Consider the following 230,686-nt stretch of genomic DNA (forward strand, 5'->3'; position numbering starts at 1 on the left):
GTGCACCGCAAAGGACACCATCCGTCCCGGGGCCCGCGCCACGCGCAGCGCCACGAACCCCTTGTCGGTGAACTTGATGGCGTTGGACAGCAGGTTTTTCAGCACCTGCCCCAGGCGCTGCGGATCCGTGCGCAGGGTGTCGGGCACGTCGCGCGCGATATCCAGCTCCAGCGTCAGCCCCTTCTCTTGGGCCAGCGGCTGCAACGGTTCCAAGAGGCGCTGGAGGGCCGGGGCAACCGCCACCTCTTCGACCTCCACCGTCGCCTGGCCAGCTTCGATCTTGGCCAGATCCAGGATGTCGTTGATGAGCGCCAGCAGGTCGCGTCCCGCCGCGTGAATGGTCTGGGCGTACTTCACCTGGTCGGCCGACAGGTTGCCCGTCTTGTTGTCGGACAGCAGCTTGGCCAGGATCAGCGTCGAATTCAGCGGCGTGCGCAGCTCGTGGCTCATGTTGGCCAGGAACTCGCTCTTGTACTGGCTGGCCTGCGTCAGAAGGCGCGCCTTGTCCGTCAGCGCGCTTTGCACGCGCAGAAGCTGTTCGGTCTGGGATTCCAGGTTGAGGTTGGTCTGCTCAAGCTCGGTCTGCTGCAATTCCATGCGCGCCTGCGATTCCTGCAGGATGCGGCTTTGCTGCTCCAGCTCCTCGTTGCTGACGCGCAGCTCTTCCTGCTGAGTCTGCAGCTCTTCGGACTGGCGCTGCGTCTCGGCCAGCAGCGCTTCCAGACGCGAACGGTCCATGCCCGCCCGGATCGCCGACGCCAGCATTTCCGACGCGCCTTCCAGCAGGCTGCGCTCGCTTTCGCTGACCGCATGATTGAAGCCCAGCTCGATCACGGCATACACGCGCTCGTACTGCATGGCGGGCGCCACCACCAGTTCGGACGGGCTTGAGCGGCCCGTGGCCGACGAAACTTCCAGATGGCCGGCAGGGACGTTGCGCACGTGCAGAAGCTTGCGCGACGTGGCCGACTGGCCGGCCAGGCCTTGCGCCAGCGGGATCTTTTGCGGCAGCCGCTCGGGCGGCAGCGCATAGCCGCCAAAAAGCTCCAGGTCGTCACCGTTGACGACATACCCCGCGCCGACACTGGCATGCAGGTACTCGGCCAGGTAATCCAGCGCCCGCCTGCCGATTTCATCCAGGCGCAGGTCGCCCCGCAGCCGCATGCTGAGACCGGACAGGCCCGTCGTCACCCACGCCTGCCGCGCCTTGATGCGGTATTCGCGGATGGTCATGCCGGCCGAGGCCAGGATCAGGGCCAGAAGCACCATCGCGCCGCCCCACGAATAGTAGGTCGATGTCGTCGAGGCCTGGTTCCACGCATTGCGCTCGCGCTGGATCTGCTCCATCTGCAGGGCGTAGAGCTCGCCGACCAGATCGCGCAACCGGTCCATGGCGTCCTTGCCCGAATCGGTCCGCACCACCGCCAGCGCGCCCTCGGCGTCGCCCGCCTTGCGCATTTCGATGGTGTTGTTCAGTTCGCTGAGCTTTTGCTGCGTGATGCCGGCGATGTCATTGGCGATCCGGCGCTGCGCGGTATTGTCATTCGCGGCTTCCTTCACGACCGACAACCGCTGTTCGATCAGCGGCACGGAGCGCACGTAGGGTTCCAGATAAGACGGGTCGCCCGTCAGCAGATACCCTCGCTGCCCGATCTCGGCGTCTTTCAAGGCGGAATTGAACAGGCTGAGCTGGCGCAGCGACTCGGTGGCGCGGTCCATGGCCTGGACGGCGCGCGCCCGGGTGTCCGCAGACCGGACGTTGACGAAGGCGATGACCAGTGTGGCCACCGCCGCCAAGACGAATCCGGCCATCAGAGTGCGAGGAAAGGCAAGGCGGCTGGCGGGCTGCGGCGATTTCAGCATGAGGTCGATTTACCAAATCAGGAAGGCGCGCGAATCGCGCAATGCGAGGATCGGAAGGATTATGCGGATTGAAAAACACCATAGAAATCCTTCGAACTGTGGAACTATACAGGTCCTTGCGGCCCGATGGTTGCGTATGGATACAACTACGACACCCTATCAGCCCGGGCATGCCCTAGGATTTCGCCTGCACGCACTGCGCCCCTACTCGCGGATGCCGCCTAGCCCGGCATGTCCCGGCCCTGCCCGCGTGACCGCGCGGCCAGCCGATGGCGCAGACAACCGAATTCCAGCCGTCCGCGGCACTGACAATCATGAAGAAAATCCTTTTGGTGGACGACCAACCCACGTTGGTCGCCCTGATGAGCGAGTTCCTGAGCAGCGAAGGCTATGACGTAACGACGCATACCGACGGACTCACCGCGCTGCAGCAGATGATTGCGCTACGCCCCGACCTCGTCATCACCGATCTGTCCATGCCCGGCATGGACGGCGGCGCCCTCCTGACCGCCATGCGGGAAAACGCCTACCTGCACGACACGCCCGTGCTGGTTCTGAGCGGCCGCCCCGAACATGAAATGCTGGAAGCCTGCGGCGAACGCGCGGTCCTGATGCGCAAGCCGGCCATCCCGGATGAAGTGCTGAAGGCGGTGCGCCGCCTGACGCAGGCGGCGCAGCCGCCGTCGCCGGCGCGCGGGGGCTCGGGCCGGCTGACGGCCTCTTTCAGCCGCTTGGGTGCTGCCAGCCTGGAGCGGCTCGTTCAGGCGGCATGACGCCGCCTGAACGGCGTCCTCACCCCACGTGCCCGCCCGCCACGTACATCACCTGACCCGTGATGTACGACGCCTCGGGCGCCGCCAGAAAGCAGATCGCCGCGGCAACCTCTTGCATGCTGCCCATGCGATGCATGGGCGTTCCGGCCAGACAATCCGTATACATTTCCCGCTGCCAGATGCGGTCCTGCTCCGAAGGGGCTTCGGTGATGCGCGGGATGGCGCGCACGCCATTGTCCAGGGCGCCCGGCGCCACGCCGTTCACGCGCACCCCGGATTCGGCCAGTTCCAGCGCCATGCAGACGGTGGCGGCGTGCACGCCGCCCTTGGACGCGGAATACGGCACGCGGTAAATGCCACGGGTGGCGTTTGAGCCCACGTTCACAATGGCGCCCCGGCCCTGTTTGCGCATCACCGGGATCACCTCGCGGCACGACCACAGCGTGGGCCAGAGCGACCGGGTTACCTCTCGTTGCATCTCGTCCGGCGTGTATTCCCAGAAGGGCTTCATCCAGATCGTGCCGCCCACGTTGTGCACCGACACGTCGATCCGGCCATGCGAGTCCATCGTGTACTGCACCATCCGCTGCGCGCCTGCATGGGTTTCCAGATCAGCGTCGATGAACGACGCCTGCCCGCCGGCGTCGCGGATCTCGCGGGCCACGGTCTCGCCCAGTTCGGCGGCGCGATCGACCAGGACGACCGTGGCGCCTTCGGCCGCCAGCCGCTTGGCGGTGGCGCGTCCCACCCCCTGCGCGGCGCCCGTGACCAGCGCGATCTGATTTTCAAATCGATTCATGCGGACTCCCCCTCAATGCGCGCGCGACAGCTCGCCCGGCGCGGGCTGTGACGACCGGTTGTCCACGGCCAGCACGGCCAGCAGCGCGCCCGCCAGCGGAATGGCCAGCACCATGAAAAAGCCCGACGGTCCGAACCAGCCCAGGAACGTGCCGCCGATGGCCGAGCCGATGATGGCGCCGGCGCGGCCGATGCCGATGGACCAGCCCGTCGCGGTGGCGCGCAGCGCCGTCGGATACGCGCCGATGACCAGATAATTCAGCGCCAGCTGCTGGCCGCCGATGCCCAGGCCCGCCGCGCCGATCAGGATGAACACCAGCGTCCAGTCCGTGCCCGCGTAGCCCAGCCCCAGCGCCACCGCAATGCCCAGCGCGAACATCGCAATCAGCAGCGACCGCGTCGACACGCGCGGCATCAGGTAGGACAGCGGAAAGGCGCACACGATGAACACGAGGTTCACGGTGAACGTGCCCATCGGGGCCTGGTCGGCCGGCAAGCCCGCCGCCTTGAGCACCGTGGGCAGCCACGACAGCAGCATGAACCACGCCACCCAGTTCAGCAGGTACACCGACCAGATCGCCAGCGTCTTGCGGGCATAGCCGTCAGCAAAGAGCGCCTTGACGCTGGCGCGGATCGTCGCGTCTTCCGGCACCGTGAAGCGCGTGCCGGCCGGCAGCGGCTGGCGCGAGATCTTTGCGAGAATGCGGGCGACATATCCCTGGCCCGCCGCGTCGCCGCGCATGGCCTTGAATTGCAGCGACTCGGGCAGCAGCACGAACAGCGCCCCAAGCAGCAGCAGCGGCGCCACGCCGCCCACGATGAAGATGCCCTCCCAGCCGATCACCGGCAGCATGCGCGCGGCCAGCAGGCCGCCCAGCATGGCGCCCGCGGGCAGGCCCAGCAGCACGCCGGTGATCACCGAGCCACGATGGCGCGCCGGCGCGTATTCGGCCGCCAGCGCCAGCACGATCGGCGTGCAGCCGCCCATGCCCAACCCCGCGATGAACCGAAGCGTAAGGATGTGCCACGTTTGCGTGGCGCCCGCCGTCGCAAGCGTCGCCAGCCCGAACACCGCCACGCCGATCAGCGCCGCAGGACGGCGGCCGATCCGGTCGCCCACCAGGCCCAGCGTCATGGCGCCCACCGTCATGCCGACGATGCCCGCCGTCAGGATCGGCGCCAGTTCGCCGGGCTGCAGCTTGAATGCCGCCAGGATCGCCGGCCCGGTGAACGCCATTGCCTGCGTGTCAAAGCCATCGAACAGCGCGATCAGAAAGCACAGGGCAAGGACGCGCCATTGAAAGGCGCCCATCCGTTCCTGATCGATCAGGCTCGGGATGGAGAGGGTTGAGGCCATGAGAGTCTCCCCGGGCTCCGCGCGGAGCCCGTTATCGGTATGCGGTATGGGGGGGTGGCGGCATCGCGTCACGGCGATGCCTGCCGGGATCAGGCCTGGGCGGACGCGCGCAGGCGATTGACGATCTGGTTGTCCTTGCCTTGCACAAGACCCGTGAGCACGACGTCGAAGACGATTTCCTTGTACGCGTCTGCCTTCAGGCCCAGTTCGGCGCCGCCGGTCTTGTCGGTCACCGGCGGGATCAACGCTTCGCGGGTGGCGTAAGCGAAATCGTCCCAGATGAGGGGATCGCCCTCGATGTTGAATTGCGTCGTCAGCTTGCGGTGCTGATCCGCGCTGACAAAAAGGTGCACGTGCGCCGGGCGGTTGCCGTGGCGGCCCAGCGCGTCCAGCAGCTGCTGCGTGGCGCCCTGGGGCGGACAGCCATAGCCGACCGGCATCAGGGTGCGGAACTCATACTTGCCGTCCGGGCCGGTACGCACCGCGCCGCGCAGGTTGAAGTCGGTCTGCGCGCCCGTCGGGTCGAAGTGCGAGTAAAAGCCGTTGGAATTGGCATGCCAGCACTCGACGACCGCATTGGCCAGCGGCTCGCCGCGGGTATCGCGCACGATGCCGCGGATCACCAGCGGACCGGCGTTGGCATCCGGATCGGCATCGATGCGCGACACGCCATCGCGCACCGGCGCGCCGGCCACGTAGAGCGGGCCTTCGATGGTGCGCGGCGTGCCGCCATCCAGGCCGGCCAGCTTGTCTTCGTGGTCCATGCGCACGTCCAGGTACTTTTCCAGGCCCAGTCCGGCGGCCAGTAGCGCGGCCTCGCCGTCGCGGCCAAGCTGATTCAGATAATTGACGCCCGCCCACGCTTCATCGGGCGTGATGTCCAGATCGTCGATGGCCTTGAAAAGGTCGCTCAACAGGCGGTTCAGAATCTGCTTGAAGCGGGGGTTGCCTTCGCTGCCGTCCAGGTTGGTCGCGGCCTTCAGCAGGTCCTGCACTTCCTTCGTGTTGAATACGTCGAGGCTCATGTCTGTCTCCAGTGGGTTATCTGTTTGTTTGGTGTGTTCAGTGTTTCTTGTCCGTTACCTTGACCAGTCCATCGCGCGTGAAGCGCTTGACGCGGTCGTCGTCCAGCGTGATGCCCAGACCCGGGCCGGCGGGCACGGTCAGCTCGAAGTCGCTGTAGTCCAGCGGCTGCGTCAGGATTTCCTCGGTGATCAGCAAGGGGCCAAAGAGCTCCGTGCCCCATTGCAGCTGGGCAAAGCTTGCAAACAGGTGGGCCGATGCCACCGTGCTGACCGCGCCTTCCAGCATCGTGCCGCCGTAGAGTTCGATGCCCGCCGCGTCGGCAATCGCCGCCACGCGCTGCGCCGCAAAAAGACCGCCGTTCTGCTCGATCTTGATGGCGAAGACATCGGCGCCGTGCTGGCGCGCGATCTCGAACGCGGTGTCCGGGCCTTGCAAGACCTCGTCGGCCATCAGCGCCACCGGGAACCGGCGCACCAGCCGCGCCAGCGCTGCGGCGCTGGCCACCGGCTGCTCCACCAGTTCGCAACCCGCCTGCGCCAAGGCCGGAATCGCCCAGGCCGCCTGCGTTTCGCTCCACGCCATGTTCACGTCGACCCGCACCGAACCGCGGTCGCCCAACGCGCGCTTGATCGCGGCCACATGCTCGATATCCGTCTTCGGATCGCGCGCGCCGATCTTCAGCTTGAAGATGCGGTGACGGCGCTCTTGCAGCATCTGTTCGGCTTCGGCAATGTCGCGCGTGGTGTCGCCGGACGCCAGCGTCCAGGCCACGGGCAGACGGTCCCGGCGGCGGCCGCCCAGCAGTTCGCTGACCGGCACGCCCAGGCGCTTGCCCTGCGCGTCCAGCAGCGCGGTCTCCAGCGCGCTCTTGGCAAAGTGATTGACCTTGACGAGCTTGCCCAGGTGCGCCATCAGCGCCTGGATGCGCGTGGCATCCTGCCCGATCATGGCGGGCGCGAAGTACGCGTCGATCGACAGCTTCATGGCCTCGGGGCTTTCCGGGCCGTACGCCATGCCGGCGATGGTGGTGCCTTCGCCAATGCCCACCACGCCGTCGCTGCAGAACACTTTCACCAGCATCAGCGTCTGGCCATACATCGTGGCCACCGACAGTTTGTGCGGGCGGATGGTGGGAAGGTCGACGAGAGAGGTTTCGATGCGTTCGATGAAGGCTGCGGGCATGGACGGCGGTGTAGAAGAGGTGGTCACACGGCGTTTATAAGAGCCGGCGACTTTGCGCGTCCAATACTTTGAAAATCCGAATTGATACCTTCACGGCATAAATAAAAAGCCCCGGCTTAGGGAAGCTGTGCCGGATACCGATACTTTTCAGGTTATTTCGGGCTGGAAGCGGACGGGAGCGATCAGGCTTGACACGGTGCGGACCACCCGCTCTGAGACTGCCTCCTCCCCCGCCCCCCGGCCAGATCTATTCGCCGCGATCTTGCCCAGCGTGCCGGTCTCTTGCCAGAACAGTTCGGCGGTCAGGTGGTCCGAGGTGCCGTCGCCCGCACGTCGTCGCCCAGGTGCTTGCGCACGGCTTCGACGCGGCGGATATCGAGCTGGCGGTCGGGCTGACCGACCTTCAACTTGATACCGCCAATGCCGCGCTCGCGCGACGCGCTGGCGTTCACAAGCAGTTGCTCAAGCGGCGTGTGCAGAAATCCGCCCAACGTGTTGTAGCAAGCGACCGAGTCGCGATAGGCGCCCGGCCTGCAGGCCATTTTCTGTAGCGCCGACGCGCTTGCCGAGGGCGTGCTGACCGAAGCGCGCGTGCGCGGCCTACGCGTGCCGCAGGACCTGGCGGTCTGCGGGTTCGGCGGCGCTGATTTTGCCGCGCATCTGGCGCCGTCGCTGACCACCGTGCAGGTCGACGGCGCGAACATCGGCGCGCAGGCAGCGCGCATCCTGATGGCGCGCTGCCGCGGCGAGAGCACGCAGGAGCGGATCATCGACGTGGGTTTCCAGATCGTCGAGCGCGAGTCGACGGGCGGCTGACCCCGCGATCACGGCGGGCGCGGGTCGAATGTCGACATTCCCCGGATCGCGCCCTCCCCCCATTCCCGCCACCACACGCTTCGGGCTACAGTGCCCGTTCATCGGAATCCACGAAGGATCGAGCATGGCCGACGACAGCACGCTTCTCAACGACAACGCGGTGTACAGGACCTTGCTGGAATCGACCAAGGCGATTCCCTGGAAGATCGATTGGGCCACCATGAAGTTCGCCTACATCGGCCCCCAGATCGAAGCGTTGCTGGGCTGGCGCGCCGACAGCTGGGTCAGCGTCGAGGACTGGGCCATGCGCATGCACCCCGAGGATCGCGAGTACGTGGTGAACTTCTGCGTCTCGCAGTCCCAGGCCGGCATCGACCACGAGGCCGACTACCGGGCGCTGACTCGCGACAACGGGTACGTCTGGATCCGCGACGTGGTTCACGTCGTGCGCACGGAAACCGGAGAGCCCGAGGCCTTGATCGGCTTCATGTTCGACATCACCGAACGCAAGAAGACCGAGGAAAAGCTGCTCAGCCTGCAGAAAGAGCTGGAAGTGCTGTCCTTCAAGGATGGCTTGACCAACATCGCCAACCGCCGGCGCTTCGACAGCAGTTTCGAACTGGAATGGGAGCGTGCGCGCAGCGAGGGCCACCCCCTGTCGGTATTGCTCTTCGACGTCGATTTCTTCAAGCAGTACAACGACCTGTATGGCCACACGCAGGGCGACAAGTGCCTGATCGAAATCGCCGAGACGCTGAGCCTGGCGCTGGACGGGCCGCGCGACCTGGTTGCGCGCTACGGCGGAGAGGAATTCGTGGTGCTGCTGCCCGAGGCCGACGCCGAGGTCGCCCGCAAGGTCGCCGAACGCTGCCAGCGCCAGCTTCAGAAAAAGGCCATCGTCCACGCGCTGTCGCCGCACGGCAGGCGCGTCACGGTCAGCGCCGGCGCGGGCACGGTGTCGCCGGCCGGCCCCGTGACGGCGGCCGACTTCATCAAGGGCGTGGATCAGGCGCTGTACCTGGCCAAGAACTACGGGCGCAACCGCGTGGAGCATGTGCAGGTGGGCCGATAGCGCCCATCCCTCCAGATGTAGACGTATATGCGCCGGAAATGCGTGGCGCCTTGACGGGCGCCGTCGACGACGACGCGCAGGGGCATGACCGTTTCCGTGTAGATGGCGCCCTGCTTCCGACTGATGCTCCAGAGCTGCTGCATGGCAATGGCGCCGACGGCCACCAGCATCAAGATGAAAAAAAGCACCAGTGCAGTCAGGCTGCTCCAGAGAGAGATTTCTGAGTCTGGACATGATGGCACGCGACGGGGCCCGGAATGCGCCCTCCGCCCGGCCGTGGGCGACGCGCCCTATCCCACCGCCCCTATTGCGCGTTACGAAGTGCGTTATCGTTTCCACTAATTATCGTAATCCCTAATTTTTTCACCGCTTATACGCCATGATAATTCGCGGAAACGTTTCCACAAGGAGCAGAAATGAAGGGCGATGAGTTGCAGGCGGCACGGGTCAAGACTGTGGTGGATCACATGGAGCTGGAATGCACACAGGAGTGGGACAAGGTCATCGACACCTTCGAACACCCGCGCTATGAAATGCACTCCAGCGGCGCCGTTTTCGACGGCGAAAACGAAGTCATGGAGTATTTCCAGTCATCGCGCGCGTCATTCCCGGACTTGAAGAACGAGATCATCGCGGTTGCCGCCGCCGACGGAACGGACACCGTGTTGGTTGAGTTCTGGCTGTCCGGCACGCACGCCGGCCCCTTCACCGTCGATGGCAAGACCTACGAGCCGACCGGCCGCACGTTCCGCGTGCGCATGGCCGCGTCCTTCGAATTTGCGCCGAATTCGGACAAGGTGATCTGCGAGCGCCCCTATACCTGTCAAAACGCCAAGCTGCGTTCGCTCGGGTTGCTGTAGAAGTACAGGCTTTCCCGTTCAGGAGGCGGGAAGGCGCGAAGCATGAAGTTGTTCTGCACATAACAGCCAGGGCGGGCCATCCGGCACTGCACCAGGAATCCAACTCGAGGAGACAACAATGATGAAGCTGTCCGCCGCAGCGGCCGTGCTGCTCGCTGTACTCGGCATGGGAACTGCCCACGCCGACGATTATCCGAATCGCCCGATCCGCATGCTTTTGCCCTTCTCCGCGGGCGGCGGCGGCGACACGCTGGGCAGGATCCTGGCAGAGCGCTTTGCCGTCGAACTGAAGCAACCCGTGATCGTGGAGAACAAGCCTGGCGCGGGCGGCACCATCGGCATTGCTTCGGTCGCGCGCGCGGCGCCTGACGGCTACACGATCACGATCGGCGGCATGACGACACACATCCTGTCTCCTTCCGTCTACAAGGATCTGCAATACGACCCGATAAAGAGCTTCACGTCACTCGGCGCCATTGGCAATTCAGCCATCATGGTCGTGGCTAACAACAACTTCGCCGCCAACAACATCGCCGAACTCAAAAACCTGGCAGCCTCCCGCAAGGATCCAGTGCAGTACGGCAGTTGGGGGATCGGCTCGACGGGCCACTTCTGCGGAGAGGTGCTCGTGCAGAAGGGTGGCCTGAAGCTGCAACATGTTCCCTACAAGGGAACCACCCAGATCATGACCGACATCATGGGCGGTCATGTCGACGTCGGATTCGTCGATATGGCCACAGCGACCCCGATGGTCACGCAGCACAAGGTCAAGGGTTTGGCCGTCTGTACCCAGCGATCGCCCAGTGTGCCGGACATCCAGAGCTACAAGGAACAGGGTATCGACTTCGATCGCGAGTTGAACTGGGCCATGTACGTTCCGGCCGGAACGCCTGCGCCTATCGTTGCAAAGCTGTCCGACACGCTGGAAAAGGTGCTCAAGGAACCGGACGTCAAGGACAAGCTGCTTGGACTGGGCATCACGGCAAATTACGTTCCCGGACCGGCGCACGAAAAGGCCAACATCGCTGATATCGAAGCCTGGCGAGCCGTGGCCCGCGACGCCGGCATCAAGCCCCAGTAACTGCATCTCCACGGCGACGAGCGAGCTCGTCGCCGCTTTCGCGAGACCTCAATGAACCTGCTTCAAGACCGTGTCGCCGTCATATCCGGCGCCGCCCATCCCAAGGGGATCGGCAAGGCAACCGCCAAGCTATTCCTCGAGCATGGCGCCCGCGTGGCCATCCTTGACCTTGACGCGGCTCGCCTACGCGAGGCCGCCGAAGACATCGGCGCGCCGCAATCCCGACTCATCGCTTTAGGCTGCGATGTCGGCGACGCCCAGCAATGCGGCGCGGCAATCGATTCGGTTGCGCAATGGGCCGGCGGCCGAATCGACGTGCTGGTGAACAATGCCGCCGTCACGCAAAAGGCGTCTTTCCAGGAGATTTCTCCAGCGGACTTCGATCGGATCCTGCGGGTGAACCTGACCGGCGTCTTCAATCTGAGTCAGGCGGTCATTGCAGTGATGATCGGGCAGCAGGCAGGAAGCATCATCTCGATTTCCTCGCTTTCCGCCCAGAACGGCGGCGGCATCTTTGGCGGCGCCCATTATTGCGCCGCCAAAGCCGGCGTGCAGGGCATTACGCGCGCCATGGCCAAGGAATTCGGCCAATACAGGATCCGCGTCAACGCCATATCACCCGGGCTCATCACCACCGACTTTTCCCGAACCGGCCGCTCGGACGAAAGCAAGGACGAAGCCGCTCAAGGCTGGCCATTGCGGCGGGCGGGGCGGCCACACGAAATCGCCGGCGGCTGTCTCTTCCTGGCGAGCGACCTCTCAACCTACATCACCGGCACGACGTTGGACATCAACGGCGGCGCACACATGAATTAAGGAAACAGCATGAGCAAGATCCTGGGGGGAGTCCGGCAGGTGGGCTACGTGGTTCGCGACATAGAGAAGGCCATGATGCATTGGTCTGACGTGCTGGGCGTGGGACCGTGGTTCTACAAGGAGGAAGTGGGAACCACCGAGTTCCGCTACCAGGGCAAGCAATCCCGCCCTCCCCGCCTCTCCATCGCGTTGGCCAATACGGGGCCACTACAGATTGAGCTGATACAGCAACGGGATGACGCGCCGTCGCTGTATCTGGACTCCCTGCGCACAGGCGGAGAATGCGCTCAACACGTGGCGTTCTGGACGCTGGACCACTTTGACGACTTTTGCGCCCACCTGAGCGCTCGCGGCTATGTGGAAGGCCATGGAGGCCGGATGGGAACGCGCGGCCGGTTCTCGTACTTTGTTCACCCCGACCTGCCCAGCGGCATGATCGAAATCTCCGAGATGAAAGGCGGAAAAGGCGAGTATTTCGAAGAGATCAGAAAGGCCAGCGAATCGTGGGACGGGTCCGCGCCGATCCGACTGCGAACCTAGCCAGCCGTGCGCCAAAGACGGTGTATGTTAGCCACTTTTGGCACGGACAGAACGCAATCATGAAAGACCGGATCACAATTCGCGATGTTGCCAGGAAGGCCGGGGTGTCCCTGGGAACGGCATCGCGCGCGCTCAACCGTACAGGACGCGTCAGCGAGTCAGCCATCGCTGCGGTCGAACAGGCGGCGCGCAGTCTTGACTACCGTCCGGACGCCGTCGCGAGAAGCCTGCGGACAAAGTCTTCAGGCGTGATCGGACTGCTGGTGTCAGATCTGGCCAATCCGCTCTACGCACGCATCATCACCGCGACGGAATCGGCGCTACAGGCGGAGGGCTACTCGCTGCTGGTGGCCAGCACCCACAACGAGCGGCGGCGTGAAGCGTCATTGATCGAGATATTTCGTGGACGCCGGGTTGACGCGTTGATCCTCGGGCCCTGCGAAAGAGAGTCAGCCGATCTCATCGACGCGCTATCGCAGGAAATTCCGGTCGTGGCGCTGGATCGGGAGTTCGGTACGTCCTCCGTTGGTATCCATGTGGATCACGCGGCTGGGGCATTCCAGGCAACGCAATATCTGCTCAACCTGGGTCACCGGCGGATCGCCCTGCTTACGCCAGGAACCGACTTGCGTACGGGAAAGGAACGCATCGCGGGCTTTCGTCATGCCTACGACGTGCACGGCATCTCGCCGGACCCGGCACTGATCCGTGCCGAACAGTCAGCAATGCAGTTTGCATTCGCCGAGGCCATGTCGCTGCTGTCGCATGCCAACCGCCCCACGGCCTTCGTCTGCCTGGGTACGCGAATACTGTCCGGCGTGCTTCAAGCCCTTCGACACACCGGCGACTCGGTGCCGAACGACATCAGCGTCATCAGCATCGGCGATACCGACCTGTCTCGGCTGTTCAGCCCTTCCATCACCTCGCTCAGTTGGGATCTGGAGGCGATGGGCACTTGCGCGGCGCAGCAGGTTCTCAAGCAACTGGATCGTCAGACTTCTTCAGAGCAAGGCGATCGCATTGTCATCAAAACACAACTGATACTGCGTGAGTCATGCGCTCCCGTGGCGCCCAGTTGACCCTTCACCCAAGGAAAATTCCATGACGCTTCCGTACACAGAAACCCACCAAGACCGTCTGCTGACCGTCAACATCGAAGACGGCGTGCAGCTTCCTGGCGCGGCACCCGGCTCCTCGATCATTCCGCTCTTCCTCGATAGAGAAAACGGCGTTTGGGTTCTGTACGGAAAGTTTGCGCCGGGCACTCGACTTCCCACTCACTTCCACACCGGTGTCGTCCACTTCTTTACGACGAAGGGCCAGTGGAACTATCTCGAATATCCGAACGACCCGCAGACAGCCGGCAGTTACCTGTACGAACCCGGCGGCTCCGTCCACACCTTTTCCGTGCCCGACACCGCCACTGAACCTGCCGAGGGATTCATGGTGGTATTCGGCGCCAACATCAACTTCATTGATGGCCAGTTCGCGAACATTCGCGATGCGGGCGCCATCGAAGACTCGATCATCGATGCGGCCAGGAAGGCCGGCTTGCCGCTGCCCCGATACATTCGTCCGAAGGGCGGCGCCGAGTTCACGCGAGATTGAACCCGGAGACCATCAGCCATGCGGTTGAAATCCAAGATTGCCCTGGTCGCCGGCGCAGGCACATTGCGAAGCGCATTCTCGTCACCCGATCTGGTCGGCAATGGCGCCGCCTGTGCGATCCGGTTTGCCCAGGAAGGGGCAACGGTCATCTGCGCAGACCGGTCCTTGCCGGCCGCCCAGGAGACGGTCGAGAGAATTCTGTCGGAGGGCGGTGCGGCACATGCCATCGAACTTGACGTCACCGATTCGGCCCGGATCGGCCACGCCGCGCAGGACATCGCGCATCGTTTTGGCGGCATCGACATCCTGCACAACAACGTCGGCATCGAGATCCAGGGCGACCTGCTTGCGGTGCAGGATGACGAATGGGATCGCGTCATGACGGTCAATGTACGCGGGTCCATGGCCATGGCGCGCGCCTTTCTGCCGCAAATGAAAGCGCGCGGCGGGGGCTCTATCGTCAATGTCTCGTCGACGGCCAGTCTGAAATGGAGTCCGATGCAATTTCTTTCGTACAGCACCGCCAAGGCGGCGGTCAATCACATGACGCGGGTCATCGCCCGCCAGTATGCAGCCGATCAGGTCCGCTGCAACTGCATCATCCCCGGCATGATCCGGACGCCTCATGCGGACGCGCTCTACTCATCGGCGCACGCTGCCGCGCAAGGCCATGAAGCGCGCGACGCCCGATGCCCGATGGGCCGCCAGGGAAGTCCCTGGGATATCGCGAATGCGGCGCTCTTTCTTGCGTCCGACGAAGCCGCGTATATCACGGGCAGCCTGATGGTGGTCGATGGGGGATCCAGCCTTTGACCGGCGTCCGCGCTGTCAAGGCTGGCCGGGACGCACGCCCAGCGCGCGCATCCACGGCATGTCCGGCAGACCCTGGATGGGCGCCCCGCCCGGCATCGGAAAGCCCACGGGATTGAGCGCGGCGTCTTGCAGCACCCGGGCCCATTCGCGCGGGTCGATCGGTTCGCCCATGCGCGCGCGCACGTCCAGCAAGTCCAGCGCCGCGCGCCGGTGACCCGCCTCGGCCGCGTCGCGGAACAGGCGTTCGGCCACGGCGTAGTTCTTGGGCACGCCGCGGCCCATGCCGGTCAGTTCGCCCAGGTAGGTCTGCGCGGGTGCGAAGCCCTGGTCGGCGGCGCGCTGGTACCAGCGGGCGGCGACGGGGTAGTTCTGTTGCACGTGCTCGCCGTTCTCGGCGATCAGGCCCAAGGTGGTCATGGCGACCACGTCGCCCGCCTTGGCGCGCGCCTGCAGCGACGCGAGGCGAGGTTCATCCACATACTGGGCGCCCCGCTCGATCTCGTATTCCCATGCGCTCATGCGCGCCTTGATCAGGTCGCGGCCCAGGGTGGGCGACGGGCCACGGCCCTGCGCGGTCTGGCCGCCGGATCCGCCCGGCGTCGCGGGCGTCTGCCCGTCCGCCAGCGTCGTGAAGGTCACCGTGCCGACCAGGCTGCTGGCGTAGTGCGGAATCTGCCGGTAGGCGGTGGCTACCTGCACGTCGGCGGTCAACTGCTTGAAGAACGTCTCTACGGGCGCCGTGCCGGGCAGCGCGCGTAGGCCCTGCGCAAAGTAGTACGCATAAGGGCTGTGACGTGGCCCTTGATTGCCGAAGCCGTCCTCGGCGGTCGCCCCGGGTTGCGTCGAAAACGCGATCAGCTCCCCGCCCGCGGGCACGGCATGCACCAGGCCGGCGGCAGGCGTGCCGCGCGTCAGGTTGGTGCGGCAGGCGTCCAGCACCATCAGGCGGGCGCGCACGTTGGCGCGCCGCAGCGCCTGCGACACGCGCCTCAGGCTTAGCGAACTTTGCTGCGCCGTGCGGATGCGCACGTCGCCCAGCGGCAACGGCAGGTCCACGCCAAACAGATAGTTCACGTCGTCCACGGCGACGGCGTGTCCCGCGAAGTACATCAGCGCCAGATCCCCGCCGGCGGCGCGATCGGCGAATTCGTCGACGGCGGCTTCCATCTGCGCGGTGGTCAGATCCGTGAGCAGCGTCACATCGATGCTTCGCTGGCGCAGCGCCTCGGCGATCAGGCGCGCGTCGTTGACCGGGTTGACGAGCGCGTTGGCCGGCACGGCGTAGCGGGCGTTGCCGATCACCAGCGCGTAACGGCGCCGGGCGGCAGCCGGATTGGACGCCGCCTGGCGGTCCGCCTGGGAGGCCGCATCGGATTCGGCGTTGGACGCCGCCGCGCTGGCGGCGGGGTCGTCATCCGGCGCCGGCGCGGGCGTGGCGGGCGGGTGCGACGGCGCGGCGGACGGCGGCGGGTCGTCGTCCACCATGTTCCGATTGTTCAGCCCTCTGGCGTTGCTGCCCGCCGCCCACACGGCGGTCGCCGGTCCGCCGCTCAGGGCGGCGCCAAGCAACGCCGTCAGCAGACGCCGCCGCATGAGGGGGTGTGCGCGCGAAATGGGTGCGCTGGCACGGGCGGGTGGGTCGATGCGCGTCATGAGGGTTCGCAAACGGGGCTTCAAAGGGGGGGCTTCAAGGGGTGGGGCAGGCGCCGGCCGGCGCTGCCGTGGCGGACAGCGCGCCCAGCGCCGCCGCGGCGTCTCGCAGCGACGACTCGCGCGAGGCGGCCAGGACGTAACGGCCATCGGCGTCGGGGCCGTCGACGATGGACACGGCGTACTGGGACAGGGTGTTGCGCAGTTGCCGGGCGGTCAACGCGTCGGGCAGGTCCACCACCAGGCGCGGGCACGAGGCGCCCCCGCGCGTCAGCACCGCATCGGGCGCAGCGCCGCCAACGTCGGGACCGACGGGCGCCTGTTGCGCCACCATGACGGACAGCACGATCGCAAGCGCCCAGCCCAATGGCATCAAGGGGCTGGCGGGCGTGGGCCACAGCCACTGCCACAGCCGGCGCGCGCGGGAGGCTGGCGCGTTCCGCGGACGCTGCGCCAGCGCGCGCAGAAAGGCGGCATCGCGCTCGGCCTGCCCGATCTCGTTGTGCGCCAGCTGGCGGGCTTGTGCCAGGTTGCGCCACGCCTCAAGCTCTGCCCGCAGCGCTGGATCGCGCGCGAGGTCCGCTTCGAAGGACCGGCGGGCATCCGGATCCATGTCGCCCGACAGATAGGTCAGCACTCGGTCTTCGGGAATCATCAGTCCATTCCTTTACGCGTGCAGTCGGTCACCAGCTTGCGCGCGGCGTGCAGGCGGCTCTTGACGGTGGGCACGTGCAGGTCCTGCTGCCGCGCGATCTGTTCCATCGGCATGTCGTCCAGATACAGGAACATGGTGGTGCGCAGCGTGTCGCTGAGTTTGTTGATGCAATCGCGCATGCGCTTGATGATCGACAGATGCTCGTAGGCGCGCGCCGGGTCGTTGAACTCGGACGGATCGGCCACGTGCCGCGTATCGCCGAGCGCCGCGTCCTCCCCTTCCTCATTGCCCTGCGGGCCAGTCCAGCGCACTTCGTGTCGCGTGCGGCGATGGATCTGGATCAATTCATGCAGCGATCCGCGGTACAGGTAGCCGCCCAGCTTGCTGACCGCCAGCTCGTGCGCCGTCCATCCGCCCTCGGGCTGGCCGTGCAACAGGGCTTCGTCCTTGAAGGTGCGCGTCTGCAGGAACTTCATGAGCGCATTATTGAACGCATCCACCACGCCTTCCGGCGGTGCATTGAAGAACTTCCTGCGCAGCTTCAGCGTGATGTGCTGCTCGGCCTTGTTGCGAAACGCCAGCGCGTAGCGCGGGTCGGCGTGCAGGATGCGCAGCAGCGCGTCGACGTTATTGATGACGTAACGCTTGGAATCGAGCGTGTTCATGATTCGGATTCTGGGAGCTGCGGCACCTTAGCCGCGCAGGGGCGGAAAATCAAGCGCGGCGGCGCATCGCGGCGATCCCGCGGACGGTAAAGGCGATGGCGATGGCCGCGCACAGATAGAAGCCGAATCCGAACGACAGGCTGTTCCACAGGTTGGACGCCATGTCGCCCGCCAAGCTGCGGCTGGCGCGCGAACTGCCCATGAAACCCGCGAACTGGCGCGTCGCGTCCATGACTTCCCGCACTTGCGAAACCACGCCCGCCAGCGCAATGGCCCACAACGCCAGCGGCGCGAAATAGCCCAGGCGCGCCGCGCGATGTTGCATGAGCGAAGGCAGCAGCGGCCCTGCAACCGCCAGCAGCCACAACACGGCATACACGCCCGCGCCCGCCCCCTGCCCGGCGATTGCGCCCTGCAGGCTGGCGCCGTTCTGCAGGCGAAGCATGTCGTAGAAGCTCAGGCTGGCGGCCGATCCCATCATGCGCACGGTAATGACGGCAAAGAGCGTCGAGCCCAGCAGGAACAGCAGTGCGCCCGCCGCGTCGCCGCGGTTGACGCGCCGCGCCGCGATCGCCGTCCAACGCGCCGCATGGGTTCTGGCCTGCGCCAATACGTCTTGTGCTTTGTCCTGCATGGTCTTTCCTTGTGAGGGTGAGGCGCGAAGGCCGGTACTTGTCGCTACGCGCGGCCGAACAGAAGGTTCGATTTTTTTTGCGGGTCTTGTTTGGCGATTGCCATTTCGGGTTCCGGTTTATGCTTCGCCCCAACTTTTTTCGAACCTTTTCCGAATCGGCGCGTAGCCATGGTGAAGGGCTCGCCTTTTCAGCCCCGCCTGCTGGAAAGCAAACCGCCACTTCCACCCGCCGATATTTCCCACCATCAAGAACGGAGCCTTCAAACATGTCCACCCCTACCCCGCTGTCCGCCCTGTACCAGACCCTCGTGCAAGAAGAACTGGGCCTGGTCGCCAGCCAGGACGATCAAGGCGACGTGGTCTTCAAGCATCCCGATCTGGGCATCATGTACTTCAGCCTGAGCGACGCAGACCCCGAGTTCCTGCGCCTGGTCTACCCCAGCTTCGTGCAGGCGGACGAACTGGACCTGACGCGCGACCAGTTCCTGGAGGTCATCAACGTCGTGAACAACCGCTGCAAGGCCATCAAGCTGACGCTGGCCGCCGAAAGCGCCGACCGCCCCGCACGCGTGTCGGCATCGGTGGAGAGCTTCGTGGCCGCCCCCGACACGCTGCCCGACCTTGCGCTGCTGCGCGGCATCGCGGCGCGCTGCGTGTCGGCCGTGCGCCATGGCGTGCACGAACTGGTCAAACTGTCGATGGAGTTCAAGCAGTCCGCCAACTGAGGCGGGCCCGCGCCGCGCAATTGAAACAAGTCTGGCCCCGCGTTGTAACTTTGCGATACATTGCAGGGCTTTGATGAAAATGGCGCCCAAGAGGCGCCAATTTTTTCTGCCTCCAACATGATGTCGATGCGCCTGTCCGATTCCCGTTCGTTGCTCCTTCGTCTTGCGGCCAGCGTGCTGCTCCTTGCGGGCTTGTCCGCCTGCGCCGTCAAGACCAATTCGCGGGGCAACCTCGTGTACGGCGTGGACACCGCCGCCCTGTTCGGCACCGAGATCGGCCAGTTTCCCTTGCAGGATGGCGGGCTGGGCACCTTGCGGCGCGAAGGCAAGAACTTCTCGGTCAAGCTGTCGGGTAACCAGCGCGTGGTGCCGATCAACAACGTGGAATCGGCGCGCATCGCGCGCACCGAGAACGTCGGCTCGCGCACGGTGGTCGTGATCGAGACCCAGCGCCGCAACTGCGATTACCGCTACAGCGTGCTGGCCATCGAAGGGTCCGACGTGCTGTCGTGGGACGTGGGCAATTGCCGCGACCGGCCGGTCGTGCTGGTCCAGGATGACCGCAGCGCCATGACTTTCGACTTCCCCAAGGGCTCGTCGATCGAACGCTTCGTCTACACGCAGGACGGGCGCATGCGCCGCGGCAACGTGAAGGCCGTGGCCGGATTGAATCCGCGCGCCAAGCCGTTTGCCGACGAGTCGCTGTATCCGCCCGGGTACATGGATTCGATCCGGCTGCATGGCGTCTATCCGCCGCCCGCCGCGCCGGACGCCCGGCCGGGCAAGGCGGCAAAGCCCGCCAGCGGCAACCGGCCGAACCGGCGCACCGCCCCCGACGCTCCCGCAGCGGTGCAAACCCAGACGGCCAGCGGCGCGGCCAGCGCAGGCCGCGTCGTGCCACCGCCCCCGCAACGCGTGCCGGCGGGCGACAGGCCCGCGCCGGCCCGCTCGGGCACGGCATCGCGCACGCCCGCCAAGCTGGATCTGCCCGACGAGGAAATCACCTCGACCCGCCTGGATCTGAGGGATTGAACGTGCGCCAAGCCCAGATTCGCCAGATCCTCTTCCTGATCGTCCTGACGGTCATCTACCTGAGTTTTGAACTTGGCTTCAACGCCCGGCTGCTCGATGTGGTGGGCAGCCGCGCGACGCCGCACGACATCGAGGAGCTGGAATTCTTCGGCCGAACCCTGTCCGGCATCGCCGCGGCGCTGGTCGTGCTGCAACTGATGCTGGCGCGGCGGCTTGCCACCGGCGGCCGGCCGTCATCCCTGAAGATTGCCGTTGCCTGCGTCGTGACGGCGCTGGTCGTCTTCAGCGCCATCAAGATGATGGTGAACGTGCTGGTCGACTCGCGCGACGGCGAGTTCCGCCGCGTTGCCACCAACGCCGGACTGCTGCAACGATCGCTCGTGCAGGGCGACCTGCATCTGGATGGGCTGGTCGACGATGGCGTCTACGCGCGCCCCGAAGGCAAGGCGCTCCTGGCGGTGTTCCAGGTGCTGCTGTCCAACATCGACAATCTGGACGACAAGGTCGAACCCAAGAAGCGGCAGGTCATCCGCGCCGACCTGCAACGCCAGATGAAGACCTTCACCTTCGATGACCGCGAAGTCCGCATGACGGCGCCGGGCATTCGGGGGTATCACCAGGTCTACACCAGCGTGATGCAGTCCGTCGCCGAGCGCTGGAAGAAATATGCGGGTGTGCCGGTCGCATCGGACATCGGCCTTGCGCGCGAACAGGACCGCGCCTGGGGCGATTACCGCCGCAACCTGTCGCGCCGCGGCTGGACCCCGGAAAGCGTGCCCGCCCGCTATCAAGGCCGCGTGGTGCAGGACGTGCGCAAGCGCATTCCCGTGCCTGCGGGCTGGCAGCCGCACGACCGCGCCACCTTCAACGAAGCCGTCGCGCAGCAATACTGGAAAACGATGCGCAGCCGCACGGTGCACGTCGAAGGCGACGCCATCCCACCGGGCCTGTCGTACGAAGATTTCGTGGCGCGGCCCGGCGTGCAGAAGCTGCTGCGCCAGACCTTGATGGTGCCGGCCACCATGAACGTCGCGCCCAACTACACCGACGCCGCCGGCTTCAAGCGGCTGTACGACGGCATGCTGGACCGCGCGGTGGACGATGCCCTGCCGCGCTTTTCGGCAAGCAGCGCGGATTTTTCGCGCGGCGGCCAGCATTACCAGCTGGGCCAAGACGCCGCGCGCGCGGCGATCGTGCCGCCGGTCGCGCTGCTGTTTTCATTGCTGGGCGCGGTGGGCCACTTTGGCAAGCTGCTGTACCTGATCGTCAAGCTCATCGTCTGGCTGCGCACGCCCGCCGGCCAGCAGCCGGGGCGCACCGCGACGCGGGCCGCGGGCCTGGCCCTGGTCCTGACGCTGGCCTGCGTCTGGACCGCGTTCTCGTTCATGCAGAATGGCGTCACGCAAAGCGACCTCTTCCAGCAGATGTCGCGCGTGGAAGGCGGCCGCGATGACGAATCGATCGGCCAGGCGCTGCGCCGCCGCGTGCTGGCCAACGTGGCGCATGTAATCGTCGTGGGGCAAGCCTACACCTACCCCTTCAACGAGGCCGTGCGCACTTACGTGCTGGGCAGCTTCCGGTTCGGGTATCACGGCAATGCGGGCTGATTGCCTGATGGCCGGATACCGTCAATAGGCGGGCGGCTTCGCCTCGCGCCCGGCGGAGGCTGCCTGCGCCAGCGCGCGGGTGATGATGCTGGTCGACACGTTGGCAAAATAGCGCGCGCCCATTGCCCCGTACTTTTCTTCGTCCTGCGGCGTCAGCGCGATGATCCCCGAGCACTTGCCGGCCCCGGCGATGGCGCGCAACCCGGCCTCGATGGCGCGTTGCACGGGTTCGGCATTCCAGTCGCTGCCGTGGCCCATCGCGTGCGCCAGATCATTGGGCCCGATGAACACCGCATCCACGCCATCCACCGCCGCAATCTCGCCCGCCGCCGCAATGGCCTCGGGCGTTTCGATCATGGCGATGAAGCCGATGCCGTCATTGCTGCGCTGCGTGTGACCCGCGCCGCCGAAAGCCCCGTAACCCGCCGCGCGCGTACTGAAGGCGCTGCCGCGGCGGCCCACCGGCGGATAGTGGATCATGCCGGCCAGACGCCGCGCCTGCTCAGCGGTCTCCACCATCGGCACCTGCACGGCGCTTGCGCCCATGTCCAGGATGCGCGGCAAGTCGTGCTCAAAGCAGCGCACGATCGGCACGATGCCCGTGGCCCGTGCGGCGCGCAGCATGTGTTCGGTCATGCCGAAATCGGCACAGCCGTGCTCGTTGTCCAGGATGATGAAGTCAAAGCCGGCATACGCGCACATCTCGACGATGGCCGGGCTGGGCAGTCCGTTGAACAGGCCACGCAGCGGCTTGCCACTGCGCAGCATGTCCGGCAGGCGGCCGTCCAGCGGGAAGCGGGGGTCGGTCATGCAAGTCTCCTGTGTCGGGGCGGGGTCAGTCAGCCTGAATGCCGGCGTCCTTGATCACCTTGCCCCATTTTTCTATTTCGCTGCGTTGGAACTTCGAGAATTCTGCCGAACCGCGGCCGTCGGGCGCAACGCCCAACGTCAGCAGCTTGGCGCGCACGTCCGGGCTGTTGACGATAGCCGCGATCTCGCGGCCCAGGCGGTCCACGACCGGCGCGGGCGTTCCCGCCGGCGCGAAGATGCCCTGCCACGATTGCATCGCGAAACCGGGCAAGCCCAGGTCAGCCAGCGGCTTGACGCCGGGCAGGTCCGCCAACGGCGCGGCGCTGGTCACGCCCAGCACCTTGACCCGCTTGGCGTCGATCATCGGACGCGCGGCCGCGACCGTTTCGAACACCATGTCGATCTGTCCACCGATCAGATCCACCATCGACTGCGATCCGCCCTTGTAGACGATCTGGCGCAAGCGCGTACCCGAGATGGACTGAAACAGCTGGCCGGACAGATGCTGCGACGTGCCCGCGCCGGCCGTGCCGTAGGTCAGCCCGTCGGGATCGGCGCGCGCGGCATCGATAACCTGCTGCACCGTATTGAACGGGCTGTCGGCCCGCACCACCAGGGCGTTGCTGACCATGCCAACCAGCCCGACCGGCGTGAAGTCCTTGACGGGGTCATAGTCCAGCTTCTTGATGAAGAACGGATTGACGGCGTGCGTGGTGATGGTGCCGCCCATGATGGTGTAGCCATCCGGCTCGGCGCGGGCCACCAGTTGCGTGCCCACGATGCCGGAGACGCCCGGCTTGTTCTCGACGATGACCGACTGTCCCAGGCGGGCGCTCAGTTGCTCGGCCATCAGGCGGGCCACGCCGTCGGATACGCCGCCCGGCGAGAACGGCACGATGTACCGGATGTTCTTGGTGGGCCAGGCGGGCGCGCCGCCTTGGGCGTGCGCCATGCTGGCGGTCAGCCCGATCGCCGCAACGGCGGTCAGGGTACGGACGAAAATGCTGCGCATGCGTTTGTCTCCTGGAGTCGATGAGCGCGGTCTGCGCGCGCTTTTTTGGGTAGTGCCGGAAAAAGGGGAAAAGTGTGTGTCAGGGTCCCGCCCGGACCGTCGCGCGTTCGACCAGGCCGCAGGGCACGACGATGTCGCGCGGCCGCAGCTCGGCCTGCATCTGTTCGCGCAGCAGGTCGACGGTGGCGTCCACCATGGGTTCGACCTGCTGACGCACGGTAGTCAGGCGATACGCGCCCCACGCGGCCTGCGGGACGTCGTCAAACCCCACAACGGCCACGTCCTCGGGCACGCGCAGGCCCAGCTCGTGGCGCAGTACATCCAGCGCCGCGATCGCCATGTGGTCGTTGCCGGCGAAGAGCGCGTCCGGCGCATCCGCGGCAAACATCCGCCGCACCGCCGCCTGGGCCAGATCAAAGTCGTAGTGCCCGACTTCGCGGCAGGCTAAGTCGTGGCCGAGCGCGCGCAAGGCGTCCCGGTATCCCCGTTCGCGTTCAATGCTGGTGGACGAATCCTCCAGCCCCGCCAGAAAGCCGAAGCGTCGATAACCGCGTTCGACCAGCAGGCGCGCCACCAATTGGCCGCCCGCGTAGTTGTCGGATGTGACCGAGCTGCTGGCGTGGCGCGCCAGCCCGCCCAGGATGGAGACGCGATTGAACTGCACCACGGGCACCCCAACCTCGGCGCAACTACGCGCCACGTTGGGCGACAGCATTGCGGAAGCCATCACGATGCCGTCCACCTGGTACTGCAGAATCTCCGCCAATACGCCATCGGCCGCCTCGTCCACCTCGGCGATGAACATCAGCACGTGGTAGCCCTCTTTCTGCAGCTTCTGCGACAGCCGTTCGATGACCAGCGGATAGAACTGGTTTTCCAGGTAGCTCATCACCAGCGCCACGATGCGGCTGCGGCGCGTGATGAGGCTGCGGGCCAACGCGTTGGGCCGGTAACCCAGCTTTTGCGCGGCGGCCAACACCTTGCGGCGCGTGGCTTCGGACACGCTGGCGCCCGGCGTGAAGGTGCGGCTGACGGCCGACTGCGACACCTGCGCCAGATCCGCCACGTCCTGCGCACGGGGCGCGGTCCTCATGCCGCGGTCCATCCTGCATCCAGCATCAGCGCGCTGCCCGTCATCAAGCTGGAGGCATCGCTGGCCAGGAACACGATCGCGCCCATCACCTCGTCCAGGCGGCCGACGCGGCCCAGCGCGTTGCGCGCGCAAACCCAGTCGCGAAACCCGGGCTGCTCCAGCATGCCCGCCGTCATGGGCGTTTCGATGAAAGTCGGGCACACGGTGTTCACGCGAATGTTGGCGGCGCCCAGCTCCCAAGCCAGCGCGCGCGTCATGCCTTCCAGCGCATGCTTGCTGGCGCAATACAGCGTGCGCCGGGGGCTGCCCACGTGCCCCATCTGCGAGGACACATTGATGATCGATCCCGCACGGCCTTCCGTCAGCAGGCGGCGCGACACGGCCCGGCTGGTGTAGAAGGCCGCCTTCACGTTCAAGTCCAGCACGGCGTCGATGTCCTCGTCGGACTGATCGATGAGCGGTTTGGGACGATTCATCCCGGCGTTGTTGACCAGGATGTCAAAGGGCTCGCCGTGCGCGACCGCCTGATCCACGGCCGCGGCGTCCGTCACGTCCAGCACCAGCGGCGCACAGCCGATGCCTTCGGCCCGCAAGGCTTCGCACACTTGCGCCAGTTCCGGCTCGCGCCGGGCCGCCACCGTGACATGCGCGCCCGCCCGGCCAAGCGCGGCGGCCGCCGCCAGTCCGATGCCGCCGCTGCCGCCCGTCACCAGGGCGCGGCGTCCGTCCACCCGGAAGTCCGGTCCTTTGGGTAGCGCCATCATGCCTGCGCCTCCACCGGCTGATACCACGGCAGGTCAGGACGATTGCCATGGCGGCGCACGCGAATGTTGGCCTGTTCGCCGTGGCCGGCAAAGTTCTCCATGTGGCACAGGCGCGAGCAGTATTCGCCCATCGTCACGCTGGCGGCGTCCGTCAGCACGCGCTGGTAGGTGCAGGTCTTGAGAAACTTGCCCACCCACAGCCCGCCCGTGTAGCGCGCATTGCGGTTGGTCGGCAGCGTGTGGTTGGTGCCGATCACCTTGTCGCCGAAGCTGACGTTGGTGCGGGGTCCCAGGAACAGCGCGCCGTAGTTCGTCATCCGGTTCAAGAAGTAATCCGGGTCGCGCGTCATGACCTGCACGTGCTCGAACGCCAGGTCGTCGGCCACCTGGAGCATTTCCTCAAGCGTGTCGCAGACGATGACTTCGCCACAATCGGCCCAGGCCTTGGCGGCAATCTCGGCCGTGGGCAGGATGGTCAGCTGGCGCTCGACCTCGGCCAATGTGTCGCGGGCCAACTGTTCGCTGTTCGTCAGCAGCACGGCCGGCGACGTCGGACCGTGTTCGGCCTGACCCAGCAGGTCGACCGCGCACAATTCGCCATCCACGCTGTCGTCGGCGATGACCAGCGTTTCGGTGGGGCCGGCAAACAGGTCGATGCCGACCCGGCCATACAACTGCCGCTTGGCTTCGGCCACGAACATGTTGCCGGGCCCCACCAGCATGTCCACAGGCGCCACGCTGGGGGTTCCCACCGCCATTGCCACGACGGCCTGCACGCCGCCCAGCACCAGGATCTCGTCCGCGCCCGCCATGTCCATGGCGGTCACGATGGCGGGATGCGGCTTGCCCTGATAGGGCGGCGCCGTGGACACGATGCGCTTGACCCCTGCGACCTTGGCGGTCAGCACGCTCATGTGCGCCGAGGCCAGCAGCGGATACTTGCCGCCCGGAATGTAGCAGCCCACCGCATTCATCGGCACATGCTTGTGGCCCAGGACCACGCCGGGATAGGTCTCCACTTCAACGTCGCGCATCGAATCGCGCTGGATCTGCGCAAAGTTGCGCACCTGGCTCTGCGCAAACGCGATGTCTTCGATCTCGCGCGACGACAACTGCTTGCGCGCCGCCTCGATCTCGGCGCGTGACAGACGAAAGTCAGCCGGATCCCAGTTGTCGAATTTGCGGCTGTAATCCCGCACGGCTTCGTCGCCCCGGGTTTCGATGTCGCGGATGATGTCTTCGACGGTGGCGCGCACCTTGGCGTCGTCTTCGGTCTTGACGGCGGCGGTCCGGCCGCGCTTCAGATAACGGATCATGGTCTCGGGTCCTGCAAGTGTGGAAAGTTCTTCGATGGAGGGCACTTTCAAATCCTTGCATACGTATGCAAATAGGGAGAAACCCGGACCTTTCGATACACTCACGGGATTCCGCATCGATGACCGCCGCGCCGCCCGGCGCACCCACGCTCCCCTCATGTCGCATCCCGAATCGTTCAATCTGAAGCAGATCGCCGTGCCGGCGTTCGGTCCGTCGCTGCTTTACGGCATCAGCAACGGTGCGATCCTTCCCGTCATCGCGCTCACCGCGCGGGAACAAGGCGCGTCCTTCGCGGCCGCCGGCCTCATTGCCGCCCTGATCGGCGTCGGCTCGCTGCTCTCGAACATTCCGTCGGCGCTCATCACCGAGCGATTCGGCGAAAAACGCGCCATGGCCGGCGCCGCGCTGCTCAGCGTGGCCGGATTGCTGCTGGTCATTGGCGTGCCGCATCTCTGGGTGCTGGCGCTGGCCATGCTGATGCAGGGATGCGCGCAATCGGTATTCCAGCTGGCGCGGCAGAGCTACATGATCGAGGTCGTGCCGCTGGCCTACCGCGCGCGCGCCCTGTCCACGCTGGGCGGCACGACGCGGATCGGCACCTTCATCGGCCCCTTCGCGGGCGCGGCGCTGATCCACTTCCTGGGCCTGGATGGCGCGTACTGGATCGCCGTCTGCGCGATGCTCGGCGCGGGATTCATCGCCATCAAGGCGCCGGACATCGAACCCGTTCACGTCAAGGCGGCTGGCAAGCCGCGCGCCCGCATCGGCGAGGTCGCGCGCGATCATCGCAGCGTGTACGCCACGCTGGGCGTGGGCGTGATGCTGATCAGCGCCCTGCGGGCATCGCGTCAGGTAGTGATACCGCTTTGGGCGGACCACCTCGGCCTGGACGCCACCACCACGTCCCTCGTCTACGGGCTGGTTGCCGCGGTGGACATGTCCGTGTTCTATCCCGCGGGCAAGGTGATGGACCAGCGCGGCCGCCTGTGGGTGGCGCTGCCGTGCACCCTGCTGATGGGGCTGAGCCTGATGGCGATCCCGCTGACTAGCGGCGTGACAAGCTTCATCCTGGTGTCGCTGCTGCTGGGCTTTGGCAACGGCATCGGCTCGGGCATCGTGATGACGCTGGGCGCCGATGCCGCCCCGCCGGGCGCGCGCACGCAATTCCTGGGCATCTGGCGCTTCATGGCCGATCTGGGCGCAAGCGGCGGGCCGGTGGCGTTGTCGGCGCTGACGGCGCTGTTGTCGCTGGGCGGCGCGTCGTTTGGGGTGGGAACGTTAGGCTTGGTCGCGGCCGGGGTGTTCTGGCGGTGGTTGCCGCGTCGCGCGTCGCCATAACAAGCCGCGGCAAGCGGCATTGACGCACTGCGTCATCGCAAACCGCTGAATCTACCGCGTCGCGGCAACCGCGCAGCGCCACGCGACGCCCCTCGCGCCGCCCGAAATAAGTTCAAAAAATATCAACCAAATCTGTATTGCTTCAGAGATTCGCAAGTTCCAGAATTCTGTTCATGGGCGCAGCATGCCGCTTGAGGACGGAAAATGGATACGAAGCAATCCGCGAGCCCGAAGCAACTGACGGTTCGCATTTCGCGAGGCACGGAGGACGGCAAGTTCTCCACCTACCTGGTCCCGTGGCGTGACAACCAGACCGTCCTGGACGTGGTGACGGAAGTCCAGCGCACGCAGGAGCCCGGCCTCTCGTACCGCTACGCCTGTCGCGTCGGCGTGTGCGGATCCTGTGCGATGACCGTCAACGGCACGCCGCGCTGGACATGCCGCACGCATGTGAGCCGCGTCGAGGAAGCCGGCGTGATCGTCATCGAACCCCTGCGCAACATGCCGCGGATCAAGGACCTGGTCGTCGACATGCGCGAGTTCTTCCAAAAGTGGGCACGCGCCGGAAATACCTTTGTCGGCACCGCCACGCGCGACGATCCGCCGGCACAGGTGTTGCCGCAAAGCAAGCAACGCAAGCTTGCCGACGCGGCCATCGAATGCATCAACTGCGGCGTCTGCTACGCCGCCTGCGACGTGGTTTCCTGGGACAAGGACTACCTGGGTCCCGCGGCGCTGAACCGCGCGTGGACGCTCTACAACGACGAACGGCACGCCGATCCCAAGGACGTCCTTCACAAGGCCACCTCCGGCAGCGGCTGCAATTCCTGTCACACGCAGGGCAGCTGCATGAAGCACTGTCCGGTCAGCCTGAGCCCGACCGGCAGCATTGCCGGGCTGAAACGCAGCGCCATCGTCAGCCTGCTCAAGGGAGACTGACATGGAGGCCCGTCTGTTCGCGCTCCAGCGCCTTACGGCAATGGTGATGGCGCCCTTCGTCCTGGTGCATGTCGGCCTGGTGATCTATGCGGTCCGCGGCGGCCTGACTGCTGGCGAAATCCTCTCGCGCACCGAGGGGAACTGGCTATGGATCGTCTTCTACGGCCTGTTCGTGGTCAGCGTATCGGTCCACGTCCCCATCGGCTTGCGCAACATCCTGATCGAGTGGCTCAAGCTCGGCCGGCCGGCCGCCTCCGTCGTCGGCCTGGCGTTCGGCGCAATGCTCCTCGTCCTGGGCATGCGCGCGGTCGCCGCGGTGGGAGGGCTGGCGTGATGAAGTCCGCACGCAATCACCGCGCGTACTGGGCCTTCCTGGGACATCGGCTCTCCGGTCTGGCGCTGGCGCTGTTCGTTCCCGTGCACTTCTACGTGCTGGCAATGGCGCTGGACGAGGCCAGGCTGGACGCCTTCCTGAAGCTGGCGGAAATGCCGTGGATGAAAGCCGGCGAATGGGGGCTGGTCCTGCTGCTGACGCTTCACATGTTCTTCGGCCTGCGCCTGCTTGCGCTGGAACTTCTGCCCTGGCGCTCTCCGCGCGACGCGCGCGTTGCCTGGATCGGATGGGGATTTGCGATCTCGATGGCCACCGGACTGGCGTTCATCGCCGGAGTGATCTGACATGCGTATCGACAACCACAAGACGGACATTCTGGTGCTGGGCACCGGCGGGGCCGGCCTCTTTGCCGCGTTGCACGCGAAGAAGGCAAACCCCTCGCTGAAAGTGACGGTGACCGTGAAAGGCCTGCTCGGCAAGTGCGGCTGTACCCGCATGGTCCAGGGCGGCTACAACGTCGCGCTGGCCGCGGGGGACTCGGTCGAGCGCCACTTCATGGACACGATCGAGGGCGGCAAGTGGCTGCCGCGCCAGGATCTGGCGTGGCGGCTGGTGGAAGGCGCGGTCGAACGCGTGCGGGAACTCGAAAACGAAATCGGCTGCTTCTTCGACCGCAATCCCGATGGATCGCTGCATTCCAAAGCGTTTGCCGGCCAGAGCTTCGACCGGACCGTGCACAAGGCGGACCTGACCGGCATCGAGATCATCAACCGGCTGATGGAGCAGGTGCGCGCGCTGGATGTGGAAGAACTTGAAGAGCACCGCGCCATCGAGCTCATTCCGGCCGCCGACGGATCGGGCATCTCGGGCGTGCTCTTCATCGACATGCGGGCGGGCACCTACCGCTTCGTGCAGGCCAAGGCCGTCCTCCTGGCCACCGGCGCCGGCCCGACCATGTATCGCTACCACACGCCGTCCGGTGACAAGACCTGCGACGGCCTGGCCATGGCATTGCGCTATGGCCTGAGGCTCAGGGACATGGAGATGGTGCAGTTTCATCCCACCGGCCTGCTGGGCGGACCGGATACGCGGATGACCGGCACGGTGCTGGAAGAAGGACTGCGCGGCGCCGGCGGCTATCTGCTCAACGGCGAAGGCGAACGCTTCATGACGAACTACGACAAGCGCGGCGAACGGGCCACGCGCGACGTGGTCAGCCGCGGGATCTACGCCGAGATGCGCGCGGGACGCACGGGCCCGATGGGCGGCGTCTACATCCAGATGAGCCATCTGGGTCCGGAGAAAGTCGCCAAGACCTTTCCCGGCATGGTCAACCGATGCAAGGACTGCGGATTCGACCTGGCCGGCGGCAAGGTCGAAGTGGTGCCGACCGCGCATTACCTGATGGGCGGCGTTGAATTCAATGTGGATGGCTCGACCGCCTCGCCGGGCCTGTATGCCGCGGGAGAAGACTGCGGCGGCGTGCACGGCGCGAATCGCCTGGGCGGCAACGGCGTCGCCAATTCCACGGTGTTCGGAGGCATCGCGGGCGATGCGATGGCCGCCTATGTCGCCCGCGAAGGCCACTGGCGCGATCCGGACCAGCAGGTCATCGCGCGCGGTGTCGAACGCGCCGAGTTCCCGTTCTCGCGGCGCGCCGGACGCATCCATGAACTGCGCGATGCGCTGTCGCAGACGATGTGGGACGACGTGGGCGTGCTGCGCAATCGGGATGCCATGGAACATGGCCTTGACGCCATTGCCGCCCACCGCGCCGCCCTGCGCGATATCGGCGTGGCGGACGGCGACCGGCGCTTCAACCTGACCTGGCACGACTGGCTCAACCTTGAAAGCCTGGTCGACATCTCAAAGGTCATCACCGTGTCGGCGCTGGCGCGCGAGAACAGCCGCGGCGCGCACTATCGCGAAGACTTCTCCGAACCCGGCGACCTGCACACCAGCTGCTACACGCGCGTCAGCGCGCGGGACGGCGACGTGAAGCTGGAGATGGTGCCGGTGTCCTTTGACATCGTGAAGCCCGGCGAATCGCTGATCGAAGGCGAAGCAGGCAACCCCCAAAGCTGAAGGCAACCCACCATGAGAATCCCCGTCCAGAAGATTGAACAAGCCGCGCTGGAAATCATGCGCCGCGCTGCAATCGAGATCCCCAAGGACTACAAGGAAGGCATCCAGGCGCTCCAGAAAAAGGAAACCGGCAAGCTGCCGCGATTTGTCATCCACGCCATGATGGACAACTGGGAAGCCGCCGACCAGGACCGGCGCCCGATGTGCGCCGATACCGGACTGCCGCGGTATTACGTCAAGGTCGGCAACGAGGCATCCGTGGACGCCGGGTTCGTGGCCGTGGAGCGCGCGCTGCGCCACGCCACCGCCGAAGGCACCGTCACCATCCCGCTGCGGCCGAATCGCGTCCATCCGCTCTGGCGCACCGACCATAACAACAACGTCGGCATCAACGCGCCAGAAATCGAATGGTCTTTCGAACCGGACGCCGACTGGATCGAGATCACCACCGTGCACAAGGGCGGGCTTTTCGGCACCGACTACCGGATGCTGTTTCCGGGCGACGGCATAGACGGCATCAAGCGCTTCGTGCTGGACACGCTGATCGCGTTCGGCAAGCGCGGGCTGGCGTGCCAGCCCGCCATCGTCGGCATCGGTCTGGGCGGCTCCAAGGACACGTGCATGCAGCTCGGCAAGCAGGCGGCCTGTCTGCGCACGGTAGGCGACCGCAATCCCGATCCCAAGGTGGCCGAGCTGGAGCTTGAGCTGATGAAGCTCGGCAACTCGATCGGCATGGGCGCAATGGGCTTCGTCGGCACCGGCATGGTGGTCGACTGCCACATCGAATGCGGCTACACGCACACCGGCGGCATGCCCATCAGCCTGCATACGTTCTGTCTGTCTTCGCGCCGCGCCACCGCGCGAATTCATGCCAACGGAGAGATCCAGTACCGCACGGATCCCCAATGGTTCACGCCCTACATGCGCCGGGAGACGGTCGAATGGTAAACAACGACGACGACATCAAGGTCTTTCACCTGGACCTGCCCGCCAAGACGGAAGACATCGCCAAGCTTGAACTGGGATCGGCCGTGTACTTGAATGGCTTGGTGTACACGGCCCGCGAGGGCGTCTACAAGAAGGTGCTGGACGAGGGTCTGCCGCTGCCGGTGGATCTGCGGTCCGTCAGCAACGTCAACTTCCACTGTTCGCCCGCCGCCGCGCCCGATGGCCACGGCGGCTACAACGTGGGCGCCGTCACCGCCACCGCGTCGTTCCGGTTCTCCAAATGGATTCCCCGGTGGCTCAGCGAGACGGGGTGCCGCATCCTGATCGGCAAGGGCGGCATGCCGGCCGACGACTACAAACAGGTACTGGCGCCGGGCGGCGCCATCTACCTGACCACGGTCGGCTACGGCACGGGTGCGTTGCTGGGACGGGGCATCAAGCAAGTGCGCGAGGTGCATTGGCTGGATGAGCTTGGCATCGCGCAAGCGATGTGGCTGTTTGAAGTCAAGGACTTCGGGCCTTTCATCGTCGAAAGCGACCTGGACGGGAACTCGCTTTTCGCGCAGCACGCGGAAACGATCAACGCCGGCATCGAAAAGCTCTATGCCGGGTTGAAGCCGCCCGCGCTGCACCGCTACGGCGAGACCGACGACCGCAAGGACGAAGTGATGTAGGCGCCGCCTTGCCGCGCCCCCAATCGGATTCCATTCAAAGAGACTGCGATGATCATCGACTTTCGGCTTCGGCCGCCCGTGGGCGGCTTCCTGAACACGCTGATGTACTCAGCGGGAGAACGGCGCGACGGCTTCACGCGGACGGTGGGATTCGAACCCTCGAAGGCGGCCCAGCAGCAGTCGATGGACCTGCTTCTGCAAGAAATGGAGGCGGCCCGGATCGATCGCGGCGTGGTGGTGGGCAGGCTGGCCGGCGTGCTGGGCAGCGTGTCCAACGACGATGTGCGCGGCATCGTGGCCGCGCACCCCGACCGGTTCATCGGCGCGGCCTCGATCGACCCCACCGACCGGCGCAAGGCCTGCCAGACCATCGATCAGGCCCTCGAAGACGGCTTTCGGCTCATCAACATCGAACCGGGCTCGTATCCGATTCCCATGCACGCGGACGACCGGCGCCTCTATCCCATCTATGGCCATTGCGAAGACGTCGGCGTGCCCGTGATCATGATGGTGGGCGGCACCGCGGGACCCGATTTGAGCTATTCCGATCCCATTCGGACCGATCGCGTCCTGACGGATTTTCCCAACCTCAATGTCGTGGTCGCCCACGGCGGCTGGCCCTGGGTCAACGAAATCCTGCACCTGGGCTTTCGGCGGCCGAACTTGTGGCTGTCGCCCGACATGTACTTTTCGCGCATGCCCGGCTGGGAGGAATACGTGAAGGCAGCCGACAGCTTTCTGTCCGACCGGATGCTGTACGCCAGCTCGTTTCCCTTCTGTCCCGTGCAAGGGTACAAAGAGTGGTTTGAGCGCTTGCCGATCCGTGAGGAAAACCTCAAGAAGGTCATGGGAGGCAACGCCCGGCGGCTGCTCGGGATATAGCGCCCGAACCCCGCGCGTTTCGCAACGCGCCCCCTACCAGGACGAATCTTGCATGGACATCCGGACCCTCTACACGCTGATAGCGATCGCAGACCACGGCAGTTTCGCCGAGGCCGGCAACACCATCGGCCTGTCGTTGTCTGCCGTCAGCATGCAGGTCCGCGCCCTGGAGGATGAACTGGGCATCACGATCTTCGACCGCAGCCGCCGCCCGCCGATCCTGACGGACACGGGCCTTGCGCTGGTCCACCGCGCGCGCGACCTGATCACGCATTGGGAGAGCATGAGCGCCTCGCTAAAAAAGGGAACGTCGGCCGGCCTGCTCAAGCTGGGCAGTGTGCACACCTGTGTGTCGGGTGTGCTGCCGCTGGCCCTGCGGCACCTGCAAAAGCAGGGGCATGGGCTGGAGGTTCACGTCACCACCGGGCTGACGCATGACCTGGAGCGGGCCATCTACCACCGCCAGCTCGATGTCGCCATCGTGACCGAGCCCGATGCGCCGCGCTCCGGCCTGGACTTCCTGCCCTTCGTCGAGGAAGAGCTTGTCGTCATCGCGCACCGCTCGGTGCAGGGCGCCAGCGACCAGGAGATCCTGGAGCAGACCCCGTACGTGCGATTCAACCGCTCTGCCCGCGTCGGCCATCTGGTGCAGGAAGAAATGGTGCGCCGGCGCATCACGGTGCGATCGACCATGGAAATCGACAACCTGGAAGGCGTCATTGCGATGGTGGCCAATGGCCTTGGCGCATCCGTGGTGCCGGCCAGGCGCGGCCGCAACGAGTTCCCGGCGGGAATCCGGGTCACGCCGTTCGGCTCGCCGACCATCAAGCGCCGTCTGGGCATCCTGGCGCCCCAGGAGAATCCCCGATCGCATCTTTCGCAGTTGCTGCTCGACGCGTTGAAGTCCGTCTGCGCCAGCCAGACCCGATGACGACGCGAGGCGCATCCCTATTCCTGATCCGCAGTACGTAGCTCAGCAGTCCAGCAGTGCGTAACCCAGCAGTCCAGTAGTCCGCCAACAATCACCGCGACGCCCCAAAAAAATCGAGCCGACTGGCCCGAGGGACAGTTGCTGCCTGGCAAAACCCGCCCTTCCCGTAGATCGGCGGGCCGCGCCTACCGCGAACGAAGGAGACAACACCGTGAAAGACGAACATCAACTTCTGTATGCACGCCGCCGTCTGATCAAGGCCTTGGGATATGGGCTGGCGCTGTCGCCCTGGCTGGCGGCGCCCGCGCGCGCGAACTGGCCATCGGACAAGGCCATCCGCATGGTCATCCCGTTCTCGGCGGGCGGCGCCACCGATCTGCTGGGGCGCGCGCTCGGCTCCGAAATGGCCAAGGGCCTGAACCAGACCATCGTCGTCGAGAACCGCGCGGGCGCCGGCGGCAGCGTGGGCGCGCAGGCCGTGGCCGGGTCACCCGCGGACGGCTATACGCTGTTGCTCGCTTCGGGAAGCATGTTCACCGTCAATCAGTTCATCTACAGCAAGCTGCCCTACTCGCTCAAAGACTTCAGCCTCATCGCCAAGGTCGCAAGCGGCCCGATGGTCATCACCGTCAATGCCGAACTGCCTGTCAAGAACACGCGCGAACTCATCGCCTACGCCAAGGCGCGGCCGGGCAAGCTCAGCTTTTCGTCCGCAGGGGTCGGCAGCCAGACGCATATGGCCGGCGAAGCCTTCACGGACGCGGCCGGCATTGAACTCATGCATGTCCCCTACAAGGGGGAAGGCCCCGGCTATACGGACCTGATGGCAGGCGTCATCCAGGTGGCCGTCGGCAACATCAATGCGATTGCGCCGCTGCTCAAGGGCGGCCGCCTGCGCGCGCTTTCCGTCACGGGCAAGGAGCGCGCGGCCTTGCTGCCCGGCGTGCCGACCACCGCCGAGGACGGCGTGCCCGGCTTCGAGTTCACCGGCTGGTTTGCGCTGATGGCGCCTGCCGGCACGCCGCAAGCCGCGATAGACCGGCTGCTTGCGGTGGCCAACCAGGCTGTTGAGCAACCGGGCTTGAAGCGGTACCTTCAAGACCAGGGCATGGCGCCCACCATCGTGGCTGGCGCGGCGCTGCAAAAGGAGATTGCCGCGGAGTCCGCCAAATGGCAGGCTCTGGTGCAAAAGAAAGGCATCACCGCCAGCTGACCCACCGCAGGGCTTCGTCGCGCTCCAGCCCTGCTTCGACCATCGAGGTGCTGTTTTCACCCATGCCCACCGAATCGCTTGCGTTTGTCATCCCCGTCATCTTCGTCGCCTACACGGTCTTCGGGATGACGGGATTCGGCGCGGCCATGGTTGCCGTGCCCGTGCTGGTCCAATTCATTCCCCTGCAACTGGCCGTGCCGCTGGTCGTGCTGTTTGACCTGACCTGCACGGCCCTGGTCGGCGGCAGAAACTGGAGACGCGTCAGCCTGGCCGAATTCAAGCGTCTGCTGCCCTGGATGCTGCTGGGCATCGCGCTGGGTGTCACGCTGCTGCGCGACGCCGGGGCGCGCTGGCCCCTGATCCTTCTGGGCGCGTTCGTGCTGGTCGTGTGCATCCAGGGCCTGCGAGGCGCCCGGGGCGGCCCCAAGCCGCCGCTCAAGCCCATCTGGGCGTTTCCGTTCGGGGTGTTCGGCGGCGTCTTCAGCGCGCTGTTTGGCACCGGCGGCCCCATCTATACGATCTACCTCTCGCGACGCCTGGACGCGCTGGAGCAATTCCGGGCAACCATTTCGGTCGTGATCCTGCTGAGCGGGATCGTGCGGGCGGCCGCGTTCGGGGCCGCGGGGATGTACTCCAATCCGGACATCCTGCGCGCCGCCGCGGTGCTCCTGCCCGTGGCGCTCATCGGCCTGTACGCCGGCTCGCGCTTCAGAACGCGCGTCTCGCCCGAACTGCTGAAGCGTTCCATCTTCGTGCTGCTTGCGATCGCGGGCGCCGGCGCAATCTACCGCGGGTGGATGTCGCCCGCATGAGCGGCATCGCGCCGTGCGGGCTGGCGGCCCGCGGCGCGGTCAGGCGGCCGCGTGCCGGCCGCCCGCCGCCACGGTCACTTCGCCGTCGGCATCGCGAATTCGGCTCCCTTGCCGATGCTCTCCGGCCAGCGCTGCATGATCGACTTCTGGCGGGTGTAGAAGCGCACGCCTTCTTCGCCGTAGGCATGCATGTCGCCAAAGAGGCTGCGCTTCCAGCCGCCAAAGCCGTGCCAGGCCATCGGGACCGGGATGGGCACATTGATGCCCACCATGCCGACCTCGATGCGCCGGCCGAATTCGCGCGCCACGTTGCCGTCCCGCGTAAAGCACGCGACACCATTGCCGAACTCATGCGCGTTGATGAGATCCACGGCTTCCTTCAGGTCCTTGACCCGCACGCAGCCCAGGACCGGACCGAAGATTTCTTCCTTGTAGATGCGCATGTCGGGCGTGACGTGGTCGAACAACGTGCCGCCCATCCAGAAGCCGTCGCCGCACCCCTCGCCTGCCTGCGTGCCGTCGAAGCCTCGGCCGTCGACCAGCAGCTTCGCGCCCTCCGCTTCTCCCTGCGCGATGTAGCCGCTGATGCGCTCGTGCGCGGCGCGAGTCACGATCGGTCCCATCTCTGCGGCCGGGTTCTCGCCGTCCAGCACCTTCAAGGCCTTTGTGCGCTCGATCAGCCTGGGCAGCAGGCGATCGGCCACGTCGCTCACCAGCACGGCCACGCTGATCGCCATGCACCGCTCGCCCGCCGATCCGTAGCCGGCGCCGATCAAGGCATCCACGGCCTGGTCGATATCGGCATCGGGCATCACCACCATATGGTTCTTCGCGCCGCCCAGCGCCTGCACGCGCTTGCCCAGCCGGGCGCCCGTCTCATAGATGTAGTTGGCGATCGGCGTGGATCCGACAAAGCTCACCGCCTTCACGCCGGGATGCGTGAGCAGCGCGTCCACGGCGACCTTGTCGCCCTGCACCACGTTGAACACGCCATCGGGCAGACCTGCCTCGCGCAGCAGTTCGGCGATGCGCAGCGACGCACTGGGATCCGTCGGGCTGGGCTTGAGCACGAACGTGTTGCCTGCGGCGATCGCCACCGGAAACATCCACATCGGCACCATCACCGGAAAATTGAAAGGCGTGATGCCGGCCACGACGCCCAGCGGCTGGCGCAACGTCCAGTTGTCGATGCCGGTGGAAACCTGTTCGGTGTGCGCGCCCTTGAGCAGTTGTGGAATGCCGCAGGCGAACTCCACAATGTCGATGCCGCGCGCGACTTCGCCTTGCGCATCGCTGAACACCTTGCCGTGCTCGGCGGTGATCAGGTGAGCGAGCTCGTCGCGGTGGCGGTTCAGCAGTTCAAGAAATCTGAACAACACGCGCGCACGGCGGATCGGCGGCGTGTCGGCCCATGCCGGAAAAGCGGCTTGCGCACTGGCTACCGCGCGCTGCACCTCGTCGGGCGTGGCCAGCGTGACGTGACGGGCGACGACGCCCGTGGCCGGATTGAAGATGGGCTGGCGCGCGCCTGTCCCATCGACGCGGCTTCCGGCGATAAAGTGTCCGGCGATGGATTCGCCGGCGCTGCGCGGGGTTGCATGCATGGTGTTCTCCTGTGCTCAAGCGTGAAGTGCGGGTGCTGGCACTATGTCGTGCCACCCGCCGCGCGTCGAGACCAGAAGGCTGGAATCAGTGTTTGCGGTTCTGAACAATGGAAATTGGCATGACAAAGACAAGACGCCTGGAAGACCTGTGGTCGCACATTCACTGCCTGGGCGTGCTGGCCGACACGGGAAGCTTCACGGCCGCCGCGCGCCGGCTGCAGATCAGCAAGGCGTCGGTCAGCCAGCGCATCGTGGAACTGGAGCAGGCGGCCGGCGTTCCCCTCGTGCGGCGATCCACGCGCAGTGTCAGCCTGACCGAGGCGGGGGCAAGCCTGGTCGACCACACCGCGTCGGCCTACCAGCGCATCGAAGCGGGATTTTCCGCGGTCCGCGACTTGTCCGACGGCCCGCGCGGCGTGTTGTCCGTGACGGCGCCCGTCGCCTTGGGACGCCAGGTCATCGCGCCGCTGATACCCGGATTCCTTGCGCGCTTTCCGGACGTCCGGATTCAGCTTGAGCTGAGCGACCACCTGGCTTCCCTGGCCACCGAGGGATTCGACCTGGCGATCCGGCATGTCGCCGGCGTGCCCGACACCCATGTCGCCTCGTTGATCTGCGAGACGCGCTCGGTGCTCGTCGCCACGCCGCAGTATCTGTCGGCACATGGCACGCCGCGCACGCCCGCGGATCTGGAGGGCCACAATTGCCTGCACTACCTGCGCCGCAGCGGCGGCGCGACCTGGTCGTTCGAATCGCTGGATGGGGACAAGCGCATCGCCGTGCCGGTGCGCGGCAGCTTCACGGCCAACAACAGCGAAGTCCTGCGCGAGGCGGCCGCCGGCTCGGTCGGCATCGCGCTGCTTCCGGATTTCAGCGCGGGCCAGGCGCTGCAGCGCGGCACGCTGGTCGAGGTCCTGCCAGGATGGCGCGTCGTCGGCGACTATGCCGAACGGCTCTATGCAGTCAGGCCCTACACGCCCCGCGTGCCCCTGACCGTGACCTCGTTCGTCCAGTATCTGCGCCAGGCGATTCCGGCCGCCGAAGGCCTGGCGGCCGGAATCGCCCCGCATGCCCACGGCTAATTGACCTGCAACCCCGCCTTGGCCACCAGCTCGGAATAAATGGTGGCGCCCTGATCGACGTACTTCGCCGTATCGGCAGGCGACAACACATGCGGAATGCCGCCGAAGTTGGCGTTGCCCTCGATCCACTTCGGGTCCTTCGAGATCTGCTGAAGCGCGGAGGCCCACTTGTCCACCGCTTCGGCGCTCATGCCCGGCGGCCCGAACAGCCCGCTCCAGCCGATGACGGCCTCGAGCTGCGGCAGATTCGATTCGCGTGCGGTCGGAATGTCCGGAAACTGCGCAAGGCGTTCCGGCGTCGTCGTCAGCAAGGCGCGCAACTTGCCGCCCGCAAGAATTCCGGTCATCGAGCTGAGGTTGTTGCAGGCGAAGTCCACATCGCGGCTCAGCACCGCCATGGCCACCTCGCTGCCGCCCTTGTATGGGACGCTGACGGCCGCGTCGGGCTTTAGCCCCAGACTGCTGAGCAGCAATTGCGGGGCAAGATTCTGCACGGTCGCGGGGCCGGAATGGCTGTAGTTCAGCTTGCCGGGCCTGGCCTTCAACGCCTGGGACAGGTCGCCGATGGTCCGATAGGTGCTATCCGGATGCACCACACAGACGACGGGGTTCAGCTCCAGCAGCCCGATGAACGTGAAATCCTTCGAGGTATAGGGCGTCGTCTTGGGCTGCAACGCGGGCAGGAGGACCTGGGAACCAATGCGGCCCATCAGCAGCGTGTACCCGTCGGGCGCCGCGTTCTTGACCGCGGCCGATCCGATCGCGCCGTTGGCGCCGGCCTTGTTGACCACGACCACCGGCTGCCCCAGGACGCCTTGCGCGGCGGCGGACAGATTGCGCGCCGCCATGTCGGCGTCGCCGCCGACGCTGAAGGGCACGATGAGCTGGATCGGTTTGGCAGGGTAAGCCTGGGCGGCGGCCAGGCCGGGAAGGGAGAGAAGCAGGCAAAACGCGGCGCGAGCGGACCCGCCCGGGACGATGCCGGTGAGGCTGATCATGGGATGTCTCCTGTTCGTTCTACGGGACGAAACCGGACTGCGGCAACGCTCGATGCCTTGAGCTCAATGACCGGTCGTGGACTGCATTGATGCTGCGTGGAAAACCGGTGCGGCCTCGCCCGCGAGGGACACGTTGATGCAAGCGGGCAAGCCGCTGGCGGCGGCCTGGCGCAAGGCGGTGGCCAGGCCTGCGGCGTCGTGCGCCGCAAACCCCGCGCCGCCCAGCGCCGAGGCGACGTCGTGGTAGCGAGCCGCCGGAGAAAGCTCGCAGCCGATGAGCCGCTGCGGGCCGTAGGTGCGCATTTGAATCAGGTGCTCGGCGTTCCAGCGCAGGTCGTTGCCGATCACCGCCATGATCGCCGCGCCTTCGCGCACCGCCGTGTCCAGCTCCATCAGGTGGAATCCGGCGGTGCCGTCGCCCATCATGACGACCACCGTCGCCCCCGGCCGCGCGATCTTTGCGGCGATCGCATAACAGACCCCTGCGCCGATCGCCCCGGACATGCCGTTGATGATGCGAACCGGCGCCTGGCAGAACGCCTGCGCCCATTGGCCGAACTCGCCGCCGTCGCAGATCAGGATCGGATCGGCCGCGGACGCCAGGAACGCCTGCACGGTCTCGCACAGCGCGCGCGGATCCAATGCGCCCTGCGCCGGTGCGGACGGCGTCTTCACCGTCCGGCTTTGCAGCGCTTCATCGACCTGGGCGCGCCACGCAAGACGTTCGGCCGACGGTTGCGCCGCCGCCACCGCCGCCAGCGCCGCCGCCGGGTCGGCTTGCAATGCCAGGACCAGACGCGCGCGAAGCAGCCGGCCCGCGCGTTCCAGCATCGCGGGGTCCGGGTCGATGACCGCGACGCGGGCCTCTTGCCCAAGCGCGCCGGTGCTGCCGAATCCCAGCGTGAAGTCCAGGCACTTTCCCGCCAGCACGATCAGGTCGGCGCTTGGGATGATGCCGGCCAAGGCCCCCAGCGACGGATCTTTCAGCCCGCGGGGGCTTTCCATCGGGATGATGCGCAGCCCCAGCGCGGCTTCGGCTGCCGCGCGCGCGGAACGTCCTTGCGGCCGCGCGCTCGCCGGCCCGGCCAGCACCAGCGGACGCCGGGCCGAATGCAACAGGTCAGCCAGTTGGTTCACGCTGACAGCATCCAGCGCGGCAACCGGCTGAACGGCGGGCGCGCCGGGAAGGTCCGCCATGCCCGATTCGGCGGTCAGCAGGTCAAAGGGCAACGCCAGGTGGACGGGACCGCGACGCGGCGCAAGCGCCTGCGAGATCGCCGCTTCGAGCGCGGGGCAAAGTTCCGCCGCGGACCGCGGGCGAACCGACAACTTGGTCAGCGGACGGGTGATGGAGACCTGGTCCAGTTCCTGGAACGCGCCAGAGCCGTCTTCCGACACCGAGGAGTCGCCCGAGATGAGCAGCACCGGGCTTTCCGCCTGCAAGGCCGAATAAAGCGGGGCGAGTCCGTTGGTCAGGCCCGGCGCGGCGGTGATCAACGCCACGCCGAGTTCGCCGGTGATCTGCGACCACGCATCGGCCATGAAGACCGCGGCCGCTTCGTGCCGGACGTGGATGATGCGGACGCCTGCGTCGATACAGGCATCGTATAGCGGCATGATCTGGTTGCCGGACAGGCTGAAAATGGTATTGACGCCCCGCCGACGCAGCGAGCGAATGATCAACTCAGAACCAAGCACGTTTGTCTCCCCCCGAGGTTGCGCTTGGCTTTGCCTTGCAACCTTTTATTGATCCGACATGTTTCTTTGACCCATTTGCGGCTCAGTGTATCGGGTAACGGCGGCGTTTAGGTTGATGTTTTTTGAACCAAGGATCACGCCCGCCGACGCGTGGCGGTCTGCCCTCACACGCTGATAGCGGATCCCTCTATACAGAGCGGCGCGCCTGGTGTTTCATACCGTCTTGGCGATCCAAGACCTTGCGCGGCCGTCGCGCGGCCCTCTTCGAAGGCGACACCATGGCAAAAAGACACCTTGGCGCGGCAGTTGGCCTCATGACCTGGATGATGACGATGACCCCCAGTTTTGCCGGTTCCATTGGTTACCTGGGGCCCGCGGGCTCGTGGACCCATCAGGCGTGCCTGGACCTGTTCGGGCCCAACGCGCTTGTCCCGCTCACGCGCGACGAACTCTTTTCCGGCTACGCATCGGGCAAGCTGACCCAGGCGTGCGTCCCCGTGACGACGTCGGTCGTCGGCGTCACGCCCTATCTGGACGCGGTGCTGGATCTGCCCAATGCCGTGGTGGTCGGCGAATACCCCAAGATGCTGGGCTACAGCCTGCTGGCGCGTCCCGGCGCGACGCTGCAAGGCATCAAGGAAGTGTTCGCCCACCCGGTGGCATTCGAGGAAGTGAAACCCTGGCTGGACCGGGAAATGCCCACGGTGAAGCGCACCGAGGCCGCAAGTGGCGGCGCCGCGGCCAAGACCGTCGCCGAAAGCGCCACCCTGGACAAGGCCTCATTCGGTCCGAAGGTGGGCGCCGGCGTGTATTCGCTGAGCGCGCTGGTCGATGGGATCGAGGAAGGACCGCACAATGTGACGCGCTGGTGGGTGCTGGGCCGCGACCTGCCGGCGCCCACGGGGCATGACAAGACCTCGCTGGTGCTCTCGACCGCGGACGACAACCTGAATGATGCACTGCGCGCCCTCGTGCAGGCCAACGTTGCCGTGCTGACGATCTATGAGCGTCCCAGCAAAAAGACCCTGGACACGCACCGGTATGTCGTCGAGGTCGCGGGCCATGCCGCGCAGGAACCCCTTGCCGGGCTTTTGAAGGCGCATCCCGAGTTCCGGTTGCTGGGTTCCTACCCGCGCAAGTGAGCGGCGGTTGATTCCCCGTGCGGTGTTGCGCGCGCGCCGCGCCCCCGCCACCCGAAAACTCTAATTAATAGTATTTCTTATTCGCATTCGGTAGACTGCTGGGCATCTTGCAATCTCCCGACTCCCTATCCCTCCCCGCAGTCGAGCAGCTTTATCGCCATCACCATGGGTGGCTGCAAGGCTGGCTCCATCGCAAGCTGGGCGACAGCGGCGACGCGGCCGATCTGGCGCAGGACACGTTCGTACGGCTGATGGCCGCGCGCCGTCCGCCCGTGCTGCGCGAAGAGCCGCGCGCGCTGATCACGCATATTGCCAAGGGGCTGCTGGTTGACCATTGGCGCCGCCGCGCCGTGCAACAGGCCTACCTGGACGCCATCGCGCACCTGCCAGAGCCGCAGGTACCGTCTCCGGAAACGGGACTCATGATCGTGCAGACGCTGGTGGCGATCGACGCCATGCTGCAGCGCCTGCCCGCCGCCACGCGCGACATGTTCCTGCTGGCGCAACTGGACGGTCTGACGCTGCAAGAGATCTCCGAGCAGACCGGCAAGCCCGTGATCACGGTGCGGCGCCATCTGCGCAAGGCCCTGATGGCCTGCATGACGGCCGCCGCATGAGCGCGCCGGGCGATCTATTGCTGGAGGAAGCGGCCGACTGGGTCATCCGGCTGCGCTACGAGACCTCCGACGCGGCCACGCGGCGGGCATTCGAGCGGTGGCTGGCCCAAGGCGCGGCCCACGCGCAGGCATGGGCCCGCGCCGAGCAGGTGCTGGGCGTGTTCGAAGGAGTACCCTCCTCCATCGGCCATCGCGTGCTGCGCGCCACCCGCAAGCGCCAGAGCCGCCGAACCGTGCTGCGCGCGGCGCTGGGGCTGGGCGTGCTCGCCCCGGCCGGCTGGATGGCGTGGCGCGAGGCGCCCGCCTGGCGCGCCGACCTGCGCACTGCGGCGGGCGAGCAACTAACACGTCTGCTCGACGATGGCACGCAACTGGTGTTGAACAGCGGCAGCGCCGTCGACCTGCGCTACGGCGCCGGCGAACGCCGTCTGATCCTGGTGGCCGGGGAAGTGCTGGTGACGACCGGCCAGGAATCGCAGGCCGCGTACCGGCCCTTCGTGGTGCAAACCCCGCAAGGCGAGGTAGAGGCGCTTGGCACGCGATTCTCGGTGCGTCTGACCCACGACCGCACCGAGGTCATGGTGTTCGAGCACGCCGTGCTGGCGCGCCCCGCCAGCGGCACGCCCCTGCGCATCGACGCCGGGCAACGCAGCAGCTTCACGCTTGGCCAGACCGGCGCGCTCGCGCCGGTGGACGACAGCGCGGCGCTCTGGGCGCAAGGGATGCTGGTCGTGCGCGACCAGCGCCTGGCCGACGTGGTGGCCGAACTGGCGCGCCATCGCCCGGGCTTTCTGCGCTGCGCGCCCGAGGTCGCCGACCTGCGGGTCTCCGGCGCGCTATCGCTTCGAGATACCGACGCAGCCCTGCAGGCGCTGGCCGAACGCCTGCCCATCGCCGTGCAACGGGTCACCCGCTACTGGGTATCGGTCGGTCCCGCAGGCGCTTGAGCCGCCGCGCGGAAAAATATTTTGCGTCGAGGTGATCACTTTTTCGATGTCGTGCGGAGTAGGAAGTAAGACCGCATCAAGGGGATGCGGGCGCTTCTTGCTTGACGATGTAAGGATGAAAGAGTGATGGCACGTATACGCGCAGCGCGGGACAGAGGATCCCGCAAGGCAATGATCTGGACGGCGCTCTGGTGCGCGGCCACCGCAAGCGCGGCGGCGGGCGCGCAATCCGCAGCCCCGGCTGGCGCGGCGCCGTCCTCGCAGATGCGCGCCGTCGCGATCGGAGCGGGCCCGCTCGACAACGTGCTGGCGCGTTACGCCGCCGCAGCTGGCGTGCAGATCGTCTACGACCCCACCTGGCTCGCTGGCCGCCAAAGCCCGGGCATTTCGGGCGAGATGACCGTGCAGCAAGGGTTCGACCGTCTGCTCGCGGGCACCGGCTACCGCGCCCAGCCCGGCGCGGCCGGCACTTACTCCCTGCAGGCCGTCCAGCAAGGCGCGGTCACCCAACTGGCGCCCGTCACCGTGACAGGAACGGCAGAACGCGCCACCAGCGAAGGCACGAACTCGTACACCAGCAATGCGGTCACGCTGGGCAAGGGCGTGCAAACGCTCAAGGAGATCCCGCAGTCCGTGTCGGTCGTGACGCGCCAGCGGCTTGACGACCAGAACCTGAACAGCCTGTCTGACGCAATGCGCAACGTGACGGGCATCACGGTCGAAACGCTCTCCAGCGGCGGCAACATGTCCGGCTTCATCTCGCGCGGCTACACGCTCGACTCGATCCAGGTCGATGGCATGCGCGCCCCCGCCGGGGCAGGCAACCTGTCGGCGGGCTTCGACCTCGCCATCTACGACCGCATTGAAGTGCTGCGCGGCCCGTCCGGCCTTTACCAGGGCACGGGCGAGCCGGGCGGCAGCGTGAACCTGGTGCGCAAGCGTCCGCTGCAGGAATTCGCATTCGGCGCGCAAGCCAGTGTGGGGTCGTGGGACTACTACCGGGCCGTGGCCGACCTGAGCACGCCCTTCGATAGCGAAGGCAAGGTCCGCGGGCGCTTAATCGCGGCCTACGAGGATCGCGGCTCCTTCGTGGACCGGGTGAGTTCCGAGCGGCCCACGCTGTACGGAATCATCGAGGCCGATCTAACGCCAAGCACCACGCTGGCGGCCGGCCTCACGCATCAGCGCTCACGCATCAACCCCGCGTTCGGCCTGCCCGCCTACGCCGATGGCTCGCTGCTCGACGTGCGCCGCGGCACCAATCTCAGCGCGGAATGGAACCGCATCGAAGAAGAAACCACCGAGATCTTTGCAGACCTCTCGCATCGCCTGGACGGCGGCGGCGCCGTGAACGCAAGCGTGTTCCATCGCGACACCGACACCCCCACCCGCCTGACCACCTGGCCCAACCGCGCCGTCGATCCGCTTACCGGCGACACCAACCTCATCGCCTGGTCGTACCGCAACCACTGGAAAACCACCGGCGCGGACGCCCACGTGAATCTGCCCTTTGAAGCCTTCGGCCGCGAACACAGCCTGCTCATGGGGGCCGACTACAGCTACACGCGCAAGCAGTTCAATTACGGCGGCGGCACGATCTTCCCGACCAACGTGTACGACCCGGTCATCGACATGCCGCTGCCGGAGATGGAACAGGTCAACGGCAATGACGGGCGCACCCGCGAATTCGGCCTGTACACCCGCGCCAACATCCAGGCAACCGACCACCTGAAGGTCATCGCGGGCGCGCGCCTGTCCTGGTGGAAGAACGACGCGCGCAACGACAACCAGTACTTCGGCGACTTCAGCCAGACAACGACCCGCATCTCCGCACGCACATCGCCCTACGCCGGGCTGGTGTACGAGCTGACGCCGCAGCTGTCCGCCTACGCAAGCTACACCAGCATCTTCCAGCCCCAAACCGAGATCGATGCGCAAGGCAATACGCTGTCGCCACGCGTGGGCCGCCAGATCGAAACCGGCCTGAAGGGCGCGTTCATGGAAGGCGCGCTCAACGCGCATGCCGCGCTGTTCCAGATCGTGGACCGCAACCGCGCGATGAGCGACCTGAACAATCCCATGTACTCCGTCGCTGCGGGCAAGGTCCGCAGCCAGGGCTTCGAAACCGAAGTCAGCGGCTTGCTGCTGCCGAACTGGGACATCGTGGCCGGCTACGCCTACACGCAGACCAAGTACCTGGAAGCGGCCCAAGCCCAGCAGGGACTGTCGTACAGCACCATCACCCCGCGCCACGCCATCAATCTCTGGACCCGTTACCGCTTCACGCAGCCGGCCCTGGAAGGGTTCAGCGTGGGCACTGGCGTGCGCTGGAACAGCGGCAACTATCTGCAAAGCGGCAACGTGCGTTGGGAACAGGGCAGCTACGCGCTCGTCTCGGCACAGATCGGCTACCGCTACAACCGGCACCTGGAAGGTACGCTCACGGTCGATAACCTGTTCGACCGCAAGTACTACGAAAAGCTGGGCGGCGCCTCCCGGCAAAACTACTATGGGCAACCGCGCAGCGTGATGCTGACCCTGCGCTATCAGTATTGAGTCAGCGCGCTTCCTTCAGCAGCGTCCGGACTTCCTCCCGCCGGCCCTCGTCAGCCACTTCGCGGCCGGGGCGGGGCGGGGCTTTCAGCGCCTTTTCCAGGTACGGAATCGCTTCCGACTTGCGGTTCCGGTACACCAGGTAATCCGCGTAGAAGTAGTTCGGATCGATGCCGTCCGGGTTGATGGTCAACGCCTGCTGCAGCAAGGCCTCGGCGCGCTTGTTGTCGCCGAATCCCACTGGCCAGCCGGGCACCTTGTAGTACAGCACGCCCAGGCTGTTCAGTGCGGACCCGTCCAGTGCCTTGCTGTCGATCTGGATGGCGGTTTCGTACTCGGCCTTGGCCTGCTTCGCCAGGCTGAGCGCCCCCATGCCGCCCTTGGCGCCGGCCCACGAGCTCAGGATGATGCCTTCCCAGATATGCGGTTCGGCTTTGTTGACGTAACGCTGCGTCAGGTCGTGGGCCTGCTTGGACAGTGCCTCGAAGCGCTTGGCGCGATCGTTGGGCGGGGTCTTGTATTGAATTTCCGCCCAGCCGTTTTGCAGCTCGCGGATACCCTGGTCCATGTCGGCAGGCGCCGCGAGGGTAATGGTGGAAAACAAGCACGCCACGCCCGCCAGCAAGCCGGCGGCCGCATTGCGCAGGCCGATATTCTGATTCATGACTAGGCTCCAGTAGGAAATTTCAACGACATCAAGGCGCGGCGATGCTTCGCAAACGCGCCGTCCAACCATTCGGGGCAAAGACCATTCAGCCGTGCCGCCACGGATTCGATTCCGCCCGCGAAGCGTTGGCGTGATTCGCTTTGCAGCATGCGCGATACCGCCTCCGCGATCTCTTCCGGGCTATCGCTGGCCGAATCGGTTTCTTTATTGAACGCCAGCACTTCGGGCGAGTTGAACGGCGTGTCGATGGCCCGGGGCGCGTAGTACTGCACCCGGACGGACGAGTCGGCCAGTTCACGGCGCAAGGCTTCGGAGTACATCCGAAGCGCGGCCTTGCTTGCCGCATAGGCCGAGAACCCCGGCACGCCCAGACTGCCCAGCGTCGATCCGATGTTCAGCACCTGTGCGCGCGGCTGCGCCAGCAACAGCGGCAGCATGCCGGCGGTCAGCATCATGGGCGCGACGACATTCGTGTCCATGAGCTGGCGCAGCGCTTCGGTCTGCAGGGACTGCGCGGGTCCGAACGCGGCCAGCGCCGCATTGTTGATGAGCACGTTGGCATTGCGGGCGCCGGCGGCATCGATGACCGCGTTGCGGCCGGCGTCGGTGGTCACGTCCACCACCAGCGCGTCCACACGCGACCGGTCGCGCGCCCCGGCGCTCAGCGACTGCGCCAGCGCCAGCAAGGGCGCTTCGCTGCGGCCGACCAGCAGCAGGCTCGCGCCTTCGTCGAAGAGCCGGCGCGCAATCGCGCTTCCGAGGCCGCCCGCGGCGCCCGTCAACACGACGGAGGCATCGCGCGGGCTCATGCGCCTTGTCCTTGCGAAGACGAGCGCGGCAGGGAACGGAAGATCGCCCCATAAAGCCCATAGAACATGTTGGCGGCATGGACCACGGCGGCGCGGTCGGCGTCGTCGTCCAGGCGGTTGACCAGATCGGCGAAATGCGCGGTGTGCTCCTGGTCCAGCGTGCCGTGGGATCGCAGATAGCTGAAGGCGCTTGGCGGCAGCGCCAGCGCGCGCTGGATCTGGTCGGCGGCGTTCAAGGCCAGCGTGACGCTGGTGCCCTCCAGCACGTGCACCATGCCGAAGAATCCCACTGGATTCTTGCGCGCGATGGTGTCGTAGGCGTACGCCACCATGATTTCGGTGGCCGGCCCAGGTCCGGCGCGGCGAACCTCGTCCGCATCGTGTCCCAGCGCACGCAGGTCATTGAGGATCCAGGCATCGTGGCCGGTCTCCTCCTCGATGTATTCATCGATCGCGGGCAGCATCCATGCCAGGTGTGCCGGCATGCGCGCGCGGCACGCGTGCATCAGCGGCACGGTGTGGCTGACGTGGTGATAGGCCTCGCGCAGAAACGCCGCATAGGCGGGCCGCGCAACCTGGCCCCGCAGGCAATCCTGGATGATGGGCGTGGCCACCAGGGACTCCCGGGCCTCGCGCGTCTGTTCAAGCAACTGTTCGAAAAAGGTCATGATGGGTCTACATCGATAGTTGAGCGGTAACCCGCGGAAAAGAGATCGGCATGCAATTGGGCAACGGCCTGCCGGCGCGGACGCCCATTCACCGTCGCCAGGCCGCTGGTGGCAGAAAACTCGGCCCGCGCGCGCATCCAGGATCCGATCCGGGCATAGTCCGGCAGCCCCTGGTTGACCTGGTTGACGCACGCCTGAATGGCGCTATCGCTGGGATTGCCCAGCGGCCAGATCACGGCGCCCAGCGCTGCCTGGCCTTCGCCCAACACGACGCAGTGGGCGATGACGGGCTGGTTCGCCAGGCGCAACTCGACCCATTCGGGCGACACATTGCGCCCGTATCCGGTAATCAGCACATTCTTCTTTCGACCGCGGATATGCAGGAATCCGGTATCGTCGATGCGGCCCAGGTCGCCTGTCGGCAACCATGTCGAGGGCATCGCGGGCTGCCCCAGATAGCCCAGCGCCAGCGCCCCGGCCACCTCGATTTCACCGTCGGCAGCGACGCGCACGCGCGCATGCGGCAAGGGGCGGCCCGCCGATCCGGGACAGTCCGCGCCGGGCAGGTTCAGGGTCTGCACCGAGCAGGCCTCCGACAGCCCGTAGCCTTCATAGGCGGGTATCCCCAGCGAGCGGGCGTATTCCAGCAGGTCGCTTCCCACCGCCGCCCCGCCCACCGCAACGAAACGCAGCGTGCCGGGGCCGGCGATCCCCGCCGCCCGCAGCCAGCCCGCATAAGCGCGCAACATCTGCGGCAGCACGATGACGCTTTGCGCGCGGCCCGACACGAGCGCCTGGTGAAACACGGCCGGATCGAAGCGCGACGACCCCTGAAGCCCGATGTCCTTCAAGGGGTTGACGCAGATCGCCGCGCCCTCGATCAGGGGCGCGTAGACGCCCGCAATGTTCTCCAGCAGCACGGGCAGGGGCAGCGCCGTGAAATGGCGCGCAATGCCTAGCGCCCGCGTGGCGGCCGCAAGCCCCCCCGCCACCGCGAGCATCTGGTCCGCGCCCAGGCACACGCCCTTCGGGCTGCCGGTCGACCCGGACGTAAAGGTGATCTTCGCCGTGCCGGCGGGCAACGGCACCTTGGCGAAAGCGCGCCGGAAAAGCGCCGACTGGCCCTGCGCTTGCGTGGCGATCTCGAACCCGAAGGCCTGCAGCATGGGCTGCAATGACGCAGGCCCGACGACGGCGTTCACGCCAGCAGCATCCAGGGTCTCGCGCCACTGGCCCGGCGTGAAGAACAGCGGCAGTGGCACGTGCACCACGCCCGCTTGAAGACAGGCCAGATCCAGCACGATCCACTCAAGACCGTTGTCCATCAGCGAGGCCACGACCGTCGCCCCGCGCGCCGCGAGTGCGTCGGCAAGCGTGTCCACGCGGGCGAGCAGCGCGGCGTAGTCCGATCCCTCTGCCTGGGTCTGGACCGCAACGGCACGCGCGCGGGCGGGTTCCCTCAACAGCGAGAAAAAGTGGGACACGTTCATACGTCCAGCTCCGGAAGGCGGCCAAGAATGGCATTGAGCCGCCCCGCGAACACCGTCGGCGCATGCGCGTAGTAATTGCCCCAGTCCTTGCGCTCGGCTTCGTTCAGGTGGTCCGAGGTGGCCGCCGAGATCGGCTGATGCGCCAACCCCATCCGCTGGAACAGATGGTGCAGTTCGATGGTGAGCGTGCTGACCGCCCAATCAAAGCCCTCGGCGTGCAGATGCCTTGCCAGAAGCGGCACCAGCAACCTGCCGCCGCCGGGACGCACGGCGGCGAACTGCCCGGCTTCAACGATGAGGCTGCGTGCGACGGGCGCGCCTTGATCGCGCACGTATTGCTCGATGGGCGCGGACAGGTAGCGCTCCAGAAAAAGCGGATCGCTCGCGCTGCGATAGCCCGCCGCCGCCAGGATCTCGCCGTCGCGCTGCACGCTGACCAGCGTGGGCAGCCACTCGGTCAGCCGGGCGCCGAAGCGCTGTTGATAACGTTGGTGAATGTAGGACTCGATCCGCGCGCGCATCGGATCCTCGAGGGGATGGACGTGCAGCGTGGCGGGCATGGCCCGAGGCCGCGCGGCCATCGCCGTCCAGGCGGACGGGGCGAAACATTTGTTGTGGGGCATGCGGTATTCCATGCTTAGGAACTGATTTTCCCGATACGATGGAGCGCAGCTTAGGCATGGAACCTTAATGAGAAATTAACCACCCGGGCGGTGGTAATCTCAGTCCTGCACGGCGAGAAGACGATAAATGAGAATTCTCATCATTGAAGACGACCCGCTCATTGGCGATGGTCTCAAATCCGGCTTACGGCTTCTGGGCTATGCCGTCGACTGGTTCTCCAGCAGCCGCGAAGGCGATCAGGCAATCAGCGTCGTGCATTACGACGCCGTGGTCCTCGATCTGGGCCTGCCCGGCGAAGACGGCGTATCCCTGCTGGGCCGCTGGCGCCGCGAAGGGCGCACCGTGCCGGTTGTCATCCTGACGGCACGCGAAGCGGTCTCAAGCCGCATCGCGGGTCTGGATGCCGGCGCCGACGATTACCTCATCAAGCCCATCACCCTGGATGAACTGGCGGCACGGTTGCGCGCGGTGACGCGGCGCGTGGCCGGCAAGCCCGAGCCCGTCTGGCGTCATGGCGATCTCGACTACCACCCCGCCCTGCATGAAGTGCACTGGAAGGGCCAGAAGGTGGACCTCACGACGCGCGAAGCGCTGCTGCTGGAACTGTTCCTGACGCATCCGAATCGCGTGCTGACGCGCGACTTCATCCGCGACAAGCTCTACGACTGGGAAGCCGAACTCGAAAGCAATGCGCTGGAGGTGTTCGTGCATCATCTGCGCAAGAAGATCCACCCGAAGATCGTGCGCACCGTGCGGGGGTCGGGCTACGCGCTGGGCCAGGTGGAAGCCGACTCATGACGTTGCAACGACGCCTGATCATTGCCGTGCTGCTGGCGGCGCCTGTAGCGTGGCTCATCACCATCGCCGGCACGTACTGGCGCGCCGCCCACGAGATCAACGAGCTCTACGACACCGACATGGTGCGCTTGGCGCAGCAGACCATCGCCATATCCGCGCTGATCCCTCCTTCCGCCCAGACGCAGCCGGCGCGCGCCCAGTTGCCCGCGTCGGACAGCGCCGGCGATGCCGGCCTGGGCGATCTGTCGGTAGCCATATGGCGCGGGTCGCAAGCCCCCCTGGTGCTCGACCCCGAAGCCCTGCAGTTTCCTCGCAACGAAGACCGCGAAGGGTTTGCGGAAAGCATCGTCAACGGCGAACGCTGGCGCCTCTTTTACCTGGACGATCCCTCGGGCCAGACGCGGGTCGGCGTGGGACAGCGCATCGGAGAACGCGACGACCTCGTGATCGCCTACGTGGCAGGGCAGATCCTGCCGTGGCTGCTGGGCCTGCCGGTGCTGATCGCACTGCTGATCTACGCGGTGCGCCAGGCGATGTCCCCCGTGCGCAGGCTGTCGTCCGAACTGGAACGGCGCAGCCCGGACGACGCCAAGCCCTTGCCGCTGTCCGGCGTGCCGGGCGAGCTCACGCCGCTGGTGACGTCCATGAATGGCCTGCTTGCGCGAGTCGGTACGCTGATCGAACAAGAGCGCCGGCTGACCGCGGATGCGGCGCACGAGCTGCGCACGCCGCTGGCTGCCGTGCGGGCGCAATGGGATGTGATGCGGCGCACGCAAGACCCGCAGGCGCTGCAACAGGCGCAAACCAGCGTAACGCGCGGCATGGAGCGGCTGGACCGGCTGGTCTCGCAGCTGCTGACGATGGCGCGATTGGACAATGCCAATCACACCGACTTCGGCGGGGCTGTCGACTGGGGCAGCGTGGCCGAGCAGGCCGTCAGCGACTGCCTCTGGATCGCCAACCGGCGGGACGTGGACATCGCGGTGGAATGGCCCGAGCCGGGCGTGCTGCCGCTGCCCATGGCCGGCGATGCCGACGCGCTGGTCATCATGCTGAAAAACATCCTGGACAACGCCATCCGGTACGGCCCGCGCCATGGCCGGGTGCGTCTGGCGTTCTCGCCCTCGCAAATATCGGTCGACGACCAGGGGCCCGGCGTTGCGCCCGAGGTGCTTCCGCGGCTGGGCGACCGTTTCCTTCGCGCCGCCGGCAACGAGGAAGCCGGCAGCGGCCTGGGGGTCTCCATCGCCCGCCGCATCGCCCATGCGCACGGCATGCGCATCGCATTCGCCATGCGCGATGCGCAAAGCGACTTCGGCCCGGGCCTGCGGGTGACGATACGCCGCGGCGCGTAGATGGCAAGCCCGCGCGAAGGCACTAGAATCTGCGCTTCACGTTTCCCTTCAGGCCGGCCCGCACGGCGGCCGCTGGTCTGACCATGGCCTCCACGCCCGCACCGCCACCGCCAACGACAGGCACGCAGCTTTCCCTGCGCGAAGCCCTGCAACAGGCCCACGCCCATTGGAACGCCGGACAGGCGGTCCAGGCAGAGGTCCTCTGCCGCCGCATTCTGGCCGCATCGCCGGGACAGGCCGATGCCTCCCACCTGCTGGGCTTGATCGCGCACGCACACGGCCAGCCCGCCCTGGCGCTTGACCTGCTGCGGCACGCTTGCCGGACTGACGCCGCACCCGCGGTCTACTTCGGCAACCTGGCTGAAATCTGCCGGCAGCAAGGCCTGCTCGCTGAAGGCGAGGCCGCCGCGCGCCATGCCACGCAACGAGAACCCGGGCTGGTCATGGCGTGGAACAACCTGGGAATCATCCTGCAGGAATCCGGGCGCCACGCCGACAGCGTCGCGTGTCTTGAACGGGTGGCGCAACTTCAGCCGCACAGCCCGGAAGCCCTCAACAACCTCGGCAACGCGTACACGGGCGTCAATCGCCTGGACGAAGCGCGTCAGCATTACGCACGGGCGCTCGCATTGCGCGGCGACTACGCCGAGGCGCACAGCAACCTCGCCTTCGTGCTGCGCGAACTGGGCGATCACGAGGCCGCGGCAAACGCCGGGCAGCGCGCCATCGAATGCAACCCGCGCCTGGCGAACGCGTACATCAATCTGGCGGAAGTCGAAGCGGCGCGGTCGCGGCCCGCACAAGCGCTGCAATGGATCGAAGCGCTGCTGGCCTTCGCGCCCAGCCACCCGCAGGCGCTTGAACTGCGCACGCGCTTGCGGACGGCATGCGGCTCGCAGGCTGCAACAGCCGAAGCGCAAGACTCGGAAGACTTGGCACGCCGCGTCCGCGATCTGCTGACTGAGCGGCAGAACGCCGAAGCCGAGCGGCTACTGCGCGAGAACATGGACCCGCGCGGCGCTCCCGCCGTACTTTGGCGCCTTCTCGGTCTGGCAGTGAAATTTCAAGGGCGCGTTCAGGAAGCCGCTGACATTCAGGCCATGCTCGCCACCGCCATGCCCGGCAACCTGTCCGCCCGATTCGACCTGGCCGAAACGCGCTTGCTGCAAGGGGACTTCGAGCGCGGCTGGACGGAATACCGTTGGCGCTACAGCCTTTCCCATACCGCGGCGATGGACCGCAAGGTGCAGCGGCCGCGCTGGGACGGCAGCCGCATCGATGGCCAGACGCTGCTCATTCATGACGAGCAGGGGTACGGCGACACGCTGCAATTCATGCGCCTGATCGACGCGGCCCGTGCCCGCAGCGGCGCGCGCGTCGTGCTGGAAGTCCATCCCGACCTGCTGTCCTTCGCCCGGCGCCTCGTCGGCCCGGACGCCTTCCCGCGCGGACAGATCCCCCCGCCGTTCGACCAGCACTGCGAACTGATGTCCCTGCCCATGGCGATCGGCCTGCGCATGGCCGACCTGCCGGGCCGGGTCGGCTACCTGTCGGCCGATGCGGCCCGCGTCGAGAAATGGCGCAAGCGGCTGGCCGGCTTGCCACGGCCATGGGTGGCGCTGGCCTGGGCAGGCAGACCCACGCATTCGAACGACGCCAACCGGTCTCTTGCCTTGGCGGACATGGCGCCCCTGGCCGTGCCCGGCATCACGTACCTGGCCATCCAGAAAGGCCCTGCCGCGGCCCAGGCCGCCACGGCCCCGCCCGGCATGAACATCGTGCCGCTGGATGCCGAGATCGCCGACTTCGAGGACACCGCCGCGATCCTGTCCCTGGCCGACCTGCTCGTCTCGGTCGACTCCTCGCCCGTGCATCTGGCCGGCGCATTGAATCGGCCCGCCTGGGTGCTGCTGCCTTTCCTGCCCGACTGGCGCTGGCTGTTGCAGCGGTCCGACTCCCCCTGGTATCCGTCGCTGCAGTTGTTTCGCCAGCCCGCGCCGGGCGACTGGAAGCGGGTCATGCACGACGTGGGCCAGGCGCTGGCAACCCGGTTTCACCGCGGCCAGGCCTGAACACGCGGGCGCAGCCGGCGCCCAAGCCGGCGCACCCCCAGTGTCAACCGGAAAAAGGCCTGAATTTCGGCATTATTGCGGCCTTTGAGACCGCGGCATCGCCAGTAATGTGCGTGGTGAGATAGTACGCCCCAGCAAAAGGCCGCCTGTCTGCCCTCATACCCTGGCACCGGCCGCGCGGATAGTCCATAGCTCCAACGGTTGCCGCACATTCCAACCGACATCGCCCCAGGCGGGAGCTTGCCTTGAAGCTGAAACACCGAAAAAAACGTACCCCCTCTTTTCCCGTGGCATCCGCGCGAGCCGGCTCGAGGCCGGCGCTTGCCCGGTCGACGCAGATTCTGTCGGGTGTTTCCCTCGTGGCCGCCAGCCTGCTTCCCGGCATGGTCCATGCCGCGGCATGCCTCACAATTGCGAACAACACGACGCTCTTCGGCTCCACCGACTGCATCGAATGGACGGGCGGTAACTTTTTGGTCACCGGGACCGGCACGCTCTCCGGCGCCGACATCGGTCTGCACGCCTCCGGCACCATCTCCGGCCGCACGCTGACGAACCTCGGCACCATCGTGGGCACACTGGCGGGCCTGCAGAACGACGGCGTTCTGGCTCAGGTGCAAAACAATAGCCTGATCTGGTCCAACGGAACGGGCGTCACTGTGGCCGGCATCCTGAATACGGGGTCCGGAAGCATCACCAACGTAGTCAATAACGCGGGCGGCTCCATCGCCGGCGCACGCGCCGGGATCTTCAATGAGGGCAGCATCGCCACGATCAGCAATGCCGGGATGATCAGCAGCAACAGTTCCTTCGGCGGCACGATTGCAGCCATCTGGAACGACGGCGGAACGATCACCAACCTGACCAACACCGGCACCTTGCAAAGCGCCAAGATCGGCAGTTTCCTCGCGGGGTTTGGTGTGGTCACCGAAAATGGCGCCATCGAAACGCTGCGAAACGAGGGGACCATCGTCGGCCAGCTAGGCATCCTGGCTCAGGACAACGCCCGGTTAGGCACGCTCACGAATTCCGGGACCCTCTCTGGCGACATCGCAGGCATCTTCATGGATGCCAGCACGGCCGGCACCATCACCAACACGGGCCTGATCGTGGGTGCGCCCAGCAGCGCCATGGGCGGGTCGTTCGATGCAGGCATCTACCTGTCCCGCGCCAGCAGCATAAGCCTGCTCGCCAATAGCGGCACCATCACCGGCCGGAATGCGGCGATCCAGCTCGATGGCAACAGCTATATCAGCACGATCACCAACAGCGGCCTCATCGCGGGCGACCTGACCTCCGCCAGCGCCGTCCCCCTTGCCATCGCAGGCGGCAGCGGAAACGTCTTCGGCACCCTTACCGGCGCGAGCGGCGGCCTGGGCGTGGCCGACAAAGGCCTCATCAAGGTGACGGGCGCAAACCTGGTGTTTTCGGGCGGAAACCTGCTGCTGAACAACGACATCGCTGCGGTGGGCCGTTCCGTCCTCAACTATGGCGCGACCCTTCAGATCAACAATCCCATCACCGTCACGGGCAACTATTCGCAGACCGGCGGCGGACTGGCCTTCAATGTCGTCGACACCAGCAGCTATGGCTACCTGGACGTGAACGGCTCGGCGGCCATCAGCAGCGCGGCGATCAGCCTGGGCGGCACGGGGTTGGCCAATGGCCAGTCCTACACGGTCGTGCGCGCAACCGGTTCCGGCACCTATGCCAACAACACGGCCTTCGTGTCCACCAACAACGGCCTGCTCGCCCAACTGAGCGACGTGAACGGCGCGCTGACCGTGACCATCGCGCCCGACGCCCAGACCCACTACTGGGACGGCGCCAACACCGTGGCCGACGGCACGATTGCCGGCGGCTCCGGCACCTGGACGGCCAACGGCAAGAACTGGACCTCGACCGACGGCGCCGCCAACGGCAAGCTCGATCAGACCGACGTGCGGCCGGTGTTCGGCGGCGCGGCGGGCACCGTGACGGTCGACGCCAGCCACGGCGCAATCGCCGTGAACGGCATGCAGTTCTCCACCGATGGCTACCGCGTCACCGGCGACACCATCGGGCTGGCGGCAGCCACCTCGGCCATCGAGGTCGATGCCAACGCCACCGCCATCATCGATTCCACGCTGAACGGCAGCGGCGCGCTGGCCAAGACCGGCAGCGGCATGCTGATCCTGAACGGCGTGAACACCTACTCGGGCGGCACCTCGGTGTCCGCGGGCACGCTGGAGATCGGCGATGCCGCGCATCCCACCGCCAGCATCCTGGGCGACGTGGCCGTCGGCAGCGCCGGCACGCTGCGCGGGCACGGCTCCATCGGCGGCAATGTGACCAACGACGGTAGCGTGCGTCCGGGCGGCTCCATCGGCACGCTGACGATCCTGGGCAATTACACGCAGTCCCCGACCGGCACGCTGTTCGTCGACGTCAGCCCCACCGCAGCTTCGCAACTGAAGGTGAGCGGCACCGCCACCCTGGCCGGCACCCTGAACGTGCTGTACGGCCCGGGCACTTACAGCGCGACGTCCTTCCGCATCGTCGACGCGGCCAGCGTCACCGGCCGTTTCGCGTCCGTGACCAGCAACGCGCCGGCCGCACTGGCGCAAAGCGTGCAGAACCTGGCCGACGGCAGCACCCTCACGCTGGCCGCCAGCGGAACGGATAACGGCGGCGGCACGGATACCGGCGGCGGCACCGACACCGGCGGAGGCACGGACACGGGCGGCGGGACCGTCGTCATTGCCCCCACCAACGCCACGATCTTCGGCGCGGTCGCCTCGGCCGCCATCCGCGAAGGCCAGCGCGTCAACGACACGCTGCTCGCGCGCCTGGGCCAGGATTGCGCGGACGCCGCGACGCCCGCCAATTGCGCGCGTCCCGGCCGCCAGGCCTGGGCCCAGATCGTCTCCAACAGCGTCAACGTGCGCGGCAACGACGACGCGCCCAGCTACAAGGATCGCCATTACGGCTTTCTTGCCGGCCTGGATCAGCAGGTCGGCGCCTGGACGCTGGGCGTCGCGGGCGGCTATAGCCACGTCGATGTGACCGAAGACGAGGCAAGCGGCAAGATCGACACCCTGCGCATCGCCGGCTATGGCAGCCGCCGCGTGGGGGCCGTGACCCTCGCCGCGACGGTCGGCGCCGCCTACGACTTTCTCCAGACGCGCCGGTCCTTCCCCGGCCCGGGCAAGGCCCGCGGCGACACCGACGCACAGGAAATCACGGCCGGCCTGCAAGCCAGCCTGCCGCTGGCCGCCGGCCCGCTCACGATCACGCCGCGTCTCGGGCTGCGCTATCTGTACCTGCACACCGAACGCTTCAGCGAAACGGGCTCCACCAGCCAGAACCTGGATGTCGGCTCGCAGGACTTCAACAGCCTGCAACCGTATGCGCAGCTCGTCGTGGGTCTGCCCTTCAGCATGAAGTCGGACAAACCCGCCGTCGTCGAGGCCCGCGTCGGCTACGCCTACGAAACCCTGGACAGCAATCGCGCATTCCACGCCACGGCGACCGACGGCACCGGCTTCACGCTGCCCGGCGTGTCGCCCTCGCGCGGTATGTTCTCTGCCGGCCTGGGTCTCACGATGCCCGTCAGCAAGGCCATGGACCTGACCGCCAGCTACGACCGGCTGTTCGACACGGGCAACGTGTCGGGACAAACGTTCCAGCTGCAGGCGACGTACCGGTTCTAAAGCGCAGTAAATAAAAATAGGCCCACGCCATGGCGTGGGCCTATTTTTTTGGAACAACGTGCGCCAAGTCGCGTTCTGCCCGGAATTTTCCAGCGTCAGAACGCACCCGAAGTTGGCGCAGGCCTCAGAAGGGCACCATGACCTTCAACGTGCCGCTATGGCTGCGCACGTTCTCGGAAAACTGGCCGTCGTACTGCAGCCGGAAGTCGACCCCCGCGGCGCGCATGACGTGCAGCCCCGCCCCCACCTTGCCCACCACATCGTCGATGGGCAGCGACGTATCGAACGATCCCGTGCCGGCGGGCGCCCCGCGCAGGCGTGAGGTGGTCGTCCAATCGTCCTTGGACAGGAACGACACGCCCGCGTACACGAACGGCCGCAGCATCGCGCCATTGGACAGCTTGGCGCGTCCGCCGAACTCGATCATGGGCGACAGGCCCAGGATGAACTGGTCGCTGCCGTCCACCGACAAGGCCAGCGGATTCGCGCCCGATTCCTTGTAGCCCGGCATGCGGGTATAGCTGGCGTCGAGGTCCAGGTACGGCTTCACGTACACGCTCTCGAAGGCGAAGGTGCGGGCAGCGCGCAAGCGTGCATTGAAGCCATAGACGTCGGGGCGGCTGGTCAAGGTGTCCTGATATCCCGCGATGTCGATGTTGCGGTCCATGCGATAACCGCCATAGCCGCCGCCGACCGCGGCAGAGAACACCCACGGCCCTTCCTGGCGCTTGACGACCATGCCGGCGTAGCCGCTGTCGCCATCGCCGCGCACGCTGCCGTCGTCGGCGCGCACCTTGCTGCTTTCGTAGGCCACCGAGCCGCCGACGAACCAGCCCGGACTGACTTCGCGCTGCCCGCCAATCTGGTAGGTCACCGTGTCGTAGTCAAAGCCAGCCGTGCCTTTGCTGCCGTCCTGGCTGGTCGCGCGGCCCGTGACCTGGCCCCAGTAGCAGTTCTGCTCGCCCGAGAAGGCATCGACCCCAGTGAACGTGGGGCAGGACATCATCGCGCCCGTGAAATGCCCCAGGTTTGCGGCCGATTGCGCCGCCGGCGCGCTCGTCACGCCCGGCGACAGGTTGGACACGCGGTCGCGATACGTGCCGGCCCCCACGCGCGAAGCCTGGTCCAGCTGCCCGAAAAGCGGCGCCAGGGCGGAATTGCCGCCTGCATCCCAGATACGCTGAAGCTGATCGGCGACCTGACGCTGGTTGGCCTTCAGTTGCATCGACGGCGCGTTAAAGTCGGCGCCCGCCACGCGGATGCGCGTGGACTGGCCGACCTGGCGGGTGGCGTAATCGAACACCGGACTGTCGACGGCGCCCACGCTGCCTTGCGAATCGCCTTGCACCGTCAGGACCGTCAGCTCGCGGTTGGGCATCAGCGCCGCGGCCAGCACGTCGACATTGCCATTCAGGTCGCCATTGCCTTGCACCACCATCTGCGAGGCGCGCATCTGGTCGAAGTCCACGTCGGCGCGCAGGACGCCGCTGGCGGACTGCCTGAAATTGCCGCTGACGGTCAGGGTCTGGAACTGGCCCGGCGAGCCGATCACGACCAGCCCCGAGTTGATGACGTTGGCCTGATACGCAGTGGCCGCGTTGGCCACGCCGCCCGACTGCACGTAGTAGTTGCAGGCATTGGTGGAATCGCCGTTGCCGCAATAGACGTTGCCGGAGATGGTGCCGTAGTCGTTGATGGTGAGGAAAGACCCCGCCGCCGTGGTCGAATCGCCGTTGAACGTCAACGCCGTGCTGGACAGCGCGCTGAGCGAACCGCCTGCGTTGACGTTGACCACGTTGTCCCGGCCGCTCAGTATCCACACGCCTTTGCCGGAGCTGGAGCCGCCCGACACGCTGCCGTTGATGTTGACCGTGACGCCCTGCTCGCTTTGTCCGCCCTGGCTTTGCGCCATGATGCCCGTCGCATCCGGACCCGTCACACTGAGCGTCCCGCTCTGGTTCACGGTGACGCTGCCGGAATTGCCCGTGGCGCTGCTGACCGACCCGGCAAAGCCGGCGTTCGGTCCGCCAGCCAGCCCGCCGCCCCCGCCGATCGACTGCGCAATGATGCCGTAGGCGTTGGCGCCCGCGGTCGTCAGATTGCCGTCAAAGGAAACCGTCACGTTGCCGGCGGTGCCCGAACTGAACGCGGTCGGCAGGAATCCGGCCGCGCTGGTGGCGATCAGCTTGGTCGTGTCGCCCAGGATGCCCCCGCCATCCGCGATGGACTGCGCCACGATCCCGTGCGCGCCCGCGCCATGCGTGGCCAGCGTGTAGCGCAGATCCACGTTCACGGCGCTGGCATTGGCGTTCCCGCCGCCCAGCACCGTCGTGCCGACCCCGGTCGCCGTGCCGGACGTCACGATGCCGCCGCCCCCGCCGATCGATTGCGCGATGACGCCGATAGCCCGATCGCCATGGGTGTTCAGATTGAGGCCGGTGGACAGATTGACCGTGCCGCCCGCGCCGGCCACACCCGCGCCGCCCGCATGCAGGTTGAATCGCTGGCTGCCGGGATTCGCGGCCGAGGCCGTGCTGCCCGCCATCGCAATGCCGCCGCCCCCGCCGATGGACTGCGCCACCAGGCCGTAGGCGCTATCGCCGGTAGTCTGGATGGCCGCGTAGCTGCCGCTCGTGACCGTGATGCTGCCGCCCGCGCCACCGCTGCCGCCGGTCGCGCCGGCCCGCAGCGAGCCGTTTGCCAGCGGCGATCCCGTCGCGCCCATGCCGCCGCCGCCACCGATGGACTGCAAGACGATGCCCATCGCGCCATAGCCGGCCGTGTTGAAGCTGTTGGTCCCGTTGCCGTTCAGGAAGGCGACGATGCTGTTGCCCGCCCCGCCGCTTCCCCCGGAGCCGCCCACCGAAATCGACACGTTGGACGACGAAATGCTGGACGAGGCGGTCGATGCGCCGCCCGCGCCGCCGCCGCCGCCGATGGATTGCAGGACTGCGGCGTCCGCGTAATCCCCGTACGTGTTCGTGGATGCCCCGACGCTCGCGGCATTGGACGTCGTTCCGATCGCGCCGCCATTGCCGCCCGCGCCGCCATTGCCGCCCACCGAGACGTTGAACTGGTAGGTCGTGCCGGAGTCATCCAGCGCGTCGGATGAATTGTTCTGGCTGGTGCCGCCGACGGCGCCGCCCAGCCCGCCCGAACCGCCGATGCTCTGCACAAGCAGGCCGTCGGCATCGGCGCCATAGGTGGTGACATTGCCATCGCTGTTCAGGGTGATGGCGCCGCCATAGCCGCCGCCGGTGCCGCCGCGGCCAACCGACACGGTGCCCCTGACGTCTGTCGTGCTGTCTTCGCTTTCGCTGTTGACGGCGAGCCCGACCTGGCCGCCTTGCGACGCCCCGCCGCCGCCGCCGATGGACTGCACCAGCACGGCGCGCGCGCCATCGCCGTGCGTGATGATCGTGCTGGCCGGATTGACGGTCAGCGACGCCGTGCCGCCCTGTCCGCCCGATCCGCCGATCCCGCCCACGTTGGCCGTGATCGACACGTTGGCATCCACATTCGGGCTGCGTCCCGTGGCGGAACCCACGCCGCCCGCCCCGCCGCCGCCGCCAATGCTTTGCAGCACCAGCGCATTCGCAGAGTCTCCCCACGTGGTGATGGAACTGCCCGCCAGGCTGAGCGTGGCGTTGCCGCCGTAGCTGCCCGATCCGCCGCTGCCCCCCACCGACGACTGAACCGTGCCGCCGACGGAATCGCCGGTGCCGACCACCGTCGAGAGGGCCGATGCGCTGCCGCCCAGCCCGCCGCCGCCGCCGATCGATTGCACCAGGACGCCTTGCGAATTGGGACCATACGTGGTCAGGATGGAATTGTTGATGGCCGACGACGCGGTGCCGCCCGCGCCGCCCGAAGCCCCGGAGCCTCCCATGGCAAACGTGACCGCGACGCCAAAAGACGCGTCCTCGTCTGGCACCGCAATCGCCAGGGCCTTGGCGACGGACGCGCCGCCCGCCCCGCCGCCGCCGCCAATGGACTGCACGACCACGCCATGCGCATCGCCGTTCGTGGTGCCCGACGAACCGGTCGTCAAGGTTGCGTTGGACACGTTGCCCGCGGCGCTGCCGCCCGCGCCGCCGTTGCCGCCCGTGCCGCCCACCGCAACGGACATGGCAAAGCCGACGCCGGCGTCGTAGGAAGAGGCTGCGCCCCCGGTTCCCCCGCCGCCGCCGATGGACTGGGACACGATGCCGTACGCATGGTCGCCGCCCGTGGTCAAGGTGTAGCCGTTCATGCCGACAGTGGACGAGCCGCCGTTGCCGCCTCCGCCCCCCTGCCCGCCGATCACGGCAACCCCGCTTGCCGCGCCGCCATCTCCGCCGCCGCCGCCGATGGACTGGCCCAGCATGCCGATGGCCGAGGTCCCGCCCGTGGTCAGGGTGCCGGACTGGTTGATCGTGACCGTGCCGCCGGAGACCGCCGTGCCGCCCGCCCCGCCCAATGCAACGATGCCGCTGCTGACGCCCGCCGTGCCGCCGCCGCCGCCGATGGCCTGCGCCGATATGCCGTGCGAGGACTGCCCGGTGGTCGTGATCGAGGACTGGCTGTTGATGGAAACCGAGCCGCTGGCCCCGCCAATCCCCGCATCCGCGCCGGCATTGCCGAACAGTTCGAAGTTGGACGTGGTCGTGCCGCCAATGCCGCCCATCGACTGGCCGAGGATGCCAATGGAATAGTTGTTTGAAGTCTGGATGGAACCGCCGGTGGTCGTCACCGTCACCGCGCCGCCGGCCCCGCCGCTGCCGGCGTTTTCGGGCGTGAAGTCGATGATGCCGCTGCTGGTCTCCACCCCCCCGCCCGCGCCGCCCAGGCTGCTGGCCGAGATGCCGGTGGACTGCACGCCATTGGTGCTGATGGTGGCATTGCCGCTCAGGGTGACGTTCACCGTGCCGCCGTTGCCGCCGGCCGCCCCGTTGCTGTCCTCGCGTCCTGCCCCGCCGTTGCCGCCCTGCGTGATCACGTTGACGCCCGGCAGGTAGTCGCCCGAGGTCGTGACCGACGACCCGCTGTTCAGGGTGACCGTGGTGGTCGTATTGCCGTTGCCGCCGCCGTAGCCGCCGATTTCGCCGCTGGTGTTGGTGATCGTCTGCGGACCCATGCCGCCATTGCCGCCCAGCCCGACTACGACGATCCCGCCGGACACCTTGGACAGGCTCGCGGGCTGCACCGTCGAGGTGCTGGACACGGACACCTGGCCCGAGTTCACCACCGTCATCGCGCCAAACTGGCCGCCGGTGCCGCCGTTGTCGCTGCCGTCCTCGGACGTCGTGCCGTTGCCGCCCTGGCTCAGGACATACAGGCCGCGCACGCTGCTCAGGGCCGTCCCGCTGACGTTCACAGTAACGGAGCCCGTATTGGTGATGATCGTCGGATTGGAGTAATTGACCGCGCCGCCGCTGGAACCGCTGCCGTTGTCCAGCCCGCCGCTGCCGCTGATGGATTCCGCGCCGATGCCCCATGCATAGCGCGACGTGGAACCGGTGACAGACACTGCCCCGGAATTCGAGATATTGACGATATTGCTTCCGCCGCCATTGCCGCCGACCTGGTCGCCCGTCGCCGCGTTGTCCTGGTTGCCGCCCGTCGCGCCGATGCTGGCGCCGTAGAGGCCCACGCCGCCGTAGGGCAGATTCAAGACGCTGACGTTGCCGCTATTGGTGATGGTGACGGCAGAGCCATCGCCCCCCTGGCCCCCGTTGCCCCCGCCAATCACCGTCTCGTTGGCATTGGCGCCAATGCCACCGACCGACACGCCGTAGATCCCGAACTGCGCGCCCGAATCCGCCCAGATGCCAGGACCGCTGCCTTGGGTGCTGGAGGTGGGCGCGTTCTGAACGATGATCGTCCCGCCGTTGTTGTTGATGGTGATGGTGCCGCCGTTGCCACCGTTCGTCGCATTGTTGCTGGTGTCGCTGGACCCCATGCCGCCCGTCAGGCGAACGAAGATGCCGCCCTGCGGGACGCTCGGCTGCAGCACGGCGCCGTTGTTGACCACCGTGTAGTTGCCGCCATAGCCGCCGATGTTGTCGCCGGTGCCGGCGCTGGCGGTGTTGACGACACTGACCTGCGCACCCGACCCGCCCTGGCTGGACGAAATGGTGCAGGTGGTGGAATTGGAAGGGTTGGTGTCGACCGAAGGACAACTCAATGCCGCGACGGCGGGCTGCGCCATGACGAGCCCCACGGCGGTGACGGAGAGCATCTCGCGCCAGTCCGGGGGACGTGGCAGCGAACGGCGTGGTTCCAGTGCGCCAAGAACATTGCCCCTGGCTCGCAAAGGTCGCTTTGCGGTCGGCTTTCCCATCGTCTTCCCCTCGGCGCGAACCGTAACAACGGGCCGCATAAGTTTTCTGATTTATTCTGCTCCGGACGTTTTTTACCAGTGACGCTTGCCTTTGCACAGCGCTGTTGCACTTCAGTCCGCCCGTCTGTTGCCCCGCCGCCATGCGATCGTCGCGCACCGGTCTGCATGGAATTGCCTCAAGAATTCGGCTTAATTCCGCGAATGACGGCCGGCGGCCCGGTGATATAGTCCGACCGCCTCATGCGAATGCCGTAGGCGGCATGTCGACCTGTCGTACCCGAGCTCTCGGGAAGATCGCCGCCCGGCTCCACCACCACCAATGAAGAAGCGCTGCGTCAGTTGTCAGCGAATGCCGGCTCCGGGCCGGCCGGCTAATGGGCGCGCAAAGGGAAAGCAACGATGAACCGCAGCTATCGGCTCGTCTGGAATCAGGCCTTGCAATTGATGCAGGTCGCGCCCGAAATCGCCACATCCAGATCCTCAGTCCCAGGCAGCGCGACGCATTGCGGGACACCACGGCGCTCCCTGCCCCGTGCCGCGCACCAGGCCGGGCAGATCGCCTTGATGCTCGGCCTGACTTGCGCCTTTCCTTCCGCGTGGGCCGCGGGGTGCGCTTCCAGCGACGCCAGCGCCTGCGGCGCGTCCGGCGGCGCGGGTTACCCGGGACGCAGCGGCAACGGCGGCGCGGGCAACGGCCAGGGCGGCGGCTCAAGCGAGCTCGATGCCAATACCGTCACGGTGACGGTTCCCGGCGGCGCGCCCGGCACCAGCGGCAGCGGCGGCAGCGGCGCCGCGGGCGATGCGGGCGGCAACGCTTCCGGCGGTGCCACCGGCCTGCCTCTCGCGTCCACCAACGTCGTCGTAAACGCAAACTTCGGCGGAGCCGCGGGCGACGCGGGCGCCGACGGCACCAACTTTGGCGGCGGCGGCGGCGGTGGGGGCACCGGGCTGTACTACAGCGGGACCGAGGCGACGATCAATGTCAATGCCGCCATGTCGGGCGGCGCCGGAGGTGCCGGAGGCGCCACGTCCAATGGTGTCGTAGGCAACGCGGGCGCCGGTGGCGGTGGCGGCGCCGGGATGATATCGATCACCACTGGCGCGAATCTCACGTCGTACGGGTCGCTCCAGGGCGGCGGCGGCGGCGCGGGCGGGACGGGCGGCTTTGGCGGGGGTGGCGGTGGCGGCGGCGATGGGCTGGTGGTGTTTGGCACTGGCTCCTCCATCCTCAACCTTGGCGAGATAAACGGCGGAGCAGGCGGTGCGGGCGGCACAGGCGCCAATGGCAACGGAACCGGCGGTGACGGCGGCGCCGGCGTCAATTTCGCGGGAGGCTACAGCACCATACTGAACGCGGGCACGATCACCGGCGGCAGCAGCAACGGCGGGGCGGCGGGCGCAGGCGTGATCGCGCACGGCTTTACCAACATCACGAATGCCGGCACCATCGTTGGCGGCGTCGCCAACGGCACGCGCGCGGCTGCCATCCAGTTTGGCGGCACGGGGAACACACTCACGCTGCTCTCGGGCTCCACGATGGTGGGCGATTTGGTCGTCGAGGCCGGCGCCTCTGCCGAGATCAACCCGGCACACCAGGGTCTATCGCTCGGCAATGCCGTGATCCTGACCGACGCCGCATCCGCAGTCTCCTTCAACACCAGCACGGCCCCCCTCACGCTGACAGGCACCATTTCCGGATTAGGCGGCGTAACCGCGATGGGCGGCACGCTGTCCACGTCGGCCGTCCACGACTACACGGGCGCCACGACGATCACAAGCGGCACGCTGGCGCTGACGGGCAACGGCAGCATCGCAGCCTCGTCGGGGCTGGTCAACAATGGCCGGTTCGATATCTCCGCCACCGCCGCGGGCGCTTCGCTGAAGGCGCTGACTGGCACCGGCGTCATCGAGCTGGGCTCTCAATCGCTGACCGTGAACAGCGCCGCTGGCGACTTCGGCGGCGTGATCGGCGGCGCCGGCGGTTTCATGGTGGCGGGCGGCACGCAGACGCTTTCGGGCGTCAACACCTACACCGGCGCGACCGACATCCGCAATGGCGCGACCCTTGCGCTGGCTGGCAATGGCAGCCTCGCGGCCTCCAGCGGCGTCATCAACAACGGCACCTTCGATATTTCCGGCACCACGGCGGGTGCTTCCGTCCAAGCCCTGACTGGCGCAGGCGCCACCACGCTTGGCGCGCGCACGCTGACGCTGACGAACGCGGCGGGCACCTATGCAGGCGCCATCGGCGGGACGGGCGGAATCACGCTGAACGCCGGCACACAGACGCTGACCGGCAACCACACATACAGCGGCGCGACCACGATCAATGGCGGCACGCTGGCGCTGACAGGCAACGGCAGCGTCGCAGCCTCCAATGTCGTCGTCACCAACGGCACGTTCGATATTTCCGGTGCCACGGCGGGCGCATCGGTCACGGGGTTGACGGGCAGCGGCGCGGTAACGCTGGGCAGCCGCACCCTGACGATCAGCAACGCGGCGAGCGCCTTCGGCGGCAGCATTGGCGGCACGGGCGGCCTGACGGTGGGCGGCGGCACGCAAACGCTCACCGGCGCAAACACCTATACCGGCGCGACCACGATCAGCCCGGGCGCCACCCTCGCCATCAACGGCGCGGGCAGCATCGCAGCCTCCAACGGGATCACGAACCAAGGCACGCTGGATATCTCGGGCACGGCGGCGGGCGCGTCGGCAACGAGCCTGAACGGCTCGGGGAACGTGGCGCTCGGCGCGCGCACGCTTACGCTGACCAACGCCGCCGGCAATTTCTCGGGATCCATTGCCGGCACGGGCGGCCTGACGCTTAACGGCGGCACGCAGGTCCTGGCGGGGGCCAACAGCTACACGGGCGCCACCACCATCAACAGCGGCACGCTTGCCGTCACGGGCAGCCTGTCGTCCGCGTCGAACGTCGTGCTGGCCGGTCCGGGCGCCGCGCTCGATATATCGGGCGCCGCCGCGCAGCGGGTGACCGCGCTGGCTGGCGGGGCGGGCACGCGCCTGCAACTCGGCACAAGCACGTTGACGCTGGATTCGCCGGCCGACAGCACGTTTGACGGTTCATTGAACGGCTCTGGCGTCTTCGCCAAACAAGGAGCCGGCATGCTGACCCTGAACGGCGACAGCAGCGGTTTCGCCGGCCTCACGCGGGTGGACGGCGGCACGCTGGCCGTGGGCGATGCCAACCACGACGCCGCGCTGCTCGGCGGCAACGTGGCCGTGGGCGCCCAGGGCACGTTGAAGGGTCACGGCACGATCGCCGGCAGCCTCTTGAACCAGGGCATCGTCATGCCAGGCGGGTCGGTCGGCACGTTGAGCGTCGGCGGCAACTACACCCAGGCCAGCAACGCGACGCTGTCCATCGAGGTCAATCCGCTGGAAAGCTCGCTGCTGCGCGTCGGCGGCGCCGCCACCCTGGACGGCGGGCTATCGATCGTCTACGCGCCCGGCACCTACACGGCGCGCCGCTATACCCTGCTTTCGGCCGCCAACGGCGTCAACGGCACCTTTGCCACGGTAACCAGCACCACGTCCGCCGGCGCGGATCTTTCCACGCTCAATCAGTCGGTCACCTATGGCGCAAACGAGGTCGGCCTGCAATTGTTCACCCCCGACGCCCCTGGCCCCGTGATCGTCGCTCCCACCAACACCAGCATCTACACCGCGCTTGGCACGGCGGCGATCATGCGCGCGCAATCGGTCAACGCGACGCTGCTCGGACGCTTCCTGCCCTTGCCCCAGACGCAGCCGGCCGCGCGCGGCGCCTGGATCGAGGCCACCGGATCGAGCACGCGCCTGCACGCCGACGACGGGCAGCCTGGCTTCAAGGCAAACCAGTTCGGCTTTCTGGCGGGCAGCGACCGGCGCGTCGGCGACTACACCGTGGGCCTGGCCGGCGGCTATGCGCATACGTCGATCAACGAAGACGAGACGGGCAGCTCCGGCGCCACCGACACCGTGCGCCTGGCCCTCTATGGCGGCCGCGACTTCGGGCCGGTCATCGTGTCCGCAACGCTCGGCTATGGACTCGACTTCCTGTCGCAGAAGCGCCCGTTTGGCGCGTCTGGCACCGCGCAAGGCGATCACATCGGGCACGAAATCTCGGCCGCCACCCAGGCCGCCATGCCGATGCGCGTGGGCAGTGTCACGCTGACGCCCGCCGCCGGACTGCGCTACGCGTTCTTCCGGGGCGCAAGCTTTACCGAAAGCGGCGCCGCCGCGCAGAACCTGGACGTCGATTCCGACACCGCGCGCAGTCTTCAGCCGTACGTGATGCTCAAGCTGGACAAGACGTTCGGCGAGGGGGAACGCGCCATCGATGCCCAGTTGCGCGTGGGCTATGCGCGCGAACTGATGGGCACCAGCCGGCAGGTCACCGTCCTGTCGCAGGACGGCACCCGCTTCGCCGCACCCGGCGTCGCGCTGCCGCGCAACTACGTCACGGGCGGCGCGAGCATCGGTTTTCGCCCCTCAAAGACCACGTCGATCTCGTTGGGTTACGACGCGCTGATCAATACCGGTCACGCGTCGGCGCAAGCGGGGTATGCGCGGTTCGAGTATCAGTTTTGAAGCGCGGGATTATTCGATCCCGGAAAAGAACGCGCAATGCCCCGGATACCCGGGCCGGGCGTCGCATGCCTTCAGGCAGCCGGGTTTTCCCCCCGGAAAACTGGCCGCCACCGACATCCTGAAGCCGTACGTCGGCGTCGTTACGTCGAAGCGGCTTTCGCACACCTTCTCCGTGCTGTAGGCGAAGGTCATGCCCTCGCGCCGGCCGTTGACGGCGAACGCCACCTGAAAACTGTTCCTGCTGCGCCAGCCGGACCGGGGCAAGACCACGAAGCGATAGTGCGTAGCGTCCAGGCGTTCGCCGAAGATCTTCAATTGCGCGGATGTCGTGCGGGTGGCGGGCGACGGATACGGCACGGCCAGCAATGTGCGCGGATCGCCGACCACGCCCAGGTCGAAACCCACCCCCTTCTGATAGAAAGGGACGTCGAGGCTGGGGTACCCGGCATATTCCACCCGCCTGTCCGTCGATCCGTACTCAATGGTCCGCGGGGCGTAGTCCGGCGCCCGTGCAAACGCCACGTCCAAGGTCAGCACCACGTCCGACGGGTTGGCCTCTTCGGCGCGGACATGCTTTTCATAGACGTCCGCAGTGCTTGCGCAGCCGGCCAGCGCGGCGGCGCACGACAGCGCCAGCCCGCGCATGCAATGCGTTGCGAAGACAGCCTGCATCTCAGGGCTCCTTGCGGGGTTGCACGTCAAGCGTGACAGGTTTCAGGTTCTGTCCGATGAACTGCCACCTATCGCCCAGCTTTTGCCACCGGAAATTCCGGTTGATCCATTCCGCCTTCAAGTTGTCGTAGCGCCGGCGCTGGTCGATCCGCTTGCCTTCGTTCAGCGCCCGGCGCGCTTGCGCCGCGCTCTCGTCCCAGGCCGCCTTGAAGGCGTCGCGTTGCATTGCCTTGGTGAACGGGATGGTGGCATAGGGACCTTCGTCTGCCACGCTCAGCCGGATCTCGTTGTCGAGCAGCACGGCGCCGTGACGATTGTCCGGCGACACCGACACCAGCAACGGGCTCGCGCGTTGGGCTTCCCCGGCACGCAGGTGCTCGAACCACAGCACCTGCCCGGTCGACGTCACCAATGCCCGCGCCCCGGCGGTAAACAGCAAGAGGTCCTGACGCCCGGGTTGCGCCAGGCCCATATCCGGGTCGCGCACATCGACCACGGGACTCAGCACGCGCGCGAGCGGCGTATCGTTCTGAACGGCGATCAGGACCGTGCCCACGCCCATGAAGTCATTGGAGACCGCCAGCAGCATCGGCTGGCCGCCTTCGGTCGGGCCCAGCGCGCTGACGTGGATGAATTGGTAGGCGTTCAATGGCCGGTAAGGCCTGCCGCGGTAGGTGATCTTGTAGAGGCTTGAGTTCGGCACGCCTTCCCGTGCGAACGCCCCGCCCAGCGGTTCGCTGGATGCCGCGGCCCGTGGCGTTTGCCCGGCCGGCTGCGCCGGTACGGAAGACGTCATCAATAGCGCCAGCGCCAGCGCGGCGCTCGCACGCGTCCAGGCGCCATGACGGCTCGGTCGAACGGTTTTCTTGGCAGACTGCAAAACGTCCTTGGCGGCAGGCGCCGCGTGAATGGGGATTCGGCATTCTACGAAAATCGATAAGGCGCCCAACGCTCCAATATTTGTTTCCATTTTTTCCGAACCGCAAGCATGGCCCGGAAACCGCGCAAATATAATTTCCAGGACTCAAATTCAGCGGAGGTTTGCCATGCGCCATGCAGAAGCCGGTCGTCGTTTTACCCACCCGTTGCGGCGCGTCGCGCCGTGGGTGGCGCTGGGACTATTGGGCTTGACGTTGTATGGCTGTGCCGCGACCACGCCGCCCAAAGGCGTGACGCCCGTGGGCGCGTTCGACGTGCATCGTTATGAAGGCCGCTGGTTCGAAATCGCGCGGCTGGACCACCGTTTCGAGCGCGGCATGACGGACGTCACCGCGCACTACACGCTTCAGGATGACGGCACCGTGCGCGTCGTGAACCGCGGATTCGACCCGGCCAAGGGGTCGAATGGCGATTGGCGTTCGGCAGAGGGGCTGGCCCGCTTCACGGGAGACCCCTCGGTGGCATCGCTGAAGGTGTCGTTCTTCGGCCCCTTCTACGGCGGCTACCATGTGGCCGCATTGGATCCGGATTATCGCTGGGCCCTGGTGGTGGGCCCGGATCGCAGCTATGCCTGGATCCTCGCGCGCGACAAGACACTGAATGCGCAGACGCGCGACGACATCCTGCGCCGCGCCAAGGCGTTGGGCCTGGACACCGACGCGTTCATCTGGGTCAGCCAGGACCGCGAACAGCCGCCGCTGGAACCGGCTTCCTGATGCCGCGTCGCGCGCCATGACATCCAAGGGCGCTGGCGCGCGCACCCTGCGCTTGATTCTCGGCGACCAGCTGAACCCGCTGCACAGCTGGTTCGCCCGGACCGACCCGGACGTGGTGTACGTGCTGATGGAAGTGCGTCAAGAGACGGACTACGTGCTGCACCACGCGCAAAAAATCCTGGCGATATTCGCCGCCATGCGAGATTTCGCGCGCCATCTGCGCCAGGCGGGACATCGCGTCAGGTATGTCGCGATCGACAACCCCAGCAACCGGCAGGACATCACCCAGAATCTGACTGCGCTGATGGCGCACTACGGCGCCCGCGAACTGGGCTACCAGCAACCCGATGAATGGCGGGTCAGCCAAGTCCTTGGCGCCTGGAGTGCGACGCAGGCATTCTCCGTGCAGCAGGCCGACAGCGAGCATTTCCATACGACGCGTGACGAAGTGGCCACGTTCTTCGGCCCCCGCAAGAGCTGGCTCATGGAGACGTTCTACCGCCATATGCGCCGGCGTCACGGCGTATTGATGGATGCATCTGGCGAGCCGGTGGGCGGGCGATGGAACTTTGATCACGACAACCGCAAGCCCTGGCCGGGCACCCCGCCGCTGCCGCCCGACGACCGGCCGGTGCATGACCATCGCGCGTTATGGGAGACGATCTGTCAGACAGGCGTGCAGAGCTTTGGAAATCCGCAGGCCGATCAATTCCGCTGGCCGCTGAATCGCGCGCAGGCGCTTGCATGGCTGGACCATTTCATCCAGCACACGCTGCCCAACTTCGGGGCCTACGAAGACGCCATGAGCGCGGGCAATCCGCGCCTGTTTCACTCGCAGTTGTCGTTCGCCCTGAACACGAAGATGCTGCACCCCGGCGAGCTGGTGCGTCAGGCGCAGGCCGCCTACGAAACGGGACATGCTTCCTTGGCGGCCGTTGAAGGCTTCATCCGGCAGATCCTGGGATGGCGCGAGTATGTCCGTGGGGTGTATTGGGCGCACATGCCCGGGTACGAGACGCGCAACGCGTTGGGGCACACGCGCCCGCTGCCGGCCTGGTTCTGGACCGGGCAGACCCGCATGCGCTGCATGAGCGACGCCATCGGCAATTCGCTAGAGAACGCCTACGCGCACCATATCCAGCGCCTGATGGTCATCGGCAACTTCGCGCTGTTGGCCGGCCTGGACCCTGCCGAGGTGCACCGTTGGTATCTGGGCGTCTACATCGACGCGTTCGAATGGGTCGAGCTGCCCAACACGGTGGGGATGAGCCAGTTTGCCGACGGGGGCTTGCTGGGCACCAAACCCTATGTCAGCAGCGCGTCATACATCGACCGGATGAGCGACTACTGCCACGCGTGTCCGTACGACAAGAAGCAGAAGACGGGCGAACGCGCCTGTCCGTTCAACGCCCTGTACTGGGATTTTTTTGCTCGCCACCAATCGCAGCTTGAGGACAACCGGCGCCTTGCCATGGTGTACCGGCGATGGCAGGACCTTCCCGAGGAGGCGCAGGCCGCGTTGCGTGAGCAGGCGGCGCTGACGTTGACGCGCCTGGAAGGCCTGTAAGACTTGCTTAACGCCATAGCGCGAATCATTCCGGCGGCATTCATCCTGCGTTAAGGTCGGGCCGCTATGCTTGCGGCCCAATACCCTGTCGCAGAAAAAATCATGGCAATCAAGAATACCGATACGCAGTTTGGCGGCCTCGTCATCGCGCTGCACTGGCTCATGCTCGTCGTGCTGGCTTTGGTCTACGCTTGCATGGAACTGCGCGGACTGGCCACGAAAGGCACCGATCTCTACAACAACGTCAAGGCGCTGCATTTCTCGCTGGGGCTGTGCATGATCGGGCTGGTTGCCTTGCGGCTGGCCATCCGTGTGGCCGCAGGCGCCGCGCCTGCCGTCCGGCCGCCGATGCCGACTTGGCAGGAGGTGCTTGCCCGGTTGATGCACTACGCCCTGTATGCCTTCATGATGGCCACGCCGATTCTCGGATGGCTGACGCTAAGCGCAGGCGGAAAGGCCATTCCGTTGTTTGGCCTTGAGGTGCCCGCCTTGGTGGGCGCGGACAAGGCGCTGGCAAGCCAGCTGAAAGAACTGCATGAAACCTTGGCGACGGCTGGCTACTTTCTGGTGGGCATGCACGCCGCCGCGGCGCTGTTTCACCACTACATCCTGCAGGACAATACGCTGGCGCGCATGCTGCCGGGACGTCGCTGACGCCAGGCCCAACGCAACGCGAAACGCCGAACGTGCGCTAGCCCCTAGGGAAATCCCGGGGCTAGCCTGGACTTTGCCCTTCCCCTAGAATTTGCCCTGCCTTCACGCATTGAAGGCCGGCTCGGCAAGTTCCAAAGGCGCAACTGCCCGCAAGGCCGCTCAGTTTTTCTCGTCGACAACGGCGTCGACATCCTGCCGGGTTCTCGGCATACCCACACACCTACACACGTCTACGCGACTTTCGGCGTCGGCCTCTGCTCGTCCCTGCACTTTGCGCCGGGCGCCAGACCGTGCGCGCCGCGAGCGCTCAAGGGGCCATCAACATGAGCATGAACCGCCGCCAGTTCCTCTCGTCCACCGCTGCCACCGCCGCCTCCGCTACCCTGTTGGGGCTGGCGGGCTCGCGCGCCTTTGCGGCCGGCGAGGAAAAAATCAACGTCGCCGCCATCTACGATCTGTCGGGGGGCCTGGACATCTACGGCAAGCCGGTGATGGACGCGCTGCGATTCGCGGCCGAGGAAATCAATGCCAAGGGCGGCCTGCTGGACAGGCAGATCAACTTCATCGCCTATGACGCGCAGTCGAACATGCAGCTGTATGCGCAGTTCGCGCAGCAGGCCGCGCTGCGCGACAAGGCCGCCGTGGTCCACGCCGGCATCACGTCGGCCTCGCGCGAGGTCGTGCGCCCGGTGCTCAACCGCTATCGCACCCTGTACTTCTACAACAACCAGTACGAAGGCGGCGTCTGCGACCGCAACTACTTCGCGGCCGGCGTGACGCCCGCGCAGACCGTGCAAAAGCTCGCCCCCTACGCCGTCAAGCACTGGGGCAAGAAGGTGTACATCGTGGCCGCCGACTACAACTACGGCCAGATCGTGTCCAACTGGGTGCGCAAGTACGCGGCCGACGTGGGCGGCAAGACCGTCGCCACGGAATTCTTCCCGCTGGATGTGACCGATTTTGGCGCCGCCATTTCCAAGATCCAGGCCGCCTCGCCCGACTTCATCTGGTCGGGTCTTGTGGGCGGCGCGCACATGTCGTTCTACCGGCAATGGAAGGCCACCGGCATGACGGGCAAGATCCCGCTGGCCTCGACCACCTTTGCTGGCGGCAATGAACACATCGTGCTGTCGCCCGAGGAATGCAACGGCTTCCTGGTCTGCCAGAACTACCTGCAGGAGCTGCCCGGCGCGGCCAACGCCGACTTCGTCAAGCGCTTCCATGCCCGCTACGGCGCCGACTATCCCTACATCACCGAACTGGCCATGGGCGCCTATCAGGGCTTCATGCTGTGGGCCGAAGGCGTGCGCAAGGCCGGCTCGCTGGACCGCATGAAGGTCATCGAAGCGCTGGAATCCGGCATCGCCATCGATGCGCCGAGCGGCCGCGTGTCGCTGGACCCCGCCACCCACCACTGCACGCTGGACGTGCACATCGCCGAAGTGCGCGACCGCAAGCTCAACCTGGTCGAGAGCTTCCCGCAGCAGCAGCCCGGCGATACCGCGGCCGTCTGCGACCTGATCAAGAACCCGGCGGACAACCGTCAATACGCCATCAAGTTCTGAGCGTTCCATGGATCTCGTTGCCATTTATGCCATCGATATCCTGGGTGCGATCGCCATCCTGGCGCTGTTGAGCGTCGGGTTGGCGGTGGTATTCGGGATGATGAAGATCATCAACCTCGCCCACGGCGAGTTCATGATGCTGGGCGGCTACGTCGCCATCCTTGCCACCAACCAATGGGGCGTGCCGATCTGGATCTCCATGCTGGTGCTCGCGCCCTTGATCGTCGGCGTCTTCGGGGTGCTGGTCGAACACCTGCTGGTGCGCCATCTGTACGGCCGCATGATCGACACCATGCTGGCAACGTGGGGGCTGTCGCTGGCCGTCATCGGCCTGGCCACCATGGTCTTTGGCAACACCACGGTCGGCATTTCGTCGCCCCTGGGCGGCATCACGATCGGCGCGCGCCAGGCAAGCGGCTACACGCTCTTTCTGATTGCGCTGGCCGCCGGCGTCATGGTGGCGCTGTGGTGCCTGTTGCGCTTTACCGATTTCGGCCTGCGCGCCCGCGCCTGCATGCAGAACGCCGCGATGGCCAATGCGCTGGGCATGAACCCCAATGGCGTCTACAAGATGACCTTCGGTCTGGGCGCCGCCCTGTCCGGTCTGGCGGGCGCCGTGCTCGCCCCGCTGACCGGCGTCATCCCCACCATTGGCTCGGCCTATATCGCCAAGGCCTTCATCACCGTCATCAGCGGCGGCAGCGCCGTCATCGCCGGCACGGTGAGCGCATCGGGGTTCTTCGGCGCCATCAGCCAGGGCGTGACCTTTCTTGCCACGCCGGTTTACGGCCAGGTGGCCTTGCTGCTGGCCGCCATCGTGCTGATCCGTCTGCTGCCGCAAGGCATCACCGGCCGATTCTTCAAGCGAGCGATCTGATGCGTGTACCTGTGATTTCTCTGGCGCTGGGCGCCGCGGCCGTCGCCGCCGCGATCCTATTGCCCACCGTCGTCGACATGTTCAGCCTCTTGTCCATGACGGTCTACCTCGTCATGGCCCTGCTGGCCCTGAGCCTGGCGTTCGTCTGGGGGCACGGCGGCATCCTGTGCTTCGGGCAGGCCGCCTTCTTTGGCCTGGGCGCCTATGCCTGGGCGATCGGCGCCTTCAACTTCGGCCCCGGCCTCGCCGCGATGGCCTTGGCCGTCGCCGTGCCGGCGGCCTTTGCCGCCCTGCTGGGCTACTTCATGTTCTACGGCAAGATCAGCGACGTCTATCTGGGCGTCATCACGCTGGCCGTGACCTTGATCCTGTTCAACCTGATGAATTCGACCTCGGGCGACAGCTATCGCATCGGCGAGGCGCTGCTGGGCGGATTCAACGGCATTCCGTCCATCCCGCCGCTGACGCTGCCGGGCGCGGCCGAACCCCTGTCGCCCGAAGGCACGTTCACGCTGGCCGCGCTGATCCTGATCGCGGCGTACTTCGGCCTGCGCGCCGTCATGGCCTCGCGCTTTGGCCGCGTGGTCGCCGCCGTCCGTGAAAACGAGCAGCGCGCGCTGCTGCTGGGCTACAACGCCAGCCTGTACAAGCTGGCCGCGTTCACGCTGGGCGGCGCGCTGGCTGGCCTTGCCGGCATGCTCTACGCCAACTGGGGCGCCTTCGTCAGCCCGGGCGTTTTCGGCCTGTCGCAGTCGGCACAGATCATCATCTGGGTGATCGTCGGCGGCCGGGGCACGCTGATCGGCCCCATCATCGCCTGCGTGGCGCTGCAAGCCATGGTCACGCAACTGGGCGCGCAGCACACCGTCGACACCGGGCTGGTGCTGGGCGTCATCCTGATTCTCTTCGTTCTGTTGATCCCGCGCGGCCTGGCCCCGACGGTGCTCGACACGTGCCGCCGCGTGGTGCGGCCGGCCAAGGAGCAAGCATGAGCACGCTGCTGTTGGAAACCCAGGGCCTGGGCGTGAGCTTCGGCGGCGTGCACGCCGTCAGGGAAGTCGATTTCCGGCTGGAACGCGGTGAAGTGCGCTGCCTGATCGGCCCCAACGGCGCCGGCAAAAGCACGTTCTTCAAGATGCTGTCGGGCCAGTTACAGCCCAGCCGCGGCGAGTTCCGCTTCAAGGGGCGCCCCCTGCGCGGGCTGGCCACGCACGAAGTGGCGCGTTTGGGCATCGGCATCAAGACCCAGGTGCCCAGCGTCTTCGAAGGGCTGGACGTGCGCGAGAACCTGCGCCTGGCCGCGGCGCGGCGCGCGCAGGGCGTGCCGGACGAGATTGCCGCCCAGGTGCTGGGGGAGATCGGCCTGGACGCGGTGGCCGGCACGCCGGTCAACGCGCTGGCCCACGGCCAACGGCAATGGGTCGAGCTTGGCATGATCCTGGCGTCGCGGCCCGAGCTGGTGCTGCTGGACGAACCGGCAGCCGGCATGACGCACCAGGAGGTGCGCAAGACCGCCGACCTGATCGGCGCCATCAACCGCCACAGCACCGTGGTCGTGGTCGAGCACGACATGGCCTTCATCCGGCTGATCGCCGGCCGCATCACGGTCTTCAACCAGGGCGAAGTGCTGGCCGAAGGCAGCTTCGACGACATCATGGCGCATGCCGAAGTGCGTGCCGCCTATCTGGGCAAGCAAGGAGAGACACATGCTCCAGGCGCGTGACCTGAAGGCCGGGTACGGCCGCATCCCGGTGCTGCATGGCGTGAGCTTCAGCATGGCCGCCGGGGAATTCACCGGCATTCTGGGGCGCAACGGCATGGGCAAGACCACGTTGTTGCGCACATTGATGGGCGAGCTGCCCCTGACCGGCGGCGATCTGACGCTGGCCGACCGGAAGATCGGCGCGCTTGCCCCGCATGCGCGCGCCCGCCAGGGCCTGGGCTTCGTGCCGCAAGGCCGGCAGATCTTCCCGGCGCTCAGCGTGGCCGAAAACCTGCGCATGGGCTGCGTGAAGAACCTGCGCGGCGCCGATGCCATGATCGCCTCAGTGTTGAAGGTCTTTCCGCGCCTGCAACGTCTGCTCGATCGTCCCGGCGGCAGCCTGTCGGGCGGCGAACAGCAATTGCTGGCGCTGGCCCGCTGCCTGTGCGGCGAACCCAGGCTGATGCTGCTGGACGAACCCACCGAAGGCATCCAGCCGTCTATCTGCGATGAGATCGTCGAGGCCTTGCAGACGCTGCGCGCCTCGCATGGCATCGCGATCCTGCTGGTCGAACAGGACATCGACTTCCTGTGCGCGTTGTCCGACCGCATTCTGGTGCTGGAAAAAGGCGAGCTGATCGCCGACGTTCCCACCGCCACCACCACTGCCCAAGAGATCGCCCGGCGTTACGGCGGTCTGCAATCCTGATACGGAATCCAAGATGTCCCTTCCCCGTCCCACCCTGGAAGCGCTGGACCAGGCCGCGCGCCGCATCGGCCTGAATCTGGACGATGCCACGCTGCGCGCCTACGGCAGCATTCTGGAGGCCACGTTTGCCGACTACGACCAGGTTGACGCGCTGATCGATCAGCCGCCGGTGGTGCGCTATCCGCGTACGCCCGGCGTGCAGCCCGAAAACAACCCGCTCAATGCCTGGTATGTGCGCACCGAGATCGACGGCCGCCCCGGCGGTCCGCTGGCGGGCAAGCGCGTGGTGCTCAAGGACAACGTCTGCCTGGCCGGCGTGCCCATGATGAACGGCGCGGCCACGCTGCGCGGCTACGTGCCCGATCAGGACGCCACCGTCGCCACGCGCATTCTGGATGCCGGCGGCCGCATTGTCGGCAAGGCCCATTGCGAGTATTTCTGCGTGTCCGGCAGCAGCCATACCAATGCCGCGGGCCCGGTGCGCAACCCCCGCAATCCCGAGCACTCGGCCGGCGGCTCGTCCTCGGGTGCGGCGGCCCTGGTCGGCGCCGGAGAAGCCGACATGGCCATCGGCACGGACCAGGGCGGGTCGGTGCGCATTCCGGCGGCCTACTCCGGCATCTACGGCATGAAGCCCACCCACGGCCTCATTCCCTATACCGGCATCATGCCGATCGAAATGACGCTGGACCACGCCGGCATCATGACCGCCAATGTGGCCGACAACGCCTTGCTGCTGGACGCCATCGCCGGCGCCGACGGACTGGACCCGCGCCAGCAAGGCCTGCCCGCCGAGCGCCCGTCCTACCGGGACGCGTTGGACATGCCGCTCAAGGGGTTGCGCGTTGGCGTCGTGCCCGAGGGCTTTGGCTGGGCAAACAGTGAAAGCGAGGTGGACGAAGCGGTGCGCAAGGCGGCCCGGGAGATGGCCGCGCTGGGCGCCGAAGTCGTCGAGCTGCCGGTGCCCCTGCACCGCAAGGGCCATGCCATCTGGACGCCGATCGCGGTCGAGGGCACCACCCAGCAGATGAAGGGCTTCAATTACGGCACCAACTGGAAGGGCCTGTATGTGACCGGTCTGATGCAGGCGCAACGCCATTGGCGCGACCACGCCGACGAGTTCCCGCACGACGTCAAGACCTGCCTGCTGGCCGGCGAATACTTCTACGCGCGCTACGGCGGCCAGTACTATGGCAAGGCGCAAAACCTCGCGCGCCGTCTGCGCCAGGCCTATGATCAGGCTTTGGACCGCGTCGACCTGCTGTTGATGCCGACCGTGCCCATGCGCGCGCCCCGTCTCATCGATGCCGGCGCGGCCCCGGACCTCTTCGTGACCCGCGCCCTTGAAATGAACGCCAACACCGCGCCCTTCGACGTCACCGGCCATCCGGCCATCTCCGTGCCCTGCGCCCTGCGCGACGGCCTGCCCGTCGGCATGATGCTGGTGGGCCGTCATTTCGACGAAACGACGCTGTATCGCGCCGCCCATGCTTTCGAGCAATCGCTCGACTGGACATCGCTGTGACCGCCACCACCGGCCATCGGGTCGGCCTGCTGTTCTCGCACGAGAGCCTGACAGCGGCCACCGAGATCACCCAGGAAAACGCCACGCTGCTGGCCATCGACGAAGTCAATGCCGCCGGCGGCATCGGCGGCGTGCCGCTCGTTCCTGTCAGCGCACGCGTGGGCGCCCAGCCGGCCGACTATCGCCAAGCAGCCGAATGGCTCTGCGACCGCGAGCGCGTGCCGCTGATCTTCGGCACCCACATGTCCAGCACCCGCAAGGCCGTGCTGCCGGTCGTCGAAAGCCGCCGCGCGCTGCTGTTCTACGCCACGCTCTACGAGGGTTTCGAGTACTCGCCCTATTGCTTCTACGGCGGCTCGGTGCCCAACCAGAACTCGGTGCAGCTGGCCAGTTACGTGATCCGCCACTTCGGCAACCGCGTGCTCTTCATTGGCGGCCAGTACGTCTACCCGCGCGAGTCCAACCGCATCATGCGCGAGCTCTACGAGCAGGCGGGCGGCGAAGTGGTCGACGAGGTCTACCTGCCGCTGAACGCGCCGCAGGAGGACCTGGCCGATGTGCTGAAGCGCGCCGTGGCGTTGCGTCCGGACGCCATCTACTCGACCATGGTCGGCCGGGACATCGTCAAGCTGTACCGCGCCTACCGCGAGCTGGGCCTGGACCCGGCGCGCATGCCCATCGTCAGCCTGGCCACCAACGAGACCGACGTGGCGGCGCTTACCGCTGAAGAGGCCGAAGGCCACATCACGGCCGCGCCCTACTTCGCGTCCCTGAACACCGCGCCCAGCCGCCGGTTCGCCCAGGCCTACCATGCGCGCTTCGGCGAAGACAGCCCGATCACGGCAGGCGCCGAAGCCGCCTATTCCCAGGTCCATCTCGTGGCCGACGCCGCGCGCCGCGCGGGCGGTCTGGCCGTGCCCGACCTGGTGCAGGCCCTGGACGGCGCCCAGTTCGAAGCGCCCCAAGGCCTGGTCACCATCGATGGCGATACGCAGCACACCTCGCTCTGGCCGCGCATCGCGCGCATCGATGCGCAACGCCAGTTCAAGATCATCTACGCCGCGCGGGCCGCGGTGCGGCCGGTGCCGTACCTGGTTGACCACGCGCTGGACCCCGAGGCCCTGGCGCTACCGTGACAGCCCCCTTGACCCGGCCCGGCCGCAGCACCACGGCGCTGCGCGAACTGAACGGCCTGCGCGTGCTGGTCCTGCACCCGCAGGATGCCGAATCGCGTCTGTTGATGTCGCATCTGAAACGCATCGGCTGCGTGCCGACCCAGCAATGGCCGCTGCCCGATACGCTCTGCACCGATACCGACGTGGTCGTTCTGCCCATCGAAGAAGACTATCGCGATGCCATCCAGAAGCTGGCCGATGGCCTGAATGCGCTGAGCCCGCCGCTGGTCGGCATCGTCGAGTACGAGAACCCGGCCACGTTGCAACTGGTGCTGCATAGCGGCTGCACCGGCGTCATCGAGCGGCCGATCCGCCCTTTTGGCCTGCTGACCCAGCTGCTGCTGGCGCGTACCGCCTGGCGCCAGCAGGCCGCCACGATGGCTCACATGCGCAAGCTGGAAGGGCGATACGCCGCGGTCAGCAAGGTCGCCACCGCCAAGACGCTGCTGATCGCGCGCGAAGGCATCACCGAAAACGAGGCGCACCGCCGAATCCAGGGGCGCGCCATGGCCACGCGATCGTCGCTCGAAGACGTGGCGCAAACCATCATCAACGAATTCTCCTGATCCCATGTCCGCCTTTTCATTTCAGACCGTCCCCCACATTCTTGTCGAACCGGGCCTGGCTCGCCGCCTGGGCGCCCTGCTGCGCGAACGCCATGCCGGCGCGCGCGCGGTGCTCGTCACCGACAACTTCCTGAACCGTAGCGGCGCGCTGCAACCGGCGCTGGACAGCCTGGCCGCCAGCGGGTGGCAGACGCTGGTGATCGACGATGTGGTCGCCGACCCGCCCGAAGCCGTGGTGCAGGCGGCCGCGGAACGCGCCCGCGCATTCGACGCCGACGTGGTGATCGGCTTTGGCGGCGGTTCGTCCATGGACGTGGCCAAGCTGGTGGCGTTGTTGTGCAAGAGCGATCAGCCGCTGGCCGCCATGTACGGCGTCAACCAGGTGCAAGGCCAGCGCTTGCCGCTGATTCAGGTGCCGACAACGGCCGGCACAGGCTCGGAAGTCACGCCGATTTCGATCGTGACCACGGGCGCCACCACCAAAAGCGGCGTGGTCGCGCCGCAGCTCTATGCCGATGCGGCCTTTCTGGATGCCGAACTGACGGTCGGCCTGCCGCCCGCCGCCACGGCCGCCACCGGCGTGGACGCAATGGTGCACGCCATCGAGGCCTACACCAGCAAACGCCTGAAGAATCCGCTGTCCGATCATCTGGCCATCCTGGCGTTGAAGCTGCTGTCCGCCAACCTGATCACCGTTTGCCGCGACGGCGCCAATCTGCAGGCGCGGTCGGACATGCTGCTGGGCGCGATGCTGGCCGGCCAGGCATTCGCCAATGCGCCCGTGGGTGGCGTGCACGCGCTGGCCTACCCCATCGGCGGCATATTCCATGTGCCGCATGGCCTGTCGAACGCGCTGGTGCTTCCCGCCGTGCTGCACTTCAATGCGCAGGCCGCGGCGCCTCTCTACGCCGAGCTGGGGCGGGCGGTAGGCTTGCCGCCGGCCGCGGATGACGCCAGCGGCGCGGCCGCCTTCATCGCCTTCCTGGAAGACCTGATCCGCCAGGCCGAGTTGCCGAAGGGGCTGCGCGCCGTGGGCATCTCGGAAGCCGACCTGCCCACGCTGGCAAGCGCCGCCATGGCGCAGCAGCGCCTGCTGATGAACAACCCGCTGCCCATCGATGAGGCGCAGGCGCTGGACATCTACCGCGCCGCCTACTGAGCGGCCTGCCGCGCGGCCCTCGGCCTTATTTCAGCGCCTGGATGATCACGAGCGCAAGCCACATGCCGAGCACGCCGCCGGCCAGCCAGCGCCACCGGCCCATGCGCCGCCACGCGGCCGCCCAGGCCGACGGGTCGCGGGAATGCGGTGCGCCCGCAGGCGCACCGCGCCGCTTGAGCGCGGTGCGCGCCGACTCGGCGATGCGGATGCCGTAGAGATACGCGCCGGTCAGGGATAACGTGGTCAACAACATTCCGAAAAAGCACCACAACGCCCGCACCGGCCAGCCGCCAAACGTGCCGAAATGGAGGGGGTCGGCCGCCTCGCCGATGCGCTGGTGAACACTCATGTCCTGCCCGTCGTTGCGTCCCAGGATGGCGCCCGAGGCGATCTCCACGCCGATGACGTTGGCGCGCTCGCGCAACAGCCATCCGTTTGCCTGCCCTTCCAACAGCAGCGCCTTCCCATTGGGGCTCGGCCGCACGCTGGAGATCTTCAGATCGGGCCAGGCCGCCTGCGCGGCAGAAATCGCCCTGTCCACGTCCTGGGCGGCCAGCGGCGCGTGCGTGGCCGCGCCCTTGAGCTGCACGATCGTTGGCGGAAGCGGCGCCTTCGCCCCCAATGACTCGGCCAGATACCAAAACGCGGTCACGCCGATGAGCAGCACGAACCCGAGACTCCAGACGCCCGCCAGGCGATGCACGTCGCCCCACGTCAGCCGCGGTTTGCCCTTGCGTGGCCAGGCCAGGAATCCGCGCCACCAACGCTTGTAGATGTAGAGGCTGCTGACCAGCATCAACAGGAGCGGGATCGACAGAAGCGCGACCAATGGCACGCCATATTTCGGGGGCAGCATGAGGTTTCGATGCGTGTCCCGCAGCCATCGCTGAGCGCTCCACCACGACGACTGCCCGGTCACTTGCGCGGTATGCGGATTCACCCACACCCGCAGCAATTCACCATTGTCCTGACGCATCAGCGCTTCGGCGGCAAAGCGCTCGCCATGCGGCGCGGCCAGGCTGCGCAGGCGCAAGCCGGGGTGCGCCCGCTCCGCGGCCGCCAGCATTTCTCCCCAACTGGCCTGGCGGTCCTGGGGCGTCACGCGCATGGCGGGTTCGATCAGCCAATCGATCTCGGTCGCCACCACTGCCAGCGTCCCCGTACAGAAAATGAAGCTGAGCAGCAGGCACAGATTCATGCCAATCCAGCTATGCAGATCGAACCAAAGCCGGCGGGCGGACGAACGCGTCTTGGCTGCGGCAAGCGTGCCGGCGGAAGATTCAAGCGAAGACGGCATGAGACATGAATGTGATGTAAAGCGGCACAAGGACGAAATTTTCGGGCGCATGGCCGCGCCCAACGCGCATTGTAGTGCTTATAATTAATCGTTGTTATTCTCATTCGCAAAGCACGTTGATCAGCGATCAAGCGTGCCGCCGCGCATGCATACCCACCGCTTCTCCTGCGCCCGCCGTCCTTCCATGTCCTTGAATTCCTATTCGGCACTGGCCGCCGCCATCGTGTTGGCCGCCCCCTTTGCCGCTGTCGCTCAGGCTGACGATTCCCCCGTGCAACTGCCCGCCGTGCGCGTCACCGGCGACGATGACGCCGGCCAGGACGGACTCTTCAACCCGGTTGCGCCGCCCGCCGTCAACAAGTCGTCCGTTCCCCTGTCCAAGACGCCGCAGTCGATCACCGTGGTGCCGCGAGCGGTTCTGGACGCGCAGCAGGCGCAGACCCTGGCCGACGCGCTGCATAACGTGCCCGGTGTGGTCGCCAATCAGTTTGGCCGCCGCGGCTGGGACGATCTCATCATCCGCGGGCAGGTCGCCTCCGATTCCCTGTTCCTGGACGGGCTGCGCACGGCGGCAAGCAACCGTGTCGCCGAACAGCTGTTCGGTGTGGAACAAGTGGAAGTGCTGAAGGGACCGGCCTCATTGCTTTACGGTCAGGTCCTTCCCGGGGGCCTGGTCAACATGGTCAGCAAGCGCCCGCGCGCCGAAACCTTCGCCGAAGCGGCCACCACGCTGGGCAGCCACGAATTCCGGCAGGCCACGCTGGACATGGGCACCCCGCTGTCGGACAACGGCAAGGCGGCGTTTCGCGTCAATGCCCTGGCCATGAATTCGAATGACGAGACCGACCACGTGTGGTTCAAGAATCGATTCATCGCCCCGTCGCTGTCGCTGGATCTGGGTCCGCGCACGGATTTCACCATCCTAACCAGCTACCAGGAACGCCGCTACATCCGCCAGCAGGGACTGCCGATCGTCGGGACGGTCCAGTCCAACCCCAATGGCGCCATCCCCCGGGACCGCTTCACCGGCGAGCCCGGCCAGGACCCCTATCGCGGCTACCAGAGCCGCGTGGGGTACGCGCTGACGCACCGCTTCGACAATGGCTGGACGGTCAACCAGAACGCGCGTTGGCAGTCGTTCACGCTCAACGGCCAACTGGTCGCCAATGGCCTGCTGCGCGCCGACAATCGGACGTTGCGGCGTACCGCCACGGACCAGCACTGGGACGGCGACACGATCACGCTGGACACCAACGCGCAGCGCAGATTCGAAACGGGATTCGGCGCCCACGACATCACGGTCGGCGTGGATTACCTGCGCACGCGCGAAAACAGCCTGTCGTACAACTGCTCGGTGCGGGACCTGGACGTCTACCAACCGGTTTACGGCAGCCCCATCAACTGCCCGGCCAATCCGCGCACCGACAGCAGCACCACCGTGCGCGCGATCGGCGTGTATGCCCGTGATCAGATCGCGCTGGGCGAGCGGTGGAACGCGGTGTTCGGCCTGCGCCATGACACCGCCAGCACCTATTCGACCGACCATCTCACACAATCCCGCGAGGACAGCAGCGATAACGCCATCACCGGGTCGGGCGCGCTGATGTACGAGATTGCGCCCGGCGTGCGCCCCTATATCAGCTACGCCACGTCGTTCTATCCCAACAGCGGCACCAACGTCGACGGCAACACCTTCAAGCCCGAAAGCGGCAGGCAATGGGAAGCCGGCGTGAAGATCGATCTTGACGACGGCGCCACCAGCATCACGGTGGCCGCGTTCGACCTGGAGCGGCGCAACGTCCTGCAGGCGGACCCGGTGAATGACGGCTACAGCATCGCGGTCGGCAAACAGCGCACACGCGGCGCGGAACTGGGATGGGCGTCGGACCTGGGCAATGGCCTGAGCCTCATGGGCGGCTATGCCTATCTATCGGCCGTGGTCGTGGACGACGGCGGCCAAGTGCCCTCCACCAACAACACCCGCCTCAACAGCGTGCCGCGGCACAGCTTCAACGTGACGGCGCGCTATCGGATGCAGGGCAGCCTGGCCGGCTGGGAGCTGACGGGCGGCCTTCGCGCAGAAGGAAGCCGCTATACCTACGGCTACGACATTCCCGGATATCTGGTGGCCGATGCGGGCGTGGCCTATGACGCGGGGCGTTGGCGGGCGGCCCTGACCATGAACAACCTGTTCGACAAACAGTATTACGCGGGCGGCGTGCGCAACGCCGTCGCGCTGGGGAATGGGCGCACCACGTTGGTCAGCCTGGCCTTGCGCTACTGAAGCGACGCCCCTACCGGCAAGGGAACGACCGCGCCAGCGCCTCGCCCACCAGCGGCCCGGCGTTCCCGTTCACCCGGCTGCCTGGCAGCGCAGTCAGATAGCTGTGCACCCGGTCTTTCAATTCATGCGGCAGGACGCCGGTTCGGGTGCACCAGACCGTACCTTGCGTCTGATCGGCAATTCCGCTCACATAGGCCTGCGCATAAGCCGAAGAAAACTGGCGTGCCAGCGAGGCATCGCGAATCTCCGAGGGCATTTTTCCTTCCATGGCGGCGATCAGATCGGCGCCGGAAAAATGCCAGGTACGGACATCCTGCGCCTGGACGGTCACGCAGGAAAACAGCATGAAGATCGATGCCACGCGTTTCATTGCTCAACGTTCCTCTTTGAACCGGACTTCAGAATCTGACCGGAGAATAGCGTAGTCGCCACCGAACGGCCCAAAGCGGTCTGCCCGACTTGCCGCATGTGGCAGGTATCAACATACCGCGTTCCCCATAGACTCCCCGTTCAAGTCCGGCCTGAGGCCGGGCGCCTCTTGAATGCGGAGCCACTCATGACAGCACCTCGGGCGGGTCTCAGACCCGCCGACTTCCTATCCCCCACCGTCGCAGCCCTGATCTCGGTCCTGGTGAACTACGGCGGCACCTTCGTCCTGGTGTTCCAGGCGGCCGAGCTGGCCCGGTTGTCGCCGGCGCAAACCACCTCCTGGGTATGGGCGGTATCCGTCGGGGTGGGCGTGACCGGCGCGCTGCTGAGCTGGCGCTACAAGGCGCCGATCATCACGGCGTGGTCCACGCCTGGCGTCGCGTTCCTGGCAACCGTCATGCCTTTCACGCCTTATGGCGAAGTCATCGGCGCGTACATGCTCTCGGCGCTGGGCTTCATCGCGCTGGGGCTGTCGGGCGCTTTTGAAAAGCTGGTGCGCAGGATCCCGGGCGGCATTGCCGCCGGCCTGCTGGCGGGCATCCTGCTGCAGTTCGGCGTCAATGCCTTCGGCGGCGCCAGCGCCGACCCCCTGCTGGTGATCGTGCTGGTGATCTCCTACGCGCTGCTCAAGCGCTTTACCTCACGCTTTGCCGTGGTCGGCATCCTGGCCATCGGCCTGGGACTACTCATCGTGCAAGGCCGCATCGACTTCTCGGCCGTCCATCTGCGCCTGGCGGCGCCCGTGTTCGAAATGCCCAGCTTCTCGTTGCAGGCCTTGCTGGGCGTCGCCCTGCCTCTTTTCATCATCACCCTGACCGGCCAGTACATGCCCGGCATGCTGGTGCTGCGCAACGACGGCTACCGGACCAGCGCGAATCCGATCCTGACCGTAACGGGGCTGGGGTCGCTCGTCATGGCGCCCTTTGGCGCGCACGCGTTCAATGTCGCCGCCATCACCGCCGCCATCTGCACCGGCAAGGATGCCCATGAGGATCCCGCCAAGCGATACGTCGCGGGTCTGGCCTGCGGCGTGTTCTACGTCCTGGTGGGCACATTCGGCGTCACGTTGGCGACGCTGTTCATGGTGCTGCCCAAGGCCTTCATCACCACGCTGGCCGGGCTTGCGCTGCTTGGCGCCATCGGCGGCAGCCTGGCCAACGCCATGGCCGACGCACGCACCCGGGAAACGGCGCTCATCACGTTCCTGGCCACCGCCGCGAACGTGACCCTGCTGGGCGTAGGCGGCGCATTCTGGGGGCTGGTGGCCGGCCTGACCGCGCACCTGCTGATGCATGGCGGCCGGGCCTTCGTTCTGCCCCGTGAAGGCCGGTCAGGCGCTTGACAACGCGTTCGACAGACGCAGCACGGCGTCCTCGATCTCGTAGGCCGTCAGCGACGCATAGCCCAACAGCCAGCCCGGCTGCTTGAACTCGCCCGCATACAGGCGGCTCAGCCCGGGCAGGCGCAGACCGGCGCGCTCTGCCAGACGGAGGGTCGTTTCCTCGGTCCAGCCTGGCTGAAGCAGGCATGGAATCTGCAAGCCGCCCGGCGGACGCACGGCCTGCACGACGCCGTCCAGCCGCTTTACCAGCGACGCCAGCAGCACCTCGCGGCGTCCCGCGTACAGTTTGCGCATCGCACGCACGTGCGTGTGGTAATGACCGTCTTCCATGAAGCGGGCCAGCGTCAGCTGCAGTATCTGCGGGGTGTGCCCGTCCATGATGCTGCGCGCCCGTGAAAAGGCCTCGACCAGTTCCAGCGGCAGCGCCATGTATCCCATCCTTAGGCCCGGATACAGCGTCTTGCTGAACGTGCCCAGGTACAAGGTGCGTTGATGCCGGTCCAGGCCCTGCACGCAAGCGGTCGGCAACCCGTCGTAATGGAACTCGCTGTCGTAGTCGTCCTCGATGATCCACTTGCCATGGCTTGCGGCCCAACCGATCAGCGCCAGCCTGCGTTCCAGCGACAACGTCACGCCGGTCGGATATTGGTGCGACGGCGTCACGTACACGCAACTGGCGCCGCTGCGGTCCGCGTGCAAGAGATCCGTGCGTATGCCCTGCGCATCGACGTCGATGGGTACGATCCGCGTCTCGGCGGCTTCGAACGCCTTGCGGGCGCCGAAGTAGCCGGGATTCTCCATCAGGATGGGCGTGTCCGCGTCCGCCAGCAGTTTCGCGCACAGAAAGAGCGCTTGCCGGGTGCTGCTCAGCACCAGCACCTGCTCAGGCGAAACCTTGGCGCCACGCTCCAGGTTCAGATAGGCCGCGATTGCGCGGCGCAGCGGTTCGGCGCCCTGCGGGTCGCCATGCAGCAGCACGTGGGCGCGGCTGTCCTTCATGACCTGGCGCTGCAGGCGCTCCCAGACGCCGGTCGGAAACGTGCGCGTCTCGGGCAGTCCGGTGGCGAACGCCTTGATGACCTGCTGGTCGGAAACGCCGCCGCTCTCCAGGATCGCCCGCCCGCGCCGGCTCAGGCCTGTGCCGGGCTGCGCCGCGCCCGGCTGGCGCGCAAGCGTTGCCCGCTTGCGCGTCGCGCCCCGCAGCTCGATGCCCACCGTCTCGGACACATAGCTGCCCGAGCCCTCGCGGCGCACGATGTAGCCGTCGCGGTGCAGTTGCACATAGGCGTTCTCGACGGTGTCGCGCGACACGCCCAGCGACTTGGCCAGGCCGCGCGTCGCGGGCAGCTTGATCCCCGGGCCCAGCGCGCCGTCCAGGATCAGCGCGCGCAGCGCCCGCTGGATGCGCTGATTGAGGTCCAATCGCTGGAGCGCCGCCTCGCTCATCCGAATCTTGAGCGTGTCCAGCTGGAATGCCGTTGCCATGAGGTCGCGTAACGGTCTGCCGCCGCCCTCAGCCCCGCTTGCCGAACAGCAGGGCCAGGCCGAACACCGCACCAAGCCCCCCCACCACCGCCAGCGAGATCGACGGTTCGCGCAGGTTCAGCGCCATGATGGCCGAGCCCGCGCCCAAGGCCGTGATCACGCCGCCCACCAGACGCCCGCCCGTCGATCCGTAGAAATGCGTGCGGCGCGCGGCGGCAGTGCCCGCCGGCTGCCGCGCCTGCCACGCCGCCAGCGCCGTTTCGAATTCGCGCAGCAGCCTTTCGCGGCTGGGCAAGTCCGCCGGGCTGACCAGTAGCGTGGGCAGGCCGGGACGGACCAGTTTCAGGTAGTCGTCCGTGCCCCAACTGCTCAGGTCGGCAAAGGCGATGGGCGACCGGCGTGAAAACTCCAGGCCATCCGGCGTCACCCTGACGGCGTTGCGCGTGGGAAAGCCCTTGAATGCCACCAGCGGCGGCACCAGCAGGCCCAGCACGGCCAGCGCCGCGCCCAACCCGATCGGCCCCCGGTTCAGCACCACCAGCATGAAGCTGCCCGCCGCCAGCACGAATGCCAATGGCACCGACAACTGATGCCATCGCGTGTACACCGCCGCCTGGATCCCTTCACTGCTTTTCATGCTTGCCGTCCATGCTGGTCTGTCGTCTGCGAAATCATTCGGCAGGTTGCCGGGTCAATTGCTTGCTTTTATCAGATTGGAGCCGTTGCCGCCCATCGGCACCGAGCGGATGTCGGGCATGCGGTCCGGATCGGGCCAGTATTCGACCTTGATGATCGCTTCCTGGAAGATGTCGTCATCGACCAGCACCTCGGTGCGCAGCACCGCGCAACCATTGCTGACGTGGAACTTCACGACCTCTTCCCACGGTTTGCTCGTGAACTCGATGGGTTGGCTCCGGTCCTTGCGTATCCAGCGCCACGCATCGGCCCACCCCGGGCGCGAGGCCATGTTGTCCACGTACTTGTCCATGCGGTCGGCCCACGTTTCCGGCTTGGGCCGGCCTTGCACGAGCTGCGCATTGGAGGGACCGCGCGGCTGCAATTCGGGGTCATTCGAACGCATCGACCCCTTGCTGGACACCACGGCGCTGACGCCCTCGCCCACCAGCTTCAGGCTGTAGGCGTAGTCGCTGTGCTCGGTATAGCCGGGCATCATCACTTCCAGCACCAACCGGTCGCGGCCGAAAATTTCGCCTTGCCACAGGCCCTTCCAGTCCAGCGTCACGCGCACGCCGAACACCGCGCGGTTGAACGCATCGAGTTCCTCTTCGCGGTTCTCGAACGGCGGGCGGTCCTTCACGTCTTCATACGCGGCCGAGCGCATGCAGCAACGGGTGTACCAAATTTCGAGCTCGCTGTCCTTTGCGCCATCGCCCCAGAACTTGAAATACAGGCCCGCCGCAAGCAGGCACAGGCCCAGCACGATCCAGCCCCAGACCGGAATCCCCAGGAGCACCGTGCCGCCGCTAGTCAATCCGACCATCGCGCTGCCAAACCCGCCGGCGCCCGCCACCACGCCGGCCGCGCTGAAAGCGCCGCCCAGGCTGACCAGCGCCGTCGCCACGCCGGTCAGGCCGGACAGCAACAGGAACATCGAGGACGTCGCATACGCGCCGCCGGCCTCGTAGTTCTTGACGTCGTACTGGTCCACGGCGCTGAGCGCGTTGTTGGCGCCATCCACAAACGTGGCCGCAGCGGCAAACACCGCGCCAGCCGTGCGCACCGTGGCCAGGCGCATGTTCAGGGTCAGGTTCATCGAATACGCGGTATTGGTGCCCACGCGCGCGCCGATCGCGCCCGCCGTGGCTTCGATCGCCACGCTGCCCACGCCCAGCACGCCCGACGTGATGCCGAACCAGGCCTTGCGCGCCGCCTTGGCATCGCCGATGGCGTCGGCCTTGTTCAAGTCCGACACAGACGTGTACAGGGCCACCAGCGTCAACACGCCCGTCGCGCTTGCATTCTGGCCGTCCCGCGTCTTGGCCCACTTGACCAGCCCCGCCAGCGGCGACATCGTGGGCGCCGGCAAGGCCAGCACCCTGGGCGGCGACGGCAGGGACAACTGCGGCGTGGCCGCGGGGCGAGCAGGCGGCGGCGCGTTGGCGGCCGCGTTCAGCTGCGCATCGACCTCCTCGGGAATGATGTAGTTGATGGTCAGCGGGGTGGAGCGTTCGGCCTGCGTGCCGATCCAGCCGGCCTGCATGTGCTTGTTCGCGTAGATCCCTCCCCCGCCGCCGACCGTGACCGACGTCAGATTCGGCTCCCAGACGATCTGGTGCATGTCCGCGATCATTCGCGGCAGCGTCGTCGTATGCGTGCGCACCGCCACCACGATGTTCATGCGCGCCGACACGGACAACGTGACGCGCGCCGCCACCCGTTCGGCGATGGGGTCGCCCGACAGGGTCATACGCAAAAGCTGCGTGGCCATGAAGCGGCCAATCGCCGAGCCCGCCGCCCGCATGGGCGGCAGCTTGCCTTCGGCCGCCCGCAACTTGATCCAATCGTTGTAGCTCTTGACCATCTTCCGCAGGTTGGACACCTGCTTGGAGATCACCTTGCCTTTGCCCTCCCGGTTCAGGAAGGCCAGCAAGTCGCCATCGTTGCCCGCCAGCGACCGCCATATCGCCTCGTAGGTGCCGTCGACCATGTCCTCGTCTTTCAGCGAGTCGTCGATGGCCTTGTGCTCGCTGGCCACCGCGCCCGCGCCATCGACGCACATCGCCATGTCGTCTTCCAGGCGCTCGCCGGCGGCGGCGTCCTTGGGCGAATACGCCTTGCACGCCAGCCAGAACGTATCTCGGCCATACCACCAGGCCCAGTCCTTGCCCGCGCCCTCGATCTTGTCGCGCATGCGGGCAATGGCCGCCTTGTTTTCGCTGAGCGTCCTGGTGACCTTGCCGGTGTCGATGCGCTCGCGCAAGCGCTGGCGCTCGTCGCTGGACGAGTCCATCTGCTTTTCCAGCCCGTCGATGATCTGCGCCACCGCCACTTCGCGCAGCCGGGTCGGCTCCAGATGATGCTCGGCCAGCTCGCCCATGCACTTGTTGCGCCAGGTGGAAATGTCGGCCAGCACGCCCACCGGATCGCGCAGCGCCAGCGCCACGCCGCCCTTGGGCGTCATCTGCCGCATCTTGCCGGCCATCGCCGCGGCCTGCCCGCCAAACAGCGTGACGCCGGGGGTCAGCGTGTTGGCAAACAAGGTCGCCGCGCCGGCGGCGTCCCGGAACTCGATCGAATGCTTGGCCAGATTGGCGCCGTCTTCGGCCACGCGAAAGCCCGTTTCGGGCTTGGGATAGCCCCCCGCCCAGACGGCCTTGGCGTCCAGTTCCACCATGACCTTCTTGCGCCAGCGATCATTGCGCGTCAGCTCGCGGCGGATATCCTGCGTCCACCACACGCGCGAATAGCCGACCCACACGCTGCGCGACGCGTTTGCCGGCGCCTCGACGTTGATCAACGCGGATTCCAGGCCGTGGCCTTCGCGCGTGCACGTGAACGTCGGTTGCTCGGACGGACGGTTGTCGTCGTCAACCGGCACTTCCTTCATCTGCCCCGTCGCCGTGGCCGCGAACGCGCGCCAGCCGTAGCTGCGGCGCGGATCCCAAAGGTACACGTAGCCAGCCGTGATGGCGCGCAGCATGTAGGCGCCCTGGCGCATGGTCTCGTAGTACAGCTCGGGATCCGTGTACACGCCGTCGGGCAAATCGTTCTTGCCGCCCGGCACGTACGCAATTCGCATCGGCAGGATGGGCAGCCCCGGCCGGCCGCAGAACTTGCCCTTGCAGGGCAACGCGTCGTAGTCAGTCGTCATGCTTGCAGATCCTCCCGCGCCTGCGCCTCTTGCGCAAACCGCTGCCAATCCTCGTCGTCCATGTCCTGCGCGGCGCCGCGCAGGCGGCCGCCTTCTTCTTGCACCTCGCGCAGCAAGGCCGCAAACGACGGCGCTCGTTCCAGCGGCGCGTCCAGGCGCACCCGCCAGGCGGCGAACAGCGCCGCGTCTTCATCGTCGTCAATCCCGCAATCCGCGGCCGCGTCCAGCGCGCGGCGAACCGCGTCCAGCACGGACGGCCCCACGCACAGGCCTTTCGCGTTCAAGCGCTGCAGCACCGCGTTGATACGCCCCAGCCGCGCAAGGCGCGGCCAGTCAGGCGTCACGGTCTGCATCGGACCCGGCATATCGGGCAGCACCTGCCAGCGCGCAAAGCCGTCCACCGTCATCCACGTGACGCCCGGTATCCACGAGGCGGGCGCCGTGCCCGCGTACAGCTCGCTCTGGTATTGCGTGGTGCGCGGGTCCCAGAAGCGCAGGATGCGCACGCGCGCCTGCGCGTCGCGCAACCGGGCGCGCAGCGCGAGCCGCTGCGCCACTTCGGCCAGCGGCAGGTCCGTGGCCAGCCACGCCGCCATCGATCGAGGCCGCTTGACGGCGGGCGCGGGGCGCAAGGCTTCGTCCACCGCCACGCGGAGGCTGGCGTTGATCAGCCGCTCATGGCGGATCTCGTCCGGCACCTCTGCCAGATACAGCGGCGGCGCGGCCGCGCCCTGCGAGATCAGATCGACCTCGCGCCGCGCCAATCCCGCAGCCGCGATGTCGCCGGCCAGCGGATCGGCCAACGTGGAATCGCACAAGAGCAGCACGCGCCGGCTGGCGCGGCCGTCCAGCACGGCCCGCAAGCCCGCGATGGCGCGTTCGACACAGTCCTCGGCGCGCGGCGGTTCCCAACGTGCTTGAGACGCTTGCGCCAGGCGGGGCGTTGACGATGCCATCATGCCGCCAATGCGCCGCTGCCGGCCGCGTCTTCGAGCGCCGCGGCGCAGCCTTCCATATCGCCCTGCGGCGGTTGCGCCGGGCCGGTTCCGCTTTGCGGTCCCACCCAGTTGTGCACACCCGCCTTCAATTCCACCTTGCCGGGCGCATGCAATTGAATCCCGCCGCCCTCGATCCGCATGTACGCGCCGGCCGCCGTGGCCAGCACCTTTTTCGATGCGTTCACGTCCACGGCGCCTTGGGCCGAGGCCAGCGTCACCGACTTCTCGGCGGCCAGACGCATGCGCGCCTTCTGGCTTTGCATCCGCAACTGCCCGCCTGCCGCGTGCAACCGGATCCCTTTCTCCGGCACGGCCCGGCCGTCGCCGCCCAAGCCTTTGGTAAACAAGACCACGCCCTGCGCCACGCACAGGGACATGTGCGCGCCGGCGGCCCAGTTCACGTCCGGCGCCACCTGGCACAAGGTGGCGCCCGCCACGGCAAACGCATGCTTCGGCGTGTACTGGCCAATGCCCTTCGGGGCGCTGACCTGGATGTGCGGCAGGCTGTAAGCCGGCACCTGCACGCCTTCCTCGGCGCGGGTGCCTTCGATGATCTTGCGCACGGCGTCCAGTTCATCCAGCGGACGCGTCTTGTCGCCGTCGCCGTCCAGCTTTGCTTCCTGGCGCGCCGCGGTGGCCGACAGCTCTTTGGCCTGCTCGATGGCCTTTTCCATCTGCTGGATGGCCGGCTCGCTATCCAGCAAGCCGCCCGTCGCGCCCTCGCGCTTGTCCGCGCTGATCAGCAGGCCCTCGCCCGCGCGCAATGCCACGGCCTCGCTGGTCGCCAGTTCCGCGCCATGTCCCAGGTCCGACAGACGCTCGTTGTCGCGCTGCTGCTTCAGGTGGCCCAGGTTCAGCCGCGCCTCGGCCTGCGTGGTCGATGCCGTCAGGCGCGACTGTCCCGGCGTGTCGTCCTGCACCAACTGGTTGTAGCCGCCCATGCCCTGCCCGCTGTCGGCCAGCGCCTGTGTCTTGAAGCCCGACATCACCACGTTGTGCGCGTGCCCGCCCTCGCTGCCCGCGAACCAGGCCGGCGCGTTGCCGGTGGCCTTGGCGGCGCCGGCCTGCACCTGGTTGTTGGCCGCGTTCTCGCTGCCCGCGCCGTTATACAGCGCGCCCACCACCACCGGCCGGTCGATGTCGCCGTGCATGAACTGCACCAGCACCTCCTGTCCCAGGCGGGGCACGAAGTGACCGCCCCAGTCCGATCCCGCCACCGGTTCGGCCACGCGCACCCACGTGCCCAGCGCGTCGCTGGCCGGCGCGTTGTCTTCGCCCGCGGGATGATCCTGGCGATTGCTGGACGCGCTGCCGCGCTGCCAATGGAATTGGATCTTGATGCGATGGTCGCGGTCCGTATGGACCGGATCGTTCGCCCCGACCACCAGCGCCGTCTGCGCGCCGTGCACGGTGGGACGGGGATGCAGGCGTGCGCCGTGGCCATCCACCGTGCTGGGGCGGTACTCCAGCGTGGCGGCAATCGCCTCGAAGCGGTTGCGATAGAAATCCGCCGCGGCGTCATCGGCGGTGCCCGGGCCCTGGTTTTCCCCTGCCGCGCCCAGGGCGTCGGCCACCGCGCGGCCCAGGCTTTCATCGAAATTGTTGCGGGCCTCGTGCGCGATGCGCAGCACCACGAATTCGGCGCCCGCCCCCTGCGACGGCCCGAAATGCCCCGTCAGCGTAAAGCGCTGCCCCGGCGCCAGCGTGCGCGCGGTGCCCTCGCCTTCATGCAACGACTGGCGCACCCGCTGCGCGACCAACGCGTTGTGCGCAAGCCGCTCGCCCTGGGCGCCGTCTTCGAACAGATACTGGCCGGGGTAGTCCGAATCCGCCAATTCCACGGCGTTGGCCAGCTTGTCCTCGACCTGCGCGCTGACCCGCCGCGCCTGCATCGCGCGGTAATCCCACGAGGCCAGCCGAACGGCGTTGGTGCGCCACGCGCGGCGCTGGCGCCACGCCTGGATGGTGTCTTCGGTTTCGGTCGCGTCCGCGCGCTGGAACTTGATGCTGTCCTGCGGCCCGGCCTTGAAAGCGCCGTTGTGGTCGGCAATGACCACGGTATGGCCGCCCGGCGCGCCGTCACCGGCTTCGTGCTCGACCCAATAGAAGAGCCCCTCTTCGGCCAGCAGCCGCTCGACAAAGGCGAAGTCGGTCTCGCGGTACTGAATCGTCAGGCTGCGCTTGGCGTAAGCGTCCCGGTCCTTCACTTCCCAGCGCCACTGCGCCGCCACCGCGCCCTGCCCGTTGTAGTCGCCGAACACGCTGTCCACGATGTCGATCACCGACAAGTCCTGGAAGGCGAAGCTGTCGCGGCGCTGGCGCAGCAGCGCCAGCCACGGCTCGATGCGCAGCCGGTAGCGCGCGAAGCCGCCATTGGCCCCTTCAAAGCGCGCCTCCGTCACCAGGCCGCACCACACGCGGTGCGCGTCGCGGCCCAAGGCCGTTTGCAGCTTTACCTGCGCCGGCTGGCCGATCAGTGACTTCAGCGGCACATGCGCATCGTCCGACAGCGCGTCGACCATCAACGCAAAGCCGCCATCGCTCAGTTGCTCGGTGCCCTGAAGACGCTCGGCCAGCAGCTTGTCCGGCCCCAGCGGCGTGCACAGGTCGAGCAGGCGGTCGGCCTGCGTGAAGCCCGCGCCCAATGGGCTGGCGGCGGCAAGTGTCTGAGCCATGTTGGCGTAACCTCTCTGTCTTGAATCAGCTCATGCGGAAGCGGAATTCGCCGTTCTTGCCCGCACTGACACGGATCTTGGCAATCGCCTCACCTTGCGCCATGCGGCTGAGGACCTGCCCGGCAATCTCGGGCAGCAGCGTTCCATTGAGGATGTGATCGACATTGCGCGCCCCCGTGTCCACTTCGGTGCAGCGGGCCAGCACCGCCTCGACCAGCGCCTCATCCCACTCGAATACCGCGCGGTGCGTGGCCGCCACGCGGCGTGCGATGCGGCCCAGCTTCAGTTCGATGATGTGCGCCAGCGCGTCATCGTCCACGGGGAAATAAGGAATGGTCTTCATGCGGCCCAGGAAGGCCGGCTTGAAGGCCTTGTACAGCTGCGGCATCAACAGCTCGGACAAGGCATCCGGCGTCGGGCGCTCCGCGGCCGGCTTGTTCAGGCACGCCTGCATGATGGCGCTGGAGCCGACGTTCGACGTCAGGATGATCAGTGTGTTGCGGAAGTCGATCTCGCGCCCCTCCGCGTCGTCCATCACCCCCTTGTCAAAGACCTGGAAGAACAGCTCCAGCACATCGGGGTGAGCCTTTTCGATTTCATCCAGCAGCACCACGCTATAGGGCTGGCGGCGCACCGCCTCGGTCAGCACGCCGCCTTCGCCGTAGCCCACATAACCCGGCGGCGAGCCCTTCAGGCCGGAAATGCTGTGGGCCTCCTGGTACTCGCTCATGTTGATCGTGACGAGCTTGCGCTCGCCGCCGTACAGAATGTCGGCCAGCGCCAGCGCGGTCTCGGTCTTGCCCACGCCCGACGGGCCCACGAACAGGAAAACGCCCTTGGGCTTGTCCGGGTCTTCCAGCCCGGCGCGCGCCGTGCGAACGCGCTGCGCGATGGCCTCCAGCGCGTGGTCCTGCCCGATCACGCGTTCGGCCAGCAGCGGCTGCAATTGCAGCACCGTGCGGATCTCGTCGTTGACCATGCGGCCCAGCGGAATCCCGGTCCATGCCGAGATGATCTCGGCCACGATCTGCGCGTCCACGCAGGCCGGCACCAGGGGCTGTTCGCCTTGCAACGCCCGCAGCTCGTCCATCAAGCCCGCCAGACGCTGCTGCGCGGGCGTCAGCGGCACGGCTTGCGCGGCCTTGCGGCGCGACGAGGACGGCGGCGGCGCCTTCCCCGCGGACGCCTCCGCGGTCGCTTCCTGCGGCGCGGCTTCCAGCTCTGCCCGCAAGGCGTGTATCCGCGCCACCAGGTCCATTTCCGCCGCGTGGCGCGACTCGGCATCGGCCAAGGTTTGCGTCACCGCCGCGATCTCGTCGCGCAATTCGTCCAGGCGCGCGTGCGACGCGCCCGTGGCGGCTTCGCGCTGCAACGCCGCCTGTTCGGCGCCAAGGCGCGTCAGGCGATGCCGCGCATCATCGATCAAGGCCGGCGTGGCACTGCGGCCCAATGCCACGCGCGCGCATGCCGTATCCAGCACACTGACCGCCTTGTCGGGCAGCTGGCGGCCGGTGATGTAGCGATGCGACAGCCTGGCCGCCGCGCTGATCGCTTCGTCCAGGATGCGCACACCGAAATGGCGCTCCATCAGCGGCGCCATGCCGCGCAACATCGATGCGGCCAGCGTCTCGTCCGGTTCCTCCACCTTGATCACCTGGAAGCGGCGCGCCAGCGCGGCGTCCTTCTCGAAGAACTTCTTGTATTCGCTCCAGGTGGTGGCGGCGATGGTGCGCAGTTCGCCGCGCGCCAGGGCCGGCTTGAGCAAGTTGGCCGCGTCGTTCTGCCCCGCCTGCCCGCCCGCGCCGATCATGGTGTGGGCTTCGTCGATGAACAGGATGATGGGCGACGGGCTCTTCTTGACCTCGTCGATGACGTTCTTCAGGCGGTTCTCGAACTCGCCCTTGACGCTGGCGCCCGCCTGCAGCAGACCCATGTCCAGCGTGCGCAGCGTCACCTCGGCCAGCGCGGGCGGCACGTCGCCCGAGGCAATGCGCAGCGCCAATCCCTCGACCACCGCCGTCTTGCCCACGCCCGCCTCGCCGGTCAGGATGGGGTTGTTCTGCCGCCGCCGCGTCAGGATGTCGATCATCTGGCGGATTTCGGCGTCCCGTCCGATCACCGGGTCGATCTTGCCCTCGCGGGCGCGTTCGGTCAGGTTCGTGGTGTATTGGTCCAGGGCCGGGGTGGCCGACAGCGCGGGCGCCGGCTGGCCAGCGTCGCCCTGCGGCCCCGCGCCATCGGCAAAACCCACGGCTTGCCCGGCCTCTTCCGAACCAGCCGTCAAGGCGGCAAAGTCATGCTTTAACGCGTCCAGCCGGAACGACTCGAACAGCGTCGATCCGCGCCGCGCCAGTTGCGCCAGATCGGGCTCGGTCAGCAGCGCCAGCAGCAGGTGGCCGGACCGGATGCGCGTCGTCTGGGTATCAAGCGACGCAATCAGCCACGCGTGTTCAAACAGCTTGGGCAGATGCGGCGAAAACACCGGCGTGCGCGTATTGCCGTTCTTGAAGCGGCCGATCTCCGCATTCAGGTCCGCCTCCAACGCGTCGGTCTTGATGTGGCAACGCTGCGCGATGACGCTCACGTCGCTGGCCGGCTTTTCCAGCAAGGCCAGGAACAGATGCTCCAGATCCACTTCGTAGTGGCCTTGCGCCATGCACAGGCTGGCGGCGCGTTCGGCGGCCTGGCGGCAGGTCTGGTTGAGCTTTCCGATCAAAGTCTTCAGCGGTGTGGCCATAAGTGTCTGAGGGTGATGGGGTCAATGAATGGTGTGCAGTTCGTAACTGGCGTCGTCGCGGTCTTGCCGGGCGGGCTCGGTGCACAGGAACGAATTCCAGCCCAGGCGCACCTCGGCGCCTGCGCCCAACTGGCTGGGGGTGACGCTCTCGCGCGCCAGCACCAGCCGCACCTCGTATTCGAACGTCATCCCGCCGAACATCGTCAGCAGTTTCTCCAGCGCCTGCGCGCGCTCGCCGCCCGGCAGGAAGTCGGTAAACGCCTGGCCCGACAAGGGGCCGATCCAGAGCCGGATGCGCAGGTCGCGCTGCCAGATGCGGTCGCCAGCAAGCGCCGACACGCCCAGCACGGCGCCAGGATGCCCAAGCTGCGTGCGGTTCTGCGGCGGGACGTCATACCAGCGGCCGACAAATTGTTCCACGCGCAGCGGCACGCCAAAGTAATCCTGCAGCACGCGCTGCAGGTACGGCGCCGACACCGGACGCTGACGCGCCGCCGCCGCGTAGTGCGCGATCGATTCGTCATGGACGCGGCCCGCGCCGTTGTGCAGGCGGTCCCGCAGCGCCGGATGGCCGATGCCGCCCAAGGCCAGCAAGAGCGGCAGGTAATGATGGTCCGGTTCGGTTTCGTGCCGCAGCGGCATGCGGTACTTCTTCCACGCCGCGTAGAACAGCGCCGCCGCCCGGTTCGAGAAGATGTCGAAGAACGCGCGGGCGCCCCGGTCGCGCCGCAGGCTTTCGCGGTTGGCCAGCATTTCCGAGTAATGCAGCGGCAATGCGCCCTGCCCGCCCAAGAGGCCAAAGAACGCGGGCGTCACGTCCACGCGGCCCAGCCGGCCTTCGGCCACGGCGGCCTGCCGCGCGGCCTCGTCCGCCAGCACTTCGCCGTTCTTGTCGTACGCCACCGCATCCACGATCTCGCTGGGCGGAAACCCCAGGCCCGGCGCATTGGGAAAGCGCAGGTGCACCGGCACCGGATGACGCGTCGCGCCGCGCTCCTGCCGCGCAAAGCATTGCTCCAGCAGGCGCACTGCCTGGAAAAACTTGAAGCGCTGCGGCTCGGCCAGCAGCGCGTCCATCACGCTAGGATGGCGTCGCCGTTGCAAGGGGGGCATCGTAGAAGTTCCTCCGCGCCGCGGCGCGACAACACAACCAACTGCACGAAACTGTTCGCGTGCACATACAGGCCGAAGAAGCGATTGATGACCGCCACGAACGTGTGCAGGCTGGTGCCCACGAAGTGGTCTTCATTGACGGTCAACCGGATTTCGATGCCGCGCACGAAGGTGGCGAACGGTTCGCCCGGCATCCAGTGCGTGGCGGGCTTGTAGTCCAGACCGACCAGCCCTTCGATCTGGCGCGCGGCCACCGCGGAGCCGGACAGGTCGTACAGGCGCAGCGTTTCCTTGAGCGCCGGCAACCCGCTCTGCACCAGGGACAGATGGTTCAACGCCAGATGCGAGATCAGGCGCCAATGCGCCGCACGGCCCTGCTGGAACCGGTGCGAATGCGTCGGGCGGCGCAGCATGCGGATCGTGCGCGCCACCGAGCCGCCTTCCAGAAACAGATCGCCGCCCGCCTGCCCCACCGCAATCTGCGACGGCAAGTCCCGATTGGTGCAGGTCAGGTCCAGGCTCAGCGTTTCGGTCTGCGGCACCGACGGGTCGAAGTCGATATCGACGATCGAAATCTCCGTCTCGTAGCCCGGGCTGCGCTGCGCCATCGACGCATCGCGCCGCATCGTCCAGTAGTGGCCCGCCTTGTCGGGCGATTCGCCATGGTGCAGCGAATAGAACGGCCTGAACTCCACGACCGCATCGCCCTGCGCGTTTTGACGCACCTGGCGCACGCGGTCGATCGAATAGACCTCGTAGCCGTAGGCCCGCCGCGCGTCCGCCACCACCGGGTACGACGCCGACGCATGCGTGACGCGGATGGGATCCGCACGCTGCGAAAACAGGTTTGACACCGGCGTGCAGCCGAGCCGCAGATTGTCGGCGGACGTCGATTCCAGCAGCCGCGCGGTATTGGAATCCGCGCGCAGGCCGCTGACCGGCAGGTGAAGCGTGAACTGGCGCACCGTGCCCAGATAGGGGCGCAGCGCGGCCAGATCGATGTCCACGAAGTTGAATTTTTCCGAGAACACGAAGTACTCGGCCAGCAGGCGATACGCCGGGTGCGAACTGGCCGGAAAGTCGATCAGCGCGTCTTCTTCCGCCAGGCCCACCTGCCCGACCGGAATGGCGGGCAGACGATCCCAGCGTCCCGGTTGCAGCTCGACGTAGGCCGCGGCGGCGCGCAGGAACAGCGCGTCGCGCAAGGCCGCCACGAATGACGGTTCACCGTGCAGGTACACCCGAAGCCGGTCCACGCCCAGGGCCCCGAAATGCTGGTTCTCGCCCTGGCAACCCAGGGTGACGGAAAAACGCCCTGTCACGCCGGCCGGCAGCTTGGCCGTGGCGGGCGCATTGGCGCTGGACTCAAAGCCGGCGCGCAGCACTTCAACGGGCGCCAGCGTGACGTCATAAGTGGTGCGAAAGCGGCACGACACGCCCCGGACCGGGTGCGACTTCAGTTCCGTGCCGCGCGCAATCCGGACCGGCGCGGTCAGTTGCGCGCCCGCGCCGCCAAGGTCGAACTGCGCGATGCTGCAAGAGGGAAAAGGCCGCAGGTAATGCGGGTACATCACCTCGAACAACGCTTCGGTGAATTCCGGGTAGTCATCGTCCAGCTTCTTGTTGATGCGGGCGCTCAACAAGGCGAACGACTCGATCATGCGTTCAACGTGCGGATCTTCGCAGGTCTCGCCCGACAGGCCCAGCCGCGCGGCGATCTTCGGGTATCGTTCGGCGAAGTCGCGCGACGACGTGCGCAGAAAGCCCAGTTCGCGCTCGTAATAAGGCAGCAATTCTTCCATTGTTGTCTTTCCTTCCAGCGCGCCAATGCACCTGCGTTACGAATGGGGGCCTCAGACCGAGGCCGGGCTCTTGGCCCAGCCCTTGGTCACGGAGTACTGCAGCGTCGAGGGCTGCAACGTGGCGTCGAAGGTGACGGGCTCGTGGGCGGGTCCCACGTCCAGCATCGCCGTGATCGCGAAATACAGCACCGAGGTCGCGCGGCTGTCCACCTGGAGCATCACCCGCACGTGCGTCAGGCGAGGCTCGTGGCGCGCGATCGCCTGCTCCAGCGACCGGCAGATGAATTCGCGGTCGTAGTGGCTGGCGAGACTCAATCCGGAAAAGTCCGACAGGCCGTACGTCAGCACCGACCGCTGGCAGTTGGGGAAGCGCCGCAGGTCTTCCTCGGTGAACACCATGCGGGTGTTCAGCAAGGCCTCGATGTCGCGCGCCACCGTTTCCTTCATCTCTTCGATCGACAGGCGGCGCAGCGCATAGGGCGATTGGCCCTCCGCCTCGAACAGCTTGTCGAACAGACTCGGTTCGAATCCTTTCATCGGGGCCTGATCAATCCGGAGACAGCAAAAAAATGGACAGCGGCCCGGCTCGGGCCGCGGTCTCTTGGCAACCTGGCAGCGATCAGACCGAGTAGGTCTTGTCGTTCTTGGTCAGGCTCCAGGCGCCCTGGGCGTTGCCGCCCTGGTTGCCGCCGACCTTCTGCTGCGTGTACTTCCACTGCACGGCGGCGTACTTCAGCGAGAACGACTCGTGCGGCAGGCCTTCGGCAACCACTTCCGGCGCCACGCGCGCAATGATCACGTACTTGAGCTTGATTTCCAGGTACTTGACCCGATTGCCCTCACCGTCCGCGCGCAGAAAATCGATGGTGACTTCATCGAACGTCGTGCCGCCGGACGCGTGCTGATACAGCAGCGGGCTGACCACGTCCAGATCCTTGGTGAAGACCATTTCGCCGTGTTCGGTGCGCTCGGCGGTATGGCCGCCCGAGGTCGACGCCGTGGCCGAACGCGGCTGGATGATTTCATGGCGCCACGAGCTGACTTCGATCCAATCCGGGTGGTCCTTGTCTTGCGATTCGCCCTTTAGCGCCGGATTGCCGAACTTGACGTAGATGTCCTTCATTGTTGATAACCTCTTTCAATGGATGAGTGGTCAGTGCAATGACGATCAGGATTTCTGAGCCTGAGCCGGCAGTTCGGCAACCAGGCGCAACGAGATCGAGAGTTCGTCAAGCTGGAAATGCGGCCGCAAAAACGCCACGGCGCGGAAGACGCCCGGACGTCCCGGGACCTCGGCCACCTGCACCGAAGCTTCGCGCAGCGGAAACTGCGCTTTTTGTTCCTGCGTCGCGTTGTCGTCCAGCAGCACGTACTGCGACACCCAGCGATTCAGGAAACTCTCAACGGACTGCGCCGACGCGAAGCTGCCGATCTTGTCGCGCATCATCGCCTTCAGGTAGTGCGCCACGCGCGACACCGAGAAGATGTACTGCAGCTGCGCCGACAACACCGCATTGGCGTTGGCGCTGTCCGTGTTGTATTTCTTGGCCTTCTGCACCGACTGTGCGCCGAAGAAGGCCGCGTAGTCCGAATTCTTGCAATGCACCAGCGGGATCAGGCCCTGATCGCTCAGTTCCTTTTCCCGGCGGTCCGTGATGGCGATTTCGGTCGGGCACTTGAGCGCGATTTCGCCGTCGTCCGTCTTGAACGTGTGCGTCGGCAGGTTCTCGACCAGACCGCCGCCTTCCACGCCGCGGATCGCAGCGCACCAGCCAAAGTCGGCAAACGCGGCCGTCAGGCGGGCGCCGAACGCCCACGCCGCGTTGCACCACAGGTACTTCGAGTGGTCGGTGCCGTCCACGTCCTCAACGAAGTTGAAGCCTTCGACCGTGGTGCCTTCCACCGGATCGTAGGGCAGGCGGCCCAGGAAGCGCGGCATGGTCAGGCCCACATAGCGGGAGTCTTCCGAATCGCGGAAGCTGCGCCACTTGGTGTATTCCACGGTGTCGAACACCTTGGCCAGGTCGCGCGGGCGGCCCAGGTCGGCAAAGCTGTCCAGGCCCAGCAGTTCGGGCGAGGCCGAGGCGATGAAGGGCGCGTGCGAAGCCGCGGCCACGTGCGACATCTGCTCGATGAAGTACATGTCCTCGGGCTGGCGCGTGATCTCGAAGTTGCCCAGCAATGCGCCGAACGGCGCGCCGCCGAACGTGCCGAATTCTTCTTCGTAGACCTTCTTGAACATCAGGCTCTGGTCGAAGTCGATGGCGGTCTGGAAGTCGCGAACCAGGTCACGCTTGGTGGTGTTCAACACCTTGATCTTCAGCATCGGGCTGGTGTCGGTCTCCTGGCACAGGTAGTGCAGGCCGCGCCACGTGCTCTCCAGGTTCTGGAATTCCGGCGCGTGCATCACCTCGCTCAGTTGCGCGGAAATCAGGCGGTCCAGCTCGGCCACGCGCGCATCCAGCATCGCGGAAAGATTGTCGGACACCACCACGGTGCCCTTCATGACTTCACGCACCAGCTCGCCGATGATGTCTTTTGCGCGATCGTGCTCGGCGGTCGACTTGGCGACCCGGCTTTGCTCGACGATCTGGTCCAGCAGGCCGCCTTGCGCGTCGGCCGGGGCGGCAGCGGTGTTCTGTGCAGCGGCGGAATTACTCATTGCGGCCTCCCTTGTCGGTCTCGCTGGTCAACTGTTGCAGCTTCTCGGTGCTGGACAACACTTCGCCCAGCAGGTCTTCCAGCTTGTCGTTGCCCGCCAGCTTGTTGCGCAGGTCCGCCAGCTTGGTGCGTATGTCGAGCAATTCGCGCAGCGGATCCACCTGCTGGACCACGGCTTCCGGGCGGAAATCCTCGATCGAACGGAACTTCAGGTCCACGCCGAACGTGCCGCCTTCCTCGGTCAGCGCATTCTTGACGCGGTACGCGGCGCGCGGCTCCAGCCCACGCATCACGTCGTCGAAGTTGTCGACGTCGATGTTGACGAACTTGCGGTCCTTCAGACGCGGGAGCTCGGCTTCGGATTGCGCCGAAAAGTCCCCCACCACGCCCACGACGAAGGGAAGCTCCTTCTGTTCGATGGCGTCGCCCTTCTCCACGTCATACGTGAGCTGAACGCGCGGCGGACGGACTTTCTGCAATCGTTTCTGAACGCTTTCTTTCTTGGCCATGGGTGGCTCCGTGCAAAGGATCGTGGCGGTCGGTCAGGCGCGCCGGGCTACCCGGCGCTGCCTGGGCGAATCACTTGGTAAGCAGGTCGCCGAACGGGTTCGGCGCGCGGTTGGGCTGCTGGGCGGGCTGGGTTGCGGCGGGCGACGCATTGGAGGCGGCTCCCGGCGCGGCGCTGGGAGTGACCTTGGGTGCGGCAGGCGTCGATGCGGCGGGTGCCGCACCGGTAGCGGCGGCGCTGGAAGGCGACGCACTCGCCGGGGCGGGGTCGGCCTTGCGCGGCGGCTGACGCGGACGCGGCGGCGGGCGGCGGCCTTCCGGGAACAGCACATCCTGCCCCAGCGTCTCGCGCATTGCCGCGGCCAGGGCCACGGCGTCTGCGCGCGCATTGCCTGCCAGCAACGCATCGGCGCGCAGGTCCGCCAGCGACTGCATGGCCACACGCAGGCCGCCGACGGCGCGCACGCTCTTGGCCACGAAATCATCCGGGTCGCGGCTCAGCGCCTCGTCGGCCGCGACGATGGCTTGACCATATTTCTGTTCGTCGAAACGAATCTTCGCGATGTAGGACCACGGCAATCCCTTGGACGGATTGCGGACCGCAATCTCCTCGAATTGCGCGACGGCCTGGTCGGCGCTCTTTTGCTCAAGCGCCTTTTCCGCTTCGGCCATGGATTGTTTGTATTCGGATTCCGACTGCGGTTTTACCGACGCGCAGCCGGCCATAACGGCAACGACACCTGCGAGAACGACGAGGCGGGGAAAGCGCATTTTTAAGCACCTAGCGGGGTTGTAACTAGGGGCCGTATTTCAACAACCTTTTGTTAGCCCAGCGCTACAGCAAGTGTCTTCATGTTACTTGCGTCGAAATTGCGCCTAACGTGCTGCGATCTGTATTGCTTCACACACTTCCGGTATAAAGGGCCATGTCCAAACATATCCATTTATCACGCTTCTTCGCAGTCGCGGCTTGCTCGCTTGCAAGCACCGTCATTACTGGATGTGCGGCCGTATCAGCCATCGGCGCGGTGGCCGGTTTGACCGGAAATGCGATGGAGATGGCGGGCCTGAAAAAGCCCGAAAACGCGCCTGTCGAGGTGAATTTGACGATCCATGCCGGAGAAAATTTGAATGCCAGCAGCGGACAGTCGATGGCTGTGGTTACAAAAATATACTACCTGAAGAATCCTGAGCAATTCCAACGTGCGCCGCTCACGCAATTGATAGACACTGCTGCCGAGAAAGCCACGCTCGGGGAATCCGTACTGGGAATACGTGAGCTGACGCTCACACCCGGCCAACGGTTCGAAGCCGTCGAAAAGGTCCCCAAGCAAGCCGATTACATCGCGATCGCCGGGTTGTTCTACGCGCCCGCGCCGATGCGTTGGAAGTATGTATTCAAGGTCGACGACGTGGAAGACAGTGGGATTGTGCTGGGCGCGCACGCGTGTGCGCTCACCGTCGCCACTGGCAAACCCACGTTGCCGGCGGGCCTGCCAGCCTACGACCCGGCACGCCTTTCCGGCGTGCAGTGTCCCGGTTGACGCGCATTGCGCGTAGGCCCGCCTTCTATATGAAGACATGGAAAGACAAGCAAAGGGAGCGCCAACTTGAGTCACTCAGCCAAAGTCCTTTGGGGCGAAGGGTTGTTTCTGCGGCCGCAACATTTTCAGCGGCAGGATGCCTATCACGAAGACCGACTGGCCGAGATGGCCCGCGCCTTGCATCCCTATGCGTGGGGCCTGCGCGCCGCGCGCTTCGATGCATCGGCACTGGCCAACGGCATGTTGCGCGCCACAGAAATGAGCGCGGTGTTTCCGGACGGTGAACTCTATAACGCCCCCCATGGCGATGAACTGCCGCCGCCGGTAGCGCTGACCGCGCTGGATGGCGTCACCGAAGCGGTCTTTTATCTGGCCATCCATCCGCTCAAGGCGATTGGCGGCAATTACCGCGATGGCCAGTCGGCAGCCAGCTTCGACTCACGCTACACGCACAACAATGCGCCGGCCCCCGACCTGTACACGGGCGCCACCACGGCTGAGCTGGCGTTCCTGCGCAAAGACGTGCGCCTGATCTCGGAATTCGAACCGCGCGACGCGCTACTGGCTATTCCGGTAGCGCGCGTGCGCCGCACCGCCAGCGCGGGCTATGAGCTGGACACCACCTTCGTTGCGCCGAGCCTGTCGTTGACGGCCTCTGGCGCCCTGCATGAACAGCTGCGCCGACTGCTGGACGCGCTGCAGGCCAAGGTGAATGCGCTGTACGGCTTTCACCGCGAACCCAGCAAGAACATCATCGAGTTCCGCTCGGGCGACGTCGCCTCGTTCTGGCTGCTGCACACGGCCAACGAGGCCTACGCCACGCTGTCGCATCTGTTTCACCACCCGCAGCTCCACCCGGAACGCCTGTTCCAGGAACTGGCGCGGCTGGCGGGCGCGCTGATGACGTTCTCCAAGCTGCATACGCTTGCCGACCTGCCCGTCTACCGGCATGACGCACCCGGCCCGGCGTTCGCCCGCATGGACGAAATCCTGCGCGACCTGCTGGAAACGGTGATCTCCACACGCTACTTCTCCATCGTGCTGGAAGAGTTGCGGCCGTCGTTCCACATGGGCAGGCTGGACTCGGAAAAGCTCGACGAAACCACGTCGCTGTATCTGGCCGTGCAGGCCGCGATGCCTGCCTCGGAACTCTCCGAGAGCGTGCCCATGCGCTTCAAGGTGGGCGCGCCGGAAGACGTGGACAAGTTGGTGCTGTCGGCCATGCCCGGCGTGCCGCTGGCCTACACGCCGCAGGTGCCGCCGGCGGTGCCCGTCAAGCCCGGGGCGGTGTATTTCGCGCTACAGGCGCGGGGTTCGCTCTATGACCGCATGCTGCAAGCGCGCAGCATCGCCATCTACGCGCCCGCCGGCATCCCTGAGCTCAAGCTGGATTTGATTGCAGTCACCCGCTGACAGGACACGTACTTCCATGACCGCAGACGCTCCCTCCCTGATGCCCGGCGCCACGCTGCCGCCCCGGGCCGCCGAGTTCCACGCCAGCCGTCCGGCCAGGTCCTTGCTGGACTTGTTGTATGACGGTTTCCTGATGCTTTTCCTGCTCAAGAGCGGACAGGAGCCCACCGACGCCGCGGCGTTCTCGGCGCGGGTGCAGCAGTTTCTGGCGGACTACGAACGCGCCGCCAAGAAAATGGATATTCCCGCGGAAGACGTGTATGCCACGAAGTATGCATTCTGCGCCGCGGTGGACGAGACCGTGCTGAATTCGCAGTTCGCCATTCGCGATGCGTGGATGCTGCAGCCCCTGCAGCTCACCTTGTTCGGCGAACAGCTGGCTGGCGAGAATTTCTTTGCCCGGCTGGAAGACCTGCGCGCCCAAGGCGCGCCGCGCCTGCAATCGCTTGAGATCTATTACATGTGCCTGTTGCTCGGCTTTCAGGGCAAGTACCTGATCGAGGGCCAGGAAAAACTCGGCTATCTGACTGCGCGGCTGGGCGACGAGATCGCGCTGCTGCGCGGCAAGCGCACCGGCTTCGCGCCGCACTGGCCGCTGCCCGACAAGGTGGCGCACACGCTGAAACGCGACGTGCCGCTGTGGTCGATCATGGCTGTCTTTGCGCTGCTCGGCCTGCTGGCGTTTCTGGGGATGCGCCACTTCCTGAACACCGAGATGCAGACGGCGATGGCGCCGTACCACGACATCGTCAAGCTGGGTCCGCGCGCCGCGCACCTGACAATTTCGCTGCCATAGCGTCCGGGCCGATGCCCGGCCCCGCTTTCACCCGTCCCCTCCCGGCGCGTGCCCCGCGCCCCGGCTCTGCCGACCGACATTCGCCACGTCCTATGAACGCCTTGCCTTCGAACGCCCCGGCCTACTCGTCATTGAACATCGCCACGCTGTCGCAGCAGGCGCGCCTGCTGCGCCTGGACACCCCGCTGAACGCCGAACTCGTGGTCGAACACCTGAACCTGCGCGAAGGCGTGTCGCGCCTGTTCTCGCTGACGCTGGATTGCCTGGCGGCCAGCGCCGAAGTGGACGTGAGCGCGTTGCTGGGCAAGGAGATCAGCGTCAGCCTGCTGCAGGCCGATGGCGCGATGCGGCGGTGGCACGCGGTGGTGGAAGGGGTGGACGCGCTGGGCGCCGACGGCGGGCTGGCGCGTTTCCGCCTGCATGCCGCGCCGTGGATGGCCGCGCTGGCGTTGCGGCGCGACAGCTTCATCTACCAGGACCTGTCGGTGCAGGACATCGTCAGCGAGGTGTTTTCGGATTATCCCCAGGCCGCGTTCGCCTTTGAATTGAGCCAGGCGCTGGAGCCGCTTGCCGTCTGCACGCAGTATCGAGAGTCGGACCTGGCGTTCGTCGAACGCATCCTGGCCGAGGCGGGGCTGAGCTATCGCTTCGAACACCAACAGGACGACGGCCAGTCCGCCAGCGGCGGCGCGCGCCACCGCGTGGTGATCTTCGACGCCGACGCCGCGCGTCCACAGGACCCGGCCTCGCCCTTGCGCTTTCACCGTAGCGACGCGACCGAAACAAGCGACAGCATCACCCGGTTTGCCGCCCGGCAGGCCGTGCGGCCCAACCGCGTGGCGCGCGCCGCCTGGAACGAGCGCACGCTGAACGCGCATGCCGCGCAGAGCCAGTCGCAGGTGCAGGTGGAATCGCTGCCCGTCCTTGAAGACTACGACTACGCCGGCCATGGCCGCTATAGCGATGACGACGCGGCCGAGCAGAGCGCGGCGCGGGCGCTGCGCGCCCATGAATCCGAAGTGGTGCGCTTTGAGGGCGCGGGCACCGCCCGCTCGCTGGCGGCAGGGCACGTGTTCGCGCTGAGCCAGCACGCTCGCTACGCCGAAGGCGGCGGCGGACTGGCCGCCGATGAACTGGGCGGCAACCGTTACGTGGTGCTGGACGTGACGCACGAAGCCACGAACAACCTGGGCAGCCAGGCCGCGCAGGTGTTGAACACCCCGGACATGGAGCGCGGCACGTATCGCAATGTCTTCGTTGCGCAGCCCGACGCGGCCGCGTTGATGCCTGCGTGGCGCGCGCGCCCCACGGCGCCGGAAAGCCTGGCTGCGGTGGTCGTCAGCGCGGCCGATGCGCCCATCACCGCCGACCGCGACCTGCGCGTCAAGGTGCAGTTTCCGTGGCAGCGCGGCGAAAAGCCGCTGCCGGGCGGCCTGCCGCATCGCACGCATGGCGATGCCAGCGGCAATGCGCCCGGCGATGACCGCTCGGGCACGTGGCTGCGCGTGGCCAGTGCGCAGGCGGGCCCGAACTGGGGCGCGCATCACCTGCCGCGCGCCGGCACCGAGGTCATCGTTGAATTCATCGACGGCGATATCAACCAGCCCGTTGTCGCGGGGCAGCTCTACAACGATGCGGATCTGCCGCCCTGGTCCGCCGGCGAAGACGGCGACGCCAATCACGCCGGCGTGTTGAGCGGGTGGCACAGCCAGGGCCTGGATGGCGCGGGCCGCAATCAATGGCTGTTCGACGACACCAAGGGCAAGCTGCGCACACGGCTGGCCAGCTCCACCGCGGCCACGCAACTTGGGCTGGGCTATCTGGTGGAACAGGATCTGGACGACGCCAGCCGCGGCCAATGGCGCGGCACCGGCTTTGAACTGCGCTCGGATGCGTGGACGGTCGTGCGATCCGGTCAGGGCATGCTGTTGTCGGCCACCGCGCGGGAACAAGGCAAGTCGACGCAAGCCGATGCACAGGAAGCCCTGCTGCTGCTGCGCGGCGCGCAGGACGCGTCGCGCCGGTTGAACGACAGCGCGGGCCAGCACAAGGCGCGCCCGCTGGCGGCGTCCGAAGGCTACGAGGACCTGCTCAAGGCGCTGGACCCCAAGCTGGAAGGCCGCTACGCCGCCCAGGTGAACGGGCAGGCCGCGGGCAAGGCCGCCGACGGGAAACGCACCGGCGAGGCCGCCGTCGAGCGCATCAACGGCCCGCATCTGTTGATCGATTCGCCGAACTCGCTGAACCTGGCCACGCCGGCCAGCGCCGTGTTGCACGCGGGCGAACACCTGCACGCCACGGCGCAGTCCGATGCGCATGTGGCCGCCACGCAAACCTATGCGGCGGTGTCGGCGCGGTCGGCCAGCGTGTTCGCGCAGCAAGGGGCGATACGCGCGGTTTCGGCGCACGCGCCCGTGTCGCTGCACGCCCACACCGACATTCTGGAAGCCCTGGCAGGGCAAGACATCACCGTCACGTCATCGGCCGAAGGCATCGAGATCCTGGGCCAGCAGCGCGTCACCTTGCAGGCAGGCGGCGGCAGCGTCATCCTCGACGGCGCCGATATCGTCTTCAAGGGACCGGGGCTGTTTTCGGTCAAGGGCGCCACGCACAACTTCGTCGGCCCCGGCAGCGATGCCGCCGCGCTGCCGGCGCTGCCCAGCACCACGGTCGACGACCCGCTGATCGTCAGCGCAGAGCTTATCCACAAGGACGGCGCCCTGGCCTCGGCCGCCAAAAAGGCCGGAACCAGCCTGATGGCCGGTTTTCGCGGCGCGGCGGGTGCGGGCGGGGGCCTGGGCGGATTGGGCGACCTGGCGCCCAGCGGCTTGGGCGATCTGGGCAAGACGGCCGCCGGCGCGGCGGCCAAGCTCTCGCAATTTGCCGGCCAGGCCAACACATTGGCCGGGCTGGCGAAAAATCCCATGGGCGCGTTGTCGCAGGCGCCGGGCTTGCTCGGCGGCATGGGTTCGACACCCTCCGCCGTGGGGGGCTTGCTGAACACGGCCAAGAACACGATGGGCATGGTGTCGCAGGCGCAAGCCATGATCGCCAACCCGATGTCCGCGCTGCCCGCCGCCTCCGGCATGCTGGCGTCCGTCGCGCCCGGCGCGGGCGGCATGATCGACGGCGCGACGGCAGCCGTTGGGACGGTCTCCAAGGCGGCTGAATGGGTCAAGGACCCCACCGCCGCCCTGCCCGCCGCGACCGACATGCTGGCCTCGGCCGCGCCCGAAGGCGCGTCCAAGATGATCACGAGCGCCGCGTCGATCGCGGGACTGGGCAAGGGTGCAGAGGTAGGTTCGGGCGCGGGGCTTGGCGCCGACGGCGGACTGGAGGGCGCGGCCGCGACGCCGTCTTTCGCGCCGACGGGGACCGGCGCTGCGCAATCGGCGGGTGCAGGATCGGCAACAGCGTCGGCATCAAGCCCGATGACTGCGGCGAGTGCGTCGCCAGCAGCCGACCCGGCAGGCGCAGGTGCATCGGCTACTGCAGGGACATCGGCAACGGCTGGTGCGTCGGCTACTGCAGGTGCGTCGGCAGGTGCATCGGGAACGGCAGGCGCGTCGGCAACGGCAGGCGCATCGACGCAGGCCACGGCTTCCGCGACCCCGGCAACACCGCCATCCGCGGCCCCCTCCGCCGTTTCAGGAACTCCGGCGTCCGCGTCGGCACAGGCCTCGTCACCGGCCTCGCAAACGGTCTCGCAATCGGCCTCGGAAACGGCGTCGGGATCGAGATCGGCCGCGACTTCGGAATCTGCCACGACGCCCACCGCGCAGGCCACGGCGGCCGCAACGCTTCCGTCTTCGGCGGCCACCGCCGCCGCGGCGCCCGCGGCATCGCCCGCAGGCGCCATGGCTGACAACAGTGCGAATCCGGCCAACGGCACCCTGCAAGCGCCGTCCGCATCCGACGCCGCAACACAAACGCCCACGCTTGCCACGGCAGCGGCCGGCAGCAGCGCCGCGTCTGCAATTCCTTCCCAAGCAAGCACCAGCGCCGGCGTGGGAACTAGCTCTGGCGCGGGCGCGGGCATCGCTTCAGTCGCTGGTGCGGGTGTCGCATCGGGCTCAGCCCTGGCAGGCACAAGCATCGCGTCCAATGCGTCGCTCGCCAGTGCGGACACCGGCGTCGCCTCCGGCATGTTCCTGGCAGATGCGAACCCGGGCATTGCATCCGGTACGTCCTTCACAAGCGCGGACGCAGGTATTGCCTCCGGCACGTCCCTTGCAAACGCGGACGCCGGCATTGCCTCCGCCACTTCCCTCGCAAGCGCGGACGCCGGTATAACCCCCGCCTCGTCCCTTGCAAACACAGACGCCGGTATTACCTCCGCCGCGTTCCCCGCAAACACAGACGCCGGGGCACCCGCCGCCGCGTCCCTCGCAAACACAGACGCCGGTGTTGGGTCCGCCGCGTCCCCAGCAAGCGCGGACGACCTTCTGGCATCTGGCGCTGCGGCCGCTGGCGCGGATGCGAACATCGCCTCGCCGGCATCTGTTGCTGGCGCGGACGCTGGCGTTGCGTCTGCCATCGCCACCCCAAGCTCCGGCACGGCCGTCCCGTCCATCGCGTCGGCTGCTGGCGGCACCGCCGCTTTTGCTGCAGGCGCAACGGGAGTCGGCATCCCGGCCACGGGCGCGCTGGCTGCCTCGTTGGCGGGCCGCAGCAGTTCGGCGTCCGCAGCGATGCCCATCGCGACCCAATCGGGATCGGGGTCGGATTCGGTGTCGGGATCGGGATCGGGATCGGCGTCCGACTCGCAAGCGTCCAAGGCAGGCAAGCCCGCTTTCGGCTCGTCCTCGTCAGACGCGTCCACGTCCGCTACGCAATCCAACGCTGCCGCCCGCTCGCATCTCTCCCCCATCGCGGGCACGGAAGCGCCTGGCCGCATCGAGGCGGACGCCAGGACGGCGCCGGGCTCGACCCACGACGCGGCGCCGTCCGCGTCCATGGCCGCGCAGGGCCACGCCCGTCAGGCTGAGGGATCGGGAGCCGCCATCGGCCTGCTCGCCGCCGTCGCCGGAACCGTCACCGCGACGACGTCGCGTCGTACACACGCCCAGGACGGCGATGACGACACGCAGCACGCGCATGTCGGCGACGACGCCACCCGGCACGCCCATGACGGCGAAGACGCCACGCTGCATGCGCAGGTCGACCCGACACGTATCGGCGCCGCCGCCGCGGGACTGGCGCCCGCGTTCATGCAAGGATCGACAACCCAGCATCTGGGCGCGTCGCCTGACGCGCATCCCTCGACCGGCCCAGCCCCGCATCACGATCACACGGCGGAACGGGACGAGCAGACCACCCAAGCGGAACAGACCGCTCGGGACGCGCGCGACTGGCTTGCGCGCGGCACGTCCGCCCACCGCGAAGGCGGCAGCGACACAGCGTCCGGCGTACACGCAAGCCAGCGTGCCGATGCCCCCGTGGCCGCCGGCGCGCCCGCTGCGCGCGGGCCGATGAACGCCTCCGCTCATGACGCGGCTGACGCCGCGCAGCAGGACGACGCGACCAAGGGGCGCAGTCCGGCTACGAATGCCGCGCTGCTCGCGTCCATTGCGGCGGGCGCAGGTAGTCTGTTGAGCGCCACCTCTGCCGCGGCCAGCAGCGTCACGCAAGCGGCGTCCGGCTCGACCGCCGCGCCGGGCAGTCTGCCCGATGCATTGGCGTTGCCGACTGGCGCGCCCTCCGTTGCGGCGCCGAGCGTGCCGGTCGCGTCTGACGCGGCGATAAGCGGGTTGCCGGTTTCCTCCGGCGCCACGGACCAGGGCGCTGCCCTGGCCGGCGCGCCGTCGCTGCCCGAATCGGCCGGCGTTTTCACCACGCCGTCCTTGTCTGGCGCGGCGCCGCAAACGCCCGGCTTCGTGCCTGCGTCCGGCGAGAGCCTGCCGCAGGGAACCGGGCTGCCCGGTACGACCGGGGACGATACTTTCGGGCTTCCTAACATCGAAGCTTCTCCCAGCCCATCCGTTGCCGTCGGCGCGGCGGGTGCGGGAGCGGCAGTTGACGCGGCCGCGACAAGCGGCGCCGCGAACTCGACCCTTCCCGCAGCCACGGGCGGCATCGCCAGCGCGGGTCCGCTCGCAGGAACAGACGCGGTTGCAGGTTCCGCGGGGGCTTCTCCCCGTTTGGCAACTGCCGACGTCAGCGAAGGCACGGCGGCAGGCGCCGGAATAGAGACAGGTTCAGCGGATGCAGGTGTTGGTGCAGGTGCTGTTGCTGGTGCAGCAGGTACAGGCGCCGATGCAGGTGCAGTTGCTGGTGCAGCAGGTACAGGTGCCGATGCAGGTGCAGTTGCTGGTGCAGCAGGTACAGGTGCCGATGCAGGTGCAGTTGCTGGTGCAGCAGGTACAGGTGCCGATGCAGGTGCAGTTGCTGGTGCAGCAGGTACGGGCGCCGGTGCAGGTTCTGGCACAGGTGCTGGAGCTGGAGCTGGTACAGCAGGTGCGGGCGTAGGCCCGGCAGACGCAGGCGCAGGGGCAACCCCCCGCGCCGACGCGACCGCAAGTTCAACGAACGCCTCGGCGGCCTCCGCTCCCATTGGCGCGAATGGCGCGGCCGCGCCGGTCGGTTCCGCAGCGGCCAATGGCAGTGCACCGGCAACCGTCACAACGCAAACTACCGGCGCGCCCTCCCCGGCGGACGTCTCTTCGACGCAACCCGCCGAGACCACCGCCCCCATCGCTGGCGGCGGCGCCGGCCCAACGCCTCCCTTCGCCGCCGGCAACACCACCAGCGCAACGCCGCCCTTGGCAAGCGCCAGCACCGGCGCCAGTGCCACCGGCGCAGCGGCCGGCGCCACCGGCGCCACGCCGCCCTTTGCGCCGGCCGGAACCACAGCCCCCGCCGCCCCACCGGACACCGTGCTCGGCGCCGAGACCGCCCGCGCGGCGGGCATGGCCGACAGCACACCGGCAACCCGCGCGACGGACCTGTCAGCCGCAGGCGGTGCAGCCGGTGCAGCCGGCGCTGCCGCGGGCGGGGGTGGCGGCGCCGGGGCGTCCGGCATTGCCGCCGTGGCTGGCGGAGGCACCCTGGCGGCCATCGCGCAGCAGGCCAGCACCGCCTCCACCGTGCTATCTAGCGCCAGCACGCTCGCCAGCGGCGGCGTCAGCGCCAACGTCGGCGCGGCCATCGTGCCCGTCATGACGCAAGCGCTGAACGCGGCGGGCGACCGCGCCGCCGCGCTGAGTTCAGCCGTGGACACGCTGTTCTCGCTGCCCGACGTGAAGCAGGCCAACATTCCCGCCGTGGCCGGCGCCATTCTCAGCATGCCGGGCCTGTCGTCCTCGTCGGTGCCGGGCGTCATTGGCGCCATCCTGCAATCGCCCACGCTCGCCACCGAAACGCTGCCCAAGGTGGCCGAGGTGTTGATGAAGATCCCGGGCGTGGCGGACTCGCCGCTGCCGCAGATCGCGCGGGATGTGCTGGACACGATCGGACTGGGCCCGGTCGCCCGCACGCAGGGCACCAATCTGCCTGGCGGCCTACCCGGCCCGTCCGGCTCCGGACGTGTGGTGCCCAGCGTCTCCACGTATCGCGGCCGCCAGGATGGCGCGCGCCTGCAATACGTCAACCTGGAACGCGCGGACGAACGCTGGAACGACGGCAACGCGTTGACCACCACCGAGCGGCAGACCCGCCGCCCGCGGATCCACGTGGAGTTCAACCGTCCGGGCGCGCACCGCTTCACCATCACCGTCAAGGCCGACGCCGGCAACATCGCCTACTCCAGCCGCGAGCGCGGCCGCCGCGCCAGCTATCAGGAGCCGCACGCCAATCCGCGCAGCTACGTCACGGACGCCGACGGCACCCGCATCGTCGATGACATCGACCTGCCCGCCGCCGGCCGCAACGTCTATCTGTTCGAGGTGCGCGACGAACGCGGCCAGCTCATCAAGACGGAGCGCGTCGAGACCGCGCGCCGCCTGTATATCCAGGAAGTGATGTGCATGAGCGCCCGCCCCGCGAACCATCTGGCCGACGTGACGCCGGTCACCGCGGAATTCGCGCTGCACGGCATCGACATGATCCAGCTGCCGCGCCTGCAATTCCGCGGCCGCTCGGCGGTGGATGCGGCGGACAACGTCGACGCGCAGCAGGCCATCATGGACGCCGTGCGCCGCGTGTACGCCACCTCGCCCGGCAAGCAGCGCGAGCCTTACACGCTGGTGGTGTGCCACGTCGACCGGCTGGCCGCGCCCGGCACCAGCGGCGACATGCGCCTGCCCGTGCCGGCCGGCCCGGGCGGACGCGTGATGACGGTGCCCATCGTCAACGACGACCGTACCCTTGCCAGCCTCTGGTACGAGTTCGACGACAGCGACGACTGGCTCGTCCACGCCCGGTATATCTACACCGACGCGTCGGGCGCGGAACGTTCGATTCCCATTCCGCGCCATTTGATGACGCCGCTGCGCGAAAGCTCCGGCGCCGTCTTCTCCGTGAAGGTCGACCTGACCCAGATTTCGTCCACGCCCCTGAACGGCGTGCTCAACATCCAGTTCAACACGGTCGCCGCCAGCTATGCTGGCCTGGCCATCACCGGCACCAACCTGCTGTTCGTGTCCACGCTGGATCCCTACGTTCCTAACTCGCAGGCGTACCTGACGGAAACGCTGGCCCACGAAATGGGCCACCTGCTCGGCATGGTGCCCAGCGGCCCCGATTGGCCCGGCCTGCGCAACGAAGACTCCTCGGCCGACGATTCCAAGCTGGATCCGCCGCAGTACTTCTACTACAACATGGGAGGACACTGCTACTTTGGCCTGCCCAACCGGAACGGCCAGTACAGCGATGAGATCGGGCAGTGCGTGATGTACGGCATCACCTGCGCCAACATCCACTTCTGCCCGAGTTGCAGCAAGGCCGTGCGCAAGGTGGACTGCTCGGAAGGCTGGACCTCATTCTGACGACGCGCCCCGGATCACCCTCGCCCTCTGAAACGACATCGACATGCCCATCATGACTACCGACTGGATCGAGCCCGCCTCCTTTGCCTCGGTGCCCACGCACTCGCAGCAGGAACACGCCTGCATGCCGCCGCTGCAAGGCTACGACGCGCAGATGCGCATCGCCGCGCCTTCGCGCGTAAGGATCCGCGACGGCAGCACCCTGACGATTCCGGTCTGCGCACGCGGCATCCTGCCTGTCATCGACAATCCGCAACTGCCGCGCTTCGTGGCGAAGGATACGCGCACCGGCAAGGTCTACCGCGGCGTCGCGTTCAACTACGTGCGTCCCAAGCTGCCCAATGTCTCGGTGGACCCGCGGGAAGGCGGCCCCCGCCCCCCGAAGATTGCCCTGCCGCCGGGCATGACCGTGGAAACGCGCTTCACCACCGACATGGCCGGCGTGCTGCACCTGCCGGCCACGCCGGCCACGTATGAGGTCTACATCGAGGCCGAGGACGTGAAGTCGAACACGGTGACCATCGAGGTCGAAGAAGGCCAGAAGTAAAACTCGGCCAGGGAAAGCGCCGACCAGCAGAAGATCCGGCTGCCAAACGAACGGGCCGATCAAATGGAGACGGCCCTGCTATGCAGGGCCGTCTTTCCATCAACAACAAGCCGCCGCTCAGGGCCGCGCGGGCGTCATCTGCCGGATGTTCTGCTCGTTGCGCGCGGCCATCGCCTCCACTTTCTCAGCGTTGCGCATATCCTTGGCGCGCTGTTCCATCTCGGCCTTCGCGTCGGTCTTGGCGAACACATCCTTGTCGCGCACGCGGAAATACATGCGGGTGCTGGCCAGCAGATGGTCTGGCCAGCTGCTCAGCATCGCGTCATGCACCAGCCAGTCGAACAGCGTCATCACCTTGGGCGGCAATTGCGTCTTGCCGTCGCGCGCATCGCGCCAGGCGGTCAGCAGACGCCGCTGCATGGCGCGATCGGCCTTCATGTCGGCGAAGGGGTCCGGCAGCTTCTCCACATAATCTGGGTCGCCCGGCTTTCTGCCAAGGCGCATGTTTTCCATGAAGACCGCGTCCTGATCCCACCGTTCAATGGCCCGAAGCTGCTCGGGTTGATTGCGTTCCATGTCCTGCCGCCGCTGCTCCGTCGCCGCATCCTGGCGTTCGGCTTCTTCCAACCCCTTGTACTCCTCCTCCAGACGCTCCCACAGCGGCAGAAAACGCTGCGGCGGCGCTTCGCCACGGCTGGCATTGGCGCGCTCGCGGCGCTCATTGGCCAAGGCTTCCAGCTCGCGCACGCGCGCCGTGGTCTCGGGTTTGGCAAGCTCCTCCCGCGATACCATGCCCAATCGCCTGCGCTCTTCGATGAGCTCCTGCTCCGGGGTGAAGAAGTCCCGGTCCTTGATCCACTGCTCCGCGGGATCCGACATCCCGGCGCGAAATACGGGGTCCTGATAACGCACCGCCAGCCACCGCAGGAAAACTTCCATGTGCGGCACGAAATCGCAGCCAGGTTCGTATTTGACGATCTCGCGGTAGGCATCGACCAGTTCCTGGACGTGATAGGTCTGCCCTTCGTCTTCGATCGCGTCGGCCAGGCTCAGCATCCGGTAAAGCGCCAGATCACGGACCGCCAGGCTTTCCATGCTATGCATTGCGGCGCCGTGTGCGAGCGCCAGGTTCATCATCTCGCGCAATGGAACCCGGGACAGCGACGCGCGAGTGCCCAGCGATCCCATTGGGGCCACGCCGGTCACGTCACCGCTCGAGCCCGGATAGAGATACTGCAGTCCACGCGTCTTTTCCAGGGAATCCAGCCGCTGATTGCGGCGCAACTCATGCGCCGCGGCGAAATGCACGGCCTTCTCCACAGCTGCGGGTATGGTCAGCGTGCGGTCCTTGTGGGTCTGTTTGATCAGGTCCGTGAAGGGAATGAATTCAAGGAACCAGCTTTCTTCCATGATGGAAGCGACACTGTCAAACAATCCCAGGAATCGAATGACAATCTTCGCGTCCGGCGCACCGTCTTTTCCGATGATGGCCAGGTCGGTGTCGTGGCGGCGTTTGTACTTCTTGACGATATCGTTGACGAATTGCTTGGCGATGACCCCGCCGCGATCCGCTCCAAAAACGCAGACCTCGATACGCACGACCTTTTCCGTGCCCGCGTTCTCAGCCTGATAGGCTTGCTCGAACTGACGTCTGGCTGCATCCAGGCGCGTGTCAACGCCCGTTCCCATCAATTCGGCGACGACGGCATTGTCCCGCACTACCGGCACGCCCTCCAGCAACGTTGCCTTGGCGGCGTTCTTTCCCGCAGTCCAGGCAACCTTCAGCGGGTTCTTCTTGAAATCCGACCAGAAGCCCCGCAAGGTGGCCTGTGCGCGATTGCGGATCCGGTCGGGATCCAGGGCATTCCAGATTCTGACCGTCTTCTCCGGAAGCGTCTGAACGTCTTTGACGACGTCCTTGTACGCCTTCACCATGGGGTGGAAGGACCCGTCCTTGATGGATTGCTGGACAGCCTTCTTGGCACGCCCGGTGGCATCCACATCGGGCACTTCATCAAGACGCGTAATGTTCTTCGCAGCATCCTGCGCACTAGAGACTGCCTTGTCTACCATCTTGCCGCCAGCAAGCGTGAGCGCGCTGACGAGGATTTGTTCCTTTGCGCCCTCGTTGAGGTCGACGCCAAGGCCGGAATAGTAAAACCCATACCAGCGTTGTTTGTTCGTGACGGGCTTGTTGCCCGCGTTGTAGTGCGCCATCCACAACCGGCTGACGTTGGACAGGAACGTAGGATTTTCCTTATCCAGATCCTTGTTCCGCCCGAACCCGTCAAAGAAGAATCCCAGGCGCAACGTGACGCCGCATTCCGTGCAGGAGTCCTTTGGATAGGCCGCCTCATTCTCCGCCATCGCCTTCAATACCGATGCGGGCGTTCTATCCTGATCCGGAAGCTGATCACTGGACATGCTTTCCTCCCGCCGGCTCGCCGGTCGCCTTGATCCGTGCGATCTGCTCTTTCGACAAAGCGGCCACGGCGCGGCCAAAGTCACCGGGCTTGCGGTCAGGGTCGTTCAGAACGGATGCCACATCCGGGTCTTTGCCAAAGTTGGAAGACACAATGAAGTGCAGATACATATATCCGCGCAAGTCTTCGGCGTCTTCTAGTCGATAGGACATCCACGCCTGTTTTGTGACCCTGGCAACTTCGTTGGCCAAATAGCCTGCACTCTTGTACCCCGCAAGCTCGTCTCGGTACTTCCCATACAGCCAGCGAGTGGTATCGACGATTGGAATTCTGACTTGCCCTTTCAACTCGCGGCTCAAGGCGAGCTCCATGTGTTCATCCGGATAGATGTGCAACTCCAGAATCAGCGTTCCATCCCCTTCGGGCACTTTCGTGGCCGGGAAGTGCACCGTCGTTTCCTTCTTGAACAGTACCTCGTCGAACTTGCCGTCAAACAGATGTTTGCGGAGCAGGTCGGGGTCACCTCCGCTCCATTTCACCTTGAATTCGGTACCGGAAAACGTATAGCAGCAAGAGACGCTCCCCTCGCCGCCGCCCGATGGGAGCGTGCTGGAACTTGCCACGCGACCCGATGCATCACTGATGCGTACGGGCTCCAGGTTCCATGGTGTGTAGTTGTACGTGACAAAGCTCACCCCCTTATAGATGGGTTCGCCATTGCACCCCGCCAATAGGCCCAGCCACAGCAGTATCCCGATCAAACCCTTACGCATTCATTTCTCCGAAATCGTCTCGCGCCACTTTGCATGCACCGCATCCCACACCGCATCCGGCACGCCTTCCAGCGCTTTCGACAGCCCGCCTTCTGCGTTTTCCCGATACGCACGCAGCCCGTCGGCGATCGCCGGATGCTCATCGAAGCGCGGTGAGATCGCCACGCCCCACGCGACATAGTCGAACGTGTCCTTATCTCCCGCCACGCCGTGAGCACGCGCGCGATCCAATTGCGCCTGCACGCGCGGCACCAGGGTGTCCTGATCGGGGTTGCCGGGCAGCAGGTTCGGATAAAGCCGGCGCAACTGCACCGCCAGCTTGTCCGGGTAGTCCAGATCGAACAGCATCTGGTGCTGTTCGGGCGTGAAGCGTTCAATGCCCTCCGGCCGCGCCGCGGGTAGCCGGCCCGTGCCAGCCAGCTCGCCCTGCGAGCCGTCTCGCAGCGCATAGCGCAGCGTGATCAAGGGCGCCGCGAAACGCGCGCGCTGCTCGGGTGTCCAGACCTGGACCACGCGCGCGAGGATGCGGCTGTCGTACCAATGCAGGAAGAACTCGCTGGCATCCGGCAAGGCGTAGTCGCAGAACGCGCCGAAGTGCGCGATCAGCTTTTCCAGCGGCACCGCCGACGCGAAGCTCATCATCGCGTAGCGGCCTGCGGCGCGCTCGTGCAGCGCTTCCAGCACGCGCACCAGCACGGTGCTGAAATCCCCGTGACGCGGCCCGCGCAGCACGCCTTGCGAGGCGCCGTCCACTTCGATCAGCAGCGGCGCCACGTCGCCGTAAATGTCCAGCCCGGTCTGCGCCCACACCGAGCCGAAACTCAGGTCCTCGGTCGCGGTCAGCCGCGCCAGCAGATCCGGATGGCCGCGGAAGTCGACGATCACATACGCGCGCGCGGCCTCGCCATACGGGCCGCGGTGATGGGGCAATTCGGCGAATGTGGACAGCAGCGCGTCCTGCCAGGAATAGTGCATCGCCGTCATGCCTTGTCGGTGATGGACTGCACGCTCTCCAGGGCGTCCAGGATGCAGGTCTTGCAGACGGTGAACTGGGGCAGCGGATACGGCATCTGCGTCGGGCCGGCAAATTGCTTGTTGCCGGTCTTGACGTCGATACGGCCCGGTGCGGTGACGGTGATGTTGCCGCCTTCGATCACGATGCTGGCGCCCGCCGCGTTGGCGATGCGGATTCGCGTGGGCGACGCGTACTCGATGCCCGCGTTGGCGCTCACCATGCGCAGATCCTGCTGCGCCTGCACCGTCAGCACATCGTGCTGCGACAGCACCTCGACATCGCCCGTGCCCGCAATCAGATCCAGGCCCGATTCCGCGCCGCCCTGCTGCACTCCGGCCACGATGCCCAGCGCCTGCCCGGTATGCACGCGCAACGACCCGATGACGGCCAGGTTGTGGTCCTGTCCGGAAGACCAATGCACCAGTTCGCCCGCCGCCACCTGCAGGTTGCGTCCGGCCGCTTGCGTCAGGCCCGCGCGGCCCGCCATCAGCACCAGCGGGTCCGTCAGGTGGGGCACCTTGCCGTCCACCACGTCCGTATGTTTGGCCGAGGCATCGCCCGCCGCGCCGCCCAGCGCCTCGCCGGCCACGGTGCCGGACACGGCGTGCGTCATGGCGGCCAGCGGCGCGCGTTCGCCATCCAGGCGGCTGGCGCCTTCGGACGTCGTGCCGCGCGCGGACGCCAGCCGCACGCCCTGGTGGGCGCCGACCACGCCATCGAACGACTGCGCCATGATGTCGGCCTGCCCGGCCAGCGTCAAAGGCGCCGCGGCCTCGCCCGCCGGCTCGCTGCCGCCCGCGTTATAGGTCGTGAGCAACACGCCGCCTGCGCCGCGCACCGCGCCGAACGCATCGGTGCGCAGCTCTGCGCCCACGCCGCGCACGTTGCCGCGATAGTTGCCGCTTTGGTGAATCAAGTGGCCCAGGTTCAACTCGGTGGCGGCCTGTGTCGTCTTGATCTGCATGCGCAGCTGGCCATCGCTGTCGTCGAACACAATCTGGTTGTAGCCGTCGCCGCCGAATTCCTTGCTCTTGAAGCCACTCAGCGCGGCCGCGTTGCGATGCTGTTCGTCGCCACCGGCCGCGCCATGCCAGGCAGGCGCATTGCCGCTGGCCAGGTTGGCCTGCGCACTGGGCTTGCCGTCCAGGGCGGCGGCGTAGACGTCGGTGTTCATCGGTTCGCCGGCCCTGCCGCCGGGCGTGGAGGGGATGCCGCCCTCGCCGCGTCCGTTGTACAGCGCGCCCACCACCAGCGGCTGGTCGATGTCTTCATCCAGAAACCGCACCAGCACTTCCTGGCCGACGCGCGGCACGAAGCTCATGCCCATCCCCGCGCCTGCCTGGCGCTGCGCCACGCGCGCCCATCGGCTTTTTGCCAGCCCCGCGGCTTCGGCCTGCCAATGAAAGCGCACGCGGACATCGCCACGGGCATTGCGGTAGATCTCGTCCTCGCCACGGGCCTCGGTGGAACCTTCAGCGTTGGTGACGATGGCCGTGTGCACGCCCACCACCGACGGCGCGCCCGCCAGCCGTGCGCCGCGCCCCGCAGCGAAGGCGGCGCGCCAGGGCCGGTCGCAACGCACGGCGCGAAACCGGTTTGCATAGCCCACGTCGTGCGCGCGCGCCAGCACGGCGGCGTCGGGCTGCGCCTGGCCAAAGAAGGCGTCGTTGCACGCAGGCTCATCCCCGTCGGCGGAGTGCGCGACGGTCTCGTCGTCAAAGCGCAGAAAATCATCCAGCGCGCCCCGCATTCCCGCCATGCCGGCGTCAGCCTGGCCAGGCAGATTGTTCACGCCCACCTGCTCCAGCAGATCCAGCGCGAAGACCGGTTCAAAACCCGCCTCGCCGGACGGACCCAATGGCGACATGTCCTGCAGCGTGAACCGCGTTCCCGACCGGAAGGTGCGCACATTGCCGCGCCCCACGAACGTTTCGGCGCTTGCCTGCACCGCCTGCATCATCAGCGTGGCCTGGAACTGTGCATGCGCCTGATTCAGCAAGGCGCCGTGGCCCAGCGGCTCGAACCATTCCAGCCCGGCGCTCTCGTCATCGGATCCGCTGGCCGGGCCCGCCAGGGCCTGGCCCGAAATGGCATGTTTGCCGCTGCCGTGCCATCCCAGCACGGTGACGCGCTCCACGCCGCGGCGTTGCCGCCGCGCAAACACCTGCACGCCGTCCTGCGATTCGGTGGCGTGCGCGCGCTGAAAGCGCACGCCCACGCCGGCGGACTGCGCGTCCTCGGCCAGCGTTCGGCTGTCGGCAAAGATCAGCACCGCATGGCGCGCAGGCGCGCTGTCGTCTTCGACGGTGGTCCAGCCCAGGCCGGACTCGGCCAACAGCCGTGACAGGAAGTCGTAATCGGTTTCGCGATACTGCGTGGTGTAAGGACGCGCGGGCAGATCGGCCAGATGCGTTTCGACCTCGGCGGACACCTTGTATGTGTAGCCCGGGTAGGTATCCAGCACGTGCCGCACGATGTCCAATACGGGCTGGCTTTCATAGATGCGGCTTTCGCGCCGCTGCGTCGCCAGCCACAACCACGGCGCCAAGGTCAGGCGATACCGCGCCATGCCCGGATTGCCGCCCAACATCTCGGCCTCGCGCACGACGCCGCTGCGCCCGGTTTCGGTGCCGTCCGCACACGTGGTCCACAAGGTGGCCGGGCGCGAGATCATGTCGTTCAGGTCAAGCCCCGCATCGTCGGCCAGGGCCACCACGCGCATCTGACCAATCGTCGACAGCCCCTCACGGGCGGCCCAGCCTTCCACCTGCAAGGACGACATCGCCCCTTCGCCGTCCAGCCGGAAAAGGCGGGTCTCGGCGCTGAAACTGCCGCTGCTTGCGTTGACAGCCATGGAACAAAAACCTCTTGGAAGACGTTGACGACACTCGCCCGCTCCGGGCGATGCGAATTCAGGGTTCGACGTTGGCTTGCGGCGTTGGGCATTCCGGGGCCGTGCCCCACTGCCCCGCGCACACGCGCAGGCGGCATTGCTCGCCTTCGATGAAACTGAGTTTGCGGCAGGCCTTCAGTCGGTCGGCCAGCGGCGAGCCGGGGATCTCTCGGATGAACACGCCATCGGACTTGTAGACGCGCGTGCCCGGCGGAGACGCGGGCGGCAGCCCGTAGCTCATCAATGCCGAGAGCAAGGCGGCGTCAGTATCCGACTGCTTGGCGGCAGTGCGCGGCGTGTTGCTGGCGGGCTTGGCCGCTTGCGGCGCGCCAGACTGGCGCGCGCGTTGCTGTTCGGCCGCCTGACGCGTGGGTCCAGGCGCAGGCGCGGCCGCGGGCGGCGGCGTCATGGCCAGCACGGACAGCGGATTGGTGGGTTCGCCCAGCGGGTCCGGATCACCCCGGCCGATGTTCGCATCGCGCGCGGGCGGCGCTTCGTCAACGATGGCGGCGACCGCTGGCGGCGTATCCAACACGGATGGTATCGGCGCGTCTGCCGCAGAGGCCGCGCCAGACGCTTGCGGCGGCGCAGAGACTGGGCGCTCGGCCGACGCCACGGCGGGCGCCGGCGCTTGCGCCGTCATGGGCGCCGCTCCCTCTTCATGAATGAACCAGGTGACGCCGCCAGCCAGCAAGGCCAGCAACAGCGCCAGCGCCAGCCACCGCCCCGCGCGGCGGCGCGGCGGCGCAAGATGTTTGACCTCGGCTTGCGGTACGCGCCCCTCTAGCGCCGCCAGAATGCGCGCCGATTCGATCTCGCGTGATGAGGACGCCGTGGCGCTGAGCAAACTCGGCGCGGTCTTCGTAGGGCGAGATTCTTGTTTGTCTTCTGCCATGCGGATTCCCGTGTCAGCAGGAGGCGTGTGCAGCCCCCCTGTAACCAAGCCCGCCGAGAATACCCGATCGATCCGTTTCGATCATCGCTCCTTGTTACGATTCCTAAGGGTCGGACGCTACTTGCAACGCCCGAGCACTTGCCTCGTGCGCGAATAGAACAAAAGATTACGCCTTCACATGAGGGACCTATCTTGTTGCTGCTACTGCCCCTGTATTTTTTACTGGCGGTGGGCGTCTCCGCTCTCCTTTTTTTTCCTGCGTTGCGCCACGGCGCAGCCCGGGGTCTGCGCGCCTGCGTACAAGGCGTGGCGCGGGGTGCAACGCGTGGCGTGACCCACGCGGGCGGGGCAGTTGGCGGGACGGCGGGCGTGCTGCGCAGTGGCATGAACGCGTCAAAGGATTGGGTCGGAAGGTACCGCTGGCAAGTCGCAATCGGGCTGACAGTTGTAATGCTTCCGTCACTTTTTGCTTTCTTCATGCGACACAATCACACATTCGTTTACAGCACCCAAACGGCCGGTCCGGACCGCCGGATACAGGCTTTGCTGGAGGGCGAAAGGCTGGCTCCGCCCGCCCCGCTGCCCCCCGACGCGTTCACCACCCGCGAAGTGGAATTGGTGCGTCCGAAGCTGGGCGGCGCAAGCCGGAACTGGGATCTGCTGGATGCGGACTTCCGCCAGCGCCTGCTCCTGGCGTATCGCATCATGCGTGAACAGCATGGGTACGAAATGGCGCTGATCGAGGGCTATCGCAGCCCCGAGCGGCAGGAAGAACTGGCGGGCATGGGCACGCACGTAACGAACGCGGGCGCGTTCCAGAGCTATCACCAATATGGCCTGGCGGCCGACAGCGCATTCTTCCGCGACGGCAAGATCGTCATCTCTGAAAAAGACCCCTGGGCCATGCGAGGCTATGAACTCTTTGGCGAAACCGCCGAACTGGTCGGCCTGACGTGGGGCGGCCGCTGGAAGATGATGGACTTCGGCCACGTCGAGCTGCGCCGTCCCGGGGTCATGCAACGCGCTCGCGAGGGCGCCAAGTGATGGCCCGCGTAGTCAAGAAAGGCCTGTTGGTCCTGATGCTGTTCGCCGTGGTGTGGCTGGCCGTCATCATCTGGTGGCAGGAATCCCGCACGCTGCCGACCGGCGTGGACATCGGGCTGTATCTCTTCGCGCTGCCCCTGGCGATGCTGGCGGCCCTGTGGCTCGGGGCTCGCGCGGTGCGTGCCGCACGCGCCCCCAAGCCTGCCGCGGACGCCGCCACGCCGACGGCGCAAACACCGGCGCACGCGCCCGCGCAACTTGTCCAATTGCGCGTGACCGCCGTGGCGGCGCGTGCCGCCGCCGGCGACGACACCGCCGCCATCGCCGAGGCGCTGGCGGCGCAGAAGCGTCCCGAGCTGGATGCCGAACTGAAAACGCCGCAGGGCTATCCCATCTTCGCCGCGCGCGTGCCCGGCGTGAACGACCTTGCGCTGTACGCCGCCGCCCGCGAGCGCGGCGCGCCGCCCGAGGCGACGGGCACGGCCCCCTTGCGCGTGACGTCCCTGCTGGCCGACGTCGCCCGCACGCTCACCCACGAGGCGCATCGCCACGTCACCGCGCTGGATGTGCCCGCCCGCGATGAGGACTGGCCCCTGCTGCGCGTGGAGCTCGTCCTGCCGGCCGATTGGCCCGACGCGGCGCGTGAACGCGCGTGCCAGGAGATTCAGGCCGCGGCCGGCGTCTGGCCTGATAGCCGCATCAGCGTCGCGCAACACCAGGCGCGCGACACCATGGCAGCCGACGGCCTGCTGCGCGACCTGGCGGCGGCCCCGCACGACGCGCAAACGCCCGAGCCCTGGCGCATCGTGCTGGCTGGCGACGGCTATATCGATCCCGAGCAAGTGGCGATGTGGGATGGCATGTCGACACTGCTGACCCCCGCTAATCCGCAAGGCCGTGTGCCGGGCGAAGCGGCCGCCGGCCTGCTGCTGGGCCCGGCCGGCGCCGACGCCCCACTGCGCGTGGCCCTGTCGCCCGTGCTGCGCCGCCAGAAACCGGCCGACGCGCGCGGCGCGCAGGCCGAAGCCCCGCTGGCGCAGACCGTGCAAGACCTGCTGCAACGCGCGGACGTCGCGCCCGACAGCATCGTCCACGTCATCAGCGATGCCGACCACCGGGGCAGCCGCCCGCTAGAACCGATCAACATCGCGTCACAGCTTTTCAGTCACCTGGACGCCGCCAAGGATTGCCAGTCGGTTGGCGTTGCCTGTGGACATACCGGCGTGGCCGCCTCCCTGCTGACGCTGGCCGTGGCCGGGCAAGCCTGCATGCAGTACGCCCAGCCGGTCCTGACCCTTACCCTGCAAGACCCCGTATTGCGCTCGGCGGCACTGGTTTCCCAGCCCGCCGCCAGCGCTACCGCCTGACCCCATAACAACAGCGAAAACCATGCGTAGCCCATCAGGATTGTTTTCTCGATTTTCCAGCGCCATGAGCGACTTCCGCTACTGGAGCGCTCGCGTGTTCGCCAACCCGCGCACCTTCATGGCGATTGGCCTGATTGCGCTGATCGTGTTCCTGTTCCTGTTCGCCGACACCATGCAGATCGCCATGGTGTGGGCCGGGGCCTTGCTGGGCGTGCTGCTGTTCCTGTGGCTGTGCATATACCTGTGGCGCCGCCGCAAGGCGCGGCGCGCCAACCAGAAGCTGGGCGACATGCTGGAACAACAGGTGCAGACGGGCGCGGCCGCCAGCCCCGCCGCCAACCGCAATGAGATCGAGGCGCTGCGCACGCGGCTGACGCAAGCCGTGCGCACCATCAAGACATCGAAGATCGGCCAGACCTCCGGCAACGAAGCGCTGTACGAGCTGCCCTGGTACATCGTCATCGGCAACCCTGCCGCCGGCAAGAGCAGCGCCGTGATCAATTCCGGCCTGCAGTTCCCCTTTGCAGACAAGAACGGCGCGGCGGTGCGCGGCGTGGGCGGCACGCGCAACTGCGATTGGTTCTTCACCACGGAAGGCATCCTGCTGGACACCGCGGGCCGCTACTCGGTGCACGAAGAAGACCGCAACGAATGGATGAGCTTTCTGGACCTGCTCAAGCGCCATCGCCCCAAGGCGCCCATCAACGGCATCATCGTGGCCGCGAGCATCAGTGAACTGACGGATGCCGGCCCCGAGTTCGCGATCAACCTGGCCAAGAACCTGCGCCAGCGCGTTCAAGAGCTGACCGACCGGCTGGAAGTGTTTGCGCCGGTGTATGTGATCTTCACCAAGGCCGACCTGATCGCCGGCTTCTCGGAGTTCTTTGCCGACGCGGATGCGCGCGAGCGCGATCGAGTCTGGGGCGCCACGTTGCCCTATGGCGCCGATGAAAGCCGCGACGTCCTGACGCTGTTCGACGAGCGCTTCGACGAACTGTACGAAGGGCTCAAGGAAATGGGCACGGCGCAGATGTCGCTGCGTCGCAGCGCCGCCCTGCCCCCGGGCCTGCTGACGTTCCCGCTGGAATTCGCGGGCATCAAGCCGGCGCTGCGCACGTTTCTGTCGACGCTGTTCGAGACCAATCCGTTTCAGTACAAGCCCGTGTTCCGCGGCTTTTACTTCACCAGCGCGCTGCAGGAAGGCGCATCGCGCAGCACGTCCACCGACAAGCTGGCCGAACGCTTCACGCTGCGCCCGGCCAACCGCGAGCCCGCGCGCGGCGTCAATTCGCACAACGGCTTCTTCCTGCGCGACCTGTTCTCCAACGTGATCTTCGCGGACAAGAAGCTGGTGCGCCAGCACGCCAGCCCGAACAAGGTCCGCATGCGTTATCTGACCTTCTTCGGGTTGGTGCTGGCGCTGGGCCTGGTGCTGGGCGGATGGAGCTGGTCTTACCTGGGCAACCGGCAACTGGCCACCAACGTGCAGGCCGACCTGGACAAGGTCGTGCGCCTGCAAGGCGAGCGCACGGACCTGCAAAGCCGCCTGGAAGCGATGGAGATCCTGCAGGACCGCATCGAACAGCTGGACCGCTATGCCGCCAGCCGGCCGCTGTCGCTGGGCCTGGGGCTGTATCAAGGCGATGTGCTCAAGCAGCGCCTGCTTGCCGAGTACTACAACGGCCTGCGTCAATTCATGCTGGCGCCCGTCAAGGCCAGCCTGGAGGACTATCTGGGACGCGTGGACGTATCGCAGGCGGCCGCTTCCGGCGAGCGCCCCGCCACCGCGCCCGCGCAAGCGCAAACCGTGCGCGCGAACGCGGGCGACACGCTGTTCCAGGACGCCTCGCCCACGAACGTCGACGACGCCTACAACGCGCTCAAGACGTACCTGATGATGGCCAACCGCGAACACGTGGATCCGACGCACCTGTCGGATCAGATCACGCGTTTCTGGCGCGGCTGGCTGGAAACCAACCGGGGCGCGATGCCGCGCGACCAACTGATCCGCAGCGCCGAACGGCTGATCTCGTTCTACGTCGCGCGCGCGGCAGACAGCGACTGGCCGCAGATCGAAACCAACCTGGCCATGGTCGAGCGCACGCGCGGCAACCTGCGCAGCGTGATGCAGGGCATGCCGGCGCGCGAACGCGCCTACGCCACGCTCAAGGCGCGCGCCGCCACCCGCTTCCCCGCGATGACGGTGGCGCGCATCATGGGCGAGGCCGACGCCGCCGTGGTGGCGGGCAGCTACGCCGTGCCGGGCACGTTCACGCGGGAAGCCTGGGAGCAATACATTGAACCGGCCATCGGCGAAGCCGCCCGCAAGGAAGTCCAGACCAGCGATTGGGTGCTGGGCGTGAACGCGCGCGACGACCTCACGCTGGAAGGCAGCCCCGAGCAGATCCAGAAAAGCCTGGCCACGATGTACAAGACGGAGTACGCGCAGGAGTGGCAGAAGATGCTGCGCGGCGTCACGATCAAGCCTTTCTCAAGCTTCGATCAGGCGGTGCAAGGCATGAACCGCCTTGGCGATCCGCAGAACTCGCCGCTGGTCAAGCTCATCAACACGACGTACGAGCAGACCTCCTGGGACAACCCGTCGCTGATCAACACCGGCCTTTCGCAGGCGCAGACCGGCGTGGTCGCGTGGTTCAAGCGGGTGATCCTGCGCCAGGGCCAGCCCAAGCCCACGGAAGTCGCGCCAGGCGGCGAACAGATGCCGATGGGACCGGTGGGCCGCGAGTTCTCCGACGTGGCGCGACTGGTCGTCACGCGCGACAACCAGTCGCTGCTGGGCAACTACATGAACGCGCTCTCCAAGATCCGCACGCGCTTTAACCTCATCAACAACCAGGGCGATCCGGGCCCCGGCGCGCTGCTCCTGATGCGCCAGACGCTGGAAGGCAAGGATTCGGAACTGGCCGATGCGTTGAAACTGGTGGATGAGCAGATGCTGGCGGGATTGACGCCCGCGCAGCGCGAGACGCTCCGTCCGCTGCTGGTGCGCCCGCTGATACAGGGTTACGCCGTCGCGATGCAACCGGCCCAGACCGAGTTGAACAAGGTCTGGAACGCGCAGGTGTACCAGCCCTTCACGCAGACGCTGGCCGACAAGTATCCGTTCTCGACCAAGGCCGGCATCGAGGCCAGCGGTGAAGAAATCGGGCAGATCTTCGGCCCGCAGGGCAGCATCGCCAAGTACGTCAACGAGACGTTGGGTCCGCTGACCGTGCGTCGCGGCGACATCCTGACCGCGCGCACCTGGGGCGACATGGGCATCGAGCTGCAACCGTCCTTCACGGCGAACTTTGCCCAGTGGGTGGCGCCGCTGTCCGGCGGCGCAGCCGGATCGGGCGCGGCAAGCCAGCCGCAGACGCTGTTCCAGATCCAGCCCAGGCCCGCCGGCGGCGTGACCGAATACACCATCGAGATCGATGGCCAGCAGCTGCGCTACCGCAACACGCCGGCGCAGTGGGTGAACTTCGTATGGCCCAACGCGCAGGGCGCGCCGGGCGCGCGCATCACGGCCACCGCCTTTGACGGCACCGTGGTGGAAGTGGTCAACGAACCCGGCCGCTTCGGCCTGGAACGCCTGATCTCGGGTGCGCAGCGCAAGCCCAACCCGGACGGCAGCTTCGAGATGAGCTGGAGCAAATCCAACATCACCGTGCCCGTCCGCCTGCGCATCATCAGCAACGCGCAAGCCGCCAGCGCCGGCGGCGCCGAGCCCGGCAGCCAGGGCCTGCGCAACCTGCGCCTGCCCGCCACGGTGGCCGGCACGTCCCCTCAACCCTCCGTCGCCCCGACGCCTGCCGGAGCGCAGCAATGAGCAATCCGCAGTCTCCCATGTTCCGTACGGCTTACTTTGGCAAGATTCCGTCCCGTGGTGATTTCGTCAAGAACACCTCGCACCCGCAGTTGATGGCGACGCTGGATGCGTGGGTGGCCAACACCATGGAGGTGCTGGCGCAGGACCCGCACTGGAAGACGCTGTACGACGAAGCGCAGCCCGTTCCCTTCGCCGTGCTGGGCTCGCGCGGCAAGCTGGCCATCGCCGGGCATCTGCAGCCCAGCCGCGACCAATCGGGCCGGCGCTTTCCGTTCATTACCGCCACGTCGGTGGAAGTGACCCGTCCGCTGGACTTCATCGCGCGCAGCCCGCTCGCCTTCAGCCGCATGTGGAATCGCATGGGCACGGCGGCGGCGCAGCTCATGCACGACGGCGACCCCGCGCCCGCGCTGCAAACGCTGAACGACCTGGAAGGCGAGATCCGCACCGCCGCCGACGACGGCTTCGATGCCTTCATCGACCTTCAGACGATCGAACGCGTCGAGGCCATGCTGCGCGGCAACGGACACGCGGCCAGCATGCACGACATCGTCCTGGCGCTGGGCATCCTGCTCACGCCCGTGATGTCCAGCGGCTCTTCGCAACTGGACACCGGGCTTGCGCTGCCGCTGCCGGACGATCCGCTCTACATCAATCTGGTCGCCAGCTACTGGATGACCTTGATCGCGCCATTCCTGACACGCGCCGACTTCGAGATCGCCATTTTCATCGGGCGCATCGCCGGCAAGCATCGGCTGGTGGTGGGCTTTCGCGGCGCCTCGCCGCGCACGCTGGCAACGCTGCTATCCACCCCGCAGGCACTGTCGCAGCATTACATCGTGCTGGAAGACGCGCCGTGGGTGCGCGATCACGTCAGCGCCAGCCACGGGCTGGCCAAGCTGGCGAGCTATCTGGATCAACCGCGGCTCTCCTTGCGCCAGGCGCTGGAGACGTTCCGCGAAGTTTTCATCGGAGCCTAGGACATGCGCACGCTTACTCTGGTCCTGGCCGCCTCGCTGGCATTCTCGGCCCACGCCCAGGACGCCGCCACGGTCGTGCCCGCCAACGTCATTCCCCAACCCGGCCAGGTGGTGGCCAGCGGCGCGGTGCCCGACGAGGCCACCAAGGCCGATGTGCTGGCGCGGCTGCAAAAGGTCTATGGCGTGGGCAACGTCATCGACCGCATCGACGTCGGCGGCGTGGTGGCCCCCCCGAACTGGTCCCAACACGTGGGCAAGCTGCTGGACAGCCCGCTCAAGCAAATCAACCGCGGCCAGCTGGAAATCGACGGCACGCAGATCCGGCTGCGGGGCGAGGTCGACAACGAAGCCTCGCGCCAACAAATCGCCAGCAACTTTGCCACGTCGCTGAACCCGACGTACAAGATCGTCAACGGCTTGCGCGTGTCGGCCGGCAAGGATGAGCAGGATGTGCTGGACAACCTGTTGACCAACCGCGTGGTGGAGTTTGAGACCGGCAGCACCCGTTTGACGACGCGCGGCCGGGAATTGCTGGATCGCGTGGCCGACACCGTGCCCAAGCTGCGCGCCGACAAGATCCAGATCATCGGCCACACCGACAGCTCCGGCAGCCGCAGCACCAACCTGGCGCTCAGCCAGGCGCGTGCAGACGCGGTTCGGGACTATCTGGTGGACAAGGGGTTGCCGGCGTCGCGCTTCGAAGCGATGGGAGCGGGTCCGGATCAGCCGGTGGCCACCAACGCCACGGCGGAAGGCCGCGCCAAGAACCGGCGTATCGAGTTCCGGGCGGCGCGGTAGTCAGGGGTGGCGGCGGCGGCCGATCAGTTGCCGTCGCCCGCCTTCTTGATGCCCAGCAACTCTTCCAGGCCCGACAGCGTCTCGTCGTTCTTGACCACCGTGCGCAGCCACAGGTGCAGCGACATCTCGCCCCAGCTTGCCGCCTTGTCGGCCAGGTAGGCCACCGGGCTGTGCGGCTCGGTGCGGCGGAAGAACTCGGCCACGTCCCGCAACTGCGCCAGCGCCTGTTCGCGGGTCTGGATGGGCCCGCGGGCGGTGGCAGTCGGTACGGCGTGCAGCGGCGCGGCAGCGCCCGGCACCGCGGCGCCCGGCACAGCGGCGCCATCGAAGTGATCGGCGTCAGTCAATGTGGGCTCCACACGAACAGGGGCGGCGGGCGCGGCCGGCGCCGGTGCGGCGGCAAGGTCCGTACGGACCAGAAGGCCCGCATCGCGCGCAAATCGGTGCACCAGTTCGGTCACGTTGCGCAGCGCCTCGCGCACCCGGGAGAACGCGGGGCTTTCGTCGCCCAGTTGCGCATCCAGGGTGCGTTCCAGTTGATCCAGCGCCTGCGCGCAGCCTTGCAGCTGCGCGTCCAGCTCCGAATAGAAAGACGGCGGCGTGTCGCGCCGCGCGGCATCGAAGCGGTCCAGCGTGAGCTTGCCGCGTGTCAGTTCGTGGGCGTTGTCGGGCGTGCGCTTGACCGCATTGGCCAATTGGCTGGCCGCCTCCCAGAGCACCGCGCCATAGCGGGCGCCGTCGGCTTGCGTCAGCGGGATCTCGCCAATCAGTTGCTGCGACCGCGACAACAGCCACGCCAGATTGCCCACGCGCTGCTGCACATCGCCATCTTCGGGCACCGGGTGCAGCCCGTCCCAATAGTTGCGGCACAGGCCGTCGATCAGCAGGTAGCCGTCGCGCAGCCCCGCGAAGCCGCGGGTCTTGGCCCAGGATTCGGCAAGCCACGATGCGATGCGGATGTCTTTGCTGCGGTCGCGCAGCACGGTGGTGCAGATGCGCGTCACCTCGGGCCAATCGGCTTCTTTCAGGTCGATGACCCAGTCGCCTTGGTCGAGCTGGGGGTCGTCATGCCGGCGGGCCTCGCGTATCGCGTCGAACTCGGGCGAGAACACCAGGTCCACGCCGCAAGGCGCGTCGCCGGGAATGGGTTGCAACAGGGCGTTGATGTCGGTCATAGGCGTCAGGGCTGTTGTAGGCGCAAATCATGCCACATCCGCTTACGTGTAACGTTCAAAGATGACACGTCCTATTACAAGGCGCATCACGATGCTTCGTTATGATTTGCCCTCATCCCCAAGGAGCATTCATGACGTCGAAGACCATTCGTATGTTGCCCGACGGACACTTCATCGCCGGCACGCCGCGCCGCGCGCCCGATGGATCGTACGTGGGCGGCGAAGGCCCCATCACCCGCGCGCCTGACGGCACCTATGTGGCCGGCAAGCCTCAACGCGCGCCCGACGGCAGCTACAAGGGCGGCGGCGGGCCGGTGCGCATGGCGCCGGACGGCACCTTCGTGGCCGGCCCCGCCCGGCTCGCGCCGGATGGCACGTATCTGTAACCCTGACTCTCGCGCACCATGTCCCAACGTTCCGTCATCCGCAAGGGCGATAAAACCTCGCACGGCGGCGTCGTCGTCACCGGCGACGAAACCGTCGTGATCTTTGGCCAACCGATGGCACGGGTCGGCGACCGCGTCACCTGCCCCAAATGCGGCGACAACCACACCATCGTGGAAGGCGTGCAGAACGTCGGCTCCGACCGCCTGACTGCCCTGGAAGGCATGCGCACGTCCTGCGGCGCCACGCTCATCGCCAGCCAGAGTTTCTATCAGCTGGAATACGGTTGACCCCGCGCAGGACACCTTACCGGTCGCAGCGCTGCGGCACCTTGCGCGGCGCTTCCGTATAGCCCAGCGCCGTCACCCTGCGCAGCAGGTCGGCGTACACCGCGTCGTCCAGGCAAGGCACCCTGGCCATGATCCAGACGTAGTCGCGCTTGGACCGGCCAATGATGGTGGTCTGGTATGACTCGTCCAGATAGGCGATCACGTACTCGGCCTTGATGGGCCAGATGAACTGCATGCCCCACACCGCGTTGCCGGTGCCGGGCCGCACCGTCGCCACGGGGTGCATGGTGTCGATGGGCGCATCGAAACTGCCATCGCGATAGCGGAAATCCGTCTGCACCCGGCCGTCCGGCAACAGCCGGTAGCTTTCCACGGCGTCATAGGCGTTGCGCTCGGGCCAGCTGGGAATATGCGCGATCACATACCAGTCGCCCATGAAACGATCCAGATCCACTTGCGCCACCGGCGGCATGGGCGGCGGCGACGCGCAGCCGGCCAAGAGGGCCGTCACGCCGATAAACAGGGTTCGCAACATGATCGTTTCTCCTCAGGGCCGCGTGTAGCGATAGTGCGCGACGCCCCATTGCTGTCCGTCGTCGTAGCCGAACAGTTCGGCGCACGCCATCCAGAACATGCGCCAGCGCTGATGCCACAAGCCGGCCAAGGGTGCGCCGTAAGCCTGCGCCAACGCCGCCCGCGCGGGTTCCGCTCGGGCGTCCTGGTTGGCCAGCCAGTGATTGGCGGTGCGGGCGTAATGCGTGCCGTCGAGAAACCAGCGTTCCTCAAGCGTCAGGTCTTGCTGGAAATGCAGCAGCGTATGCGCCGACGGCATGATGCCGCCCGTGAAAAAGTGCCTTCCCATCCAGTTGCTGGCCCCGTCGGTCTCGAACGGATAGGCCCGCTCGCGGTGCGCGAAGATGTGCACGAAGAGCTTGCCGCCGGGCCGCAGCCACTGCGCGATGCGCGCCAGCAGGTCCTGGTAGTTGCGCATGTGCTCGAACATTTCCACCGAGACGCACCGGTCGAAGGCGGCGCCGGGCAGTGACAGGACATTGACGTCGCAGGTCACCACGCGCACGTGCGTCCAGCCGCGCGCGCGGCATTGCGCCTCGATGTGCTGGCGCTGCGTGGCCGAATTGGACACCGCGGTGATGCGCGCGTTGGGATACTGTTCGGCCATCCACAGCGTCAACGAGCCCCAGCCGCAACCCAGCTCCAGGATGTCCTGTCCATCGGCCAGCCCGGCGCGCTCGCCATACAGGCGCAGCATCGCGTCTTCGGCCTGGTCCAGCGTTTCGGCGCCGGTCGGGTAATAGCAACTCGAATACTTCATGCGCGCGCCTAGGCACAGCTGGAAGAACGCAGTGGGCAACTCGTAGTGCTGCGCGTTGGCGGCGTCGGTATGGATGGCCACGGCGCTGGCGCGCAGGCTGGCGATCAGCTGGCGGTCGCGTTCGGTCCAGGCCTCGATGCCGCCGGCGTATTCCTGCGCCAGGCGCTCGGCGCACAGGCGCCGCATGCCCAGGCGCAGGAGCGCATCGGGCAGCAGGCCGCGCTCGGCCAGGCCAAGCAGGCCTGGCGCCGGACGGTCGGAGGCCAAGGGAGAGTCGTTCAGGATGGCGGTCGTCATGGCATGCCTCGTCAGCGTTTCGGAAACCAGGGAAAGAACGCCGGCGTGCGGCGTTGATAGTCGCGATAGTCGTCGCCGCGCGTGCGCAGCGCCTGTTGCTCGGTGAACGGAATGCCGCTGATCCAGCGCAGGAACACAAACATCAGCACCGGCCCCAGCCACGACAGCCATGCCAGCGGAGAACCCCACGCCAGGGCGACGTAGCCGAACCAATGGCACCACTCGAAGAAGTAGTTCGGATGCCGCGAGTAGCGCCACAGGCCCCGCCTGCAAGTGTTGCCGCGATTCGCGGGGTTATCGCGGAAGCGGTCGAGCTGGCGGTCGGCGATCACCTCGCCCGACAGCGCGGCCAGCCAGATCAGCAGCCCCAGCGCCACGGGCCAGCCCTGCGCGGGACTGGCGCCCACCGCCAGGAACGGCAGGCAGAACATCATCACCAGCCCGGCCTGGAACATGAAGAGGCCAAAGAATTTGCCCTGATGGCCGTCCCAGTGTTCGCGCAAGGCGCGATAGCGGCCGTCTTCGCCTTCGCGCACGCGGCGCCACAGGTGCCACGCCAGCCGCAGCGACCACACGCCCGCCATCACGGCCAGGGCCAGCCTCGCGGCACCGCTGCCCGCGCCGGTGGCCGCGATGAGCCAGGCCGAAGCGCCCATGCCCAGCGCCCACACCACGTCCACGATGCCCGCGTTGGCATGGCGGCGCTGCCAGCCCCAAGCCAGTGCCATGGCGGCGATCATCACGATCGCGATGGTGGACCATTGTTGCCAGATCGTCATGATGCCTCCCGGGTCCATCGCCGCGCCCCTGCCGTCAGCGCGGGCAATGCCAGCGCCCAGCCCGCCGCCAGCGCGGCGGTGGCGCGCCACGCGGGCGGTTCGAACTGCACCGATTGCCAGCCGCGGGCGGCGCCCCAATAGGCCAGCGGCGCGCCCACCGCGCCGAACACGCAGGCCATCCACGGCCGGGAACGCAGGTAGACAAGCGAGTGGTTCAGCGTCAGCGCAAAGGCGGCCCACAACGCCAGGATCCACAACGGCGCGGGCCAGGCGTCGGCCGCGTAACGCGCCCATCCCAACGCGGACAGCGTGCCCTCCAGCACCAGGCCGCACAGCACGGCGGCGGCCGCCAGACGCAGGTCGGCGCGCGCCGTCGCCGAGACCGCCAGTTGCGCCGCGACGAACACCATGGCAGCGGCCACGCCCGGCCAGGCCAACCCGCGGCCCGCGCCGATGACGGCGCTGAACCAGACGAGCTGGTAGGCGATCAGGTTGGCCCAGAAGCGCATCATGCTTCCTCCCGCAACCAGCGCTCGCCATCGGGGCGCGCCTGCGGATGCGTCAGCAGCAGGTGCGCGACGCCGATGGAGCGCTCGCGAAAACCGCCTTCGCAATACGCCAAGTAGAACTCCCACAAGCGGCAAAAGCGCGCATCGAAGCCTTGCGCCCGCACCTCGGGCTGCCGCGCCAGGAAGCGCTCGCGCCAGGCTTGCAGCGTGCGCGCGTACGACAGGCCGAAGTCCTCCAGGTGCACCAGCGCCAGGTCGCAGGCGCGGGTCTTGGCGCGCAGCATCGCCTCGATGGACGGAATGAAGCTGCCCGGAAAGATGTGGCGCTTGATGAAATCCACCGAGGCCAGCGCCTGCTCGTAGCGATGGTCTTCGATGGTGATGGCCTGGATCAGCGCGCGGCCATGCGGACTGAGCAGGCTGGCGACCTTGGCGAAATACGCTTCCAGGAAATTGGCGCCGACAGCCTCGATCATTTCCACCGACACTACCTTGTCGTACTGGCCCTGCAGGTCGCGATAGTCCCGCAGCACGACGCTGACGCGGTCCTGCAGCCCGGCGGCCCGCACCCGCTCGACCGCCAGATCATGCTGCTCGCGCGACAGCGTGGCGGTGGTGACATGGCAGCCGTAATGACGGGCGGCGTGGATGGCCAGGCCGCCCCAGCCGCTGCCAATCTCGACCACGCGGTCCGACGGCTGCAACGCCAGCTTGCGGCAAATTGCGTCCAGCTTGCGATGGGACGCCGCCTCCAGTGTGTCGTCGCCGTCGGCCCACAGTGCCGACGAATACATCAGGTCGCCGGAAAGAAACAGCGAGAAAAACGGATTGCCCAGGTCGTAATGCGCGGCGATGTTGCGGCGGCTGCCCTCGCGGGTGTTGGCATTGCGCGCATGCCAACGCCGCAACGCCCAGCCGGCCAGCCGCGCCAGTCCCGACTCCATGGCGTCCAGCGTGTCGCGGTTGCGCACCAGCAGCCGCACCAGCCCGACCAGGTCGTCGCAGCGCCACAGGCCATCGCCGTAGGCCTCGCCCGCGCCGACGCTGCCTTGCGCGGCCACCAGCCGGTAGAACCCCAGGTCGCTGACGGTCAGGCGCACCAGCGGCTCGCCGCGGCCCAGCGTGGCGCTGCCCAGGCAGTCCTCGATCAGCAGTTGACCGTGGTCCAGCGCCGCCAGGCTGGCGAACAGGCGCTTGCGCAACAGGCGGTCGAGCGCCGTCGCGGGGCGGCTGGCCGCGATCGAGGCATGTTCCGAGGACGTCATGGGTTTCATTGCGGTTCTCCGTTGGGCGTGCGGGGATGGTCGTAGACAGGATTACGCTTGAGCCACAGGCGCAGCGCCTGCCAATGGATCGCGCCGACGACTTGCAGCGTCATCAGCGGGTAGCGCCACAGCACGCGCGCCAGCGCCGCGCCGTCCAACGCGCGGCGCTGCAGGCTCAGGTGCGCGTCGAACTGCGCCACGCCTTCCCGGCTGACCTGCATATGCACACGCAGGTCGTCGGCTGGCAGGTTGAAGCGCCAGTCGTAGGCGCAGTCCATGGGCATGAAGGGCGACACGTGAAAGCGCTTGTCAAAGCGCCAAGCCAGCGCACCGCCCTCGCGCTCGGCGTCGGCAGCGGGCAGCACCACGCAATGGCGCTGCTTCCAAGGGGTATTGGTGATCTCCGCCACGATCGCCGCCAGCGTGCGGCCGTCGGCTTCAAAGCAGTAATAAAAGCTCACGGGGTTGAAGACGTAGCCGGCATAGCGCGGATGCGCGAGCAGGCGGATGGGCCCGGCCGGCACGTCGCCCAACTGCGTGCGCAGGCGCTGCCGCACCGCCTGCGCCAGCGGCAGGCCCTCGGCGGCGTCCAGATAATCGGCCCGGCGCCACTGCGCCAGGTTGGGCCGCTCCACCGACCACAGCCAGCGGTCCTGGAACACCTGGCCGATCTCGTCCAGGTCCAGGTATAGCTGCGCCATGCGGTAGCCGAAGCCGTGCGCATGCGGGTGGTGGCGCCGGTGGGTGACCCGGCCTTCGTAGACGGCGCTTTGCAGGTTCATGCCGCCTCCCGCGCCCAGCCCCCCGGCTGTTCCTGGATGCCGCGCACCACGTCCAGCGCGCTCGCCACCCCGTCTTCGTGAAAGCCCCATCCCCAATAGGCGCCCGCATACCAGCTGCGCCGCTGTCCCGAGATCTCGGCGCGGCGCGCCTGCGCGGCCACCGATTCGTGGGTGTAGACAGGATGGTGATAACGCATGCGCGCCAGCACCGCCGCGGGATCGATCGCATCGCTGCGGTTCAGCGTCACGATGAAGGGCCGCGGCGACGTGATGCCCTGCAGCAGATTCATGTAGTAGCTGACCGAACAAGGCGCCTCGGGGTCGGCCGGCACGTAGGCGTTCCAGGCGGCCCACGCCTTGCGCTGGCGCGGCAGCAGGCGCGCGTCGGTGTGCAGCACCACGTCGTTGTCCTGGTAGGTGATGGCGCCCAGAACCTCGCGTTCCTGCGGCGTCGGGTCGGCCAGCAGCGACAGCGCCTGGTCGCTGTGGCAGGCGAAGATCACTTCGTCGTGATGTTCCAGGCCCTCGCGCGTTGCCACCTGCACGCCGCCCGGCAGACGCCTGACGGCGCGCACGGCGCAGTTCAGCCGCTCGCGCACCGTCCACCGCTGGCGCATCGCGTCGATATAGGATCGCGACCCGCCCTGGACCACGCGCCATTGCGGACGGCCGCTGATGCGCAGCATCTGGTGGTTGGCCATGAACCGCACCAGGTAGCGCGCCGGAAATTCCAGGATGCGCGAGGCCGGCGACGACCACAGCGCCGAGGCCATCGGAATCAGGTGATCGGTGCGAAAGGCGTCGCCGTAGCGGTGCTGCGCCAGGTATTCGCCCAGCGTGGGGCCCGGCTCCGGCGCGCGCAACAGTGCGGGCGACTCCCGGTAAAAGCGCATCAGGTCGCGCACCATGCCCAGGAAGCGTGGAGATACCAGGTTGCGCCGCTGGCAGAACAGCGTGTCCAGTGAGGTGGCGTTGTAGGCCAGGTCATTGGCCTCCTTGTGCACCGAAAAGCTCATGGTGGTGGGCTGCGACGCCACGCCCAGCTCCGTCAGCAACGCCGTGAAATGCGGGTAATTGAGCGGGTTGTGGACGATGAATCCGCTATCGACCGCGTACTGTTGCCCGTCCTGTTCGACCGTGTGCGTATGCGTGTGCCCGCCCAGGTAGTCGTTGGCCTCGTACAGCGTGACCTCGTGATCGCGGCCCAGCTTCCAGGCGCAGACCAGTCCCGAGATGCCCGAACCGATGATGGCGATGCGCATGTTCACTCCTTGGCGGCGGCCAGCGCCCAGGCCGGTACGCCCTTCAAGTCCCAGATGAGGCCGGCGGAGGCCAGCAGGCGCAGGCCGTACCAGGTGATGTCGATCTCGCGGGCGCGAAAGCCCTGGCGGGCCGAGCCCGGGTAAAAGTGATGGTTGTTGTGCCAGCCCTCGCCGAACGTCAGCAGCGCAAGCCAGGCGTTGTTGCGGCTGTCGTCGGCGGTGTCGTAGCGCCGCCTGCCGTAGCGATGCGCCAGCGAGTTGATGGTGACGGTGGCATGAAACAGCGCCACGGTGGAAATGAAAAAGCCCCACACCAGCATCTGCGGCCCGTCGGTGCCCAGGCCCGGCGCCACGCGCGCCAGCAGCGCGCCCAGCCCGTAGCACCCCAATGCCAGCGCCAGCGGCACCGCCGCATCGAAGCGGTCGAGCCAGCGCAGTTCGGGGTAGCCGCGCAGGTCGGGCACCCGCGCCATGTCGGTGGCGAAGGCGCGGCGGGTCAGGAACCAGCCCATGTGGCTCCACCAGAAGCCATGGCGGCGCGGCGAATGCAGGTCCTGCGCATCGTCGGCATGACGATGGTGATGACGATGATGGGCCGCCCACCAAAGCGGTCCGCGCTGCGCGCACGACGCCCCCAGCACGGCGAAGACCAATTGCATGCCGCGCGAGGTGCGGAACGTGCGATGCGAGAAGTAGCGGTGGTAGAAGCCGGTCAGGGCGAACATGCGCACGGCATACAACGCCGCCGCAAGCGCCAGCGCGGCCGGGGACACGCCGGTCCACAGCACGCCCAGGCAGCCGGCGTGCAACAACGCGAAAGGCAAGGCGCGGGTCCAGTCGATGCGATCGGGGTCGCCGCCCGGCGCATCCTGCGCCTGCGTATCGACCCAGCGTCGTATCGAAGCGGTCCAGCCGGTAAGAACGGAGCGCATCATGCTGTCCTGTGTGAAACGTGTCGGGATATACGGGCGCGGCGGAGCGTCGGATGCATAAGTGAAAACCCTTATTCGCAACGCGACACCAGCGGCGTGGCTGCGGCCGCGTCCAGGTCCCGCTTGGACGGCACGGGCCGGATGGCATCGGCCGGAAACTCGATGCGCACGGCCAGGGTGCCGCCGTTGCCATCGCGCAGGTTGCTCGGTCCCTCGAACCGCAGCAGGCGCCGGGTGGCGATGTCGTAGGTCACGCGCAAGGTCGGCGCGGCAAAGCCATACCAGGCGTCCAGCCGCAGCCGGAAACTGCGCTCCGGCTGGCCGGCGGCATCGCGCGCCTGTACCGACAGCGGCATCCAGTCCAGCCGGCTGGGCACCAAAAAGTGTGGCGGCTTGGCCGGCGGCTGCCAATTGGCGCGCAGCCAGGCGTCGAACCCGGCATCCACCACCGCGTCGTCCACCGGCGGCAGCGTGCGGTGCTGCATCGGCGCGCCGGCGCGCGGTTGCACGTAGACGGTGCGCGCGCCCTGGCGGGTATCGACACCTTCGCGATAACCATCGCGCTGGTCATAGAGCGCGAAATCCGGCGCCGGATCGTCGACCCCGCCGCGCACCCATTTGCGCGCAAACGCCTCGCCGTCCGGGCAGCGGTACAGCACCAGTCGCTCCTGCCGTGCGCCGTCGCGCACCACCCAGTGTTCTTCGCGGTAGCGCTCGGCGCCATCGCGGCTGTCATAGGCGTAGCCGAGGTAATGCTGATTGGCGGCCCACGCGCCCGCGGGCGTCAGCAGCACGACAACGAGCAGCAATCGCATGGTCACTCTCCTTCGAGGGATGGGCAGGGGCGACTGACGAACGCGCTGACGTCGTCAAGCACGGGCGCACGCCAGCGCAGCGGCCGCGACAGCGCGCCCACCAGCAGCTTGTGACCCAGGTCGGGGTACTGCACCAGCCGCGCGCACGCCCCCGCCTCTCGCAAGGCATCCGCCAGGCCGACGCTGTTGCGGCGCGGGTCGACGGTGGTGTCGGCGGCGCCCGTCAGCAGCAGGCCAGGTGGCGCGTCGCGGCTGACGTGATGGATGGGCTGTGAATCGGCGGGCGTATCCGGATAGCCGAACACCGGCCGCACGCCGCGCGCCTCGATGGGCAGGAAGTCATAGGGGCCGGCCAGCCCGATCCAGCCGGCCAGCGACGCCGGGCTGGAGCCGGCTGCGGCAAGCCAGCGCTTGTCCAGCGCCAGCATGGCCGCGATGTACCCGCCGGCGCTGTGGCCGGCGACGAAGACGCGTGCCGGGTCGCCGCCATAGGCGCCGATATGGCGCTGGGTCCACGCCACCGCCAGCGCGGCGTCGCGCAAAAAGGCCGGAAAGCCGGCCTCGGGATAAAGACGGTAGTCGGCCACAACCGCCACCATGCCGCGCGCCGCCAGCGCGTCGCCCACGAACCGGTAGTCGGCGCGTTCCCCGCTGCGCCAGCCGCCACCGTAGAAAAAAACGACAACGGGCGCCCCCGTGGCGTCCGTCGGCCGGTAGACGTCCAGGTGCTGACGCGGCAAGGTGCCGTAAGCCAGCCCCGCCGTGACGTGGCTGCCGTCCTCGGGCACCGCACCGTTTAGCAGCGTCAATGGCGAACAGGCGGCCAACAGGCCCAGGGCCAGCGTGGCCACGGATACGATGGCAAGCAGGCCACGCGGGCCTGCGGCGATCCAGGAAAACATGGGGCACTCCGCAACGGAACACCCCTCTATACGCGGGCAGGCCCGGTTTGGATGCAGCTCAGATCTTGAGCACGTCGCCCTTCATGATGACCGGTCCGGTGGGCTTGCCCGAGGGCGAGCCGCCCGGCGGCTCCAGGGTGATGGCCAGGGTCTGCACCCCTTCCAGCCCTTGCGCGCGCGGCAGCGCCGTCTGGCCATCGGGCGCCACCACCCCGACGGATATCGGCGCCTGACCCGGGGGAATCACCCAGAGCTCCAGCGCCTTGCCGTCGGCGCGCGAGGCCAGATCCTGCAAGGCATGCACGTGCAGGCCGCCGCGCTCGTCGGCGCGCACCACCAGCATGGCCTGCGCCTCGGGGCTTTGCAGCACCGCCATCAATTGCGTGCGCGCGGCGCGGTCGACCTGCATCGGGTAGACCACCACGCCGGCCACCAGCATGGCCGCCAGCGCTCCGCTAAGCACGCGCCAGAACGCCAGGCCCTGCCAGCCGCGGCTGCCGCCGGGCTTCAGGCGCGCTTCGATGGCGCGCCACACGCGGCGCGGGGGAACCCGCGGCGGCAGCGACCATAACAGCGGATAGATATCGTTTTCCCAGTCGCGCACCTGGCGGCGCAGGTTGGCGTCGGCGGCCATCAGGCCCTCGAAGCGGCGGCGCGCGCCACCGCGCATGGCGCCGGCCACGTAGTCGGCGGCAAGCCGCTCGCGCAGTTGAGGATTGCTGTAGTTCATGACAGGCACCTCTTGAGCCGGTCCATGCCGCGCCGCACCCAGCTCTTGATCGTGCCCAGCGGCGCCTGGAGGCGCCGGGCGATCTCGCTGTGGCTGAGGTCGTCGAAAAAGGACAGCGCGATGGCGGTGCGTTGCTGCCCCTCGAGCTGTTTCAGGCAGTCGGCCAGGCGCTGGCCGTCCTGATCGCGTTGCAGCCGCTCGAACGGGCCAGGCGCGTCATCGGCCCAGGCCTGCGTCAACGCGCCGTCGGCGTCGGGGCGTTCCAGGTCCGGCCTGCGTAGCAGGTCGATGCAGCGGTTGCGCACGATGCGCGTCATCCAGGTCATGACTTGGCTCTGCTCCGAGGAATAGCGGGCGGCATTGCGCCAGATATTGATGAAGCTGTCCTGGAGGACTTCCTCCGCCCAGTCGCTTCGCCGCAATATACGTACGGCAAGCGCAAATAGATGCGGGGAGGTCTGTCGATAGAGTTCCGCCAGCGCGGACTCCTGGCCGCGGGCGCACTCCTGTATCAAAGCCTGCAGACGTAGCGGGTCGGGCATGGCGGCTATCCGGGTCACTGGCAATCAGGCCGCGCGGCGATATACGGCGCTCGGGGGACGGATGTCTTGCAGCGGATGATACAGGCAAGTCCGGGGCGCGGGCGTGGTGGACACTGGCCCGCCGCAACGGCGTATTTGGCCCGTCAATCGAACACGTCGATCAGGATATCGGCGACCACGGCGGTTGCAACCGCGACCAGGACGAGATCCGATCCGGCCACCCGCCACTCATACCCGGGATAGGCGGGGAGCCGGGCCAACATCGGACCGGGGACCATTTTCTTCGCAATTCCGGGAGGCAGCGGTTTGCCACGGGCGAGGTTCTTGCGGACACCCGGCGGCAGCTGACCGTAGCCAGACAGACCGTACTCCTGCGCGTACGATCGGGCGGTGGAGACGGTGATGCCCGCATAACGCAGCGTGACGCTGGCATCGTTGGACTTGGAAGGCGCATCTCCGTGACCGGCGTTGCCCTTTCCGGAAGCATTTCCGTTGCTGCCCTGCCCGCGCCCCTTGCTCTGCCCTTGCCCTTGGCCAGCGTTATCGGGTTTGCCCTTTCCCTCTGGCGGCGCCGCCAGTGCGCTGGCCGCGATAAACACGCATGAAATGCCTGCAAGCAAGGCTTTTTTGGCACTACCCACCATGGCTGGTTCCCCTCAGTCGAAAGTTGGTGACCGATTCTAAGTCGGTTCAAGTCCAGCAGAGGTAACCGAACCTTGAAGGGCGAAGGCGCACGTTACGGCGCCCGTGACCGCACATAGGCCATCGGGCTGCATTGCATTTCGGATCTGAACGCAAAGATGAACGAGGACGTGGAGCCATAGCCAAGTTCCAATGCGGTCCGCGTCACATCAAGACCATTTTCCAATAGCTCGATGGCTCTGAACAACTTCAGCCGGCGACGCCAATCGCGCAGCGTGAGACCGGTTTCCGCAAAGAACTTCCGGGCCAGCGTCCGGCCCGACATCCCCAGCTCCCGCCCCCAGTCGTCCGGGCTTCTGGGGTCGGCCGGCTGGTTGTACAAGGTCTCGCAAAGGGTCAGTAACGGGGGGCTTGTCGGCCATGCCAGGATCAATGAAATCGGGCTCGCACGACAGAGCTGGTCGAGCACCAGTCTGTAGATTCGGCCGAAATACCCATCCGCGTCCGATTTGCCTTGAAGCGTCGCCGCCTCGACGACAAGCGCCTTCAAAAGGGCGGATACGCCAAACACCGCCACGCCGCCCTCGGAAAGCGTCCCACCGGGGTGATCGGCAAGCCAGAGACTGCGATATTCGGCGCCAAGAAAGGACCCCACGCTATGCACGGTTCCTGACGGAATCCACGCAGCCTGATTCGGAGATATGGCGAAAGAATGCCCGTCTGCCGTCACCATGAGGACACCGGACACCGCGTAGACCACCTGGTTCCATTCATGCGTATGCGCGGCGAAATAATTCCGCGCGCCGATGGACTGCACCCTCATGGTCATTGGCAAAGGCGGCAGGACATCTGGCGGCGCGGTAATGGCTTCCCACGGCACGAGCGCTTTCATATGTCGCCGATTCTATATAACTTGGCAGGCTGTCGATAGATCGCCTTCGTAACTTTGAGTTGTAATGCCACCTCAACGTAACGCCATTGACCATAATGACAAAAAATAGCGCCGCTTCCGCGCATGACCGCCCCGCTGTTCTGCCCGAGGGTGTTCAACAAGGCAACATCTGGCGACTGACCGCCGCCCAAGCCCTCGCGGGCGCGAATTCGGTGGTCGTCTATGCAACGGGCTCCATCGTCGGCAATACGCTTGCCCCGACGCCCATGCTCGCGACGCTGCCGATTTCCATCTTTGTGGTGGGCATGGCCACGTGCACGCTGCCCATGGGCGCCGTCGCCAGGCGCCACGGCAGGCGCGCGGCCTTTCTGCTGGGCACCGGCGCTGGCGTGCTCACCGGCCTGCTGGCGATGCTGGCGGTCATGATCGGAAGCTTCTGGCTGTTCAGCCTGGCCACGTTCTTCGGCGGTGTCTATGCTGCGGTCGTCCTGTCGTTCCGCTTCGCCGCCGCGGACGGCGTGGAGCCCAAGCGACGGGCGCGCGCGCTATCCCTGGTCATGGCGGGCGGCGTCGCGGCCGGGATCGTCGGGCCACAGCTCGTCAACGGCACGATGAACCTGTGGCCGCCGCACATGTTTGCCGCCACCTTTCTGGCGCAAGCGGCGGTTGCAGCAATTTCCGCGTTCATTCTTATCGGTGTCAGGTTGCCCGCCCCCACTGCCGCGGAGGTCGCAGGCGGGCGGCCGCTTTCCGAGATTGCGCTGCAGCCGCGTTTCATCGCCGCAGTGATCGCCGGCGCCGTCTCCTACATGCTCATGAACTTCCTCATGACGGCCGCACCGCTGGCAATGCACATCTGCGGCCACTCGCAGGAGTCCGCCAATCTGGGACTGCAGTGGCATGTCATTGCCATGTACGCGCCAAGCTTTTTCACCGGCAGACTGATATCGCGCTTCGGTGCGGGACGGGTCGCGACCATGGGCCTGATGTTGATCGGGGTCGCGGCCGCGGTGGGCCTGGGCGGTATCGATGTCGCGCACTTCTGGTGGTCACTGGTCCTGCTCGGCGTGGGATGGAACTTCGGGTTTCTGGGCGCGTCCGCGCTGGTGCTGGAATGCCATCGGCCCGAGGAGAGAACGCGTGTCCAGTCCCTGAACGACTTCATCGTCTTCGGCTTGATGGCGATCGGATCGTTCTCGTCCGGGGGCCTGCTGTCGGCGTTCGGCTGGAACACCGTGCTGTGGGTGTCATTCGTTCCGCTGGCGCTGTCCGTCGCCGCCCTTGGCGTTGCCATGCGTAGAAAGCGCGCTGACATGAGCCGAAGCGGGGCTTGAGCCATTCAGAACGGCCTCCCGGATACCAAGGCGTGCCGTTACTATCCCTCTTTTCGCTGGTCTGACCTGCAAGGGCTGCCGGCGTCTTGCGTCCCACCTCTACCCTTCGAACCCCCTTATGCCGCCACGCGTTGCAATCATCGAGACCATGGACGACACGCAGCTTGGGCTGCTGTTGAGCGCTCTGCAAAGCGCCCATGCCGAAATCACCTGGTTTCGCGCGCACCGCGATGGGCTGGCCGACATCTGCCTGGACGACTTCGATGCGTTGATCGTGCCGGGCGGCTGGCCAAGCGCGCGAGACGACGAACTCCATCCCTACCTGCCCAAACTGGTGGCGTTGATGCGCGAGTTTGGCGACGCTGGCAAATCCGTGCTGGGCATCTGCCTCGGGGCGCAGGTGCTGGCCCGCGCTTACGGGGCCGACAACCTGCTCGGGGTGGCCCGGGAGTTTTCCTGGACGCCGCTTACCGTGACGGAAGATGGGCGCAAGGACCCGTTGTTTGCCGAGTTGCAGCCGGGTTTCGTCAGCTTTCAATGGCATGTGGACACCTACACGCTGCCGGATTCCGCCGCGCTGCTTGCCGAGAGCCGCCTGGTCAAGAATCAATGCTTTCGCGTGGGCCGCGCCGCGTACGGCATGCAGTTTCACTTCGAAGCCAGCGGCGATGTGGTGCAGCGCTGGACCACCAGCAACAAGGAACGCGTCGATCGCATCGCGCCCGGCTGGCTTGAATCCCAGGCCGATGCCGACCGCGCCCTGCACGCGGACGACGCCGATGCGGCGGGCGCGAGGATCGCACGCGCCTTCGTCCAGACGATTCAGCGTCCTGACAACCTGCGCTGATCCGGACCCCCACAGCGACCAAGGGCCACCATGCGGCGAGAACTCCAGACTTTCATGGCCGTTGTGCGTTACGGCACGTTCGCCAATGCGGCGGCTCACATCGGTCTGACGCAGTCCGCCGTCAGCGCGCAGATCCAGCAGCTGGAAGAGGAACTGGGCTATCCGCTCTTTGACCGCACGGGACGGTCGGCAAACCTCAATAGCAATGGCCGCGAAGCCTTGGCCATTGCCGAAGAGGTGATGTCCGTCTACGCCAAATTTGGCAAGAACGTAAGCAGCCCCAAGACCGGCCTGATCCGGGTCGGCTCGATCGCGTCGGTGCAAACAACGTTTTTGACCGATGCCCTGACCGAGTTCTGGCGCATCAACCCCGGCTATCGCATCCGGCTCGTCCCGGGCCTGTCGCTGAACCTGCTGGGGCAGGTCGACTCGGGCGAGGTGGACATTGCGGTGATGATCAAGCCCCCCTTCGCCCTGCCCGCCGACTTGCGCTGGCGCGTGCTGTTCAGCGAGCCGTTCGTGCTGCTGGCTCCCCGCAAGCACGGGCAGCGCGAGTGGCTCGATCTGCTGGAAAACGAGCCCTTCATTCGGTACGACCGCGGTTCCTTCGGCGGCAGACTCGTCGATCAGTTCCTGCGGCATTCGCGCATCACGCCCAAGGAAGCGATTGAACTGGATGAACTGCAGGCCATCGCGCAACTCGTGCGCAAGGGCGTGGGCGTTGCGCTGCTTCCGCTAAGCAAAGCGCTATCGCTGCCTCGGGGAGTCGTCGTCAAGACATTGGGCGACGCCACCTTCTTTCGCGAGATCGGACTGGTTGAACGTCCGTCCGATATCCGCCAGCCCGTGGCCGCGCTGCTCGCGCAACGCATCGTGGAAGCGGCCGACCGGTTCAGCCGCTGAAGGCGCAGATGCATCGGCGCTGGTGGCAGCGTTGAATCCAGACGATGGCCAAACCTGCAAACTCTTGTGACAGCTTTGAATGACTTTGTAGCCTGTTGGGAAATCGAAGGGAATATCATCCGTCCCCTTCACAATTACCCCCAACAGGAAACAAAGATGTTTATGCCGCGCCCCTTGCGCATGTCCGCAGTTCTGGTCATCACGCTGGCGCTCGCCGCGTGCGGCGACGATAGCGCCAAACAGGAAGCCAAGGCGCCGGAGGCGACCACCGCTCAGGCAGAGATCATCAAGTACAACCTATACGTGGATACCGCGAACAGCCTCTCCACCACGTTCGCGCAGGCGCTGGACCGCTACGAGACCCATGCCGTCCCGGCCCTCAAGAGCGGCAAGCCGCTGAAGGACTTTGTCATCAGCAACGACACGGCAATCCTGCGCACCAAAGAGAAACTCGACCGCGCGCTGGCAATGCCGACGCCCATCGCCGAGATCGACGCACCGGCCAAGGCATTCTCGGACGCGCTGGGCAAGCTGGCGCCGCTGAGCACCGAACTGCAAAACTATTCGGCCGCCAAGACCTTCCTGTCGGACAACGGCGCGCTGGCCCGCGAGAAAAGCCCGGCCTATGTCGCCGCGCTGACGGAAGCCGCAAAAGCCGAAAACAATTTCTACCGCGGCATCTCGATCAAGGACACCGCCAACACCAAGGAAGCCTTCGAAAAGGCCAAGAAAGACACGGTCGCCTACTACCGCGCCGGCATGGTGTATTACGGCAAGGCCACGATGGACAAGGCCTCGGGCGTGTTCGACGGCCAGGGACTGGGCGCCGACCAGGAAGCGTTCAAGCAGCAGCTGGACAAGATGAGCGAAATGGCGCTGGGCTTTGACAAGAAAACGCGCGAAGCCGACCCCAAGGGCTGCAGCGGCATGATGATGAACGTCAACAGCTTCCTCGCCTCCGGCCGCCAGATTCTTGAGCACACCAACAATGGCCGCTACAAGGAAGACGCCGCCCGCACCGGCGCATTCAAGATGATGCGCCCCACGATCGAAAACGACGCCAACAGCCTGCGCCAGGATTTCAACAACCTGATTGCGGACTTGAATACCGGGCGCTGCTGATCGCCTTTGCCGAGAGCAGATCCAGTCCCATGTGAAGACCCGGCATCGCGCCGGGTTCGCAAAAGCTGAGCGGTGACCCGTCGAAAGTCTCCGTGTCCCGCTCAGTCGACGATACGTCCCGGGTTCAACGTGTCATTGGGGTCCAGCGCATGCTTTAAGCGCCTCAGCAATGCGATTTCGCCGTCGCTGCGCGTATACCCCAGAAACGGCTTTTTCAAGAACCCTATGCCATGCTCGGCACTGATCGTTCCCTGCCGGCCGCGCAACGCGCCATACACGACTTCCTCCACGTCCAGCCATTCGGCTTGGGCGTGCGGCCCCGTCAGGATATGAATGTTGTTGTCGCCCAGGTGCCCCATGAACAAATGCGCCGCATCCGGATATCGCTGCTTCAGCGCGGCCTCGACCTCGGCCACATAACCCGGCATCTCGGCCCAGGGCAAGCCGCAGTCGAAGTTCACCGTTGGTCTGAGCGCCGTCAGCAATTCCGGGATGCACTCCCGCAACCGCCAGAATTTCTGCGCATCGGACAGACTGCTCGCCACCGCGCAATCACTGATCGTGCCAGCTTCGAGCGCCTGTTCCAGTGCGCTTTCCAGCGCTGCTTGCGGATCCATGCCGGCCAGTCCACTGGCCTGTATCAGCACACTCCAAGGCGCATCGCCGGTCAACGGCAGCGCCACGCCCGCCAAACCGCTGGCGTGCCGCAAGAATTCTGCCGACATGAATTCATACGCGGTCAGTTGCGGACCGAGCGTCTTTTTCAATTGACGCAGCAGCAATGCCATGGATGGCGTGTCCGGCACCTGCACCAACGCCGTGGCCGGCGCACCGGGATCGGGCTGTAATCGCAACGTCAGTCGCGTGATCACGCCCAGCGTGCCTTCAGACCCGATGAACAAGAACCGCAAATCCGGGCCGGAACTGTTCTTGACCAGACGCGTCAGCGATGTCACCACAGACCCATCGGGCAGCACCGCTTCCAGTCCCAAGACGGAATCTCGCATCGTGCCATAGCGCACGACCTGCGAGCCGCCCGCGTTCGTAGCCGCGTTACCACCCACCTGGCAACTGCCGCGCGCACCCAGGTCCACCGGGAAAAACCAGCCGGCCTCAGCAGCTGCTTCCTGCACCTGCTGCAAGGTGGCGCCGGCCTGCACCTGCATGACTCCCTCAACCGCGTCGATGGATTCAATGCGGTTCATGCGCTCCATGTTGATGACCACGTCGCCATCGGCAGGCACCGCGCCGCCCGCCAGCCCGGTCAGGCCGCCCTGGATCGTTATCTTCAGGCCTTGCTGATCGGCATGTCGCACCAGGGCGGCCACTTCATCCGTGGTCACGGGCCTGTGCACCACACAAGGCACGCCTCGCGTCAGGCCACTCCAGTCCTTGAGGTAACGGTCCTCGACGTTCATGCTGCCCTCTGCGCCTTGGGTGCGGGCGTTGCCCCGCTAGCGCCCATCGTCGAGGCCACCTCCACGCCCCCCAGTCGTTCAATCATCGCAGCCTGGTCTGCCTTGGCCTGCCGGTCCACGTCTTCCGGATCACAGATCGCGTAGAGCGCGGCCTTCATGTCCGCCAGCACGTCGGAATAAGCCGGGTCGCCTGCCAGATCGTGCAGTTCCCCGGGATCCGAGTCCAGGTTGAACAGTTCAGGCTCGAAGCGCACGTAGTGGTGATACTTCCAAGGCCCCTTTCGCAACATGAATCCCGCAGTGTTGCTGCCTGCCGCGTGATATTCGCTCAGGATGGCGCGGCGCTTGTCCGCCGGTTGCGCCGCTATAGCGAACAGTGAATTCCCTGGCCGTGACCCCATGTGCTGCAACGGGTCCACACCCACCGCCTGCAATAGCGTCGGATACAGGTCGAGCAGATCCACCGGCGTCTCGCAAATCGTGGACGTCACGTCCGGGCCGGCCAATATCATGGGAATTCCCACACTCTCCTGGTACAGCGTGGACTTTCCCCACAAACCACGGGCTCCAACATTGTCGCCATGGTCCGATGTGTAGACCACGTGCGTGGAATCCGCCAACCCCAGCGTGGCCAGTTCATCGACGATGCGGCCCACGTTGCTGTCCAGGAAGCTGCACAACCCGTAATACGCCAGGAAAGCATTCACGCGCTCGTCCTCGTCCTGGAAGGTCTCTTCGCTGCGCTCGAACGCCGCATAGGCCTGCACCCACGGGTGGCGTTTATAGCCATTTTTTGGATGCAACTTGGCCTCAGGAATCTGGCGCGCGTCGTACAAGCTGAAGAACTCCTGCGGCGCGATCAAAGGGAAGTGCGGCGCAACCAGTCCCACGTACAACACGAAGGGCTGGCCGCGTTCAGCCGCCGCGCGTAGCCATTGCAGCGTGCGTTCCGTGACCGAGCGATCGTAGGACGTATAAGGCGATTCGCCCATGCCAATGCGGTCGCCAAGCATGCGCTTGCGCCCCGCAACGGGCAAGTAAGGATCGCGAATGGACGCCCACACCATGCCGTGCCCGCCGACGACATGCATGGGAATATGCTCCGCATCGAACCCGACGGGATCCTCTTCATTGCGGTAGTGCAGCTTTCCAATGCTCTCGACGTTGATGCCGTGCTGCTGCAACACATGGCCCCACCCCTGCGGATCACCCACATATGGCATCGCGTTGTCCCAGTGGCGGGTCTGGTGCACCCGATGGCCGGTCGCAAACGCCGCGCGTGCCGGCACGCAGATTGGACTGGGCGTGTAAGCGTTGGGAAACCGCGCGCCGCGCGCCGCCAGGGCGTCCAGGTTTGGAGTCTTGATGAATGGATGCCCGGAACACCCCATGAATGCGGGATTGTGTTCATCGGACATGATGACGACGACGTTCTTGCCTTTCATTACGTTTCCTTGATAGAGGCCAGCCAGGCCTGCGCCGCGTCAAGCCTCGGGGCGGTAGCCGCTGTCCTTGACAACGCGGTGCCAAAACGCATCTTCACTTTCCAGCTGCTGTTTCATGGCCGCGGGCGCAGTCACTTTTGGTTCGAAGAATTGCTGTTGCATGACCTTTTGGAACGCCGGCGCGCGCACCGCATCGGCCGCGGCTTGCGCCAGGATTTGCGCCTGGCTGCCGGCCATGCCTTTGTTTCCCACCAACATGAAGTATTCGGCAACCGTCAGAGAGGGATATCCCGCGGATGCGAACGTGGGCACGTCCGGCAGCGCGGACGAGGGCGCGGCCCCCGTTGTGGCGAGGATCCGGATCTTGCCCGACTTGTGCATGGGAATCAGGTTTGGCAGCGTCGTGATCAGTGCGGGCAAGGTTCCGCCCACCGTGTCGGCGAGCGCTGGCGCGCCACCCTTATAAGGGATGGGAACCAACGGAATCTTGCTCGCGTTCGCCAGCATGATGCCCAGAAAATGCATGACCGTGCCCGCGCCGGGCGTACCGTAAACAGCCATGCGCGGGTCCTTCTGGGCCAGGCTCAAATATTCCTGAATCGTTCTGGCCGGACTATTGGCGCCCACGGCGAATGCGAAATCGAATCGGCTGGCCGTTCCCAGCGGCGTGAAATCCGCCTGCGTGTAATTCAATTCCTTGAAAAGGTGCGGATACAGGGTCAGGTTGGTGGACGGCGTAAACAGCAGGGAGTTGCCGTCAGCGCCCGAATTCAACAGCGAATCGACCGCAATACGTCCGCCCGCCCCCCCCTTGTTCTCGACGATGGTGGTGTGGCCGGATGCACGCATGCCTTCGGCCAACGCACGCGCCACGAGATCGGCCGCTCCGCCCGGCGCAAAGCCGACCAGCATACGTATGGGGGAATTGGCGAGCGCCCGTCTGATCGGCGCCACGCTACAGCACGCGGCAGCGCTCAAGGCGCCCAGGAATTGTCTGCGTCGGACTTGCATGCTTGTCTCCGTATCGGCGTCTCTGTTGGCGCCATTCTGGAGGTAGCGTACGGCTGCGCCAGACGTGAAGACAAATATTATTTATCTGCGCTGTATATAAGTTTTTTCATATATAAATTTTCCGCGCAGCACGCCGCGTTGCACCAAGGTGCGCAGCACGACTTCCAGTGCCTGCTCCACGGCCAGCACCGCGCTGCCAGCCGCGCTTTGCGCCACGCGCACAATGGATTGCGTCCGCGTTATGGGAGGCCGCACCAGACGCCGTTCTCCCATGGCCTGGGCGGCCACCCCCAATTCCAGGCCTGCGCTGTCGGGCAGAATGGCGAAAGCCACTCCCCCCCGCACGAGCGCAAAATTCAATTCAGGATCATTGATTTCGTACTTCACGTTCAGCGGGCAATCCAGATCGACTGCCGTGCGTTCAATCAGCCGACGCAGATCGTGGTCGCGGTCCGGCGCCACCAACGGTCGCGACCCGATCGCGGAAAATGCGATCGTCTTTCCGGGCCGATCGAACAGCGCTTCCAAGCCGAATAGCGAAAACCCTTCCTCGTAGACCGGTTTGCAATACAAGCCGGGCAGTTCGAACGCATTTGGCATAAGCGCGACATCCAGTTGCCTGGTCTGCAGCGCTGCGCGCACCTGGCTGGAAAGCGCCGACGACAGCAATAGCCGTATGTCGGGATACTCCTGTTCCACATGCCGTATCAAGGGCGCGGCCACCGCCTGCGCCAACGACCGCGCCAGGCATACGCGCACCGGTCCCCGTGGACTCTCGGCCGCGCCCAATACGTCCGTCTTCAACGATTCGAGCTGATCCAGGATGGATGCGGCCCGTTGCTGCAACCGCTTGCCCTCCGCCGTCAGCGTGACGCCCTTGGCATGCCGTTCGAACAACACCACGCCCAATTCCGCTTCCAGCACGGCAACGTGCTGGCTAAGCGCGGGTTGCGCGATACGCAGCGCGCCCGACGCCAGCGACAGACTGCCGCTACGGGCAATTTCCAGGAAATAACGGAGCTGGCGTGGAGTCATGATTCAAGTTTATTGAAAGGTCGGCGTGCTGCCCGAACTTTGAACGGCGTCGAGGGAAAGTGCAAGGCCGCGGCGACAGCCAACTGTGGCACTGCTCGTCGGGAGAAATATGACCGTCAACCGCCAGCCACCCTGCGCGACAGCGCGTTTTTCACAAAGCGCGCGCCCCCGCTCAAGCCTTTCCCCTGAGGCCAAACCAGGTTCAGCGACAGCGTGCTTCCTGCGTGCAAAGGGATGGGCACCAGGCCCAGGCGGCGGGCGTACTCTCCCGTCACGCTCTCCAGCACAGCGGGGCCGCAGCCTGCGTCAGTCAGTGCGCATGCCGCCGAGAACTGCATCACCTCGATCGCGGGACGGTACGGATGACGGGCTTGCTCCAACACCTGCGCCGTCAGCGCGCCGACCGGCAGATGGCGGCTGTGGCCGATGTATCGTTCCGAACTCAGCATGTCCACGGTGATCTCCGGCAGCGCGGCCCATGCGTGGTCAGGACGCACCACGCATACCAGGCCAAGCTCCCCGATCTGTTCAAAGTTGGCATGCTGATGCGCGCCAGAGCCAAGAATGACGCCCAGATCGATGCGCTGTTCGATGGCCATTTCCACCACTTCCGCGGCGGTGCCGACACGCAGCACGACGGACAGCATCGGATCGGCGTCTTGCAGTTCCTTCAATACCGCCGGCAGGACGCTTGCGCCCGTTGCAGAGACCGTCCCGATGATGAGGTGCTCGCCGCGGCGGTTGCCCAGGCTTTGAGCCAACTTGTCGACGGCATCCAGCGCGGCCAGCGCGTGGGTGATTTCGGGCAAGACGGCCTGGCCCGCAGCCGTCAATTCCAGATGCCGATGCCGGCGCGAAAACAACGCCGCCCCGATCCGGACTTCCAACTCCTTGAGCATGGCGCTAGCGCCGGGCTGCGTTAAGCCGCAAGCCTCGGCGGCCTGCGTCACGGAGCCCGCGCGACAGATCGCCGCGACCAATTCCATCTCTCTCGGTCGTATCAGGTTTTTCATATGAAAAGCCACCATATATGTATTTGACCGTATGCTACCCGAGCTTCAAACTGGCTCGACATTCATTCGTTGGCCACTCCTTTGAAAGTCACCCACATCAACGGCTATCACCTGGCGTACACGCCTGCCGTGCCGCTCGGCAATGCCCGCACGTTCATGCGCAAGCGAGAGTTTCTCGCCCTGGAAATCATCACTGACAGCGGCCTGCGCGGGTGGGGCGAAGTCTTTTCGTCGCCGTGGGCGGCCGCGGCACTGATCCGCCAGCAATTCGGCGCGCTCGTCTGCGGGCGGTCCCCCTTTGATCACGGCGCGGTTTACGCAGACCTGGTGCCACGCATCGGCTATGACAAGCGTGGCCCGGCCATGATGGCGATTTCCGCGATCGACATGGCGTTGCATGACCTTGCCGCCCGCGCGCAGGGCGTGAGCATTGCCCAGCTGCTGGGCGGCGCGGTGCGCCATGAAGTGCCCTGCTACGCCAGCGGCCCTTTCATCGCCCAGGGCGATGCGCCGTATCGGCACTATCCGCAAGAGATCGAAGCGCTTTTGCGCCAGGGTTTCAAAGCGGTCAAACCCCGAGCCGGGATCTCACCTCAGGTGGATGCCGCGATGGCTCAACAGGTCCGCGCGTTGATCGGCCCGGATGCCGATTTCATGCTCGACATCAACCAGGGCTACAGCACGGCGGCTGCGCGATTGGCGGCACGGCTTATCGAGCCGGCGCGCCCCTTGTGGATCGAAGAGCCGGTGGGGCCGGAGAACCTGGAGGGCTACGCCGCCACCGCGCAAGCGACCGCCTGCGCCATTGCGGGCGGCGAGGCCATCGGCAGCCTGGCGGGTTTTGACGGCCTGCTGCGCACGGGAGCAGTAGGCGTCCTGCAACCCGACCTGGGGGTATGCGGGGGCTTTACCGGCTATCGAAAAGCCGCGGCCCTGGCGGAAAGCCGCGATGTCGCCGTCATGCCCCACGCTTTTGGCACGGCGATCAATTTTCTTGCGTCGTTGCAGGTCGCCGCGACACAGATGCCCGCGCGAGGCGGCGCATGGTCCAGCTATCCCTTCGTGGAATACGACGTGACGGGCAACCCGCTCATCGCGTTGACGGGCCACCCGATCCAGGGCAACGGTTTAGCAGCCCTACCCGACGGCCCAGGCCTGGGCATGGACTTCACGCCGGAACAGTTCGAACCCTGGACGGTCCAGCACTGGCGCATCGAAACCTAGGACGCCCCCTGCCGCGACACATCAAAACCAAATCAGGAGACAACATGCGCAGCCAGAATACCGATCGACCACGCCCCTCACGGCGCCGCTTTACCACCCTGCTCGTGGCACTGGCCTTGTCAGGCGTGTGTGCCCCGGCAGCCCATGCCGCCGAGCCGTGGCCTGCCAAACCCATCACCTTGATCGTGCCCTTTCCGCCAGGCGGCACCACCGATGTCACCGGACGGATTCTGGCCCGTGCCTTGTCCACGCAGCTCGGTCAGACCGTCATCGTCGAGAATCGCGCGGGCGCCAGCGGCAACATTGGATCGGCATTTGTTGCACGCGCCAAACCTGATGGCTACACGCTGCTGATGTCCGGGGTGGGCACCCACGCCGCCAACGCCGCCTTGTATGACGCCATGCCATACGATCCGATCAAGGATTTCACCCACATCAGCAGCATCACATCCAGCCCTAACGTCATCGCCGTCCACCCGGACTTTCCTGCCACCACATTGGCCGAACTGGTCAGCATGCTGCGCAAATCGCCAGACAAGTTCAACTACGCCAGTCCGGGCGCCGGGTCGTCGGGCAACCTTGCCTTCGAACTGCTCAAGCAACGGGCGAACCTCAAGGTGCAGCACATCCCGTACAAGGGCGCGTCTCAGGCAGTCACCGACGTCATCGGCGGGCAAGTCCCCATCCTGGTCATGGTGGCCGATACGCTGGAACCGCATGTGCGGGCAGGCAAGCTTCGCGTACTGGCTTCGACGGGCGCCCAACGCAGCCTCTTGTTTCCGGACCTGCCCACCGTCGCAGAATCGGGATACCCCGGTTTCGATGCCGTCTCATGGACAGGACTGTCGGCGCCCGCAGGCTTGCCCGATGCGATTCGCGACCGGCTATCAGAAGCCACGCGGGCCGCGTTGACAGACGCGGACGTGATCAAGCCGCTCAAGGCGACAGGCAACGCCGTCACCCTTCGCAGCCCGCAGGATTTCACGGCGTTTATCGCAAGCGAAATTCAAAAGTGGGCGGCTGTTGCTAAAACCGCCGGGTTGAAGATGGATTGATGCCGGTCCGGCGCCGCCACGCGTTGGGGTTGTGCCAAGCCTGATCCAGATGCGAAGACCGGCGCCCAACCCCGCCGAAAAAAATTTCCGCCGCCCTGCATCCAATAGCGTCTCCCGCGTGTAGTACCTGCAACGGCGCACATTCCGTGCGCCGTATCCGCAAATTCCTTTTGCGCAGGAGACCGCTCATGACGACTCGCCCCACCCCCGCCACCGGCCTTTTCACCGCCGCCCTGCTGGCTGCTTGCGGCATGCTGCAAGCCCCGGCCATGGCTGCCTCGCAAGACGCCCTGCCCGCCGCCGTCCAGGTGCCCGCCGGCCATAAAGTGGCCTGGGAAACCGTCGGCACCGGCGAAATCACCTATGAATGCCGCGCCAAGGCTGACGCCAAGGATCAGATGGAATGGGTGTTCGCCGGGCCGAAGGCAGTCCTGAAAGACCGCCAAGGCAAGCAGGTCGGCACCTATTACGGCCCGCCCGCCACCTGGGAGGCCGCGGACGGTTCCAAGCTGACCGGCACGCAGGTGGCCGTGGCGCCGGCCGGCGCGGGCAATCTGCCCTATCAACTGGTCAAGGCCAATCCCGCCATGGGCGCCGGCGCCATGACCGGCGTCGCTTATATCCAGCGCACGGCGCTCAGGGGCGGCGTGGCGCCTCAGAAGCCTTGCACCCAGGCCGGCCAACGCAGCCAGGTGTCGTACCAGGCCGACTACATCTTCTGGAAGGCGAACTGACACCGGGCGGGCTGCGGCGGCGGGAGTCCGGTAACATGGCCCGGATCCGCCGCCGGGCTTGCCTGCCCGGTCCGTGCCCCTCACCCCCTGCCCCCGCGCGCATGCCAAACCGACCTGTTCCGGATTTCGATTACGAAGCAGCCCTCGAGCAGTGCGCCGCAGGGCGCCGCTCGGCGCTGGAAGCCCTGTACCGCCACGAAGGCCCGCGGCTGCTGGGCGTTGCCCAGCGCATCGTCCGTGACCGCGCCCGCGCTGAAGACATCGTGCACGATGCCTTCGTCAATATCTGGAACCGGGCCGGCAGCTTCGACGCCACCCGCGGCTCGGCGCGTGGCTGGCTTTACAGCGTGGCGCGCAACCTGGCGCTGAACGCCGTGCGAGACGGCCGCCATGAAACCGCCGTCGACGACGACACCGCCGCCGCGCTGGATGCGCGCGACGCGATCGACGCCTGGCACGACACACGCGAGGCCTTCGACTGGCGCGACAGCGCCGGCCGCATCGGCCCCTGCCTGGAACAACTGGAACCCGTGCGCCGCAATTGTGTGCTGCACGCCTACGTGGACGGCCTGTCGCACAGCGAAATCGCCCAGCGCCTGGGCGCGCCGCTGGGCACCGTCAAAGCCTGGATCAAACGCAGCCTGAAAGCGCTGAAGGAATGCCTGGCATGAGCGCCCCGACAGTCCCCCCCGAAAACCTGGACGAACTGGCCGGCGAGTACGTGCTTGGCACCTTGTCCGGCGCGCGCCGTCAGGAAGTCAACGCCCGCCTGCCGCACGATGCGGCCCTGCGCGCCGCCGTCGACCGTTGGGAAGCGCGCCTGCTGCCGCTTACCAGCCTGACCGAGCCGATCGAGCCCTCGCCCGGCCTGTGGCCGCGCATTGCCAAAACGCTGGACCGCCAGCACGCGGCCCGGCAAGCCGGCCAGTCCACGCGTCCAGGCTGGTGGGATAGCCTCTTCTTCTGGCGCGGCGCAGCCGCCAGCGGCCTGGCCGCCGCACTGGTCCTGGCCGGCACGCTGGCGCTACGGCCAGCGCAAACGCCAGGTCCCGTGCAGTACATGGTGGTGTTGGTCGCGCCCCAATCGCAGACGCCAGGCTGGGTGGTGCAGGCCAGCGCGGGTCAGCGCGAGGTGCAACTGGTGCCGATTGCGGCCATGCAGGTGCCGGCCGATCGCGCGCTGGAATTCTGGACCAAGGCGGACGGCTGGGCCGGCCCGGTGTCGCTGGGCCTGATCAAACCCGGCGAACCGGTGCGCATCCCCCTGGACAAGCTGCCCCCGCTGGAGGCGAACCAGTTGTTTGAACTGACGCTGGAACCGCCTAATGGCTCGCCCACCGGCAAGCCGACCGGTCCGATACAGTTCATCGGCCGGGCGGTAAAGGTGATGTAGCCAAGGGGTCCTAGTCGATCTTGGCGCCAGAGTGCGCCACGATCGGCGCCCATTTGAGCCGGGCCTCCTGGATCCGGCTGCCGAACTCAGCGGGCGTGGACGTAAGCGGCGTGGCGCCAATGTTCAGGATCTTTTCTATCGTTGCCGGCTCCTGCGAGATCTCGGTGATGGCCTTGGAGAGCGTCGCCAACGTCTGCGCCGGCAGGCCTTTGGGCGCGGCCACGCCGAACCACACTTCCACGTCATAGCCCGGCACGCCCGCCTCGGCCATGGTCGGTACGTCCGGCAGCAGCGGCGAGCGCTTGGCGCTGGTCACGGCCAACGCTCGCAGGCTGCCGGCCTTCACGTGTGGCAACGAGCCGGGCAGATTGTCAAACATCAACTGGATCTGATTGGCCAACAAGTCCGCCATCGCGGGGCCGCTTCCTTTATACGGCACATGCGTGAAGGACGTGCCCGTCATCGACTGGAAGAGTTCACCCGACAGATGGTTGGTCGTACCGTTGCCAGCCGAGCCCATGTTCAGACTGGCCGGCTTGCTCTTGGCGTAGGCCGCAAGCTCTTGCACTGTCTTGGCCTGCACCTTGGGATTGACGACCAGGATGTTGGGCACACTGGCAAATTGCGCGATCGGCGTGAAGTCCTTGTCCGGGTCGAACGGCAGCTTCTTGTAGAGGGAAGGATTGATCCCCAACGTGCCCTCGGTGGCGAACAACAGCGTGTACCCGTCGGCGGGCGCTTTGGCGACCAGGTCCGTGCCAATGTTGCCGCCCGCGCCCGGACGGTTGTCGGCCACCACTTGCTGGCCAAGCTTCTCCGACAGGCGCGCCGCCAGCACGCGGCCCAGGTTGTCCGTGCTGCCGCCCACGGCAAACGGAATGATCAGCCGAATCGGCTTTGTCGGATAGGCATCCGCAATCGCAGCAGAAGAAAATGCCAGCGCCGAGGCGGTAGCAATCGTGATGGCAAGCTTCATGGTGGAACCCCTTGTGTAATAAGAATAGGAAAGCCGTGATCCCGCCTCGGCCTTAGTCCAGCGGCGCCATCGCCAGCACCGCGATCTCTTTCTTCAACGTGGACCTTGCCGCGGCAATCGCCTCGCGCCGGGATGCCGCCAGGGACCGGGAGCCAGCCAGCGCGCGGCGCAGGTCTTCAATGCGCTTCGTCAATTGCGCAGGCGCGGGGCCGCCATAGGCGGAACGGGCCTGTACGCTCGCCTGCGGATCCAGACAACGTTGAACGGTTGCCGCATCAAGATGGATGTCGCGTCCCGTCTGTTCCGACGCCGCGGCGTTCACCATCTCGACGGTGATCTCATCGGCACACAGCTTGGCTTCAATGGCTTGGTACACCACGGCGCCCACCGCATGATGCGCTTCCCGGAACGACAGCCCCGATTCACGCACCAGCGCATCCGCCAGATCGGTCGCCGTGGAAAAGTCGGTCTTCGCTCTGCGCAACATGGTCTGTTCCACGGGCTCTGCGGCATCCAGCACCAGCCGGAAAAGCGCCAGGCAGCGAACGCACTCGTCGGCCGATTCCCAGAAGCTGCGCATGCTCTCCCTGTTGCCATCGCCGCTATGCGTGAAGTGCGTGCCCTTCACCGCGGTCATCGACGCGGTGAACAGGGCGATCAGGTGGCTGGTTTTACCTTTCAGATACTCGACCACCACCGGGTTCTTCTTCTGCGGCATGATGCTGGACGTGCCGGCCACGCGATCGGGAAAATTGATTAGCCCGAACTCAGGGGTAGCCCACACATAGAAGTCCTGCGCGATTCTCCCCCAGGTCAACGAGGCGATGGTCATCGCCGACATCAGTTCCCAGGCAAAGTCCCGCGACGCCACGGCATCCAATGAGTTGTCGACGCAGCGGTCAAAGCCCAGCAGACGCGCGGTCTCTTCGCGCTGGATGGGAAACGTCGTTCCCGCCAGCGCGCCCGCGCCCAGCGGACATGCATCGATATGCGCCAACGCCTGTTCGATGCGGGCCGCATCGCGGGCGAGGGCATCGGCCGCGGCGGCCAAATAGTGGCCGTAGGTGATGGGTTGCGCGGATTGCAGATGGGTGTAGCCGGGCATGACCACGCCGGCGTACTGCTCGGCGCGGGATATCGCCACTTCTCGCACGGCATTGAGCCCGTCAAGCACGTTCAAACCGGCGTCGCGCGCCCGCAACCGGTCATGCGTGGCAAGGATGTCATTGCGGCTGCGCGCCACATGCAGGCGGCCGCCCACTTCCGATCCCGCCAGGCCCATGAGGTGGGCTTCGTAATTGAAGTACGCGTCCTCCCGCTGCGGGTCCAGCGGCACCGCAGCGGCGCCATCACGCTCCATTCGCTGCAGCGCGCGGGCAAGACTGATGGCCGGCTCTCGCGGCATCAGGCCCGCGCGCAACAGCATCAGCAGATGCGCTTGATTGATATCCGACAGGTAGTCAAAGCCACTACCGAACTCGCGATTCAACCGCGGCAGATATATGTGGTCGCAGACTTCCTGCGCGGTGGCTTGCTGCAATCTGCGACTGACCTTCGATTCCATGATCTTCCTCCTCCTGTTGCCCGTGCAAGGCGCCCGATCCGATGTGTGGCTGGAGTATGAAAATCGACCGGCATTACGTCAAATGACAGTATTCGGCTTACGCATGCAGTTTTGATATGCTTCGACTCACATACGGGGGATTCAAGGATGAAGTTCAAACACATCGAGACGTTTCGCGTGGTGATGCTGACGCGTTCCATGACGCTGGCTGCGGGTGAACTCCACACCTCGCAGTCCAATATCAGCCGGGTTATCGGGCAACTGGAAGCCGCGACCGGATTTCGATTGTTTGAACGCCGGCCGGGCGGGCTGATTCCCACGCCGGAAGCCGAAGCGTTCTACCGGGAAGTGCAACGCGCATTTCTCGGCATGGATGCGTTGTCCGATGCCGCTCGCCTGATTCGGCAAGTGGGCCCCGGCACGCTGCGTATCGGCGCCGTGCCTTCCATCGCCATGAGCGTCATGCCGGAAGTGATGCGCAAGTTCCGGCAGCACTACCCCGACGTGCCGGTCTCGATTCACACGGGCGACTCGCCCACCGTCGCCAAGTGGACCGCAACGCGCTATTGCGACGTGGGCCTGGTCTCGTATCTGGCCGATACGCCCGGGGTCGCCGTCGAACTCTGGGCGGAGGATGAAGGGGTGTGCATCGTACCCAATGGGCATCGATTGGCACGCAAGCGACGGGTAAATGCCGGCGACCTTGTTGATGAACCGTTTGTCTCGCTTACCCAGGGCGACGGCACGCGCGCCGCGATCGACGCCGCATTTGTGCCCGATCGCCGCAAGCTCATCCTGGATACGCCCTACGCGGCCACGATCTGCCGCATGGTGGCGATGGGCCTTGGGGTAAGCGTGGTCAATCCGCTTGTGATGCGAACCTTGAAGATTCCCGGCGTCACCAGCTTGCCGTTTTCGCCGACGATCGTGTTCTCGCGCTATATCCTTGCCGCGCAGCAACAGGCCGAGTCAAGTTTGACGGCCGCATTTCTGGGGTGCCTGCGCGAGGAATAATGTGAGGAACGCCAATCACGCCGGCTTCTTGCCGTTGCGCGAAGCCGCCGCATCCTTTGCGGCGATCTGCAGCGGCTCAGGCAAGGCCTTGAGGCTTTCCCTGAAAAAGCGTCGTTGGCCGGGACCCAACCCCTGGACGATGTGCGCCAGCCGCTCCACCGCCGCAAACACCTCACGACTCAGTCCCTTGCTGTGCGTGCGAAACCACACAAATTCAAGCAGCAGGTTGGCCACTTGATGAGCTCCGTAGAAAACCCGGCCCGCATCATTTTCCTCAAGCGTAAACGCCGCAACATTCGACCAGTCCGCGTAGCCCTTGGCGCGCGAGAAGGCGGCTTCAAACGGCTTGACCGCCTCCAGCATTTTTTCTACAGGAAGGGGCGATTGCGATTGAAAGCGCTTCACGTCCCCGCTCCTGTCGTCGCAACCGCCACGCGCGATGCGCAGCACGAATACCGTATTCCAGGCAGAACTGCCGCCAACCCCGAAGCGGTCGCATATCCATTCCGACAGCCCCAGCCAGCGCAGCGAAGTTCCTTGCACCGAATGGACGTCCTGGTCGTTGATGACAGCAAGCAATCGCTGCTGCCAGAACAACCATAACGTCCATCCGATGTTTGCCGCCACATCCTGAGCCGCCTCGACAGAGTCAGCCTCGTAAGCGGCCTGCAGCGCTTCGGACAAGGCGCTAATCGCTTTCTCCGCCTCGTTCATTCTCATGACTCGATCCGCGCTTTTGTCTTCAAGCGCGCTGCCTTTGTGCAGCAGCGCACGCAGATTCAGATACTCAAATCGCACGCGGGGGTTATAGCGAATGACCGGCGCCAGAAACTGGTCTGCCGCCAGACGGTCCAGCCCGGCATGGGATTGCCTGATATCCCCGCGCGCATAGCTATTCCAGGCTGTGGCAACCGACGCCATCGCCGACAAGGTCGGCATGGATGGACCGACGGCTTCCGACTGGAGAATCTTTCCCAGCCTGTTTAACGCGGCCTCGCTACGCCTTACGTTACCGTGACGACGCCATGCCAGACTCTCTTTCAGTATGGCCAACGCGCGTTGAAAGTCGTCCAGCGCCGTTCGGTCGGCTGCTCGATAACTCGCCGCCCAATTCATTCCCGTTGTCGCCATGCCATCTCGAGCCAGCCGCATGGCCTGGGTCAGGTGATTCCAGTAATCCCCCTCCTGGGTCACGTATTGCAGCAGATCTGCGCGCGGGGACACATGCCCGCTCAATCCGAGAAAGTTCGCCACGAGGTCCAGGCTTGCCGGCGCCGCACCATGACGCCACAGCACCCTATCTGCCTGCGCTTGCGTCATCCAGAATGGTCCCTGGCTGCGCCGTGAAGCATTGAGCAGCGCAGGCGGCAGGTCAATGGCGCCTCCCCACCCCACCTCCACGCCCCACGCTGCGAAATCCCGAAACGCGCGGGAAACAAACATGCGCAAGTTGGCGTTCCCCGGGTATCGGGCCTGCAATGACGACCCGGGCACAGCCCCCTCACCGGTCTGCTGCGCGTACCAGACCCTTAGCAGCAGCCAAACCGACTGATTCCGCGCAGGCTTGCCGTCCACAAGCAGTGGACGGTCCAGATCGATTTGGATGTTCTGAGTCATGCCGCCATGTTACAGGCGTTACGACACCTTGATTGGCGCTCATCAACCCCACGCATATTCTGGCGGCCGCATGCATCCCGCATGACAATCACGGAGATAACATGAATTCGAAATTTCGTCGGTTTGCCAAAGCCGCCTTGCCGCTGCTGATGACGTTGCTCGCGTCCGCGGGCGCGCACGCCGAATTACCGCAGGTCGATATCGGCGCGAGATTCCGCGAGGAACAAGTTGAGGGCACGTTCGTCCTGCTTGACGGACAGACCGGAGCATTTCAGCGCTACGACGAGGCCAGGGCCGATCAGCGGTATCTGCCCGCATCCACCTACAAGATTCCCAACACGCTTATCGCGTTGGAAACAGGCGTCGCGAAAGGCAAGGACTTCGAAATCGAGTGGGACAGCAAGCGCAACCCTCGCCAGCCATGGTGGCCGGCTGCCTGGGCGCAAAACCATACGCTTGAATCGGCGCTACAGAACTCCGCCGTCTGGTATTACCAGGAAATCGCCAGACGCATCGGCGCCGAACGTATGCAGGCTTATGTCGACCGGTTCAACTACGGAAATCGCGACATTTCTGGTGGCATCGATCAATTCTGGCTAACCGGTGGGCTCAGAATCTCCGCGAACGAGCAGGTGGAATTCCTGCGCCGGTTCTATGTCAATCAATTCGGCCTGTCCGAGCGGACCGTGCAGATGACCAAGGACATCCTCGTCCTGGAAGAGACGCCTGAATACCGTCTGAGCGGCAAGACGGGTTGGGCCGGACTTGGCGAACCTGGCGCGCAGCAGACGGGATGGCTGGTGGGCTACCTGGAGCGTGAGGGCAAGGTTTTCTATTTCGCGCTTAACGTGGACGTCAAGAAAAAACAGGATGCCGCTGCGCGCATGAAGATCGTGCGCGCGGTGTTTGGGGATCTGGGGTTGATGGACACTGCCGCTCCCAAGTGATTTCCGCAGTCCGCCGAATCTGAGAGGTTTGGCGTCTCCAGACAGCGAGCATCGGACACGGCTCACCAGTTTTCCCTTCAGAGGTGGCATCGAGTCCGTCGGGACGGATGCGGACGTTAATCAACGGCCGCAACCGGCCAGGAGCGGTCCTTGATCGCACCGCTTTACATACCGAGTTCCTAAGGTCTGTCCGTTCACTTAGCGATACATCGCCTGGCGGGAGGTGTTCGACAGCACAATCACCGCGCATGCTGCGCCGGTAAGTCTACCGACGTCCGTGCGAATGACTCGGCATATTTTGCCGTCTGCGGGATTTTCCATGCCTGTGCTCCTGGGCGTCGAAAGCACGGATTCGTACCACCGCCGCTGAATGTCCAGCAAGCCGCCGGCTCGCGAGCCTAGGCTGCACTTCAAACCAAGTGTCTTCAATTTAATGGTTCGAGGTCCGGCAGACGGCATTCAATCGCGAGGAGTGCTGTCCCGTCCGGCAACCGGTAATTATTATCACCGAGCCATGTGACGGGCTCGCCGTCGCGTAAGCAGCAGTAGTAATTAGCCCAGGCCCCGTCGTGGTTCGGAGCAGCCCTGTAGCGACGTTGGATGAGATACGTAATCCCGTTGGCGTCCACCGCTACTATCTCAGTGACGCGTTTGGTATGGTCTAGTGTCATGATGCGGCCTCTATCTGAGGGGTAGTGCTCACCTCGTGCGGTAAGAGCCTCTCCGCCCGTTGTGCTGACGTGGACGATCTCCGGCGCATGCCCGACGCACAGGCGAAGACGTCCAGAGCCGACTGCACTGGGTACACTTCAAGGTACGCACTTAACCGGCGTAGTGATAGTTGTCCGGCGTCCAAGGGTCATCAATCAGGGTGGTTGCTGTCTTGGACACGACGGATCGAGCGTTGTGGTTTGACTGTAGCGCCGGAAGTGCGGCGCCCTTCGGTGAAAGATGTTTCTCGGCTATTTGATGCAGACTTGTGACGAACTGATTGATAAAGGGGAAGGGCATTTAGGTTCCATGGTGTCTGCGGCAGACGAAGCCCGGCAGTATTTATAGCGATTCAATCTTGGGCATGTGCCACAGGTTGTTGTGGCCGACGCCCCCCTTCACAGTACGCTCGCCACCCCTGATAACCTAAGCCTGAATTGAAACAAACCAATCCCCCGTGAATCGCGAGCTTCACTCTTCCTTGAGCGCGCGCATGCGAAAACTTCTCCAGACGGCGACTCCTGGACCTTCCTGAGGACGTTGCATTACGTGCGACTGGCCGCGCTTCGCCATACCTCCAGTGCCGAAATCAAGTTAGTTGCCCCCTCGAAATCAGAAACCTTATCCGGAACGCTTTACCGGGTGCTTTCTACTCATATCGTCTTGTTGGCGATTCCGATAGAGTGTCGTTTCCAGGACCAGTACTTTTCGTGCGGGCGTCGGAAAGCTCGCTCTGACAGGTGAGGCGTTCAATGATCACAAGACGAGAGTTTCTAGGCTCCAGTGCACTTGTAGCGCTCACTGGCACGACGCTTGGTCCGAGCCGGGTTCGGGCACAGACAAGCGCGGATCGCCCCGGGTTCTTCGGTGCGAAGGACATCGCGGAGGCGGGGTTCATTTACGGCCTGCCTATCGTGATGAACTACGCCGTCATGCATGAGTACGCGGTGGATCGCGGCTCGGGGCAATTCAAGGCGCCTTTCAACCACATCAAGAACGAACCCAACGTATTCACCTACAAAGACACGGCGATTGTCACGCCCAATAGCGACACGCCGTATTCCTTCGTGTGGATGGACTTGCGGGCAGAGCCGGTGGTGCTTTCCGTGCCGGCGATCGACCCGAAGCGCTATTACTCGGTCATGCTCTGCGACGGCAACACCTACAATTACGGCTATATCGGCACTCGCACGACCGGAAACGAGGCTGGCGACTACATGGTGGTCGGACCCGAATGGAAAGGTGCCGTCCCGGTGGGCATCAAGCGGGTGTTTCGGTCCAGCACACAGTTTTCGCTCGCCGGCTACCGCACCCAACTTTTTGGTCCAGACGATCTCGACAGCGTGAAGGCGGTCCAGGCTGGTTACCAGGTGCGAATGCTCTCGGCGTACCTGAATCAGGCGTCGCCACCGGCCGCAACAGCCATCAGCTTTCCCATGATCAACAAAGAGTTGGCGAAGACCAACTTCTTCGAGTTTCTGGACTTTGCGCTGCAGTTCGCGCCTCCACAAGCCAACGAGCTTGCAGTCCGCGCGGAACTCGCGCGCATCGGCGTGGGGGCAGGCAAGACTTTCAACTTCAGAGATTTGCCGCTGGACCAAAAACTGGAGATCGGCCTTGGCATGAAAGAAGGCCAGCGCAAAGTGGACGAAGCCGTCGCCAGCACTGGAAAGGCGATCAATGGCTGGCGGCTAAGCGGACTGCCGGGTAACAGCGAACACTACAACGGCGACTGGCTCAAGCGCGCCGTCGCGGCTCAGGCAGGCATATATGGAAATGACCCGGACGAGGCAACTTACCCGTTCACCCGCGTAGACGCAAATGGTCAGACGCTGGACTGCAGCAAACACAATTACACCCTCACGTTTCCGGCCGGCGCGTTGCCGCCGGTTAATTCGTTCTGGTCGCTGACTATGTACGACGGCAAGTCGCAGCTACTGGTCAGGAACCCGATCGACCGCTACCTAATCAACTCGCCCATGCTGCCTGCGATGAAGGTTAACGCGGACGGGTCATTGACACTCTACATCCAGCACAAGACGCCGGGCGGCGACAGGCAAGCCAACTGGCTCCCCGCTCCCGATGGGCCGGTCTACCTGGTAATGCGGCTGTACTGGCCAAAGATCACACCACCCTCGGTCCTGCCAGCCGGGGAAGGGACGTGGCAGCCGCCAGGGGTGGAACGCGTCGTATAGGTTCCGGAGAAGACAGTGCCTCGACGGCGCCACGGCTCAGCCGTGATCTCCCAACGCGGCCTGGAGTGTCTCACAGATCGCATGACTGCTGGACACCGTCGAGTCAGCTTTGAATCAATAGCCCGTCACGGCTCTCAGCGGTCGGTCGGGAACTAGCTTTCGGCAGCTTCGAATAACGCAACACGCATTGTGGATGTCTCTTGTGGGTCGAAAGCTGCCGGATCGCACCGATGGCCGCCTTGCGGATTCGAACGCGCGGCCCCGCCGTGCGTCCAAAGCAATGGCCGCCTAGTGCGGCCTTTTGCTTTGGCGGATGTTGCAGGGTCAGTGAACGTCGGCAGCCCCTCATCGCCCACCACGAAAGACCGCTCCCCAGCAACGAACGGAATCTTACATGACCGATGCCACAAGGGTGCTCTGGCATCAACGCTGTCGTATTGCGGCGGCAATGAGTTTCGCCACTTGTCCATTCGCCTTGCCCGGCTGGTGCCGGGAAGTCAGGGGGCTGGCTACTTCGCTAGCGTCCCCATCGCCTGCCGGACAAACGCCAGCGTCGCGTCGTCCGCCCATGTGCCAGCGGTCAAGTCGGGCTCTGTCATCAGTGCCTGCCGGAACTTGGCGTGGGTGGCCGGGTTCTTGCCCGCATACGAACTGAACAGTTCCAACCACTGCCGCGCCAGCGCCCGGCCGGTTTCCGAGTCGGGCGCCGCGCCCGCATCAATAGCGTTCCGGACCTCTGCGATTAACGGTGGCCACTCCGAGATCCTGTCGCAGTAATGCTCGCGCATGAACCGTGCTTCGTCCGGCGTCAGATATTTTTCGTAGATAAGCAGCTTGCTTTCCGAGAAGGCGCGCAGCACATAATCGCGCATGGCTTTGGAAATGCCGACGTGCGTCTGCATGTCGGGCTCCTGCTCGTGCATTTGGTTCAGCTTCACCAACAAGCGCGGATCGCCGTTGGTATCGCGCAGCAGCAGTTCCATCCAGCGATGGGCAAGTTGGCGCGGTTTAGCCTCCTCGGGCGCCACGCCCTGCTCCATTAGCTGCTCCACTTCGTGGACCAACGCAAGCCAGTCCGGGTCGCCGTCCGGCCCACGGGTGTATAGGGGCAAACGCGCCAGTTCTTCTCGCGAAAAATATTTATCATACATAGTCATCATCTCCAAAGCTTTCAGCCAATCGGCCAGCTCAGGCTCCGTGCCGTCCGCCAGCTGCTCGTGCAGTTGCGCCAAGCGTTCGCGCAGGTGCGCGGCCTGCTGTATCTGGCGGTCCAGCATGGCAAGCTGCCGGGAGATCACGTCCGCCAAGCGCGCGCCGGGCTGGTCCAGGTAAGCGCCAATTTCCGCGAACGCCAATCCGAAACGACTCAATGCCTGGATCTGATGCAGGCGGGCAATCTCGTCGCGACCGTACAGGCGATAGCCGTTTTCGGCGCGCGCTGAAGGCGTCAACAAACCGATCGCGTGGTAGTGGTGAAGCGTGCGGACGGTCAGCCCGGTACGCTTTGCCAGTTCTCCTACGGTCAGTTGCATGTTTCCTCCTTCGAATACGCAGGCCAAACTTTGGGCCATCACGTTACGTGAGGGTCAAGCGGTGCTGCAAGTCCTGTGGGCGGTCAGGGTTTAATTGGATGTCGGCCGCCGCAGCAGGCCGGAGGTGGCACACGTAGGTCGACCGCGCAACGGTACCGGGCTATGTCACGGCCGCCCGACCGTTTCGGGTCGTCATCGGCCGGTCGACAAGGACAGTTCTCGGCCAGGAGGAGACAGGGGTCACCGTTTTTGCTGAAGCTGATCCCTATACTGTGGATGACCTACCCAACATTTCCCTAAAGAGAACAAGCAGTCATGGGAATCTTGACATTAATTTCAATCGTTTCAGGTTTTGCATCAGCCTCGGCTTGGATCTACGCGAGCCAGGTAAAGGTATCTCGCGAGCGTGCTATACGGCAGCGCCGTCTGGCGGCGGAAAAAAAGGGAACGAATCCGGACCTTTCTGGCGTGACATTCGATGGATGGGAAGTGCGGGAGACTTTGGCAGCACAATCAAAGTGGAACTCCATCGGCGCAGTGCTGGCAGCAACAGCGGTGCTTTGCCAAGCAGCAGGTCAGGCGCTCGATTAGCCGTGGCTCGACCAAATGCCAACTCTCCGCGGCTCAGTTTAATTTGAACATCTACGATGCAATCCGAATTCAAGCGTCTGTTGACGAAGTTCGAGCTGAGCCGAAAAGCTCTGTGAGAAGTTCTTGAACCAGGCTTTACGGCCCGTCTAGGGTCGAAAGCAGTCAGAGGAAAGAGCTACCTTGGCCGAAGGACGCCATGTCAAATATCGGCAGTCACCGGCCAGTTCCAACGGCAGTGGCTTGGCTGAATCTAGAGAGCATCCAGAATTACCCTACCTCTTACCGTCCCCGCAATTCCGCCCTCACCGCCACGCACGCCTTCCACTCCCCCTCAACGTATCGGAAAAAACGTCCCCCCCAAGGTCCCATTCACCCCGCAATAAGGCGGACCAGATGAACCCGCACCCGGCGGCAGTTCCTCAACGATCAGCCCGTCACCCTGCCGTTGCAGGTTCAGCACCCACCCCTTGGTGTCGACGCTCTTGACACGCAACCGCTCGCCCTTGGCCTTGCCAGTGGCTTCCACGTTGCACGACCAGCGCCCGTCGTGCGGTTGTGCGGCCGAACCTTCATATAGGATATCGCCGTCGGGCTTCTTCCAGAGCGTGATCTCGCCGGAGAGGTTGCGCCATCTGCCGCTGAAGCCCTTGCGTTCTGCCAAGTCGAGCGACGCGAGGAACGCGTCCCGGTACTTCAGGCGGCTTGCCAGTTCCTCGATGGGTTTGTCTTTGTCGAACGGCTTCTCGAAGGCGTCGTCGCGCACCTGGGTGAAATACCGTTGGTCGCGCAACAAGGCCTCGGACGTGACGGTGTCCAGAGATTTGCGCGCTTCGTTGTAGCGCTTGGCGATGCTTGCATCGAGCGCTGCGAGTTGAGGGTTTGCGCAGATGGCTTTTTCTGCGCCGGTGCGCGCCTTGGCGCAGTCGAATGAAGGCGATGCGTCCGGTGCCGCCATGGCGGAGATGGAAAATGCGTACAGCACGGCGGCGGCGCAGGCGGCTGGGAGAGTATTTTTGGTCGGCATGGTGCCGCTGATGATAGCGAGAATTCGTGCACCGCATGGGCCAAGGACATCAAGCGCACACCAATCAGACGAGCCCCAGCAGCCTTTCCGTTTCTCTGGCCAACGCGACCAGCCGCGGCCCGATGTCGGCCGCGCGTTCGCGGTAAGGCCCATCCTGCGTGGGCACGCCGCAATTGAAGACATACAGCAGCGATTGATACGGCCGCCCCAGCGGCGCCGCAAATCCGTAGGCGTCCGGCCGCCATTCCTGGTTATTGCCGCAGAAACCCTTGCGTTCCAGATCGCGGCGCGCCGCGGCCAGATTGGGGAAGTGCGCTGCGTAATGCCTTGGGTCGGCCACGCGCAGCTGGTTCAGCACGACGGCGCGTTCCTCGTCCGGCACCCGTGCCAGCCATGCCTTGCCGGCGGCGCTGGACAGCAGCGGCAGCGACGCGCCGATGTCGGGCCGCGTCTGCAGCGCCTCATTGGAGCGGGCCGTTTCCACGTACACCATTTGCAAGCGGTCTCGCACAACGAGCGACACCGCGCCGCGCGCGTGGTCGGCAAGCTGCTTCATCAACGGCCGGGCCAGTTGCCGGATCTGCATGCTGGCGAGCAAGGGGTAACTCAACGCCAGCACCGACGCGCCCAGGCGGTAGCGTGCCGGCTCGCCCTCGCGCTGCAGAAATCCCAGTTCCACCAGCGTGTGCGTCAGACGCGCCACCGCGCTGCGCGACAGGCCGGTTTGCTGCGCGAAGTCTTTGTTGGCCAGCACGGGCCTGTCGGCACGGAAGCACGTGAGGATGTCGATCCCGCGCGCCAGGGTGGTGGTCAGTTCGCGGTCCGGATCACGCGTCATTGCGCTGCTCCAGCATTTTCTCCACACGATTGACCAGCGTCACCAGGCGCGGCGCAATGCGGCCGCGCAGGTCGCCGGGCCGCAGCCGCGTCACCGGCACCCCGCAATTGAAGACCAGCGTCTGGCCATCCACGCGCGTGCGCATGGGCACCGCCACGGCATGCACGTCCGAGTGCCAATCCCCCTGTCCCACGCAGTAACCGTGTTCTGCGTAATCGCGTTGCGCCGCTGCCAGATCCGGCGCGTGGCGCCGCCAGATGGCGGGATCGTTCCGCCGTAACGCCGCCAGCACGGGTTCGGCCTCGACGGGCGGCGCCTGCGCCAGCCAGGCCCGCCCCATCGCCGAAGGCAGCAGCGGCAGCAAGGCGCCGATGTCCGGTCGGAACGACACGGCATCGTGCCCGCGGCAAGTTTCGACGTAGACCATGCTCAAGCCGTGGTGCATGCCCAGCGAAGCGGACCCGCCCGCCGCATCGGCCAGCCGCTTCATCAACGGGCGCGCCAATTGACGCACCTTGATGCTGGCCAGAAGCGGATAGCTTAGCGAGAGCACGGCCGTGCCAAGGCGGTAGCGCCGCAGCCCCGCGTCGTAGCGCAACAGGCCACGCTGCATCAGCGTCGTCGTCAGGCGGGAAATCGTGGCCTTGGACAGGCCGGTGCGGTCCGAGAGTTCACGGTTGCTGAGCGCGGGCTCTCCATGCCGGAACGCCTGCAGCACCGACAAGCCGTGCGCCAGCGTGGTGGCGAAGGCGGGGTCGGCATGGTGTTCACCGGGGCGAGCGGTCATGGGCGGGATCCTGGTGCGGCGCGCTCGGGACGCGCACCGCGTATCCGCAGATGATAGAGCAGCCAGCCTGCGGATCCTCCTTCATGCCGTTCAAGATATCGAAACACTTGTCTCAAATCCGGCGGCCTTTTGCTAGCCTGATTCGAACAAGACGCGGCACGCATCAGCGCCCACGATAAAACGGAGACTCGCCATGATCAGGGACCCCGAAGGTTTCCCGCAATTTCTCGATTCACTGCGCCGCTACGTGCGCGACCAGCTCGCGCCCCGCGAGGACGAGATCGCCCGTTTGGATGAGGTGCCGCAGGATCTGGTCGAGAGCATGGCCGAACAGGGGATGTTCGGCTATTCCATTCCGCAGGAGTATGGCGGGGCGGGCATGACGACCGAAGAGCTGATCCTGGCCGCGATGGAGCTGTCCCAGTGTTCCGTGGCGCTGCGCGCCCGCGTCGGCACCAACACCGGCATCGGGTCCGAGGCGCTGGTCGCCGACGGCACCCCGGCGCAGAAGGCGCACTACCTGCCGCTGCTGGCGGCGGGCGAACTGACCGGGTGCTTTGCCCTGACGGAGCCGCAGGCAGGCTCCGACGCCACCGCGCTGCGGACCACCGCCGTGCGCGATGGCGACCATTATGTATTGAACGGCGAGAAGTGCTTCATCACGAACGCGCCGCTAGCTGGCCTCTTCACGGTCATGGCGCGCACCGATCCCGACGCGCCCGGCGCCAAGGGCATCACGGCTTTCATCGTGGAGCGCGGCACGCCAGGCCTGACCACCGGCCAGCCTTACGACAAGATGGGCCAGGCCGGGTCCCCCGTGTCGGCCGTGCATTTCCAGGACTGCCGTGTGCCGGCGGCCAACATCATCGGCGGCCAGGAAGGCCTGGGTTTCAAGACCGCGATGAAGGTGCTGAACAAGCAACGCATCCATCTGGCGGCCCTGTGCATCGGTCCCGCCATCCGCATGCTGGACGACACGCTGCGCTTTGTGGCCGAACGCCAGCAGTTCGGCAAGCCCCTGATGGACTTCCAGCTCATCCAGGCCATGCTGGCGGACTGCCAGACCGAGATCCAGGCCGCCCGCGCGCTGGTGCTGCAAACCGCCCGGGAACGCGACGCGGGCGTGGACGTGACGCTGAACGCCTCGATCTGCAAGTACTTCGCCTCTGAAATGTGCGGCCGCGTGGCCGACCGCTGCGTGCAGATGCACGGCGGCTATGGCTACATCGCCGACTACGGCATCGAGCGCTTCTATCGCGACGTGCGCCTGTTCCGCCTGTACGAGGGCACCAGCCAGATCCATCAATTGACCATCGCCCGCCACACGCTGACCCAGGCGGGCTACACGCCCGGCCGCTAGGGCACCCCGGGACCACGGCCACCAGAAGCCGCCGGCCCGCCAAACCAAAGGAGACTCCCATCATGCTGCACAAGCACCTGCCCAAATGGATCGGCGCGCTGGCCGCCGCCCTCGCCTGCGCGGCGTTGCCGCCACAAGCCGCGGCCGCCTACCCCGACAAGCCCATCCGCCTGATCGTGCCGTTCGCCCCCGGCGGCTCGACCGACATCCTGGGCCGCCTGCTGGCCGAGGCCCTGCACCCCATCCTGGGTCAGCCCGTCATCGTCGAGAACAAGCCGGGCGCGGGCGGCAACATCGGCGGCGACTTCGTGGCGCGCGCGGCCCCCGACGGCTATACGCTGCTGCTGGCCGCCGCCGGGCCCACCGTCGTCAACCCCAGCCTGTACGCCAACATGCCGTTCAATCCGGCCAAGGACCTGGCGCCCATCACCTGCCTGGAGCGCGAGCACAACCTGATGGTGGTGACCAAGTCGATGCCGGTGAAGACGCTGCAGGAGTTCCTGCAATACGCCCGCGCCAACCCGGGCAAGCTGTCGTTCGGCTCGCCGGGCAATGGCTCTCCCGCGCAACTGGCTGGCGAGCTGCTCAAGCAGCAGACCGGCATCCAGGCCGAGCACGTGCCGTACAAAGGCAGCGGTCCCGCCATCACCGACCTGGTGGCCGGACATATCGATTTCATGATCGACAACATGCCCGCCCTCTTGCCCCAGGTGAAGGCGGGCGGCCTGCGCGCGCTGGCCGTGCCCAGCGACCAGCGCGCCACCGCCGCGCCCGACATTCCCACCTTTGACGAGGCCGGCCAGAAGGGCTTTGTGGTGATGGCCTGGAAAGGGTTGATGGCGCCCGCCGGCACCGACCCGGCGGTGATCGAGCGCCTGCATGCAGCCGTGGTCAAGGCGCTGCAGGATCCGCAATTGCGGGCCCGCTTCCAGGAGCTGGGGGCCGAGCCGCTGGCCAGCACACCGGCCGAGTTCGCCAAGCAGATCGCCGACGAAACCGCCTGGTGGGCCAAGCTGGTGAAGTCCACGGGCACCCGCATCCAATAGACCGACGCCAGGAGACCGCCATGCAACCCTGCTTTCGAACGTTGCGCGCGCTATGCGCCGCCGTCCTGCTGAGCGCGGCGGGCGCCGCCCAGGCGGGCGCCTATCCGGATAAACCGGTGCGGCTGATCGTGCCCTACGCCGCCGGCGGCGGCACCGACACCGCCGCGCGAATGATCGCGCGCAAACTGGCGCCCCTGATCGGGCAGCCGGTGGTGGTTGAAAACAAGCCTGGCGGCGCCACGCAGATCGGGACGGCCTACGTGGCCAGCGCGCAGCCGGACGGCTACACCCTGCTGATGGGCACGGCCAATCTTGCGACCAACAGCGTGCTGTACGCCAAGCTGCCTTACGACGTGAACAAGGACCTGACGCCGGTGATCGGGGCCACGGATGTGCCCGTGTACCTGCTGCTGCCGGCGGCCAGCCCGCTTCGGACATTGGAAGACATCAAGCGTGCCGCCACCGCGCAGCAGGGCCTGACCTACGCCACCGCCGGCACGGGCAGCATCCCGCATCTGGCCGGCGAGCAGTTCGCGCACGAGACGGGCATTGCGCTGCGCCACATTCCGTACAAGGGCAGTAGCGAGGCCGCCACCGCGCTGGTCGGCGGGCAGGTCCAGATGAGCTTTGACAACCTGCCCCCGGTATATGCCCAGGTCAAGGCGCAGCGGCTGCGGCCCATTGCCATCGCGGCGCAGACGCGCAACCCCGATCTGCCCGACGTGCCCACGCTGGCCGAGCTGGGCGTGCCGCTATCGGCCTCGTCGTGGTGGGGCGTGATGGCGCCTGCCGGCACGCCGAAGGACGTGATCGGCCTGCTCAACCGGCAGATCAACGCCGTGCTGGCCGACCCCGAAGTGCGCAGCTATTTCACCGGCCTTGGCATGCAGCCCACGGGAGGCACGCCCGAAGCCTTCGGGCAGCACATCGCCGACGAAACCCGCAGATGGCGCGCCGTCGTCAAGCAGGCGGGCGTCAAGATCGAGGAATAAACCATGCAGGATACGCAAGATCGCTACGCGCGCGATGCCCTGCCGGACCTGTGCGCGCGGGTGCGCCGCTTCGTTGACGAGGTGGCGATACCGGCCGAGTCCCCGGCCATCGCCCGCGACGTGGCCGCACTCGACCGTTGTGTCGCCCAACTGCGCGCACGGGCAAAAGAGGCCGGTCTGTACGCGCCCCAGTTGCCCGCGCAATGGGGCGGACTCGGTCTGGGCTGGCGCGCCCTGGCCGAGGTCCTGGAAGAAGCCGGGAGAAGCTTTCTGGGCCCCGCGGCGCTGAACTGCGCCGCGCCCGACCAACCCAACATGCTGACGCTGCTACGTCTGGGCAACGCTGCCCAGCAGGAACGCTTTCTGGCGCCGCTGGTGCGGGGAGAACAGCGGGCCTGCTTCGCCATGACCGAACCGGCGCCGGGCGCTGGCTCCGACCCGTCCATGCTGCGCACACGGGCCGAGCAGCGCGGTTCGCGCTGGGTGTTGAACGGCCACAAGCAGTTCATCAGCGGCGGCGTGGGCGCGGACTTTGCCCTGGTGCTGGCACGCGGCGAGACCGGCGCCACCTTGTTCCTGGTGCCTGCCGACACCCCGGGTTACCGGGTGGTGCGCGACATCGGCATGGTCACGGGCTACCAGATCGGCGGACATGCCGAGATCCTGCTGCAGGACTGCGAGGTGGGCGACGACGCCGTGCTGGGTGAGCCGGGCCAGGGCCTGGCCCATGCGCAACTCAGGCTGGAGCCCGCACGCCTTTCCCACTGCATGCGATACATCGGCCGCGCCCGCCGCGCGCTGGAAACGGCGCAGGCCTATGTTGCGCAGCGCGAGTCCTTCGGCGCGCGTCTTGCGGACCTGCAGCAGGTGCAGGCGATGATCGCGGACTCGCACATCGACCTGCATGCCAGCCGCCTCATGACCCTGGATTGCGCGGCCCGCATGGACGCGGGCCTGCCGGTAAAGCAGCACAGCGCCATGACCAAGGTTTTCGTGTCCGACGCCGTGAACCGCGTGGCCGACCGTGCCGTGCAAATGATGGGCGCCTTGGGTCTGTCCGACGACACCCCCGTGTCGATGATCTGGCAGGAGATGCGCCCTTTCCGCATCTATGACGGCGCCAACGAACTGCACCGCGCCACGCTGGCGCGCCGGCTGATGGCGCAAGCCTGAGCCTCAATGGAGACGACGATGGACAATCCCCGATTCCAGGCCTACCGGCTGCACGCCGGTGCGGCGGGCGAGCCGCCGCAGGGCCGCTTCGAGACGCTGACCGCCGACCAGTTGTCCGCGGGCGACACGCTCATCAAGGTGGCCTATGCCGGCCTGAACTACAAGGATGCGCTGGCGCAGGCCGGACGCGGCGGCATCGTGCGCGACTACCCACGCATCGGCGGCATCGACCTGTCCGGCACGGTGGTGCATTCCGCCGACCCCGCGCTTTCGCCGGGCCAGGAGGTCGTCGTGCACGGCTTCGGCATCGGCGTGGATTGCGACGGCGGCTATGCCGAGTTTGCGCGGGTGCGCCATGACTGGGTGCTGCCGCTGCCCGCGGGCATCGGCCTGCGCGACGCGGCCGTGCTGGGCGCAGCCGGCTACACCGCCGCGCTATCGCTGCACTGGATGGAACACTGCGGACTGACGCCCGCGCACGGCGACGTGCTGGTCACCGGCGCCACGGGCGGCGTGGCCAGCGTCGCGATCGACATCCTGAGCCAGCGCGGCTACCGCGTCTGCGCCATGACGGGCAAGCCGGACGCCGCGGACTATTTGCGCTCGCTCGGCGCCCACGAAGTGATTGCCCCGCCCGATCCGTCGGCCGGCATCAAGCCGCTGATGAGCGCGCGCTGGGCGGGCGTGATCGACTCCGTGGGCGGCGCGCTGCTGGCCCACGCGCTGGCCAGCGTGAAACCGGACGGCGTTGCCGCTGCCTTCGGCAACGCGGGCGGCGCGGAGCTTCCCACGTCGGTCATCCCCTTCATCCTTCGCGGCATCAAGCTGCTGGGCATCAACGCCAACAGCCCCATGCCGTTGCGGCGCGAGGTCTGGAACAAGCTTGCCGGCGAATACCGCCCCGCGCACCTGGACCTGATCGCGCGCGTCATCGAACCCCGCCAGCTGCCGCAAGCGCTTGCCGCCCTGCTCGAACGCGGCAGCACCGGCCGCAGTGTCGTCCGCTACTCCTGAACGCCGATATCCATGAACCCGTCTGCCCTCCCCTCCCTGTCCCGCCTCTTCGATCCGCAAGGGATTGCCATCGTCGGCGCGTCGGCCACGCCCGGCAAGATCGGCGCGATGCCCGTCAGCCTGCTGCTGCAGCACGGCTATGGCGGCCGCATCGTCCCCGTGAATCCGCGCGCGGACACCATCGCTGGCCTGCCTGCCGTGCCCGGCCTGGACGCGCTCGACGCGGACATCGACCTGGCCATTCTGGCGGTGCCCGCCGCCCACGCCGCGCAGGCGCTTGAATGCGCCCGCCCGGGCCAGGTAGGCGCGGCCGTGGTGTTTACCTCCGGCTTTTCCGAAACCGGCGCACAAGGCGCGGCCGAACAAGACCGGCTATGCGCCATCGCGCGCGAGCGCGGCATCCGCCTGCTGGGACCGAATTGCCTGGGCTTCATGAATGTGCGGCGCAACGTCTACGCGACGTTCTCGCCCGCGCCCGCCAACGGCATCGTCGCCGCCGGCGGCATCGGCATGGTGACGCAAAGCGGCGCGTTCGGCGCCTACGCCTACAGCATGGCGCGCGAGCGCGGCCTGGGCCTGTCGCACTGGATCAGCACCGGCAACGAGGCCGACATCGACGTTGCCGACTGCATCGAATGGCTGGCCGGCGATACGCACACCCGCGTCATCATGGCCTACATGGAAGGCTGCCGCGACGGCGCCAAGCTACGCCGCGCGCTGTCCGCGGCGCGCGCTGCCGGCAAGCCCGTGGTCGTGACCAAGATCGGCCGCACTCAGGCCGGCGCGCAGGCCGCGGCCTCGCACACCGCGGCACTTGCCGGCGACGACGCCGTGTACGACGCGCTGTTCCGCCAGTACGGCGCCCTGCGCGCGCGCACCATCGAGGAATTCTTCAACCTGGGCTATGCGCTGGACACCTGGAAGCGCCCGCCGCAAGGCCGCCGCCTGGGCATCTTCACCATTTCCGGCGGCGTGGGCGCGCTGATGGCCGACGACGCCGCCGACAGCGGACTGACGCTGCCCGAACCGGCCGCGGACGCGCAGGCCAGGCTGCTGGAACGCGTGCCGTTTGCCAGCGGCCGCAATCCCGTCGACGTCACTGGCCAAGCCGTCTCCGAACCCGGGCTGCTGCTGGCCACCGCCGACGACATGCTGGCCGATGGCCGCTACGATGCCCTGGCTGTCTTCCTGGCCGCTGCGGGCTCGTCCGAAGCGCTGTGGCCCACCTTCGAAGCCTTCGCGCGGCAGATGCAGGCGCGCCATCCCGACGTGCCGCTTGCAATTAGCGCCCTGTTCCCGCCAGCGCGGCGGCGCGAATTGGAGCGACTGGGATGCCTGGTCTTCCCGGATCCCAGCGCCGCCGTCCGCACGATCGCCGCGGTGGCCGCAATGACATCCCATTCCGGCCGCGGAACGACGCAAGCGGATCCCGCCCCGGACACGGCTAACCGTGCGCCGCTGCGCGAAACCTATACCGAAATCCAGGCCATGGAACTGCTGCGCGACGCCGGCATGCCGGCTTCCCCGAGCACGCTGGCGGTTGACGCCGACGCGGCCGTGCGCGCCGCCGGCGACCTTCGCGCGGCGGGCCAGGACATTCCTGTCGTCCTAAAAGTGGTCTCGCCAGATATCACGCACAAAAGCGACGTGGGCGGCGTCAAGCTCAACATCCGGGGCGAGGACGCGGTGCGACGGGCTTATGCGGACATCATGGCCGCGGTAAGCCAGCATCGCCCCGACGCCCGCGTCGAGGGGGTGCTCGTCGCGCCCATGGCGCCCAAGGGCGTGGAATGCATCGCTGGCGTGCATTGTGACCCGGTGTTCGGGCCCGTGGTCATGTTCGGACTAGGCGGCGTTTTCGTCGAGGTGCTGAAAGACGTCAGCTTCCGGCTGGCGCCCTTTGGCCGCGATGAGGCCCTGGACATGATTCGAGAGATCAAGGGATATGCGCTGCTGCAGGGCGCGCGCGGGGCGCCCCCGTGCGATGTCGATGCCCTGGCCGACGCGCTGGCCACCCTATCCCGGTTCGCGCATGCGCGAGCGGGGGATTTCAGCTCGGTCGAGATCAATCCCTTGCTGGCGCTGCCCGAGGGACAGGGCGCGGTGGCGCTGGACGCGGTGGTGATTCGGAAAGGCCAACCGGCATGAGGCACTGGGCGTTTGGACCAGCTAGCCCGCATCCAGAACGCGCGCCGGGATCTCCGGCCGCGCAGTCTGACCCGGACGCCAAACGCCCATCGACTTCCTACAAATAATCTTTATATCGGCGAATGTACTCGCGCGCGCTTTGGTTCAGCTCGCGCACACAGCGATCCGCCTCGTCCACATCGTTGCGAATCATGGCGTCAAGCAGCGTCCGGTATTGCTTGATTCCCATCTCGGCGCGTCCAGGCAACAACGCCACGCGCCGCATCGTCACTTGCATGCGTTCGTAAATTCGTTCAATCAGATCGCTGAGCACGGGGTTGTTGGCGATTTCGTTCACGCGATTACGGAACCGCACGATGGTGTCGACATGCGACTCGATGTCGCCGTCCCTCAACGTGTCTTCAAACTGCTGACCGAGCATCTGCTGAAGCGCTTCGTAGTCGCTTGCCGAAGCATTCTCCATGGCCAGGCGAACGGACAGGCTGTCTAGCGTCTCGCGGACCTGGTAGAGGCGATAGGTGGTTTCCATGTCAACGGGAACCACCACCGCGCCCTTGTTCGGAACACGTTCGATCAGGCCACGGTCTTCCAGCGTAGCCAGCACTTCGCGGGCCTTGGCGCGCGGAATTCCGTAGTTCTTAACGAGATCTTCTTCCGGCAGGCGCGACCCCGGCAGCAACGCTTGGGACGCGATGCGCTGTCGCACATCCAACACGACTGCCTGGGTGGACGGCATGCTTTTGCGCTCTTTCGCAGGGGCGGATTGCGCTTTTGGTTTCTTCGGAGAAGTGGCCATGTTTTAGGCAGGTCGAGACAAGGTTTTGACGCCGTCGATCATAGCACTCTTATCGCACTCAAGATTGTGCACAATCTTGCGCTCATGCTCGTATTTTCTTATTGACACAATGATTTGTGCCAGCGCAAGATACCCCACATCGCATCACCTGACGCCGATTTCCGAAGGAGAGTGCCTTGTCCTCAGCCGTACTTGCATCCCTGCCGGGCCCGATTTGCCAGCAGTACCAAATAAAGCGGGACGCGCTTGTCGCTCGCGGAGTCGCCAATGGGGCCCCCATCTTTGCGGCCCGCGCAAGCGGGTCCGAAGTGGCCGACCTCGACGGCAATACCTACCTGGATTTCGCAGGGGGCATTGGCACGTTGAACGTGGGCCACGCGCACCCGGAGGTCGTTGCCGCGGTCAAGCGCCAGGCAGACGACTATCTGCATACCTGCTTCAACATCGTCATGTACCCCGGCTACATCGACCTCGCCGAAATGTTGGTCAAGCGGCTGCCCGGCGACTGGCCCAAGAAGGTGATGCTGCAAAGCACCGGCTCAGAGGCCGTCGAGAACGCAATAAAGATCGCCCGACGCGCAACGGGGCGTCAGGCAGTGGTGGCATTTGAGGGCGCGTTCCATGGGCGCACCAACATGGCCCTTGCCCTGACGGCGAAGGCGCCCGCCTATAAAACCGGCTTTGGCCCCCTTGCCAGCGAGGTATACCGGGCGCCCTTTCCCTACGTGTATCGCACTGGCGCCGACGAAGAAACCGCGGCTCGCCAGGCCTTTGAGCGTTTCGAACGCATGGTCGAAACCGAAATCGGCGCACGACAAGTCGCCGCGGTCATCATCGAACCCGTGCAAGGCGAGGGAGGCTTTCATGCTGCGCCGGCCAGCTTCATGCGCCGGCTACGCGAATTCTGCACAAGCCACGGCATCGTCCTGATCGCCGACGAGATCCAGTCCGGTTTTTGCCGCACGGGCCGCTGGTTCGCCATCGAGCACAGCGGAATTACCGCCGATCTCTACACCCTGGCCAAATCCTTGGGCGGCGGCATGCCGATCGCCGCCGTGGTCGGCCGCGCCGAACTCATGGACGCGCCCGATGTCGGCGGCCTGGGCGGAACTTACGCGGGCAATCCCCTGGCCTGCGCAGCGGCGCTGGCCGCAATCGCCGTCATGGAACGAGACGACTATGCCGGCCGCGCCGAGGCGCTGGGCCGTCAGTTGGCCGAGCGATTCGACGCATGGAAACGCGACATTCCCATCGTGGGGGACGCGCGCGGGCTGGGCGCGATGCGCGCCGTGGAAATCGTCACGGACAAAACCACCCACCGTCCGGACGGCCAGGCCACCGCGCGCATCGTGCGGCGCGCATATGAAGCCGGTCTGATCCTCGTGAAGGCGGGTTTTCATGGAAACGTGCTGCGCTTTCTTGGCCCGCTGAACATGAGTGCCGAGCAGTTGCAGCGTGGTTTGGACATCCTTGAAGAATCCATCAATGCCGAGGTGCGCGCATGAATACGCTATTGAAGTTGGACAACGCGCGTAAGGTCGTGCATCTGTTGGGAGACGCGCGCCCCGGCATGAATGTGCTGGTGCTGTACGACTACTACACCGAGCAGAATGTCCAGCCGCTGGCCATCGCCATCAACGAATGCGGCGCCATTCCCCACATGCTGCAGATACCTGGCAGCCGCCAGCATGGGCGCCCGTTTTCGCCCATCGTGGCCGACGCCATGTGCGGCGCGGACCTGGTCATTGCGCTGACGCGCGCCAATGCCGCCCATACCGAAGCGCGGCAAAAAGCGACTCGCGCCGGCGTCGGGGTCATTGTCTTGCCCGAATCGGATTTGCCGGATTTCTTTATGGCCGAAGGCTGGAACGCCGACTTTCAAGCCTTGCGTCCGCAAATCCAGGGGTTGGCTGATGCGCTCACCCACGCCGATACGGCACGGGTCACCAGCGCTGCGGGTACCGACATCACGATGAGCATTGCAGGTCGTCGTGGCCGTGCGCTGCATGGATTTGCGAACACGGAAGACATCTCGGCGGGTTACTGCCTCGAATCCAGTCTGGCCCCCGTTGAAGGCACAGCCGAAGGCGTCATCGTGGTGAACGCCAGTATCCCCGGCGTGTCACTGATCCGAGACGAATCGGTTCGCATCACATTTGAGCGCGGCATGGCCGTGTCCATCGAGGGCGGGGCCGAGGCTGCCAAATTCCGGGATCTGCTTGCCGGGTTCCACGATCCCCTGGTCTACAACCTGGGCGAACTGGGTGTCGGCATGAATCCCTGCTGCCAGCTGGACGGAACGATGCTTTCCGATGAAAGCGTGTACGGATCCATCCAGTTGGCGCTCGGCACCAGCGCCTACATCGGCGGCACGGTCAAGGCGGCCGCCCACTACGACACCATCGTGACCGATGCGCAACTCTGGCTGGACGGCAAGCTGGTGCTCGACGGCACCACGCTGCACCTTGGGGACGCGCGATGAGCATTCGACTGGACCGCGGCCAGAACGGAATCGTCACCGTCTTGATGGACAGGCCTGCCAAGCGCAATGCCTTCACGCTCGACATGTATCGTGAGTTTGGTGATGCATTCGACACGCTCAACGCCGATGACAGCGTCAGGTGCATCGTGGTGCGCGGCGCGGCAGGCGCTTTCTGTGCCGGTAGCGATATCGGCGGGTTCGACGAAACCCGCAGCGGCGCGGAACAGGCGCGAGAGTACGCCGAGTTCACGCTGGCCATGACCGACCGGCTCAAGCTCACGCCGCATCCCACGGTCGCATGCATCGAAGGCGCGTGCGTGGGCGGCGGGCTGGAGATCGCGGCCATGTGCGACATCCGCATTGCAGGCCGGGGCGCCCGCTTTGGCGTGCCGATCAACCGCATTGGATTGACCCTGGACTACCGGGAACTGGCTGATCTGCTGGCCGTCATCGGTGGCACGCGCACGCTGGAAATCCTGCTCGAAGGCGCCGTTTTTGGCGCAGACGAGGCACTGAACAAGGGCCTCGTCACCAGAGTGGTGGACGACGACAAGGTTGGCGATGAAGCCTATGAGGCTGCCGGGCGTATCGCTGCGGGCGCTCCCTTGGTCAACCGCTGGCACAAACAATTCGTGCGTCGCTTGCAAGCCGGCGGCGAACTGGCCGAACACGAACTGGCTCAGGCCTATGCCTGCTTTGACACCGAGGATTACCGCAACGGGCAGCGCGCCTTCCTGAACAAGGAAAAGCCTGTCTTTGCTGGTCGCTGAAAGGAAAGACATGAAGCAGAACACTGCTGCGATGCCGCTGGAAGGCATCAAAATTCTGGACCTGTCCCAGATCATGGCCGGGCCGTACTGCACCATGGTGCTGGCGGATCTGGGCGCTGAAGTCATCAAGATCGAAAAGCCTGGCGCGGGCGACGATTCCCGAGAAATGGGGCCCTATGTAAATGGAGAATCGAGCTGTTTTGCACAGATCAACCGCAACAAGCTGGGCATTTCCCTCAACCTCAAGCGACCGGAACTTCGCGAAACCGTGCTGGAAATGGTGCGGTGGGCCGATGTGCTGATCGAGAACTACCGGGTGGGCGTCGCCTCCGCGCTGGGGCTTGACTACGAAACGCTCAGCGCCATCAATCCCCGCTTGGTTTATTGCTCGATCTCGGGCTATGGGCAGACCGGGCCGTATGCGGGCAAGGGGGGTTTTGACCTGGTGGCGCAGGGCATGACTGGCATCATGAGCATGACCGGCGAGCCAGACGGACGCCCCCTCAAGTCGGGTATCGCCATCTATGACGTCGGCGCGGGGCTGACCGCTACTTACGCCATCCTTGCCGCCTGCATTCACCAGCAGCGCACCGGCGAAGGCCAGCACATCGACATCTCGCTTGCGGAATGTGGACTGCCCTGGTTTATTTGGGAAGCCGCGGCCTACTTCGCGGAAGGCACGGTACCCAAGGCGACCGGAAGCCGTCACCGCGTGTCCGCGCCCTATCAGGCCTTTAGCACAGGCGACGGTTATATCGTCATTGGCGCCGCGAACCAACGCACCTGGGAAAAGCTCTGCACCGACGTCCTGGGTCGCCCGGAACTGATCCACGACCCGCGATTCCTGACCAATAGCGACCGTCTGGACAACATCGCCGAACTGGAGCCACTGCTGGAAGCCGAATTCGCGCGCGCCGACGCGGCGGCCTGGATCGCCCGATGCGAGAAAGCCCAAGTGCCGTGCGGTCCCATCAACGATTTCCACCAGGCGATGCAGGATCCGCATTATGCCGCTCGCGGCATGGTTCAAGAGCTGGACCACCCAAAGCTCGGCCGCATGAAAACGGTCGGTATTCCCACTAAATTTTCGGTTCATTGAGCATTACCGGGGAAGGCCGCGCGGATTTTGAGGAAGAAGTATTCCTGGTCTCGGTAACCGTAGGCGCGCCGCTTAATGACCTTGATGGTGTTGTTGATGCCCTCAACGATGCTGGTATTTAGACGATGTCGGCATCTGGCCAGGATGCCATGCAGATAGCCTTTCAGGCGCTGAGCGAAGGTGTTCAAGGGGGCTATTCCGCTTTGCTCAGCCTGCTCGCACCAGTGGTGCCAGGCTTGTTTTGCCCAGGCAGGTCTTCGGTAGAACCAGAGCCGCTTGAGTTCGTCCCGCAGGACATAGACCGTCAGCAGCGGCTGGTTGGCGTGCAGCAATTCGTCGAGTCGGACGGCCTGCTGCCGGTCTAGCTTGTCGCGGTTGCGCAATAGCAGCCAGCGGCTCGATTTGATGACCCTGCGCGCGGGACGATCCTGGCGCAGTTGGTTGGCCTGGTCCACGCGCACCCGATCAATGACCTCTCGTCCGTACTTGGCCACGACATGGAACAAGTCATAGACGATCTCCGCCTGTGGGCAGTGGGCCTGGATCTCTAACTCGTAGGCCGTAGTCATGTCGATGGCAACGGCCTTGATGCGTTGGGCGACCCCACGCGGCAATTGCTCGAAGAACGCCCGAGCCGTCTCGCGTGAGCGTCCTGGGCCGATCCACAGCACCTGCCTGCTGATCGGATCGACGACTACCGTCGCGTACCGATGCCCTTTATGCAGGGCGAACTCGTCCATCGCTAAATACTCGATCCTGGACCAATCCGGTTCGCGCACTGATGCTCGGAGCCGGGCCTTGTCCAGCGTCTTGACGGTATGCCAACCCAGCTCGAAGAACCTAGCCACCGCCTGCACGTTGCTCGATTGCAGCAATTGGCTGCAGGCCGCCGCAAGCCGATCCGTCACCCGTTGGTAACGCCCCAGCCAAGTAAGCCGCTCCAGGCGCGGGCCACCGCATTGCTCACACAACAAGCGCCGGCGTGGCACGTGAAGAACAACCCGGTACTCAAATAACGGCAGATCTCGAACCCGTCGCACCGTGGTCTCATGGACCTGGCGACATCGTGCGCCGCACTGCTCGCACAGCATCACCTTGGCGGTCGGCTTCAAATAGATCGACAGCGTGCGCCCAGCGCCCTCGGGCCACTCCACGCGTTCGACGACATAGCCTTGCCAGCCCCCCAGCGACTCCAGCAGCTTGCGATCCAGCATCTCCACGCACTCCTGATGGCAAATTCCTGCCATCAAGAGTACGAAAACTTGCCAAATCCCTCCACGCTATTGCGCGATGAACCAAATTTTCTCGTACGCCGGGCCAGATCCGGCGGGCTGCGCCCCTGCACGGCGAGCACACCGATGAAGTCCTGCTTCGCTTTGGCGCGTCGCCAGAAACTATCGCGCAATGGCGCGAACACGGCATCGTCCAGTAAAGAAGCAGATATCTCCACAGCACAAAAAAAAGCAGTCAAGGGGCCGGGCAGTCAGCCGGCATATTCGAAGTGAAGAATCGCGTCTCACGCGAAATCAAGGAACGAATATGAAAACGCAGCAACCCAAGAACACGTCCCGCCGCGACTTTTTATCGGTTGGCCTGGTGCTGGCTGGCGCAAGCCTGGCCCCCTGGAGCCTGCGCGCCGCGCCTGCGGGGCAGCCATTTCGCATCGGCGCGCTCAATTCCATCACCGGCGTGGGCGGTCCGTATGGCGTGCCGATGCTCGAGGCCATTCGACTGGCTGTCGACGAGGTGAACGCCGCAGGCGGCGCCGCCGGGCGCCAGCTGCAGCTGTTCGCCGAAGATGATCAGACCAAGCCCGACGCTGCAGTCCTCGCAGCGAAAAAGCTGATCGAGGTGAATCAGGTCCAGGCGGTGGTCGGAATCTGGCCCTCCTCGGTGGGTCTGGCTGTCATGCCCATCACCAACAACGCCGGTCTCATCATGATGAACACCTGCGGCGCCCCTGAAATGCTGACGGAAAACCGCAAAGGCCTTGCCTGGATGTTCCAGGCATCGAACGCGGTCTTTGGACGCGCCTTTGCTGAGGTGGCACGCCAGCGCGGCTTCAAGCGCCCGGCAGTCATGGCCTTCAACAACTCCACCTTTGTTGGGCTGGCCAACTATTTCAAAGAGACGTGGGAGAAAGACGGCGGCAAGGTCAGCAGCATGGTGATCTACGAACCCAATCAGACCACCTACCGAACCGAATTGAACCGGGTCCTTGCAACGAATCCGGATGTGATCGCAATGGGCTCGTATCGCCCCGACGCAACGATTTTGCTGCGCGAGTGGTACCAGACCGGTCAGGACTGCAAATTCATCATGCCGGGCTGGACCGCCAACGAAGCGCTGGTCAAGGCGCTGGGCAAGGAGGTCACCGAAGGCATCATCTCGATATCCAACGTCGCGGCAAGCGGAAACCCGGCGTACAAGAGCTTTTCCGAGCGGTTCCGCGCCAAGGTCAAGCACGATCCCGATGTGTTTGCCGCCCAGAGCTACGACATGGTCATTGCCCTGGCCCTGGCCATCGAAGCCGCCGGACCGACAGCCGACATCGCCGCCATCAACGGACAGGTAAAGGCGGTCACTCGGCATGGCGGGGAAAAGATCTCTTCGTTTGCGCAGGGCCGTGATCTCATCCGCGCAGGCAAGGCGGTGGACTACGACGGCGCATCGTCAAACCTGGAGTTCGGCGCGCATGGCGAGACCGTGCCAGATTTCGGCGTATCGGAAATCGAAAACGGCAAACTGGTACTGAAAGAGACCGTGCCGGGTACGCGTTGAAGCGGAGCAACGATGGAACTCATCCCGATCTTGAACGCCGTCATCAATGGCATCGTGCTAGGCACCTTGTTGTCACTGCCAATCCTGGCGATCACCATGGTGTTTGGCATATCGCGCTTTCCCAACGCGGCGACGGGCGACTACATGACGCTTGGCGCGTACACAGCCGTCGCCACCCAGGCGTGGATCGGCAGCTCACTCGTGCTCGCCGTGGTAAGCGCCAGCGTTGTCACCGCACTGATCGCCGTATTTTTCTATCTGTGGGTCTTCCGGGCGCTCGCTAAACGCTCCAACGTGGCGCGTCTGATCGCCTCGCTGGGCGTGGCGTTCGTCGTACGCACGACGATCACCTTTTTCGCGGGCCAGGACCAGTACAACCTGGAAATGGGCCGGATCATGCGTGCGTGGAACTGGCATGGCATTCGCATCCTGCCCATGGACGTCTACATCCTGCTTACGGCCATCGGTGCGTTGGGGATCGCATTCGTGATCTTGCATGCCACGCCACTGGGACGGCGCATGCGGGCGGTGGCCGACAATCCCGACCTCGCCGCCGCCAGCGGCATCCGCTCACGGCGCGTCATGCTCTATCTGTGGCTGTTGAGCGGCTTCTTCTGCGGGCTGGGCGGGGTTCTGCTGGCCATCAAGGCAGTGGTCGTCCCCGAACTCGGCTTCGAGCTATTGATGCCGATGTTCGCAGCAGTGATCCTGGGCGGCATTGGCAATCCCATCGGGGCCGTCGTCGGTTCCCTGATATTCGGGATCTCGCAGGAAATCGCCACCCTTTACGTTGGCCCCTCCTACAAGATTGTCATCGCCTTCCTGGTCTTGCTGGTGCTGTTGCTGTTCCGGCCGCAGGGTCTGTTTGGCCGCCCGATCATGGCGAGGTAAAGAGAGATGGAATCCTATTTGATTGCAATCTCCATCGGCATTCTTATCTACATGCTGATGGCTCTGGGTCTGTCGCTGCACTATGGCTTCACGGGCCTGGTCAACTTCGGGCATGTCGGCTTTTTTGCCATCGGTTCCTACACCTCTGCGCTGCTCGCGCTTCAGGGGGTTCCCATCCCCTTGGCGATGGCGGGCGCAACGCTGCTCACCGCACTGGCGGCCTGGCCGCTGGGTATCGTCGCCTTACGGCTGGGAAGCGATTATCTGGCCATCGTGACGCTCGGCTTCTCGGAGTCCGTCCGGATGATGCTCCAGAGCGAGGAATGGCTGACTCGAGGCATGCACGGTCTGCCGGGCATACCCCGTATGTATGAAGGTTGGATCCCCGCCGCCCAGATCGATCTGGCCATCATGTTGACCTTGCTCGCCGTCAACGGGGCGGTGTTCTGGTTGGTCACGCGCGTCGTCAAAAGCCCGTTCGGACGGGTCATTGAAGCGGTTCGCGACAACGAAGTCGCGGTAAGGGCGCTGGGCAAGGACCCGGCTCGCTTCAAGACCCGCTCGCTCATGCTGGGCGCAGGCCTGGCGGGTCTTGCGGGCGCCTTTCAAGCGCACTACCTCACGTTCCTGAGCCCCGAGCAGTTCGTTCCGCTCATTACCTTCTATATCTGGATCGCCATCTTTGTCGGAGGCGCCAACCGCCTGCTCGGTGTCGCCTTGGGCACCGTCATCATGGTCGGCTTTCTTGAGGGGTCTCGCTTCGTCCGGGACTTCGTGGGCGGAATCTCCGAAGTGCAGATGGCCAGCGTGCGAATCTGGGTCATCGGCATGGCATTGATTCTTATCGTGCTGTATCGGCCGCAAGGGATCTTGGGAACCAAGGCGGGGAAGTCGACATGAGCCTTTTGACTGTCAGAAACGTTAGCGCCGGGTTCGGCGGAATGCTCGCCTTGGACAATGTCAGCCTGGACCTGAACCAGGGCGAACTTCTGGGCCTGATCGGCACGAATGGCGCGGGAAAGAGCACGCTGTTCTCGGTAATCACGGGGTATGTACCCAGCCGGGCTGGCGTCGTCCAGTTCGACGGCCGCGACATATCTCACATGGCCGTGCACACCCGCGTGCGCCAAGGCCTGGCGCGCACATTCCAGGTGCCGCGGGAATTCTCGCAGCTCACCGTCATGGCCAACATGATGGCGGCTGCGCCAGACGCGCAGGGCGAGAAGTTGCTGTCGATCTTCTTCAATCCGGGGAAAGTGCAACGGGAAGAGGAACAGGTGGCCGAACGTGCCCGCGACTTGCTGCAATTTCTTAATCTATCGCGGGTCGCGGACACCCAGGCAGGCAAACTTTCCGGCGGACAAAAGAAGCTGCTGGAGCTTGGACGGCTGCTCATGCTGGAGCCTCGCTGCATCATGCTTGACGAGCCTTTCGCTGGCGTCAATCCGGTACTGATCGGCGAGTTGTCAGAACGCATCGTGGCGTTGAACGAACGCGGCATGAGCGTGCTGATCATCGAGCACAACCTCGAAGAACTTTCGCGCATTGTGCCTCGCATGTATGTGATGGACCGCGGCAAGGTCATTGCAGAGGGAAAGCCTCGGGACGTGCTCTCCCAGGATGCGGTTCGCGAAGCTTACATGGGGGGTGTGATATGAACGTAACCAATTCCGCCGCACCGATCCTCACCATAGAAAACATGGCTGCAGGCTATGGAGACGTCGATATCGTCAGTGGCATCGACCTCCATGTGAAGCCGCGCGAGATCGTCACCATCGCTGGCACGAACGGGGCCGGCAAGTCCACGGTCATCAAAGCCGTCATGGGCCTGCTGCCGCGTCTGTCGGGGTCGATCACCTTCGACGGGAACGACCTGCGCCGGTCCGCCGTGGAAGATCGCGTGCGCCTGGGCATCTCTTACGTGCCGCAAGTGCAGAACGTGTTCGGCGAGCTCACCGTGCTGGAGAACCTTCAGGTCGTCGAACACGTCAGCGATGCCCGTCGGCGCACCGAGGAAATGTTTGAACTCTTCCCAGCGTTGGCGCAGCGGCGCCGCACCCACGCCGCCAATCTTTCCGGCGGCGAACGCCAGCAATTGGCGTTTGCTCGCGCGTTGATGCCTTCCCCTCGCATGGTGCTGCTCGACGAGCCGTCCGCGGCATTGTCGCCCGCACTGACTTCCCAAGTGTTCGAGGAAGTGCAACGCCTGCCCCAGTTGGATATCGCGGTGCTGATGGTCGAACAGCGGGCCCGCCAGGCGCTGGCTTTCAGCGACCGCGGCTACATCCTGGATTCTGGCCGCATTGTCCTGACCGATACCGGCCCCAACCTGCTCGCAAATGAAGAAATGGCGGAACTCTATATCGGGCACCGTCACGACTCCCAAGGAGAACCCGTATGACCGCAACCAAGGCGCCCGGACGCCCTGCTCCCTCGGAGCGCGCCCACCTCACCCTGGCAGAGGGGCTGCGCGCCCTGGACAAGGGCACGCTCAGCGCCGAAGCCTGGGCGCAGGCGTGCCTGGAACGAATTGCGCAGCGCAACCAGGATGTCAAGGCGTGGGTGCACGTGGCGGGCGAAGCCGCGTTGGCGCAAGCGCGCGCCATCGACCGGCGCGGCCGCCGCACTCGCTACGAGGGTGCGCCGATCGGCATTAAAGACACCATCGACACCGCGGACATGCCCACCGAACTGGGCGAACCCGAGATCTTCACTGGGCGTCAGCCTACGCAGGACGCGCCGGTGGTGACGCGCGCGCGAGAACAAGGGTTCGTGCTGCTGGGCAAGAACACGGTGTCACGCCACGCGATCATGCTGCCCGGTCCGTGCCGCAATCCACACGACCTGACCCGTAGCCCGGCCGCCTCCTCCGCGGGTTCGGGCGCGGCCGTGGCAGACTTCATGGCCCCCTTGTCCATCGGCACCCAGACCGCCGGCTCCATCTTGCGGCCCGCTTCCTTCAGCGGCGCCGTCGGATTCAAGCCCACCCTTGACGCCATCCCGTATGTCGGCATCAGAAGCTATTCGCGGCCGCTCGATGTGATCGGTCCGCTGTGCAGGTCCGTGGAAGATGCGCAGCTCTTCATGCATGCGTTCGTGGGCGATCCGCGCTTTGCACCGTCGCTGGAAAGCGGTAACGCGCTGCGCCTTGGCGTGTGGCGTCCCCGCGCCTGGCCCGAAGCCGAACCCGCGGCGCAGGCCGTCTTCGAGGAATGCCTGAGCCGCCTGACGGCCGCGGGCGTTTCATTGCAGGTCTTGTCCATGCCTGCGGCCTATGAAGAAATCGGCGACATTCAGGATGTCATCATGGCCTATGACCTGGCGCGCGAATACGCACATATCCGCCGCGATCACGCCGCATTATGCGACCCTGAGCTGCTTGCCTACCTGGCCCTCGGCGACACGTACACCGACGCCGACTATGCATCCGCATTGGACGCAGCCGACAAGTGCCGGCGGGCGTTCTATGACATTGCCCGCGACGTGGACGCCATTATCATGCCTGCCACGTTGGGCGTGGCCACGCCCGCCGAAAGCACGGGCAGTTCGGTGTTCATCCGCGCGTGGTCATTGCTGCACAATCCCTCGATTTCACTGCCGGTCGGACGCAGCCCGGAAGGTTTGCCCCTTGCCGTGCAGCTCGTTGGCTTCCAGAAGGAAGATCCCAAGCTGCTGCAGCATGCGCGCCGCGTGGAATCCATTCTCGGGAACCGGGCCGGGGAAACGTAGCGGGCGGGGCTTTTATCGCCGTGCCGTCTACTGCTCCTTCAGCCCCAACGATTTCATCAACGGCGCGAACAATTTCTTTTCGTCCTGCACGCGCGTGGCGTAGTCGGCCACGCTCAGCGGTATCGCCTCGGCGCCCGCATCCAGGAAGCGCGCCTTGATATCCGGCCGCGCCAGCACCTTGTTGATCTCGGCGTTCATGCGCTCGACCACATCATCGCGGGTGCCTGCGGCCGCATACACGCCGAACAGGCTGTCCGCGAACACGCCGTCAATGCCGGCCTCGGTAAAGGTCCGGATGTCGGGCGCCACGGCCGCGCGCTGCCGGCTTGCCGCCGCCAGCACCTTCAATTTGCCCGCCTGCACCATGGGAAAGACCGTGGCGGGTCCAAACGCGAAGTCGATCTGGCCCGCGGCCAGGTCTTGTATCGCCGGCGCCACGCCGCGATACGGCGCATGGGTGGCCTGCATGCCCGTGGCCTGCTTGAGCAGCTCGCCGGCCAGATGCGGCGTCGTGCCGTTGCCGGCCGAACCGTAATTCAAAGGATCGGGCCGCTTGCGCGCGTATTCCACGAACTCTTCGAGCGTATTGACGCCCAGCGAAGACCGGACAAACAGGAACAACTGGCTGTTGGCCAGCAGGGCAACCGGCCGCAAGTCACGCTGCGGGTCGAACGGCATGTTGGCGAACATCAGCGGGTTGACCGATTCGGTCGTCGACGGATTGAGCAGGAAGGTATGGTTGTCGCGGCCATTGCGGACCACTTCGGCCCCCGCCAGATTGCCGCCCGCACCGCCCCGGTTTTCCACGATGACGGTCTGCTTCAAGGCCTCGGCCAAGTGCGGCTGCACGGTGCGGGCCAGCACGTCGACCAGCCCGCCGGGCGCCAGCCCCACGACCAGACGAACGGGCTTGGTGGGCCACGCCGCAGACGATGTTTGTGCATGGCTGCCCGTCGTCCAACCCGCCAACGCCAGCATCATCACGGCCAGACAACGTCTACGCAGCAGCATGCAATTCTCCTTAAGGGGGCTCTACCCCGCGATCATGCGCCCGGTGCGTCACGCGCCGCACCACCGTGAACCGCCCTGATTGCGCATCGCGGCGGCGGCCCCGCATGTGCCGCTCATTCTTCACAAAAGTTTAAGCATAAAGAATCCCGGATAACCCTAGCTTGCCGGCCGCAGGCCAGGCTTTCCTATTCGCCGGTCTGTGACAGTTCGTGCTCCAGCCCGGCCTCCAGCTGCCGCGCCACGCGCCCCAGCCCCCGGTTCAGGGGCCACACGATGGAAAGGTCTAGACCGCCTTCCACATCCACGGGCACGACGCTCAGCCCATGTCGCCGCGCGTACAGGCCGCTCATGCTATCGAGGATGGCCACGCCCAGGCCGCGTTCCGCGAACGCGCAGGCGGCCGAGTACTGATTCACCTCGATCACGGGCAGAAACGGCAACCGCTCCTGCTCGAACTGCCGCGCCGTAAGCGCCCCCACCTGCAAGTGCCTACTGAGCGAGATATAGGGGATGTCCGCCAGATCGGCCAACGCGAGGCGACGGCGGTCCGCCAGCGCGTGGCCGGCCGGCATCATGGCCTGCAGGGTCAACCGCGCCAGCGTGCGCTGACCCACGTTCGGCAGCGCGGCCGAGCCGATCACGATGCCGATATCGATACGCTGATCGGCCGCCAGCCCCGCCACGCCCAGCGTCATGTCCGTACGCACGCTGACGCGCACACCGGGCTCGCGGGCTTGCAACCACGCCATCGCGCCGGGCAGGATGCTCGCGCCCACGGCCGCCACCGCCCCCACGTCCAGCCTCGCCTGCGCCCCGCCCCGCATGCTGGCCGCCACCCGTTCGGCGTTGTCCATCGCAGCAAGCGCATGAACGACCTCCGGCAGCAACATGCGGGCCTCGGCGGTCAGCGCCAGCCGGCGTTTCTCGCGGCTGAACAGCGCAAAGCCCAGCTTGTCTTCCAGCGACTTCAGCATCGCGCTGGCCGCGGGCTGCGACATCCCGGTGGCCGCAGCCGCCAAGGTGACGGAACCGGTTCGCCCCACCGCTTCAAACAGCGCCATCTCGCGTTTATTCATGCAACCCCCGTTGTTCATACATATTCATGTATGAAATGACTAAATATATATATTTGACTATATCAATCCACCTGCCGGACACTGGCTCCACATCACAACAGCCGGCGCCGCCTCGATGCGGCGCACGGCAATACCGCGAGGAGACAACGATGCAGACGAGACCTGGCGCTCACCCACGCAGGCTGCTGGCCAGATTGCTTGCACCGCTGCTTGGCAGCGCGTTGCTGGCTTTCGTGGCCCCCGCCCTGTCCGACACCCCGGCCGGGGGCACGATCCGGATCGTCGTCGGCGCCCCGCCGGGTGGCGCGCCCGACACCGTGGCTCGCATCGTGGCGCAGCACATGCAGGTGGGCGGGCGCGCCGTGATGGTCGAAAACAAGAACGGCGCCGCCTCCATGATCGCGGCCGCCTATGTGGCCCGCGCGCGGCCCGACGGCAACACTCTCTTGCTCGCCAGCCAGACGACGGTCGCGGTCGCGCCCACGCTGCAGAACGTGACGACGTTCGACCCCATGAAGGATTTCACCGGCGTGGCGTTGGTGGGCAGCGCGCCGCAGGTGCTGCTGGCCGGGCCGAAGCTGCGCGCCAACTCCGTCCAGGAACTCATCGCGCAGGCCAAGGCCGCGCCGGGCGAAATCGATTTCTGCTCGGGCGGCATCGGCACCTCGCCCTACATGGCGGCCGTGCTGTTTGCCCAGACCGCGGGGATCGAGTTGCACAGCATCCCGTTTGCCGGCGAACAAGCCTGCATCACTGAAATGCTGGCAGGCCGCCTGCCGTTCATGTTCGCCAACGCCTCGACGGCCCTGCCCTACATGAAGGACCAGCGCCTGCGCGCCCTGGCCGTGACGAGCAGCGCGCGCGTCAGCTTCGCGCCGCAGTTGCCTACAACGGCCGAAGCGGGCCTCAAGGACTACGAGGTCGCGACCTGGCTTGGCCTGCTTGCGCCCGCCGCCACGCCGCCCGACGTCGTCAACGCCCTGAACGCAGAAGTGCGCCGCGTGCTGCGCCTTCCGGATGTGCGCGAGAAGCTGCAGGCGCAGGGCTATGCGCTGTCGGATGACAGTCCGGCGGCGTTCACCCGCTACTACCACGCCGATCGCGACAAATGGGTGCGGCTGATCCAGACCGCCGGCATCAAGCAGAACCCCTGAGCGCGGCCGTTTGATTGTGTTTCCCGACCCTGAACCTCCCGAGCCTCCCATGAGCCGTACCCAGCCCGCCGCTTCTTCCCACGACCCGCGCACCGTGTTGGGCGTCCATCACAGCCCTGTCGCCGGCACGATTCCGCCCGGCGCCTGCGATTGCCACGTGCACATCTTCGGCCCCTTCGACCGCTATCCGCTTGCCGAAAACCGCGTGTTCATGCCGGGGCTCGCCTCGACCGACGATCTGCTGGCGCTGCACGCGGCGCTTGGGGTTGACCGGGCAGTGGTCGTGCAGGCCAGCCCGCAAGGCACCGACAACCGCTGCATGACCGATGCCCTTGCCACCCTGAACGCGGCAGGCCACGCGTCGCGCGGCGTCGCGGTGCTAGCGCCCGATATCTCGCGCGATGGCCTGCGCGCGCTGCATGTGGCGGGCGTAAGAGGCGCGCGCGTCAACCTGCAATCGTTCGGCCAGCAGGATCCGGCCATCGCCCGCGATGCGCTGACGCGCACCGCCGAGCAAGTCGCCGACCTGGGTTGGCATGTGCAGATCTACACCACGCTGCCGGTGGTTGCCGCGCTGGCGCCCGCGCTGCGCAACTGCCCCGTGCCAATCGTGATCGATCATTTCGCATTGGCGAGCGCCGTCGCCGGCCTGGGCCAGCCAGGCTTCGATGCGCTGCTGGAGACGGTGGCGGCGGGCAATGTGTACGTAAAGCTCTCCGCACCGTATCGCCTTACGGTCTGGCAGGACGGCCGCCCGCCCATCGAGGCGCGCGAGATCGCACGCGCCCTGATCGATACGCGGCTAGACCGCATGCTGTGGGGCACCGATTGGCCGCATTCGGGAGCGTGGCCGGGTGTGGCGCGCACACGGGATCGCAGCGAACCGCTGCATCCCATCGACGATGGCGAACAACTGTCGGCGTTTTGCGCGTGGGTGAGCGAAAAGGAGAAGCAGGCGATCCTGGTGGATAACGCGGCGCGGGTTTATGACTTTTAGCGTCGGAATACCGAATGCCCGGTACTCCGGGCCGCGTGACAGCACTACCTATTTCTCTCCGTGACTACGGAACATCCCTTGAAATTGAAACCTGCAGAGTCTTCCAGCAAGTTGAGATAGGGGCTCAGAGGATTTTCGGGAAAGGCTCGCGCATACGTAATCGATATGGGCCCCCAATAGACCTCCCTGCGGGCCTCGCATCTGAACTCTCGAATCGAGATATCACCCGCATCATCAGCCGTCGCAGCAGTCACCTTCTTGTACATGAATCTTTGGCCGGAAAACGTACTGCTTCCCGGCATTAGCCCCTCGGCTTGAGTGACTCGCCATCTCCAATTGCGAAAAGGCTCGTAGCTGATGCGATAAGGAGACCCATGAACGGATTCACTGCTCGCATTGGATAGGTGGATGTGCATTCGCGCGGGCCAGAATATATTCAGCAGAATGACGGAGAGCACCACTGCGCCCCAACCGAGCCACTTCTTGCCGCCAAGCAACATGATGAGCCAGCCTGCTAGCGCCAACTGGATTCCAAACCAGTTCAGCCACGGCGGAATCTCGTTATCGCTCCACGGCCGGTAGGTGACGTTGTAAAAACCAGCCAGATTGGCAACGACGGTGAGCAAAGCGCCGACGACAGCAAGGCGACTTGTCAACCGGACGGTTTTAATACTGGGAGCAAACATCACGATAATTTCATCCTCCGGGTTTGAGCTTCCGTTGCAGTAGTTGCCAGTGCATATCGGAGAACGCCAACTCACATCCGATAAAGCCAACGCGCCTGCCACATCCGCGATGCGGCGATACGATATAGAGATCGATTGCACATTCGAATCAGACAGGTTCGAAACTCGTTATCAAGCAGGAGCGCAGGTATCGGCGAGGCTCCAGATAGCTGAGCGGAGCGGTCGGGGTTTCACGCGGGACATGATCCACCCTGTTTGTCCGCATCCAATCACATCTCCCCGAGGCGTCGCTCTCACCTGGATGCCGAGCCCCTGCTCTCCCCGAAGATGTAACAGCGCCCCTCCCCCCCTTGAACCTCCAAACATCATCCCTATAATTAGCACTCGACACCGGTGAGTGCTAACACCTCCCGGGGCAAACCGACCATTCACTTACTTTTAGTTAACAGGAGTTCCTCATGGCCTTGCGTCCCCTGGGCGATCGCGTGATCGTCAAACGCCTCGAAAACGAGCGCAAGACTGCCTCCGGCATCGTCATCCCCGACAGCGCCGCTGAAAAGCCCGACCAGGGTGAAGTCGTGGCCGTCGGCCCCGGCAAGAAGACCGAAGATGGCAAGATCCTGCCGGTTGACCTGAAGGCTGGTGACAAGGTTCTGTTCGGCAAGTACGCCGGCCAGTCCGTGAAGGTTGATGGCGAAGAACTGCTCGTCATCCGCGAGGACGAAATCCTCGCCGTGGTCCAGTAAACCCTGCCTCAAACGAATTTTCGAAGGAAGCTAAGACATGGCTGCCAAGCAAGTATTGTTCGGTGATGACGCCCGTGTGCGCATCGTCCGTGGCGTGAACGTTCTCGCCAACGCTGTCAAGACCACCCTGGGCCCCAAGGGTCGCAACGTCGTGCTGGAGCGCTCGTTCGGCGCCCCGACCGTGACCAAGGACGGTGTGTCCGTCGCCAAGGAAATCGAACTGAAGGACAAGTTCGAAAACATCGGCGCCCAACTCGTCAAGGACGTCGCGTCCAAGACCTCCGACAACGCCGGTGACGGCACCACGACCGCCACCGTGCTGGCCCAGGCCATCGTTCAGGAAGGCCTGAAGTACGTCGCCGCCGGTTTCAACCCGATCGACCTGAAGCGCGGCATCGACAAGGCTGTCGCCGCTGCCGTCGCCGAACTGCAAAAGCAATCCAAGCCGGTCACGACCAGCAAGGAAATCGCCCAAGTCGGTTCCATCTCGGCCAACAGCGATTCCTCCATCGGCCAGATCATCGCTGACGCGATGGACAAGGTTGGCAAGGAAGGCGTCATCACCGTCGAAGACGGCAAGTCGCTGGAAAACGAGCTGGACGTCGTCGAAGGCATGCAATTCGACCGCGGCTACCTGTCGCCCTACTTCATCAACAACCCGGACAAGCAAGTCGCCGTCCTGGAAGATCCGTATGTCCTGATCTTCGACAAGAAGATCAGCAACATCCGCGACCTGCTGCCCGTGCTGGAACAAGTCGCCAAGTCGAGCCGTCCCCTGCTGATCATCGCGGAAGACGTCGAAGGCGAAGCGCTGGCCACCCTGGTTGTGAACAACATCCGTGGCATCCTGAAGACCACCGCCGTCAAGGCGCCTGGCTTCGGCGACCGCCGCAAGGCCATGCTGGAAGACATCGCCATCCTGACGGGCGGCACGGTGATCTCCGAAGAAACCGGCATGTCGCTGGAAAAGGCCACGCTGGCTGAGCTGGGCCAAGCCAAGCGCATCGAAGTCGGCAAGGAAAACACCACGGTCATCGACGGCGCTGGCGACAGCAAGTCCATCGAAGCCCGCGTCAAGCAAGTGCGCGTGCAGATCGAAGAAGCCACGTCCGACTACGACCGTGAAAAGCTGCAAGAACGCGTGGCCAAGCTGGCCGGCGGCGTTGCGGTGATTCGCGTTGGCGCTGCCACCGAAGTCGAAATGAAGGAAAAGAAGGCTCGCGTCGAAGACGCCCTGCACGCCACCCGCGCTGCAGTGGAAGAAGGCGTTGTGGCTGGTGGCGGCGTTGCGCTGCTGCGCGCCAAGCAAGCCATCGCTGACCTGAAGGGCGACACGCCTGACCAGAACGCCGGCATCAAGCTGATCCTGCGCGCTGTGGAAGAGCCCCTGCGCACCATCGTCACGAACGCCGGCGAAGAAGCCAGCGTCGTGGTCAGCAACGTGCTGAACGGCAAGGGCAACTACGGCTACAACGCCGCGACCGGCGAGTACACCGACCTGGTCGAGCAAGGCGTGCTGGATCCCACCAAGGTGACCCGCACCGCCCTGCAAAACGCTGCCTCCGTCGCCAGCCTGCTGCTGACGGCCGAAGCCGCCGTTGTTGAACTGGCTGAAGACAAGCCCGCTGCGCCGGCCATGCCCGGCGGCATGGGCGGCATGGGCGGCATGGACTTCTAAGTCCCGCTGTTCTTGCAAGGCCTCCCCGGCTTCGGCCGGGGAATGCAGTATCCAAAAACCCCCGGTCCTTCGCCCCGGGGGTTTTTCTTTTGTCCGCCCGGATATCTTTGCGTGTTGTTTCAGCAGCGCCGGATTTCTCGGGGTTGGCAAACTTTTGCCAACAATCTGCCCGTATCTGAGGCTTGCATGCGTCCCTACAATGAAGGTTCGTCTCACCGAGAACCTGCCCATGCGACTGCCCCGAAACGTGCTGCGTATCCTGCGCCCCTCCCAGATCAGCGGCCTGCTGGTCGACTCGGCCAAACAGTGGTCCAGTCATCGCGCGTCCAGCAAGGGTGCGGCGCTGGCGCTGTACATGGTGTTCTCGTTGGCGCCGATGCTGCTGCTGGTCATTGCGGTGGCGGGCGCCTTCTTTGGCGAGGAAGCGGTACGTTCCGAGCTCTTTGCGCAATTGCGCGACCTGATCGGCGATCGCGGGGCCGAGGTGATCCAGACCGTGCTGGCCAGCGCCCACGAATCGGGCAGCGGCTGGATGGCGGCGCTGGTGTCGATCTGCGTGCTGATCTTCAGCGCGACCACGGCCTTTGCCGAGCTGCAGGCCAGCCTGGACGAATTGTGGGACGTAAAGGCCAACCAGAAGAGCGGCCTGCACGGACTGGTGCGCAGCCGTCTGCTGTCGTTCGGTCTGGTGCTGGTGCTGGCGCTGTTCCTGCTGGTGTCGCTGACCGTGAACGCGGCGCTCGCGGCGGCCAGGGGCATCTATGGCTCGCTGTGGGCCAATTCGACGTTCTCGATCGTAGCGGAATGGGCGTCCAACCTGTTTTCGTTTTCGGTGGTGGCGGCGCTATTTGCGGTGATCTTCAAGCTGCTGCCCAGCGCCAAGATCTCGTGGCAGGACGTGATCCCCGGGGCCATCGTGACGGCCGGGCTGTTCCTGCTGGGCAAATGGGGGATCGGGCTGTACCTGAGCCGCGGCGCGGCGGTATCGGCCTATGGCGCGGCCGGGTCGCTGATCGCGCTGTTGCTGTGGATCTGGTATTCGGCGCAGATCTTCTTCTTTGGCGCGGTCTTCACGCGCCAGTTTGCGCTGCGCTTTGGCAAGGTGGAGCGGCCGCGCATGCCGTCCGCCGAACCGCCGGTTCAATCGCCCGCGCAAACGCCCACCCAATCGCCCACGCAGCCGTCCGCCCAATCGCCCGTGCAGACGCCCCCGACCGACGCCTGACCGCCGGGGCTTCACGCCTGCCGCGTCTGATGCAAGGGCGGCAGCGCCGCGCCAAGCCGGTCGCTCCAGACCTGCATCTCGTTCCAAAGCGCCGGCGGCACGGGCAAGCCGAGGCGTTGGCGTTCCGCTTCGTGCGAGGCCTCCGGGTCGCCAGGCATGCGAGGCTTGCCGGGCGCTTCCGATAGCTCCATCGCCATTCCAGCCACCACCGACGCCAAAGCCGCTCCCCCCGCGAAGCGCGCAGGATCGATGACGATGAAGAAAGCGCCCAGTTCGCGCGGCCGGTCCAAGGCGTCGTACATGGACGAGATGTGCGGGCCGTGAGGGTTGCCGTTCAGCGGTCCGCACAGCAGCTCGATCATCATTGCCAGCCCATAGCCCTTGTAGCCGTATTCCTCGCCACCCAGCGGACGCAGGGCGCGCGCGGCCTGCGCATCGGTGGAGTCGTCGCCCCGCCCGTCCAGCGCCACACCCGGCGGCAGCGCCACGCCGTCGCGCCGCGCGTTCATGACGCGGTTCCACGGAATGGCGGTTGTCGCCATGTCCAGGCAGAGCGGCTGTCCGCCCGCACGCGGAAAGGCAAGCGAAATGGGATTGGTGCCGAAAAAGGGTTCGTGGCCGCCGAAGGGTGCAGCGATGGAATCGGAATGCGTGAAGGCGATGCCGATGAGACCCTGCCGGGCCGCCGCGCGGCTGTACAGGCCGATCGCCCCGCAGTGAGACGAATCGCTGACGCCCACCGCCGCCACCCCAGCCTCGCGCGCCAGGTCGATTGCCAGCGCGTTGGCCCGATGGGCCACCACGATGCCCTGCCCCCGGCCGCCATGCACTTGGGCGGCTCCCGGCCCCGTCCGGTCGACGCGGATGTCCGGTCGCGCCAGGATCGACCCATGCGACACGCGGTTCAGGTAATGCGGCAGGCGCGCGATGCCGTGCGAATCGATGCCCCACAGGCTGGTCTGCGCCAGGCTTTGCGCCAGGCAGCGCGCGTCATCGGCCGGAAAATCCTGCGCCAGCAGGCACGCCGTGCCCCAGCGTTCCCAGTCGATGGCGGTCACGCGGCGGTCGGCGTTCATGTCCTGTCTCCTAGGTGGCCGCCTGCACGGCATGGATCACACCGTGCTCGCGCAGCGCTTCCAGATGCTTGGTCAGGGCGCCCACGAACTCGGGCGAATTGCCCAGGTCGCCGAACACCGGTTTGAAACGCGCCAGCACCGTCGCGCGCCGCTGCGCCGCCTGCGACGGCATGGCGGCATGCGCGGCCACCTCGGCACGCGCCAACAGGCGGTCAAGGCGCGCGGCGATCGGGTCCTGGATGGGGTAGGCGCTGCCCTGCTCGTCTTCGCCGCGCAGGTAGTTCAGCCATGCGGCGACCGCCAGGCACAGACGATCGATGCCGTGGCCGGCACGCAGCCGGTCGCGAATGGTGTCCAGCAGGCGCTGGGGCAGCTTCTGCGATCCGTCCATGGCGATCTGCGACAGCGGATGCGGCAGCGCCGGGTTGGAGATCCGTTCCAGAAACCGCAGACGGTATTCCACCAGCCCCGTGTCGGGAATGCCGCGCAGGGTCGGGGCGATCTCTTCGCGCATCATGGCGTCGACGAACGCCCGCAGGGCGGGCGTGTTGGCGGCATCGGCCACCGTATGCAGTCCCAGCGTCGCGCCCAGGTAAGCCAGCGCCGAATGCGGCCCGCTGACCATGCGCAGCTTCAGACGCTCGTAGGGCGCCGCATTGCGCACGAAGGTGGCGCCCCCGTACGCGTCCCAGGCGGGGCGGCCGGCGGCGAACCGGTCTTCGATCACCCAGTTCAGATAGGGCTCGCCCAGCACGGGCCAGGCATCCTCGACGCCCAGGCGTTCGGCGATCCGCCGGCGGTCCTGGTCTTCGGTGGCCGGCACGATGCGGTCGACCATGGAATTCGGAAACGTGCAGTGGCGATCGATCCAGTCGGCCAGGGTCACGTCGACGCGCAGCGCAAAGGCCAGCACCAGGCTGCGCAGCGTGTCGCCGTTGCCGCGCAGGTTGTCGCACGACAACAGCGTGATCGGCGGCAGGTCGCGCTCGCGGCGCAGCGCCAGGCCGTAGACCAGGATGCCGATGGTGCTGCGGGGCCGGATGGGGTTTTCCAGATCGTGCACGATGTCCGGATCGTCCCAGCGCAGATGCCCCGTGGCCGGTTCGTGGCTGTAGCCCTTTTCCGTCACGGTCAGGCTGACGATGCGGGTCTGCGGATACGCGATGCGTTCGAGGACGGCATTGGGGTCTTCCTCGGCCACCATCACGCGCAGCACGGATCCCACGATACGCAGGTGTTCGCGGTCCTGGCCGTCCGGACCGGCGTCGCGCACGGCCAGCGTGTACAGCCCGTCCTGGGGCGTTAGCGCATCGCGGGTGGCGGGGTGGCGCAGCGAGACGCCCAGAATGCCCCAGGTGAGGTCGCCGCTGGCTTGCATGGCCTGATCGGTGACAAACGCCTGATGCGCCCGATGAAAGGCGCCCAGCCCCAGATGGACGATGCCCGGCGTCAGCCGGCTACGGTCGTAGCTGGGCCTTTCAACGTCGGCGGGAAGACGCGGCAATGACTCCGAATTCAAACGTTCAAGCATGGGTGCGCTATGCCTAAAAGGGGAGACGCCAGGGTATAGCATGCCCCGAGCCGTCTTCGCTACATCACCGCGCCCAGTTGCCACGGAACGAATTCATTTTGTCCGTAGCCGTGCGTCTCGCTGCGGGTGCGCCGGCCCGACGCCGTCTGCAGCATGAGCTGGAAAATTCGCTCGCCCATCTGCGCCACGCTTTGCGCGCCGTCGACGACTTCGCCGCAATTGATGTCGATATCGTCGGACTGGCGCTGCCACAGCGCCGTGTTGGTGGACAGCTTGAGCGACGGCGCTGGCGCGCAGCCATACGCAGACCCGCGGCCGGTCGTAAAGCAGATCAGGTTGGCGCCCCCGGCCACCTGCCCGGTGGCCGAGACCGGGTCGTAGCCCGGGGTGTCCATGAAGACCAGCCCGCGCGTATGCACGGGCTCGGCGTACTCGTAGACATCGGTGAGATTGGTCGTGCCGCTCTTGGCGATGGCGCCCAGCGATTTTTCCAGGATGGTGGTCAGGCCGCCCGCCTTGTTGCCGGCCGAGGGGTTGTTGTCCATCTCGGCGTCGTTGCGGGCGCAGTAGTCTTCCCACCAGCGCACGCGCGCCAGCAGCTTGTCCGCCACGGCGGGCGATTGCGCGCGGCGCGTCAGCAGGTGCTCGCCGCCGTAGATTTCCGGCGTCTCGGACAGGATGGCCGTGCCGCCGTGGCGCACCAGCAGGTCCACCGCGGCGCCCAGCGCCGGATTGGCGCTGATGCCGGAATAGCCGTCCGACCCGCCGCATTGCAACCCCACGGTCAGGTGGCTGGCGGGCACGGGCTGGCGCTGGACGCGATTGGCCTGGTCCAACATGCGCTCGACCAGTTCGATGCCGCGCGCCACGGTCTTTCGCGTGCCGCCGGTGTCCTGGATGTTGAAGGTGTGCAGCATGCCGCTTTCGCGCAAATGCTCCTGCTCCATCAGCCCGCCGATCTGGTTGGTCTCGCAGCCCAGCCCCACGACCATCAGGCCGCCAAAGTTGGCATGCCGGGCGTAACCGCCCAGCGTGCGCCGCAGCACGCGCAATGGTTCGCCGTCGCTGCCGGTGGCGCAGCCCGCGCCATGCGTCAGCGCCACGACGCCGTCCACGTTCGGACAGGCTGCCAGGGCCTCGGGCCGGATGTCGCGGCGGAAGTGATCGGCGATGGCGCGCGCCACCGTCGCCGAACAGTTCACGCTGGTCAGGATGCCGATGTAGTTGCGCGTGGCGATGCGGCCGTCGGCGCGCACGATGCCGTCGAACATGGCCGGCGCCCCCACGTAGTCGGTGGGCCGCGCATCTTGCCCCACGGCATAGTCGCGCTCGAAATCCGAGAATTCCAGATTCTGGGTGTGAACGTGCTGGCCGGGAGCAATGTCCTGCCGCGCCACGCCGATGATCTGGTTGTAGCGGCGCACTGGCTCGCCGGCCGCGATGGCACGAACCGCCACCTTGTGGCCGGGCGGCACCAGCCCCACGATGGTCACCCCCTCGCCTTCCAGCCTCGTGCCGCTGACAAGCTGGCGTCTGGCGATCACCACGTTGTCCGCCGGGTGAATGCGGATGACTGCCGTATCGGTCTGCGACATGAGAACTCCGGAATCCAGGGGGGCCTTGCGGATCAGCCGTCGATCAGGGCGGGGTCCCAGGCATGGACGCGCTGGCGCTGTTCGCCCAGGCCCGCGATGCCCAGTTTCATCTCGTCGCCCGCCTTCAGATAAACGGGCGACGGCTTCTGGCCCATGCCCACGCCGGGCGGCGTGCCGGTGCTGATGAGGTCCCCCGGGTACAGCGTCATGAAGCGGCTGACGTACGACACCAGCTGCGCCACGCCGAACACCATCGTGCGGGTGCTGCCGTTCTGGTAGCGCTTGCCGTTGACCTCCAGCCACATCTCCAGGTCCTGCGGATTGGGGATCTCGTCGGCCGTCACCAGCCACGGCCCGACAGGGCCAAAGGTATCGCAGCCCTTGCCCTTGTCCCACGTGCCGCCGCGTTCGATCTGGTATTCGCGCTCGGACACGTCGTTCACCACGCAGTAACCGGCCACGTGCTTCATGGCGTCGGCCTCGCTGACATAGCGGGCCTTCTCGCCGATCACCACGCCCAGCTCGACTTCCCAGTCGGTCTTGACCGATTCCTGCGGCAGCACGACCGGATCGTTGCAGCCCACCACGGCCGACGTCGTCTTCATGAAGACGACCGGTTCGGCCGGCACGGGCAGTCCGGACTCGGCGGCATGGTCGGCGTAATTCAGGCCGATGCAGATGAACTTGCCCATGCCGCGCCACGGCGGCGCCACGCGGCCGGGCCGCGCAACAAGCGGCAGCGACGCCGGATCCAGCGCGCGCAACTGCGCCAGCTTGGCGGGCACGAGCGACTCGGCGGTGATGTCGGAAATGACGGACGACAGGTCGCGGACCTGGCCCTCTGCGTCGATCAAGGCGGGCTTTTCCGAGCCCTTGGCGCCATAGCGCATCAGTTTCATAGCGGTTTCCTGGTTGCTGGAAAAGAAGAATTCAATTGGACCAGCCGCCGTCGATCACCTGCGCGGTGCCGGTGGTGAAGGCGGATTCGTCGCTGGCAAGATACACCGCCAGCGCGGCGATCTCTTCGGCGCGGCCGATCCGGCCCATTGGCTGGCGCGCGGTGAAGGCGGCTTCGACCGCCGCGACGGACTGGCCGCTGGCCAGCGCCTGCGCGTCGATGCGCTGGCGCAGGGACGGCGACTCCACCGTGCCGGGGCAGATCGCGTTACAGCGGATGCCCTGCCCCACGTAGTCGGCGGCGACCGCCTTGGTCAGGCCGATGACGGCTGCCTTGGTGGCGCCGTAGGCGCAGCGGTTGGGCGCGCCTTTGATGCTGCCCGCCACGGACGCCATGTTGACGATGGAACCCGCGCCGCGCGCCAGCATGGCCGGCAGGCAGGCACGGATCAGCAGGTACATGGATCGCACGTTCAGGTTGAACGAGAAATCCCAGGCGTCTTCGTCGCAATCCAGGATGGTGCCGGCATGCACGAAGCCCGCGCCATTGAACAGCACGTCGACGCCGCCCGCATCCTGGGCCAACGCGCGCACGGCGCGGGCGTCGGTCACGTCCAGCACGTGGGTGCGGCAGCCGGACAGCGACTCCAGCGCGGCGCCGTTCAGGTCCACGGCCAGCACGTCGGCGCCCTCGTGCGCGTAGGCCAGGGCCACGGCGCGGCCAATGCCCTGCCCCGCGGCGGTGACGATGGCGGTCTTGCCTTGCAGTCTTGCTGACATGGGCGTGCGTCCTTATTTGCCGGTCATGCCCATTACGGTGGGCAGCCACAGGGTGATCGAAGGAATGTAGGTGATGGCGATCAGCGCCACGAACAGCGGCACGAGCCACGGCAGGATGGCCATCGTGGTGCGCTCGACCGACAGCTTGGCCACCCGCGCCAGCACGAAGAGCACCATGCCCATTGGCGGATGCAGAAGACCGATCATCAGGTTCAGCGTCATGATCAGCCCGAAGTGGATCGGGTCGATGCCCAGTTTCAGGACGATGGGCAGCAGGATGGGCACGAGGATGGTGATGGCCGCGATGGTGTCGATGAAGCAGCCGACGATCAGGATCAGCACGTTCGCCATCAGCAGAAACACCCACTTGTTCTGCGTCACGCTCAGGATGGCGTCGGTGAGCGCCTGCGCGGCCTGCGTCGTGGTCAGCAGCCAGGCGAACACCGAGGCTGCCGTCACGATGAACAGGACCGACGCGGTGGTCTCGATGGTGTCGAACGACGCCTTGGCCAGTGTGCGCAACGTCATCGAGCGATAGCGCACCAGTCCCAAAAAGAGCGCCCAGATCACGGCCGCCACCGCGGCTTCCGTGGGCGTGAACCAGCCCAGCGTCATGCCGCCGATCAGGATCACCGGCGCCATCAGCGCCATCACGGCCGAAAAGTTGAACTTCCAGTCCAGCAGCAGCAAGGCCGCGAACGAGATGCCGGTGGCGATGTTGGGCGACACGCCCGCCAGCGTCATCAGCCAGATCGACATCGGAAACGCCAGCACGATCAGCACTTCCAGCCCCGCGCCCCCCAGCCGCTTCCAGTTGAAGGCAACGTCGCCGCCCCAGTTGTTGCGGCGCGCGTAGTACGCCACGGTAAGCATCATCATCAGGGTCAGCACCAGGCCGGGAATCAGGCCCGCCAGGAACAGCGAACCGATCGACACGTTGGCCATCATGCCGTAAATGACGAACGGCAGCGACGGCGGAATGATGGGGCCCAGCGTGGCCGATGCGGCCGTCACCCCGACCGCGAACTCGGTCTGGTAGCCGTGGTCCTTCATGGCCTTGATCTCGATGGTGCCCAGGCCCGCGGCGTCGGCGATGGCGGTGCCGGACATGCCGGCAAACACCACCGAGCCGACGATGTTCACCTGCCCCAACCCGCCGCGCATCCAGCCCACCAGCGCGACGGCGAAGTTGTAGATGCGGCCGGTGATGCCCGCGATGTTCATCAGGTTGCCGGCCAGGATGAAGAACGGCACGGCCAGCAGCGGAAACGACTCGACGCCCGCAATCATGCGCTGCGCGATGACGACGTCCGGCACGCTGCCGGAAATCAGGATGAACAGCAGGGACGCGCCCGCCATCGAGACCGCCACCGGCAGCCCCATGATCATCAACAGCAGAAAGGTTCCAATCAGGGTGCCCATGTTCGCTCCTGGCAAAGGCACTGCGGATTCGGGAATTCAGTTCAGCGCTTCAGTCCAGCGACTCATAGGCCGCGGGGTTCTCCAGGATGGAGTAGCCCTGCCGCCAGTTCTGCACGGACACCTGCAGAGACCGCAAGAACATCATGACGAAGCCCGCCAACGCCACCCAATAGACGTACGCCTTGTTCCAGAACAGCGTCGTCATGGGCTCGTCGCCGACCAGCACGATGTAGCGGTAAGTCAGCCACACGGCATAGCCGAAGAACGCGGTGCGCAGGATATCGATCAGCGTGGACAGCACGCGGCCGGCAGGCTTGGGCAGGTAGCGGTACAGGAAGTCCACCTGGATATGGCGGCACGCGCGCACGCACATCGCGGATCCCAAGAACACCACGCCGATCAGGCAATACACCGCCAGCTCCTCGGTCCAGGCGTACGAGTCGTTCAGGACGTAGCGGGAAAAGAACTGCAGGAACACCAGCAGCGCCATCGCCCAGAACATGGCCAGGCAGATCCAGTCTTCCGGCTGGTAGCCGGCCAGGCTGACCACGTGATGATCGGCTTCCTCAAAGCTCTGGACGATCTCGTCCACCGAGGAAACGTGATGGGCACCGGGCGGCTTGTCCGGCGGATGGCTGACGGCCGCCATCGGCGCGGCCTTCGCGTTGGAGTGCATGGAATCTCCCCTCGTGCGGGATCGGTGTGGCGATCAGATCGGGCGCGGCGGACCGGCGTGGCAGCCCGCCGCGCCGGAGGTCACTTCACCGCCTGGATCTTTTCCCAGTCCGACTTCTCGTAGCCGTATTGCTTGAACGGCACCTTCTCCAGCACGGTGTTGCGGAAGTCGTCGACGTTGACCTCGGCCACCGACAGGCCACGCTGTTTGAAGACGTCGACCATCTTCTTCTCGGACGCAGCCACTTCGGCCGACGCCTTTTCCGCGGCCTGCTGCGCGACCTCGGCGAAGATCTTCTTGTCCTCGTCCGACAGGCTCTTCCAGAGCTTGCCGGAGATCACCGTGTTCAGGTGATCGACGATGTGGCCGGTGAGGATGATGTTCTTCTGCACTTCGTAGAACTTCTTGGCCTCGATGGTGGTCAGCGGGTTTTCCTGGGCCTCGACCGTGCCGTTCTGCAAGGCCAGATAGACCTCGGCAAAGGCAATGGGCGCGGTGTTGGCGCCACAGGCGCGCGGCATGGCCAGATACGCGGCCACGTCAGGCACGCGAATCTTCAGGCCCTTCATCTCGCTGCACTTGGTGAACGGCTTGTTGGACGTCGTCTGGCGCGTGCCGTAGTAGGTGGTCGCGACGATGTGGTTGCCGCTCTTTTCGTCGTAGCCCTGCGTGAGCTCCTTGTAGATGTCGCTCTTGGTGTAGGCGATCAGGTGCTCGGGGCTGCGGAAGGTGTAGGGATAGTACGTGACCCCGATGCGCGGAAAGCTCTTGGCCGCGAAGCTGGACCCGGAGATGATCATGTCGACCGTGCCGAGCGTCAGCCCCTGGTTGATGTCGTTTTCCTTGCCCAGTTGCGAGGCCGGATAGACGTCGATGTGATAGCGGCCGTTGGTGCGCTTCTCGATCTCCTGAGCGGCCCACACCGACGAGGTATGGAACGGTTCGGACGTCTCGTAGACGTGCGCCCACTTCAGTTTGGTCTGCGCCAGCGCGGAGCCGCTGACGGCGATCGCGACGGCGGCAAAGAGCACTTTGATGGCGTTGCCTGGCTTCATGTTGTCTCCTCTCTTTGAGGTGGCGGGCTCGGCGGCCTCGCGTCATGTTTTACATATGGAGTTCACCTACTGGAGCTGCACCTACCAACTGCGACTGCGAGTTGCCGCCGGCCTCCCGGGAGGGACCGGCGGCCTGTTGCTATTCAGCGCGCAAGGCTTCCGCCGCACCGGGCCAGCTGGCCATCAGGCGGTCGTACGAGCAGGAAAGATGTTCACGCATGGCGGCCCGCGCGCCCTGTTCGTCACCGGCCGCGATGGCGTCGATGACGCGGCGGTGCTCGGTGATGGCGACGGCCCAGCTGTCGGAATTTTCGAAGTAATCGCCCAGCTTCACGGAAAGCGGGTTGTGGCGTTCGTCAAAGAGTTCGCCCACCACGCGCACCAGCACGGCGTTGTTGGCCATTTCCGCCACGCGCAGATGGAACAGCCGGTCGCCGCGGATGGGCACGCTGCCGGCCCGCGCCTCGTCTTCCATCGCGTCGACGGCTTCTCGCAGGCCTTCCACCAATGCGGGCACGGGATTGAGCGCCGCCTGCGCGGCCAGTTCGCTCTCGATGGTGCGGCGGGCGCGGATGGTTTCAAGCGGGCTTTCGGCGGTCAGGCTGGCGCGCGGCGCGCCGCCCGGGCTCTGCACGTACACGCCCGACCCCATGCGCACTTCCACCCAGCCTTCGACCTCCAGCGCGATCAGCGCTTCCCGCACCGACGGCCGCGACACGCCCAGCTTCAGCGCCAGATCGCGCTCGGGCGGCAGGCGCGCGCCGGCCGGAAATTCGCCGGCCTCGATCAGCAGGCGAAGCTGATCGGCGATCTGGCGATACAGGCGGCGAGGTTCAATAGTCTGAATCGGCATATAGGTAAAGTGGCCTTACCAATTGACCAGAATCCTGCGCCTCCCGACGCTGGGTCACAATTAGGGTTTGCCCATCTGCGTCGGGATGTGCCACGCGAGCAACCCTTATCTGTTAAAAAGCCGCCACCACGGCTTTCATCCGATTCCATGACCCACGATCCGCAACACTCGCCCTTCAAGAGCACCGGCGGCGCGCGCCGTATCCTCAATGCGCTGCGCTATTCCTGGCAGGGCCTGAAGGCGGCCGTCAAATACGAGGCGGCCTTCCGCCAGGAACTGGCGCTGGCCGTGCTGATGATTCCAGCGGCATTTTTTCTGGGCCGCACCACGGTCGAGGTGTTCTTCCTGGTGGGCGTGGTGGTCATGGTGCTGGCGGCAGAACTGCTCAATTCCGCCATCGAAGCGCTTGCCGATGCACTGTCGGTCGAACGCCACCCCCTCCTGGGGCGGGCCAAGGACCTGGGCAGCGCGGCGGTGATGCTGCTGCTGATATTTGCCGGAACGGTCTGGGTGGGGGTGGCCATCAGCCGTTTCGTCATGCACTGATACGGGTTCGCCCCGCGACGGGGATGCGACTCTATTTATACTGGGAGCCATGATGCCTCAATCGACGTCAGCACCCTCCAAGCGCATCGTCATCGTCGGCGGTGGCGCAGGCGGCCTTGAACTGGCCGCCAAACTGGGCCGGATCCACGGCCGCCAATACATCACCCTGGTCGACAGCCGTCCTTTTCACATCTGGAAGCCTTCGCTGCATGAAGCGGCGGCGGGCACGCTGGATATTCACCAGGAAGGCCTGTCCTACCTGATGCTGGCCCACATGGACGGCTTCTCGTTCGCCCAGGGCCGGCTTGAAAGCGTCGACCGCGAACGCCGTCTCATCACCGTGGACGCCGTCAATGACGCGCAGGGCCAGGAAGTCCTGCCCCGCCGCGAACTGGCGTACGACACGCTGGTGCTGGCGCTGGGCAGCACCTCCAACTTCTTCAACACGCCGGGCGCGGCCGAACATGCGGTCACGCTGGACACCACCGAAAACGCCGAGCAATTCCGCCTGACCATGCTCAAGGCCATGGCGCTGGTGGATCAGGCCAAGGTGCGCAACCCGTCCGCGCGGCTGGATCTGGTGATCGTGGGCGGCGGCGCCACCGGCGTCGAACTGGCGGTCGAACTGACCGAAGCCAGCCACGTCGTCAGCGCCTATGGCCTGCCGAACTTCCGCGCCGACCGTGACCTGGCGATCACGCTGGTCGAAGGCGCGCCGCGCATCCTGTCCGCGCTGCCTGAGAAGATCTCGGTGGCGGCGACCAAGCGCCTGACTGAACTGGGCATCCGCGTCGAGACGTCCTGCCGCGTGTCCGAAGTGACGGACAACACGGTGCGCACCGCCGATGGCCGCGAGTTTCCCGCGCAGTTGTGCATGTGGGCCGCCGGCATCAAGGGCCCGGCGCTCTTGGCCCACCTGGGATTGCCGCTGAACAAGCTGGGGCAGATCGAAGTCAACGAGCGGCTCGAAACGCCCGATCCGAACATCCTGGCGCTGGGCGACTGCTGCGCGGCGCCGTGGCGCGACGGCCGCACCGTGCCTGCCCGCGCCCAGGCCGCGCATCAGCAGGCCGATTACCTGACCAAGAAGCTGACGGCCCGGCTGCGCAACAACCCCGAGCCCACCGAGCCCTACGTCTACCAGGACCACGGATCGCTGGTGTCGCTGGGCCAGGACGCCGGGGTGGGCAGCCTGATGGGCAAGCTTGCCGGACGGGGACTGTTCGTAAGCGGTACACTGGCGCGCCTGATGTACATGAGCCTGCACCTGATGCACCACCGCGCGGTGCTGGGCGCCTCGCGTACCGTCTCCCTCGCCCTGGCTCGCCTGCTCATGCGGCGCACGCGCCCGCGGGTCAAACTGCACTGAATCCCATGAATTTCCTGCAAAAACTCGAACACGCCTGGACCACCAGCAACTCGCTCCTGCAAGTCGGGCTGGATCCCGACCCGCAGCGCTTCCCGCGCGAATTGCAGGACAAGCCGGACGCCATCTTCCAGTTCTGCCGCGACATCGTCGACGCCACCGCGCCGTACGCCTGCAGCTTCAAGCCGCAGATCGCGTACTTTGCCGCGCACCGCGCCGAAGACCAGCTGGAAGCGCTGTGCCAGCACATCCGCGACAACCACCCCGACCTGCCCATCGTGCTGGACGCCAAGCGCGGCGACATCGGCTCCACCGCCGAAAACTACGCCCGCGAAGCCTACGAGCGCTACCAGGCCCACGCCCTCACCGTCAGCCCGTACATGGGCCTGGACTCGGTCGAGCCCTATCTGGCGTGGCGCGACCGCGGCGTGATCGTGCTGTGCCGCACCTCCAACCCCGGCGGCTCCGACCTGCAATTCCTGAAGATGGACAACGGCGAGCCCCTGTACCTGCACGTGGCGGGGCTGGTGGCGGACAAGTGGAATGCCAATGGCCAGTGCGGCCTGGTGGTGGGCGCCACGTTCCCGAACGAACTGGCTGCGGTGCGCCAGCGCATCGGCGACGCCCTGCCCCTGCTGGTGCCGGGCATCGGCGCCCAGGGCGGCGACATCACGGCCACGGTCAACGCCGGTGCCAACGCGGCGCGCAACGGCATGATGATCAACTCGTCGCGCGCCATCATCTACGCCAGCGGCGGCGACGACTGGCGCCAAGCCGCCGCCGAGGCCGCCAAGGGCCTGCGCGACGCGATCAACGCGGTGCGCTGACGCCACATTGCGCAAAAGCCGCATGCACCATGTGCGAATGCACGGTGCAGCGGCTTTTTTCATTTCCACGCCCGCCAGTTCAGCGCGGGCGTTTCGCGTCGGCATTCATCGCCGGTTGATCGGTGCACCCGCGAATTCCAGCACGGCCCGCAGCGCGAACTCCACCGCCGCCTGGCGCACCTGCCCCCGGTCGCCCTGGAACACGTGCGTTACCGCGCGGCTGCTGATGCCGTCGCCCACCCGCATGGCAAAGCCAAAGCACACCATGCCCACCGGCTTGCCGGGCGTGGCGCCGCCCGGTCCGGCGATGCCGGTGGTCGACATGGCCACGTGCGCGTTGGGCACGGCAAGCAGCACCCCGTTTGCCATCTCCAGCGCCACGGGCTCGCTGACTGCGCCAAAGTGATGCAGCGTTTCGGGCGACACCTCCAGTTCGGCAACCTTGGCGTCGTTGCTGTAAGTGACGAAGCCGCGCTCGAACCATTCGCTGGAACCGGCCACCGCGGTGACGGCGCCTGCCAGCAGGCCACCCGTGCAGGATTCGGCGGTGCCAAGCATCCACCCCTGCTGGCGCAGCACATCGCCCAGCCGCTCGGACAGGCCGAGGATCGTCGCTTCCGACAACTGCGCGGCCGTCATGTTAGTCCGCGCGCCTTCATGCTGATCGTTCATCCCAAGACTCCTGTGCGGGCCACCAGCGCCATCACCAACAAGGCATAGCCGGCGGCCACGATATCGTCCCACATGACTCCGAAACCGCCCTTGATATGGGCGTCGAAGAACTTGATGGGTGGCGGCTTGACGATGTCGAACGTGCGGAACAGCACGAACGCCAGCGCCTGCGACAACCAACCGGCCGGCGTAAGCCACAGCACCAGCCAGAACGCCACCATCTCGTCCCAGACCATTCCGACATGATCCGGCTGCTGGAGTTCTCGGCCGACGCGATGGCAGGCCCAGCATCCGTACAGAAATGCCACCGCCAGGAACACGCCGATGGCCAGGTCCGACGCCGCAGGCGCCGCCGCCACCCAGATGGCCCAAGCAAGCAGCGTGCCCCACGTGCCGGAGGCCGGACGGATCAGTCCGCTGCCAAAGCCAAACGCAATCAGCCGGCCCGGATCGCGGCAGACCCAGGAGAGCGCCGGATACGCGGCGCGGCGGCGGTCGCGCATGGAGGTGGAGTGCTGATCTGCGGAAGACATGGGGAAAGGGTCTGCAAAAAGGAAGCCGCGGATCAGTCCGCGGGGAAGTGATCGAAGCCGGCGGGCAGGTCGGCAAGCGGCTGGCCTTGCGGGTCGAGAACGGCGATGCCCGGCTGCGGCAGGATCTCGCCCACCCGGGTCACGCGGGCGCCGGCCTTGCGGGCTGCCGCCAGCACGGCGTCGCGCCGGGACGGCGGCGCGGTGAAACACAGTTGATAGACATCGCCCCCGCCCAGCAGTGCGCGTTGCAGCGGCGCCGTGTCCAGGCCCGCCAGCGCGGGCGCCATCGGCAGGTCCGCGAACCGCAGGCAGGCGCCGACGCGGCTGGCGGCCAGGATGTGGCGCAGGTCCTGCACCAGGCCGTCGGACAGATCGATGGCGGCATTGGCGATGCCGCGCAGCGCCGTGCCCAGCCCCACTTGCGGCTCGGGCCACTCCAACGCGCCGCGCGTGGCGGCCAGCAGCGCGGCATCAGCCGGGTATTGCCCGTCGAGCAGCCGGTAGGCCACGTCGGCTGCCCCCAGTTCGCCGGACACCCAGATATCGTCGCCGCTTCGCGCGCCATCGCGGCGCAGCGCCTGACCGGGGGGCACCGAGCCAAAAACGGTCACGCTGATCGCCAGATCGTGCGCGCTGCGCGTGGTGTCGCCGCCGACTAGCGGGCAGCCGTGGGCCGCCGCCAGCGCGTGAAACCCTTCGGCAAACGCCGCCAGCCAAGGCTCGTCCAGGCGCGGCAACGCCAGCCCGAGCACGCAGCCGATCGGGCGCGCGCCCATGGCCGCAAGGTCGGACAGGTTCACCGCCAGCGCCTTGTGGCCCAGCGATTTCGGGTCTACGTCGGGAAAGAAATGCCGGCCTTCCAGCAGCAGATCCGTGCTGGTGGCCACCTGTTCACCGGGAGGAACAGGAAAGAGCGCGCAGTCGTCGCCAACGCCCAAGAGGCCGGCAGGCGCGGCACGCGTGAAATAGCGCGCAATCAGATCAAATTCGGACGCCACCGCGCCTCCACTATGCGGCGTTCAAGAATCGCCGTCGCACTCTAACGGGTGCCACGCAGCGGGGCCGCGCGGATCCGGGCTCCGCCGGTCCGCAGCGGCGTCCCCTCGGGGAGGGAAGCGCAAAGCGCTGCGGGGGGGGGGGGCTCGCTATCGCCGTTGCTGCGCCGCGGCCTGGACCTCGTGCGCGCGGACATCGGCAGCCAGCTTGTCGAGCACGCCGTTGACGAACTTGAAGCCATCGGTGCCGCCGAACGACTTGGCCAGTTCCACGGCTTCGTTGATGGCGACCTTGTACGGCACTTCGACGTGATGGATCAGCTCGAAGCTGCCGATCAGCAGGATGCCGTGCTCAACGGGCGACAACTCGGCCAGCGGACGGTCGACGTAGGGCGTGAAGCGTTCGCGCAGCGCGGGCGCTTCGCGCAGCACGCCGTGCAGCAAGGTCTTGAACCACTGCGCATCGGCCTCGGAAAAGTCCTCGGTGTCGCGCAGATGGGCGTCGATCTCGCCGGCGTCCTGCGTGCCTTCGCCGCCGCGCAGCAGCCACGCGTACACGCCTTGCAGCGCGAATTCGCGCGCACGGCGGCGCGCGCTGCGCGCATTGGCGCGGGCCTGCGCCGCGCTATCAGCGCTGGTCGTCGTCTTCTTCGTCGTCAAAATCTTCGTCCTCGTCGTCTTCGTCTTCGTCTTCTTCCTCGGGTTCCAGCGCTGCCACCAGGTTGGCCATTTCGACGGCCACCTGGGCGCAATCGCGACCCTTGCCGGCGGCGCGGGCTTGCGCCTGCTCGTCGGTGTCGACGGTCAGCACGCCGTTCGCGACGGGGATGCCGGTTTCGAGGGAGATGCGGGTGATTGCCGTGGCCATTTCATTGCTGACCACTTCAAAGTGATAGGTTTCGCCGCGGATGACCGCGCCCAGCGCGATCAGGGCGTCGAATTCAAACGTTTCGGCCATGTGGGACAGGGCCACGCCCAGTTCCAGCGCGCCGGGCACGGTGGCGACCATCACGTCGCGCTCGTCCACGCCCAGTTCGGCCAGTTCCTTCAGGCACGCTTCGAGTTCGGCCTGGCCGACTTCTTCGTTGAAGCGGGCGCGTACGATGCCGATGTGCAGCCCTTCGCCGTTCAGGTCGGGGGTAAGGATGTAAGGGTTCATGTGTCGGCCTTCAGTGTGTTGCGGGAGTGTTCTGCGGGTCGCAATCGTAACCCGTAATGGTGAGCGAGAAGCCCGCCATGCTGGGCATCTTGCGCGGCCGGGCCAGGAGCCTCATTTGACCCACGTTCAGGTCGCGCAGAATCTGGGCGCCGATCCCGTAGGTGCGCAGGCCGAAGCGGTCGGCGTTGGCGGAATTGGCCTGGGCCTTCGGGTCGTTCCAGCCTGCAATCTGGCCAAACAGGTGTTCCGTGGAAGACTGGCAGTTCATCAGCACCAGCACGCCGGCCGGGGCGGCGGCGATGGCCTCCAGCGCCTGGGCCACGCCCCAGCTATGCGGACTTGCGCCGGTATCCAGCACATCCAGCACGGACGCGGGCTCGTGCACGCGCACCAGCGTCTCGGCGTCGGGAGTCACATTACCATGCACCAGCGCCAAGTGGGCGGAGCCGGTGGCGGCGTCTTCGTAGGCCACGGCCTCGAACGTGCCCCAGGCCGTCTGCATGGTGCGCTTGCCCACGCGCTTGACGATGGACTCGTGTTCGCTGCGATACTGGATCAGGTCGGCGATGGTGCCGATCTTCAGGCCATGCTGGCGCGCGAATTCGACCAGGTCCGGCAGGCGGGCCATGGTGCCGTCGGGCTTGAGGATTTCGCAGATCACGGCGGCAGGCGTCAGGCCCGCCATGGCGGTCAGGTCGCAGCCGGCCTCGGTGTGGCCGGCGCGCACCAGCACGCCGCCGGGAACGGCGCGCACCGGGAAGATATGGCCGGGCTGGACCAGATCGGCCGGCTTGGCGTCGCGCGCCACCGCCACCTGGATGGTGCGGGCGCGGTCGGCGGCCGAGATGCCGGTCTCGACGCCCACGGCGGCTTCGATCGATTGCGTGAAATTGGTGCCATAACGCGTGCCGTTGCGGGCGGCCATCATGGGCAGCTCGAGCTGGCGACAGCGTTCTTCGGTCAGGGTCAGGCACACCAGGCCGCGGCCGTGGGTGACCATGAAGTTGATGGCTTCGGGCGTGACGAATTCGGCGGCCATGACGAGGTCGCCCTCGTTTTCGCGGTCTTCTTCGTCAACCAGGATGACGATGCGGCCGGCGCGCAGCTCGGCGATGATCTCGGCAACCGAAGCGATGCCGAAGGATTCCGGCTCGGAGCCGGGCAGGGAGGACAACTGGACGGACATGGCGTGACGCGTAAACCAGGCGGGAAAGCCCGGATTTTACCGCCCCTCTGGGCCGAACCCCTATTCGTGTCTGGACGGCCCGTCCGGATGGGGCCGTCCGGTTAAACTTTCGCCCGGAGATCCCCCAGAAAAACGAAGGAAAAACCTCATGCAAGCCCTTGCGGCCATGCCTTTGAACGTCGCGGCAGCCGTCCGCGTCGTCCTGACCGACATCGACGACACGCTGACCACCGAAGGCCGCCTGCCGGCCGACGCGTACGCCGCGCTTGAACGCCTGGAACAGGCCGACATCCAGGTCGTGCCCATCACCGGCCGTCCGGCCGGCTGGTGCGACCACATCGCGCGCATGTGGCCCGTGCGCGCCGTGGTCGGCGAGAACGGCGCGTTCTACTACGCCTACGACCGCAAGGCCCGCCGCATGACCACGCATTACTGGACCGACGCCGCTTCGCGCCAGGAAAGCCGCAAGCGGCTGGACGCCATCCGCGACCGCGTCCTGGCCGAGGTGCCCGGCAGCGCCGTCGCCAGCGACCAGGACTATCGCGTGGCCGACCTGGCCATCGATTTCTGCGAAGACGTCCCCGCCCTGCCCGACGCCGCCATCAGCCGCATCGTCCAGATCTTCCAGGACGCGGGCGCGCAAGCCAAGGTCAGCTCCATCCACGTCAATGGCTGGTTCGGCGACTACGACAAGCTCACGATGACGCGCACCATGTTCCAGCGCGAGTTCGGCCAGGACGTGGCGGACGCGCTGGACAGCACGCTGTTCATTGGCGATTCGCCCAACGACGAGCCGATGTTCGCCTACTTCCCGATCTCGGTCGGCGTGGCCAACATCCAGGCCCAACTGCATCGCCTGACGCACCGCCCCGCCTTCGTGGCCGCCTTCCATGGCGGCGGCGGTTTCGTCGAAATGGCCGACCGGCTGCTTGCCGCGCGCCAGCCCTCCCAAGTCCAGCCGGCCTGAGGTCAGCACACCGTGGCAACTTCCAAGACCGCGGCGCCCGCCAATGACGGCCGCCGCAGCATCCAGTCCATCGAAGTGGGCGTGCCGCTGCTGGCCGCCCTGGTCGACGCCGGCAAGCCCCTGACCCTGCGCGACCTCGCGGCGGGCGCGGGCATGACCTCCGCCAAGGCGCACCCTTATCTCGTCAGCTTCATCCGCGTCGGACTGGTGCAGCAGGACGCCACCACCGGCCAGTACGAACTGGGCCCCTTCGCCCTGCAGATGGGGCTGGTCAGCCTGCAGCGCCTGGATCCCGTGCGCGTGGCCATGCCCGAGATCGCCAAGCTGCAATCCGAGATCGGCCACACGCTGGGCATCGCGGTGCTGGGCTCGCACGGTCCCACCATGATCCACATGACCGAAGCCAGCTATCCGGTCCACGTGAACATGCGCAAGGGCACGGTGATGTCCATGCTGCACACCGCCACCGGGTTGGTGTTCGCGGCCTGGCTGCCCCCGAAGGTCAGCGAACACTACATCGCGCGCGAGGAAGGCGACACCGCCGTCATCGCCAGCGTGCCGCCCCCGCGCAAGGCCTCGCGCGCCAACATCGACGCGCAATTGGCGGACATCCGCGTGCACGGCATGGCCCGCGCGCTGGGCAATCCGCTGCCGGGCGTGGACGCGCTGTCCGTGCCGGTCTTCGACAACACGGGCAGCATCGTGCTGGCGCTGACCAGCCTGGGCCCCACGGGCCTGTTCGACGTGTCGTGGGACGGCGCGATCGCGCGGCCGTTGCTGGCCTGCGCGCAGGAAATCTCCCGCAAATTGGGCTTCCGCGGCTAAGCGCGCTTTCGCGCAAAAACGAAAACAAAGCGAACAAAACGAACAAAAGACGAAAAGAAAGGCAGGGACTTTCCCGAGTGTGCCGTCCCCGGTTGTGTGTTTGAATTCAGCAAACATTCAATTAATACCCATACGAGGAGACACACGATGCAAGCCTTGCGTCTTATGCAGGCGGCCGCGCTGGCCGCATTCGCTTTTGGAGCGTCCGCCGCCCAGGCCGCCGACACCTGCGCCAACCGCGGCGACCTGGACCAGATGTACTGCGACTCGAACAAGGACCTGGTGGCCGACACGCCGACCGATCCGTCCAAGCTCAAGACGCCTTCCACGCTGGTGTTCACGTACACGCCCGTGGAAGACCCGGCCGTGTACGAAGACATCTTCAAGCCCTTCACCAAGCACCTGTCCGAGTGCACGGGCAAGCGCGTCGTGTTCTATCAAGTGCAGAGCAATGCGGCTGAAATCGAAGCCATGCGCTCGGGCCGCCTGCACGTCGGCGGCTTCTCGACCGGCCCCACCGCCTTCGCCGTGAACATCGCGGGCGCCGTGCCGTTCGCGGTCAAGGGCTACGCCGACGGCTTCCAGGGCTACAACCTGATCGTCATCGTCAAGAAGGACAGCCCCTACCAGAAGCTGACCGACCTGAAGGGCAAGAAGCTCGCGCACACCGCGCCCTCGTCGAACTCCGGCCACATGGCGCCCGTTGCCCTGTTCCCCAAGGAAGGCCTGACGCCCGACAAGGACTACAAGGTCATCTTCTCGGGCAAGCACGACCAATCGGTCATGGGCGTGAACTCCGGCGACTACGACGCTGCGGCCGTGGCGTCCGACGTCTTCAAGCGCATGGTCGAACGCGGCCAGGTCAAGGAAGCCGATTTCCGCATCATCTACACCAGCGAGAAATTCCCGACCTCGTCGTTCGCCTACGCGCACGACCTGGAGCCGAAGTTCCGCGACCAGATGCTCAAGTGCTTCTACGACTACCGCTTCCCGCCGGAAATGTCCAAGGCCTTTGACAACGCCGACCGCTTCTATCCGGTGACCTACCAGAAGGACTGGGCCATCGTCCGCCAGGTCGCCGAGTCCGGTGGCGAAAGCTTCAACCGCGCGGCCTACGACCGCGAATCCGCCAAGAGCAAGAAGTAATCCAGCATGACGACGTCGCTACGCATTTCCGGCCTGGTCAAGGAATACCGGGCCGGCCGGCCGGTACTGAACGGCATCGACCTGCAGATCGCCGGACAGGGGCTTACCGCCATCATCGGGCCGTCGGGCACCGGTAAAAGCACGCTCCTGCGCTGCATCAACCGGCTGATCGAACCCACCAAGGGCGAGATCATCCTGCAGTCCGAAGACGGCACCGTCGATCTGGCGCAAGTGCGCGGCGCTTCGCTGCGCCGCGCGCGCCGCCGCATCGGCATGGTGTTCCAGGAATACAACCTGGTCGAACGCCTGACGGTGATGGAAAACCTGCTGACCGGACGGCTGGGCTATACCTCGGCCATGAAGGCCTGGATGCGCCGCTTCGAGCCCGAGGACATCGAGCACGCCTACAAGCTGCTCGATACCGTGGGCCTTGCCGGATTTGCCGACCAGCGCGCCGATGCGCTGTCGGGCGGCCAGCGCCAACGCGTGGGGATCGCCCGCGCGCTGATGCAGCGCCCGCAGGTGCTGCTGGCCGACGAACCGACGTCGTCGCTCGACCCCAAGACCTCCGTCGAGATCATGGAGCTGCTGTCCGCGCAGGGCAGCGCCACGGGCATCCCCGTCATCGTCAACATCCACGACGTCGAACTGGCCCGCCGCTATGCCACGCGCATCGTCGGCATGTCGGGCGGCCACGTGGTCTATGACGGCAACGGACAGGGCCTGGACGCCACCATGCTCAAGACCATCTACGGAGGCGAGTCTTGGCTGGAATGACGCAACCCCGGGGCGCCATCCGCCCCTTCGCCATGTCCGGGCGCGCCAAGCTGGGCTTGCTGCTGCTGGTGCTCTACACCGTCTACGCGGCCGCGCAGCTCGACTTCAGCTGGTCGCGTTTCGAGGCCGGCATGGGGCACGCCTCGACGTTCCTCGCGCGCATGTTCCCGCCCAATTTCGAGAAGCCCGCCACCTTGTGGAAGGGCATCGCGGAAAGTCTTGAAATCGCGGTCCTGGCGTCGATGCTGGGCATCTTTCTTGCCCTGCCCGTGGGCCTTTTGGGCGCACGCAACCTGATGCCCGCGTGGATCTCGTGGCCCGCGCGGTCGATCGTCGCTTTGTGCCGTGCGCTGCACCCGGTCATCGTCGCCATCCTGTTCGTCAAGGCCGTGGGCTTTGGCGCACTGGCAGGCATCCTGGCGCTGACCGTCGCGTCCATCGGCTTCATCGGCAAGCTCTTCACCGAGGCTATCGAAGAAATCTCGCTCAAGCAGGTCGAGGCCGTGCGCGCCACCGGCGCGTCGTTCTCCAACGTCATCGTCTTTGGCGTGCTGCCGCAGGTGTTCGCCCGCTTCATCGGCTTTGCCACCTACCAATTCGACTCCAACCTGCGCAACTCCACCATGGTGGGGATCGTGGGCGCGGGCGGCGTGGGCGGCACGTTGTTCTCGGCCTTCCAGCGTTTCGATTACGACTTCGTCAGCGCGATCCTGCTGACCCTGATCGCGATCATCATGTTGGGCGAAATCCTGGCTGGCTTCGTGCGGGCGGTGTTCCTGGACAACCTGGGTTTCGACCGGATCCTGCAAAGCCGCTTTGCCGGCGCGCGGGGCCTGGGCACCAGCAAGCCGGCAGCGACGCGCAAGGCGGAGGTGGACGAATGAACGCCCACGTTTCCCCCTTGAACCCCGCTGGCCAGCCGCGTGTCTGGCAACGCTACAGCATGGGCCAGCGCCTGCTGCGCTTTGCGCTGTACCTGCTGCTGGTGGCCGCCGTCGTGCAAGCGATCCGCGGCGTGGAGATCATTCCGGAGTTCCTGTATGACGCGCCGGAGCAGATGGCCGATCTCTTTCGCCGGATGTGGCCGATCGACTGGGCCTACTACCCGGATGGCGTGCATGCGGCGCTGATCGAAACGCTGCACATCGCCACGCTTGGCACCATCCTGTCAGTGTTCATGGCCGTGCCGGTGGGCCTGCTGGCGGCCAACAACCTCACGCCCAGCAAGACCATCAACATGCTGGCCCGCCTGATCCTGGTGTCCAGCCGGTCGGTCAATTCGCTGGTCTGGGCGCTGCTGTTCATCGCCATCTTCGGACCGGGCGCGCTGGCCGGCACGCTGGCCATCGCCTTCCGCTCGATCGGGTTCGTCGGCAAGCTGGTTGGCGAAGCCATCGAGGAAGCGCAGCGCGGCCCCATCGAAGCCGTCACGGCCACCGGCGCCAGCAAGGCATCGGTGATCTGGTATGCCTACTGGCCGCAGATCCGCCCGGCGTTCTGGTCCATCGTGCTGCTGCGCTGGGACATCAACGTGCGCGAATCCGCGGTGCTGGGCCTGGTGGGCGCCGGCGGCATCGGCATGGCGCTGGACACCGCGCTGAACCTGTTCCAGTGGGACCGCGTTGCCCTGGTGCTGGCCGCCATCTTCGTGGTCGTCGTCCTGGCCGAAGTCATCATCACGCAGGCGCGCAAACGCATCCTGTAGCCTGCTTTACGCTTGTCGGTTTCCCCTGACAGCGCTCCTTCGCCGCCCCCTGTGGGGCGGCGTTTTCTATTGGCGGGTTCCTTTCTGTTCGCCAGCAACGCAAAAGCGCGTCAACGTCCTTGATCAGCCGCCTTGTTTTTGCGGCGCGATCACGTCTATCCTCCATGTGAACAAAATATGACCGGTCATCAAATCGCACCCGCGCCTTGATTAAGATCTCGGCTTTTGCCGTTGGACACCCGCTGCCATGTCGGAACAGGAATTGAAACTGCACGTGCCCACGGCTTCGCGCCAGGCCGTGTTGCGTGAAGTCAAGCAGCGCGAGGCCACGCGCCTTCGCCTGCATGCCATGTATTTCGACACGCCAGAGCGTGAGCTTGCGCGGGCGCGCATCGCCATCCGGCTGCGTCAGGAAGGGCCCGACTGGGTGCAGACGCTGAAGATGCCCGGCGCCGACGCGATCTCGCGCATCGAGATGAACCACCCTCGTCCCGGTCCGGTGCTTGACCTGTCGGTCTATGCCGGCACCGAAGTGGAAGGCCCGCTATCCGCCATCAAAGGCGAACTGGGCCTGCGCTACGAAACCGACGTGCAGCGCCTCTTGCGCAAGATCCGCACGCGCCACGGCACGGTGGAGCTGGCCTACGACACCGGCATCCTGCGCGCGGGCGCGCTGGAGCTGCCGATCTCCGAACTG

At 66.1% G+C, this 230,686-nt stretch carries 195 protein-coding genes and 3 pseudogenes (2 of these 198 only partly in view); 105 read left to right on the plus strand and 93 right to left on the minus strand.

Features of this window, described 5'->3' with window-relative positions; all coding sequences use genetic code 11:
- Nucleotides 1-1,863: the 5' portion of a response regulator gene (locus V6V88_RS22390; RefSeq protein ID WP_338616390.1), read on the minus strand. It extends 1,563 nt beyond the left edge of the window; the window shows 1,863 of its 3,426 coding nt (coding positions 1-1,863); it begins with the start codon at nucleotides 1,861-1,863; its stop codon lies off the left edge, out of view.
- Nucleotides 1,864-2,177: 314 nt separating this feature from the next.
- On the opposite strand from V6V88_RS22390, the gene V6V88_RS22395 reads away from it, so the two are divergent.
- The gene (locus tag V6V88_RS22395) at nucleotides 2,178-2,636 is read left to right on the plus strand and encodes a response regulator (RefSeq protein WP_338616391.1); all 459 of its coding nucleotides are present in this window, start codon (nucleotides 2,178-2,180) and stop codon (nucleotides 2,634-2,636) included.
- Between the two features lie 19 nt (nucleotides 2,637-2,655).
- Here the strand turns inward: V6V88_RS22395 and V6V88_RS22400 are convergent, their stop codons facing one another.
- The 5 genes and pseudogenes from V6V88_RS22400 to V6V88_RS22420 all read right to left on the minus strand — a co-directional run.
- A complete protein-coding gene (locus V6V88_RS22400; protein ID WP_338616392.1) occupies nucleotides 2,656-3,435 on the minus strand; it encodes a 1,6-dihydroxycyclohexa-2,4-diene-1-carboxylate dehydrogenase in 780 nt (259 codons plus the stop codon).
- Between the two features lie 12 nt (nucleotides 3,436-3,447).
- Nucleotides 3,448-4,746: an MFS transporter gene (locus tag V6V88_RS22405; protein WP_062839833.1), complete on the minus strand. Its 1,299-nt coding sequence runs from the start codon at nucleotides 4,744-4,746 to the stop codon at nucleotides 3,448-3,450.
- 134 nt (nucleotides 4,747-4,880) lie between these two features.
- A complete protein-coding gene (catA, locus tag V6V88_RS22410) occupies nucleotides 4,881-5,816 on the minus strand; it encodes a catechol 1,2-dioxygenase (RefSeq protein ID WP_338616393.1) in 936 nt (311 codons plus the stop codon).
- Nucleotides 5,817-5,853: 37 nt separating this feature from the next.
- A complete protein-coding gene (locus tag V6V88_RS22415; RefSeq protein ID WP_062839785.1) occupies nucleotides 5,854-6,999 on the minus strand; it encodes a muconate/chloromuconate family cycloisomerase in 1,146 nt (381 codons plus the stop codon).
- Between the two features lie 335 nt (nucleotides 7,000-7,334).
- Nucleotides 7,335-7,526: pseudogene (locus tag V6V88_RS22420) on the minus strand (enolase); the annotation flags it as partial.
- Between V6V88_RS22420 and V6V88_RS22425 the strand changes: the two are divergent.
- The 9 genes and pseudogenes from V6V88_RS22425 to V6V88_RS22465 form a co-directional block, all read left to right on the plus strand.
- Nucleotides 7,525-7,815, plus strand: a pseudogene (locus V6V88_RS22425) (substrate-binding domain-containing protein); the annotation flags it as partial. The pseudogenes V6V88_RS22420 and V6V88_RS22425 sit on opposite strands and share 2 nt — an antisense overlap.
- A gap of 124 nt (nucleotides 7,816-7,939) precedes the next feature.
- Nucleotides 7,940-8,887, plus strand: coding sequence for a sensor domain-containing diguanylate cyclase (locus tag V6V88_RS22430; protein WP_280003660.1), 948 nt, complete (start codon nucleotides 7,940-7,942; stop codon nucleotides 8,885-8,887).
- 416 nt (nucleotides 8,888-9,303) lie between these two features.
- Entirely contained in the window at nucleotides 9,304-9,747 is a 444-nt protein-coding gene (locus V6V88_RS22435; RefSeq protein WP_338616394.1) for a nuclear transport factor 2 family protein, read from the plus strand.
- 118 nt (nucleotides 9,748-9,865) lie between these two features.
- Nucleotides 9,866-10,828 carry a tripartite tricarboxylate transporter substrate binding protein gene (locus V6V88_RS22440; protein WP_338616395.1) on the plus strand — a complete coding sequence of 321 codons (963 nt, stop codon included), beginning with the start codon at nucleotides 9,866-9,868 and terminating at the stop codon, nucleotides 10,826-10,828.
- 51 nt (nucleotides 10,829-10,879) lie between these two features.
- Nucleotides 10,880-11,644 (plus strand): SDR family NAD(P)-dependent oxidoreductase, encoded by a 765-nt coding sequence (locus tag V6V88_RS22445; RefSeq protein WP_280003657.1) that lies wholly within the window; start codon nucleotides 10,880-10,882, stop codon nucleotides 11,642-11,644.
- Nucleotides 11,645-11,653: 9 nt separating this feature from the next.
- The gene (locus tag V6V88_RS22450) at nucleotides 11,654-12,184 is read left to right on the plus strand and encodes a VOC family protein (protein ID WP_223572729.1); all 531 of its coding nucleotides are present in this window, start codon (nucleotides 11,654-11,656) and stop codon (nucleotides 12,182-12,184) included.
- Nucleotides 12,185-12,243: 59 nt separating this feature from the next.
- Nucleotides 12,244-13,263 carry a substrate-binding domain-containing protein gene (locus tag V6V88_RS22455; RefSeq protein WP_062839792.1) on the plus strand — a complete coding sequence of 340 codons (1,020 nt, stop codon included), beginning with the start codon at nucleotides 12,244-12,246 and terminating at the stop codon, nucleotides 13,261-13,263.
- A 22-nt stretch (nucleotides 13,264-13,285) separates the two neighbouring features.
- Nucleotides 13,286-13,792, plus strand: a complete 507-nt coding sequence (locus tag V6V88_RS22460; protein WP_056325881.1) for a 2,4'-dihydroxyacetophenone dioxygenase family protein — start codon at nucleotides 13,286-13,288, stop codon at nucleotides 13,790-13,792.
- An 18-nt stretch (nucleotides 13,793-13,810) separates the two neighbouring features.
- Nucleotides 13,811-14,605, plus strand: a complete 795-nt coding sequence (locus V6V88_RS22465; protein WP_062839794.1) for an SDR family oxidoreductase — start codon at nucleotides 13,811-13,813, stop codon at nucleotides 14,603-14,605.
- Between the two features lie 15 nt (nucleotides 14,606-14,620).
- Here the strand turns inward: V6V88_RS22465 and V6V88_RS22470 are convergent, their stop codons facing one another.
- From V6V88_RS22470 to V6V88_RS22485, 4 genes are read right to left on the minus strand one after another with little or no spacing between them, the layout of a single operon-like run.
- On the minus strand, nucleotides 14,621-16,258 hold the full coding sequence (locus tag V6V88_RS22470; protein WP_338616398.1) for a caspase family protein: 1,638 nt from the start codon (nucleotides 16,256-16,258) through the stop codon (nucleotides 14,621-14,623).
- A 34-nt stretch (nucleotides 16,259-16,292) separates the two neighbouring features.
- On the minus strand, nucleotides 16,293-16,910 hold the full coding sequence (locus tag V6V88_RS22475) for a hypothetical protein (protein ID WP_338616400.1): 618 nt from the start codon (nucleotides 16,908-16,910) through the stop codon (nucleotides 16,293-16,295).
- A complete protein-coding gene (locus V6V88_RS22480; protein ID WP_338616402.1) occupies nucleotides 16,910-17,575 on the minus strand; it encodes a sigma factor-like helix-turn-helix DNA-binding protein in 666 nt (221 codons plus the stop codon). The genes V6V88_RS22475 and V6V88_RS22480 overlap by 1 nt, the downstream gene beginning before the upstream one ends.
- Nucleotides 17,576-17,624: 49 nt before the next feature.
- Nucleotides 17,625-18,209: a hypothetical protein gene (locus V6V88_RS22485; RefSeq protein ID WP_338616403.1), complete on the minus strand. Its 585-nt coding sequence runs from the start codon at nucleotides 18,207-18,209 to the stop codon at nucleotides 17,625-17,627.
- Nucleotides 18,210-18,475: 266 nt separating this feature from the next.
- Between V6V88_RS22485 and V6V88_RS22490 the strand changes: the two genes are divergently transcribed.
- The 3 genes from V6V88_RS22490 (at nucleotide 18,476) to V6V88_RS22500 (ending at nucleotide 21,573) form a co-directional block, all read left to right on the plus strand.
- A complete protein-coding gene (locus tag V6V88_RS22490) occupies nucleotides 18,476-18,934 on the plus strand; it encodes a hypothetical protein (protein WP_338616404.1) in 459 nt (152 codons plus the stop codon).
- Nucleotides 18,935-19,051: 117 nt separating this feature from the next.
- The gene (locus V6V88_RS22495; protein WP_338616405.1) at nucleotides 19,052-19,966 is read left to right on the plus strand and encodes a hypothetical protein; all 915 of its coding nucleotides are present in this window, start codon (nucleotides 19,052-19,054) and stop codon (nucleotides 19,964-19,966) included.
- A gap of 2 nt (nucleotides 19,967-19,968) precedes the next feature.
- Complete coding sequence (locus V6V88_RS22500) at nucleotides 19,969-21,573, plus strand: hypothetical protein (protein WP_338619697.1); 1,605 nt, start codon at nucleotides 19,969-19,971, stop codon at nucleotides 21,571-21,573.
- Nucleotides 21,574-21,594: 21 nt separating this feature from the next.
- On the opposite strand, the gene V6V88_RS22505 is transcribed toward V6V88_RS22500, so the two are convergent.
- The 5 genes from V6V88_RS22505 to hisD form a co-directional block, all read right to left on the minus strand.
- Nucleotides 21,595-22,383, minus strand: a complete 789-nt coding sequence (locus V6V88_RS22505) for an aldolase/citrate lyase family protein (protein ID WP_338616406.1) — start codon at nucleotides 22,381-22,383, stop codon at nucleotides 21,595-21,597.
- A gap of 25 nt (nucleotides 22,384-22,408) precedes the next feature.
- Nucleotides 22,409-23,395, minus strand: coding sequence for a tripartite tricarboxylate transporter substrate binding protein (locus tag V6V88_RS22510; protein ID WP_338616407.1), 987 nt, complete (start codon nucleotides 23,393-23,395; stop codon nucleotides 22,409-22,411).
- A gap of 79 nt (nucleotides 23,396-23,474) precedes the next feature.
- Nucleotides 23,475-24,488, minus strand: coding sequence for a LacI family DNA-binding transcriptional regulator (locus V6V88_RS22515; RefSeq protein ID WP_062839839.1), 1,014 nt, complete (start codon nucleotides 24,486-24,488; stop codon nucleotides 23,475-23,477).
- Nucleotides 24,485-25,252: an SDR family oxidoreductase gene (locus V6V88_RS22520; RefSeq protein ID WP_338616408.1), complete on the minus strand. Its 768-nt coding sequence runs from the start codon at nucleotides 25,250-25,252 to the stop codon at nucleotides 24,485-24,487. Before V6V88_RS22520 ends, V6V88_RS22515 begins: the two co-directional genes overlap by 4 nt.
- The gene (gene hisD / locus V6V88_RS22525; protein WP_279213805.1) at nucleotides 25,249-26,568 is read right to left on the minus strand and encodes a histidinol dehydrogenase; all 1,320 of its coding nucleotides are present in this window, start codon (nucleotides 26,566-26,568) and stop codon (nucleotides 25,249-25,251) included. The genes V6V88_RS22520 and hisD overlap by 4 nt, the downstream gene beginning before the upstream one ends.
- A gap of 157 nt (nucleotides 26,569-26,725) precedes the next feature.
- Here hisD and V6V88_RS22530 point away from each other — a divergent pair, with 157 nt between their 5' ends.
- From V6V88_RS22530 to V6V88_RS22580, 11 genes are all read left to right on the plus strand, one after another.
- Nucleotides 26,726-27,907: an MFS transporter gene (locus tag V6V88_RS22530; protein WP_056325855.1), complete on the plus strand. Its 1,182-nt coding sequence runs from the start codon at nucleotides 26,726-26,728 to the stop codon at nucleotides 27,905-27,907.
- A gap of 204 nt (nucleotides 27,908-28,111) precedes the next feature.
- Nucleotides 28,112-28,846, plus strand: a complete 735-nt coding sequence (locus V6V88_RS22535; RefSeq protein ID WP_338616412.1) for a 2Fe-2S iron-sulfur cluster-binding protein — start codon at nucleotides 28,112-28,114, stop codon at nucleotides 28,844-28,846.
- A 1-nt stretch (nucleotide 28,847) separates the two neighbouring features.
- Nucleotides 28,848-29,180: a succinate dehydrogenase gene (locus V6V88_RS22540; RefSeq protein WP_152382489.1), complete on the plus strand. Its 333-nt coding sequence runs from the start codon at nucleotides 28,848-28,850 to the stop codon at nucleotides 29,178-29,180.
- Nucleotides 29,180-29,524 carry a succinate dehydrogenase gene (locus V6V88_RS22545; protein ID WP_056325848.1) on the plus strand — a complete coding sequence of 115 codons (345 nt, stop codon included), beginning with the start codon at nucleotides 29,180-29,182 and terminating at the stop codon, nucleotides 29,522-29,524. Before V6V88_RS22540 ends, V6V88_RS22545 begins: the two co-directional genes overlap by 1 nt.
- A 1-nt stretch (nucleotide 29,525) precedes the next feature.
- Entirely contained in the window at nucleotides 29,526-31,265 is a 1,740-nt protein-coding gene (locus V6V88_RS22550) for an FAD-dependent oxidoreductase (RefSeq protein WP_280003650.1), read from the plus strand.
- Nucleotides 31,266-31,277: 12 nt separating this feature from the next.
- Nucleotides 31,278-32,213, plus strand: coding sequence for a fumarate hydratase (locus V6V88_RS22555; RefSeq protein WP_056325844.1), 936 nt, complete (start codon nucleotides 31,278-31,280; stop codon nucleotides 32,211-32,213).
- Nucleotides 32,207-32,887, plus strand: a complete 681-nt coding sequence (locus V6V88_RS22560; RefSeq protein ID WP_056325841.1) for a fumarate hydratase C-terminal domain-containing protein — start codon at nucleotides 32,207-32,209, stop codon at nucleotides 32,885-32,887. The genes V6V88_RS22555 and V6V88_RS22560 overlap by 7 nt, the downstream gene beginning before the upstream one ends.
- A 48-nt stretch (nucleotides 32,888-32,935) precedes the next feature.
- Nucleotides 32,936-33,769: an amidohydrolase family protein gene (locus tag V6V88_RS22565; RefSeq protein WP_338616415.1), complete on the plus strand. Its 834-nt coding sequence runs from the start codon at nucleotides 32,936-32,938 to the stop codon at nucleotides 33,767-33,769.
- 52 nt (nucleotides 33,770-33,821) lie between these two features.
- A complete protein-coding gene (locus V6V88_RS22570) occupies nucleotides 33,822-34,700 on the plus strand; it encodes a LysR substrate-binding domain-containing protein (RefSeq protein ID WP_056325836.1) in 879 nt (292 codons plus the stop codon).
- Nucleotides 34,701-34,911: 211 nt separating this feature from the next.
- Nucleotides 34,912-35,913 carry a tripartite tricarboxylate transporter substrate binding protein gene (locus V6V88_RS22575; RefSeq protein WP_338616417.1) on the plus strand — a complete coding sequence of 334 codons (1,002 nt, stop codon included), beginning with the start codon at nucleotides 34,912-34,914 and terminating at the stop codon, nucleotides 35,911-35,913.
- 62 nt (nucleotides 35,914-35,975) lie between these two features.
- Nucleotides 35,976-36,725 carry a sulfite exporter TauE/SafE family protein gene (locus V6V88_RS22580; RefSeq protein WP_056325833.1) on the plus strand — a complete coding sequence of 250 codons (750 nt, stop codon included), beginning with the start codon at nucleotides 35,976-35,978 and terminating at the stop codon, nucleotides 36,723-36,725.
- Nucleotides 36,726-36,799: 74 nt separating this feature from the next.
- Here the strand turns inward: V6V88_RS22580 and V6V88_RS22585 are convergent, their stop codons facing one another.
- The gene (locus V6V88_RS22585) at nucleotides 36,800-38,329 is read right to left on the minus strand and encodes a CoA-acylating methylmalonate-semialdehyde dehydrogenase (RefSeq protein WP_338616419.1); all 1,530 of its coding nucleotides are present in this window, start codon (nucleotides 38,327-38,329) and stop codon (nucleotides 36,800-36,802) included.
- 119 nt (nucleotides 38,330-38,448) lie between these two features.
- Here V6V88_RS22585 and V6V88_RS22590 point away from each other — a divergent pair, with 119 nt between their 5' ends.
- The gene (locus V6V88_RS22590; protein WP_338616420.1) at nucleotides 38,449-39,411 is read left to right on the plus strand and encodes a LysR family transcriptional regulator; all 963 of its coding nucleotides are present in this window, start codon (nucleotides 38,449-38,451) and stop codon (nucleotides 39,409-39,411) included.
- Here V6V88_RS22590 and V6V88_RS22595 read toward each other — a convergent pair.
- A complete protein-coding gene (locus tag V6V88_RS22595; protein WP_338616422.1) occupies nucleotides 39,408-40,409 on the minus strand; it encodes a tripartite tricarboxylate transporter substrate binding protein in 1,002 nt (333 codons plus the stop codon). The two genes, V6V88_RS22590 and V6V88_RS22595, sit on opposite strands and share 4 nt — an antisense overlap.
- A 63-nt stretch (nucleotides 40,410-40,472) precedes the next feature.
- Nucleotides 40,473-42,107, minus strand: a complete 1,635-nt coding sequence (locus tag V6V88_RS22600) for a thiamine pyrophosphate-binding protein (RefSeq protein WP_338616424.1) — start codon at nucleotides 42,105-42,107, stop codon at nucleotides 40,473-40,475.
- A gap of 314 nt (nucleotides 42,108-42,421) precedes the next feature.
- Between V6V88_RS22600 and V6V88_RS22605 the strand changes: the two genes are divergently transcribed.
- The 4 genes from V6V88_RS22605 to V6V88_RS22620 all read left to right on the plus strand — a co-directional run bounded on the left by V6V88_RS22605 (nucleotide 42,422) and on the right by V6V88_RS22620 (nucleotide 47,369).
- A complete protein-coding gene (locus V6V88_RS22605) occupies nucleotides 42,422-43,249 on the plus strand; it encodes a prephenate dehydratase domain-containing protein (RefSeq protein WP_338619703.1) in 828 nt (275 codons plus the stop codon).
- A gap of 107 nt (nucleotides 43,250-43,356) precedes the next feature.
- Nucleotides 43,357-43,866, plus strand: a complete 510-nt coding sequence (locus V6V88_RS22610; protein WP_062839808.1) for a sigma-70 family RNA polymerase sigma factor — start codon at nucleotides 43,357-43,359, stop codon at nucleotides 43,864-43,866.
- Complete coding sequence (locus V6V88_RS22615) at nucleotides 43,863-44,813, plus strand: FecR domain-containing protein (protein ID WP_338616426.1); 951 nt, start codon at nucleotides 43,863-43,865, stop codon at nucleotides 44,811-44,813. The genes V6V88_RS22610 and V6V88_RS22615 overlap by 4 nt, the downstream gene beginning before the upstream one ends.
- Before the next feature lie 171 nt (nucleotides 44,814-44,984).
- On the plus strand, nucleotides 44,985-47,369 hold the full coding sequence (locus tag V6V88_RS22620; protein WP_338616428.1) for a TonB-dependent siderophore receptor: 2,385 nt from the start codon (nucleotides 44,985-44,987) through the stop codon (nucleotides 47,367-47,369).
- Nucleotide 47,370: 1 nt separating this feature from the next.
- On the opposite strand, the gene V6V88_RS22625 is transcribed toward V6V88_RS22620, so the two are convergent.
- Genes V6V88_RS22625 through V6V88_RS22645 form a run of 5 tightly spaced genes read right to left on the minus strand, consistent with a single transcriptional unit; the run spans nucleotide 47,371 to nucleotide 51,623 of the window.
- Nucleotides 47,371-48,030 (minus strand): hypothetical protein, encoded by a 660-nt coding sequence (locus V6V88_RS22625; protein WP_338616430.1) that lies wholly within the window; start codon nucleotides 48,028-48,030, stop codon nucleotides 47,371-47,373.
- Between the two features lie 2 nt (nucleotides 48,031-48,032).
- Nucleotides 48,033-48,842 (minus strand): SDR family oxidoreductase, encoded by an 810-nt coding sequence (locus V6V88_RS22630; protein WP_152382501.1) that lies wholly within the window; start codon nucleotides 48,840-48,842, stop codon nucleotides 48,033-48,035.
- A complete protein-coding gene (locus tag V6V88_RS22635) occupies nucleotides 48,839-49,510 on the minus strand; it encodes an iron-containing redox enzyme family protein (protein ID WP_062839812.1) in 672 nt (223 codons plus the stop codon). Before V6V88_RS22635 ends, V6V88_RS22630 begins: the two co-directional genes overlap by 4 nt.
- The gene (locus V6V88_RS22640) at nucleotides 49,507-51,000 is read right to left on the minus strand and encodes an AMP-binding protein (RefSeq protein WP_338616435.1); all 1,494 of its coding nucleotides are present in this window, start codon (nucleotides 50,998-51,000) and stop codon (nucleotides 49,507-49,509) included. The genes V6V88_RS22635 and V6V88_RS22640 overlap by 4 nt, the downstream gene beginning before the upstream one ends.
- Nucleotides 50,997-51,623: a thermostable hemolysin gene (locus tag V6V88_RS22645; RefSeq protein WP_223572770.1), complete on the minus strand. Its 627-nt coding sequence runs from the start codon at nucleotides 51,621-51,623 to the stop codon at nucleotides 50,997-50,999. Before V6V88_RS22645 ends, V6V88_RS22640 begins: the two co-directional genes overlap by 4 nt.
- A gap of 127 nt (nucleotides 51,624-51,750) precedes the next feature.
- Here V6V88_RS22645 and V6V88_RS22650 point away from each other — a divergent pair, with 127 nt between their 5' ends.
- The 5 genes and pseudogenes from V6V88_RS22650 (at nucleotide 51,751) to V6V88_RS22670 (ending at nucleotide 59,541) form a co-directional block, all read left to right on the plus strand.
- Complete coding sequence (locus V6V88_RS22650) at nucleotides 51,751-52,422, plus strand: response regulator (RefSeq protein ID WP_062839814.1); 672 nt, start codon at nucleotides 51,751-51,753, stop codon at nucleotides 52,420-52,422.
- Nucleotides 52,419-53,777 carry an ATP-binding protein gene (locus tag V6V88_RS22655; RefSeq protein ID WP_062839815.1) on the plus strand — a complete coding sequence of 453 codons (1,359 nt, stop codon included), beginning with the start codon at nucleotides 52,419-52,421 and terminating at the stop codon, nucleotides 53,775-53,777. The genes V6V88_RS22650 and V6V88_RS22655 overlap by 4 nt, the downstream gene beginning before the upstream one ends.
- An 83-nt stretch (nucleotides 53,778-53,860) precedes the next feature.
- Nucleotides 53,861-54,616: pseudogene (locus tag V6V88_RS22660) on the plus strand (tetratricopeptide repeat protein); the annotation flags it as partial.
- A gap of 93 nt (nucleotides 54,617-54,709) precedes the next feature.
- Nucleotides 54,710-55,849 (plus strand): glycosyltransferase family 9 protein, encoded by a 1,140-nt coding sequence (locus V6V88_RS22665; RefSeq protein WP_338619705.1) that lies wholly within the window; start codon nucleotides 54,710-54,712, stop codon nucleotides 55,847-55,849.
- A 359-nt stretch (nucleotides 55,850-56,208) separates the two neighbouring features.
- On the plus strand, nucleotides 56,209-59,541 hold the full coding sequence (locus V6V88_RS22670; protein WP_338616443.1) for an autotransporter domain-containing protein: 3,333 nt from the start codon (nucleotides 56,209-56,211) through the stop codon (nucleotides 59,539-59,541).
- A 124-nt stretch (nucleotides 59,542-59,665) separates the two neighbouring features.
- On the opposite strand, the gene V6V88_RS22675 is transcribed toward V6V88_RS22670, so the two are convergent.
- On the minus strand, nucleotides 59,666-65,761 hold the full coding sequence (locus tag V6V88_RS22675; protein WP_338616446.1) for an autotransporter outer membrane beta-barrel domain-containing protein: 6,096 nt from the start codon (nucleotides 65,759-65,761) through the stop codon (nucleotides 59,666-59,668).
- Nucleotides 65,762-66,262: 501 nt separating this feature from the next.
- Here V6V88_RS22675 and V6V88_RS22680 point away from each other — a divergent pair.
- Complete coding sequence (locus V6V88_RS22680) at nucleotides 66,263-70,453, plus strand: autotransporter domain-containing protein (RefSeq protein ID WP_338616449.1); 4,191 nt, start codon at nucleotides 66,263-66,265, stop codon at nucleotides 70,451-70,453.
- A 9-nt stretch (nucleotides 70,454-70,462) separates the two neighbouring features.
- On the opposite strand, the gene V6V88_RS22685 is transcribed toward V6V88_RS22680, so the two are convergent.
- Both V6V88_RS22685 and V6V88_RS22690 read right to left on the minus strand, forming a co-directional pair.
- Entirely contained in the window at nucleotides 70,463-71,098 is a 636-nt protein-coding gene (locus V6V88_RS22685) for a hypothetical protein (protein ID WP_223572780.1), read from the minus strand.
- Nucleotides 71,099-71,126: 28 nt separating this feature from the next.
- Nucleotides 71,127-71,921, minus strand: coding sequence for a hypothetical protein (locus V6V88_RS22690; RefSeq protein ID WP_338616452.1), 795 nt, complete (start codon nucleotides 71,919-71,921; stop codon nucleotides 71,127-71,129).
- Between the two features lie 250 nt (nucleotides 71,922-72,171).
- On the opposite strand from V6V88_RS22690, the gene V6V88_RS22695 reads away from it, so the two are divergent.
- The 12 genes from V6V88_RS22695 (at nucleotide 72,172) to V6V88_RS22750 (ending at nucleotide 84,279) form a co-directional block, all read left to right on the plus strand.
- Complete coding sequence (locus V6V88_RS22695; protein WP_223572784.1) at nucleotides 72,172-72,780, plus strand: lipocalin family protein; 609 nt, start codon at nucleotides 72,172-72,174, stop codon at nucleotides 72,778-72,780.
- 16 nt (nucleotides 72,781-72,796) lie between these two features.
- The gene (locus V6V88_RS22700; protein WP_338616458.1) at nucleotides 72,797-74,347 is read left to right on the plus strand and encodes a cryptochrome/photolyase family protein; all 1,551 of its coding nucleotides are present in this window, start codon (nucleotides 72,797-72,799) and stop codon (nucleotides 74,345-74,347) included.
- Nucleotides 74,348-74,449: 102 nt separating this feature from the next.
- Nucleotides 74,450-75,001: a cytochrome b gene (locus V6V88_RS22705; RefSeq protein WP_338616460.1), complete on the plus strand. Its 552-nt coding sequence runs from the start codon at nucleotides 74,450-74,452 to the stop codon at nucleotides 74,999-75,001.
- Nucleotides 75,002-75,324: 323 nt separating this feature from the next.
- Entirely contained in the window at nucleotides 75,325-76,566 is a 1,242-nt protein-coding gene (locus V6V88_RS22710; RefSeq protein WP_279991715.1) for an ABC transporter substrate-binding protein, read from the plus strand.
- A gap of 7 nt (nucleotides 76,567-76,573) precedes the next feature.
- The gene (locus V6V88_RS22715; protein WP_338616465.1) at nucleotides 76,574-77,443 is read left to right on the plus strand and encodes a branched-chain amino acid ABC transporter permease; all 870 of its coding nucleotides are present in this window, start codon (nucleotides 76,574-76,576) and stop codon (nucleotides 77,441-77,443) included.
- Nucleotides 77,443-78,435 (plus strand): branched-chain amino acid ABC transporter permease, encoded by a 993-nt coding sequence (locus tag V6V88_RS22720; RefSeq protein WP_338616467.1) that lies wholly within the window; start codon nucleotides 77,443-77,445, stop codon nucleotides 78,433-78,435. Before V6V88_RS22715 ends, V6V88_RS22720 begins: the two co-directional genes overlap by 1 nt.
- Nucleotides 78,432-79,166 carry an ATP-binding cassette domain-containing protein gene (locus V6V88_RS22725; RefSeq protein ID WP_338616470.1) on the plus strand — a complete coding sequence of 245 codons (735 nt, stop codon included), beginning with the start codon at nucleotides 78,432-78,434 and terminating at the stop codon, nucleotides 79,164-79,166. Before V6V88_RS22720 ends, V6V88_RS22725 begins: the two co-directional genes overlap by 4 nt.
- Complete coding sequence (locus V6V88_RS22730) at nucleotides 79,150-79,854, plus strand: ABC transporter ATP-binding protein (protein WP_056325774.1); 705 nt, start codon at nucleotides 79,150-79,152, stop codon at nucleotides 79,852-79,854. The genes V6V88_RS22725 and V6V88_RS22730 overlap by 17 nt, the downstream gene beginning before the upstream one ends.
- 13 nt (nucleotides 79,855-79,867) lie before the next feature.
- Nucleotides 79,868-81,379 carry an amidase gene (locus V6V88_RS22735; RefSeq protein ID WP_062839651.1) on the plus strand — a complete coding sequence of 504 codons (1,512 nt, stop codon included), beginning with the start codon at nucleotides 79,868-79,870 and terminating at the stop codon, nucleotides 81,377-81,379.
- Nucleotides 81,376-82,515, plus strand: coding sequence for a transporter substrate-binding domain-containing protein (locus tag V6V88_RS22740; protein WP_062839650.1), 1,140 nt, complete (start codon nucleotides 81,376-81,378; stop codon nucleotides 82,513-82,515). The genes V6V88_RS22735 and V6V88_RS22740 overlap by 4 nt, the downstream gene beginning before the upstream one ends.
- The gene (locus V6V88_RS22745; RefSeq protein WP_062839649.1) at nucleotides 82,512-83,120 is read left to right on the plus strand and encodes an ANTAR domain-containing protein; all 609 of its coding nucleotides are present in this window, start codon (nucleotides 82,512-82,514) and stop codon (nucleotides 83,118-83,120) included. Before V6V88_RS22740 ends, V6V88_RS22745 begins: the two co-directional genes overlap by 4 nt.
- A gap of 4 nt (nucleotides 83,121-83,124) precedes the next feature.
- Nucleotides 83,125-84,279 (plus strand): iron-containing alcohol dehydrogenase, encoded by a 1,155-nt coding sequence (locus V6V88_RS22750; RefSeq protein WP_062839648.1) that lies wholly within the window; start codon nucleotides 83,125-83,127, stop codon nucleotides 84,277-84,279.
- A 25-nt stretch (nucleotides 84,280-84,304) separates the two neighbouring features.
- Here the strand turns inward: V6V88_RS22750 and V6V88_RS22755 are convergent, their stop codons facing one another.
- On the minus strand, nucleotides 84,305-85,576 hold the full coding sequence (locus tag V6V88_RS22755; protein WP_062839647.1) for a PepSY-associated TM helix domain-containing protein: 1,272 nt from the start codon (nucleotides 85,574-85,576) through the stop codon (nucleotides 84,305-84,307).
- Between the two features lie 184 nt (nucleotides 85,577-85,760).
- Here V6V88_RS22755 and V6V88_RS22760 point away from each other — a divergent pair, with 184 nt between their 5' ends.
- A complete protein-coding gene (locus V6V88_RS22760) occupies nucleotides 85,761-87,860 on the plus strand; it encodes a TonB-dependent siderophore receptor (protein ID WP_338616477.1) in 2,100 nt (699 codons plus the stop codon).
- A gap of 10 nt (nucleotides 87,861-87,870) precedes the next feature.
- Here the strand turns inward: V6V88_RS22760 and V6V88_RS22765 are convergent, their stop codons facing one another.
- The gene (locus tag V6V88_RS22765) at nucleotides 87,871-88,230 is read right to left on the minus strand and encodes a Rap1a/Tai family immunity protein (protein ID WP_056325755.1); all 360 of its coding nucleotides are present in this window, start codon (nucleotides 88,228-88,230) and stop codon (nucleotides 87,871-87,873) included.
- A 186-nt stretch (nucleotides 88,231-88,416) separates the two neighbouring features.
- On the opposite strand from V6V88_RS22765, the gene V6V88_RS22770 reads away from it, so the two are divergent.
- Entirely contained in the window at nucleotides 88,417-89,631 is a 1,215-nt protein-coding gene (locus V6V88_RS22770; protein ID WP_338616481.1) for a benzoate/H(+) symporter BenE family transporter, read from the plus strand.
- On the opposite strand, the gene V6V88_RS22775 is transcribed toward V6V88_RS22770, so the two are convergent.
- The 13 genes from V6V88_RS22775 to V6V88_RS22835 all read right to left on the minus strand — a co-directional run bounded on the left by V6V88_RS22775 (nucleotide 89,620) and on the right by V6V88_RS22835 (nucleotide 108,212).
- Nucleotides 89,620-91,116 (minus strand): PLP-dependent aminotransferase family protein, encoded by a 1,497-nt coding sequence (locus V6V88_RS22775; RefSeq protein ID WP_338616483.1) that lies wholly within the window; start codon nucleotides 91,114-91,116, stop codon nucleotides 89,620-89,622. The two genes, V6V88_RS22770 and V6V88_RS22775, sit on opposite strands and share 12 nt — an antisense overlap.
- A gap of 28 nt (nucleotides 91,117-91,144) precedes the next feature.
- Nucleotides 91,145-91,753: a hypothetical protein gene (locus V6V88_RS22780; RefSeq protein ID WP_056325749.1), complete on the minus strand. Its 609-nt coding sequence runs from the start codon at nucleotides 91,751-91,753 to the stop codon at nucleotides 91,145-91,147.
- Between the two features lie 54 nt (nucleotides 91,754-91,807).
- Nucleotides 91,808-94,948 carry a T6SS effector BTH_I2691 family protein gene (locus tag V6V88_RS22785; protein WP_338616486.1) on the minus strand — a complete coding sequence of 1,047 codons (3,141 nt, stop codon included), beginning with the start codon at nucleotides 94,946-94,948 and terminating at the stop codon, nucleotides 91,808-91,810.
- A complete protein-coding gene (locus V6V88_RS22790; protein WP_338616489.1) occupies nucleotides 94,945-95,907 on the minus strand; it encodes a hypothetical protein in 963 nt (320 codons plus the stop codon). The genes V6V88_RS22785 and V6V88_RS22790 overlap by 4 nt, the downstream gene beginning before the upstream one ends.
- Nucleotides 95,904-98,621, minus strand: coding sequence for a type VI secretion system Vgr family protein (locus V6V88_RS22795; RefSeq protein ID WP_338616491.1), 2,718 nt, complete (start codon nucleotides 98,619-98,621; stop codon nucleotides 95,904-95,906). The genes V6V88_RS22790 and V6V88_RS22795 overlap by 4 nt, the downstream gene beginning before the upstream one ends.
- A 25-nt stretch (nucleotides 98,622-98,646) precedes the next feature.
- Nucleotides 98,647-101,358 (minus strand): type VI secretion system ATPase TssH, encoded by a 2,712-nt coding sequence (gene tssH / locus V6V88_RS22800; protein WP_338616495.1) that lies wholly within the window; start codon nucleotides 101,356-101,358, stop codon nucleotides 98,647-98,649.
- Nucleotides 101,359-101,379: 21 nt separating this feature from the next.
- Complete coding sequence (tssG, locus tag V6V88_RS22805) at nucleotides 101,380-102,471, minus strand: type VI secretion system baseplate subunit TssG (protein ID WP_174245419.1); 1,092 nt, start codon at nucleotides 102,469-102,471, stop codon at nucleotides 101,380-101,382.
- A complete protein-coding gene (tssF, locus tag V6V88_RS22810) occupies nucleotides 102,435-104,273 on the minus strand; it encodes a type VI secretion system baseplate subunit TssF (protein ID WP_152382522.1) in 1,839 nt (612 codons plus the stop codon). Before tssF ends, tssG begins: the two co-directional genes overlap by 37 nt.
- Nucleotides 104,274-104,324: 51 nt before the next feature.
- On the minus strand, nucleotides 104,325-104,810 hold the full coding sequence (gene tssE, locus V6V88_RS22815) for a type VI secretion system baseplate subunit TssE (protein WP_338616499.1): 486 nt from the start codon (nucleotides 104,808-104,810) through the stop codon (nucleotides 104,325-104,327).
- 82 nt (nucleotides 104,811-104,892) lie between these two features.
- On the minus strand, nucleotides 104,893-105,396 hold the full coding sequence (locus V6V88_RS22820; RefSeq protein WP_006226591.1) for an Hcp family type VI secretion system effector: 504 nt from the start codon (nucleotides 105,394-105,396) through the stop codon (nucleotides 104,893-104,895).
- Nucleotides 105,397-105,441: 45 nt separating this feature from the next.
- The gene (gene tssC, locus V6V88_RS22825) at nucleotides 105,442-106,935 is read right to left on the minus strand and encodes a type VI secretion system contractile sheath large subunit (RefSeq protein ID WP_056325730.1); all 1,494 of its coding nucleotides are present in this window, start codon (nucleotides 106,933-106,935) and stop codon (nucleotides 105,442-105,444) included.
- Nucleotides 106,928-107,443, minus strand: a complete 516-nt coding sequence (tssB, locus tag V6V88_RS22830; protein ID WP_056325727.1) for a type VI secretion system contractile sheath small subunit — start codon at nucleotides 107,441-107,443, stop codon at nucleotides 106,928-106,930. The genes tssC and tssB overlap by 8 nt, the downstream gene beginning before the upstream one ends.
- Nucleotides 107,444-107,513: 70 nt before the next feature.
- Nucleotides 107,514-108,212 carry a hypothetical protein gene (locus V6V88_RS22835; RefSeq protein ID WP_223572839.1) on the minus strand — a complete coding sequence of 233 codons (699 nt, stop codon included), beginning with the start codon at nucleotides 108,210-108,212 and terminating at the stop codon, nucleotides 107,514-107,516.
- Between the two features lie 155 nt (nucleotides 108,213-108,367).
- Between V6V88_RS22835 and tssJ the strand changes: the two genes are divergently transcribed.
- The 5 genes from tssJ (at nucleotide 108,368) to V6V88_RS22860 (ending at nucleotide 120,665) form a co-directional block, all read left to right on the plus strand.
- Nucleotides 108,368-108,985, plus strand: coding sequence for a type VI secretion system lipoprotein TssJ (tssJ, locus tag V6V88_RS22840; protein WP_081100935.1), 618 nt, complete (start codon nucleotides 108,368-108,370; stop codon nucleotides 108,983-108,985).
- A 66-nt stretch (nucleotides 108,986-109,051) separates the two neighbouring features.
- On the plus strand, nucleotides 109,052-110,398 hold the full coding sequence (gene tssK / locus V6V88_RS22845; RefSeq protein ID WP_056325717.1) for a type VI secretion system baseplate subunit TssK: 1,347 nt from the start codon (nucleotides 109,052-109,054) through the stop codon (nucleotides 110,396-110,398).
- Nucleotides 110,399-110,438: 40 nt separating this feature from the next.
- The gene (gene icmH, locus V6V88_RS22850) at nucleotides 110,439-111,194 is read left to right on the plus strand and encodes a type IVB secretion system protein IcmH/DotU (protein WP_223576556.1); all 756 of its coding nucleotides are present in this window, start codon (nucleotides 110,439-110,441) and stop codon (nucleotides 111,192-111,194) included.
- A gap of 92 nt (nucleotides 111,195-111,286) precedes the next feature.
- Nucleotides 111,287-120,118, plus strand: coding sequence for a type VI secretion system Vgr family protein (locus V6V88_RS22855; RefSeq protein WP_338616507.1), 8,832 nt, complete (start codon nucleotides 111,287-111,289; stop codon nucleotides 120,116-120,118).
- 43 nt (nucleotides 120,119-120,161) lie between these two features.
- Entirely contained in the window at nucleotides 120,162-120,665 is a 504-nt protein-coding gene (locus V6V88_RS22860) for a hypothetical protein (RefSeq protein WP_056325710.1), read from the plus strand.
- 117 nt (nucleotides 120,666-120,782) lie between these two features.
- Here the strand turns inward: V6V88_RS22860 and V6V88_RS22865 are convergent, their stop codons facing one another.
- From V6V88_RS22865 to V6V88_RS22885, 5 genes are read right to left on the minus strand one after another with little or no spacing between them, the layout of a single operon-like run.
- Nucleotides 120,783-123,089 (minus strand): DUF2235 domain-containing protein, encoded by a 2,307-nt coding sequence (locus V6V88_RS22865; RefSeq protein WP_175236322.1) that lies wholly within the window; start codon nucleotides 123,087-123,089, stop codon nucleotides 120,783-120,785.
- A complete protein-coding gene (locus V6V88_RS22870) occupies nucleotides 123,079-123,861 on the minus strand; it encodes a DUF3304 domain-containing protein (RefSeq protein WP_056325705.1) in 783 nt (260 codons plus the stop codon). The genes V6V88_RS22865 and V6V88_RS22870 overlap by 11 nt, the downstream gene beginning before the upstream one ends.
- Nucleotides 123,862-124,845, minus strand: a complete 984-nt coding sequence (locus tag V6V88_RS22875; protein ID WP_338616509.1) for a DUF4123 domain-containing protein — start codon at nucleotides 124,843-124,845, stop codon at nucleotides 123,862-123,864.
- The gene (locus tag V6V88_RS22880; RefSeq protein WP_338616511.1) at nucleotides 124,842-127,730 is read right to left on the minus strand and encodes a type VI secretion system Vgr family protein; all 2,889 of its coding nucleotides are present in this window, start codon (nucleotides 127,728-127,730) and stop codon (nucleotides 124,842-124,844) included. The genes V6V88_RS22875 and V6V88_RS22880 overlap by 4 nt, the downstream gene beginning before the upstream one ends.
- Before the next feature lie 58 nt (nucleotides 127,731-127,788).
- Nucleotides 127,789-128,616 carry a hypothetical protein gene (locus V6V88_RS22885; RefSeq protein ID WP_338616512.1) on the minus strand — a complete coding sequence of 276 codons (828 nt, stop codon included), beginning with the start codon at nucleotides 128,614-128,616 and terminating at the stop codon, nucleotides 127,789-127,791.
- A gap of 237 nt (nucleotides 128,617-128,853) precedes the next feature.
- Between V6V88_RS22885 and V6V88_RS22890 the strand changes: the two genes are divergently transcribed.
- The 5 genes from V6V88_RS22890 (at nucleotide 128,854) to V6V88_RS22910 (ending at nucleotide 136,685) form a co-directional block, all read left to right on the plus strand.
- Entirely contained in the window at nucleotides 128,854-129,708 is an 855-nt protein-coding gene (locus V6V88_RS22890; protein WP_062839667.1) for a M15 family metallopeptidase, read from the plus strand.
- Nucleotides 129,708-131,075: a hypothetical protein gene (locus tag V6V88_RS22895; RefSeq protein ID WP_062839633.1), complete on the plus strand. Its 1,368-nt coding sequence runs from the start codon at nucleotides 129,708-129,710 to the stop codon at nucleotides 131,073-131,075. Before V6V88_RS22890 ends, V6V88_RS22895 begins: the two co-directional genes overlap by 1 nt.
- Nucleotides 131,076-131,139: 64 nt before the next feature.
- Nucleotides 131,140-134,907, plus strand: coding sequence for a type VI secretion system membrane subunit TssM (tssM, locus tag V6V88_RS22900; RefSeq protein WP_338616514.1), 3,768 nt, complete (start codon nucleotides 131,140-131,142; stop codon nucleotides 134,905-134,907).
- On the plus strand, nucleotides 134,904-135,887 hold the full coding sequence (tagF, locus tag V6V88_RS22905; protein WP_056325695.1) for a type VI secretion system-associated protein TagF: 984 nt from the start codon (nucleotides 134,904-134,906) through the stop codon (nucleotides 135,885-135,887). Before tssM ends, tagF begins: the two co-directional genes overlap by 4 nt.
- Nucleotides 135,888-135,890: 3 nt before the next feature.
- A complete protein-coding gene (locus V6V88_RS22910; protein ID WP_056325693.1) occupies nucleotides 135,891-136,685 on the plus strand; it encodes an OmpA family protein in 795 nt (264 codons plus the stop codon).
- Nucleotides 136,686-136,708: 23 nt separating this feature from the next.
- Here V6V88_RS22910 and tssA read toward each other — a convergent pair whose 3' ends face one another.
- The gene (tssA, locus tag V6V88_RS22915) at nucleotides 136,709-137,860 is read right to left on the minus strand and encodes a type VI secretion system protein TssA (protein WP_223572857.1); all 1,152 of its coding nucleotides are present in this window, start codon (nucleotides 137,858-137,860) and stop codon (nucleotides 136,709-136,711) included.
- Between the two features lie 131 nt (nucleotides 137,861-137,991).
- On the opposite strand from tssA, the gene V6V88_RS22920 reads away from it, so the two are divergent.
- The gene (locus V6V88_RS22920; RefSeq protein ID WP_063952630.1) at nucleotides 137,992-138,246 is read left to right on the plus strand and encodes a hypothetical protein; all 255 of its coding nucleotides are present in this window, start codon (nucleotides 137,992-137,994) and stop codon (nucleotides 138,244-138,246) included.
- Between the two features lie 18 nt (nucleotides 138,247-138,264).
- Nucleotides 138,265-138,534: a PAAR domain-containing protein gene (locus tag V6V88_RS22925; protein WP_056325685.1), complete on the plus strand. Its 270-nt coding sequence runs from the start codon at nucleotides 138,265-138,267 to the stop codon at nucleotides 138,532-138,534.
- 16 nt (nucleotides 138,535-138,550) lie between these two features.
- On the opposite strand, the gene V6V88_RS22930 is transcribed toward V6V88_RS22925, so the two are convergent.
- The 14 genes from V6V88_RS22930 to V6V88_RS22995 form a co-directional block, all read right to left on the minus strand.
- A complete protein-coding gene (locus V6V88_RS22930) occupies nucleotides 138,551-139,069 on the minus strand; it encodes a lipocalin family protein (RefSeq protein ID WP_128827562.1) in 519 nt (172 codons plus the stop codon).
- Nucleotides 139,070-139,081: 12 nt separating this feature from the next.
- Complete coding sequence (locus tag V6V88_RS22935; RefSeq protein ID WP_338616519.1) at nucleotides 139,082-140,164, minus strand: cyclopropane-fatty-acyl-phospholipid synthase family protein; 1,083 nt, start codon at nucleotides 140,162-140,164, stop codon at nucleotides 139,082-139,084.
- 11 nt (nucleotides 140,165-140,175) lie between these two features.
- Nucleotides 140,176-140,943, minus strand: a complete 768-nt coding sequence (locus V6V88_RS22940; RefSeq protein ID WP_056325999.1) for a DUF1295 domain-containing protein — start codon at nucleotides 140,941-140,943, stop codon at nucleotides 140,176-140,178.
- Nucleotides 140,940-141,455, minus strand: coding sequence for a DUF2878 domain-containing protein (locus tag V6V88_RS22945; RefSeq protein WP_338616522.1), 516 nt, complete (start codon nucleotides 141,453-141,455; stop codon nucleotides 140,940-140,942). Before V6V88_RS22945 ends, V6V88_RS22940 begins: the two co-directional genes overlap by 4 nt.
- On the minus strand, nucleotides 141,452-142,726 hold the full coding sequence (locus V6V88_RS22950) for a cyclopropane-fatty-acyl-phospholipid synthase family protein (protein ID WP_338616524.1): 1,275 nt from the start codon (nucleotides 142,724-142,726) through the stop codon (nucleotides 141,452-141,454). Before V6V88_RS22950 ends, V6V88_RS22945 begins: the two co-directional genes overlap by 4 nt.
- A complete protein-coding gene (locus V6V88_RS22955) occupies nucleotides 142,723-143,499 on the minus strand; it encodes a DUF1365 domain-containing protein (protein WP_338616526.1) in 777 nt (258 codons plus the stop codon). Before V6V88_RS22955 ends, V6V88_RS22950 begins: the two co-directional genes overlap by 4 nt.
- On the minus strand, nucleotides 143,496-144,761 hold the full coding sequence (locus tag V6V88_RS22960) for an FAD-dependent oxidoreductase (RefSeq protein ID WP_338616527.1): 1,266 nt from the start codon (nucleotides 144,759-144,761) through the stop codon (nucleotides 143,496-143,498). Before V6V88_RS22960 ends, V6V88_RS22955 begins: the two co-directional genes overlap by 4 nt.
- A gap of 2 nt (nucleotides 144,762-144,763) precedes the next feature.
- Nucleotides 144,764-145,696 (minus strand): acyl-CoA desaturase, encoded by a 933-nt coding sequence (locus V6V88_RS22965; protein WP_280001618.1) that lies wholly within the window; start codon nucleotides 145,694-145,696, stop codon nucleotides 144,764-144,766.
- A gap of 68 nt (nucleotides 145,697-145,764) precedes the next feature.
- Complete coding sequence (locus tag V6V88_RS22970) at nucleotides 145,765-146,508, minus strand: hypothetical protein (protein ID WP_223572869.1); 744 nt, start codon at nucleotides 146,506-146,508, stop codon at nucleotides 145,765-145,767.
- A 2-nt stretch (nucleotides 146,509-146,510) separates the two neighbouring features.
- Entirely contained in the window at nucleotides 146,511-147,410 is a 900-nt protein-coding gene (locus tag V6V88_RS22975; RefSeq protein ID WP_223572871.1) for an alpha/beta hydrolase, read from the minus strand.
- Nucleotides 147,411-147,468: 58 nt separating this feature from the next.
- The gene (locus V6V88_RS22980) at nucleotides 147,469-148,140 is read right to left on the minus strand and encodes an anti-sigma factor (RefSeq protein WP_056325664.1); all 672 of its coding nucleotides are present in this window, start codon (nucleotides 148,138-148,140) and stop codon (nucleotides 147,469-147,471) included.
- Nucleotides 148,137-148,682 carry a sigma-70 family RNA polymerase sigma factor gene (locus tag V6V88_RS22985; RefSeq protein ID WP_056325661.1) on the minus strand — a complete coding sequence of 182 codons (546 nt, stop codon included), beginning with the start codon at nucleotides 148,680-148,682 and terminating at the stop codon, nucleotides 148,137-148,139. The genes V6V88_RS22980 and V6V88_RS22985 overlap by 4 nt, the downstream gene beginning before the upstream one ends.
- A 143-nt stretch (nucleotides 148,683-148,825) precedes the next feature.
- The gene (locus V6V88_RS22990) at nucleotides 148,826-149,326 is read right to left on the minus strand and encodes an anti-virulence regulator CigR family protein (RefSeq protein ID WP_152382541.1); all 501 of its coding nucleotides are present in this window, start codon (nucleotides 149,324-149,326) and stop codon (nucleotides 148,826-148,828) included.
- Nucleotides 149,327-149,418: 92 nt separating this feature from the next.
- Nucleotides 149,419-150,216: a helix-turn-helix transcriptional regulator gene (locus tag V6V88_RS22995; RefSeq protein WP_175155278.1), complete on the minus strand. Its 798-nt coding sequence runs from the start codon at nucleotides 150,214-150,216 to the stop codon at nucleotides 149,419-149,421.
- Nucleotides 150,217-150,311: 95 nt separating this feature from the next.
- On the opposite strand from V6V88_RS22995, the gene V6V88_RS23000 reads away from it, so the two are divergent.
- From V6V88_RS23000 to V6V88_RS23015, 4 genes are all read left to right on the plus strand, one after another.
- Nucleotides 150,312-151,550 (plus strand): MFS transporter, encoded by a 1,239-nt coding sequence (locus V6V88_RS23000; protein ID WP_280001612.1) that lies wholly within the window; start codon nucleotides 150,312-150,314, stop codon nucleotides 151,548-151,550.
- A 118-nt stretch (nucleotides 151,551-151,668) separates the two neighbouring features.
- The gene (locus V6V88_RS23005) at nucleotides 151,669-152,397 is read left to right on the plus strand and encodes a type 1 glutamine amidotransferase (RefSeq protein WP_280001611.1); all 729 of its coding nucleotides are present in this window, start codon (nucleotides 151,669-151,671) and stop codon (nucleotides 152,395-152,397) included.
- Nucleotides 152,398-152,427: 30 nt separating this feature from the next.
- The gene (locus V6V88_RS23010) at nucleotides 152,428-153,300 is read left to right on the plus strand and encodes a LysR family transcriptional regulator (RefSeq protein ID WP_280001610.1); all 873 of its coding nucleotides are present in this window, start codon (nucleotides 152,428-152,430) and stop codon (nucleotides 153,298-153,300) included.
- A 156-nt stretch (nucleotides 153,301-153,456) separates the two neighbouring features.
- Entirely contained in the window at nucleotides 153,457-154,422 is a 966-nt protein-coding gene (locus V6V88_RS23015; protein WP_338616532.1) for a DUF3829 domain-containing protein, read from the plus strand.
- 101 nt (nucleotides 154,423-154,523) lie between these two features.
- Here V6V88_RS23015 and V6V88_RS23020 read toward each other — a convergent pair whose 3' ends face one another.
- The 5 genes from V6V88_RS23020 to V6V88_RS23040 form a co-directional block, all read right to left on the minus strand.
- Nucleotides 154,524-155,840: an FAD-binding oxidoreductase gene (locus V6V88_RS23020; RefSeq protein WP_223572883.1), complete on the minus strand. Its 1,317-nt coding sequence runs from the start codon at nucleotides 155,838-155,840 to the stop codon at nucleotides 154,524-154,526.
- The gene (locus tag V6V88_RS23025) at nucleotides 155,837-157,285 is read right to left on the minus strand and encodes a sulfatase-like hydrolase/transferase (protein WP_223572885.1); all 1,449 of its coding nucleotides are present in this window, start codon (nucleotides 157,283-157,285) and stop codon (nucleotides 155,837-155,839) included. Before V6V88_RS23025 ends, V6V88_RS23020 begins: the two co-directional genes overlap by 4 nt.
- Before the next feature lie 39 nt (nucleotides 157,286-157,324).
- Nucleotides 157,325-158,296 (minus strand): tripartite tricarboxylate transporter substrate-binding protein, encoded by a 972-nt coding sequence (locus V6V88_RS23030; protein WP_223572887.1) that lies wholly within the window; start codon nucleotides 158,294-158,296, stop codon nucleotides 157,325-157,327.
- Between the two features lie 81 nt (nucleotides 158,297-158,377).
- Complete coding sequence (locus tag V6V88_RS23035) at nucleotides 158,378-159,331, minus strand: LysR family transcriptional regulator (protein WP_338616535.1); 954 nt, start codon at nucleotides 159,329-159,331, stop codon at nucleotides 158,378-158,380.
- Nucleotides 159,332-159,447: 116 nt separating this feature from the next.
- Nucleotides 159,448-160,359, minus strand: a complete 912-nt coding sequence (locus V6V88_RS23040) for a LysR family transcriptional regulator (RefSeq protein WP_338128446.1) — start codon at nucleotides 160,357-160,359, stop codon at nucleotides 159,448-159,450.
- Between the two features lie 66 nt (nucleotides 160,360-160,425).
- Here V6V88_RS23040 and V6V88_RS23045 point away from each other — a divergent pair, with 66 nt between their 5' ends.
- The 5 genes from V6V88_RS23045 to V6V88_RS23065 all read left to right on the plus strand — a co-directional run bounded on the left by V6V88_RS23045 (nucleotide 160,426) and on the right by V6V88_RS23065 (nucleotide 164,750).
- Nucleotides 160,426-161,568, plus strand: coding sequence for a mandelate racemase/muconate lactonizing enzyme family protein (locus tag V6V88_RS23045; RefSeq protein WP_280001601.1), 1,143 nt, complete (start codon nucleotides 160,426-160,428; stop codon nucleotides 161,566-161,568).
- Between the two features lie 44 nt (nucleotides 161,569-161,612).
- Nucleotides 161,613-162,623: a tripartite tricarboxylate transporter substrate binding protein gene (locus tag V6V88_RS23050; protein ID WP_280001599.1), complete on the plus strand. Its 1,011-nt coding sequence runs from the start codon at nucleotides 161,613-161,615 to the stop codon at nucleotides 162,621-162,623.
- 188 nt (nucleotides 162,624-162,811) lie between these two features.
- Nucleotides 162,812-163,357: a DUF3455 domain-containing protein gene (locus V6V88_RS23055; RefSeq protein ID WP_280001598.1), complete on the plus strand. Its 546-nt coding sequence runs from the start codon at nucleotides 162,812-162,814 to the stop codon at nucleotides 163,355-163,357.
- Nucleotides 163,358-163,458: 101 nt separating this feature from the next.
- Complete coding sequence (locus V6V88_RS23060) at nucleotides 163,459-164,028, plus strand: sigma-70 family RNA polymerase sigma factor (protein WP_056325645.1); 570 nt, start codon at nucleotides 163,459-163,461, stop codon at nucleotides 164,026-164,028.
- Nucleotides 164,025-164,750: an anti-sigma factor gene (locus V6V88_RS23065; RefSeq protein WP_223572895.1), complete on the plus strand. Its 726-nt coding sequence runs from the start codon at nucleotides 164,025-164,027 to the stop codon at nucleotides 164,748-164,750. The genes V6V88_RS23060 and V6V88_RS23065 overlap by 4 nt, the downstream gene beginning before the upstream one ends.
- Before the next feature lie 10 nt (nucleotides 164,751-164,760).
- Here the strand turns inward: V6V88_RS23065 and V6V88_RS23070 are convergent, their stop codons facing one another.
- Both V6V88_RS23070 and argH read right to left on the minus strand, forming a co-directional pair.
- On the minus strand, nucleotides 164,761-165,726 hold the full coding sequence (locus V6V88_RS23070) for a tripartite tricarboxylate transporter substrate binding protein (protein ID WP_062839617.1): 966 nt from the start codon (nucleotides 165,724-165,726) through the stop codon (nucleotides 164,761-164,763).
- Nucleotides 165,727-165,778: 52 nt separating this feature from the next.
- Nucleotides 165,779-167,290 carry an argininosuccinate lyase gene (argH, locus tag V6V88_RS23075; RefSeq protein WP_338616540.1) on the minus strand — a complete coding sequence of 504 codons (1,512 nt, stop codon included), beginning with the start codon at nucleotides 167,288-167,290 and terminating at the stop codon, nucleotides 165,779-165,781.
- 147 nt (nucleotides 167,291-167,437) lie between these two features.
- Between argH and V6V88_RS23080 the strand changes: the two genes are divergently transcribed.
- Nucleotides 167,438-168,304: a LysR family transcriptional regulator gene (locus V6V88_RS23080; RefSeq protein WP_338616542.1), complete on the plus strand. Its 867-nt coding sequence runs from the start codon at nucleotides 167,438-167,440 to the stop codon at nucleotides 168,302-168,304.
- A gap of 15 nt (nucleotides 168,305-168,319) precedes the next feature.
- Here the strand turns inward: V6V88_RS23080 and V6V88_RS23085 are convergent, their stop codons facing one another.
- Nucleotides 168,320-169,921: a hypothetical protein gene (locus V6V88_RS23085; protein ID WP_338616543.1), complete on the minus strand. Its 1,602-nt coding sequence runs from the start codon at nucleotides 169,919-169,921 to the stop codon at nucleotides 168,320-168,322.
- Between the two features lie 101 nt (nucleotides 169,922-170,022).
- On the opposite strand from V6V88_RS23085, the gene blaOXA reads away from it, so the two are divergent.
- Both blaOXA and V6V88_RS23095 read left to right on the plus strand, forming a co-directional pair.
- Nucleotides 170,023-170,868 carry a class D beta-lactamase gene (blaOXA, locus tag V6V88_RS23090; protein ID WP_223572906.1) on the plus strand — a complete coding sequence of 282 codons (846 nt, stop codon included), beginning with the start codon at nucleotides 170,023-170,025 and terminating at the stop codon, nucleotides 170,866-170,868.
- A 1,463-nt stretch (nucleotides 170,869-172,331) separates the two neighbouring features.
- Entirely contained in the window at nucleotides 172,332-173,774 is a 1,443-nt protein-coding gene (locus tag V6V88_RS23095) for a DUF1254 domain-containing protein (RefSeq protein WP_056325631.1), read from the plus strand.
- A 509-nt stretch (nucleotides 173,775-174,283) separates the two neighbouring features.
- Here the strand turns inward: V6V88_RS23095 and V6V88_RS23100 are convergent.
- Entirely contained in the window at nucleotides 174,284-175,306 is a 1,023-nt protein-coding gene (locus V6V88_RS23100) for a MerR family transcriptional regulator (RefSeq protein WP_338616546.1), read from the minus strand.
- A gap of 315 nt (nucleotides 175,307-175,621) precedes the next feature.
- Here V6V88_RS23100 and V6V88_RS23105 point away from each other — a divergent pair, with 315 nt between their 5' ends.
- A complete protein-coding gene (locus V6V88_RS23105) occupies nucleotides 175,622-175,897 on the plus strand; it encodes a hypothetical protein (protein WP_152382554.1) in 276 nt (91 codons plus the stop codon).
- A 331-nt stretch (nucleotides 175,898-176,228) separates the two neighbouring features.
- Here the strand turns inward: V6V88_RS23105 and V6V88_RS23110 are convergent, their stop codons facing one another.
- From V6V88_RS23110 to V6V88_RS23120, 3 genes are all read right to left on the minus strand, one after another.
- Nucleotides 176,229-176,921: a lysozyme inhibitor LprI family protein gene (locus V6V88_RS23110; RefSeq protein WP_142053341.1), complete on the minus strand. Its 693-nt coding sequence runs from the start codon at nucleotides 176,919-176,921 to the stop codon at nucleotides 176,229-176,231.
- Nucleotides 176,922-176,985: 64 nt separating this feature from the next.
- Entirely contained in the window at nucleotides 176,986-177,759 is a 774-nt protein-coding gene (locus V6V88_RS23115; protein WP_056325624.1) for an IclR family transcriptional regulator, read from the minus strand.
- Complete coding sequence (locus V6V88_RS23120; protein ID WP_280001584.1) at nucleotides 177,749-178,546, minus strand: IclR family transcriptional regulator; 798 nt, start codon at nucleotides 178,544-178,546, stop codon at nucleotides 177,749-177,751. The genes V6V88_RS23115 and V6V88_RS23120 overlap by 11 nt, the downstream gene beginning before the upstream one ends.
- Before the next feature lie 193 nt (nucleotides 178,547-178,739).
- Here V6V88_RS23120 and V6V88_RS23125 point away from each other — a divergent pair, with 193 nt between their 5' ends.
- The 6 genes from V6V88_RS23125 to V6V88_RS23150 all read left to right on the plus strand — a co-directional run bounded on the left by V6V88_RS23125 (nucleotide 178,740) and on the right by V6V88_RS23150 (nucleotide 186,279).
- Nucleotides 178,740-179,906, plus strand: a complete 1,167-nt coding sequence (locus V6V88_RS23125) for an acyl-CoA dehydrogenase family protein (protein WP_338616550.1) — start codon at nucleotides 178,740-178,742, stop codon at nucleotides 179,904-179,906.
- Between the two features lie 62 nt (nucleotides 179,907-179,968).
- Nucleotides 179,969-180,952, plus strand: a complete 984-nt coding sequence (locus V6V88_RS23130) for a tripartite tricarboxylate transporter substrate binding protein (protein ID WP_062839609.1) — start codon at nucleotides 179,969-179,971, stop codon at nucleotides 180,950-180,952.
- Nucleotides 180,953-180,972: 20 nt separating this feature from the next.
- Entirely contained in the window at nucleotides 180,973-181,944 is a 972-nt protein-coding gene (locus V6V88_RS23135) for a tripartite tricarboxylate transporter substrate binding protein (protein ID WP_280001580.1), read from the plus strand.
- Nucleotides 181,945-181,947: 3 nt separating this feature from the next.
- The gene (locus tag V6V88_RS23140; RefSeq protein ID WP_338616552.1) at nucleotides 181,948-183,117 is read left to right on the plus strand and encodes an acyl-CoA dehydrogenase family protein; all 1,170 of its coding nucleotides are present in this window, start codon (nucleotides 181,948-181,950) and stop codon (nucleotides 183,115-183,117) included.
- 18 nt (nucleotides 183,118-183,135) lie between these two features.
- The gene (locus V6V88_RS23145) at nucleotides 183,136-184,131 is read left to right on the plus strand and encodes an acryloyl-CoA reductase (protein ID WP_175234539.1); all 996 of its coding nucleotides are present in this window, start codon (nucleotides 183,136-183,138) and stop codon (nucleotides 184,129-184,131) included.
- Between the two features lie 12 nt (nucleotides 184,132-184,143).
- Nucleotides 184,144-186,279 (plus strand): acetate--CoA ligase family protein, encoded by a 2,136-nt coding sequence (locus tag V6V88_RS23150; protein ID WP_280001577.1) that lies wholly within the window; start codon nucleotides 184,144-184,146, stop codon nucleotides 186,277-186,279.
- Between the two features lie 97 nt (nucleotides 186,280-186,376).
- Here V6V88_RS23150 and V6V88_RS23155 read toward each other — a convergent pair whose 3' ends face one another.
- Complete coding sequence (locus V6V88_RS23155) at nucleotides 186,377-187,015, minus strand: GntR family transcriptional regulator (protein WP_223572925.1); 639 nt, start codon at nucleotides 187,013-187,015, stop codon at nucleotides 186,377-186,379.
- 236 nt (nucleotides 187,016-187,251) lie between these two features.
- Between V6V88_RS23155 and gabT the strand changes: the two genes are divergently transcribed.
- The 4 genes from gabT to V6V88_RS23175 are packed head-to-tail and all read left to right on the plus strand — an operon-like array spanning nucleotide 187,252 to nucleotide 191,426.
- Nucleotides 187,252-188,580 carry a 4-aminobutyrate--2-oxoglutarate transaminase gene (gene gabT, locus V6V88_RS23160; RefSeq protein WP_223572927.1) on the plus strand — a complete coding sequence of 443 codons (1,329 nt, stop codon included), beginning with the start codon at nucleotides 187,252-187,254 and terminating at the stop codon, nucleotides 188,578-188,580.
- A complete protein-coding gene (locus V6V88_RS23165; RefSeq protein ID WP_056325601.1) occupies nucleotides 188,577-189,557 on the plus strand; it encodes a hypothetical protein in 981 nt (326 codons plus the stop codon). The genes gabT and V6V88_RS23165 overlap by 4 nt, the downstream gene beginning before the upstream one ends.
- Complete coding sequence (locus tag V6V88_RS23170; protein WP_223572929.1) at nucleotides 189,554-190,327, plus strand: enoyl-CoA hydratase-related protein; 774 nt, start codon at nucleotides 189,554-189,556, stop codon at nucleotides 190,325-190,327. The genes V6V88_RS23165 and V6V88_RS23170 overlap by 4 nt, the downstream gene beginning before the upstream one ends.
- 10 nt (nucleotides 190,328-190,337) lie before the next feature.
- Nucleotides 190,338-191,426: a CoA transferase gene (locus V6V88_RS23175; RefSeq protein ID WP_338616553.1), complete on the plus strand. Its 1,089-nt coding sequence runs from the start codon at nucleotides 190,338-190,340 to the stop codon at nucleotides 191,424-191,426.
- Here the strand turns inward: V6V88_RS23175 and V6V88_RS23180 are convergent.
- Entirely contained in the window at nucleotides 191,420-192,640 is a 1,221-nt protein-coding gene (locus tag V6V88_RS23180; protein ID WP_338615745.1) for an ISL3 family transposase, read from the minus strand. The genes V6V88_RS23175 and V6V88_RS23180 overlap by 7 nt on opposite strands.
- Nucleotides 192,641-193,022: 382 nt before the next feature.
- Here V6V88_RS23180 and V6V88_RS23185 point away from each other — a divergent pair, with 382 nt between their 5' ends.
- From V6V88_RS23185 to V6V88_RS23210, 6 genes are read left to right on the plus strand one after another with little or no spacing between them, the layout of a single operon-like run.
- Nucleotides 193,023-194,207 (plus strand): ABC transporter substrate-binding protein, encoded by a 1,185-nt coding sequence (locus V6V88_RS23185; RefSeq protein ID WP_338616554.1) that lies wholly within the window; start codon nucleotides 193,023-193,025, stop codon nucleotides 194,205-194,207.
- 12 nt (nucleotides 194,208-194,219) lie between these two features.
- A complete protein-coding gene (locus V6V88_RS23190) occupies nucleotides 194,220-195,098 on the plus strand; it encodes a branched-chain amino acid ABC transporter permease (protein WP_056325591.1) in 879 nt (292 codons plus the stop codon).
- A 6-nt stretch (nucleotides 195,099-195,104) separates the two neighbouring features.
- Nucleotides 195,105-195,998, plus strand: coding sequence for a branched-chain amino acid ABC transporter permease (locus V6V88_RS23195; protein ID WP_338616555.1), 894 nt, complete (start codon nucleotides 195,105-195,107; stop codon nucleotides 195,996-195,998).
- Nucleotides 195,995-196,756 carry an ABC transporter ATP-binding protein gene (locus tag V6V88_RS23200; protein ID WP_056325586.1) on the plus strand — a complete coding sequence of 254 codons (762 nt, stop codon included), beginning with the start codon at nucleotides 195,995-195,997 and terminating at the stop codon, nucleotides 196,754-196,756. Before V6V88_RS23195 ends, V6V88_RS23200 begins: the two co-directional genes overlap by 4 nt.
- A complete protein-coding gene (locus V6V88_RS23205) occupies nucleotides 196,753-197,499 on the plus strand; it encodes an ABC transporter ATP-binding protein (RefSeq protein ID WP_279991646.1) in 747 nt (248 codons plus the stop codon). Before V6V88_RS23200 ends, V6V88_RS23205 begins: the two co-directional genes overlap by 4 nt.
- Nucleotides 197,496-198,827: an amidase gene (locus tag V6V88_RS23210; RefSeq protein WP_338616557.1), complete on the plus strand. Its 1,332-nt coding sequence runs from the start codon at nucleotides 197,496-197,498 to the stop codon at nucleotides 198,825-198,827. The genes V6V88_RS23205 and V6V88_RS23210 overlap by 4 nt, the downstream gene beginning before the upstream one ends.
- A gap of 27 nt (nucleotides 198,828-198,854) precedes the next feature.
- Here the strand turns inward: V6V88_RS23210 and V6V88_RS23215 are convergent, their stop codons facing one another.
- Both V6V88_RS23215 and V6V88_RS23220 read right to left on the minus strand, forming a co-directional pair.
- Nucleotides 198,855-199,838: a tripartite tricarboxylate transporter substrate-binding protein gene (locus tag V6V88_RS23215; protein ID WP_223572937.1), complete on the minus strand. Its 984-nt coding sequence runs from the start codon at nucleotides 199,836-199,838 to the stop codon at nucleotides 198,855-198,857.
- A gap of 185 nt (nucleotides 199,839-200,023) precedes the next feature.
- Nucleotides 200,024-200,914, minus strand: coding sequence for a LysR family transcriptional regulator (locus V6V88_RS23220; protein WP_223572939.1), 891 nt, complete (start codon nucleotides 200,912-200,914; stop codon nucleotides 200,024-200,026).
- Between the two features lie 149 nt (nucleotides 200,915-201,063).
- On the opposite strand from V6V88_RS23220, the gene V6V88_RS23225 reads away from it, so the two are divergent.
- Nucleotides 201,064-202,068 carry a tripartite tricarboxylate transporter substrate-binding protein gene (locus V6V88_RS23225; RefSeq protein WP_223572941.1) on the plus strand — a complete coding sequence of 335 codons (1,005 nt, stop codon included), beginning with the start codon at nucleotides 201,064-201,066 and terminating at the stop codon, nucleotides 202,066-202,068.
- A gap of 49 nt (nucleotides 202,069-202,117) precedes the next feature.
- Nucleotides 202,118-203,065 (plus strand): amidohydrolase family protein, encoded by a 948-nt coding sequence (locus tag V6V88_RS23230; RefSeq protein ID WP_223572943.1) that lies wholly within the window; start codon nucleotides 202,118-202,120, stop codon nucleotides 203,063-203,065.
- Between the two features lie 44 nt (nucleotides 203,066-203,109).
- Here the strand turns inward: V6V88_RS23230 and V6V88_RS23235 are convergent, their stop codons facing one another.
- Nucleotides 203,110-203,892 carry a hypothetical protein gene (locus V6V88_RS23235; RefSeq protein WP_338616559.1) on the minus strand — a complete coding sequence of 261 codons (783 nt, stop codon included), beginning with the start codon at nucleotides 203,890-203,892 and terminating at the stop codon, nucleotides 203,110-203,112.
- A 317-nt stretch (nucleotides 203,893-204,209) separates the two neighbouring features.
- Here V6V88_RS23235 and groES point away from each other — a divergent pair, with 317 nt between their 5' ends.
- The 3 genes from groES (at nucleotide 204,210) to V6V88_RS23250 (ending at nucleotide 207,400) form a co-directional block, all read left to right on the plus strand.
- Nucleotides 204,210-204,497 carry a co-chaperone GroES gene (gene groES / locus V6V88_RS23240; protein ID WP_006221616.1) on the plus strand — a complete coding sequence of 96 codons (288 nt, stop codon included), beginning with the start codon at nucleotides 204,210-204,212 and terminating at the stop codon, nucleotides 204,495-204,497.
- A 37-nt stretch (nucleotides 204,498-204,534) separates the two neighbouring features.
- On the plus strand, nucleotides 204,535-206,175 hold the full coding sequence (groL, locus tag V6V88_RS23245) for a chaperonin GroEL (protein ID WP_056325479.1): 1,641 nt from the start codon (nucleotides 204,535-204,537) through the stop codon (nucleotides 206,173-206,175).
- Nucleotides 206,176-206,404: 229 nt separating this feature from the next.
- Nucleotides 206,405-207,400 (plus strand): YihY/virulence factor BrkB family protein, encoded by a 996-nt coding sequence (locus tag V6V88_RS23250; protein WP_223572947.1) that lies wholly within the window; start codon nucleotides 206,405-206,407, stop codon nucleotides 207,398-207,400.
- 11 nt (nucleotides 207,401-207,411) lie between these two features.
- Here V6V88_RS23250 and V6V88_RS23255 read toward each other — a convergent pair whose 3' ends face one another.
- From V6V88_RS23255 to V6V88_RS23295, 9 genes are all read right to left on the minus strand, one after another.
- Entirely contained in the window at nucleotides 207,412-208,476 is a 1,065-nt protein-coding gene (locus tag V6V88_RS23255; RefSeq protein ID WP_338616561.1) for an Ldh family oxidoreductase, read from the minus strand.
- Nucleotides 208,477-208,486: 10 nt separating this feature from the next.
- A complete protein-coding gene (locus tag V6V88_RS23260; RefSeq protein ID WP_223572951.1) occupies nucleotides 208,487-210,007 on the minus strand; it encodes a mannitol dehydrogenase family protein in 1,521 nt (506 codons plus the stop codon).
- A gap of 59 nt (nucleotides 210,008-210,066) precedes the next feature.
- Complete coding sequence (locus tag V6V88_RS23265; protein WP_056325471.1) at nucleotides 210,067-211,602, minus strand: altronate dehydratase family protein; 1,536 nt, start codon at nucleotides 211,600-211,602, stop codon at nucleotides 210,067-210,069.
- 32 nt (nucleotides 211,603-211,634) lie between these two features.
- Nucleotides 211,635-212,501 carry a fumarylacetoacetate hydrolase family protein gene (locus tag V6V88_RS23270; protein ID WP_223572953.1) on the minus strand — a complete coding sequence of 289 codons (867 nt, stop codon included), beginning with the start codon at nucleotides 212,499-212,501 and terminating at the stop codon, nucleotides 211,635-211,637.
- A 31-nt stretch (nucleotides 212,502-212,532) separates the two neighbouring features.
- Nucleotides 212,533-213,279, minus strand: coding sequence for an SDR family oxidoreductase (locus V6V88_RS23275; protein ID WP_062839595.1), 747 nt, complete (start codon nucleotides 213,277-213,279; stop codon nucleotides 212,533-212,535).
- A gap of 12 nt (nucleotides 213,280-213,291) precedes the next feature.
- On the minus strand, nucleotides 213,292-214,701 hold the full coding sequence (locus V6V88_RS23280) for a TRAP transporter large permease (protein WP_223572955.1): 1,410 nt from the start codon (nucleotides 214,699-214,701) through the stop codon (nucleotides 213,292-213,294).
- Between the two features lie 49 nt (nucleotides 214,702-214,750).
- Nucleotides 214,751-215,377, minus strand: a complete 627-nt coding sequence (locus tag V6V88_RS23285; protein WP_128828941.1) for a TRAP transporter small permease — start codon at nucleotides 215,375-215,377, stop codon at nucleotides 214,751-214,753.
- An 80-nt stretch (nucleotides 215,378-215,457) separates the two neighbouring features.
- The gene (locus tag V6V88_RS23290) at nucleotides 215,458-216,432 is read right to left on the minus strand and encodes a sialic acid TRAP transporter substrate-binding protein SiaP (protein WP_223572957.1); all 975 of its coding nucleotides are present in this window, start codon (nucleotides 216,430-216,432) and stop codon (nucleotides 215,458-215,460) included.
- Nucleotides 216,433-216,571: 139 nt separating this feature from the next.
- A complete protein-coding gene (locus V6V88_RS23295; RefSeq protein ID WP_056325456.1) occupies nucleotides 216,572-217,285 on the minus strand; it encodes a FadR/GntR family transcriptional regulator in 714 nt (237 codons plus the stop codon).
- Nucleotides 217,286-217,432: 147 nt separating this feature from the next.
- Between V6V88_RS23295 and V6V88_RS23300 the strand changes: the two genes are divergently transcribed.
- The 3 genes from V6V88_RS23300 to pyrF are packed head-to-tail and all read left to right on the plus strand — an operon-like array spanning nucleotide 217,433 to nucleotide 220,024.
- Nucleotides 217,433-217,831, plus strand: a complete 399-nt coding sequence (locus V6V88_RS23300) for a diacylglycerol kinase (protein WP_056325453.1) — start codon at nucleotides 217,433-217,435, stop codon at nucleotides 217,829-217,831.
- Between the two features lie 49 nt (nucleotides 217,832-217,880).
- Complete coding sequence (locus V6V88_RS23305; RefSeq protein ID WP_223572959.1) at nucleotides 217,881-219,200, plus strand: NAD(P)/FAD-dependent oxidoreductase; 1,320 nt, start codon at nucleotides 217,881-217,883, stop codon at nucleotides 219,198-219,200.
- A 5-nt stretch (nucleotides 219,201-219,205) separates the two neighbouring features.
- Complete coding sequence (gene pyrF / locus V6V88_RS23310) at nucleotides 219,206-220,024, plus strand: orotidine-5'-phosphate decarboxylase (protein ID WP_062839593.1); 819 nt, start codon at nucleotides 219,206-219,208, stop codon at nucleotides 220,022-220,024.
- Between the two features lie 105 nt (nucleotides 220,025-220,129).
- On the opposite strand, the gene V6V88_RS23315 is transcribed toward pyrF, so the two are convergent.
- From V6V88_RS23315 to ribBA, 6 genes are all read right to left on the minus strand, one after another.
- Complete coding sequence (locus V6V88_RS23315) at nucleotides 220,130-220,696, minus strand: CinA family protein (protein ID WP_223572961.1); 567 nt, start codon at nucleotides 220,694-220,696, stop codon at nucleotides 220,130-220,132.
- The gene (locus V6V88_RS23320) at nucleotides 220,693-221,199 is read right to left on the minus strand and encodes a phosphatidylglycerophosphatase A (protein WP_056325443.1); all 507 of its coding nucleotides are present in this window, start codon (nucleotides 221,197-221,199) and stop codon (nucleotides 220,693-220,695) included. The genes V6V88_RS23315 and V6V88_RS23320 overlap by 4 nt, the downstream gene beginning before the upstream one ends.
- Nucleotides 221,200-221,261: 62 nt before the next feature.
- Nucleotides 221,262-222,227 (minus strand): thiamine-phosphate kinase, encoded by a 966-nt coding sequence (gene thiL / locus V6V88_RS23325; RefSeq protein WP_338616567.1) that lies wholly within the window; start codon nucleotides 222,225-222,227, stop codon nucleotides 221,262-221,264.
- A gap of 147 nt (nucleotides 222,228-222,374) precedes the next feature.
- Nucleotides 222,375-222,884 (minus strand): transcription antitermination factor NusB, encoded by a 510-nt coding sequence (nusB, locus tag V6V88_RS23330; RefSeq protein ID WP_056325438.1) that lies wholly within the window; start codon nucleotides 222,882-222,884, stop codon nucleotides 222,375-222,377.
- Nucleotides 222,853-223,383, minus strand: a complete 531-nt coding sequence (ribH, locus tag V6V88_RS23335) for a 6,7-dimethyl-8-ribityllumazine synthase (RefSeq protein ID WP_056325435.1) — start codon at nucleotides 223,381-223,383, stop codon at nucleotides 222,853-222,855. Before ribH ends, nusB begins: the two co-directional genes overlap by 32 nt.
- A 10-nt stretch (nucleotides 223,384-223,393) precedes the next feature.
- Nucleotides 223,394-224,569: a bifunctional 3,4-dihydroxy-2-butanone-4-phosphate synthase/GTP cyclohydrolase II gene (gene ribBA / locus V6V88_RS23340; protein ID WP_056325432.1), complete on the minus strand. Its 1,176-nt coding sequence runs from the start codon at nucleotides 224,567-224,569 to the stop codon at nucleotides 223,394-223,396.
- 148 nt (nucleotides 224,570-224,717) lie between these two features.
- On the opposite strand from ribBA, the gene V6V88_RS23345 reads away from it, so the two are divergent.
- The 7 genes from V6V88_RS23345 to V6V88_RS23375 form a co-directional block, all read left to right on the plus strand.
- Nucleotides 224,718-225,536: an HAD-IIB family hydrolase gene (locus V6V88_RS23345; RefSeq protein ID WP_338616570.1), complete on the plus strand. Its 819-nt coding sequence runs from the start codon at nucleotides 224,718-224,720 to the stop codon at nucleotides 225,534-225,536.
- Nucleotides 225,537-225,548: 12 nt separating this feature from the next.
- Nucleotides 225,549-226,361 (plus strand): IclR family transcriptional regulator, encoded by an 813-nt coding sequence (locus tag V6V88_RS23350; protein ID WP_056325427.1) that lies wholly within the window; start codon nucleotides 225,549-225,551, stop codon nucleotides 226,359-226,361.
- A gap of 147 nt (nucleotides 226,362-226,508) precedes the next feature.
- Nucleotides 226,509-227,507: a phosphate/phosphite/phosphonate ABC transporter substrate-binding protein gene (gene phnD / locus V6V88_RS23355; RefSeq protein ID WP_062839590.1), complete on the plus strand. Its 999-nt coding sequence runs from the start codon at nucleotides 226,509-226,511 to the stop codon at nucleotides 227,505-227,507.
- Between the two features lie 6 nt (nucleotides 227,508-227,513).
- Complete coding sequence (phnC, locus tag V6V88_RS23360; RefSeq protein ID WP_128828945.1) at nucleotides 227,514-228,284, plus strand: phosphonate ABC transporter ATP-binding protein; 771 nt, start codon at nucleotides 227,514-227,516, stop codon at nucleotides 228,282-228,284.
- Nucleotides 228,281-229,168, plus strand: coding sequence for a phosphonate ABC transporter, permease protein PhnE (phnE, locus tag V6V88_RS23365; protein WP_338616572.1), 888 nt, complete (start codon nucleotides 228,281-228,283; stop codon nucleotides 229,166-229,168). The genes phnC and phnE (V6V88_RS23365) overlap by 4 nt, the downstream gene beginning before the upstream one ends.
- A complete protein-coding gene (phnE, locus tag V6V88_RS23370; RefSeq protein WP_056325416.1) occupies nucleotides 229,165-229,989 on the plus strand; it encodes a phosphonate ABC transporter, permease protein PhnE in 825 nt (274 codons plus the stop codon). Before phnE (V6V88_RS23365) ends, phnE (V6V88_RS23370) begins: the two co-directional genes overlap by 4 nt.
- A gap of 247 nt (nucleotides 229,990-230,236) precedes the next feature.
- On the plus strand, nucleotides 230,237-230,686 hold the start of the coding sequence (locus tag V6V88_RS23375; RefSeq protein WP_223572972.1) for a CYTH and CHAD domain-containing protein. It continues 1,209 nt past the right edge of the window; the window shows 450 of its 1,659 coding nt (coding positions 1-450); its start codon is at nucleotides 230,237-230,239; its stop codon lies off the right edge, out of view.

Origin of the sequence: Achromobacter sp. E1, from assembly GCF_037039475.1 — a bacterium.
GTDB lineage: Bacteria > Pseudomonadota > Gammaproteobacteria > Burkholderiales > Burkholderiaceae_B > Achromobacter > Achromobacter mucicolens.

Coding starts and splice junctions, on each gene's coding strand:
- V6V88_RS23130 (WP_062839609.1), top strand. CDS start 179,969: ATGCTGCACAAGCACCTGCCCAAATGGATCGGCGCGCTGGCCGCCGCC.
- groL (WP_056325479.1), top strand. CDS start 204,535: ATGGCTGCCAAGCAAGTATTGTTCGGTGATGACGCCCGTGTGCGCATC.
- V6V88_RS23270 (WP_223572953.1), bottom strand. CDS start 212,501: ATGAAACTGATGCGCTATGGCGCCAAGGGCTCGGAAAAGCCCGCCTTG.
- phnE (WP_338616572.1), top strand. CDS start 228,281: ATGACGCAACCCCGGGGCGCCATCCGCCCCTTCGCCATGTCCGGGCGC.
- V6V88_RS23155 (WP_223572925.1), bottom strand. CDS start 187,015: ATGCCGTCCACCCAGGCAGTCGTGTTGGATGTGCGACAGCGCATCGCG.
- V6V88_RS22485 (WP_338616403.1), bottom strand. CDS start 18,209: ATGCAGGACAAAGCACAAGACGTATTGGCGCAGGCCAGAACCCATGCG.
- V6V88_RS23105 (WP_152382554.1), top strand. CDS start 175,622: ATGGGAATCTTGACATTAATTTCAATCGTTTCAGGTTTTGCATCAGCC.
- V6V88_RS22530 (WP_056325855.1), top strand. CDS start 26,726: ATGTCGCATCCCGAATCGTTCAATCTGAAGCAGATCGCCGTGCCGGCG.
- V6V88_RS22555 (WP_056325844.1), top strand. CDS start 31,278: ATGAGAATCCCCGTCCAGAAGATTGAACAAGCCGCGCTGGAAATCATG.
- V6V88_RS22640 (WP_338616435.1), bottom strand. CDS start 51,000: ATGAACGTGTCCCACTTTTTCTCGCTGTTGAGGGAACCCGCCCGCGCG.
- V6V88_RS22475 (WP_338616400.1), bottom strand. CDS start 16,910: ATGATTCCCGAAGACCGAGTGCTGACCTATCTGTCGGGCGACATGGAT.
- V6V88_RS22705 (WP_338616460.1), top strand. CDS start 74,450: ATGGCAATCAAGAATACCGATACGCAGTTTGGCGGCCTCGTCATCGCG.
- V6V88_RS22645 (WP_223572770.1), bottom strand. CDS start 51,623: ATGCCCCACAACAAATGTTTCGCCCCGTCCGCCTGGACGGCGATGGCC.
- V6V88_RS22620 (WP_338616428.1), top strand. CDS start 44,985: ATGATCTGGACGGCGCTCTGGTGCGCGGCCACCGCAAGCGCGGCGGCG.
- V6V88_RS23225 (WP_223572941.1), top strand. CDS start 201,064: ATGCAGACGAGACCTGGCGCTCACCCACGCAGGCTGCTGGCCAGATTG.
- V6V88_RS23220 (WP_223572939.1), bottom strand. CDS start 200,914: ATGAATAAACGCGAGATGGCGCTGTTTGAAGCGGTGGGGCGAACCGGT.
- V6V88_RS23095 (WP_056325631.1), top strand. CDS start 172,332: ATGATCACAAGACGAGAGTTTCTAGGCTCCAGTGCACTTGTAGCGCTC.
- V6V88_RS22875 (WP_338616509.1), bottom strand. CDS start 124,845: ATGACGGCGATGCACTATTCCTGGCAGGACGCGCTGCTGTCCACATTC.
- V6V88_RS22925 (WP_056325685.1), top strand. CDS start 138,265: ATGTCCCAACGTTCCGTCATCCGCAAGGGCGATAAAACCTCGCACGGC.
- V6V88_RS23080 (WP_338616542.1), top strand. CDS start 167,438: ATGAAGTTCAAACACATCGAGACGTTTCGCGTGGTGATGCTGACGCGT.
- phnD (WP_062839590.1), top strand. CDS start 226,509: ATGCAAGCCTTGCGTCTTATGCAGGCGGCCGCGCTGGCCGCATTCGCT.
- V6V88_RS22490 (WP_338616404.1), top strand. CDS start 18,476: ATGTCCACCCCTACCCCGCTGTCCGCCCTGTACCAGACCCTCGTGCAA.
- V6V88_RS23250 (WP_223572947.1), top strand. CDS start 206,405: ATGCGACTGCCCCGAAACGTGCTGCGTATCCTGCGCCCCTCCCAGATC.
- V6V88_RS22895 (WP_062839633.1), top strand. CDS start 129,708: ATGGCCCGCGTAGTCAAGAAAGGCCTGTTGGTCCTGATGCTGTTCGCC.
- V6V88_RS22480 (WP_338616402.1), bottom strand. CDS start 17,575: ATGAACACGCTCGATTCCAAGCGTTACGTCATCAATAACGTCGACGCG.
- V6V88_RS22755 (WP_062839647.1), bottom strand. CDS start 85,576: ATGCCGTCTTCGCTTGAATCTTCCGCCGGCACGCTTGCCGCAGCCAAG.
- V6V88_RS23280 (WP_223572955.1), bottom strand. CDS start 214,701: ATGGGCACCCTGATTGGAACCTTTCTGCTGTTGATGATCATGGGGCTG.
- V6V88_RS22930 (WP_128827562.1), bottom strand. CDS start 139,069: ATGTTGCGAACCCTGTTTATCGGCGTGACGGCCCTCTTGGCCGGCTGC.
- V6V88_RS23055 (WP_280001598.1), top strand. CDS start 162,812: ATGACGACTCGCCCCACCCCCGCCACCGGCCTTTTCACCGCCGCCCTG.
- tssM (WP_338616514.1), top strand. CDS start 131,140: ATGAGCGACTTCCGCTACTGGAGCGCTCGCGTGTTCGCCAACCCGCGC.
- V6V88_RS22550 (WP_280003650.1), top strand. CDS start 29,526: ATGCGTATCGACAACCACAAGACGGACATTCTGGTGCTGGGCACCGGC.
- V6V88_RS23125 (WP_338616550.1), top strand. CDS start 178,740: ATGATCAGGGACCCCGAAGGTTTCCCGCAATTTCTCGATTCACTGCGC.
- pyrF (WP_062839593.1), top strand. CDS start 219,206: ATGAATTTCCTGCAAAAACTCGAACACGCCTGGACCACCAGCAACTCG.
- V6V88_RS22510 (WP_338616407.1), bottom strand. CDS start 23,395: ATGCGCAGCATTTTCGTCCGTACCCTGACCGCCGTTGCGGCGATCGGG.
- V6V88_RS22785 (WP_338616486.1), bottom strand. CDS start 94,948: ATGACGACTGACTACGACGCGTTGCCCTGCAAGGGCAAGTTCTGCGGC.
- tssB (WP_056325727.1), bottom strand. CDS start 107,443: ATGGCCAAGAAAGAAAGCGTTCAGAAACGATTGCAGAAAGTCCGTCCG.
- V6V88_RS22505 (WP_338616406.1), bottom strand. CDS start 22,383: ATGACCGACCCCCGCTTCCCGCTGGACGGCCGCCTGCCGGACATGCTG.
- V6V88_RS22680 (WP_338616449.1), top strand. CDS start 66,263: ATGAACCGCAGCTATCGGCTCGTCTGGAATCAGGCCTTGCAATTGATG.
- V6V88_RS22440 (WP_338616395.1), top strand. CDS start 9,866: ATGATGAAGCTGTCCGCCGCAGCGGCCGTGCTGCTCGCTGTACTCGGC.
- V6V88_RS22865 (WP_175236322.1), bottom strand. CDS start 123,089: ATGTCCAGTGATCAGCTTCCGGATCAGGATAGAACGCCCGCATCGGTA.
- V6V88_RS22685 (WP_223572780.1), bottom strand. CDS start 71,098: ATGCGCGGGCTGGCGCTGTCGTGCGCCGCCGCGCTGGCCGGCTGCGCA.
- V6V88_RS23030 (WP_223572887.1), bottom strand. CDS start 158,296: ATGCAAGTCCGACGCAGACAATTCCTGGGCGCCTTGAGCGCTGCCGCG.
- V6V88_RS22395 (WP_338616391.1), top strand. CDS start 2,178: ATGAAGAAAATCCTTTTGGTGGACGACCAACCCACGTTGGTCGCCCTG.
- V6V88_RS23060 (WP_056325645.1), top strand. CDS start 163,459: ATGCCAAACCGACCTGTTCCGGATTTCGATTACGAAGCAGCCCTCGAG.
- V6V88_RS22535 (WP_338616412.1), top strand. CDS start 28,112: ATGGATACGAAGCAATCCGCGAGCCCGAAGCAACTGACGGTTCGCATT.
- V6V88_RS22775 (WP_338616483.1), bottom strand. CDS start 91,116: ATGGCAACGGCATTCCAGCTGGACACGCTCAAGATTCGGATGAGCGAG.
- V6V88_RS23085 (WP_338616543.1), bottom strand. CDS start 169,921: ATGACTCAGAACATCCAAATCGATCTGGACCGTCCACTGCTTGTGGAC.
- V6V88_RS22715 (WP_338616465.1), top strand. CDS start 76,574: ATGGATCTCGTTGCCATTTATGCCATCGATATCCTGGGTGCGATCGCC.
- V6V88_RS23305 (WP_223572959.1), top strand. CDS start 217,881: ATGATGCCTCAATCGACGTCAGCACCCTCCAAGCGCATCGTCATCGTC.
- V6V88_RS22720 (WP_338616467.1), top strand. CDS start 77,443: ATGCGTGTACCTGTGATTTCTCTGGCGCTGGGCGCCGCGGCCGTCGCC.
- V6V88_RS22880 (WP_338616511.1), bottom strand. CDS start 127,730: ATGGCTGTCAACGCAAGCAGCGGCAGTTTCAGCGCCGAGACCCGCCTT.
- V6V88_RS23190 (WP_056325591.1), top strand. CDS start 194,220: ATGGAACTCATCCCGATCTTGAACGCCGTCATCAATGGCATCGTGCTA.
- V6V88_RS23295 (WP_056325456.1), bottom strand. CDS start 217,285: ATGCCGATTCAGACTATTGAACCTCGCCGCCTGTATCGCCAGATCGCC.
- V6V88_RS22795 (WP_338616491.1), bottom strand. CDS start 98,621: ATGGCTCAGACACTTGCCGCCGCCAGCCCATTGGGCGCGGGCTTCACG.
- phnC (WP_128828945.1), top strand. CDS start 227,514: ATGACGACGTCGCTACGCATTTCCGGCCTGGTCAAGGAATACCGGGCC.
- V6V88_RS22750 (WP_062839648.1), top strand. CDS start 83,125: ATGTCCGCCTTTTCATTTCAGACCGTCCCCCACATTCTTGTCGAACCG.
- V6V88_RS23205 (WP_279991646.1), top strand. CDS start 196,753: ATGAACGTAACCAATTCCGCCGCACCGATCCTCACCATAGAAAACATG.
- V6V88_RS22935 (WP_338616519.1), bottom strand. CDS start 140,164: ATGACGACCGCCATCCTGAACGACTCTCCCTTGGCCTCCGACCGTCCG.
- V6V88_RS22635 (WP_062839812.1), bottom strand. CDS start 49,510: ATGACCTTTTTCGAACAGTTGCTTGAACAGACGCGCGAGGCCCGGGAG.
- V6V88_RS23345 (WP_338616570.1), top strand. CDS start 224,718: ATGCAAGCCCTTGCGGCCATGCCTTTGAACGTCGCGGCAGCCGTCCGC.
- catA (WP_338616393.1), bottom strand. CDS start 5,816: ATGAGCCTCGACGTATTCAACACGAAGGAAGTGCAGGACCTGCTGAAG.
- V6V88_RS22545 (WP_056325848.1), top strand. CDS start 29,180: ATGAAGTCCGCACGCAATCACCGCGCGTACTGGGCCTTCCTGGGACAT.
- V6V88_RS23120 (WP_280001584.1), bottom strand. CDS start 178,546: ATGACCGCTCGCCCCGGTGAACACCATGCCGACCCCGCCTTCGCCACC.
- V6V88_RS23050 (WP_280001599.1), top strand. CDS start 161,613: ATGCGCAGCCAGAATACCGATCGACCACGCCCCTCACGGCGCCGCTTT.
- V6V88_RS22415 (WP_062839785.1), bottom strand. CDS start 6,999: ATGCCCGCAGCCTTCATCGAACGCATCGAAACCTCTCTCGTCGACCTT.
- V6V88_RS23145 (WP_175234539.1), top strand. CDS start 183,136: ATGGACAATCCCCGATTCCAGGCCTACCGGCTGCACGCCGGTGCGGCG.
- V6V88_RS22710 (WP_279991715.1), top strand. CDS start 75,325: ATGAGCATGAACCGCCGCCAGTTCCTCTCGTCCACCGCTGCCACCGCC.
- V6V88_RS23065 (WP_223572895.1), top strand. CDS start 164,025: ATGAGCGCCCCGACAGTCCCCCCCGAAAACCTGGACGAACTGGCCGGC.
- V6V88_RS22580 (WP_056325833.1), top strand. CDS start 35,976: ATGCCCACCGAATCGCTTGCGTTTGTCATCCCCGTCATCTTCGTCGCC.
- V6V88_RS22985 (WP_056325661.1), bottom strand. CDS start 148,682: ATGCCCGACCCGCTACGTCTGCAGGCTTTGATACAGGAGTGCGCCCGC.
- tssH (WP_338616495.1), bottom strand. CDS start 101,358: ATGGCCACACCGCTGAAGACTTTGATCGGAAAGCTCAACCAGACCTGC.
- V6V88_RS23115 (WP_056325624.1), bottom strand. CDS start 177,759: ATGACGCGTGATCCGGACCGCGAACTGACCACCACCCTGGCGCGCGGG.
- V6V88_RS22690 (WP_338616452.1), bottom strand. CDS start 71,921: ATGACGTCTTCCGTACCGGCGCAGCCGGCCGGGCAAACGCCACGGGCC.
- V6V88_RS23165 (WP_056325601.1), top strand. CDS start 188,577: ATGAATACGCTATTGAAGTTGGACAACGCGCGTAAGGTCGTGCATCTG.
- V6V88_RS22655 (WP_062839815.1), top strand. CDS start 52,419: ATGACGTTGCAACGACGCCTGATCATTGCCGTGCTGCTGGCGGCGCCT.
- V6V88_RS23230 (WP_223572943.1), top strand. CDS start 202,118: ATGAGCCGTACCCAGCCCGCCGCTTCTTCCCACGACCCGCGCACCGTG.
- V6V88_RS23200 (WP_056325586.1), top strand. CDS start 195,995: ATGAGCCTTTTGACTGTCAGAAACGTTAGCGCCGGGTTCGGCGGAATG.
- tssE (WP_338616499.1), bottom strand. CDS start 104,810: ATGAAAGGATTCGAACCGAGTCTGTTCGACAAGCTGTTCGAGGCGGAG.
- V6V88_RS22595 (WP_338616422.1), bottom strand. CDS start 40,409: ATGATCAGCCTCACCGGCATCGTCCCGGGCGGGTCCGCTCGCGCCGCG.
- V6V88_RS22675 (WP_338616446.1), bottom strand. CDS start 65,761: ATGCTCTCCGTCACCGCCGTGGGGCTCGTCATGGCGCAGCCCGCCGTC.
- V6V88_RS23100 (WP_338616546.1), bottom strand. CDS start 175,306: ATGCAACTGACCGTAGGAGAACTGGCAAAGCGTACCGGGCTGACCGTC.
- V6V88_RS22770 (WP_338616481.1), top strand. CDS start 88,417: ATGACAGCACCTCGGGCGGGTCTCAGACCCGCCGACTTCCTATCCCCC.
- ribH (WP_056325435.1), bottom strand. CDS start 223,383: ATGAACCCTTACATCCTTACCCCCGACCTGAACGGCGAAGGGCTGCAC.
- V6V88_RS22735 (WP_062839651.1), top strand. CDS start 79,868: ATGTCCCTTCCCCGTCCCACCCTGGAAGCGCTGGACCAGGCCGCGCGC.
- V6V88_RS22625 (WP_338616430.1), bottom strand. CDS start 48,030: ATGAATCAGAATATCGGCCTGCGCAATGCGGCCGCCGGCTTGCTGGCG.
- V6V88_RS22465 (WP_062839794.1), top strand. CDS start 13,811: ATGCGGTTGAAATCCAAGATTGCCCTGGTCGCCGGCGCAGGCACATTG.
- V6V88_RS23170 (WP_223572929.1), top strand. CDS start 189,554: ATGAGCATTCGACTGGACCGCGGCCAGAACGGAATCGTCACCGTCTTG.
- V6V88_RS23140 (WP_338616552.1), top strand. CDS start 181,948: ATGCAGGATACGCAAGATCGCTACGCGCGCGATGCCCTGCCGGACCTG.
- V6V88_RS23275 (WP_062839595.1), bottom strand. CDS start 213,279: ATGTCAGCAAGACTGCAAGGCAAGACCGCCATCGTCACCGCCGCGGGG.
- hisD (WP_279213805.1), bottom strand. CDS start 26,568: ATGATCCGTTATCTGAAGCGCGGCCGGACCGCCGCCGTCAAGACCGAA.
- V6V88_RS22955 (WP_338616526.1), bottom strand. CDS start 143,499: ATGAACCTGCAAAGCGCCGTCTACGAAGGCCGGGTCACCCACCGGCGC.
- V6V88_RS23110 (WP_142053341.1), bottom strand. CDS start 176,921: ATGCCGACCAAAAATACTCTCCCAGCCGCCTGCGCCGCCGCCGTGCTG.
- blaOXA (WP_223572906.1), top strand. CDS start 170,023: ATGAATTCGAAATTTCGTCGGTTTGCCAAAGCCGCCTTGCCGCTGCTG.
- V6V88_RS22960 (WP_338616527.1), bottom strand. CDS start 144,761: ATGCGCATCGCCATCATCGGTTCGGGCATCTCGGGACTGGTCTGCGCC.
- V6V88_RS23010 (WP_280001610.1), top strand. CDS start 152,428: ATGCGGCGAGAACTCCAGACTTTCATGGCCGTTGTGCGTTACGGCACG.
- V6V88_RS22455 (WP_062839792.1), top strand. CDS start 12,244: ATGAAAGACCGGATCACAATTCGCGATGTTGCCAGGAAGGCCGGGGTG.
- V6V88_RS22470 (WP_338616398.1), bottom strand. CDS start 16,258: ATGACGCGCATCGACCCACCCGCCCGTGCCAGCGCACCCATTTCGCGC.
- V6V88_RS23035 (WP_338616535.1), bottom strand. CDS start 159,331: ATGACTCCACGCCAGCTCCGTTATTTCCTGGAAATTGCCCGTAGCGGC.
- V6V88_RS22760 (WP_338616477.1), top strand. CDS start 85,761: ATGTCCTTGAATTCCTATTCGGCACTGGCCGCCGCCATCGTGTTGGCC.
- V6V88_RS22615 (WP_338616426.1), top strand. CDS start 43,863: ATGAGCGCGCCGGGCGATCTATTGCTGGAGGAAGCGGCCGACTGGGTC.
- tssJ (WP_081100935.1), top strand. CDS start 108,368: ATGTCCAAACATATCCATTTATCACGCTTCTTCGCAGTCGCGGCTTGC.
- V6V88_RS22405 (WP_062839833.1), bottom strand. CDS start 4,746: ATGGGCGCCTTTCAATGGCGCGTCCTTGCCCTGTGCTTTCTGATCGCG.
- V6V88_RS23215 (WP_223572937.1), bottom strand. CDS start 199,838: ATGCTGCTGCGTAGACGTTGTCTGGCCGTGATGATGCTGGCGTTGGCG.
- V6V88_RS22590 (WP_338616420.1), top strand. CDS start 38,449: ATGACAAAGACAAGACGCCTGGAAGACCTGTGGTCGCACATTCACTGC.
- ribBA (WP_056325432.1), bottom strand. CDS start 224,569: ATGTCCGTCCAGTTGTCCTCCCTGCCCGGCTCCGAGCCGGAATCCTTC.
- V6V88_RS22445 (WP_280003657.1), top strand. CDS start 10,880: ATGAACCTGCTTCAAGACCGTGTCGCCGTCATATCCGGCGCCGCCCAT.
- V6V88_RS22605 (WP_338619703.1), top strand. CDS start 42,422: ATGACCTGGATGATGACGATGACCCCCAGTTTTGCCGGTTCCATTGGT.
- V6V88_RS22430 (WP_280003660.1), top strand. CDS start 7,940: ATGGCCGACGACAGCACGCTTCTCAACGACAACGCGGTGTACAGGACC.
- V6V88_RS22980 (WP_056325664.1), bottom strand. CDS start 148,140: ATGAACTACAGCAATCCTCAACTGCGCGAGCGGCTTGCCGCCGACTAC.
- V6V88_RS22520 (WP_338616408.1), bottom strand. CDS start 25,252: ATGATGGCGCTACCCAAAGGACCGGACTTCCGGGTGGACGGACGCCGC.
- V6V88_RS22725 (WP_338616470.1), top strand. CDS start 78,432: ATGAGCACGCTGCTGTTGGAAACCCAGGGCCTGGGCGTGAGCTTCGGC.
- V6V88_RS23265 (WP_056325471.1), bottom strand. CDS start 211,602: ATGTCGCAGACCGATACGGCAGTCATCCGCATTCACCCGGCGGACAAC.
- tssF (WP_152382522.1), bottom strand. CDS start 104,273: ATGGAAGAATTGCTGCCTTATTACGAGCGCGAACTGGGCTTTCTGCGC.
- V6V88_RS22630 (WP_152382501.1), bottom strand. CDS start 48,842: ATGAGCCCGCGCGATGCCTCCGTCGTGTTGACGGGCGCCGCGGGCGGC.
- argH (WP_338616540.1), bottom strand. CDS start 167,290: ATGGAATCGAAGGTCAGTCGCAGATTGCAGCAAGCCACCGCGCAGGAA.
- V6V88_RS23300 (WP_056325453.1), top strand. CDS start 217,433: ATGACCCACGATCCGCAACACTCGCCCTTCAAGAGCACCGGCGGCGCG.
- V6V88_RS23285 (WP_128828941.1), bottom strand. CDS start 215,377: ATGCACTCCAACGCGAAGGCCGCGCCGATGGCGGCCGTCAGCCATCCG.
- V6V88_RS23135 (WP_280001580.1), top strand. CDS start 180,973: ATGCAACCCTGCTTTCGAACGTTGCGCGCGCTATGCGCCGCCGTCCTG.
- V6V88_RS22965 (WP_280001618.1), bottom strand. CDS start 145,696: ATGATGCGCTCCGTTCTTACCGGCTGGACCGCTTCGATACGACGCTGG.
- V6V88_RS22940 (WP_056325999.1), bottom strand. CDS start 140,943: ATGACGATCTGGCAACAATGGTCCACCATCGCGATCGTGATGATCGCC.
- V6V88_RS22585 (WP_338616419.1), bottom strand. CDS start 38,329: ATGCATGCAACCCCGCGCAGCGCCGGCGAATCCATCGCCGGACACTTT.
- V6V88_RS22860 (WP_056325710.1), top strand. CDS start 120,162: ATGCCCATCATGACTACCGACTGGATCGAGCCCGCCTCCTTTGCCTCG.
- tagF (WP_056325695.1), top strand. CDS start 134,904: ATGAGCAATCCGCAGTCTCCCATGTTCCGTACGGCTTACTTTGGCAAG.
- V6V88_RS22820 (WP_006226591.1), bottom strand. CDS start 105,396: ATGAAGGACATCTACGTCAAGTTCGGCAATCCGGCGCTAAAGGGCGAA.
- V6V88_RS23040 (WP_338128446.1), bottom strand. CDS start 160,359: ATGGTGGCTTTTCATATGAAAAACCTGATACGACCGAGAGAGATGGAA.
- V6V88_RS23210 (WP_338616557.1), top strand. CDS start 197,496: ATGACCGCAACCAAGGCGCCCGGACGCCCTGCTCCCTCGGAGCGCGCC.
- V6V88_RS23320 (WP_056325443.1), bottom strand. CDS start 221,199: ATGCGCGACCGCCGCCGCGCCGCGTATCCGGCGCTCTCCTGGGTCTGC.
- V6V88_RS22945 (WP_338616522.1), bottom strand. CDS start 141,455: ATGATGCGCTTCTGGGCCAACCTGATCGCCTACCAGCTCGTCTGGTTC.
- V6V88_RS23260 (WP_223572951.1), bottom strand. CDS start 210,007: ATGCTTGAACGTTTGAATTCGGAGTCATTGCCGCGTCTTCCCGCCGAC.
- V6V88_RS23180 (WP_338615745.1), bottom strand. CDS start 192,640: ATGCTGGATCGCAAGCTGCTGGAGTCGCTGGGGGGCTGGCAAGGCTAT.
- tssG (WP_174245419.1), bottom strand. CDS start 102,471: ATGCCCCCCTTGCAACGGCGACGCCATCCTAGCGTGATGGACGCGCTG.
- V6V88_RS22920 (WP_063952630.1), top strand. CDS start 137,992: ATGACGTCGAAGACCATTCGTATGTTGCCCGACGGACACTTCATCGCC.
- groES (WP_006221616.1), top strand. CDS start 204,210: ATGGCCTTGCGTCCCCTGGGCGATCGCGTGATCGTCAAACGCCTCGAA.
- V6V88_RS23000 (WP_280001612.1), top strand. CDS start 150,312: ATGACAAAAAATAGCGCCGCTTCCGCGCATGACCGCCCCGCTGTTCTG.
- V6V88_RS22695 (WP_223572784.1), top strand. CDS start 72,172: ATGCGCCATGCAGAAGCCGGTCGTCGTTTTACCCACCCGTTGCGGCGC.
- V6V88_RS22540 (WP_152382489.1), top strand. CDS start 28,848: ATGGAGGCCCGTCTGTTCGCGCTCCAGCGCCTTACGGCAATGGTGATG.
- V6V88_RS23290 (WP_223572957.1), bottom strand. CDS start 216,432: ATGAAGCCAGGCAACGCCATCAAAGTGCTCTTTGCCGCCGTCGCGATC.
- V6V88_RS23315 (WP_223572961.1), bottom strand. CDS start 220,696: ATGAACGATCAGCATGAAGGCGCGCGGACTAACATGACGGCCGCGCAG.
- V6V88_RS22990 (WP_152382541.1), bottom strand. CDS start 149,326: ATGGTGGGTAGTGCCAAAAAAGCCTTGCTTGCAGGCATTTCATGCGTG.
- V6V88_RS23070 (WP_062839617.1), bottom strand. CDS start 165,726: ATGAAGCTTGCCATCACGATTGCTACCGCCTCGGCGCTGGCATTTTCT.
- tssC (WP_056325730.1), bottom strand. CDS start 106,935: ATGAGTAATTCCGCCGCTGCACAGAACACCGCTGCCGCCCCGGCCGAC.
- V6V88_RS22765 (WP_056325755.1), bottom strand. CDS start 88,230: ATGAAACGCGTGGCATCGATCTTCATGCTGTTTTCCTGCGTGACCGTC.
- V6V88_RS22950 (WP_338616524.1), bottom strand. CDS start 142,726: ATGAAACCCATGACGTCCTCGGAACATGCCTCGATCGCGGCCAGCCGC.
- V6V88_RS22400 (WP_338616392.1), bottom strand. CDS start 3,435: ATGAATCGATTTGAAAATCAGATCGCGCTGGTCACGGGCGCCGCGCAG.
- tssA (WP_223572857.1), bottom strand. CDS start 137,860: ATGACCGACATCAACGCCCTGTTGCAACCCATTCCCGGCGACGCGCCT.
- V6V88_RS22780 (WP_056325749.1), bottom strand. CDS start 91,753: ATGAAAAGCAGTGAAGGGATCCAGGCGGCGGTGTACACGCGATGGCAT.
- icmH (WP_223576556.1), top strand. CDS start 110,439: ATGCCCGGCGCCACGCTGCCGCCCCGGGCCGCCGAGTTCCACGCCAGC.
- V6V88_RS22995 (WP_175155278.1), bottom strand. CDS start 150,216: ATGAAAGCGCTCGTGCCGTGGGAAGCCATTACCGCGCCGCCAGATGTC.
- phnE (WP_056325416.1), top strand. CDS start 229,165: ATGAACGCCCACGTTTCCCCCTTGAACCCCGCTGGCCAGCCGCGTGTC.
- V6V88_RS22435 (WP_338616394.1), top strand. CDS start 9,304: ATGAAGGGCGATGAGTTGCAGGCGGCACGGGTCAAGACTGTGGTGGAT.
- V6V88_RS22975 (WP_223572871.1), bottom strand. CDS start 147,410: ATGTTTTCCTGGATCGCCGCAGGCCCGCGTGGCCTGCTTGCCATCGTA.
- V6V88_RS22570 (WP_056325836.1), top strand. CDS start 33,822: ATGGACATCCGGACCCTCTACACGCTGATAGCGATCGCAGACCACGGC.
- V6V88_RS23255 (WP_338616561.1), bottom strand. CDS start 208,476: ATGAACGCCGACCGCCGCGTGACCGCCATCGACTGGGAACGCTGGGGC.
- V6V88_RS22560 (WP_056325841.1), top strand. CDS start 32,207: ATGGTAAACAACGACGACGACATCAAGGTCTTTCACCTGGACCTGCCC.
- V6V88_RS23150 (WP_280001577.1), top strand. CDS start 184,144: ATGAACCCGTCTGCCCTCCCCTCCCTGTCCCGCCTCTTCGATCCGCAA.
- V6V88_RS22450 (WP_223572729.1), top strand. CDS start 11,654: ATGAGCAAGATCCTGGGGGGAGTCCGGCAGGTGGGCTACGTGGTTCGC.
- V6V88_RS22790 (WP_338616489.1), bottom strand. CDS start 95,907: ATGATGGCATCGTCAACGCCCCGCCTGGCGCAAGCGTCTCAAGCACGT.
- V6V88_RS22730 (WP_056325774.1), top strand. CDS start 79,150: ATGCTCCAGGCGCGTGACCTGAAGGCCGGGTACGGCCGCATCCCGGTG.
- V6V88_RS23005 (WP_280001611.1), top strand. CDS start 151,669: ATGCCGCCACGCGTTGCAATCATCGAGACCATGGACGACACGCAGCTT.
- V6V88_RS22700 (WP_338616458.1), top strand. CDS start 72,797: ATGACATCCAAGGGCGCTGGCGCGCGCACCCTGCGCTTGATTCTCGGC.
- V6V88_RS22870 (WP_056325705.1), bottom strand. CDS start 123,861: ATGCGTAAGGGTTTGATCGGGATACTGCTGTGGCTGGGCCTATTGGCG.
- V6V88_RS22650 (WP_062839814.1), top strand. CDS start 51,751: ATGAGAATTCTCATCATTGAAGACGACCCGCTCATTGGCGATGGTCTC.
- V6V88_RS22855 (WP_338616507.1), top strand. CDS start 111,287: ATGAACGCCTTGCCTTCGAACGCCCCGGCCTACTCGTCATTGAACATC.
- V6V88_RS22970 (WP_223572869.1), bottom strand. CDS start 146,508: ATGCGATTGCTGCTCGTTGTCGTGCTGCTGACGCCCGCGGGCGCGTGG.
- V6V88_RS22515 (WP_062839839.1), bottom strand. CDS start 24,488: ATGAGGACCGCGCCCCGTGCGCAGGACGTGGCGGATCTGGCGCAGGTG.
- V6V88_RS23025 (WP_223572885.1), bottom strand. CDS start 157,285: ATGAAAGGCAAGAACGTCGTCGTCATCATGTCCGATGAACACAATCCC.
- V6V88_RS22910 (WP_056325693.1), top strand. CDS start 135,891: ATGCGCACGCTTACTCTGGTCCTGGCCGCCTCGCTGGCATTCTCGGCC.
- V6V88_RS22495 (WP_338616405.1), top strand. CDS start 19,052: ATGATGTCGATGCGCCTGTCCGATTCCCGTTCGTTGCTCCTTCGTCTT.
- V6V88_RS23195 (WP_338616555.1), top strand. CDS start 195,105: ATGGAATCCTATTTGATTGCAATCTCCATCGGCATTCTTATCTACATG.
- V6V88_RS22460 (WP_056325881.1), top strand. CDS start 13,286: ATGACGCTTCCGTACACAGAAACCCACCAAGACCGTCTGCTGACCGTC.
- V6V88_RS22565 (WP_338616415.1), top strand. CDS start 32,936: ATGATCATCGACTTTCGGCTTCGGCCGCCCGTGGGCGGCTTCCTGAAC.
- V6V88_RS22835 (WP_223572839.1), bottom strand. CDS start 108,212: ATGCGCTTTCCCCGCCTCGTCGTTCTCGCAGGTGTCGTTGCCGTTATG.
- V6V88_RS23015 (WP_338616532.1), top strand. CDS start 153,457: ATGTTTATGCCGCGCCCCTTGCGCATGTCCGCAGTTCTGGTCATCACG.
- V6V88_RS23175 (WP_338616553.1), top strand. CDS start 190,338: ATGAAGCAGAACACTGCTGCGATGCCGCTGGAAGGCATCAAAATTCTG.
- V6V88_RS23020 (WP_223572883.1), bottom strand. CDS start 155,840: ATGAACGTCGAGGACCGTTACCTCAAGGACTGGAGTGGCCTGACGCGA.